The organism is Thalassospira sp. SM2505 (assembly GCF_054901115.1).
The window spans coordinates 1,383,936-1,614,621 of record NZ_CM142731.1 but is presented as its reverse complement, the minus strand read 5'-3'; the positions used below and the strand labels follow the sequence as shown (position 1 = coordinate 1,614,621).

Annotated in this window: 196 protein-coding genes, 5 tRNA genes and 1 other RNA gene (2 of these 202 only partly in view); 98 read left to right on the top strand and 104 right to left on the bottom strand. The window is 53.9% G+C overall.

What is annotated here, in order from left to right; translation table 11 throughout:
* The 5 genes from ispG to ACTU44_RS07250 all read right to left on the bottom strand — a co-directional run.
* On the bottom strand, window positions 1-765 hold the 5' portion of the coding sequence (ispG, locus tag ACTU44_RS07270) for a flavodoxin-dependent (E)-4-hydroxy-3-methylbut-2-enyl-diphosphate synthase (RefSeq protein ID WP_114099155.1). 360 nt of this gene lie to the left of the window's left edge; only the first 765 of its 1,125 coding nucleotides appear in the window; its start codon is at window positions 763-765; its stop codon lies off the left edge, out of view.
* A 179-nt stretch (window positions 766-944) separates the two neighbouring features.
* The gene (locus ACTU44_RS07265) at window positions 945-2,192 is read right to left on the bottom strand and encodes a helix-turn-helix domain-containing protein (protein WP_336080399.1); all 1,248 of its coding nucleotides are present in this window, start codon (window positions 2,190-2,192) and stop codon (window positions 945-947) included.
* A gap of 96 nt (window positions 2,193-2,288) precedes the next feature.
* A complete protein-coding gene (gene ptsP / locus ACTU44_RS07260) occupies window positions 2,289-4,571 on the bottom strand; it encodes a phosphoenolpyruvate--protein phosphotransferase (RefSeq protein WP_114099154.1) in 2,283 nt (760 codons plus the stop codon).
* Between the two features lie 5 nt (window positions 4,572-4,576).
* Window positions 4,577-5,605, bottom strand: a complete 1,029-nt coding sequence (locus ACTU44_RS07255) for an NAD(P)H-dependent flavin oxidoreductase (RefSeq protein ID WP_114099153.1) — start codon at window positions 5,603-5,605, stop codon at window positions 4,577-4,579.
* Between the two features lie 150 nt (window positions 5,606-5,755).
* Window positions 5,756-6,976: an aspartate kinase gene (locus ACTU44_RS07250; protein ID WP_068519662.1), complete on the bottom strand. Its 1,221-nt coding sequence runs from the start codon at window positions 6,974-6,976 to the stop codon at window positions 5,756-5,758.
* 427 nt (window positions 6,977-7,403) lie between these two features.
* Here ACTU44_RS07250 and ubiG point away from each other — a divergent pair, with 427 nt between their 5' ends.
* Window positions 7,404-8,168, top strand: a complete 765-nt coding sequence (gene ubiG, locus ACTU44_RS07245; protein ID WP_114099152.1) for a bifunctional 2-polyprenyl-6-hydroxyphenol methylase/3-demethylubiquinol 3-O-methyltransferase UbiG — start codon at window positions 7,404-7,406, stop codon at window positions 8,166-8,168.
* Here the strand turns inward: ubiG and ACTU44_RS07240 are convergent.
* Both ACTU44_RS07240 and ACTU44_RS07235 read right to left on the bottom strand, forming a co-directional pair.
* Window positions 8,165-9,592: a GGDEF domain-containing protein gene (locus ACTU44_RS07240; RefSeq protein ID WP_462097073.1), complete on the bottom strand. Its 1,428-nt coding sequence runs from the start codon at window positions 9,590-9,592 to the stop codon at window positions 8,165-8,167. The genes ubiG and ACTU44_RS07240 overlap by 4 nt on opposite strands.
* A 346-nt stretch (window positions 9,593-9,938) precedes the next feature.
* The gene (locus ACTU44_RS07235) at window positions 9,939-10,373 is read right to left on the bottom strand and encodes a DUF1178 family protein (RefSeq protein WP_462097072.1); all 435 of its coding nucleotides are present in this window, start codon (window positions 10,371-10,373) and stop codon (window positions 9,939-9,941) included.
* A 116-nt stretch (window positions 10,374-10,489) separates the two neighbouring features.
* Here ACTU44_RS07235 and ACTU44_RS07230 point away from each other — a divergent pair, with 116 nt between their 5' ends.
* A complete protein-coding gene (locus ACTU44_RS07230; protein ID WP_462097071.1) occupies window positions 10,490-11,041 on the top strand; it encodes a class I SAM-dependent methyltransferase in 552 nt (183 codons plus the stop codon).
* A 183-nt stretch (window positions 11,042-11,224) separates the two neighbouring features.
* Window positions 11,225-13,138, top strand: coding sequence for a PhoX family protein (locus ACTU44_RS07225; protein ID WP_462097070.1), 1,914 nt, complete (start codon window positions 11,225-11,227; stop codon window positions 13,136-13,138).
* 107 nt (window positions 13,139-13,245) lie between these two features.
* Here ACTU44_RS07225 and ACTU44_RS07220 read toward each other — a convergent pair whose 3' ends face one another.
* Window positions 13,246-13,785 carry a YHS domain-containing (seleno)protein gene (locus ACTU44_RS07220; protein WP_114099208.1) on the bottom strand — a complete coding sequence of 180 codons (540 nt, stop codon included), beginning with the start codon at window positions 13,783-13,785 and terminating at the stop codon, window positions 13,246-13,248.
* A gap of 230 nt (window positions 13,786-14,015) precedes the next feature.
* Between ACTU44_RS07220 and ACTU44_RS07215 the strand changes: the two genes are divergently transcribed.
* Window positions 14,016-14,417, top strand: coding sequence for a VOC family protein (locus tag ACTU44_RS07215; RefSeq protein WP_114099147.1), 402 nt, complete (start codon window positions 14,016-14,018; stop codon window positions 14,415-14,417).
* Window positions 14,418-14,450: 33 nt separating this feature from the next.
* Here the strand turns inward: ACTU44_RS07215 and ACTU44_RS07210 are convergent, their stop codons facing one another.
* On the bottom strand, window positions 14,451-15,275 hold the full coding sequence (locus ACTU44_RS07210; RefSeq protein ID WP_462097069.1) for a carbon-nitrogen hydrolase family protein: 825 nt from the start codon (window positions 15,273-15,275) through the stop codon (window positions 14,451-14,453).
* A 254-nt stretch (window positions 15,276-15,529) separates the two neighbouring features.
* Here ACTU44_RS07210 and ACTU44_RS07205 point away from each other — a divergent pair, with 254 nt between their 5' ends.
* The 3 genes from ACTU44_RS07205 to ACTU44_RS07195 all read left to right on the top strand — a co-directional run bounded on the left by ACTU44_RS07205 (window position 15,530) and on the right by ACTU44_RS07195 (window position 18,421).
* Window positions 15,530-16,201: a GntR family transcriptional regulator gene (locus ACTU44_RS07205; RefSeq protein ID WP_462097068.1), complete on the top strand. Its 672-nt coding sequence runs from the start codon at window positions 15,530-15,532 to the stop codon at window positions 16,199-16,201.
* A 62-nt stretch (window positions 16,202-16,263) separates the two neighbouring features.
* A complete protein-coding gene (locus ACTU44_RS07200; protein ID WP_336080393.1) occupies window positions 16,264-17,058 on the top strand; it encodes a phytanoyl-CoA dioxygenase family protein in 795 nt (264 codons plus the stop codon).
* A 25-nt stretch (window positions 17,059-17,083) separates the two neighbouring features.
* A complete protein-coding gene (locus ACTU44_RS07195; protein ID WP_462097067.1) occupies window positions 17,084-18,421 on the top strand; it encodes an NAD(P)H-dependent oxidoreductase in 1,338 nt (445 codons plus the stop codon).
* Window positions 18,422-18,508: 87 nt separating this feature from the next.
* Here the strand turns inward: ACTU44_RS07195 and grxC are convergent, their stop codons facing one another.
* The 3 genes from grxC to ACTU44_RS07180 form a co-directional block, all read right to left on the bottom strand.
* The gene (gene grxC / locus ACTU44_RS07190; protein WP_114099206.1) at window positions 18,509-18,766 is read right to left on the bottom strand and encodes a glutaredoxin 3; all 258 of its coding nucleotides are present in this window, start codon (window positions 18,764-18,766) and stop codon (window positions 18,509-18,511) included.
* Window positions 18,767-18,891: 125 nt separating this feature from the next.
* Entirely contained in the window at window positions 18,892-19,656 is a 765-nt protein-coding gene (locus tag ACTU44_RS07185; protein ID WP_462097066.1) for a double zinc ribbon domain-containing protein, read from the bottom strand.
* A gap of 63 nt (window positions 19,657-19,719) precedes the next feature.
* On the bottom strand, window positions 19,720-20,631 hold the full coding sequence (locus tag ACTU44_RS07180) for a LysR family transcriptional regulator (RefSeq protein WP_462097065.1): 912 nt from the start codon (window positions 20,629-20,631) through the stop codon (window positions 19,720-19,722).
* A 132-nt stretch (window positions 20,632-20,763) separates the two neighbouring features.
* On the opposite strand from ACTU44_RS07180, the gene ACTU44_RS07175 reads away from it, so the two are divergent.
* The 3 genes from ACTU44_RS07175 (at window position 20,764) to ACTU44_RS07165 (ending at window position 23,380) form a co-directional block, all read left to right on the top strand.
* On the top strand, window positions 20,764-21,381 hold the full coding sequence (locus ACTU44_RS07175) for a glutathione S-transferase family protein (protein ID WP_336080389.1): 618 nt from the start codon (window positions 20,764-20,766) through the stop codon (window positions 21,379-21,381).
* A 45-nt stretch (window positions 21,382-21,426) separates the two neighbouring features.
* The gene (locus ACTU44_RS07170; protein ID WP_462097064.1) at window positions 21,427-22,392 is read left to right on the top strand and encodes a pyridoxamine 5'-phosphate oxidase family protein; all 966 of its coding nucleotides are present in this window, start codon (window positions 21,427-21,429) and stop codon (window positions 22,390-22,392) included.
* An 88-nt stretch (window positions 22,393-22,480) separates the two neighbouring features.
* Entirely contained in the window at window positions 22,481-23,380 is a 900-nt protein-coding gene (locus tag ACTU44_RS07165; protein WP_114099140.1) for a methyltransferase domain-containing protein, read from the top strand.
* Window positions 23,381-23,395: 15 nt separating this feature from the next.
* On the opposite strand, the gene ACTU44_RS07160 is transcribed toward ACTU44_RS07165, so the two are convergent.
* Window positions 23,396-23,614: a DUF6500 family protein gene (locus ACTU44_RS07160; protein WP_114099204.1), complete on the bottom strand. Its 219-nt coding sequence runs from the start codon at window positions 23,612-23,614 to the stop codon at window positions 23,396-23,398.
* 127 nt (window positions 23,615-23,741) lie between these two features.
* Here ACTU44_RS07160 and sfsA point away from each other — a divergent pair, with 127 nt between their 5' ends.
* The 4 genes from sfsA to ACTU44_RS07140 all read left to right on the top strand — a co-directional run bounded on the left by sfsA (window position 23,742) and on the right by ACTU44_RS07140 (window position 26,730).
* The gene (sfsA, locus tag ACTU44_RS07155) at window positions 23,742-24,455 is read left to right on the top strand and encodes a DNA/RNA nuclease SfsA (RefSeq protein WP_462097063.1); all 714 of its coding nucleotides are present in this window, start codon (window positions 23,742-23,744) and stop codon (window positions 24,453-24,455) included.
* Between the two features lie 115 nt (window positions 24,456-24,570).
* Window positions 24,571-25,377 carry a type I methionyl aminopeptidase gene (gene map / locus ACTU44_RS07150; RefSeq protein WP_462097062.1) on the top strand — a complete coding sequence of 269 codons (807 nt, stop codon included), beginning with the start codon at window positions 24,571-24,573 and terminating at the stop codon, window positions 25,375-25,377.
* Window positions 25,378-25,403: 26 nt separating this feature from the next.
* Window positions 25,404-26,264, top strand: coding sequence for a RadC family protein (gene radC / locus ACTU44_RS07145; RefSeq protein WP_462097061.1), 861 nt, complete (start codon window positions 25,404-25,406; stop codon window positions 26,262-26,264).
* Window positions 26,265-26,301: 37 nt separating this feature from the next.
* Entirely contained in the window at window positions 26,302-26,730 is a 429-nt protein-coding gene (locus ACTU44_RS07140) for a VOC family protein (RefSeq protein ID WP_462097060.1), read from the top strand.
* Between the two features lie 77 nt (window positions 26,731-26,807).
* On the opposite strand, the gene ACTU44_RS07135 is transcribed toward ACTU44_RS07140, so the two are convergent.
* Together ACTU44_RS07135 and ACTU44_RS07130 are read right to left on the bottom strand one after the other, a co-directional pair.
* The gene (locus tag ACTU44_RS07135) at window positions 26,808-27,662 is read right to left on the bottom strand and encodes a MipA/OmpV family protein (RefSeq protein ID WP_462097059.1); all 855 of its coding nucleotides are present in this window, start codon (window positions 27,660-27,662) and stop codon (window positions 26,808-26,810) included.
* 126 nt (window positions 27,663-27,788) lie between these two features.
* A complete protein-coding gene (locus ACTU44_RS07130; protein ID WP_462097058.1) occupies window positions 27,789-29,000 on the bottom strand; it encodes an AraC family transcriptional regulator in 1,212 nt (403 codons plus the stop codon).
* Window positions 29,001-29,610: 610 nt separating this feature from the next.
* Between ACTU44_RS07130 and ACTU44_RS07125 the strand changes: the two genes are divergently transcribed.
* The 5 genes from ACTU44_RS07125 to ACTU44_RS07105 all read left to right on the top strand — a co-directional run bounded on the left by ACTU44_RS07125 (window position 29,611) and on the right by ACTU44_RS07105 (window position 35,160).
* Complete coding sequence (locus ACTU44_RS07125) at window positions 29,611-31,245, top strand: peptide ABC transporter substrate-binding protein (protein ID WP_462097057.1); 1,635 nt, start codon at window positions 29,611-29,613, stop codon at window positions 31,243-31,245.
* Between the two features lie 77 nt (window positions 31,246-31,322).
* Window positions 31,323-32,246, top strand: coding sequence for an oligopeptide ABC transporter permease OppB (gene oppB, locus ACTU44_RS07120; protein ID WP_114099131.1), 924 nt, complete (start codon window positions 31,323-31,325; stop codon window positions 32,244-32,246).
* On the top strand, window positions 32,246-33,154 hold the full coding sequence (locus tag ACTU44_RS07115) for an ABC transporter permease subunit (RefSeq protein WP_462097056.1): 909 nt from the start codon (window positions 32,246-32,248) through the stop codon (window positions 33,152-33,154). The genes oppB and ACTU44_RS07115 overlap by 1 nt, the downstream gene beginning before the upstream one ends.
* An 18-nt stretch (window positions 33,155-33,172) precedes the next feature.
* Window positions 33,173-34,147, top strand: a complete 975-nt coding sequence (locus ACTU44_RS07110; RefSeq protein ID WP_462097055.1) for an ABC transporter ATP-binding protein — start codon at window positions 33,173-33,175, stop codon at window positions 34,145-34,147.
* Entirely contained in the window at window positions 34,144-35,160 is a 1,017-nt protein-coding gene (locus ACTU44_RS07105; protein ID WP_336080380.1) for an ABC transporter ATP-binding protein, read from the top strand. The genes ACTU44_RS07110 and ACTU44_RS07105 overlap by 4 nt, the downstream gene beginning before the upstream one ends.
* Window positions 35,161-35,247: 87 nt before the next feature.
* Here the strand turns inward: ACTU44_RS07105 and ACTU44_RS07100 are convergent, their stop codons facing one another.
* The gene (locus ACTU44_RS07100) at window positions 35,248-37,002 is read right to left on the bottom strand and encodes a GAF and HD-GYP domain-containing protein (protein WP_114099128.1); all 1,755 of its coding nucleotides are present in this window, start codon (window positions 37,000-37,002) and stop codon (window positions 35,248-35,250) included.
* A gap of 290 nt (window positions 37,003-37,292) precedes the next feature.
* Here ACTU44_RS07100 and purB point away from each other — a divergent pair, with 290 nt between their 5' ends.
* A complete protein-coding gene (gene purB, locus ACTU44_RS07095) occupies window positions 37,293-38,603 on the top strand; it encodes an adenylosuccinate lyase (RefSeq protein ID WP_462097054.1) in 1,311 nt (436 codons plus the stop codon).
* A 63-nt stretch (window positions 38,604-38,666) separates the two neighbouring features.
* Here the strand turns inward: purB and ACTU44_RS07090 are convergent, their stop codons facing one another.
* Window positions 38,667-39,575 (bottom strand): LysR substrate-binding domain-containing protein, encoded by a 909-nt coding sequence (locus ACTU44_RS07090; RefSeq protein ID WP_462097053.1) that lies wholly within the window; start codon window positions 39,573-39,575, stop codon window positions 38,667-38,669.
* A 98-nt stretch (window positions 39,576-39,673) separates the two neighbouring features.
* On the opposite strand from ACTU44_RS07090, the gene ACTU44_RS07085 reads away from it, so the two are divergent.
* Window positions 39,674-40,615, top strand: coding sequence for a DMT family transporter (locus ACTU44_RS07085; RefSeq protein ID WP_462097052.1), 942 nt, complete (start codon window positions 39,674-39,676; stop codon window positions 40,613-40,615).
* A gap of 65 nt (window positions 40,616-40,680) precedes the next feature.
* Here the strand turns inward: ACTU44_RS07085 and ACTU44_RS07080 are convergent, their stop codons facing one another.
* The 3 genes from ACTU44_RS07080 to ACTU44_RS07070 all read right to left on the bottom strand — a co-directional run bounded on the left by ACTU44_RS07080 (window position 40,681) and on the right by ACTU44_RS07070 (window position 42,669).
* A complete protein-coding gene (locus ACTU44_RS07080) occupies window positions 40,681-41,388 on the bottom strand; it encodes a CTP synthase C-terminal region-related (seleno)protein (RefSeq protein WP_462097051.1) in 708 nt (235 codons plus the stop codon).
* 123 nt (window positions 41,389-41,511) lie between these two features.
* Window positions 41,512-42,189, bottom strand: a complete 678-nt coding sequence (locus ACTU44_RS07075; RefSeq protein ID WP_114099124.1) for a response regulator — start codon at window positions 42,187-42,189, stop codon at window positions 41,512-41,514.
* 162 nt (window positions 42,190-42,351) lie between these two features.
* Entirely contained in the window at window positions 42,352-42,669 is a 318-nt protein-coding gene (locus ACTU44_RS07070; protein ID WP_114099123.1) for a DUF1476 domain-containing protein, read from the bottom strand.
* 153 nt (window positions 42,670-42,822) lie between these two features.
* Here ACTU44_RS07070 and ACTU44_RS07065 point away from each other — a divergent pair, with 153 nt between their 5' ends.
* The 6 genes from ACTU44_RS07065 to ACTU44_RS07040 all read left to right on the top strand — a co-directional run bounded on the left by ACTU44_RS07065 (window position 42,823) and on the right by ACTU44_RS07040 (window position 48,852).
* Window positions 42,823-43,602 carry an NRDE family protein gene (locus ACTU44_RS07065; RefSeq protein ID WP_462097050.1) on the top strand — a complete coding sequence of 260 codons (780 nt, stop codon included), beginning with the start codon at window positions 42,823-42,825 and terminating at the stop codon, window positions 43,600-43,602.
* 222 nt (window positions 43,603-43,824) lie between these two features.
* Window positions 43,825-44,589, top strand: coding sequence for a phosphoribosylaminoimidazolesuccinocarboxamide synthase (gene purC / locus ACTU44_RS07060; RefSeq protein WP_114099121.1), 765 nt, complete (start codon window positions 43,825-43,827; stop codon window positions 44,587-44,589).
* Window positions 44,590-44,711: 122 nt separating this feature from the next.
* Window positions 44,712-44,951 carry a phosphoribosylformylglycinamidine synthase subunit PurS gene (purS, locus tag ACTU44_RS07055; protein ID WP_008891731.1) on the top strand — a complete coding sequence of 80 codons (240 nt, stop codon included), beginning with the start codon at window positions 44,712-44,714 and terminating at the stop codon, window positions 44,949-44,951.
* 81 nt (window positions 44,952-45,032) lie between these two features.
* Window positions 45,033-45,722, top strand: a complete 690-nt coding sequence (gene purQ / locus ACTU44_RS07050) for a phosphoribosylformylglycinamidine synthase subunit PurQ (RefSeq protein ID WP_462097049.1) — start codon at window positions 45,033-45,035, stop codon at window positions 45,720-45,722.
* The gene (purL, locus tag ACTU44_RS07045; protein ID WP_462097048.1) at window positions 45,719-47,929 is read left to right on the top strand and encodes a phosphoribosylformylglycinamidine synthase subunit PurL; all 2,211 of its coding nucleotides are present in this window, start codon (window positions 45,719-45,721) and stop codon (window positions 47,927-47,929) included. The genes purQ and purL overlap by 4 nt, the downstream gene beginning before the upstream one ends.
* Before the next feature lie 137 nt (window positions 47,930-48,066).
* Window positions 48,067-48,852: a substrate-binding periplasmic protein gene (locus ACTU44_RS07040; protein WP_336080371.1), complete on the top strand. Its 786-nt coding sequence runs from the start codon at window positions 48,067-48,069 to the stop codon at window positions 48,850-48,852.
* 33 nt (window positions 48,853-48,885) lie between these two features.
* Here the strand turns inward: ACTU44_RS07040 and ACTU44_RS07035 are convergent, their stop codons facing one another.
* On the bottom strand, window positions 48,886-49,701 hold the full coding sequence (locus ACTU44_RS07035) for a helix-turn-helix domain-containing protein (RefSeq protein WP_462097047.1): 816 nt from the start codon (window positions 49,699-49,701) through the stop codon (window positions 48,886-48,888).
* A 135-nt stretch (window positions 49,702-49,836) separates the two neighbouring features.
* Between ACTU44_RS07035 and ACTU44_RS07030 the strand changes: the two genes are divergently transcribed.
* Window positions 49,837-50,244, top strand: a complete 408-nt coding sequence (locus ACTU44_RS07030) for a hypothetical protein (RefSeq protein ID WP_462097046.1) — start codon at window positions 49,837-49,839, stop codon at window positions 50,242-50,244.
* A 52-nt stretch (window positions 50,245-50,296) separates the two neighbouring features.
* Here ACTU44_RS07030 and ACTU44_RS07025 read toward each other — a convergent pair whose 3' ends face one another.
* Window positions 50,297-51,472, bottom strand: a complete 1,176-nt coding sequence (locus tag ACTU44_RS07025) for an Mrp/NBP35 family ATP-binding protein (RefSeq protein WP_462097045.1) — start codon at window positions 51,470-51,472, stop codon at window positions 50,297-50,299.
* A gap of 413 nt (window positions 51,473-51,885) precedes the next feature.
* On the opposite strand from ACTU44_RS07025, the gene hflK reads away from it, so the two are divergent.
* From hflK to ACTU44_RS07005, 4 genes are all read left to right on the top strand, one after another.
* On the top strand, window positions 51,886-53,013 hold the full coding sequence (hflK, locus tag ACTU44_RS07020) for an FtsH protease activity modulator HflK (RefSeq protein ID WP_336080367.1): 1,128 nt from the start codon (window positions 51,886-51,888) through the stop codon (window positions 53,011-53,013).
* Complete coding sequence (gene hflC, locus ACTU44_RS07015; RefSeq protein ID WP_114099111.1) at window positions 53,013-53,885, top strand: protease modulator HflC; 873 nt, start codon at window positions 53,013-53,015, stop codon at window positions 53,883-53,885. Before hflK ends, hflC begins: the two co-directional genes overlap by 1 nt.
* A gap of 116 nt (window positions 53,886-54,001) precedes the next feature.
* A complete protein-coding gene (locus ACTU44_RS07010) occupies window positions 54,002-54,193 on the top strand; it encodes a DUF2065 domain-containing protein (protein ID WP_114099110.1) in 192 nt (63 codons plus the stop codon).
* Window positions 54,194-54,394: 201 nt separating this feature from the next.
* Window positions 54,395-55,888 carry a DegQ family serine endoprotease gene (locus ACTU44_RS07005; RefSeq protein ID WP_114099109.1) on the top strand — a complete coding sequence of 498 codons (1,494 nt, stop codon included), beginning with the start codon at window positions 54,395-54,397 and terminating at the stop codon, window positions 55,886-55,888.
* Between the two features lie 78 nt (window positions 55,889-55,966).
* Here the strand turns inward: ACTU44_RS07005 and serB are convergent, their stop codons facing one another.
* Complete coding sequence (gene serB / locus ACTU44_RS07000) at window positions 55,967-56,857, bottom strand: phosphoserine phosphatase SerB (protein ID WP_462097044.1); 891 nt, start codon at window positions 56,855-56,857, stop codon at window positions 55,967-55,969.
* A 206-nt stretch (window positions 56,858-57,063) separates the two neighbouring features.
* Here serB and miaA point away from each other — a divergent pair, with 206 nt between their 5' ends.
* The 4 genes from miaA (at window position 57,064) to ilvC (ending at window position 61,699) form a co-directional block, all read left to right on the top strand.
* Complete coding sequence (gene miaA / locus ACTU44_RS06995; RefSeq protein WP_462097043.1) at window positions 57,064-58,032, top strand: tRNA (adenosine(37)-N6)-dimethylallyltransferase MiaA; 969 nt, start codon at window positions 57,064-57,066, stop codon at window positions 58,030-58,032.
* A gap of 152 nt (window positions 58,033-58,184) precedes the next feature.
* Window positions 58,185-59,948 (top strand): acetolactate synthase 3 large subunit, encoded by a 1,764-nt coding sequence (locus tag ACTU44_RS06990; RefSeq protein WP_336080363.1) that lies wholly within the window; start codon window positions 58,185-58,187, stop codon window positions 59,946-59,948.
* Window positions 59,949-60,052: 104 nt separating this feature from the next.
* Complete coding sequence (gene ilvN, locus ACTU44_RS06985) at window positions 60,053-60,562, top strand: acetolactate synthase small subunit (protein ID WP_114101451.1); 510 nt, start codon at window positions 60,053-60,055, stop codon at window positions 60,560-60,562.
* A gap of 117 nt (window positions 60,563-60,679) precedes the next feature.
* Window positions 60,680-61,699, top strand: coding sequence for a ketol-acid reductoisomerase (gene ilvC / locus ACTU44_RS06980; protein WP_114099102.1), 1,020 nt, complete (start codon window positions 60,680-60,682; stop codon window positions 61,697-61,699).
* A gap of 77 nt (window positions 61,700-61,776) precedes the next feature.
* On the opposite strand, the gene ACTU44_RS06975 is transcribed toward ilvC, so the two are convergent.
* Together ACTU44_RS06975 and ACTU44_RS06970 are read right to left on the bottom strand one after the other, a co-directional pair.
* Window positions 61,777-62,487: a hypothetical protein gene (locus ACTU44_RS06975; RefSeq protein WP_462097042.1), complete on the bottom strand. Its 711-nt coding sequence runs from the start codon at window positions 62,485-62,487 to the stop codon at window positions 61,777-61,779.
* Between the two features lie 52 nt (window positions 62,488-62,539).
* Entirely contained in the window at window positions 62,540-63,736 is a 1,197-nt protein-coding gene (locus ACTU44_RS06970) for an MFS transporter (protein WP_462097041.1), read from the bottom strand.
* A 229-nt stretch (window positions 63,737-63,965) separates the two neighbouring features.
* Here ACTU44_RS06970 and ACTU44_RS06965 point away from each other — a divergent pair, with 229 nt between their 5' ends.
* Entirely contained in the window at window positions 63,966-64,874 is a 909-nt protein-coding gene (locus tag ACTU44_RS06965; protein ID WP_462097040.1) for a pseudouridine-5'-phosphate glycosidase, read from the top strand.
* A 62-nt stretch (window positions 64,875-64,936) separates the two neighbouring features.
* On the opposite strand, the gene ACTU44_RS06960 is transcribed toward ACTU44_RS06965, so the two are convergent.
* Window positions 64,937-65,623 carry a pyridoxamine 5'-phosphate oxidase family protein gene (locus ACTU44_RS06960; protein WP_462097039.1) on the bottom strand — a complete coding sequence of 229 codons (687 nt, stop codon included), beginning with the start codon at window positions 65,621-65,623 and terminating at the stop codon, window positions 64,937-64,939.
* A gap of 118 nt (window positions 65,624-65,741) precedes the next feature.
* Between ACTU44_RS06960 and pdxR the strand changes: the two genes are divergently transcribed.
* Together pdxR and ACTU44_RS06950 are read left to right on the top strand one after the other, a co-directional pair.
* Window positions 65,742-67,262 (top strand): MocR-like pyridoxine biosynthesis transcription factor PdxR, encoded by a 1,521-nt coding sequence (gene pdxR / locus ACTU44_RS06955; RefSeq protein ID WP_462097038.1) that lies wholly within the window; start codon window positions 65,742-65,744, stop codon window positions 67,260-67,262.
* 129 nt (window positions 67,263-67,391) lie between these two features.
* Window positions 67,392-68,876 carry a cryptochrome/photolyase family protein gene (locus ACTU44_RS06950; protein ID WP_462097037.1) on the top strand — a complete coding sequence of 495 codons (1,485 nt, stop codon included), beginning with the start codon at window positions 67,392-67,394 and terminating at the stop codon, window positions 68,874-68,876.
* Between the two features lie 10 nt (window positions 68,877-68,886).
* Here ACTU44_RS06950 and ACTU44_RS06945 read toward each other — a convergent pair whose 3' ends face one another.
* On the bottom strand, window positions 68,887-69,477 hold the full coding sequence (locus ACTU44_RS06945; RefSeq protein WP_462097036.1) for a hypothetical protein: 591 nt from the start codon (window positions 69,475-69,477) through the stop codon (window positions 68,887-68,889).
* Window positions 69,478-69,483: 6 nt separating this feature from the next.
* Window positions 69,484-71,031: a CYTH and CHAD domain-containing protein gene (locus ACTU44_RS06940; RefSeq protein ID WP_462097035.1), complete on the bottom strand. Its 1,548-nt coding sequence runs from the start codon at window positions 71,029-71,031 to the stop codon at window positions 69,484-69,486.
* 463 nt (window positions 71,032-71,494) lie between these two features.
* On the opposite strand from ACTU44_RS06940, the gene ACTU44_RS06935 reads away from it, so the two are divergent.
* Window positions 71,495-72,514 (top strand): hypothetical protein, encoded by a 1,020-nt coding sequence (locus ACTU44_RS06935; protein ID WP_462097034.1) that lies wholly within the window; start codon window positions 71,495-71,497, stop codon window positions 72,512-72,514.
* A gap of 57 nt (window positions 72,515-72,571) precedes the next feature.
* Here ACTU44_RS06935 and ACTU44_RS06930 read toward each other — a convergent pair.
* The 5 genes from ACTU44_RS06930 to infA form a co-directional block, all read right to left on the bottom strand.
* Window positions 72,572-72,647: transfer RNA gene (locus ACTU44_RS06930), tRNA-Phe, on the bottom strand.
* A gap of 103 nt (window positions 72,648-72,750) precedes the next feature.
* Entirely contained in the window at window positions 72,751-72,951 is a 201-nt protein-coding gene (locus ACTU44_RS06925; protein ID WP_114099089.1) for a DNA gyrase inhibitor YacG, read from the bottom strand.
* A gap of 1 nt (window position 72,952) precedes the next feature.
* Window positions 72,953-74,353 carry a ribonuclease E/G gene (locus tag ACTU44_RS06920; RefSeq protein WP_462097033.1) on the bottom strand — a complete coding sequence of 467 codons (1,401 nt, stop codon included), beginning with the start codon at window positions 74,351-74,353 and terminating at the stop codon, window positions 72,953-72,955.
* A 2-nt stretch (window positions 74,354-74,355) separates the two neighbouring features.
* Window positions 74,356-74,937 (bottom strand): Maf family protein, encoded by a 582-nt coding sequence (locus ACTU44_RS06915; RefSeq protein WP_462097032.1) that lies wholly within the window; start codon window positions 74,935-74,937, stop codon window positions 74,356-74,358.
* A 147-nt stretch (window positions 74,938-75,084) separates the two neighbouring features.
* Window positions 75,085-75,303, bottom strand: a complete 219-nt coding sequence (infA, locus tag ACTU44_RS06910; RefSeq protein ID WP_007092059.1) for a translation initiation factor IF-1 — start codon at window positions 75,301-75,303, stop codon at window positions 75,085-75,087.
* Between the two features lie 251 nt (window positions 75,304-75,554).
* Between infA and ACTU44_RS06905 the strand changes: the two genes are divergently transcribed.
* Complete coding sequence (locus ACTU44_RS06905; protein ID WP_462097031.1) at window positions 75,555-76,058, top strand: GNAT family N-acetyltransferase; 504 nt, start codon at window positions 75,555-75,557, stop codon at window positions 76,056-76,058.
* Here the strand turns inward: ACTU44_RS06905 and ACTU44_RS06900 are convergent.
* From ACTU44_RS06900 to ACTU44_RS06870, 7 genes are all read right to left on the bottom strand, one after another.
* Window positions 76,055-76,501, bottom strand: a complete 447-nt coding sequence (locus ACTU44_RS06900; RefSeq protein ID WP_114099083.1) for an arsenate reductase ArsC — start codon at window positions 76,499-76,501, stop codon at window positions 76,055-76,057. The genes ACTU44_RS06905 and ACTU44_RS06900 overlap by 4 nt on opposite strands.
* Window positions 76,502-76,507: 6 nt before the next feature.
* A complete protein-coding gene (locus ACTU44_RS06895) occupies window positions 76,508-76,984 on the bottom strand; it encodes a UPF0262 family protein (protein WP_114099082.1) in 477 nt (158 codons plus the stop codon).
* A gap of 43 nt (window positions 76,985-77,027) precedes the next feature.
* Complete coding sequence (gene hisD / locus ACTU44_RS06890) at window positions 77,028-78,323, bottom strand: histidinol dehydrogenase (RefSeq protein ID WP_462097030.1); 1,296 nt, start codon at window positions 78,321-78,323, stop codon at window positions 77,028-77,030.
* A complete protein-coding gene (gene hisG / locus ACTU44_RS06885; RefSeq protein WP_114099079.1) occupies window positions 78,313-78,972 on the bottom strand; it encodes an ATP phosphoribosyltransferase in 660 nt (219 codons plus the stop codon). The genes hisD and hisG overlap by 11 nt, the downstream gene beginning before the upstream one ends.
* Window positions 78,973-79,034: 62 nt before the next feature.
* A complete protein-coding gene (gene murA, locus ACTU44_RS06880) occupies window positions 79,035-80,327 on the bottom strand; it encodes a UDP-N-acetylglucosamine 1-carboxyvinyltransferase (protein WP_462097029.1) in 1,293 nt (430 codons plus the stop codon).
* Between the two features lie 82 nt (window positions 80,328-80,409).
* Window positions 80,410-80,964: a dCTP deaminase gene (dcd, locus tag ACTU44_RS06875; protein WP_008891765.1), complete on the bottom strand. Its 555-nt coding sequence runs from the start codon at window positions 80,962-80,964 to the stop codon at window positions 80,410-80,412.
* Between the two features lie 191 nt (window positions 80,965-81,155).
* Window positions 81,156-81,317, bottom strand: a complete 162-nt coding sequence (locus tag ACTU44_RS06870; protein WP_181850337.1) for a hypothetical protein — start codon at window positions 81,315-81,317, stop codon at window positions 81,156-81,158.
* A gap of 202 nt (window positions 81,318-81,519) precedes the next feature.
* On the opposite strand from ACTU44_RS06870, the gene ACTU44_RS06865 reads away from it, so the two are divergent.
* Window positions 81,520-81,594: transfer RNA gene (locus tag ACTU44_RS06865), tRNA-Thr, on the top strand.
* A gap of 29 nt (window positions 81,595-81,623) precedes the next feature.
* Window positions 81,624-81,698, top strand: a tRNA-Thr gene (locus ACTU44_RS06860).
* A 105-nt stretch (window positions 81,699-81,803) separates the two neighbouring features.
* Here the strand turns inward: ACTU44_RS06860 and ACTU44_RS06855 are convergent.
* Complete coding sequence (locus ACTU44_RS06855; protein ID WP_462097028.1) at window positions 81,804-83,087, bottom strand: oligosaccharide flippase family protein; 1,284 nt, start codon at window positions 83,085-83,087, stop codon at window positions 81,804-81,806.
* A 6-nt stretch (window positions 83,088-83,093) separates the two neighbouring features.
* Complete coding sequence (locus tag ACTU44_RS06850) at window positions 83,094-84,125, bottom strand: NAD-dependent epimerase (protein WP_336080347.1); 1,032 nt, start codon at window positions 84,123-84,125, stop codon at window positions 83,094-83,096.
* A gap of 209 nt (window positions 84,126-84,334) precedes the next feature.
* Here ACTU44_RS06850 and ACTU44_RS06845 point away from each other — a divergent pair, with 209 nt between their 5' ends.
* Together ACTU44_RS06845 and ACTU44_RS06840 are read left to right on the top strand one after the other, a co-directional pair.
* The gene (locus ACTU44_RS06845) at window positions 84,335-85,078 is read left to right on the top strand and encodes a putative metalloprotease CJM1_0395 family protein (protein ID WP_114099075.1); all 744 of its coding nucleotides are present in this window, start codon (window positions 84,335-84,337) and stop codon (window positions 85,076-85,078) included.
* Window positions 85,079-85,366: 288 nt separating this feature from the next.
* Window positions 85,367-86,020 (top strand): response regulator, encoded by a 654-nt coding sequence (locus ACTU44_RS06840; RefSeq protein WP_114099074.1) that lies wholly within the window; start codon window positions 85,367-85,369, stop codon window positions 86,018-86,020.
* Window positions 86,021-86,100: 80 nt separating this feature from the next.
* Here ACTU44_RS06840 and ACTU44_RS06835 read toward each other — a convergent pair whose 3' ends face one another.
* The 8 genes from ACTU44_RS06835 to ACTU44_RS06800 all read right to left on the bottom strand — a co-directional run bounded on the left by ACTU44_RS06835 (window position 86,101) and on the right by ACTU44_RS06800 (window position 95,231).
* Window positions 86,101-88,059, bottom strand: a complete 1,959-nt coding sequence (locus ACTU44_RS06835; protein ID WP_462097027.1) for a hybrid sensor histidine kinase/response regulator — start codon at window positions 88,057-88,059, stop codon at window positions 86,101-86,103.
* 88 nt (window positions 88,060-88,147) lie between these two features.
* Window positions 88,148-89,146 carry an acrylyl-CoA reductase (NADPH) gene (gene acuI, locus ACTU44_RS06830; RefSeq protein ID WP_462097026.1) on the bottom strand — a complete coding sequence of 333 codons (999 nt, stop codon included), beginning with the start codon at window positions 89,144-89,146 and terminating at the stop codon, window positions 88,148-88,150.
* 108 nt (window positions 89,147-89,254) lie between these two features.
* Entirely contained in the window at window positions 89,255-89,626 is a 372-nt protein-coding gene (locus tag ACTU44_RS06825) for a YkvA family protein (protein WP_462097025.1), read from the bottom strand.
* 34 nt (window positions 89,627-89,660) lie between these two features.
* Window positions 89,661-91,421 (bottom strand): asparagine synthase (glutamine-hydrolyzing), encoded by a 1,761-nt coding sequence (gene asnB / locus ACTU44_RS06820; protein WP_462097024.1) that lies wholly within the window; start codon window positions 91,419-91,421, stop codon window positions 89,661-89,663.
* Entirely contained in the window at window positions 91,421-92,446 is a 1,026-nt protein-coding gene (locus ACTU44_RS06815; protein WP_462097023.1) for a glycosyltransferase, read from the bottom strand. The genes asnB and ACTU44_RS06815 overlap by 1 nt, the downstream gene beginning before the upstream one ends.
* A gap of 24 nt (window positions 92,447-92,470) precedes the next feature.
* Entirely contained in the window at window positions 92,471-93,235 is a 765-nt protein-coding gene (locus tag ACTU44_RS06810) for a glycosyltransferase family 2 protein (protein ID WP_462097022.1), read from the bottom strand.
* Window positions 93,228-94,199, bottom strand: coding sequence for a glycosyltransferase family 9 protein (locus ACTU44_RS06805; RefSeq protein ID WP_462097021.1), 972 nt, complete (start codon window positions 94,197-94,199; stop codon window positions 93,228-93,230). Before ACTU44_RS06805 ends, ACTU44_RS06810 begins: the two co-directional genes overlap by 8 nt.
* Before the next feature lie 3 nt (window positions 94,200-94,202).
* Window positions 94,203-95,231, bottom strand: a complete 1,029-nt coding sequence (locus ACTU44_RS06800) for a glycosyltransferase (protein WP_462097020.1) — start codon at window positions 95,229-95,231, stop codon at window positions 94,203-94,205.
* Between the two features lie 160 nt (window positions 95,232-95,391).
* Here ACTU44_RS06800 and ygfZ point away from each other — a divergent pair, with 160 nt between their 5' ends.
* Both ygfZ and ACTU44_RS06790 read left to right on the top strand, forming a co-directional pair.
* Window positions 95,392-96,306 (top strand): CAF17-like 4Fe-4S cluster assembly/insertion protein YgfZ, encoded by a 915-nt coding sequence (gene ygfZ / locus ACTU44_RS06795; protein WP_462097019.1) that lies wholly within the window; start codon window positions 95,392-95,394, stop codon window positions 96,304-96,306.
* A 141-nt stretch (window positions 96,307-96,447) separates the two neighbouring features.
* Window positions 96,448-97,125 (top strand): hypothetical protein, encoded by a 678-nt coding sequence (locus ACTU44_RS06790; RefSeq protein WP_462097018.1) that lies wholly within the window; start codon window positions 96,448-96,450, stop codon window positions 97,123-97,125.
* Between the two features lie 46 nt (window positions 97,126-97,171).
* Here the strand turns inward: ACTU44_RS06790 and ppdK are convergent, their stop codons facing one another.
* From ppdK to ACTU44_RS06775, 3 genes are all read right to left on the bottom strand, one after another.
* Complete coding sequence (gene ppdK / locus ACTU44_RS06785; protein WP_462097017.1) at window positions 97,172-99,838, bottom strand: pyruvate, phosphate dikinase; 2,667 nt, start codon at window positions 99,836-99,838, stop codon at window positions 97,172-97,174.
* A 74-nt stretch (window positions 99,839-99,912) separates the two neighbouring features.
* On the bottom strand, window positions 99,913-101,976 hold the full coding sequence (gene glyS / locus ACTU44_RS06780; protein WP_462097016.1) for a glycine--tRNA ligase subunit beta: 2,064 nt from the start codon (window positions 101,974-101,976) through the stop codon (window positions 99,913-99,915).
* Window positions 101,977-101,979: 3 nt separating this feature from the next.
* Window positions 101,980-102,870, bottom strand: a complete 891-nt coding sequence (locus ACTU44_RS06775) for a glycine--tRNA ligase subunit alpha (protein ID WP_462097015.1) — start codon at window positions 102,868-102,870, stop codon at window positions 101,980-101,982.
* Between the two features lie 246 nt (window positions 102,871-103,116).
* Between ACTU44_RS06775 and ACTU44_RS06770 the strand changes: the two genes are divergently transcribed.
* Window positions 103,117-103,455 (top strand): hypothetical protein, encoded by a 339-nt coding sequence (locus ACTU44_RS06770; protein ID WP_181850335.1) that lies wholly within the window; start codon window positions 103,117-103,119, stop codon window positions 103,453-103,455.
* Here ACTU44_RS06770 and ACTU44_RS06765 read toward each other — a convergent pair.
* Together ACTU44_RS06765 and ACTU44_RS06760 are read right to left on the bottom strand one after the other, a co-directional pair.
* Window positions 103,435-104,220 carry a tRNA1(Val) (adenine(37)-N6)-methyltransferase gene (locus tag ACTU44_RS06765; protein WP_462097014.1) on the bottom strand — a complete coding sequence of 262 codons (786 nt, stop codon included), beginning with the start codon at window positions 104,218-104,220 and terminating at the stop codon, window positions 103,435-103,437. The genes ACTU44_RS06770 and ACTU44_RS06765 overlap by 21 nt on opposite strands.
* 25 nt (window positions 104,221-104,245) lie before the next feature.
* Window positions 104,246-104,506, bottom strand: coding sequence for a putative signal transducing protein (locus ACTU44_RS06760; RefSeq protein ID WP_462097013.1), 261 nt, complete (start codon window positions 104,504-104,506; stop codon window positions 104,246-104,248).
* A gap of 254 nt (window positions 104,507-104,760) precedes the next feature.
* Between ACTU44_RS06760 and ACTU44_RS06755 the strand changes: the two genes are divergently transcribed.
* Both ACTU44_RS06755 and ACTU44_RS06750 read left to right on the top strand, forming a co-directional pair.
* Entirely contained in the window at window positions 104,761-105,798 is a 1,038-nt protein-coding gene (locus tag ACTU44_RS06755) for a polyprenyl synthetase family protein (protein WP_114099059.1), read from the top strand.
* Between the two features lie 99 nt (window positions 105,799-105,897).
* Window positions 105,898-105,974, top strand: a tRNA-Pro gene (locus ACTU44_RS06750).
* 119 nt (window positions 105,975-106,093) lie between these two features.
* Here the strand turns inward: ACTU44_RS06750 and ACTU44_RS06745 are convergent.
* Both ACTU44_RS06745 and ACTU44_RS06740 read right to left on the bottom strand, forming a co-directional pair.
* The gene (locus ACTU44_RS06745) at window positions 106,094-106,846 is read right to left on the bottom strand and encodes a substrate-binding periplasmic protein (RefSeq protein ID WP_462097432.1); all 753 of its coding nucleotides are present in this window, start codon (window positions 106,844-106,846) and stop codon (window positions 106,094-106,096) included.
* A gap of 49 nt (window positions 106,847-106,895) precedes the next feature.
* Window positions 106,896-108,236, bottom strand: a complete 1,341-nt coding sequence (locus ACTU44_RS06740) for a diguanylate cyclase (protein ID WP_462097012.1) — start codon at window positions 108,234-108,236, stop codon at window positions 106,896-106,898.
* A 353-nt stretch (window positions 108,237-108,589) separates the two neighbouring features.
* On the opposite strand from ACTU44_RS06740, the gene ACTU44_RS06735 reads away from it, so the two are divergent.
* The 4 genes from ACTU44_RS06735 to ACTU44_RS06720 all read left to right on the top strand — a co-directional run bounded on the left by ACTU44_RS06735 (window position 108,590) and on the right by ACTU44_RS06720 (window position 112,411).
* Window positions 108,590-108,666: transfer RNA gene (locus tag ACTU44_RS06735), tRNA-Pro, on the top strand.
* 575 nt (window positions 108,667-109,241) lie between these two features.
* Window positions 109,242-110,303 carry a TRAP transporter substrate-binding protein gene (locus ACTU44_RS06730; RefSeq protein WP_114099513.1) on the top strand — a complete coding sequence of 354 codons (1,062 nt, stop codon included), beginning with the start codon at window positions 109,242-109,244 and terminating at the stop codon, window positions 110,301-110,303.
* Window positions 110,304-110,413: 110 nt separating this feature from the next.
* Window positions 110,414-110,998, top strand: coding sequence for a TRAP transporter small permease subunit (locus ACTU44_RS06725; protein WP_114099514.1), 585 nt, complete (start codon window positions 110,414-110,416; stop codon window positions 110,996-110,998).
* Between the two features lie 21 nt (window positions 110,999-111,019).
* Window positions 111,020-112,411 (top strand): TRAP transporter large permease, encoded by a 1,392-nt coding sequence (locus ACTU44_RS06720; protein WP_114099515.1) that lies wholly within the window; start codon window positions 111,020-111,022, stop codon window positions 112,409-112,411.
* Between the two features lie 145 nt (window positions 112,412-112,556).
* On the opposite strand, the gene spbR is transcribed toward ACTU44_RS06720, so the two are convergent.
* Window positions 112,557-113,693: a SpbR family protein gene (gene spbR / locus ACTU44_RS06715; RefSeq protein ID WP_114099516.1), complete on the bottom strand. Its 1,137-nt coding sequence runs from the start codon at window positions 113,691-113,693 to the stop codon at window positions 112,557-112,559.
* A gap of 431 nt (window positions 113,694-114,124) precedes the next feature.
* Here spbR and ACTU44_RS06710 point away from each other — a divergent pair, with 431 nt between their 5' ends.
* Window positions 114,125-114,523 (top strand): c-type cytochrome, encoded by a 399-nt coding sequence (locus tag ACTU44_RS06710; protein WP_114099517.1) that lies wholly within the window; start codon window positions 114,125-114,127, stop codon window positions 114,521-114,523.
* 96 nt (window positions 114,524-114,619) lie between these two features.
* On the opposite strand, the gene ACTU44_RS06705 is transcribed toward ACTU44_RS06710, so the two are convergent.
* The 8 genes from ACTU44_RS06705 to ACTU44_RS06670 all read right to left on the bottom strand — a co-directional run bounded on the left by ACTU44_RS06705 (window position 114,620) and on the right by ACTU44_RS06670 (window position 124,690).
* The gene (locus ACTU44_RS06705) at window positions 114,620-115,360 is read right to left on the bottom strand and encodes a DUF6969 family protein (RefSeq protein WP_114099518.1); all 741 of its coding nucleotides are present in this window, start codon (window positions 115,358-115,360) and stop codon (window positions 114,620-114,622) included.
* Between the two features lie 188 nt (window positions 115,361-115,548).
* Window positions 115,549-116,421 carry a formylglycine-generating enzyme family protein gene (locus ACTU44_RS06700; protein WP_114099519.1) on the bottom strand — a complete coding sequence of 291 codons (873 nt, stop codon included), beginning with the start codon at window positions 116,419-116,421 and terminating at the stop codon, window positions 115,549-115,551.
* Window positions 116,422-117,152: 731 nt separating this feature from the next.
* Complete coding sequence (locus ACTU44_RS06695; protein ID WP_114099521.1) at window positions 117,153-117,581, bottom strand: universal stress protein; 429 nt, start codon at window positions 117,579-117,581, stop codon at window positions 117,153-117,155.
* Between the two features lie 14 nt (window positions 117,582-117,595).
* Window positions 117,596-120,199, bottom strand: a complete 2,604-nt coding sequence (locus tag ACTU44_RS06690; RefSeq protein WP_462097011.1) for a TRAP transporter permease — start codon at window positions 120,197-120,199, stop codon at window positions 117,596-117,598.
* 197 nt (window positions 120,200-120,396) lie between these two features.
* The gene (locus ACTU44_RS06685; protein WP_114099522.1) at window positions 120,397-121,374 is read right to left on the bottom strand and encodes a TAXI family TRAP transporter solute-binding subunit; all 978 of its coding nucleotides are present in this window, start codon (window positions 121,372-121,374) and stop codon (window positions 120,397-120,399) included.
* Window positions 121,375-121,579: 205 nt separating this feature from the next.
* On the bottom strand, window positions 121,580-122,413 hold the full coding sequence (locus ACTU44_RS06680; protein ID WP_462097010.1) for a beta-keto acid cleavage family enzyme: 834 nt from the start codon (window positions 122,411-122,413) through the stop codon (window positions 121,580-121,582).
* Window positions 122,410-123,786, bottom strand: coding sequence for an aspartate aminotransferase family protein (locus ACTU44_RS06675; RefSeq protein ID WP_462097009.1), 1,377 nt, complete (start codon window positions 123,784-123,786; stop codon window positions 122,410-122,412). The genes ACTU44_RS06680 and ACTU44_RS06675 overlap by 4 nt, the downstream gene beginning before the upstream one ends.
* Window positions 123,787-123,814: 28 nt before the next feature.
* On the bottom strand, window positions 123,815-124,690 hold the full coding sequence (locus ACTU44_RS06670) for a MurR/RpiR family transcriptional regulator (protein WP_114099524.1): 876 nt from the start codon (window positions 124,688-124,690) through the stop codon (window positions 123,815-123,817).
* Between the two features lie 277 nt (window positions 124,691-124,967).
* Here ACTU44_RS06670 and ACTU44_RS06665 point away from each other — a divergent pair, with 277 nt between their 5' ends.
* Window positions 124,968-126,062 carry a response regulator gene (locus ACTU44_RS06665; protein WP_462097008.1) on the top strand — a complete coding sequence of 365 codons (1,095 nt, stop codon included), beginning with the start codon at window positions 124,968-124,970 and terminating at the stop codon, window positions 126,060-126,062.
* Here ACTU44_RS06665 and ACTU44_RS06660 read toward each other — a convergent pair.
* Window positions 126,030-127,955: an asparagine synthetase B family protein gene (locus tag ACTU44_RS06660; RefSeq protein ID WP_462097007.1), complete on the bottom strand. Its 1,926-nt coding sequence runs from the start codon at window positions 127,953-127,955 to the stop codon at window positions 126,030-126,032. The genes ACTU44_RS06665 and ACTU44_RS06660 overlap by 33 nt on opposite strands.
* Window positions 127,956-127,960: 5 nt before the next feature.
* Entirely contained in the window at window positions 127,961-128,233 is a 273-nt protein-coding gene (locus tag ACTU44_RS06655) for a ribbon-helix-helix domain-containing protein (protein ID WP_462097006.1), read from the bottom strand.
* 75 nt (window positions 128,234-128,308) lie between these two features.
* Here ACTU44_RS06655 and ACTU44_RS06650 point away from each other — a divergent pair, with 75 nt between their 5' ends.
* A complete protein-coding gene (locus tag ACTU44_RS06650; protein ID WP_462097005.1) occupies window positions 128,309-129,094 on the top strand; it encodes a phosphodiesterase in 786 nt (261 codons plus the stop codon).
* On the opposite strand, the gene queG is transcribed toward ACTU44_RS06650, so the two are convergent.
* From queG to ACTU44_RS06600, 10 genes are all read right to left on the bottom strand, one after another.
* The gene (gene queG, locus ACTU44_RS06645; RefSeq protein ID WP_462097004.1) at window positions 129,095-130,249 is read right to left on the bottom strand and encodes a tRNA epoxyqueuosine(34) reductase QueG; all 1,155 of its coding nucleotides are present in this window, start codon (window positions 130,247-130,249) and stop codon (window positions 129,095-129,097) included.
* Window positions 130,250-130,371: 122 nt separating this feature from the next.
* Window positions 130,372-132,870: a TonB-dependent siderophore receptor gene (locus ACTU44_RS06640; RefSeq protein WP_462097003.1), complete on the bottom strand. Its 2,499-nt coding sequence runs from the start codon at window positions 132,868-132,870 to the stop codon at window positions 130,372-130,374.
* 165 nt (window positions 132,871-133,035) lie between these two features.
* A complete protein-coding gene (locus tag ACTU44_RS06635; RefSeq protein ID WP_462097002.1) occupies window positions 133,036-134,106 on the bottom strand; it encodes a FecR family protein in 1,071 nt (356 codons plus the stop codon).
* A 100-nt stretch (window positions 134,107-134,206) separates the two neighbouring features.
* Entirely contained in the window at window positions 134,207-134,731 is a 525-nt protein-coding gene (locus tag ACTU44_RS06630; RefSeq protein WP_462097001.1) for an RNA polymerase sigma factor, read from the bottom strand.
* A gap of 191 nt (window positions 134,732-134,922) precedes the next feature.
* The gene (queF, locus tag ACTU44_RS06625) at window positions 134,923-135,390 is read right to left on the bottom strand and encodes a preQ(1) synthase (protein ID WP_008889637.1); all 468 of its coding nucleotides are present in this window, start codon (window positions 135,388-135,390) and stop codon (window positions 134,923-134,925) included.
* Between the two features lie 4 nt (window positions 135,391-135,394).
* Entirely contained in the window at window positions 135,395-136,537 is a 1,143-nt protein-coding gene (tgt, locus tag ACTU44_RS06620; protein WP_462097000.1) for a tRNA guanosine(34) transglycosylase Tgt, read from the bottom strand.
* A 6-nt stretch (window positions 136,538-136,543) separates the two neighbouring features.
* Window positions 136,544-137,596, bottom strand: coding sequence for a tRNA preQ1(34) S-adenosylmethionine ribosyltransferase-isomerase QueA (queA, locus tag ACTU44_RS06615; RefSeq protein WP_114099533.1), 1,053 nt, complete (start codon window positions 137,594-137,596; stop codon window positions 136,544-136,546).
* Between the two features lie 91 nt (window positions 137,597-137,687).
* Entirely contained in the window at window positions 137,688-138,233 is a 546-nt protein-coding gene (locus tag ACTU44_RS06610) for a VUT family protein (protein WP_114099627.1), read from the bottom strand.
* Window positions 138,234-138,466: 233 nt separating this feature from the next.
* The gene (locus ACTU44_RS06605) at window positions 138,467-139,993 is read right to left on the bottom strand and encodes an inorganic phosphate transporter (protein ID WP_114099534.1); all 1,527 of its coding nucleotides are present in this window, start codon (window positions 139,991-139,993) and stop codon (window positions 138,467-138,469) included.
* Window positions 139,994-140,164: 171 nt separating this feature from the next.
* On the bottom strand, window positions 140,165-143,764 hold the full coding sequence (locus ACTU44_RS06600; protein ID WP_462096999.1) for an AsmA family protein: 3,600 nt from the start codon (window positions 143,762-143,764) through the stop codon (window positions 140,165-140,167).
* Window positions 143,765-144,233: 469 nt separating this feature from the next.
* Here ACTU44_RS06600 and ACTU44_RS06595 point away from each other — a divergent pair, with 469 nt between their 5' ends.
* Window positions 144,234-145,070 carry a DUF2189 domain-containing protein gene (locus ACTU44_RS06595; protein WP_114099536.1) on the top strand — a complete coding sequence of 279 codons (837 nt, stop codon included), beginning with the start codon at window positions 144,234-144,236 and terminating at the stop codon, window positions 145,068-145,070.
* A gap of 265 nt (window positions 145,071-145,335) precedes the next feature.
* On the top strand, window positions 145,336-146,424 hold the full coding sequence (locus ACTU44_RS06590) for a lipid A deacylase LpxR family protein (RefSeq protein ID WP_114099537.1): 1,089 nt from the start codon (window positions 145,336-145,338) through the stop codon (window positions 146,422-146,424).
* Window positions 146,425-146,480: 56 nt separating this feature from the next.
* On the opposite strand, the gene ACTU44_RS06585 is transcribed toward ACTU44_RS06590, so the two are convergent.
* Entirely contained in the window at window positions 146,481-147,884 is a 1,404-nt protein-coding gene (locus tag ACTU44_RS06585; protein WP_462096998.1) for an FAD-linked oxidase C-terminal domain-containing protein, read from the bottom strand.
* Between the two features lie 254 nt (window positions 147,885-148,138).
* Here ACTU44_RS06585 and ACTU44_RS06580 point away from each other — a divergent pair, with 254 nt between their 5' ends.
* Window positions 148,139-150,982, top strand: a complete 2,844-nt coding sequence (locus tag ACTU44_RS06580; protein WP_462096997.1) for a glycine betaine ABC transporter substrate-binding protein — start codon at window positions 148,139-148,141, stop codon at window positions 150,980-150,982.
* A gap of 54 nt (window positions 150,983-151,036) precedes the next feature.
* Here ACTU44_RS06580 and ACTU44_RS06575 read toward each other — a convergent pair whose 3' ends face one another.
* Entirely contained in the window at window positions 151,037-151,744 is a 708-nt protein-coding gene (locus ACTU44_RS06575) for a TIGR00266 family protein (RefSeq protein WP_114099540.1), read from the bottom strand.
* Between the two features lie 228 nt (window positions 151,745-151,972).
* Here ACTU44_RS06575 and ACTU44_RS06570 point away from each other — a divergent pair, with 228 nt between their 5' ends.
* The 4 genes from ACTU44_RS06570 (at window position 151,973) to ACTU44_RS06555 (ending at window position 155,594) form a co-directional block, all read left to right on the top strand.
* A complete protein-coding gene (locus ACTU44_RS06570) occupies window positions 151,973-153,367 on the top strand; it encodes a branched-chain amino acid ABC transporter permease (RefSeq protein ID WP_462096996.1) in 1,395 nt (464 codons plus the stop codon).
* A gap of 78 nt (window positions 153,368-153,445) precedes the next feature.
* Complete coding sequence (locus ACTU44_RS06565) at window positions 153,446-154,441, top strand: sensor domain-containing diguanylate cyclase (protein WP_462096995.1); 996 nt, start codon at window positions 153,446-153,448, stop codon at window positions 154,439-154,441.
* Window positions 154,442-154,585: 144 nt separating this feature from the next.
* Window positions 154,586-155,062 carry a GNAT family N-acetyltransferase gene (locus ACTU44_RS06560; RefSeq protein ID WP_336080309.1) on the top strand — a complete coding sequence of 159 codons (477 nt, stop codon included), beginning with the start codon at window positions 154,586-154,588 and terminating at the stop codon, window positions 155,060-155,062.
* A gap of 163 nt (window positions 155,063-155,225) precedes the next feature.
* The gene (locus ACTU44_RS06555) at window positions 155,226-155,594 is read left to right on the top strand and encodes a DUF4870 family protein (RefSeq protein ID WP_114099629.1); all 369 of its coding nucleotides are present in this window, start codon (window positions 155,226-155,228) and stop codon (window positions 155,592-155,594) included.
* Window positions 155,595-155,659: 65 nt separating this feature from the next.
* On the opposite strand, the gene ACTU44_RS06550 is transcribed toward ACTU44_RS06555, so the two are convergent.
* The 9 genes from ACTU44_RS06550 to ACTU44_RS06510 form a co-directional block, all read right to left on the bottom strand.
* A complete protein-coding gene (locus ACTU44_RS06550; RefSeq protein ID WP_462096994.1) occupies window positions 155,660-156,013 on the bottom strand; it encodes a VOC family protein in 354 nt (117 codons plus the stop codon).
* Between the two features lie 14 nt (window positions 156,014-156,027).
* Complete coding sequence (locus ACTU44_RS06545; RefSeq protein ID WP_462096993.1) at window positions 156,028-157,809, bottom strand: FMN-binding glutamate synthase family protein; 1,782 nt, start codon at window positions 157,807-157,809, stop codon at window positions 156,028-156,030.
* Between the two features lie 225 nt (window positions 157,810-158,034).
* Complete coding sequence (locus ACTU44_RS06540) at window positions 158,035-161,676, bottom strand: hydantoinase B/oxoprolinase family protein (RefSeq protein ID WP_462096992.1); 3,642 nt, start codon at window positions 161,674-161,676, stop codon at window positions 158,035-158,037.
* A gap of 68 nt (window positions 161,677-161,744) precedes the next feature.
* Window positions 161,745-163,046 carry a TRAP transporter large permease gene (locus tag ACTU44_RS06535; protein ID WP_114099546.1) on the bottom strand — a complete coding sequence of 434 codons (1,302 nt, stop codon included), beginning with the start codon at window positions 163,044-163,046 and terminating at the stop codon, window positions 161,745-161,747.
* Window positions 163,047-163,055: 9 nt separating this feature from the next.
* Window positions 163,056-163,568: a TRAP transporter small permease gene (locus tag ACTU44_RS06530; protein ID WP_114099547.1), complete on the bottom strand. Its 513-nt coding sequence runs from the start codon at window positions 163,566-163,568 to the stop codon at window positions 163,056-163,058.
* 133 nt (window positions 163,569-163,701) lie between these two features.
* Window positions 163,702-164,676 carry a TRAP transporter substrate-binding protein gene (locus tag ACTU44_RS06525; RefSeq protein ID WP_114099548.1) on the bottom strand — a complete coding sequence of 325 codons (975 nt, stop codon included), beginning with the start codon at window positions 164,674-164,676 and terminating at the stop codon, window positions 163,702-163,704.
* A gap of 344 nt (window positions 164,677-165,020) precedes the next feature.
* Window positions 165,021-165,530, bottom strand: coding sequence for a winged helix DNA-binding protein (locus tag ACTU44_RS06520; protein WP_114099549.1), 510 nt, complete (start codon window positions 165,528-165,530; stop codon window positions 165,021-165,023).
* A gap of 137 nt (window positions 165,531-165,667) precedes the next feature.
* Window positions 165,668-167,629, bottom strand: coding sequence for a methyl-accepting chemotaxis protein (locus ACTU44_RS06515; protein WP_462096991.1), 1,962 nt, complete (start codon window positions 167,627-167,629; stop codon window positions 165,668-165,670).
* 330 nt (window positions 167,630-167,959) lie between these two features.
* Window positions 167,960-169,957: a methyl-accepting chemotaxis protein gene (locus tag ACTU44_RS06510; RefSeq protein WP_336080304.1), complete on the bottom strand. Its 1,998-nt coding sequence runs from the start codon at window positions 169,955-169,957 to the stop codon at window positions 167,960-167,962.
* A 278-nt stretch (window positions 169,958-170,235) separates the two neighbouring features.
* On the opposite strand from ACTU44_RS06510, the gene ACTU44_RS06505 reads away from it, so the two are divergent.
* The 5 genes from ACTU44_RS06505 (at window position 170,236) to rnpB (ending at window position 175,248) form a co-directional block, all read left to right on the top strand.
* Window positions 170,236-170,976, top strand: coding sequence for a TerB family tellurite resistance protein (locus ACTU44_RS06505; RefSeq protein WP_114099552.1), 741 nt, complete (start codon window positions 170,236-170,238; stop codon window positions 170,974-170,976).
* A gap of 121 nt (window positions 170,977-171,097) precedes the next feature.
* The gene (locus ACTU44_RS06500; protein ID WP_462096990.1) at window positions 171,098-172,924 is read left to right on the top strand and encodes an ATP-binding cassette domain-containing protein; all 1,827 of its coding nucleotides are present in this window, start codon (window positions 171,098-171,100) and stop codon (window positions 172,922-172,924) included.
* Between the two features lie 219 nt (window positions 172,925-173,143).
* Window positions 173,144-174,016, top strand: a complete 873-nt coding sequence (locus ACTU44_RS06495; protein ID WP_114099554.1) for a DMT family transporter — start codon at window positions 173,144-173,146, stop codon at window positions 174,014-174,016.
* A gap of 5 nt (window positions 174,017-174,021) precedes the next feature.
* Window positions 174,022-174,780: an N-acetylmuramoyl-L-alanine amidase gene (locus ACTU44_RS06490; protein WP_462096989.1), complete on the top strand. Its 759-nt coding sequence runs from the start codon at window positions 174,022-174,024 to the stop codon at window positions 174,778-174,780.
* Window positions 174,781-174,851: 71 nt separating this feature from the next.
* Window positions 174,852-175,248: RNase P RNA component class A (rnpB, locus tag ACTU44_RS06485), an RNA gene on the top strand.
* An 82-nt stretch (window positions 175,249-175,330) separates the two neighbouring features.
* Here the strand turns inward: rnpB and ACTU44_RS06480 are convergent.
* The 4 genes from ACTU44_RS06480 to ACTU44_RS06465 form a co-directional block, all read right to left on the bottom strand.
* Window positions 175,331-175,963, bottom strand: coding sequence for a pyridoxamine 5'-phosphate oxidase family protein (locus ACTU44_RS06480; RefSeq protein ID WP_462096988.1), 633 nt, complete (start codon window positions 175,961-175,963; stop codon window positions 175,331-175,333).
* 68 nt (window positions 175,964-176,031) lie between these two features.
* Window positions 176,032-176,592 carry a cysteine hydrolase family protein gene (locus ACTU44_RS06475; protein WP_462096987.1) on the bottom strand — a complete coding sequence of 187 codons (561 nt, stop codon included), beginning with the start codon at window positions 176,590-176,592 and terminating at the stop codon, window positions 176,032-176,034.
* 123 nt (window positions 176,593-176,715) lie between these two features.
* A complete protein-coding gene (gene corA, locus ACTU44_RS06470) occupies window positions 176,716-177,813 on the bottom strand; it encodes a magnesium/cobalt transporter CorA (protein WP_462096986.1) in 1,098 nt (365 codons plus the stop codon).
* Between the two features lie 95 nt (window positions 177,814-177,908).
* Window positions 177,909-178,643: an EF-hand domain-containing protein gene (locus tag ACTU44_RS06465; RefSeq protein ID WP_462096985.1), complete on the bottom strand. Its 735-nt coding sequence runs from the start codon at window positions 178,641-178,643 to the stop codon at window positions 177,909-177,911.
* 595 nt (window positions 178,644-179,238) lie between these two features.
* Between ACTU44_RS06465 and ACTU44_RS06460 the strand changes: the two genes are divergently transcribed.
* The 22 genes from ACTU44_RS06460 (at window position 179,239) to ACTU44_RS06355 (ending at window position 205,838) form a co-directional block, all read left to right on the top strand.
* The gene (locus ACTU44_RS06460) at window positions 179,239-179,742 is read left to right on the top strand and encodes a division/cell wall cluster transcriptional repressor MraZ (protein ID WP_336080297.1); all 504 of its coding nucleotides are present in this window, start codon (window positions 179,239-179,241) and stop codon (window positions 179,740-179,742) included.
* On the top strand, window positions 179,739-180,725 hold the full coding sequence (gene rsmH, locus ACTU44_RS06455) for a 16S rRNA (cytosine(1402)-N(4))-methyltransferase RsmH (RefSeq protein ID WP_462096984.1): 987 nt from the start codon (window positions 179,739-179,741) through the stop codon (window positions 180,723-180,725). Before ACTU44_RS06460 ends, rsmH begins: the two co-directional genes overlap by 4 nt.
* Entirely contained in the window at window positions 180,722-181,153 is a 432-nt protein-coding gene (gene ftsL, locus ACTU44_RS06450) for a cell division protein FtsL (protein ID WP_114099563.1), read from the top strand. Before rsmH ends, ftsL begins: the two co-directional genes overlap by 4 nt.
* A complete protein-coding gene (locus ACTU44_RS06445) occupies window positions 181,150-182,868 on the top strand; it encodes a peptidoglycan D,D-transpeptidase FtsI family protein (RefSeq protein WP_336080294.1) in 1,719 nt (572 codons plus the stop codon). The genes ftsL and ACTU44_RS06445 overlap by 4 nt, the downstream gene beginning before the upstream one ends.
* Complete coding sequence (locus ACTU44_RS06440) at window positions 182,855-184,315, top strand: UDP-N-acetylmuramoyl-L-alanyl-D-glutamate--2,6-diaminopimelate ligase (RefSeq protein WP_462096983.1); 1,461 nt, start codon at window positions 182,855-182,857, stop codon at window positions 184,313-184,315. Before ACTU44_RS06445 ends, ACTU44_RS06440 begins: the two co-directional genes overlap by 14 nt.
* 59 nt (window positions 184,316-184,374) lie before the next feature.
* Window positions 184,375-185,805, top strand: coding sequence for a UDP-N-acetylmuramoyl-tripeptide--D-alanyl-D-alanine ligase (locus ACTU44_RS06435; RefSeq protein WP_462096982.1), 1,431 nt, complete (start codon window positions 184,375-184,377; stop codon window positions 185,803-185,805).
* Window positions 185,806-185,829: 24 nt separating this feature from the next.
* Window positions 185,830-186,918, top strand: coding sequence for a phospho-N-acetylmuramoyl-pentapeptide-transferase (gene mraY / locus ACTU44_RS06430; protein WP_114099567.1), 1,089 nt, complete (start codon window positions 185,830-185,832; stop codon window positions 186,916-186,918).
* Window positions 186,919-186,930: 12 nt separating this feature from the next.
* Window positions 186,931-188,337 (top strand): UDP-N-acetylmuramoyl-L-alanine--D-glutamate ligase, encoded by a 1,407-nt coding sequence (gene murD, locus ACTU44_RS06425; RefSeq protein ID WP_462096981.1) that lies wholly within the window; start codon window positions 186,931-186,933, stop codon window positions 188,335-188,337.
* On the top strand, window positions 188,334-189,473 hold the full coding sequence (gene ftsW / locus ACTU44_RS06420) for a putative lipid II flippase FtsW (RefSeq protein ID WP_114099569.1): 1,140 nt from the start codon (window positions 188,334-188,336) through the stop codon (window positions 189,471-189,473). Before murD ends, ftsW begins: the two co-directional genes overlap by 4 nt.
* A 167-nt stretch (window positions 189,474-189,640) precedes the next feature.
* Window positions 189,641-190,837 (top strand): undecaprenyldiphospho-muramoylpentapeptide beta-N-acetylglucosaminyltransferase, encoded by a 1,197-nt coding sequence (murG, locus tag ACTU44_RS06415; RefSeq protein ID WP_336080290.1) that lies wholly within the window; start codon window positions 189,641-189,643, stop codon window positions 190,835-190,837.
* An 11-nt stretch (window positions 190,838-190,848) separates the two neighbouring features.
* On the top strand, window positions 190,849-192,258 hold the full coding sequence (gene murC, locus ACTU44_RS06410; RefSeq protein WP_462096980.1) for a UDP-N-acetylmuramate--L-alanine ligase: 1,410 nt from the start codon (window positions 190,849-190,851) through the stop codon (window positions 192,256-192,258).
* Window positions 192,259-192,265: 7 nt separating this feature from the next.
* Window positions 192,266-193,210 (top strand): UDP-N-acetylmuramate dehydrogenase, encoded by a 945-nt coding sequence (gene murB, locus ACTU44_RS06405; RefSeq protein ID WP_462096979.1) that lies wholly within the window; start codon window positions 192,266-192,268, stop codon window positions 193,208-193,210.
* Entirely contained in the window at window positions 193,207-194,121 is a 915-nt protein-coding gene (locus ACTU44_RS06400) for a D-alanine--D-alanine ligase (protein ID WP_114099573.1), read from the top strand. Before murB ends, ACTU44_RS06400 begins: the two co-directional genes overlap by 4 nt.
* On the top strand, window positions 194,109-194,990 hold the full coding sequence (locus ACTU44_RS06395) for a cell division protein FtsQ/DivIB (protein ID WP_258548790.1): 882 nt from the start codon (window positions 194,109-194,111) through the stop codon (window positions 194,988-194,990). The genes ACTU44_RS06400 and ACTU44_RS06395 overlap by 13 nt, the downstream gene beginning before the upstream one ends.
* A 287-nt stretch (window positions 194,991-195,277) precedes the next feature.
* Window positions 195,278-196,528, top strand: a complete 1,251-nt coding sequence (gene ftsA, locus ACTU44_RS06390; protein ID WP_114099574.1) for a cell division protein FtsA — start codon at window positions 195,278-195,280, stop codon at window positions 196,526-196,528.
* A gap of 231 nt (window positions 196,529-196,759) precedes the next feature.
* Entirely contained in the window at window positions 196,760-198,421 is a 1,662-nt protein-coding gene (gene ftsZ / locus ACTU44_RS06385) for a cell division protein FtsZ (protein WP_114099575.1), read from the top strand.
* Window positions 198,422-198,745: 324 nt separating this feature from the next.
* Entirely contained in the window at window positions 198,746-199,714 is a 969-nt protein-coding gene (gene lpxC / locus ACTU44_RS06380) for a UDP-3-O-acyl-N-acetylglucosamine deacetylase (protein WP_462096978.1), read from the top strand.
* Between the two features lie 279 nt (window positions 199,715-199,993).
* On the top strand, window positions 199,994-200,779 hold the full coding sequence (locus ACTU44_RS06375) for an outer membrane protein assembly factor BamD (protein WP_404969467.1): 786 nt from the start codon (window positions 199,994-199,996) through the stop codon (window positions 200,777-200,779).
* Window positions 200,780-201,038: 259 nt separating this feature from the next.
* Window positions 201,039-202,709: a DNA repair protein RecN gene (recN, locus tag ACTU44_RS06370; RefSeq protein WP_462096977.1), complete on the top strand. Its 1,671-nt coding sequence runs from the start codon at window positions 201,039-201,041 to the stop codon at window positions 202,707-202,709.
* A gap of 49 nt (window positions 202,710-202,758) precedes the next feature.
* Window positions 202,759-204,858, top strand: a complete 2,100-nt coding sequence (gene ligA, locus ACTU44_RS06365; protein WP_462096976.1) for an NAD-dependent DNA ligase LigA — start codon at window positions 202,759-202,761, stop codon at window positions 204,856-204,858.
* A gap of 30 nt (window positions 204,859-204,888) precedes the next feature.
* Complete coding sequence (locus ACTU44_RS06360; protein WP_114099580.1) at window positions 204,889-205,281, top strand: hypothetical protein; 393 nt, start codon at window positions 204,889-204,891, stop codon at window positions 205,279-205,281.
* 8 nt (window positions 205,282-205,289) lie between these two features.
* Entirely contained in the window at window positions 205,290-205,838 is a 549-nt protein-coding gene (locus tag ACTU44_RS06355; RefSeq protein WP_462096975.1) for a thermonuclease family protein, read from the top strand.
* A 25-nt stretch (window positions 205,839-205,863) separates the two neighbouring features.
* Here ACTU44_RS06355 and ACTU44_RS06350 read toward each other — a convergent pair whose 3' ends face one another.
* On the bottom strand, window positions 205,864-206,889 hold the full coding sequence (locus tag ACTU44_RS06350) for a DMT family transporter (RefSeq protein WP_462096974.1): 1,026 nt from the start codon (window positions 206,887-206,889) through the stop codon (window positions 205,864-205,866).
* Between the two features lie 140 nt (window positions 206,890-207,029).
* Here ACTU44_RS06350 and ACTU44_RS06345 point away from each other — a divergent pair, with 140 nt between their 5' ends.
* Window positions 207,030-207,935, top strand: a complete 906-nt coding sequence (locus ACTU44_RS06345; protein WP_114099583.1) for a LysR family transcriptional regulator — start codon at window positions 207,030-207,032, stop codon at window positions 207,933-207,935.
* 79 nt (window positions 207,936-208,014) lie between these two features.
* On the opposite strand, the gene mgrA is transcribed toward ACTU44_RS06345, so the two are convergent.
* Both mgrA and ACTU44_RS06335 read right to left on the bottom strand, forming a co-directional pair.
* Entirely contained in the window at window positions 208,015-209,067 is a 1,053-nt protein-coding gene (gene mgrA / locus ACTU44_RS06340) for an L-glyceraldehyde 3-phosphate reductase (RefSeq protein WP_114099584.1), read from the bottom strand.
* Window positions 209,068-209,236: 169 nt separating this feature from the next.
* Window positions 209,237-211,261 carry an aminopeptidase P family protein gene (locus ACTU44_RS06335; protein ID WP_462096973.1) on the bottom strand — a complete coding sequence of 675 codons (2,025 nt, stop codon included), beginning with the start codon at window positions 211,259-211,261 and terminating at the stop codon, window positions 209,237-209,239.
* Between the two features lie 267 nt (window positions 211,262-211,528).
* Here ACTU44_RS06335 and ACTU44_RS06330 point away from each other — a divergent pair, with 267 nt between their 5' ends.
* Window positions 211,529-211,720, top strand: coding sequence for a hypothetical protein (locus ACTU44_RS06330; protein WP_147252051.1), 192 nt, complete (start codon window positions 211,529-211,531; stop codon window positions 211,718-211,720).
* A gap of 194 nt (window positions 211,721-211,914) precedes the next feature.
* The gene (locus ACTU44_RS06325; RefSeq protein WP_462096972.1) at window positions 211,915-212,652 is read left to right on the top strand and encodes an SDR family oxidoreductase; all 738 of its coding nucleotides are present in this window, start codon (window positions 211,915-211,917) and stop codon (window positions 212,650-212,652) included.
* Window positions 212,653-212,660: 8 nt separating this feature from the next.
* On the opposite strand, the gene ACTU44_RS06320 is transcribed toward ACTU44_RS06325, so the two are convergent.
* The 4 genes from ACTU44_RS06320 to ACTU44_RS06305 form a co-directional block, all read right to left on the bottom strand.
* Complete coding sequence (locus tag ACTU44_RS06320; protein ID WP_462096971.1) at window positions 212,661-216,239, bottom strand: PAS domain S-box protein; 3,579 nt, start codon at window positions 216,237-216,239, stop codon at window positions 212,661-212,663.
* A gap of 19 nt (window positions 216,240-216,258) precedes the next feature.
* Window positions 216,259-217,344: an HD domain-containing phosphohydrolase gene (locus tag ACTU44_RS06315; RefSeq protein WP_462096970.1), complete on the bottom strand. Its 1,086-nt coding sequence runs from the start codon at window positions 217,342-217,344 to the stop codon at window positions 216,259-216,261.
* A gap of 371 nt (window positions 217,345-217,715) precedes the next feature.
* Complete coding sequence (locus ACTU44_RS06310) at window positions 217,716-218,597, bottom strand: 50S ribosomal protein L11 methyltransferase (protein WP_462096969.1); 882 nt, start codon at window positions 218,595-218,597, stop codon at window positions 217,716-217,718.
* Between the two features lie 77 nt (window positions 218,598-218,674).
* On the bottom strand, window positions 218,675-221,029 hold the full coding sequence (locus tag ACTU44_RS06305) for an ATP-dependent helicase (RefSeq protein ID WP_462097431.1): 2,355 nt from the start codon (window positions 221,027-221,029) through the stop codon (window positions 218,675-218,677).
* Window positions 221,030-221,222: 193 nt separating this feature from the next.
* Here ACTU44_RS06305 and ACTU44_RS06300 point away from each other — a divergent pair, with 193 nt between their 5' ends.
* Window positions 221,223-222,023, top strand: coding sequence for an EF-hand domain-containing protein (locus tag ACTU44_RS06300; RefSeq protein WP_462096968.1), 801 nt, complete (start codon window positions 221,223-221,225; stop codon window positions 222,021-222,023).
* Here ACTU44_RS06300 and wecB read toward each other — a convergent pair.
* Entirely contained in the window at window positions 222,013-223,086 is a 1,074-nt protein-coding gene (wecB, locus tag ACTU44_RS06295; RefSeq protein ID WP_462097430.1) for a non-hydrolyzing UDP-N-acetylglucosamine 2-epimerase, read from the bottom strand. The two genes, ACTU44_RS06300 and wecB, sit on opposite strands and share 11 nt — an antisense overlap.
* Between wecB and ACTU44_RS06290 the strand changes: the two genes are divergently transcribed.
* Together ACTU44_RS06290 and ACTU44_RS06285 are read left to right on the top strand one after the other, a co-directional pair.
* The gene (locus ACTU44_RS06290; RefSeq protein WP_462097447.1) at window positions 223,036-223,320 is read left to right on the top strand and encodes a hypothetical protein; all 285 of its coding nucleotides are present in this window, start codon (window positions 223,036-223,038) and stop codon (window positions 223,318-223,320) included. The two genes, wecB and ACTU44_RS06290, sit on opposite strands and share 51 nt — an antisense overlap.
* 104 nt (window positions 223,321-223,424) lie before the next feature.
* Window positions 223,425-224,021, top strand: coding sequence for a hypothetical protein (locus ACTU44_RS06285; RefSeq protein ID WP_462096967.1), 597 nt, complete (start codon window positions 223,425-223,427; stop codon window positions 224,019-224,021).
* 80 nt (window positions 224,022-224,101) lie between these two features.
* Here ACTU44_RS06285 and ACTU44_RS06280 read toward each other — a convergent pair whose 3' ends face one another.
* On the bottom strand, window positions 224,102-225,895 hold the full coding sequence (locus tag ACTU44_RS06280) for a chloride channel protein (protein ID WP_114099595.1): 1,794 nt from the start codon (window positions 225,893-225,895) through the stop codon (window positions 224,102-224,104).
* Between the two features lie 299 nt (window positions 225,896-226,194).
* Here ACTU44_RS06280 and ACTU44_RS06275 point away from each other — a divergent pair, with 299 nt between their 5' ends.
* On the top strand, window positions 226,195-227,439 hold the full coding sequence (locus tag ACTU44_RS06275) for a multidrug effflux MFS transporter (protein ID WP_462096966.1): 1,245 nt from the start codon (window positions 226,195-226,197) through the stop codon (window positions 227,437-227,439).
* 75 nt (window positions 227,440-227,514) lie between these two features.
* On the opposite strand, the gene metH is transcribed toward ACTU44_RS06275, so the two are convergent.
* Together metH and ACTU44_RS06265 are read right to left on the bottom strand one after the other, a co-directional pair.
* Window positions 227,515-230,163 (bottom strand): methionine synthase, encoded by a 2,649-nt coding sequence (gene metH, locus ACTU44_RS06270; protein ID WP_462096965.1) that lies wholly within the window; start codon window positions 230,161-230,163, stop codon window positions 227,515-227,517.
* A 38-nt stretch (window positions 230,164-230,201) separates the two neighbouring features.
* Window positions 230,202-230,686, bottom strand: the 3' portion of a protein-coding gene (locus ACTU44_RS06265; protein WP_258548791.1) for a homocysteine S-methyltransferase family protein. The gene runs 580 nt beyond the window's last position; only the last 485 of its 1,065 coding nucleotides appear in the window; the start codon falls outside the window, past its right edge — the gene reads right to left on this strand; it ends in the stop codon at window positions 230,202-230,204.

Sequence of the window (230,686 nt, the reverse complement as noted above, 5' to 3'; positions counted from 1 at the left end):
ATCAAACCCGACATGGATTTCCTCAACCGGATCAGCCGAAAGCGATACACGCAGCGTATCGCCAATCCCCGCCCAAAGAAGGTTCCCCATGCCGATGGATGATTTGACCGTACCACCACGCAGACCACCGGCCTCGGTAATGCCAAGATGCAGCGGATAGTCACATGCCTCGGCAAGGCCGTAATAGGCGGCAACCGCCAGAAACACATCCGATGCCTTGACAGAAATCTTGAATTCGCGGAAATCCTGATCTTCAAGAATTTTGGCGTGATTAAGCGCGCTTTCGACCATGGCTTCCGGGCATGGTTCGCCATAGCGTTCCAGAAGCTCCTTCTCAAGCGACCCGGCATTCACACCAATACGCATCGAACAGCCATGATCCTTGGCGGCCTTGACGACTTCGCGCACACGCTCGGTCGATCCGATATTACCCGGATTGATACGAAGACAGGCCGCACCGGCTTCTGCAGCCTCGATGGCACGTTTGTAATGGAAATGGATATCGGCAACGATCGGGACATGCACCTGTTTGATGATGTCTTTCAGGGCCGCCGTTGACTCCTGATCCGGGCAGGATACACGAACGATATCCGCACCGGCTTCTTCCAGACGAAGGATCTGCGCAACTGTCGCGTTCACATCGGTGGTCAGGGTATTGGTCATCGACTGCACAGAGATCGGTGCATCTCCACCAACTTCCACATTACCAACACGGATTTTGCGGCTTTGGCGGCGTTCAATATCGCGATATGGGCGGACGCTCATTTCCGGTTCCAAAATGTTCAAGATGTCTTGGGGGTGTATATAGCTTATCAGACACAGATTAGAAACCGTTGCCTGACAGATTTTCAGCCAGATTTCGCATATCTGACACGAAAAAGGCGACCCTTGGGGCCGCCTTTTGCATTTATTCGGTTCCGAGTGCAGTCTTGCTGGCGAAAAACCTACTGAACGGTTGTCTGTCCAATGGCCGACAGATCGTCAACATCAAGCGAGAAATCAGAGATCACTGCGCCATAATTGCCGACCGGTTTGGCCTCGGCACCGTCGATGCTGTATGTCAGCGCACCGGCATTCCCGACTTCAAGTTTCAAACCGTCACGATTCGGCACCTTGTAGGTGTCTCCAGCTGTCAGCATCCGGGTCAGAAGAACATTTCCATCTGCTTCGCGGATGCGAACCCAGCTGGTTTCAACCGCTGAAATCGTCACCCGGCTATCAACATTGACGGCACCAAACACACGGGCACCACCGGCATCATCAACGTCCGGCGCGGCCGGAACCGATGCAACTTCGGCACTTGGTGCCGCAGGTGCCGGTGCTGGCGTTGCAGCAGGTGCTGTCTGGGTTGCAACCGGTGCAGGTGTTGCTTCCGGTGCCTCGGCGGTTTCCGTCACAACCGGCTCGGCTGCGGCGGGTTCCTCGGCAACGACCGGTGCAGGTGCCTCGTTCGTTTCGGCAAGTTCAGCAGCAGGAGCAGCTTGCGGCTCGACAACCGGTTCCTGAGCAACGGTTTCTTCGGTCGCGGCCAACGGCGCATCAGATGCCCCCGTCACCGCAGTCTCCGAAGCAGCCGGTGAAGTTACAGGAACCTCGGCCTCGGCAGCCCTTGCTTCTGCCGCATTTTCAAGATTACGCGGTTCGGACTGTTCATTTGCCATTGTCGAATAGCTTGCCAGACGTTCTGGCAGCGGATCGACAAGATCGGCAATGGTTTTGCCCTGGCTCGACAGATAGTACCATCCACCATAGGCACCAAGGCCCAGCATCACCGCAATCAGCAGCACGGCCCCACCGGGCACACGGCTTTCCTGAACCGGTTTCGGGAAGGACAATTCGCTGCGGACCGCGGGCGCATTGCTTTCTTCACGGAAACGACGGATCATTTCGGCCCCGTCAAGGCCAAGATGCTCGGCATATGCCTTTACGAAGCCAAGACCATAGGGACCATTTGGCAAAACCGAATAGTCACCATTCTCGATGGCTTCGATATAAATTTTACGAATACGCAGCATCTGGCAAACGTCTTCGACAGATTGCCCTAATCCTGTACGGGTCGCCCTAAGCAGGCTTCCGACGTCGGCGGATCCACCACCGAACTGATTATTCTCTGCGTCCATCACGACATCATTTGATGGCATATCCCCTGAAAGAGGCCTGAAACGCAGGCGTTCACGGGATTCATCATCCAAATGATCTTCCTTTCGCTTTTTGATCGCCAACTCCGCACCCCCACGTTACGATCTAGCAATAAAAATAGCAGACTACCCCACCAAAAGCGATATTTTTTAAAGTTTTACACCATGATCTATTGCGAAAGCCTTAAGACGCGAACGCAACGATCTGGTGGAACTGCCCATTATCGACAGAACATATTGTTCAACTTCAGCCTTGCACATACTTCTGACCATTTCCTTGATAGGACCGACAGAGGCAGGTGCCATCGACAATCGTTTGATTCCCAAACCGATAAGAGCCATCGCTTCGAGCGGGCGCCCGGCCATCTCACCACAAATGGTCAGGCGGACATTCCGCTGGTCACACAATGTCACCAATTGCCGCATAAAAGCAAATACACTTGGTGAAAGCGTATCATATCGCCCTTCAATGCGCGGATTTCCACGATCTGCGGCAAACATGAACTGCAACAGGTCGTTGGTCCCGACAGACAGGAAATCCACCCGGTCAAGCAACGCAGGCGCCTGCCAGATAAGAGCCGGGACTTCAAGCATCGCACCGACTTCGACCTTACGCGGCACAAAGCCGCGCGCAGCTTCACGCCTGAGCTGATGATCAAGAAGCTCTTTGGCCTGATCGAATTCGGCCACTTCGGCGATCATCGGGAACATGATGTAAAGATCACGGTCATGCCCTGCACGGATCAATGCGCGCAACTGATGAACCAGCACTGCGGGACGATCAAGGGTAATACGGATCGACCGCCACCCCATTGCCGGATTTTCCTCTGTCATATCCTCCCAATACGGCAGCAATTTGTCACCGCCGACATCAAGGGTTCGAAATACGACAGGACGACCTTCGGCCTGTTCGAATATCCGGTCATAAAGGCGCGTCTGATCGGTGATGTCTGGCATGGCCGAGCGCACCATGAACGGGATTTCCGTCCGGTACAGCCCGATCCCGTCCGCACCGCTTTCCACAACATGGGGAACGTCGATCAAAAGACCCGCATTCACATTCAGCGAGATATCGGCTCCGTCTGTCGTGCGCGCGGGCATGTCACGCATCTGGGCATAAAGTGCCTTGCGTTCCGCACGCGCCCGTAATGCCCCGTCAATCACGGCACGCACATCTTCGGACGGGCGCACAAACAACTGGGCGTTATCGGCATCGACAATCAGCGGATCACCGCCTTCGACCTTGTCGAGAACGCCCTTGACCCCGCCCAGAACCGGAATATCAAGCGCACGCGCAACAATCGCCACATGCGAGGTATGCGACCCTTCTTCAAGGGCAAGACCACGCAGACGGGTATGGTCATAATCAAGAAGCTCTGCCGGACCGATATTGCGCGCAACCAGAATGATATCATCCGGAAGATCGCCAAATGCCGGGGACTGATATTGTCCCGAAAGGTGCTGCAACAAACGGTTTGCCAGATCTTCAAGATCATGCAAGCGCTCGCGCAAATACGGATCTGAAACCTGCGCCATGCGCGCCCGGGTATCGTCATGAACTTTTTGAACCGCCGCCTCGGCAGTCAGGCCGGTATGCACAGCTTCGGTAATACGGTTCAGCCAGCCAGTATCCTGGGCAATCATCCGGTAGGCTTCAAGGATGTCACCCGGATCATCGGCCTCATCAATGCCGTCAATGCCCGATACGGCTTCAAGCATCTTGTCGAGATGGTTCTGAAGCCCGCGCATTGCTTCGCGCAGACGCGTCAATTCCTCTTCGGGGTCTTCGGCAACCATGCGATCAATGACGATACGTGGTTCGTGAAGAACGGCAATCCCCTTGCCAATCCCCGGTGCCAGACGCGCACCGCCAAGACGCAGTGGCAAAAGCGCAATCCCGTCGGTCGGTATCAGTTCCTCACGGCTGACCAGCTCACCACCGGCGACCATTTCGGCCAGCACCATGGCAACGTTTTCAAGCGCTTCCTGCTCGTCCTCGGAATAAAGGCGTTCTGTGCGGTTCTGAACGGCCAGAACGCCGATGATCCGACCACCGCGCAGGATCGGCACGCCGATCATGGAATGATAGATTTCCTCGCCCGTTTCCGGGCGATAGGCAAAGTTGGGATGGCCTTGCGCATCCTTAAGGTTCAGCGGGCGGGCATGGGCGGCAACAAAGCCGACAATCCCCTCGCCGACGCGAAGACGCGTCATGTGGACGGCCTCTTTGGACAGACCACATGTCGCAAACAGCTCAAGCACCTCGCCCGCACGCATGACATAGACCGAGCACACCTCTGCCACCATATCAGCAGCAATAATCGTCACGATCTGTCCCAGGCGTTCCTCAGCAGTCCCCGGACCAGCCATGACGTCGCGGACGCGCTTTAAAAGGCGTCGCGGACCTGAGACTGCGGCGGACGGAATGCTCATTTGGCTTAGCTGTCTCTCTTAATCAGGGATTGCACGGCCTGTTCGACCAACTCTTGCAGAATTTCTGTAACCGGTTGTTCTTTCTTTACCATACCAACCGACTGCCCTGCCATAACCGATCCGCTTTCAACGTCACCATCGATCACCGCACGGCGCAATGCACCGGCCCAGAAATGTTCGATTTCAAGCTGGGCGGCACCCTGATCAAGTTCACCGGAACGGAATTTTTCGATGACCTTGCGCTGGGTTTCACGGAACTCGTCAGTTCCCTTGTTGGCAAGGGCACGCACCGGAATAACCGGGAAACGATCGTCAAGCTGCACGGTGGTTACCGCATCGCGCGCACTTGCACGGATGAAGGCCTTTTTGAAATCAGGATGGGCAATGCATTCTTCGGCACAAACCAGACGGGTTCCGATCTGAACACCGGCGGCACCCTGCTCAAGAAGACCGGTGATGGCCTCGCCACGTCCGATACCACCGGCACAGAAAACCGGGATGTCGGAAATCTCGGGCAGGATTTCCTGCACCAGAACGGTCAGCGATACCGGGCCAATATGACCGCCTGCTTCGCTGCCTTCGATGACCAGCGCATCAGCCCCCGAACGGATCAGCTTCTTGGCCAGAACCAGTGCCGGGGCGAAACAGACAACCTTGGCAAATTCCTTGGCCTGCTTGATTGATGCCGAAGACGGCAAACCACCTGCCAGAACCACGTGACCGACATTATGTTCGCGGCAGACTTCAATCAAATCATCAAGCTGCGGATGCATGGTGATCAGATTGACGCCAAACGGCTTCTTGGTCATTTCCTTGGTGGCGGCAATTTCAGCCGACAGCAAATCCGGGGTCATGGACCCGCAGGCAATCACACCAAAGCCGCCTGCATTCGAGACTGCCGAAACCAGGTGACGTTCAGACACCCACGACATTGCGCCAGCCATGATGGCATAGTCGGTCCCAAGGAATTCCTTGCCCGCTGCCCACAGCTTTTCAAGGCGCGCGTGTGCTGCGTCAAATTTCGGATCGCTCATATTGTCAGTACCCCAAAGCAGAAATGCAGGGAACGCGAGGTTCCCTGCCATTTCATTACAAAGGCCGAAACACATCGTTCCAGCTAGTATGTAGTATTACACGTAATTTAACAGTGGCTTAATCGCGCAAAAGCGATCGTTCTGTCGAAATTATTCGTCATCAAGACCGTAGGCAGTGTGCAGGGCACGGACTGCAAGTTCGGTATATTCCTCAGCGATCAGCACGCTGACCTTGATTTCCGAGGTCGAGATGACCTGAATGTTGATGCCCTTTTCAGCAAGGGTTTCAAACATTTTGCGCGCAACGCCAACATGGGATCGCATACCGACACCGATGATCGACACTTTGGTCACATCAGAGGTGCTCAGGAGTTCCTGATAGGCGATCTTGTCTTTGTTTTTTTCGATAACCTGAAGCGCACGCTGGAATTCACCCCGCGGAACGGTAAAGGTCATGTCCGTGCTTTTGCCGTCTTCGGAGACGTTCTGCACGATCATATCGACGTTGATATTCGCATCAGCCAGCGGGCTGAAGATAGAAGCGGCAATACCCGGTTTATCTGCGACTTTAACCAAGGTGATCTTGGCTTCGTCACGGCTATAGGCAATTCCGCTGACGACTTCCTGTTCCACGATTTCGTCCTCGTCTACAACAAGTGTTCCTTCTGCTTCACTAAAGGTCGAACGGACCTGTACCCGGACGCGATGGTTCATGGCCATCTCAACCGAACGGGTCTGCAGGACCTTCGCACCCAGCGAAGCCAGTTCCAGCATTTCTTCGTAGGTAATCTTTTCGATCTTCTTGGCCTTGGGCACAATGCGCGGATCGGTGGTGTAAACACCCTCGACATCGGTATAGATGTCGCAACGATCAGCATTCAGTGCAGCCGCAAGCGCCACAGCAGATGTATCAGAACCACCACGACCAAGTGTCGTGATCCGGTTATCCGGGGCAATCCCCTGGAAACCCGCCACGCAAACGACTTCGCCGCCATTCATGCGCTTGTCGAGTTCGGTGGTGTCAATTTCCTTGATACGGGCCTTGGCATGTGCGCCATCGGTCTTGATCGGGATCTGCCATCCGAGCCAGGAACGTGCAGGCACATCCATGCTCTGCAATGCCATGGCAAGAAGACCAACAGTCACCTGTTCACCCGACGATACGATGACGTCATATTCACGTGCATCATACATCGGCGAGACTTCCTGCGCCCAGCCGACCAGCTCGTTGGTCTTGCCAGACATGGCGGAAACGACAACAGCTACCTGATTGCCAGCGTCCACCTCGGCCTTGACCCGACGTGCTACGTTTTTGATTTTATCAACATCAGCGACCGAAGTGCCGCCAAATTTCATGACAATACGGGCCATGAAGTATCCCCGCTATGCTCTCCGTCCATCGGCGATCCGAGAATGACGGTATGTGATCCGGTCCCAAATCAGGGGTGCAATGCCATTAACTCGGCGCTTCTCCTGATCCGGGCGGCGTTATCAATACTTCCATAATCATCGCGAAACAAGCATCAACGCAGCCGATAAATTGCGTCGATGCAATTTTTATAAGGCAAATATGTCCGGAAAGGCTCGGAGACCGCAAATTCAGAGAAATATCGTGCGAATTTTACCCAGAAACCCTGACAAACCATTCCACCCTTGCAAGGCACCTGACACCGGACACATCGCTGCCACAGTTTAAGGAAGATCGCGCTTTTGACAGCTGAGTATTGCCTTGCCGTTCCGGCCCGCGTAAACAGGGCACAGCATAACAGATTTGATTTCATGCCTTTGGAGCCACGTCATGTCGGAAGCATCCGCCAAAACCAGCCGCACCGCCAATGCAGAGGAAATTGCACGTTTTTCTGCAATGGCCGAAAAATGGTGGGATCCGAATGGCGTGATGAAGCCCCTGCACCGCTTCAATCCGGTCCGCTTGCAGCTTCTGCGAGACAATATCTGCGCCCATCTCGGTCGTGATCCCAACCAGATCGAACCGCTTAAGGATATCGAGATCATCGATATTGGCTGTGGTGCCGGTTTGCTTTCCGAACCATTGGCGAGGATGGGGGCAAAAATGACCTCGATTGATGCAGCCGAAAACAACATCGAAGTCGCCAAGGTCCACGCTGCACAATCAGGCCTTGAGATCGATTACCGTTGCTGCACACCCGAAATGCTGGCCGATGAAGGCAAACAGTTTGATATCGTGCTGAATATGGAAGTCATCGAACATGTCGATGATCCGCAATTCTTCATGCAGGCCTGTGCATCGGTGCTGAAACCCGGCGGATTGATGTTTGTCGCGACCCTGAACCGCACCATCAAGTCACTGGCACTGGCCAAAATCGGTGCGGAATATATTCTTCGCTGGCTTCCGGCTGGCACGCATGACTGGCGAAAATTCGTCAAACCGTCTGAAATGTCGGGCTATTTGCGCGGGGCCGGTCTTGAGCTGACCGATATCACCGGGGTTGCCTATAACCCGATCAATGACAAATGGTATCCCGCGCCGCGTGATCTTGATGTCAATTACATGGTGATTGCGCGCAAGCCTGATGCGGCTTAACGCGCGACCACACGGTTACGACCGTTTTCCTTGGCTTCATACATTGCCCGGTCAGCTTCATTCAAAAGAGTATCGATCCTGATCGGCTGATCGGGTTGGCGATATAGAAGTCCGATACTGACCGTCGTATGGATCGGCACATCGTTCGCGGCCACGATGCTTGCCTGTTCGACCGCCTTGCGAATGCGTTGCGCCAATCCCTGGGCATCGACTTTGGCGATATCAGGAACAAGAATTGCGAATTCCTCGCCGCCAAGACGAGCAAACAGATCGGTTCCCCGCAAGTTGCGCTGAATGACACGGGCCACTTCGATCAGGATTCTGTCACCGGTCGCATGTCCATGGCTGTCATTGATTTCCTTGAAGAGATCAAGATCCATCACCATGACCGTCAGACGGCCCTTTTGCGCGGCAATCCGGTCAACCATTTCCTGCCCCAACGGCATGAAAGCCCCGCGGGTAAGAAGACCGGTAAGATAATCATGATTGGCCGCATGATCGAGCCGCTCGACAAGGGCTGACCTTGCACGATCAATTGAAGCAACCGTCAAAGGACCAAGGGCAAGCATGGCAATCCCCAGCCGGGTGGATATGACACCATAATAGGGGTCGGCCCCTTCTGGCAGATTAGCAAGCAGATCAAGCTCCAACACAATCATAAGCCAGAGCGAAAGCAACATAATCAGAACCGATACAACACTGAGCCGATAACTCAGCGCACACCACAAAAGTGCCGGGACCGGAAAAACGATTGCGCCCGGCCCGCCGACAAACGAGACCATAACCAGACTGAATGCCAGTGAAAGCGCGGGCATCCCGCCCAGCAGCACTTTCCAGTCCTGTCTAATGCGCCCTGCAAGCCGCTGCCAGCCATTCAGGAAATCGGGCAATCGCGACACTGTCATCGCAAAGGGAAGGATGATGACATAATTGGCGAACTCGGTGCTCGACCAGAACACGAATGCCATAACCGGATCGGAATGAAAGACAATCAGAGCCACGGCAATGCCCATCAATCCGGACCCGGTCGCGGCTGCCGCACTTGTCAGGCAAAGATAAAGAACCCCCGACGGCCTGCGCAAGTTCCGGTCTTCCGGATCGAGTTTGCTGATCAGCGCCAACCCGACGGCAACGCCGGACATATTGGCCACGGTCAACCAGGCAGCCTTGCTGACATCACTGCCGGTCAGGATATCGGCAAGCATAAACCCGCCGAATGCCGCCAGCCATCCGATCGGCGTATTCATGGATGGCACTCGCACAAATGCCGCCAGCAACAACGCATTGGCTGGCCACAGAACGGCAAGAAGCCCTTCGGGTCGCGTCAGGATACCAAAAAGTGAAGCACCAAAAACCAGTATCCCCGCACCGATTGCACCGACCAGATATGGCACATAATCAACAATTGCAGTCCGCGACGTCACGTTTCTCCCCCGACTTTCGTCACAGCCTCAGCTCAACCGGGCACGGAACAAAGTCCTTAATGTCTCGGTGGTCATCATGAGACGGTGAAACCCGCACATGGCCAAAGCCAGTCGCACGGGACCTTTACCAAATCGCCCAACCACCACTTTTGTATAGTCTTTGCGTTTTAAAGTAATCACGGCCGGATGTTTTTCAACATGTCCAGCCGCAATTAGAGCCCATGGACCATGTTCTCCCTGAAAATTTTCCGCCGTCACCCCGTGCTGAACAGCTCGGCTCCGGCTCTTCGAAAAGTTCGCTAGGAGATATGTTCCGCAGTCCCTATAGACCCACAGACTGTCGCGATCAATTTTTCTTGTGTGCGTCGTCCCAGGGCAAGGCATGAACATCAATGCCTTCCTCGACCAGTTCGGCGGTTTCCTTAAGGGATGCCTGGCCGTAGATACCGCGCTTTTTGGCTTCGCCATAATGGATCTTGCGGGCTTCTTCAGCAAATTTGCTGCCGACATGCTCGCAATTGGTTTCGACCTGTTTACGGATTTCGGCGATGGCAGCCTTGGCGGCTTCGGCAACGGCTTTCTGATGCTGCTTCTCGGCGGCCTGTTCTTTCTGGCGCGAGGTCCGCAAACGCGGCGCCATCAGGGCCTTGCCCACATTTGACGTGCCGCATACCGGACAGGACAGGTCGCCATCGGCGGCCTGCGCGTCATAGGTCGCGCCGTCTTTGAACCAACCTTCAAATTCGTGATCATGTTCGCATTTAAGCTGGAAAAGAATCATGATGGTACTTGTGGAAACCGAATATGTCGCAGAACATTAAGTTATCTGTAATATGGCCCGGACGGAGGCATTCCGCCAGTCACATGCGAAACCTTCAATAAACAAGATTTACAAAAATGTCATCCCAATTGCCGTCCAACTGGATCACACAGCACTGCCCCGCCCCGTCCGCCGGGCAAAACCATGCGCTTGATCTGGCTTGTGGTGCCGGACGTCACAGTTTCTGGCTTGCGCAGCAGGGATGGGATGTCACCGCCCTTGATCGCGATCTTTCACGTGTCGATCACTTGGCCGATCGACAGGCCGATCAACAGCCCGATCAATCCATTAACTGGCAGCAGGCCGATCTGGAAACCGGACATTGGCCGATGGGAAATCAGCAATTCGATCTGATTGTTGTCGTCAATTATCTGCACAGGCCGCTGTTTGATCATCTGCGCAATGCCACGCGATCTGGTGGCACAATAGTCTACGAGACTTTCATGACCGGGAATGAAAAGATCGGGCGCCCCCGTTCACCTGATTTTTTGTTAGAAAAAGACGAACTGAAGAACATCTTTGCCGACTGGGGCATCGTTGCATTCCAACAAGGGCCCGTCACACATGGCGATTCTGGGATTACAGCCATCAAACAGGCAATCGTCGCCCAAAGACCCCTGACATCCTGATATGCACACGTCATCACCACCTGAAATACTGCTTGGTGCCCGCGCTTGCTTCCGCAGATTTCCTTGTGGTTTCCGATCCGCCCGTCTCGCCGTTATAACATAACAAAAACATCACAATTACATTTCGAATCTTCTGGCATTTTCTCCGCGCTGTATCAGGCACTGCACAGAGAGAGAAAAGCCATGAGCGAACAATTCGAAATTATTGAAGATCGCGACGACATTCCTTCCAATCCAACCCGTAACCCGCGCATCTCGGACCTGATCGACGCACGCTTCTCGCGGCGTGGTTTCTTCAAGGGCCTGATGGCAACTTCGGCCGTGGTCGGCGCAGGCATTGCGACCCGCGGTGTTGCCAAAGCGCAGTCAGCATCCACGCTGACCTTCAAATCGATCCCGCAGAAAATTACCGAAACCCATGCGGTCGCAGAAGGCTACGACGCCGACGTGCTGATCCGCTGGGGTGACAAGGTTGTCGCCGATGCACCGGAATTCGTTCCCGGTCAGGTCAACGCAACCGCACAGAACAAGCAGTTTGGCTATAACTGTGACTATGTCGGCTATATGCCGCTTCCGGTTGGCTCAAACAGCTCGGATCATGGCCTGCTGTGCATCAGCCATGAATACACCAACGCCGAGTTGATGTGGCCAGGCCTGAAAGACTCGATGGGCGCATCACAGGAACAGGCCCTTCATGAAATTGCTGCTCATGGTCACTCGATTGTCGAGATCAAAAAGACCAATGGCAAATGGCAGGTCATTGATGGCTCGAAATATGCCCGCCGTATTTCCGCCCTTGATACCGAAATGCAAATCACCGGTCCGGCAGCAGGCCATGACCGCCTTAAAACCAGCTCGGACAATACCGGTACCCGCGTTATTGGCACCCTGAATAACTGTGCTGGTGGCAAGACACCATGGGGCACCATTCTGATTTCCGAAGAAAACTTCAATGGCTACTTCGGCGGCGACATTGCCAAGACAAGCGAAGAACGCAATTACAAGCGTCTCGGCATCAGCCCCGAGAGCTGGTACTCATGGGTTAAATATTTCGACCGTTTCAATGTCGAAAAAGAACCCAATGAACCGAACAAGTTTGGCTGGATGGTCGAGATTGACCCGTATGACCCGACTTCCATGCCCAAGAAACGTACTGCACTGGGCCGTTTCAAGCATGAAGGGGCAACGGTTGTTCTGAACAAGGACAACTCGATTGTTGCTTATTCCGGCGACGATCAGCGTTTTGACTATCTCTATAAATTCGTTGCTGCAAACAAGTACAACCCGAACGACCGCGCTGCCAACATGGACCTTCTGAATGAAGGCACCCTGTATGTAGCAAAGTTCAATGATGATGGCTCACTTGACTGGATGCCTTTGATCTTTGGCGAAGGTCCGCTGACCGCAGAAAACGACTTCAACAGTCAGGCAGACGTCCTGATCGAAACCCGTCGCGCGGCTGACCTTCTGGGCGCAACCCAGATGGACCGCCCGGAAGATGTTGAACCGAACCCGGTCAACGGCAAGGTCTATGTCATGCTGACCAACAATTCCAAGCGCAAGGAAGGCAATGCGCCGAACCCGCGCGCTGCCAACCCGCATGGTCACGTGCTTGAACTCACTCCTCCGGGTGGTCGTGGCAAGGATGCCGATCATACCGCCAACCGGTTCACCTGGGACATCATGCTCGCGGCCGGCAATCCGTCCAACCCGGACGACAAGGCTGTCTATCATCCGGCTGCTGAATCCTGGCTGTCCTGCCCGGACAACATGGCGATCGACCATCGTGGCCGACTGTGGATTTCTTCTGACGGCGCACAGGGTTCGGACATTCCGGACGGTATGTGGGCAACTGATGTTGACGGTCCGGGCCGCGCCCTGACCAAGTTCTTCTTTGCCTGCCCGGTTGGTGCCGAAATGTGCGGTCCGGAATTCACCCCGGATGGAACCACCCTGTTCCTTGCAGTGCAGCATCCGGCGGATGGTTCGAGCTATGAAACCCCGAGCACACGCTGGCCGGACTTTGCCGATGGCATTCCCCCGCGCCCGTCAGTTGTCGCGGTTACCAAACAGGATGGCGGCGAAATCGCAGGCTGATAACGCTCGCGCACACTGATCGCAACCGCATCATCTGTGTGCCAACCACATACCGAAACACCCCGGCCACAATATGTGCCGGGGTGTTTTGCTTTGCGCGAGCCCGCCTACTTGATCGGGGCCGTCATATCATATGTGCCATCATTGTCACCGATCTCCATCCAGCTGTCATTTGAAGCCGATTTGGGCTCAAGGTCCGACCATTCATCATTGGCATCCATGATGTAGTCGGCAATATCGCTGTTCCATGTTTCGGCAACTTCGGGCGTGATGTTAAGATACAGCTCGCCATCCACGATCCGCCAAAGGTTCGGGTTGGCAGGAACCTTTGCCCCTTTTGCAACACCATAGGCGCAATGCCCGTCATATTTCGGGGCATATTTCGCCGGGTCAGCCAAAAACATGTCGCGATTTTCGGCCGTTGCAAAGGCCCATTTGGCACCGTTGTAATCCGCCGTAATATCCGCACGCCCGGGCACAGCATGAGGTTGCATCATGCCATCATCTTTTTGGGTCAGGTTGAAATATGCCACCGCATCATAGCCGCTGATGGCAAAGCCGGTTTCATCGACATATTGCTCCCCCGCCACAGCGGCACTCGACAGGGCAAGAAGGATAGCCGTCCCGGCCAGAAATTGTTTGAACATCTTAGCATCATCTCCGCTTGGGTTTCCGTGATGGCCAATCGTGCCCCGAACTGCCCGAAATTCGAAATGACGTTGCGACACTGTTTCGTGAAAACCTGTGAGCTGCCCGAGCAAAAAAATCAGAAATCCATATATTTCAGTGCAAATTATTGCTTGACCTGAACTTAACTTGAGGAATTACCAACAAGGAACAAGATCAATGTAACCCGCAAAAATGAAGGGGAAATGCCATGAGTGAAGCATATCTGGAACACGTGAACTTTACCGTTTCCGACCCGGCCAAAACCGCTCAGCACCTGCATGACTGGTTCGGATGGGAAGTACGCTGGAAAGGACCATCAATCAATGATGGCGAAACCTATCATGTCGGCAACAGTTCAAGCTATGTCGCCCTCTATTCGCCGGGCAATGCCGACGGCAAGAGCGGCACAGCCGAGCCCAATGACAATTCCTATCACACCCGGGGTGGCATGAACCATATTGCTGTGGTGGTTGAAGACCTTGATGCGACCGAGGAAAAGATCAAGGCATCAGGTTTCAGCACCCATAACCACGCAGATTACGAACCCGGTCGCCGCTTCTACTTCCGCGACGGCGATGACATCGAATTTGAAGTGGTCAGTTACGCCTGACCACTTCAAACCGGCAATCTGCACTGTGCGTTATCAGCACGGTTTATAGGTCTGGCCATTTTGCAGGGATGGCACCATGCGCCGGATTTCATCCACCCGATCCAGATCGATCTCGGCTGTAATAAAGCCGGGATCGGTCTCGCCATCTGCCAGAACCTCGCCCCAGGGATCAAGGATCAGGGAATGGCCGAATGTCTGACGCCCACCCGGATGATCCCCGCACTGGGCTGCGGCAATCACAAAACAGCCATTTTCAATAGCCCGCGCTTTCAAAAGTGTATGCCAGTGCGCCTGCCCCGTCGTCCGGGTAAAGGCCGCCGGGATGCTAAGAATCCGCGCCCCCGCCTTGGCGTAATCACGAAACAGATGGGGAAACCGCACGTCATAACAGATCGAGACACCGACCTTGCCAAATTCGGTATCAGCCAGTTTTGCACTGTCGCCGGGGCGGAATGTTTTGCTTTCGCGGTAACTCTCACCATTGGCCAGATCGACGTCAAACATATGGATCTTGTCATAGGACGTGATCACCTTGCCATCCGGGCCAACGACAAAGCACCGGTTTGCCACCCGGTCTTCACCCGCGACCTTCACATGCAGCGATCCGACAATCAGGGTTGATTGCAGTTCTTCGGCCAGATCACAAAAGAATGTCAGGCCGGGATGCTCACTTTCCGGAAAGGCCGCTGCACGGACATTCTCGCCACCAAAGGACATCATTGATACGTTTTCGGGAAATGCGATCAACCGCGCACCCGCCGCATGGGCATCGCGCGCATAGGTCGCGGCACGCGCAAGGTTGTCTGACATGACGTCACGGGAATTGACCTGAACGCAGGCAGCTATGAAACGGGTCATGATGCATTCTCCTTTTTATCGTTATCGCAATCATGATGGCCCTGTCTGGGCCAAGCGACAATACGCAATTGGATGAGCGCCCCTGTGAACACGATCACGCCTGTCACTTTCCCCGAATTTCCAAGAGAAACCGCACAAACCTGTCATCGACATCAGCCAGGCGTACAATCCTGAAGACCGATAGCCCGAACTTGCATCTTCCCTTGGTTGAAATTAGTGTATACAGTATTCCGCATACCCAAGAAAGATCGAAGATGGAACCTCTTTCCGGTCGAAAAAGTCTGACTGACGAAGTGCATGACCGTCTGGTTGATGCCTTGTGTTCCGGCGCACTCCCTCCCGGGACACCCTTGCGTCAGGAAGCATTGGCTGAGGAACTCAATGTCTCGCGGCAACCAGTGTTGCAAGCTCTGGGGTTGCTGCGTCGTGACGGACTGGTCGAACCGATGGGACGACGCGGATATCGCGTTGCTGCCGTTGATGCCGATCTGGTCCGTCACGTTTATGACCTGCGAGAAGCCTTTGACGGGCTCGCCGCCCGTCTTGCGGCGCACTCCCTGGCCTCGGATCGGGAATCGGCTCTGCGGGCTGCGATAAAACAGGGGAACCACGCCCTGGGCAGCGGCGACACCGCAGAACTTGTTGCAGCCGACGTCGCATTTCATCAAACGATCTATCGTCTTTCGGGCAACCCCCTGTTGCCCGAGGCATCCGCAGCCGTATGGTTGCAAATTCGGCGCGTGATGCATGCTGACCTGCAGACCGGATCATCCCGAGACCCGGTCTGGACGGAACACGGAGCCATCGCCGACGCGATCTGTGCCGGCGATGGTGACCGTGCCCAAATGCTGGCCATCACACACACGCGCAATGCCAAGCATCGCCTGATCTCGAAAATGAAGGATACCGATCACCAAACCAACTAACCGCCCGAACGGGCATCAGCCGCAACAGAACAAACAATAATGTGCGGCGCGGAGGAAACGTCATGAAACTGAGTGAGACGGAGCTCGCGAAATTTCGCGAAGATGGCTTTGTGTTTTTGCCGGAACTGTTTTCGCGCGAAGAAGCCGCCCTTTTGCTGACCGAAGCCAAGCAGATCTATGCCTCTGACCGTGAAGAGGTCTGGCGCGAAACATCCGGTGTCGCCCGCACGGCCTTTGCCGCACATACCTATAACGAAGCCCATCGCCGCCTTGGGGCCCATCCCCGCCTGATTGAACCGGTTGTTCAGTATCTTGAAGAACAGGTTTACATGCATCAGTACAAGATCAACGCCAAGGCAGCCTTTGATGGTGCTGTCTGGCAGTGGCATCAGGATTACGGAACATGGCAGCGCGACGATGAAATGCCCGAACCGCGTGCCTTTAATATCGCCCTGTTCCTTGAAGACGTGACACCGGCCAACGGTCCGCTCCTGTTCATTCCCAAAAGCCATAAGGCAGGCGTTCTCAAGGCCGGACACGATCTTGAAACCACATCCTATCCGCTTTGGACACTTGATCGCGAAACCGTCAGCAAACTCGCCGCTGAAGGTGGCTGCGAAGCCCCGATTGGTCCGGCAGGATCGGTTGTGATGTTCCATGGCAATCTGGTGCACGCGAGCCCACCCAATATCAGCCCGTTTGATCGCACGATTGTCTATCTCAGCCTGTGCGCGGTCTCGAACCATATCCGGGCCTTCAATCGCAAACCGTGGATTGCGCATCGCGATTTTACCCCGATCAGCCCGCTTGCTGATAACTGCCTTGAAGAGCTGGTCGCCAAGCGATCGGCTGCGTAACGTCCTGCCGGAGAAGTGAATTTAAATGAATCTCGATGCAAAACTGCGCAAGCGCGCCGATGAAGGCAATCCCGTGCGGGTTGGCATCATCGGTGCCGGTAAATTCGGATCGATGTTTTTAAGTCAGGCCGGACACCATCCGGGCTATCACGTTCTGGGCATCGCTGATCTCAGCATCGACCGGGCCAAGGCGGCATTACGCCGCGTTGGCTGGTCCGATGACCGGTTTTCGGCAACCGATCCGGCCAGTGCATATAAAAACCGCACCACCTGGATCACCGAGGATGCCGATGCCCTGATTGCCGCAGACGGACTTGAAGTCATCATTGATGCCACGGGAAGTCCATCGGCGGGTATTCGCTTTGCACTCAAGGCCATAGAATATGGCCGCCATATCGTCATGGTCAATGTCGAGGCCGATGTTCTTGCAGGGCCGCTTCTGGCCAAACGGGCCGAGGCTGCTGGCCTTGTCTATTCCATGGCCTATGGCGATCAACCGGCCCTGATTTCTGAAATGGTTGATTGGGCGCGGGCCATTGGCTTGCCGGTTACATGCGCAGGCAAAGGCACCAAGTATCTGCCGATCTATCATCATGTGACGCCCGATGATGTCTGGCACCACTATGGCCTGACACCGGAACAGGCGCAGGCAGGCGGCATGAACCCGCAGATTTTCAACAGTTTCCTTGATGGCACCAAATCCGCCATTGAAATGGCGGCTGTGTCGAATGCCTGTGATCTTGTACCGCAGGAATGCGGGTTGCAATTCCCGGCCTGCGGGGTGGATGATTTGCCAAGATTGCTCTGCCCGCGTGAAAGTGGCGGCATTCTTGATCGCAAGGGTACGGTCGAGGTGGTTTCAAGCCTTGAACGTGATACCCGTCCGGTGTTTCGTGATCTGCGCTGGGGTGTTTATGTCACCTTCGAAGCACCAAGCGATTATGTCGCGCGCTGCTTTAACGAGTATGGTCTTCTGACCGATCCAAGCGGACAATATTCCACCATGTACAAGCCCTATCACCTGATCGGGCTGGAACTTGGTATTTCGGTGGCGTCTGCGGCCCTGCGCCATGAGGCAACGGGCACGTCACGTGCATGGTCGGGTGATGCGGTTGCCACCGCCAAGCGCGACCTTAAAGCGGGCGAAATGCTTGATGGTGAAGGCGGCTATACGGTCTATGGCAAGCTTGCCCCGGCCAGCACATCGCGCGCGCGCAATGCCCTTCCGATTGGCCTTGCCCATCACCTGAAAATCAAACGTCCGGTCAACATGGATCAGACCCTGACATGGGATGATGTCGAATTTGACGCCAAGGACCCGGCGATTGCATTCCGCAAGGAAATGGAAGCAACCTTCGGCTAGACGACCAATTATCAGACCAAATAAAAACCCCGGCCAAGCTGGCCGGGGTTTTGTATGACAAATGTCTTTGACCCTGTCGGAATGCGATCAGGCAGACAGTTTTGCTTCGAGTTTGCTGGCAGCTTCAAGCGCCATCAGATCGTCGCAACCGCCGATATGTTCGTCATTGATGAAAATCTGCGGCACGGTATGACGGCCATTGGCACGGTCCATCATTTCCTTTTTGCGCTTCGGCTCCATCATCACGTCGATCAGCTGGTATTTCGCACCTTTTTCTTCCAGAAGCTTGCGGGCGCGCTTGCAATACGGGCACCATTCGGTGGCGTAAACTTCAACTTTTGCCATGTAGCAATCATCCTTCTTCAAGCAGCCGATCATGCCAAAGGACCCGCTTTACGGGGCTTTCAGCGTTTGATACGGCGCGGAAAACAGTTCAGATGAGCGCTATATAACAGATTTCTTGCACTGCGTCATCGTACGACGCGTGCAACTGTGATCACAGATACGTGCATGGCCCCTGACTGCTTTAAAACCCGGGCACAGGCATTGGCGGTTGCCCCGGTTGTCAGCACATCATCAATCAAAACCACCCGAGCCCCGTCGAGCCCGCATCTGCCAGCCCGATCTTCATCAATGGCAAAAGCCCCGCCGACTTCGCGTTTGCGCGAAGATGGCCCAAGCCCGCCCAGACTGCGTGTATTGCGCTTGCGCCCCAGGATCAGCCCATCCCACGGCACACCGGTCATGCGCGACAAACTGGCTGCGAGCAAACCCGACTGGTTATAGCGGCGATTTAACAGTCGCCGCCGGTGAAGTGGCACCGGCACAATCACATCCGCCTGATCCCATATCCCGTGTCCGCATTGAAACAACCAGCGTGCAAGAAGCGGTGTCAGATCGGTACGATCCGCATGTTTGAACCGCAACAGGTAATCGCGGCTGTGATCATCATAGACCAGTGCCGCACGCGCGCAATCAAAGGCCGGTTTCTTTTGCAGGCAATTGCCACACAGGGCCTGCCCGTCCATTGCTTCGCCGCCGGGGATATTCGCGCTATCATCAAGTTCAAACGGATAACCGCAACAGGCACAATGCGGGGCAGATATGAAACGCAAGCCCGCCCAGCAATCAGCACAGACCGCATGGGTTGTGTCGGTAATAATACCGCATCCGCCACAGCGCGGCGGCAGGATGGCATCCATCCCGATCCGCCCAACTGTGCGCAGCAATGCCATTACCATACCCACGCCCCCGATCACATCAGCAACGGGGACACGATATCACAATCAATGATTGAATTAATCGGAATTCAAAACCGGATTGGATCGCAGGGTTTCGGTGGCAAGATCAATAAAGCTTCGAACCTTTGCCGGGGCATGACGGCCTTCGGGATGGACCAGATGGACCGGCACCGGATCGGGTCCGTAATCACCAAGCACCGTAATTAGCTTGCCTTCAGCAATGAATGGCGCCGCCTGATAGGACAACAGGCGCACAATGCCCCACCCGTCCATTGCGGCCTTGCGGGCGGCTTCGATGGAGTTGGTTTGCCATTTTGCATCTGGCGACAGATGGATATTGCGTCCATTGGTCGGTGATTTGAAATGCCAGTCAAGGCGCGCGGATGAGCCGGTTGATGCAACAATCCGGTGCGATGCCAGATCGGCTGGCGTTTGAGGAATGGCGGTGCGTTCGAAATATTCCGGCGCACCACAGACGACTTGCCGCACCTGCCCCAGCCGCACGGCACTCAGTGATGAATCCGCGAGATGCCCGATGCGCACGGCAAGATCAATACCCTCCTCGACGATATTGACGATGCGGTCAAACAGCAAAAGCTGGGCGCGCATATCGGGATATTGATCAAGATAGCGACCGACAATTGGCGCGACATGCATCTGGCCGAACTGCACCGGGGCCGTTATGCGCAAAACGCCGCTTGGCTTGGCATAGGCACCACCTGCGGCGGCTTCGACTTCGTGCAGATCGGCAAGCAGCCGTTTGCAATCGGCCAGATACCGCGTCCCCGCCTCGGTCATGGTGACCGTACGGGTCGTTCGGGTCAGAAGCCGTGCCCCGATGATTTCTTCAAGCTGGGCAATGGTTCGGGTGACGGCAGCCGGGCTCATATTAAGGGCACGGGCAGCAGCAGCAAAGCCCTGTTCCTCGGCCACGCGGACAAAGACTTTCATGGCGTTAAAACGATCCATCGGCATCCCCGGGACAGCATTTCACTATTTCAATAAACGGAACAATAAATTGCAAAATACGTTTATTCCATAATTTTCATGAAACATCGATGATGCAGCATCATTCACGCAGCAAATACAGGGAAACCTGCCATGAAGCTTTATCATCATCCCATTTCCGGTCACGCCCATCGTGCGCGCCTGATGCTCGGTCTTTTGGGACTGGATCATGAACTGATCGAACTGGACTTGTCCAAAGGCGCACATAAGAAACCGGAATTTCTGGCGATCAACCCGTTTGGGCAGGTCCCGGTCTTGCAGGATGGCGACACGGTCATTTCCGATTCAAACGCCATTCTGGTCTATCTTGCCAAAAAACAGGGGGCGACCGACTGGCTGCCTGAAGACCCGGCAGGTGCGGCAAAGGTTCAGCGCTGGCTCTCGGTTGCAGCGGGCCAGATTGCCTTTGGCCCGGCGGCTGCCCGCCTTGTGACCCTGTTTGGTGCACCGTTTAACGCTGACGAAGTCATTAACCGCGCCCATGCCATTCTTGGTCTGATGGAAGCCCATCTGAAAACACAGGACTGGCTTGCTGCCGATCATCCAACCATCGCCGATATATCGCTTTATAGCTATGTGGCCCGCGCGCCCGAGGGCAATGTGGATCTTGCGCCCTATGGCAAGGTACGTGACTGGCTTTCCCGCATTGAAGAATTGCCGGGTTTTGTGCCCTTCATGCATGCCCCGGCCGAGATGCTGGCATCGGCATAGGTAACTTTCCGACCTTCCTCGCACCATCAGCCTGAAAGACGCCCCATGCCTGATCGCATCGACACCCGGAACGGCCATTCTCCCCAACCGCCAATGCCAACGGATGCCCCCTCACCGTGGCATGCTGGAGAAATCCGTCTTCAGCAAGTTCTGGGTGTCGATGCGCGCATGGATGAAGTCGGGCGCAAGGTGTTGCGCGATCATTTGATCGAACAACACCGGCTGTTTTACCCGCAACTGCCCTTTGTCGTGCTGGGCAGTGTCGATAGGAATGGCAAACCCTGGGCGACCCTTCGCGCCAACAGGCCGGGATTTTTATTTGCGACCGACATCTATCATCTGGCGGTATCATTGCCCCGCGATGGGGATGACCCGGCCGATGCCGGGATGGAAGACGGCGATGCCATCGGATTGCTGGGGATCGAGCTTCATTCACGCCGACGCAATCGTCTGAATGGGACAATCAGTCGCACAAATGAGACATCGTTTGAGATTGCCGTCGGGCACAGCTTTGGTAATTGCCCGAAATATATCACGCCGCGCGATCTCGAACCTGCAGAGACCGCTGTTGCCAAAGGTTCCACTATTGAACGCGGAACAGATGCCCTGTCCGATGCCGCCCGTGCACTGATTGCGCGCAGTGACACATTTTTCATCGCATCCTTTATCGAACACGAAGATCAGAAACGTGACATCGATGTCTCCCATCGCGGCGGAGAAGCGGGCTTTGTCCATATCGAGGATGACGGGCCCCTGATCATTCCCGACTATGCGGGAAACCGGTTTTTCAATACGCTGGGCAATCTTTTGATCAATCCGCGTGCGGGGCTGGTATTTGTTGACTTCAGCAATGGCGACATGCTGCAAATCACCGGCACGGCTGAAATCATCATGGGCGGTGCGATGGTTGCAAACTTTGATCGCGCCGAACGTCTTGTATCCTTCAGGCCAACCGAATGGATATATCGCCCGGCAGTATTTCCGTTGCGCATGAGGCCTGCGAATGGCTGATTGGCTTGATGGTTGATTGCACCGCAGTGCAAGACGCTCTATCTAGGTCGTAACATCTATAACGACTTTTGCCGGAGCATCCCGCCCGATGGCCGATCCGATCACTGTCTTTGATCGACAGATTCTGAAACTGCGCCGTGATCGCGCAGCAACAAAGGCACAGGATTACAACTTCCTGTTTGCCGAAACCGCCGAACGGCTTGCCGACCGGCTTGACGATACCACCCGCAAATTCCCGCTGGCTGTTGACCTTGGATGTCACAGTGGTGAACTTGGCCGGATCATTGGCAAGCGCGGCGGTATCGAAACCTTTTACCAGTCCGATATCTCGGCTCGTTACGCCCAAAGTGCGCACGCCAGCAACGGCAAAGCCACTCTTGTCGCAGACGAGGAATTCTTGCCCTTTGCCGAGGGTTCGCTTGATCTGATCCTGTCCAACCTGTCGCTTCACTGGGTCAACGACCTTCCGGGTATGCTACTGCAGGCCCGCCGCGCGCTTAAACCCGACGGGCTGCTTTTGGCCTGCATGCTGGGCGGCGATACGTTGCGTGATCTGCGCGAAGCCTTGATGACCGCCGAGGCCGAGGAAGAAGGTGGCGTATCACCGCGTGTTTCACCGTTTGTCGATGTGAAAGATGCCGGTGCGTTGCTTCAGCGCAGTGGTTTTGCCCTGCCCGTCGTCGATGCCGATGACATCACCATTGATTATCCCGATGCGCTTAAACTGATGCGCGATCTGTCGGGGATGGGTGAAAGCAACCTGATTGCCAAGCGATCAAAGAAATTCACCAAACGCAGCACCCTTGCCCGCGCAGCGGCGATCTATCACGAACGCCATGCGCGCGCTGATGGCCGCATCCATGCCAAGTTTCAGGTGATCTATCTGACCGCCTGGGCCCCTGACGAAAGCCAGCCCAAACCGCTCCGCCGTGGATCGGGTCAGGTCAGTCTGGTTGATTTCCTTGGCGATGACGCCAAAAAACAATAGGGCCTGTTTGGCGGGCTATTTGCCCGCCAGTACCATCTCGCGGATTTTGGTCGCCTTTTCGAAATGATCAAGCTGGTGGGTTGCGATCCACCAGGTTGCGGCCTCCATCAAAAGCCCCGGATCATCATTACGATTGGCAAAGAACGCATAGAATGACAGGCCGACATCCGGTCCCTTTTGCGTGATTTTTCGATCACAAACGGCAATGATTTTGTCGCGCAGGCTTTGACGCATGATGGCTCCGATAAAAACCGATTGGGTGCAAGGGGTTGATATATGACCGGTTTGTCGCAAAATTGGCACCCTGATCGCGATCATCACATGACAGTTTCTGTCAGGACAGAATTCCGAAAGGCTCGACATGCAACTTCCCCAGCCCCTGGTCCATGGCAGACTGATCAAGCGTTACAAGCGTTTTCTGGCGGATATCGAACTTGATAATGGCGAGATGATCACAGCCCATTGCGCCAATCCGGGCGGGATGATCGGCCTTAAGGAACCGGGCATTGATGTCTGGCTGTCAAAATCGGACAACCCGAAACGCAAACTGAAATATAGCTGGGAACTGTGCCAGATTGGTGATGCATGGATCGGGATCAATACCGCCCATCCCAATGCCATCGTCGAGGAAGCCATTCTTGCGGGCAAGGTGCCGGAACTGGCGGGTTATGAAAACCTGAAACGCGAAGTCAAATATGGCAAGAATTCGCGGATCGATATTCTGCTCTCTGATCCCGAGCACGGGCTTTGCTATGTCGAGGTCAAAAACGTGCATCTTAAACGGGACGAAGATATTCCCGGCCTTGCCGAATTCCCTGATGCCGTCACCGCACGCGGGGCCAAACATCTTGATGAAATGGCAGATATGGTTGCCGAGGGGCATCGGGCGGTGATGTTTTACCTGATCCAGCGGACCGACTGTGACCGCTTTACGCTTTCGACCGATATCGACCCGCATTATGGCGAACGGTTCAAGGCCGCACGTGCCCGCGGGGTCGAGGCAATTGCCTATGACTGTTCGATTGATACCAGTGCGGTGACCGTGCGGTCGGCCTTGCCGATCACCGGCCTTTAGAATTCAGGTCCCAAATCCCCGCATATCAGCCAATCCTTGCCAATCCCGGCGTCTGGCTTTATGTCATTGGGCTATAAAACACAGATATACCTCGCTGAGATTAAGGAGATTTCGGGTGGCGAACGGAACAGTCAAACTTCACGGCCCCGAAGCATTTGAAGGCATGCGCGCCGCCGGACGGCTGGCAGCGGAAGTGCTTGATATGATTACCCCGCATGTGGTGCCGGGTGTGACCACGGGTGAACTTGATCGCCTGTGTGATGAATATATTCGTGATCACAATGCGATTTCAGCCTGCCTTGGCTATCGCGGATTTCCGAAATCCATCTGTACGTCGATCAACCATGTGGTCTGTCACGGTATTCCCGGTGACAAGAAACTGGCCAATGGCGACATCATGAATATCGATGTCACGGTCATTCTTGATGGCTGGTATGGCGATACTTCGCGCATGTATATTGCAGGTACCCCCAAAGTGATGGCGCAGCGCCTTGTCGATGTGACCTATGAGTCGCTTTGGCGCGGGATTAATGCGGTCAAGCCGGGCGCGACCCTTGGCGATATTGGTCATGCCATCCAGTCCTATGCCGAGAGCGAGCGTTTTTCGGTCGTGCGTGATTTCTGTGGTCACGGTCTTGGTCAGGTGTTCCATGATGCGCCAAATGTCCTGCATTACGGCAAGCCGGGCGAAGGTCTGGTTCTTGAACCGGGTATGATTTTTACGATTGAACCGATGATCAATCAGGGAACCTATGCGTGTAAAATTTTGCCCGATGGCTGGACAGCCGTAACGCGAGACCGCAAACTGTCTGCACAGTTTGAACATTCGCTCGGCGTGACGGATGACGGGTTTGAAATCTTTACCCGCTCGCCCGCCGGTCTGGACAAGCCGCCCTATAACCTGCCCGCCGCGGCAGAATAAACAAGGGCCAAACGGAGGAAGCAGAATTGAGCGAAACCGAAGATCGCAAACCTGCTTCCGCCCCGAACAACCCCACTCCATCTGAAATTGATGACGGCACGCGGGTCTTTTTTGATCTGGCCCGCGACCATCTGGCATCGGGCACATCGCCCATCGCAGACACCCGAAGCGCGCCAAAGGGTGGCGAAGCCCCATCAACGTCATCCAAGACGGCAAAACCCCACTATCACGGCCATCGTCAACGCCTGCGCGAACGCTTTATCAAGGGTGGATCGGATGCATTGGCCGATTACGAACTTCTGGAATTGATGCTGTGCATGGCAATGCCGCGCGGTGACGTCAAACCACTGGCGAAATCGCTGATTGCGCAATTCGGAAGTTTTGCCAACGTTCTGGCCGCCCGCCCCGAAGACCTGCAAAGCGCCAAGGGGCTTGGTGACGCAGGGATAGCTGCGATCAAGATCGCCGAGGCCAGCGCACGGCATTTATCGCGCGAACGGGCAATGGAATTACCGGTAATCGCCAGTTGGGAACAGCTGATTGATTACTGCCGGGTTCGGATCGGGCACCTTAAGACCGAAGAACTGCATTTGCTGTTTCTTGATCGCAAGAACCGGTTGATCGCCGATGAATGCCATCAACGCGGCACCGTCGACCATACGCCGGTTTATCCGCGCGAAGTCATCAAGCGCGCCCTTGAACTTCATGCCTCTGCCCTGATTCTGGTGCATAACCATCCAAGCGGCGATGCCACGCCATCCAAGGGCGATATCGACATGACGCGCAAGATTGTAGATGCCGCAAAGGCGATGGAGATCACGGTGCATGATCACATCATCATCAGTCATGCAGGATATAATTCGTTCAAGACGCTTGGATTGATATAACCCGCCCCTCCATTTCATCATTTGCCGGAAAAAAACCATGCCCCATATCAGTTTGTTCACGCTGGTCGTGCGCGACTATGACGAAGCCATCGCTTTTTACACGGACAAGGTCGGATTTGATCTGATTGAAGACAGCGACATGGGCGGCGGCAAACGCTGGGTCGTTATTGCCCCAAAAGGGGCGATTGAAACCCGCATTTTGCTTGCTCAGGCAAGCAATGAGGATCAAACCAAGGCCGTTGGCAATCAAACCGGAGGGCGGGTTGGCTTTTTCCTGAACACCGATGATTTTGCGCGCGATCATGCCCGCATGACAGCCGCTGGCGTGATATTTCTGGAACAGCCACGATATGAACCATATGGCACGGTCGCAGTGTTTGAAGACCTTTATGGTAACAAGTGGGATCTGCTTGAACTGGCAACCCGCCAGGAAACCAAAAAGATACGTGGGCCCGTCGATGAATAGGGTGAGACAAGCCCACGCCGATGCAACTATGGCACATCGGAAAGTGTGGGGTTAGATGAAAGAGACCTTGTTAGTCCCTAGAAGCTGTAGACAAGACCGATACCGGCACTGAAAACATAGTCTTCATCAATGATCGGGCTGTCGGTGTACTGGTCTGGCAGATACTGGAAACCATGCGTTCCAATCAGCATGATTTGTTCTGTCAGCGGATAGGTAACCGTAAAGTCGATATGCGGGATGAAAGCAGCATCGGGCGCATAATAAGCCCGGTCGCTGCGGACTTCCTTGCGGCGGACACCAACCATGTAATCAACAAGTTTGTCACTTTGCCAGGTGACACCTCCGCCCCAGCTGAAACCTACGTCCCCCCATTGTTCAGGCACAACATAAGACATATCGACCTGATGACCATCATGGGCATCGTTCACATCTGTGAGATAGTTGGTAATCAACGAACCGCGCCAGATATCGGCCGAAAAACCAATACCGGCCTCAAACGCCATGTCCCGTTCTTCCATCCCGCGCAGATAATTGCCATCGCCATTATCAAACGGTTCCATCCGCAGCGCCCCGATCACCGATGCGCTAAAGACGTCGTTTTTAAAGAATTTGATGTCGATCCCGTCCGCACCGATATGCATACGTTCAGAATCATATGCGACAATCGGCAACAGCCCCAATTCAACATCATCGGTCCCGGGATACGGATTGTTTGATACGCCACCAAATGCACCGACCTGCCAGTTCCCACCAAACCACGGATCAAGAGCATCGCCGGTTTTCGGATTGACCTGATCACGGAGAGTTTCTTTTTTAGCCTGCTGAGCCTGCGCAGGAGACATAAACAAAATCAGGAGTGCGGTCAGGCATAACGTCACGCCCGCAAACAGCATACTGTTCCCGGCACGATGCAAAACGTAATTTTCAGACATCTATTTAAACACCATGAAATGAAAAGGTGCACATAACCTGCCTGAATACGAATTACCTGGCGTCCGGCTCTATAACATCGAACCGGACAGAGCGGCGACCATGGTACGAATGATCATTCGTACCATTCAATCATCTGATTTATTTGAGTTTTCGGCGCGAAAGGCGCTTGGTGTCCTGCCGGTGATTTTCTTGAAAGCCTGATTGAAGGTCGATTTCGAATTGAATCCAACCTCGGTCGCAATATCGAGGATGGTACGGTTCGGCTCTTCGATCAACAGGTGTGAGGCCGCATCAATTCGGACTTCATTGATGAAATCAAAGAAGCTTTTGCCGAGATGCTGGTTCAAGACAAAGGAAAGCTGATTGGGGGTTACCCCAACTGCCGCGGCCAATTTCGGCATGGTCAGAAGTGGATCAAGCATCATTTCGTGATTCGCGACAAGCTTCTCAAGGCGGGTACGAATACGTGCGATATTCGGGTCGTCAACAGTGTCACGCGACATCGATGCTTGCTGGTCCTCGGTCCCCTGGCGAGCACGACGCACGGGTACATCAGCAGAAATACCTTCGTCCGTTTCCGGTTGCACAAAGAGCGCAGGATTCTGCGCAATCACCTGACACATTCGGAAGAACACAAGTACAAAGCCCACCTTGACACCAAGAGACAGCCATACAGCGTGAAAAAGAAACAGGTCTAACAGATTGGTCAGGGTAAAGACCGTAAACAACACTGTCATCCCGACAAGAAATTCGATAACCCAGCGGCGCATCCGTCGGCTATCGGTTTGCAGTTGCCGGTCGGCCTGCTGTAAATAGCGCCGGGCACACCGCCAGATTCCCGTCATATAAACAACAAATAGCACGCAAAACAGGATCACTGTCGCCAGCAGGATCAGATCGCCCAGACCTTCCGCCGAGAAAGAAATCTGCAAGCCTACATCACGCACATCTTCCAGACCGGAGATCATGCGCGCACTTTTTAGATAGACCATAAGTCCAATCATCGCGGTGACCGGAACCAGCACCAGAAAATGCAGGTATGGCCGTGATACCGGATCACTGGAAATTTCACGAAAATACAAATAGATAGACGGGATGAAGGCAAAAAAGAACGGTGCAAATGCCGGCACAAGATACAGGTTCAAAAGCGGGCTGATCAGCGGGTCAAATGTATCATCCAGGAAACTCATGCCAACGGAAAACCCGAAGACCATCAACCACCTATTCGCAGCAAATGCCCGCTTTCCTTCATCCATCAGCAGGATAATCAGGAAAATCGCCTGAGATGCGCCAAGAACCGAAACGATCAGAAAAAGAATATCGACTGTTTCAATCATTCTTGTGCCTGTGTAGCGGATTTCTGTTGATGAGAAGTGCCAGGTCGGAAGGAACGCAAGGGCCCTCTGAAGCAGGCATTCTTCGGGAATAGTTTAATGTCAGTCACTCTGCGACAAAGGTTCTTACAAACTTTGAGGCCACAATGCGTGCAAAAAATTCAGTCAGGACAGTCAAAACGATCTGATACCGACCATGCAAGACTGTGCTGCACTGAGATATTTCTGACCACCTTCGTTACTTTTGATCATCCGGGTAACCGTCCATCAGACCGATTCGACGGCGATCAAACACCTCGCAAGCCCTTGAATGTGAAGCACTTCACAGGAAAAAATGCAATCCCCGCGTGTAAATAAAGAAGGCCCGCATCAGTTAAAGAGAAACCGCCCCCGTCCCGCACAGTCTATCGAAGACCGCAGGAAATAAACCATTTTTTTGATATCGCGCAAAATAAACCTCAAAAACCATCAAAATTGCGCAAACATCAACCAATTGCGTCAGTTACGTGAAATCCGACTTGCAGTTGACGCATGGCAGCCTCAGTATTTTTGCGTACGTACTTTCAGGGAGTACGTACGCAACAAATCATAATTGTTGAGGGAGACATCACACATGTCAGAAAACACGATGACTGCAAAAGGTCTCGTGAACGGATTGCTGAAATCCTCACGAGCACTCGTATTTGGGACGGCGCTGATCGCCGGTTCCATGACCATGCTGTCGAGCACCCATGCGCAAGCAGAGAAAATCCTGCGCATCGGCAATGACGGCGAACCGCAATCCATGGATCCGCATTTCATTTCCACGGTTCAGACCAGCCGTATCTCCGATGATATGTCGCTTGGCCTTCTGACCTATGGCCCGGATGGACAGCCGGTGCCAGGTGCGGCAGAAAGCTGGACGGTTTCCGAAGACGGCAAGACCTATACGTTTAAAATCCGCAACCATAACTGGTCGGATGGAACACCGGTTACAGCACAGGATTTCATCGCGGGCTGGGAACGCCTGCTTGATCCGGAACTTGGTGCAGAATACGCATCACTTCTTTACATCATCGAAGGTGCCGAGGCCGTTAACACCGGCAAGGAAGGCGCAAAAATTGGTGCACGTGCGATTGACGATCATACCCTTGAAGTCAAACTGACAGCACCCGCCCCCTATTTCCTTGCACAGCTGACCCACCAGACCGCATTTGCCATTCCCCGTCATGTCGTTGAAAAATACGGCAAGGACTGGGTAAAGCCGGAAAACATCGTGGTTAACGGCGCTTACAAACTGGTCGAATGGCTGCCGAACGTTCACACCAAACTGGTCAAGAACGAAGAATTCTATGATGCCGCAAATGTTCCGATCGACGAGGTGATCTACTACACCTACGAAGATCGCACCGCGATGCAGAACCGTTTCCGCGCCAGTGAACTTGATGTTGCGCGTGACATCGCATCCGAACAGATTTCATGGCTGCGCGACAATCTGGCTGACAGCCTGCGCATCGCGCCATATGCCGGCATCTATTACTATGCCATCCGCACCGATAAGGACAAATTCAAGGATGTCCGCGTTCGCAAGGCACTGTCACTTGCGCTGAACCGTGAAGCCATCACCGATGCTGTCCTTAAGACCGGCGAACTTCCAGCCTATTCCTTTGTTCCGCCGGGAACCGGCAACTACACCGAACCGGCTTACGTTTCGTGGAAAGACCTGCCTTATGCAGAAAAGCTTGCTGATGCCAAAAAACTGATGGCAGAGGCCGGTTATGGTCCGGACAATCCCCTGAAATTCACGCTGCGTTACAACACCTCGGAAAACCATAAACGTATCGCGATTGCGGCACAGAACATGTGGAAACAGATCGGCGTTGAGGCAGAATTGTTCAACTCCGAAGGCAAAATCCACTATGCCGACCTGAAAGTAGGTGACTTCGAAGTTGCCCGCGCAGGCTGGATTGCTGACTATAACGATGCGCAGAACTTCCTTTTCCTTGGTGAAGAGCGCACCGGTCCGCTGAACTATGCTTCCTTTGACAACCCGCGTTACAACGAGTTGATGCTGGCTGCTGAAAACGAGGGCGACCTGAAAAAACGCGCTGATCTGATGCATCAGGCAGAAGCCATCATGATGGAAGCCCAGCCCTACATCCCCATTTACTACTATGTCTCGAAACAGCTCGTCTCTCCGAAGATCAAGGGCTGGATCGATAATGCCCCGGATCGTCACCTGACCCGCTGGCTCGACATTGCAGAGTAAACCCTGACGTCGTGTCGCAGGCTGCGCGGTTTTCCTCCCCCCGCAGCCTGTGACCACCCCGGGGATGAGAGAGAATTATGTTATCTTATGCCATTCGGCGCCTGTTGATCGCGATACCGACCTTGTTCATCGTGATCACGGTGGCCTTTTTCATGATGCGCATTGCACCAGGTGGACCGTTCGACCAGGAACGCGCACTTCCGCCGGAAATCGAAAAAAACATCAAGGCGGCCTATGATCTTGATAAGCCGCTGATCGAACAATACGCCATCTATATCGGCAAACTGTTTCAGGGTGACTTTGGCCCGTCAATCAAGATACGCGACTTTTCGGTTGCAGAACTGATCATGGCCGGTGCGCCCGCATCCATGCAGCTTGGCTTGACGGCAATCGCCATTGCGCTTGTTTTCGGGGTCGGATTTGGCACCTATGCCGCCCTTCGACAAAATAGCGCAGTTGATTTCGCCGTCATGGGCATTGCCATGATCGGCATCGCCATTCCGAACTTTGTCATGGCACCGCTTTTGTCGCTGGTGTTCGGATTGTATCTTTCGATCCTGCCGACGGCCGGATGGGGGGATGGTGAAATCCAGTACAAGATCCTGCCGATCATTGCCCTTGCCCTGCCGCAGATCGCCTATATCGCACGTCTTACACGCGGATCGATGGTCGAGGTTCTGCATTCCAACTATATCCGCACTGCACGTGCCAAGGGATTGCGTGAAAAGCTTGTGGTCAACCGACACGCCATCAAGGGCGCGCTTTTGCCTGTTGTTTCCTATCTTGGACCGGCTACAGCAGCTGTCATGACCGGTTCGGTCGTGATTGAGAGCATCTTTGGTGTCCCCGGCATTGGCACCTATTTCATCAAGGCAGCATTGAACCGCGACTACCCGCTCGTCATGGGTGTGGTTATCGTCTATGCGGTGATGATCATCATGCTGAATTTCCTGGTCGATATGGTTTACGGCCTTCTTGATCCAAAATTGAAGTCAAACTGATGATGAATAAATCTGAAAAGACAGCAATGCTGGAAGCTGCGGGCGCGCCTGCGGAAATCGAGGGCCGCAGCCTGTGGCGCGATGCCCGCATTCGCCTGTTTCGAAACAAGGCCGCCGTCGGATCGATGATCATTCTGGGCATCATCACGCTTCTGGCTGTTTTTGCACCGCTTCTGAGCCCCTATGCCTATGACCAGATCGACTGGGGCTATATTCAGGAAGGTCCGAACTGGGAAAACGGCCATATCTTTGGCACGGACGGCAATGGCCGTGACCTGTTTATCCGTGTTCTTTATGGCGCGCGCGTATCGCTTGCAGTCGGGTTACTTGCAACATCGGTCTCGCTGGTCATCGGTGTGACCTATGGGGCGGTCGCCGGTTTCTTTGGCGGCAAAATCGACAACATCATGATGCGCTTTGTCGATGTGCTTTATTCCCTGCCCTTCATGTTCTTTGTGATCATGTTGATGGTGGTATTTGGCCGAAACATCTTTCTGATCTTTGTTGCACTTGGTGCAGTTGAATGGCTGACCATGGCGCGTATTGTACGCGGCCAGACCCTTTCACTGCGCAGACGTGAATTTATCGAGGCAGCCCACGCAACCGGCGTGTCGAACTTCAAGATTATTTTCCGCCATATCATCCCCAACGTGCTTGGCCCGGTCATTGTCTATATGACGCTGACCATCCCGCAGGTCATCCTGACTGAAAGCTTCCTGTCCTTCCTTGGACTGGGCGTTCAGGAGCCACTGACCAGTTGGGGCGTTCTGATTTCCGAAGGGGCCAAGGTGATCGAGGCATCCACATGGATGCTGATTTACCCGGCTGTGTTCCTGGCACTCACCCTGTTCTGTTTCAACTTCATCGGTGACGGTCTGCGCGACGCGCTTGATCCGAAGGACAGGTAAGGCAGCAAGGACAATATCATGACAACCAATCACATTCTGACTGTCGAGAACCTGACAACCCGCTTCCAGACACCCGATGGCGAGGTCGAGGCGGTGAACAATGTCAATTTCCATATTGATCCGGGCGAAACGCTGGGCGTGGTCGGAGAATCCGGGTCCGGCAAAACGCAGATTTTCCTGTCCCTGATGGGGCTTCTGGCCAAGAACGGATCGTCAAGCGGATCGGTGCGCTACAAGGATACGGAAATCCTGAATTTGCCCGCGCGCGAGCTGAATAAAATTCGCGGCGTTTCTATGTCGATGATCTTTCAGGATCCGATGACATCACTGAACCCGTATCTGAAAATCTCGAAACAGATGACCGAGGTTCTGGTCGAACACCGCGGCATGTCCGAGGCCGAGGCACTCAAACGAGCCATTGCCATGCTTGATCGTGTCGGTATTCCCGGCGCGGCCCAGCGCGTTCACATGTACCCACATGAATTTTCTGGCGGCATGCGTCAGCGCGTCATGATTGCCATGGCGCTGTTATGTGATCCGGAAGTTCTGATTGCCGATGAACCGACCACCGCCCTTGATGTTACTGTTCAGGCGCAAATTCTTGACCTGCTCCGTGATCTGCAAAAGGATTTCAACACCGCCACCGTCATGATCACCCATGATCTGGGCGTGGTAGCCGGATTGTGTGACCGGGTGATGGTGATGTATGGCGGGCGCGTCGTCGAAACCGGGTCGGTGCGCGACATCTATTACGACAGTCATCATCCCTATACCGAGGGGCTTTTGAAATCGATGCCGCGCATCGATCATGCCAATGAAGAAAACCTGTTTGCCATTCCGGGGCAACCGCCCAACTTGCAGAACCTTCCGACCGGGTGCGCCTATCAGGAACGCTGTGGCTATGTCATGGAACGTTGCAGCAAGGAACGTCCACCGCTGAAGGCATTTGATCAGGACCGAGCTACTGCCTGCTTCCGGGAGGACGGACAATGACCGTAATGACACCAAAATCCGGAACACAGGATACCAGTCCGATCCTTTCGGTGCGTGACCTGAAGGTTCATTTCGCCATTCCCGGCAAGGGTCTGTTTGCACCGGACCGGCAGCTTAAAGCTGTCGACGGGGTGAATTTTGATCTTTATCCGGGCGAGACACTTGGCGTTGTCGGTGAATCAGGTTGTGGTAAATCGACCCTTGGCCGGGCGATCCTGCAACTGATTGCACCTTCTGGCGGACAGGTTGCCTGGCTTGGCAAAAACATTGTCGGCTCGCCCCACCGGGAGATGCAGCCATTACGCCGTGATCTTCAGATCATCTTCCAGGACCCGCTTGCCAGCCTTAATCCCCGCATGACCATTGGCGAAATTATCGCCGAACCGCTGGTCACGCACAAACCGGAACTCGGCAAGGAAGAAATCAAGGCACGGGTCAAACGCATGATGGCGCGCGTTGGGCTTTTACCCCAGATGATCAACCGCTATCCGCACGAGTTTTCCGGCGGGCAGTGTCAGCGCATCGGTATTGCACGCGCCATGATCCTTGAACCGAAACTGATTGTCTGTGACGAACCGGTATCGGCCCTTGATGTTTCCATTCAGGCCCAGATCGTCAATCTGTTGCAGGAATTGCAGAGGGAATTTGACCTGTCGCTGATTTTCATCAGCCATGATTTGTCGATTGTGCGCCATATCTGCCACCGCATCATGGTGCTGTATCTGGGTAATGTCATGGAGCTGGCTGATCGCGACAACATTTATGCCAATCCAAGACACCCCTATACCAAGGCGCTGATTTCAGCGGTTCCGATCCCGGACCCCGAGATCGAACGCAACAAGGAACGCATTGTCCTGACCGGTGATCTGCCAAGTCCGCTATCGCCGCCATCGGGTTGCGTTTTTCGGACCCGCTGTCCTTTTGCGAAAGACAAATGTGCATCCGAGATGCCGAAACTTGACCGGGTGTCAGACACCCAGGAAGTCGCCTGTCATTTTCATGACAGCCTTTAGATAAAAGCCACCATAACATTGCACCCTGAACTTGCCGGACCGTCCCTGTGACGGTCCTTTTTTTTGCGTATAAACTTGCGAACTGGTTCAGTTAGAGATGATGAATTGTTCGATATCGACTTCATCGCACTGTTCGGGACGCAGATATTTCAGGCCATATTCGACATAGGTGCCACTGATCAGAAACAGTTCGAACAGATCGTTATCAATCTGCCCCTTGTCGCGCATATCGGAAAGGATTGCGATACATTCGGACAGAAGCTTGGGACGTTTATAGGGTCGGTCAACGGCGGTCAGGGCCTCGAAGATATCGGCAATGACCATCACCTTTTCGAGGATTCCCATGTCATCCCCGGTCAGGCCGCGCGGATAGCCCGACCCGTCCATTTTTTCATGATGGTTGCCGGCAATTTCCGGAATGCGTTGCAGTTCGCGCGGATAGGGCAATTGTGCAAGCATATCCTGGGTGATCACGACATGATCATTAATCACCTGCCGTTCCTCGGATGTCAGGGTGCCATGCGGAACCGAAAGATTATAAAGCTCGCCACGGTTAAAGCCCTGATAGATATGATCTTCGCGGTCCATCAGAACATTTTCGACACCCGGTTCGCGCAATGATGCCAGATCAGCATCACTAAGCCGTTCGTTTTCAGCCCAGGACAATCCCAGTGTCCGGTCGAAATGGCGGGTCCATGTCAGCTCGGCAATATCATGCAGGGCATAGATTGCATCTGTATCAATCTCGGCATCCCCGATATTGGCATCGGCCACCAGCGCGAACCGGGCTTCAAGTTCTGCCACCCTGGTATTGAAATCGGCTTCGCAGACCTCCGCGTCCTCGCCCGCGAGTTTGCGTTTAAGCATGTCAATTTCGGCATCGCGCCTGAGAACTTCAAACCGGGTGCGGATTTCATGGATACGGTTATGGATGGTTTCAAGCTTGGTCGCCTTTTCGATCACATGATCAGGAGTAACGATCTTGCCGCAATCATGAAGCCATGCCGCCAGATCAAGCTCGTACCATTCCATATCGGTGAGATAGAAGTTCGAAAAGGGTCCCAGTTTGTCGTCAACGGCTGCCTGTGCCAGCATGCGGGCGATCACGGGCACGCGCGAACAATGGTCTGCGGTATGGGGCGACTTGGCGTCGATCGCATGACCAAGAACACGCACGAAACTTTCCATCAGGTCACGCTGGGCAACCAGCAGGCGACTGTTTTCAATTGCCACTGCCGCCTGACTTGCCAGCGCATTGATGATCGGCTCGATTGCCTTGTCAAAGGGAATGACATTGCCCGAATGATCCCGGGCATTGATCAATTGCAGAACACCGATCACCGTCCCGCGCGTATTTTTCAGCGGCACGGTAAGAAAGGATTTTGATCGATATCCGGTTTTGGCGTCAAAGGCGCGCGTCCCTGAAAAATCAAACCCCTTGGCGTAATAGGCATCTTCGATATTGATCGATTTACCGCTGAGCGCGACATAGGTCGCAATATTGCGATAGTTCGGACGGCCTTCACTGTCATAAAGCGGCAATGGCGGAAAGGGTTTTTCGGCTTCGCGGCCACTAACGAAAAAGGTGTTGAGCGTATCATTCATCAGAATGCGGAAATGCAGTTCGCTCTCTTCGCGATTGACAAGATAAAGCGATCCACCATCGGCATTGGTGAAGTCACGCGCAGCCATGAGAATTTTCTGGTTAAGCTCTTCACGCCCCTGTTCGGCAGAAAGTGCAATCCCCAGATCCACAAGCTTTGCCAGATGGCTCTCGTCTGTCTTGTGGCGGTCGGTCACTTCTTTATGGTGACCCTTCGCCCCGTTGGCTTCACGCGCCATGAATTTTCCGCCCACTCAACAATCAGATTGTCAGCTTACGCGTGCTGACGCGGTATCGAATAACACTGCATATATTACCTAAGTTGCTATATTTCTAACAGATCACAAGTTTTTGCCGATAAATTAGCCCTGACATCCCTGCCATACCGTCTGCAGGGTTGCCAATTGGCCCGGAATGGACTATCCGACCCGGTGAAAGCGTGCCGGCCCTATGATCGTGCAATTGATCACGCATTCCGATCATTCGCATCATCCCCCGGCGCCCAACCATTATGCCCGGAGGCGACCGCATGATCCCCCGTTATTCCCGTCCGCAGATGACCTCCATCTGGGAACCGGCGAACAAATTCCGTATCTGGTTCGAAATCGAAGCACACGCTGCTGACAAACTGGCTGAACTGGGTGTTATCCCGACTGAGTCCGCCAAGCTCGTCTGGGAAAAAGGCGACAAGCCCTATACCCAGGATCGTATTGATCGCATCGACACCGTCGAAGCCGAAGTCAAACATGACGTCATCGCGTTTCTGACCGAACTGGCCGAACAGGTCGGTGAAGAAGCACGCTTTGTTCATCAGGGCATGACCAGCTCGGACGTACTTGATACCTGCTTTAACGTGCAGCTCGTTCAGGCAACCGACATCCTGCTTGAAGATATGGACAAGCTTCTGGCCGCGCTTAAAAAGCGCGCCTATGAAACCAAAGACGTCCCCTGCATGGGTCGTTCGCACGGCATCCACGCAGAACCGGTGACCTTTGGCCTGAAGCTTGCGACCTTCTACGCTGAATTCAAACGTAACCGTGATCGTCTGGTTGTGGCGCGTGAAGAAATCGCGACCTGCGCCATTTCGGGTGCGGTTGGCACATTCGCCAATATCGATCCGAGCGTTGAAGAACATGTCGCCGCCAAGCTTGGCCTGAAACCGGAACCGGTTTCGACCCAGGTCATCCCGCGCGACCGTCATGCGGCCTATTTCGCAGCCCTTGGGGTTATCGCATCCTCGATCGAACATCTGGCAACCGAAATTCGTCACCTGCAGCGCACCGAAGTTCGCGAAGTTGAGGAATTCTTCTCCAAGGGGCAGAAAGGCTCCTCGGCGATGCCACACAAGCGTAACCCGGTTCTGACCGAAAACCTGACCGGTCTTGCCCGTCTGGTACGTTCGATGGCCATTCCGGCAATGGAAAACGTTGCCCTTTGGCATGAGCGCGATATTTCGCACAGCTCGGTTGAACGTAACATCGGTCCGGATGCGACCGTAACGCTTGATTTCGCCCTGATGCGCCTGACCAACGTTGTTGAAAACCTGGTCATCTATCCGGAACGCATGGACGAAATCCTCAACCAGATGGGTGGTCTGGTCTTCTCGCAGCGCGTGCTGCTGACCCTGACCCAACATGGTGTTTCGCGCGAAGATTCGTACCGTATCGTTCAGCGCAACGCGATGAAGGTCTGGAACCGCGAAGGCGATCTTCTGTCGCTTCTGAAAACCGACGAAGACGTCACCGCACGCATTCCGATGGACAAGCTCGAAGCCCTGTTTGACCTTGGTTACCACACCAAGCATGTCGACACGATCTTTGCCCGCGTGTTTGCCGACTAACGGCAACCCGGTTCAAAAATCAAAGCCCCGGTCTTCTGGCCGGGGCTTTTTTTGTTGCAACAATCAAAGTTTCTGACTGGTCACAAGATCGCGGGCTTCATCAAGCAACCAGTCCCTAAACAGCCGAACATGACTGCGCAATTCGCGCTTTTTGGGGTGCACCAGATAATAGCCAAGGGGCACCGTCATGACCTGATCAGGAAACAGATGGATTAGTTTTCCTTCCATCACATCTTCCTCGGTCAGAAGCGGGTTGGCAATCACCACCCCCTGATGATGAATAGCGGCTTCGATCACCATAGCGGTTTGATCAATATCGATATGCTTGATCTGTCGGCTTTGTTCCGGCGGCATATCGGCGAACGTCGCCAGCCAGTCGGCCCACCAGTGATGCTTGGTATCATTGATCAGGGTTGCACGAACCAGATCAGTCGGTGTTTCCAGCCCCAGTTCATCACGGTAAGATGGCGCGCAATAAACTGCCGCCTGCCCGCGATACAGCAACACAGCCTCAAGACTGTCGTCATTGCCGTCAAAATAGCGCACGGCAATATCAAGCCCGTCCTGATCAAAGTTTGGCTTTTCCTCGGTCGAGCCGACATGAAGGGCTGTCGTCGGATGCTTGATCAGAAACCGCGCCATGCGGGGTGAAAACCATTTGGCCGCAAAACTGGGCGGCATGGCGAAATGAACGGAATGATCCTGACGGCGGCGTAAATGGGCACTGGCGTCCGATATCTGCTGCAAGGCCGGCGCAATACGCGCGGCATAGGCCAGACCATCCTGCGTCGGCGTCACTTGCCGGACAGATCGGATGAACAGCTCAACCCCCAGCCATTCCTCAAGCTTGCGTATTTGCTGCCCGACGGCACCGGGCGTGACATTAAGTTCACTTGCCGCCAAAGCAAAGCTGTTCAGACGCAAGGCGGCCTCGAAAGCAGGCAATGATTTCAAGGGTGGATAAGACGTCATAATGCAGTTTTTCTATATCATGATGAAAATAGCATGATTTGTATAATACACTCAAAACCAGTAAATGTCGTGAAAGATCGCAATTCGGATTTTTCGGCATGAAGAAGAATGGCTATATCGTTTTCGGATTTCTCGCCCTTGTCTGGGGGCTGACCTATCTGTTTAACAAAACGGCCAGCCACTATATCACCCCGACTCAGATCGTTATGATCCGGGTGAGTATGGGCTTTCTTCCGCTGTTCCTGATTGCCTTGCTACACGGCAAGCTGAAATGGAGCCATCTGCGCCATACACATCACTTCGTGGTCATGTCGTTACTGGCTGCATCGGTTTATTATTACGCCTTCGCCAAAGGCATCGCGATATTACCATCAAGTATCGCAAGCATTCTGGCCGGAGCCATTCCATTTTTCACCTTCATTGCCGCCTTGCTGTTTCTCAAGGGTGAACCGATCAATCTGCGTTCGGTTGGCGGTCTGTTGTTGGGTTTTACCGGTATTGTAACGATTGCCCGCCCCTGGGAAGGTGTTGGCGGCGGCATTGATCTTGCGGGTGTTGTTTATATCGCGCTCGGCTCGGCCTGTGTCGGGCTGTCTTTTGTCTATGCCCGAAAGTTCATAAGCCCGCTTGGTATTTCCCCGATTGCACTATGCACTTATCAGCTTGGCTTTGCATCTGCGACCATGCTGGTGGTGGGTGACTTTGACGGGATTGATGCCATCTTTGTCAATCCGCTGGCAACGGCTGGTTTGTTTATCGGCCTTGGCCTGTTTGGCACCGGGATTGCCTATGTTTGCTATTATTATGTGGTTGAAAAGCTGGGCGCGGTCAAAGCTGCCAGTTCGACCTATATTCCCCCTGTCATCGGACTTGCCACCGGCACACTGATCCTTGGAGAGACGGTCACACTGACCGATTTGTTCGCAACATCGGTTATTCTGGTTGGCGTGATCATCATGCAGTCGGGCAGAACACCCCCTGCAACCTCCCCTGCGACTTTACAAGATGTGCGGGTCCACAACCGGCCCGAACATGCCTGAGAGCTCCCTGTTCTCAAGGCTGCGCCCCCGTATTCCGGGGGCGCTTTTTTATCTGCGTTTGGTGGTTATGACCTGTTCTGTGCAGCGGCACGAACGAAAGCCGTAATCAGTGGATGGTTCTCTCCGCGCAAGGCGGATCGTTCGGGCTGGAACGCTGTTCCGATAAAGAACGGATGATCGCGAAGCTCCACCGCGCGCGGATCGCCATCCTGATCCCAGGCAGACACACACAGCGGATGCCCGTCAAACAATCCGACATAGTCGCGATTAAATCCGTAACTGCATCGATAGGTTTCCTGTATCTGGTCGAGGCCATAATGGGAACGGATCAGAGTGTCTTTGACAAGCTCAATCCCGCCATCCTGATCAATCAGCGCACAAACCAGCGGGGCGATCAGCGGAAGTTCCGCATCCGGATCAATTTCGGCATTTGCCGCATTGCCCAAACCCAGAACGTTGCGCGCATATTCAAGAACGGCATGTTGATACCCCCCGCACGTCCCCATAAAAGGCACGTTACGGGTTCGTGCATACCCAATGGCGGCAAGCGCCCCGTCAAAGCTTTGATATGGACTTGCCGGGACACACCAGATGCCATGATAGCTGCCCAGAAACCCTTCGGGATCAACATCATCAAGGGCAGCGGTTGAAATCCAGTCATAGGTAACCGGCACATCAATCTGGTTCCCGGCAACATCAAGCGCCTTGGGAATGGCCTGATGGGCGGTGACATCGGGGTTAAAGTCGCCAACCAGTGCAATTTTGACAGTCATGAATTTATCCTCGTTTCAGGTGACATTACGAGGGAAAGCAAGTCGGTTACGACAACAAAAAACGGCCCGTGAAATCACGAGCCGGGATTTGCGCCGCAAACAGAGCTGCCTTTGACGAACTTACTACAAACTTCCGGTACGCGCCATATCTTCCAGAGCCATTTTCACGGCCTGTGCGCGGTTGGAAACGTTCAGTTTGCGATAGATGTTTTTCAGATGGTATTTCACCGTGATCTCGCGCAGGTCGAGATGACGGGCGATGTCCTTGTTCGGACGCCCTTCTGACAACAAGGCGAGAACTTCACGTTCGCGCGGTGTCAGACGGGCAAAATCCCCCTCATTGCCAAAGCCGCCTGCAAGACGGCCTTCGCCATCACCACCGCCAACCATACCGTCACTCAGATCATTGAGGATGGATGACGGCAGATATTTTTCCCCGGCCAGGACAAGCTGCACGGCATTCGCCAGCGCCTGACCACGCAGGGTTTTGGGGATAAAGCCATGTGCGCCTGCCTCGATGGCATTGCGCACATCTTCGCTGCGATAAGCCCCCGACAGAAGAACAACAAAGGTCGATGGCGCAACTTTTTCAAGCGCGCGTTTAAGACCCTCAAGGCCATTCATGCCGGGCATCCGCAGATCAAGCAGGACAAGATCAAACGAATTGTTTTCAGCGATCAGGTCCAAAGCCGGGTCCAACGCACCGGCCTCTGCAACCTCGCAATCCTCGAAATATTGCTGGAACAGAAGTGATATTGCCTCACGAACCAGATCGTGATCGTCCGCCAAAAGGATACGCAAAGCCTTTGCCCTTCTTCTACCTGATTAGCACCCTTCACCCCTGGTGAAAGATCTCACACCAAAAGGTTGCGCTCACTCATCTTTTGCATCAGCAAGCAGGATACGAAACCGCCTAGATGTTTGCAAACTAGAAGTTTTTGGCAAAGGCCTGCATCATGGCTTTCAGCTCAGAACTTCTGCTCGCGCTACCGGACGTAGCTCTTCAAGTTTTGAATTGAGCTCGGACGCCGTCATGTCGATATTCTTGCGTCCGAAATCTGCCAGAAGGGATACCACAACACTGTTGTCGCGCGGGTTTGCAACCACTTCGCCCACCGTTTTGACAGCATAGGCCTGACATTCATCGGGTGACATTCCCATCTGTTCGCCAGCCCAAACGATCAGCATTTTATAAAGATGCGTTTCAACGCGAAAATCCTGTTCCAAATCAAAGCTGTACTTCGCTTCGAAACCACGTTCACGATCATTAAAGCTGTTCATACTGTTCCCTCCTTGAAGATTTTCCGGCCTCAGGACAAAGACTGGACGTCGCATTCTGACTATATATTTGAGAACAAAGGAGCCCGTTTTCACCCCTTTGCTCCATACTTTTGAATTTGACAAATGATCTGTCATCACGCTTTGATCTGGCTCATGTGCACAGTCATAATTTTACGCCGCCCCGACCATGACTGGCCGGTGATCATTGGCGCCAATCGAGACGAAATGAACAATCGCCCCTGGAAGGCCCCGGCACGCCACTGGGATGACCGCCCGGATGTGATTGCCGGACTTGATGAAACAGCCGGGGGCACCTGGCTTGGTGTCAACGAGGATGGTGTTGTTGCCGCAGTCCTCAATCGCTTTGGCACCCTCGGTCCGGCCAAAGACAAACGATCCCGTGGCGAATTACCCCTTGAAGCCCTTGATCATGCAGATGCAATTGATGCGGCCCAGTCACTGGCCGCACTTGATGGGACGGCCTATCGTCCGTTCAACATGGTGATTGCCGATAACCGGGATGCCTATTGGCTGGCCAATCGCGGGACGGGCAAGATCGAGATCACCGAGATCCCCGAAGGCCTTTCGATCCTGACGGCCCATGACCTGAATGACACGGCAAACAGCGCGCGCACCAGACGTAACCTTCCACGGTTCCGGGCGGCCCCCTCGCCCAACCCCGAGGCCGATGACTGGTTTGCCTGGCAGGCGCTTTTGGCTGATACCGGCATCGAGGCGCCCGACCCCGATCATTACAACATGCGTGCGGACGCAATGCTGGTGCGCAGCAATATGGGATTTGAGACTGTCAGTTCGTCGCTGATCGGATTACCGGCGATTCCCACCAGCGAGCATGAATTGCCCCGTCGCCCGGTCTGGTTATTTGCCGACGGACAACCTGACAGTGTTCCGTTTCTGCCTGTCGCACTTTGAGACGCCCAAAGCGACAAAACGTTGCTTTGCCAATTGGTTGCAGTGCAGAATACGCAGTCCCTTGTCAGATGGCGCGACGGTTGCAAAATTTGATTATCAAGTTTGCGTAAATAGAGCTTAAGCGACAATTGAGTTTCTCGCCAAGCACTGCTATACGGGGGGCGCGAATTTCAGGGTGCCTGCGCAGTTGCCGTGCGGGCCTAGATGTGAAAGATCCCGCCAATGTCCAGAAAGCAGCCCATTTACGAGGGTAAAGCCAAGGTTCTTTACGAAGGTACTGAGCCCGGTACGATCATTCAGTATTTCAAGGATGACGCCACTGCGTTTAACGCTCAGAAGCGCGGCACGATTGCCGGCAAGGGCGTCCTGAACAACATGATCACCGAATTCGTCATGACCCGTCTGGCAGAAATCGGAATCCCGACCCACTTCATTCGCCGCCTTAACATGCGCGAACAGCTTTGCAAGAAATGCGAAATTGTTCCGATCGAAGTTGTGGTTCGTAACATCGTTGCCGGTTCCATGGCAAAGCGTCTTGGCCTTGAAGAAGGCGAACGTCTTCCGCGTCCGATCGTCGAGTTCTACTACAAGGACGACGATCTTGGTGACCCGCTGGTTTCTGACGAACATATCCTCGCACTTGGCTGGGCAAGTCCGGATGAGCTTGAGGAAATCGTTGGCATGACCTTGCGCGTCAATGACTATCTGTGCGGCCTGATGCGTGGCATCGGTATCAAACTGGTCGATTTCAAACTTGAATTCGGTCGTGTTTGGGAAGGTGATTTTGCACAACTGGTTCTGGCCGATGAATTCAGCCCGGACAATTGCCGTCTGTGGGACGCCGTTACCAACGAAAAGATGGACAAGGACCGCTTCCGTCGCGATCTCGGCGGCGTCGAAGAGGCCTATCAGGAAGTCGCGCGCCGTCTTGGTGTGCTCCCTGAGTCCGCCGAAATAGAGTCGCTGAACAAAGACGCGACCAAATAACACCCCAAGGCCGCGCTCGCGCGGCCTTTTCTTATGGCTGGCCGGAACAAATTTCCGGACAGCGTTTTGTTTGCAAACAGAGTCGCGCGAGCCCCGCGCCTGCGAACTTAAAGGAGCTTCTCGTGAAAGCACGTGTTCATGTCACCCTGAAGAACGGCGTTCTTGACCCCCAGGGCAAAGCCGTTCACCACGCCCTTCAGGGCCTGGGTTTTGATGGCGTCAATGACGTCCGTCAGGGCAAATTCATCGAACTCGAACTGGATGGCACCGATGCCGCCAAGGCCGAAGCCGAGGTCAAGGAAATGTGCGAGAAGCTTCTCGCCAATACCGTGATCGAAGATTACAGCATCGAGCTGGCCTAACGGCACGGGCGGGGCCTTGTCATTGCACGGCCCCTGTCTATCGCGATCAAGTAACGGACATTAATCGAGAGACGGTATTTCATGAAATCCGCTGTCATCCTCTTCCCCGGCATCAACCGGGAGAATGACGCCATCGCAGCACTCGAACAGGCCACCGGCACCAAACCGGTCGTGGTCTGGCATGGCGAGACCGAGCTGCCAAAGACCGACATCATCATGGTCCCGGGTGGTTTTTCCTATGGCGACTATCTGCGTTGCGGCGCCATGGCTGCCAAGTCCCCGATCATGCGCGCTGTTGCTGAACGCGCCAAAGCCGGTGTGACCATCCTTGGCGTTTGTAACGGTTTCCAGATTCTGACAGAAGCAGGCCTGCTGCCCGGTGCGCTGATGCGCAATGCCAGCCTGAAATTCATCTGCAAGAACACGCATCTGAAGATCGAAAACGCTGATACCCGCTTCACCAACCAGTACAAGGCTGGCGATGTCGTCGACTATCCGGTCGCCCATCATGACGGCAACTTCTTTGCCGATAGCGAAACGCTTGACCGCCTCGAAGGCGAAGGTCGCGTCATCCTGCACTATTGTGATGCGAATGGTGATGTTGATCCGGCAACCAATCTGAACGGTTCCCAGCGCAACATTGCCGGCATCATCAACGAGGCGGGCAACGTCCTTGGCATGATGCCGCACCCGGAAAATGCGATTGATCCGCTCCATGGTGGCACCGATGGCCGCAATCTGTTCAAAAGCTTGGTGGAGGCAGCATCGTGAGTGCTAACGATTTCAACACCCCGATCACGCCGGAACTGGTCAAGGAACACGGCCTGAACGAGGAAGAGTACAAACTCGTTCTCGAAATCATGGGTCGCGAACCCAACATCAATGAACTTGGCATTTTCTCGGTCATGTGGTCTGAGCATTGCTCCTACAAGTCCTCGAAGAAATGGCTCAAGACTCTTCCGACCAAGGCTGACTGGGTCATTCAGGGTCCGGGTGAAAACGCCGGTGTGATTGATATCGGTGATGGTCAGGCTGCTGTCTTCAAGATGGAAAGCCACAACCACCCGTCCTTTATCGAACCCTATCAGGGTGCTGCAACCGGTGTTGGCGGCATCATGCGTGACGTCTTCACCATGGGCGCACGTCCGATTGCCAACCTCAATGCCCTGCGCTTTGGCGAGGCCGATCATCCGAAAACCCGTCATCTTCTGAGTGGCGTTGTCGAAGGTATCGGCGGGTATGGCAACTGCATGGGTGTTCCGACCATCGGTGGCGAAACCAACTTCCATGCATCCTATAACGGCAACATCCTGGTCAATGCGATGACCGTGGGTCTGGCCGATGCGGATAACATCTTCTATTCGGCTGCGGCTGGTATCGGTAACCCGGTTGTCTATGTCGGCTCGAAAACCGGCCGTGACGGTATCCATGGTGCAACCATGGCATCAGCCGAGTTCGATGACGACAGCGAAGAAAAGCGTCCCACCGTTCAGGTCGGCGATCCGTTCACTGAAAAGCTTCTGCTTGAAGCCTGCCTTGAACTGATGGCAACCGACATGATCGTCGCAATTCAGGATATGGGTGCGGCTGGTCTGACCTCATCCTCGTTCGAGATGGCCTCCAAGGGCGGTGTCGGTGTCGAGCTGTGGCTTGATAAAGTCCCGATGCGCGAAGAAGGCATGACGCCCTATGAGTTGATGCTTTCTGAATCGCAGGAACGCATGCTGATGGTTCTGAAACCCGGTTGCGAAGATGCCGCCAAGGCAATCTTTGACAAATGGGAACTCGACTTTGCGGTCATCGGTATTCTGACCGACACCAAGCGCATGGTCCTGAAATGGCATGGCGACGTTGCCGGTGATCTTCCGATTGATCCGCTGGCCGAAGCATCGCCGGAATATGACCGTCCGTGGGAACCGACCCCAAAACAGGACCGTATTGATCCCGAAAGCATTTCGGCCAAGGTCAGCCATGTTGAGGCGCTCAAAACCCTGATTGCGTCGCCCGACCTTGCGTCACGTCGCTGGATCTGGGAACAGTATGACCATCTGGTCATGGGCAACACCATTGTCCGTCCGGGTGGCGATGCCGGTGTCGTGCGCGTTCAGGGCACGAACAAGGGCATTGCAGCCACCACCGACTGTACCCCGCGCTATGTCATGGCCGATCCGGTCGAAGGCGGCAAACAGGCCGTTGCCGAAGCATACCGTAACCTGGTTGCAACCGGCGCCAAGCCGCTTGCCATCACCGACAATATGAACTTCGGCAACCCGGAACGTCCGCGCATCATGGGCCAGTTTGTTGGCGCATGTCAGGGCATCGGCGAAGCCTGTATCGCACTGGAATTCCCGGTCGTTTCGGGCAACGTGTCGCTTTACAACGAAACCAACGGCGTTGGCATCATGCCGACCCCGGCAATTGGTGGCGTTGGTGTGATTTCCGATCTGGATCACCATGCAACGATTGGCATCAAGCGTGATGACAGTGCGCTGATCATGATCGGTGCTGCGACCGGTGAACTGGGTCAGTCGCTGTATCTCAAGACCATCGAAGGTCGCGAAGAAGGTGCACCGCCGCCGGTTGACCTCAATGCAGAAAAACGCGCCGGTACGCTGGTGCGTGAACTGATTGAACTGGGTCTGGTTCGTACCTGCCACGATATCGCTGATGGTGGCCTTCTGGTCACGGTTGCCGAGATGTGCCTTGCGGGCAATATCGGTGCCGACCTGCATCTGCCGGAAGCTGGTAGCGAAATCGCATGGCTGTTTGGTGAAGATCAGGGTCGCTACGTGATCGCAACCCGCGATCCGGACAAGGTTCTCAACGCAGCAAGCAGCTCGAACGTTGCTGCGGTGATCATCGGCCAGGCTGGCGGCGATGCCGTCTCCATTGACGGTGGCGAGAAAGTATCCCTTTCCGAACTGCGCAACCTGAATGAAGGCTGGATGCCAAACTTCATGGCAGAAGCTGTTCAGTAAGTATTACCGATTTACAGAAAAACCCCGTCAGAGCGATCTGACGGGGTTTTTCTTTATCAACACAGAGATATGCCGTTCCGTTGTCGAGGCATGCGATTGTTCCCATATGACGAATATCAGATATCGTTGGGGGTGAGATGGCGCGGCATTACAGACCAATTGTCTGGACTATTCTGTGGTTCATCGTCTGCAGCATGGCGGCTTTGTTGCCCGCAAGACATGCTCATGCCCTGACCATCTATGTTGATGAAGCCAATCCACCGTTTATGTATCGCAGTGACGATCAGGCAGAGGGCATCTATCCGGACATCGTTCGGGCAGTTTTCGCGCGGGCTGGCATATCGGTAAAAATTATCGCAGTTCCCTGGCGTCGCGCGCTCATGCATCTTGAAAACGGTGACGGCGGGATCGCCGGAATATACAAAAATCTTGAACGCCAAAAGAGATATGCCTTTAGCGACCCGATCCACCGCGAAGGATTGATGATCTATCGCCCCAAAACTGACTTCGCTGGTGAAAGTGACCTTGATGATCTTGAAGGCATGAGTGTCGGAGTCATTCGTGGCTGGAGTTATGGCGATGCCTTTGACAGTGCGCGCAGAGCAGGATTGTTTTCCGCATCCGAAGCAACCGGCGATGATCAGAATTTTTCGATGCTGATCAGCAAACGGATTGATGCCGTAATTGCGGTGCGCGAAGCAGGTGATATCTGGATCAAAAAGCTCCGACTTGAAGACCAGATCGTGCGCGCTGAAAGTGCCCTTTTTGAAAATCAGACCTTCATCGCCTTGAACAGACGGTCCAAAGACCTGTCAAAGATTGCACTGATCAATCGCGCTATCGCTGAAATGGTCGAAGATGGCACCTTTGATTCCATTGTCACCAACGCCCTGCGTCAGGCTATCGGGTCTGCATTTCACTAGACAAGACACCAATTCACCTGACAATTCCACCGCCTATAGTGTTGAGGAAAGTTGTTTCAAGGCATTGCTTGTGACCTCATCAGCCGGAAGCAGCGTTTCAATTGCGAGCTCAGATAACGTTACCTCGACCGGGGTTCCAAAAACTGTTGTCGTGCTGACAAAGTGCAACACACCGGCATCCGTTTTGAGGATCAGCGGAACAATCAGGCCCTTGATTGCGTCTGCCCCGGCATCATCGCCAACGGTTTTTTCCATATTATCGTGATCAACAGGCATGGCGTAGCGACCGGCTTCATCATGAAGTCGGATCAATTCGGGATCACCGGTCACGTCGATCTGGCGGCGGAGACGATCGAGCAGATGCGTTCGCCACTGTGCGAAATTCACCACCCGTGATGCCAAGCCGTCCGGATGGAGACTAAGGCGCAACAAATTTACCGGCGGACGCAGAAATTCAGGATCAAGCCCCGACAGCAATAGCGGCACAATCCGGTTCGCCGCCACCATATTCCAGTGCCGATCCATCGCCAGCGCCGGATAGGGTTCATGGGCGCACAAGATCCGATCAACCGCATCTCGAATGGCAGTCCCTGCATCCCCATCAAAATCATGTTCTGCATAAATTGGCGCAAACCCCGCAGAAACCAGCAACCTGTTTCTTTCGCGTAAAGGTACATCAAGGCAGTCGGCAAGATGCAGAATCATATCCCGGCTTGGCTTCGATCGTCCTGTTTCGAGAAAGCTGAGATGCCGGGTCGAAATATCAGCATCCCCGGCCAGATCAAGCTGGCTCAGCCGGCGCTGTTTCCGCCATGCCTTAAGACTATTTCCAAACGCGTCATGGGTCATTGGATCGGCTGTTCTGTTTCAAAGTTTTCGCAGCCTACCACCAAAGAAAAGGATTAAACATTACCTCTGAGGTAATCGTAATCATTCCCTGATCACGGCAAGGTGTCGCCATCACCCGCAACCCGAAAGGTTTGAATGATGGCTGCACTTTCTTCCACCAAACTTCTGAAAACTGTCCTGATGATTGATGCTGCAACCTGCCTTGGCTTTGGGCTTTTGCTGACGGCTGGTTCCGGATGGCTTGGTCAATGGCTGGGGCTACCGGTCGACCTTCTGTTTTATGCCGGATTGATCCTGTTTCCCTGCGCGGCCCTGATGGCCTTCACCGGTCGCCAACCGACACCGGGTAACGCGCTGGTTTTACTCATTATCTTGGGCAATCTGGGATGGGTAGCAGCCAGCCTTGGTGTTCTGATGATGTCGTTCATTACACCGACCGTACCCGGATACGGCTTTGTAATCCTTCAAGCAATTGCAGTTGGCATTCTGGCCGTGATTGAACACCGGATGCTTGGGTCGTCCAACCAGATAGCGTCGGCCTGATTACCCCACAAACAAACGAAAAGGGCCACAACGTTGCGGCCCTTTTCTGTGCTTATTTGAAGCTGATCTTGGGAAACAATCCCTTTTTCTTAGGCGCCTCGGCCGGACCAACGCGTTCCTCAATCGCCGCAGCGATTTTCCCTGCAATGTCACCATAGGCCTTGGCATGTTCACCGTCGGCTTCTGTATGAACAATCGGTTTGCCTTCATCCGCACCCAGACGGATTTTAAGATCCAGCGGGATTTCGCCAAGGAATGGAACGCCCAGCTCATCAGCGGCCTTGCGCGCCCCACCGTGATCGAAGACATGATCAACATGGCCGCATTCCGGGCATTTGTAATAGGACATGTTTTCGATAAGACCGAACACCGGCACATTGACCTTGCGGAACATGTTCAGGCCCTTTTTGGCATCCAGAAGCGCGATGTCCTGAGGGGTCGAAACAATCACAGCCCCGGTGACCGGAACACGCTGCGCCATGGACAGCTGAATGTCACCAGTACCCGGTGGCATATCAACCACCAGAACATCAAGATCACCCCAGTCGGTATCGCGCAGAAGCTGTTCAAGTGCGCCCATCGCCATCGGGCCACGCCAGATCACCGGTTGTTCTTCGTCAACCATAAAGCCGATCGACATGATTCGGATACCAAAGGCCGAAGGCGGGATCATTTTACCCTGATGTTCGGAGGACGGCACCGGCTTCGCATCACGAAGCCCCATCATACGCGGCAGACTCGGCCCGTAAATATCTGCATCAAGCAGGCCAACCTTGAGTCCCTTGGCAACCAGCGACAAGGCAAGGTTGACCGAGGTCGTGGATTTACCCACCCCACCCTTGCCCGAGGCAACGGTGATAATGCTGCGTACAGAAGGCAATTCGAGCGGTTTTTGTCCCGCCCCTTGCGGACGCTGTCCGGGTTGGGCCGGTCTTTCAGCTGCTGGTTGGTGCGCGGCAGACTGACTTGCAGCCGTTGGTCGTTCTGCGGTCAGGGCGACACGGGCTGTTGTGACCCCGTTCACAGAAGCAACAGCCTTTTCAGCAGCTTGGCGCAAATCTTCGAGTGCCGGTCCGCGCTTGGGATCAACCGCAATCATGACATTGACGACTTCATTATTTATATCAATGCCTTGCACCATGTCCTTGGCTGTGATTGATTTGCCGTCGACCGGGTCGATGACGCTGTCGAGTGCGGCGACAATCTGTTCACGGTTGGGCGAAGTCATATTGCGGTCTCCAAATTTTGGCTTAAGTCCGTGATCACACAGAACTTGCAGGCGCGTAACATTGTTTTGCAGGGCAAGCTGTCATATAAGGCCAGAGGGTCTGGGCTCATAAATATGATTGTAATGGCAATCGCAAGATTTGCGAAACACAAGGAAAAGCCCTTAGAGCGGGTCGGTATCCCGGTCAAGGGATTTGACGCAGGAGTTCGCAAATCTTGCGATTGTCCTTCGGATTGATCGGATAGGCACGGGCAACGTTGTCACAAGGCATTGCAAGATAAAAATCTTCCTGTTGCCTCGCTCCGCGTATCTGCACCTGTCCAATCAACCATTGCAAACATATTTATGAGTCCAGACCCTGGTACTCGGTAAGCAAAGATAAACACCGAACGGCAAGAAGAGGAAAACACTCGATGCCTTGGAATTCACAAGGGGGCGGCGGCCCCTGGGGCGGCGGCGGAAATAACGGTGGCGGCCAGAATCCGTGGGGACAGCGTCCTTCCGGTGGTGGCGGCGGCGGAAATACGCCCCCCGATTTTGATGAAATGATTCGTAAAGGCCAGGAACGCCTGAAACGGCTGTTCCCCGGTGGTGGCGGTTACAAGGGCTTTGTCCTGATCGGTATCGCTGTGATCGGGTTGTGGCTTTTGACCGGTTTTTACCGTGTCCAGCCGGGCGAACAGGGTGTCACGCTTCTGTTTGGCAAATGGGTTGGCACCACGGGTCCGGGTCTGAACTACTTCCTGCCGGCTCCGATTGGCGAGGTCATCAAGCCGAACGTTGAACGGACGAACCAGATCGAGGTCGGTTATCGCGGCGCAGGCAATGTCACAACGGGCGGTTCGCGCGATGTGCCAGAAGAAAGCCTGATGCTGACTGGTGACCAGAACATCATCGACATTGATTATGTCGTTCAGTGGCGCATCAGCGATGCTGGCGCATATCTGTTTAATGTTCGTGATCCGGAAAACACCATCAAGCTTGCATCTGAAAGTGCAATGCGCGAGGTGATCGGGAAAACCAATCTGGAAGAGGCCCTGACTGTTGGCCGTGTCCGGGTTGAGGAACAGACCCGTACCCTGCTTCAGGAAATCATGGACGGATATGATTCCGGTATCTTTATTGCAGAAGTGAAGATGCAGAAGGTTGATCCGCCGCGTGACGTTATTGATGCCTTTAACGATGTGCAGCGTGCGCGTCAGGACCGTGATCGTTCCCAGAACGAAGCACTGGCCTATCGCAACGACATCATTCCGCGTGCAAAGGGTGAAGCTGAACGTCAGGTTCTTCAGGCCCGCGCATACAAGGACCGTGTGACGAAGGAAGCAGAAGGTGAAGCTGAACGCTTTAACTCGATCTACAATTCCTTCCTTACCGCAAAGGACGTGACCACCCGTCGTCTGTATCTCGAAACGATGCAGGAAGTCCTGGGCAAGTCCGACAAAGTGATCATCGAGCGTAATGCACAAGGGAATGGCGTCGTGCCGTACCTTCCGCTGCCCGAAGTTCAGAAACGTGCGAATGCAGGAGGCAACAACTAATGGCAAGTCCTAAACTTATTGCCGCAGGCGTCGTCGTTGTCATTGCCGCCGTGATCGGTTCCATGTGTGTCTTTACGGTCCGTCAGGACCAGCAGGCACTTGTTCTTCAGTTCGGTAATCCGGTTCATGCGGTATCCGAGCCGGGTCTGCATTTCAAACTGCCGATCCAGAACGTGGAATATTACGAGCGTCGTATTCTGGAACTTGATCCGCCGGTACAGCAGGTTCTTCTGTCGGACCAGAAGCGTGTCAATGTTGACAGCTTTGCCCGCTGGAAAATCGTTGATCCGTTGACCTTCCGTCAGCGCGCAACCAACGCTGCCAACTTCGTGCAGCTGTTTGGTCAGCGTCTGAACTCGGTTATCCGTGGTGAACTCGCACAGGCCCCGCTTGTGTCGATGCTTTCGGACAACCGTGCACAGATCATGGAAAAGATCCAGGCAACGCTGATCGATCCGGCCAAGGAATTCGGCGTTGAGCTGATTGATGTCCGTATCGGTCGTACCGACCTGCCACAGGAAACCTCGCAAGCGGTGTATAACCGTATGCGTTCTTCGCGTATTGCCGAAGCAGCCCAGCTTCGCGCAGAAGGTGAAGAGCTCAAGGCGAAAATCCAGGCAGAAGCCGACCGTGAACGCATCGGCATCATCGCCGAAGCAAACCGTCAGGCCGAAGTCCTGCGCGGTGAAGGCGACGGTCAACGGAACGTTATCCTTGGTAAAGCCTATGGCAAGGACGCGGAATTCTTCGAATTCTATCGTTCGCTTGAAGCCTACAAAATAGCGCTTGATAACGGCTCGACCATGGTGCTTTCACCAGACAGCGAGTTTTTCCAGTACTTTAATAAGTCTGGTCCTGCGACAAGCCGCTAGACAAAACACAAGGGCGACCGGCATATTAGTCAGGTCGCCCTTTTTGTTTTCATAATTATGTCCTGCCGGCGCACCGCGTAAGGCAGGCGTTTTAAACCGCCGGAACGTCCACGCCCATGAAGGAACTTGCAACTGCTATACTTCTGGCCATCGCGCTGGAGGGCATGTTTTATTCGCTGTTTCCCGGCGGCGCGAAAAGGGTGTTGGAACTTGTTCAGGAAATCCCTGAATCGCAGTTGCGCATTGGTGGATTGGTTGCAGCCGTCGTTGCAATCGGCGCTATCTGGGCCGTTAGAACCTGGCTATAAGCCACGGAAAACCGCCATACACGGGTAAAACGCCACGATGTTGTGCCGAGAATTCCTTGATTTTTCCCAGAGCCGCCCAAATTCTGCCAAAGTCGGGGTTAATTTGATTAATTAAGCGACGGGTAAATTAAGAATCCCATCGCGCGCTGCAAAAACAGAATTACAAATACCGTGAACGCGGCAACGAACAGGACCAGACACATGCTACAAGCATTATACAACCCGGTGCGGTCGAAAGTAAGCGCAGCACTGGTGATTGTTCTCCTTGGCGTGACCAGTGTTTCGCAAATCGCGAATGCCCGCCCCGCTCCTGAAAGCTTCGCAGACCTGGCAGAAAAACTCCTGCCAAGTGTTGTGAACATCTCAACCAGCCAGATTGTCGCAGACCGCCAGGGACCTGATTTCCAGTTCCCCCCGGGTTCGCCGTTCGAAGATCTTTTCCGTGACTTTATGGATCGGAATGGTCAAGGCGGTCAGGGTGGTCAAACCCCGCAACAGCGTCGCGCAACCGCTCTTGGTTCGGGTTTTATCATCTCGGCAGATGGTTACATCGTGACCAACAACCACGTCATTGATGGCGCAGACGAGATCAGCGTGCGTCTTCATGACGGTGAAACCCTTGATGCCGAACTGATCGGTCGCGATCCGAAAACCGACGTTGCATTGCTGAAAGTCACCCCGAAAGACGATCTTCCGTTCGTTAAATGGGGCGATTCAGACAAGTCGCGTATTGGTGACTGGGCGATGGCAATCGGTAACCCGTTCGGTCTTGGTGGCACTGTGACGGCCGGTATTATTTCGGCCCGGAACCGTGACATCAATCAGGGTCCGTATGACGATTTCATCCAGACCGACGCGTCGATCAACCGTGGAAACTCGGGTGGTCCGCTGTTTAACCTTGATGGTGATGTGATCGGGATCAATAGCGCGATCTATTCCCCGTCCGGCGGTTCGGTCGGTATCGGCTTTGCCATTCCGTCGGCCATTGCTCAGGGCGTTGTCGACCAGCTCAAGGAATATGGTCGTACCCGTCGTGGCTGGCTTGGGGTTCACATCCAGACCGTAACAGAAGATATCGCTGACTCGGTTGGACTTGATAGCGCATCGGGTGCAATGGTTGCTGGCGTGTCGGACGAAAGCCCGGCCAAAAAAGCAGGCATCAAACAGGGTGATGTCATCCTGAAATTTGATGGCAAGGATGTTGAGTCCATGCGTCGCCTGCCACGTATCGTCGCCGAAACCAAAATCGGCAAGGATGTCGATGTGGTGATCTGGCGCGATGGCAAGAAACAGACCGTACAGGTCGAACTTGGCGAACTTGAAGAAGAAGTCATTGCCGCAAGCGCAACGCCTTCTGACAGCCAGGAAGCACCGGCGATTGCCGAGGCCAACATCAACGAACTTGGCATCAAGGTTGCCAATGTCGATGATACCCTTCGTAAACGTTACAACCTTGCCGAAGGTACCGAAGGCGTGATTGTGACTGACGTATCAGGTGACAGCTATGCTGCCGAAAAGGGTGTTCGCCCCGGTGACATCATCATCGAAGCGTCGCACAGCTCGGTCTCGAATGTCGAAGATGTCACCAAGGCTGTCAAAGCCGCCGTTGATGACGACAAGCGCACCATTCTGATGTTGATCGAAACATCTGCTGGCCCGCGTTACTTTGGCCTGACCCTTTCGGTTGCTGAATAAGTATCACCAACGATACTGACATGAAAAAAGGGCGACCTGCCACGCAGGTCGCCCTTTTTCTTTGCAATGTTCCGGTGATCAGGAAACGAAATCGGCCTTGGCATAGCCCTGCAAATACAGGAGTGCTGTCAGATCGCCATGATTGATGCAGATGCGTGCCTGTTCCTGAACTGACGGTTTGGCATGGAAGGCAACACCGGTCCCGGCAAGCGAGATCATCTGAAGATCATTGGCACCGTCACCGACCGCAATCGCATCATCGACCGTGATGCCCTGCTCGGCTGACAGGTTTTCAAGCGCGTCCACCTTGGCCTGACGATCAAGAACCGGTTTTTTGACCTTGCCAGTCAGTTTGCCGTCTTGTTCGATCAGAACATTGGCCTGATCATAGTCAAAACCAAGTTCAGCCCGAACTGCGCCAGTAAAGAAATCGAACCCGCCTGATACCAGTGCGGCAAAAGCCCCGTTTGCTTTCATGGTCGAGACAAGCGTTTTTGCCCCGCCGGTATATTCGACAGTTTTCCAAGCTTCTTTCAGCATCTCGGTCGACATGCCTTCAAGAAGGCCTACGCGTTCATCAAGGGCGGCTTCGAAATCAAGCTCGCCATTCATGGCGCGTGCCGTGATTGCCGCCACCCGTTCCTTGACCCCGGCGAACTCGGCGAGCTCGTCAAGGGTTTCACCGGTCACCATGGTGCTGTCCATATCGGCAATCAGCAGCTTCTTGCGCCGGGTTGCGATTTTCTGGGTAACGGCATCCACACCAAGCTCGGACTCAGCAAGACTGGTATCAGCCACATCAAGCGTGATGCCATCAAAGATCAGATCACATGCCTCACCCTCGGCAAGCCAGGTCACATCCCCGACAAGGGCCCCTGCCCCGGTCAGGGCGATTGCTGCTTTATCGATGACGGACTTGGTCAACGCATTCGAATTCGGGGCGGCAATCAGGGTCAGTACCAACTTCATGGTCTGCGGGCTCCTTGGCGGAAAAGGCATTAAACAGATTTGTCGCCTTTATCCGAATTGCGCCCGACCCTGGCAAGAGAACTTTCGCGCAATACGTCTTGTTTACGTGTTTTTTGCCGGGGTCATGTGTCCCAAATCGCTATGCCTTTGGCATCGAACCCAATAGACTGTCCGACCTTTGAATATCCGAGCTTGGAAGTGCCTTCATGTCGGCCATTAACGCCAACAGTTCCTTTGCCCCTGTCCTGATCGTTGCTGGCCCGACTGCCAGCGGGAAGTCCGCGCTTGCGCTTGATATGGCCGAAGCCTTTGACGGCGTGGTGATTAATGCTGACAGCATGCAGGTCTATAAGGAACTGCGCATCCTGAGCGCCCGCCCTGATGAAAGCGAAACCGCACGTGCACCCCATCGGCTTTATGGTGTGCTGTCAGGACGCGAAGCCTGTTCAGCGGGCAAGTGGCGCGAGATGGCCATGGTCGAGATTGCCGACTGCCATGCTTCGGGCAAGCTCCCGATCATCACGGGTGGCACGGGCATGTATCTGAACGCCCTGACCGAGGGAATCGCACCGATCCCGGATGTCCCCGCACGGATTCGCGACAGTGTTACCGCCGAACTCGAAGATCTTGGGCACGCAGCATTCTTTGAAAAGCTGGCAAAAGACGATCCGGAGACCGCCGCGACACTTGATGGCACCAATACGCAACGTCTGATTCGCGCCGCCGAGGTTTTCGCCCATACCGGTCGCGGACTGGCAGCCTGGCACAAGGAACCAGTGATCACGCCGCCTGCGAACATGAAGTTCAAAAAGCTGTGCTACATGCCGCCACGTGACATACTTTATGATCGCTGCAACCGGCGTTTTGACCTTATGATCGAACAGGGTGCAATTGACGAAGTCCGCGATTTGATTGCGCTTGGGCTTCCCGAGAGCGCCCCGGTCATGAAGGCGGTCGGCGTGCGTGAGCTTGGAGCATATCTGGCAGGCAAGATTGATCTTGCCACCGCCAAAGAGAAATCACAGCGCGAAACCAGACGTTATGCAAAGCGCCAATTAACGTGGTTTCGTCATCAGATGACCGACAAGGAAATCATCGACGCGCAATATTCGGAAAGTTTGGCAGCAAAAATGCGTCATGATATTAACCAATTTCTGTTGACCACGCCAAAGTGAGGCGATAGGTTGGCGCTTCCCCCGCCGAAATGGCGGAAAACCGCCGTTTCGGCGGATTTTTCAACTCCAATTTGAGGATAATTGGATCATGTTTCAATCACGCGGTTATCACGCGACACGTTGTTGTCGCTAAGTAAAGAGGCTCGAAAATCATGGCAGAACGTATTTTAAGTGGTTCGGAAGTAGTGTTGCAGGCCCTTGCTGATCAGGGTGTGGAGGTCGTGTTCGGCTATCCTGGCGGCGCTGTCCTACCGCTATATGACGAGATATTTAAACAAAACCGGATTCGTCACGTTCTAGTGCGCCATGAACAGGCTGCTGTCCACGCTGCTGAAGGTTACGCCCGCTCGACCGGCAAGGTCGGCGTTGTGCTGGTGACCTCGGGACCGGGTGCGACAAACGCTGTTACGGGCCTTACCGACGCGTTGATGGATTCCATTCCAGTTGTCTGCCTGACCGGTCAGGTCCCGACTCATCTGATCGGGAATGATGCGTTCCAGGAAGCCGACACCACCGGCATCACCCGCCCGTGCACCAAGCATAACTATCTGGTCAAAAATCCGGATCGTCTTGCACGCACCATGCATGAGGCATTCCACGTTGCCTCCAGCGGCCGTCCGGGTCCGGTTGTCATCGACTTGCCGAAAGATATCCTTGTTGGCAAGGCACCGTATCTGGAACCGTCACAGGTTCAGCACCGCACCTATAATCCGGTGGTAAAAGGCGAACGCAGCCAGATTGAAGAAGCACTCGAAATGCTGGCATCGGCCAAGAAGCCGATCCTGTATTGTGGTGGTGGCGTCATCAATTCCGGTTTGCAGGCTTGCAAGCTTCTGACCGAGTTCACCCGCATGACCGGCGCGCCGATCACGCTGACCCTGATGGGTCTTGGGGCATTCCCGGCATCGGACAAACAGTATCTCGGCATGGTCGGGATGCACGGTACTTATGAATCGAACATGTCGATGCATGATTGCGACGTGATGATTGCAATCGGCGCACGCTTTGATGACCGTGTAACCGGCAACCTTGATTTCTTTGCGCCGCATTCGCAGAAAATCCAGATCGATATTGATCAGAGCTCGATCAACAAAAACGTTCCGGTCGATATCGGGATTGTTGGCGATGTTGGTCACGTTCTTGAAGACATGATCAAGATCTGGAAAGCCAAACAGTACAAGATCGATGCCAATGCACTTGATAGCTGGTGGAAAGAAATTGAAGGATGGCGTGGCAAACACTGCCTGTCCTACAAGCAGCCCAAAGACGTTATCAAGCCGCAGCACGTTATTCGTCGTGTTCATGAACTTACCCGTGATCGCAAGACCTACATCACGACTGACGTCGGTCAGCACCAGATGTGGGCCGCCCAGCATTTCGGGTTCGAACATCCCTATGAATGGATGACTTCTGGTGGTCTTGGCACCATGGGCTATGGCATGCCGGCCGCCCTTGGTGTTCAGGTTGCCCACCCGGATGCGACGGTTGTCTGCTTCACAGGCGATGCGTCGATCATGATGAATATTCAGGAATGCGCGACGATGACGCAGTATCGTCTGCCGATCAAAACCGTGATCCTGAATAACCGTTACATGGGCATGGTACGTCAGTGGCAGCAGCTTCTGCATGGTTCGCGCTATTCCGAAAGCTATAGCGAAACCCTTCCTGACTTCGTCAAACTGTCCGAAGCATTCGGCTTTACCGGTATGACCTGCAACAACCCGGCTGATCTTGATGACGCCATCAAGAAAATGCTCGAAATTGACGGTCCGGTGATTCTGGATGTTGCCGTGGACGACAAGGAAAACTGCTATCCGATGATTCCGTCGGGCAAGCCGCATAATGAAATGCTGCTTGGGCAGGAAACCGACGGCAACGAAGCCATTGATTCCGACGAAGGGATGGTTCTGGTCTGATCCGCAACGACAAGCGTGCGAGACGATATCATCAAAACCATAATGAAAAGGCCGGCTCGGGCGGCACATAGATGCCCCCGACCGAGCTCTTACGGAGCGAAACCGTGAAAGAAACCGAAATCTCGAAACACACCATATCCGTTCTGGTGGATAACGAATCTGGCGTTCTGGCCCGTGTCATCGGCCTGTTCTCCGGCCGTGGCTATAACATTGAAAGCCTGACCGTTGCCGAAGTCGACGCCGACGCCCATCAGTCCCGCATCACTGTGGTCACCTCGGGTACCCCGATGGTGATTGAACAGATCAAGGCACAGCTTTCGCGTCTTGTACCGGTTCACAAGGTCAGCGACCTGACCCTTGCCGGTCCGAGTGTCGAGCGTGAACTTGCACTGGTCAAAGTGATTGCAACGGGTGAAAAGCGCGTTGAGTCGCTGCGCATTGCCGACATCTTCAAGGCCCGCGCAGTCGATGCGACCAATAATTCCTTCGTTTATGAAATCATCGGCAGCCCCGAAAAGATTGATGCCTTCATCAAATTGATGGCGCCACTGGGGCTTTCGGAAATTTCGCGTACCGGTGTGGCTGCGATTTCGCGCGGCACACTAACGATGTGAGTTTGCCCTGCCCGGTGATCCGCATCGGGCAAGGCATCGGGGTTTGTCCCCGAATTCATTATTACCATCCACCACGCACAAAAATCAGCGTGGTCCAACGTCCAGAGGTATCGAAAGATGCGTGTTTATTACGACCGCGATGCAGATGTTAATCTGATCAAGACCAAAAAAGTTGCCATCATCGGTTACGGTTCGCAGGGCCATGCCCATGCGCTTAACCTTCATGATTCAGGCGTTAAAGACGTTGTTGTCGGCCTTCGCGAAGGTTCCGCTTCGCGCAAGAAAGCTGAAAATGCCGGCCTGAAAACCATGACCCCGGCCGAAGCAGCTGCTTGGGCAGACGTCGTCATGATCCTGACCCCGGATGAACATCAGGCAGCGATCTATGCAAACGAACTGCGCGACAACCTGAAACAGGGTGCAGCACTTCTGTTCGCACACGGTCTGAACGTCCATTTCGGCCTGATCGAGCCGCGCGCTGATCTTGACGTGATGATGATCGCACCGAAAGGTCCGGGTCACACCGTTCGTTCCGAATACAAGCGTGGCGGCGGCGTACCGTGCCTGGTCGCTATCGAACAGAATGCTTCGGGCAATGCCCTTGAAGTTGCTCTGTCCTATGCTTCGGCAATCGGCGGCGGTCGTTCCGGCGTTATCGAAACCACCTTCCGTGAAGAATGCGAAACCGACCTGTTCGGCGAGCAGGCAGTTCTTTGTGGCGGCCTGACCCAGCTGATCAAATACGGTTTTGAGACCCTGACCGAAGCTGGTTATGCTCCGGAAATGGCATATTTCGAGTGCCTGCACGAAGTTAAGCTGATCGTTGACCTGATGTATGAAGGCGGTATGGCCAACATGCGTTACTCGATCTCGAACACCGCAGAATACGGCGACTATGTCACCGGCCCGCGCGTGATCGATGCATCGGTCAAAGAACGCATGAAAGAAGTTCTTGCTGACATTCAGGAAGGCAAATTCGTTCGTGATTTCGTTCAGGAAATGCATTGCGGCCAGCCGATGTTCAAGGCAACCCGCCGTCTGAACGCAGAACACGAAATCGAAGAAGTTGGTACCAAACTGCGCGCGATGATGCCGTGGATTGCTGCAAACCAGCTCGTCGACAAAGAAAAGAACTAAGCACAGCTTGGATCGTTCTTACGCAAACGGCCGTCCCCATGGGGCGGCCGTTTTGCTTTGGACCTTAAGACACGCAATCAATCACCCGTTGCACACACTTTCAGGTTCCGACGGAATAAAGCAGCCTTTAGCGGCGTTGCTGACACAACTTCACGAACAGCCCTGTTTTCAGGACTGTAGTACCGGATAACTCCTACTGCCGGATGGCTCGCGATCTTTCTTGCGACGATGTATCCCCCTTTAGTTTCATCGAAGGGCTTCATCACAAAACATCTGTTTATCTGATCGTCAATTTGTTGCTGCGTTCGAGAAGCCAGCCAAGCGTCAAACTGCTTTGGCCCGACGGTATCGCTGAATTTATCCCCAGAGACCTCAGGCGTAGCAACGCGCAACGCCGTCAGTTCATCTTTTTTAAGCAATTGATGAATGCGCAGGCGTATTTCCAGCGGCAGGTTCTGCTCTTTCAGACGAATGATCAGCTCGGAGATAAAAACATCCCCGTCCCCCTTGTTGAGGAACGACAGTGTCCCCGGCGTTCCGGCTACCGTCGTATCAACACTGACCAGCTCCACATCTTCTTTGAACCAAAGCGTCTTTTTTACCTGTGGATAGAATGAAATCGTGACCGAGACAGCACCTGCAACGATTGAAATTGCCGCAAATGTCTTCAGAATCTGCTCAATACGTCTCCGCACGGGGTTCTGGTGCGTTCCGCAGTGCGCACAAATTTTGTAGTCAGGAACAATTTCGTTCCCGCACGCACAACATCTTTGCTGATCATCAGACATTCCTTCGCCCCCTGAAAAGAACTCTGCCGTCTATATCCGCAGGCATTCCCTGCTAGCGAGAAACCCGCCGCATGCTCCTGAGCGGGAACCGCAACTCGCCGATACTCCAAATAATAACACACAGGATCGAAACAGTTGATCCAAGAGCAACCACCGCAGGCCATCCACCCATGCCATAGGCCACCGCAGAGCTTGCCGATCCACAGGCCCCGCCAAAGAAGTAGCTGGCCATATAGCCCGTGGTCAGGCGGCTGCGTGCTTCGGGGCTGAGGCGATAGACCTCGCTCTGGTTTGAGATATGCGTGCCCTGAATGCCAAGATCAAGCAACACCACCCCGATGGCAAAGGCCACCAGCGACCATTGCCCCCAATAGAGCAGCCCCCAGCTTGATATGGTGGTCAAAAGGAACCCGCCCGTGCTGAGCCGTGCCCATCCCTGATCGGCCAGCCGACCAGCAATACGGGCCGCCAGAATACCAATCGCACCGATCAGGCCATAAAGCCCGATCACGGCTTCGGACATGTCATATTGGCGGACCAGCATGAAGGCCATGGATGTCCAGAAGATCGCAAATACCGCATATTGCAACCCGCCAATCAGGCTGCGCCGACGCAGGACTTCTTCGTCACGAAACAGATGCAGGATCGACAGATAAAGCGTGCGATAGCTGGTATGGGATGTCGGTGGAATATTGGGAATGATGCGGTAACAGGCAACTGCATAAACTGCCATCAAGACGGACGCGACAATGAAGACTGAGCGCCACCCGGCAAGCTCGGCCATGATCCCGGAAAACGTACGGGCCAGAAGGATACCCAGCAACAGCCCGCTCATTACCGCCCCGACGGCAGAACCGCGCTTGTCATCGCTGGCTAGGTGAGCTGCCAGCGGCACAAGGATTTGTGCGGTCACACAGGTAATGCCGACCGAGACGCTAAAGACAACCAGCATCAGAAACGATGGCGCAAGCCCCATGGCAAGCAATCCGACGGCTGTCAAAGCCGATGTCACGGTCAGTAACTTGCGCCGTTCATGATGATCACCAAGCGGTACAACCGCAATCAGCCCTGTCAGATAGCCGACCTGTGCCACAGTTACCAGCAATCCCGCGCTGGTTTCGCTTAAACCATACTCGCGGGCCAGCAATTCGAGCAGCGGCTGAACGTAATAAAGACTGGCAACAGACAGACCGCTTCCGATGGCCATAAAGGCCAGAAGGCCACGTGTCAGGGTGGGCTTGGCATGCATTTCAGGCGGGCTTTCAAAATTTGGTGGTATTCCAAGATATCCATCAAATCAGGTGCTTACAATTCGCTCACTGGCACAAGTCCCGTGCATGGACGGCAACGATCAAACGACGCGCGCAAGGCAGCCATTCCGAAAGCTTGGTACGGCGGGATGGTTTGGGCTGGATTTATGGGGGGCATCTGTTTAATTCTGGCCTTTAAAACTTTAAACCAGATATGAGCATATCGGAATGTCGGACTTTATTGATATCGCCCCCGAGGTCGCAGAGGCCCTTGCCGCTGGCAAGCCGGTCGTTGCCCTTGAATCCACCATTATCTCGCACGGGATGCCTTATCCGCAGAACCTTGAAACAGCACAGGCTGTTGAACAGGATGTACGTGATAACGGTGCGGTGCCCGCCACCATCGCCGTGATCGGGGGTCGTTGCAAAATCGGCCTGTCGCCCGAGGAACTCGAATATTTCGCCAAGGGCACAGACATTCTGAAACTGTCACGTCGCGATATTCCCTATTGCATTGCCAAGAAACGCGATGGTGCCACCACGGTTTCGGCAACCATGATTCTGGCCGAAAAAGCCGGTATTCGTGTCTTTGCCACTGGCGGCATCGGTGGTGTTCACCGTGATCTTGCTGGAAATTTCGATGTGTCGGCCGACCTGACCGAGCTTGGCAAAACCAGTGTTGCCGTTATTTGCGCCGGGGCCAAGGCGATCCTTGATATTCCCAAAACCCTTGAGCATCTTGAAACGCTTGGTGTGCCGGTTATTGCCTATGGCACCGATGAATTTCCGGCATTCTATTCGGTTGAAAGTGGCCACAAAGCACCGCTTCGCCTTGATAGCCCGCAAGACCTGGCAGCATTCCTGAAATCGAAATGGGAATTCGGCCTTGAAGGTGGCGTTGTCATCGGCAATCCGCCCGAGGTCGACAAGGCACTGGCACGCGAAGCCATCGAAAGCGCAATTGAAGATGCCCTTGCCGATGCCAAGGAACAGAACATTCTGGGCCGCGATGTAACGCCGTTCCTTCTGGCGCGTGTGACCAATCTGACCGAAGGCAAAAGCCTTGAAGCCAATATCGCGCTTGTGCGTAACAACGCACGCCTTGGCGCAAGGATTGCAGTTGCGATGGCGGGCTGACCAGTCGCATCGACCAATCAGACCTAAAACGGGCTGGCAAATGATTGCCAGCCCATTTTCTTTTAGTCGCGAAGATAGCCCTGCCCTTCAAAGCCCGACTTGATCTTGCCATCGTCAACCGGTGTGCCCCAGTGAAGCGTACTGGGCAAAACACCGGCCCAGACCGGCCAGTCATAATCGTCATCGTCATCGACCGGATCACCGGCACGGACCTTGGCCGAAACCTGTGCCAGATCAAAGCCAAGGAACATGGTGGCCTTGAGTTCCTGTTTGTTTGGCTGACGGACTTTATCCCACCGCCCCGGTTCGAGCTTTTCGATAAACAGGCGGGAATGTTCCATCTTACCTTCTTCGCCATCAACCACCTCGCCCTTGCCGTAGATCACGACCGAACGATAATTCGCCGAGTGATGGAAGGCGGACCGCGCCATCACCAGACCATCAAGATGGGTAATGCACAGGCATGCTTCTTCGCCTGCGGCAATCGCAGCAAGAATGCGGTTCTTCGATGCGCCATGGATGTAAATCCGTTCACCAACCCGCCAATGCGCGGTCGGGATCATGGCCGGGCGTCCATCAACAATGGTGCCAACATGGCAGATCAATGCATCATCAATAATGCCATGTACCAGCTCACGATCATAAGATGCGCGTTTCGGACCACGGATAACCTTGGTGTGGGGATGCACCTCGTATTGACCCGATGGGGTCTGCTCGGATGTCTGGGGCGACAGGATAGCTTCGGACATGGTGGCCTCGCTCTTTCATGCGGTCGTAATTGGTGGCCCCATCATGGATAGAATTGGACTTTTAAAAAGGTCCATTATACTAAAAATGACAGAACCAATTTAGCCATCAGGAATACCAATGCCGCGCAGCGATTATAGCTGGATTTATCCGAGCCAGACCGAAGGAGATGGGAATGACAAGGCAATTAGCGCCTATCGCCGTCTTTATCACGGCATTCGCGCCGCCATTCTTGATGGCCGTTTGCATCCGGGGGAACGGCTTCCGGCAAGCCGCGATCTTGCATCATCACTTGGCATATCGCGCAATACAGTGGTGACCAGTTTCGATCTTCTGACATCGGAAGGATATCTTGAAACCCGGGTAGGTGCCGGAAGCTTTGTTGTAACCGCCCTTCCCGATCGGGACATGCAGACCGCTACCAAATCCGGACTTGCCAAACAGAAGGCCGAGAACCAACGTCCCCTGCATCTTAGTCAGAGTGCGATGCGCATGCTGGCCTATCAGCGGCGTTTTCCGCGCTTTCGGGTTGCACGCCCGTTTAACCCGGCGACACCTGATCTTGACGGGTTTCCGTTTGATCTTTGGGCGCGCCTGCTGCGCCGCGCCTGGCGGGCACCAAACATTGATCTGACAATCCCCGACGATCCGATGGGCATGCCATTGCTGCGCGATGAAATCGCCAAATGGCTGCGTCAGTCACGCGGGGTGAATTGCCAGGCCGATCAGGTGATGGTGGTTTCCGGGGCGCAGCAAGCACTTGATCTGATTGCGCGTGCCCTTGTTGATCCGGGTGACATCATTGCCACAGAAGATCCCGGTTACGAGGGCATCCGCGGTGTGTTGGCGTCAAGCGGTGCGGTTTTGCATCCGGTTGCCGTTGATGAGGAAGGCCTGTGCGTTGACGGGCTTGGCAAGACATCATCCCCGTCACGTATTGTCGTAACCACACCGTCGCGGAACTATCCACTGGGCACGACATTGTCGCTATCGCGCCGTCTGGCACTTTTGCAATGGGCCAGGGCCAATGACGCATGGATTGTCGAGGATGATTATGACAGCGACTACCGGTATGACGGACCGCCGCTTTCATCCTTGCAGGGGCTTGATACCGATAACCGCGTGATCTATGTCGGCACATTTTCAAGGGTATTGTTCCCGGGCATTCGGCTTGGATATCTGGTTTTGCCCCCGGCCCTTATTCCGGCTTTTCGTGGTATGCGCGGCTTTGCCGATGGTGTTCCCGCCCCGACGGCGCAGGCCGCCCTTGGTGCCTTTTTTGCCGAGGGCCATTTTGGCAGCCACGTTCGCAAGATGCGTCTGCGCTATGGCGAACGGCGCGCACATCTCAAATCCCTGATTGCCGATACGGCATCAGGGTTGCTTGAGGCCATGCCATCTGACGGGGGATTGCATCTTTGTGCGCGACTGGTTGCCGGACATGACGATATTGCTGTTCAGGAACGGATGGTAAAAGCCGGGCTCGATTGTCGCGCCCTGTCATCCTACTACCATGATAAATCTTCAAAAAATCGCGGGAACCTGCCACAGGGACTGGTGCTTGGATTTGCCGGTTGGGAAAAAAAACAACTTTCTGAAAGTTTCGGTGAACTGATCGAAATTCTCAAACGTAGATCTTAATGTACCCCGAGCCAGAGAGAGCGCCACGACTTCCCCTCAATACGCTGTCACAGTCGCGACGCTCTCTCCCCTCTGGCGTAAGACAGACCAAAGCCCCCCACCCGTTATTGATAAGTTTCAGGAATACAGATGACCAAACGCCCGATCGCAATCATGTGGTTTCGCAATGATCTGCGGCTGGGGGATAATCCTGCGCTGCGGGCCGCTACGAAATGGGCGGATCAGAATAACGGGGTGGTGCTTCCTGTCTTTATCCTTGACCCTGTGATTGACAGTCAGCTTGGCGGCGCAACACGCTGGTGGCTGGAAAAAAGTCTGGAAGCTCTTGGTCACAGCATTGCAGAAGCGGGCGCCCAGTCAGCGGCGACCAATGCCTCCTTGCACCTGCTGTCTGGCGATGCGGGCGACATTCTTGAAAACATCACGGATGCCCATGACGTCAAAGCTGTGTTCTGGAACCGGCTGTATGACAGGCCGTCGACCAGCCGCGATACCGATATCAAAGCAACGCTTCAGGACCGCGGCGTAGAGTGCGAAAGCTTCAAGGCCAACCTTCTGTTTGAACCATGGGAAGTCAAAACAGGTAGCGGAACTGACTTCAAGGTCTATAGCCCGTTCTGGCGTGCCTGCCAGAAACTTCCGGCACCACGTCAACCATTTGCCGCCCCAAAGTCGATCACACTTGCTGACATCAAGATTGCCGGTGAAGTCAGCCTTGCAGCCCTTGATCTGGCACCAAAACCGTTTGATTGGGCTACTGGTTTTGCCGAGCGGTTCACGCCCGGAGAACAGGGCGCGAAAGACCAGCTGTTTGACTTTATCGATGAGCGTCTTGTTGATTATGCCGACTTGCGTGATCGTCCGGACCATCGGGTCACATCGGAACTTTCCCCGCATCTGCGTTTCGGGGAAATCAGCCCCTATCAGATATGGCACAGTGCCGGTCATTTTGCCGATGCTCATCCGGGCAAGGGCAAGACAGCATCAAAATTCATGGCGGAACTTGGCTGGCGTGAATTTGCCCATCACATTCTGTTCCACGCAAGCGACCTGCGATCCATCCCGTTGCAACGGCAGTTCAGCCACTTCCCCTGGTCAAATGACAGCACGGCACTTGAACGATGGCAGAAGGGCCAAACAGGCTTCCCGATCGTCGATGCCGGTATGCGCGAACTTTGGCATACGGGATACATGCATAACCGGGTGCGGATGATTGTCGGGTCAGTGCTGGTGAAACATCTTTTGGTGCATTGGCGTGACGGGCTTGCGTGGTTTGACGACACGCTTGTCGATGCCTGTCCGGCCAACAATGCCTTTTCGTGGCAGTGGATTGGCGGATGCGGTGCCGATGCGGCCCCCTATTTCCGTATTTTCAACCCGGTCCTGCAGGGCGAGAAGTTTGATCCGGCTGGTGAATATGTTCGCCAATGGGTGCCGGAACTTCGCGACATGCCCGAACAATATATCCATAAACCGTGGGAAGCGTCTCCGCTGATCCTCAAGGCCGCTGGTGTCACCTTGGGACAGAATTACCCGGAACCCGTCACCGGGGTCAAAGAAGGCCGTGAGCGCGCTCTAAGGGCCTATCAGGACATGAAGCAGTCTGTGGCATAGCCCCTGAACTTCAGGACTGCTTTTCAAGGTACCAGATCAGATTATCCGTGGTGTTTGGCGTCAAGATACCGTCAGAACAAATCACGGCTTCCACGAATGTGTCGAAGGCGCCCGCCGGTTGACTGTCACCAAGCCGCAAAGCCGACGTTGTAACAGCACAACGTTCAAAGTCATTTCCCTTGCCAAACGCGATCAAACCAGCCGCGCCATTTTTATGCGCGGGCTTGGTTACTGTCATCTTCTTGCTGATCACTGATGTGATGCGTCTGTCGAAGCGGGTTCTGAATTCTGGGGAATCACTTTCAAGCTTGAGCATCTCGGGCGGCGTTACATTTTCCCAATACCCAATTCGGATAAAGCCGTCACCATAATCAAGTGTCCACTCATAAGCCGCAGTGGCATTCTCGTAGAGACCTTCATATGGCGCTTCTTTGGCAGCGGTAACCTTGCGCCCCGATGCCTCTGCAACGTTGAACTGGATTTCCCGCCCCTTGATATAACCAGCATCGCCTGTGCTGGTGCATGCAGCGAGCAGTCCCAAAACAGCAATCAATGGCAAAGCAAGAATTTTACCCGCAAGAAACGGCTTTGGCTGGGTCATGCGAACTCACTTCCAGAACAGTTTTTGCTCAAAAAAGGCCGCAGCAGCATCCTCCAGCCCCTGAAGTTCCTGCTCGACGCGGGCCGCAAACCAGCCCGACACCAGCCCGACCGCGACCAGTCCGTCCTTTGAAAGAGACGATGTCAGATCGGCAAGCCTTGCCTTGGCAACAGCGGCATCCTGCAATTGCCCGAGAATTTCCTGCATCGAGGTCAGTCTTGAGCGGAACTTTTTGACCTTTTTGGATGGATAGACCGACCCGAAGAACTCGGTACCATAGCGCATCTGTTTGACATCAAGGCGCAAGGCATGAAGTTGCGCAACATTAAGCTCGGCGATCTTTTCACCGCGTCTGGTCACTCTTTTATATGCCTGATCCAGCAATGGTCCGGCCAGATCGGCAACCGGGGCTGCCATTGCCTTCATCTGTTCGGCACTGGCCCCCGACGCCCAGCGCGAATAACTGGCCCAGGCCCCAAGGATCAAAAGCAACTGCCCATATTCCGGCTGATCAAGCATGGTTCGCGCAGCTTCCAGCGCCTTCGCACGCTGTTTTTCGGCAGCCTTGCGCAATTGCGCTATACCGTCATGATCCGGGAAATGGCCTTCGATCATTGGCAGGGTTTGATCAAGGAACACATCCCAGTCGCGCAAACCGTCCAGTCCCTTGCTACAAGATTTCAACAATCTGCGCAGCAAGACAGCCTCACCCGCCGGAAGGTTTTTCTTGAACAGGTTCAAGCCGACGCGCAGACGACGCATGCCGATGCGCATCTGATGACATCCTTCGATATCAAGGTCATTGCGCACGCAGACCTCGTTGCTCAGGATCATGCGAAGCCCCTGCCCCAGCAGGGCACGAAAGGCCGTTTCAGCCGACATGTCATCTGTCAGCTCTATCGGTGCGGCGCGATAGGCACCCGGCGCTGTGCCAAGATACAAGTCTCGTCCGCGCGATGCCTTTGATCGCATGCTGAGCAACAGGGGAACCGTACGCTGCAGCTCAAGCGCCAGATCAAACAAGGCCGCCGGATGTCCCTTTTTAAGCTCGAACTCGACTTCGGAAATCGGAGTTTCCTTGTCACCTGATCGCACGACACCCTGATCGATTGCCAGTTCCATCACCGCATCACGATAGGTCAGATCCACCGCGCTGCGTTTCAGATCGCTTTCAAAAATGCGGTCGATCTTTTTCTTTTTGGCAAATTTGGTAAGAAGCTTTTTGACGCCCTTGTCCGTAAACAGATCAAGATCAAGAACGCCTTCGGAAAGCTCGACAGTCCATTCTTGGCGTGCGGGCAATGCTTCACGCAGACCATTCGATGTTTTGACCGTCTGCTCCCAGCCCTTGTTACCTTTCTTGCGAAGTCGGATCGCAATTCCCTTGTCGGCCAGGGAAAGTTTCGGGGTGTCATGATAGATCGAAACCAGATGCGTGGTTATCAGGCGACGGCCTTCTTTGACCTCGCGCAGGACCGGTGCATTTTTAAGGCGCGCAACATGTTTCGGATCGATCCGAAGTTTCAATTCGATCTCGATCTGTTTCTCGGTCATGTCAGTCCCCTGAGCATCCTGTTCCCGGCTGTATGAATACAGCCTGCTTGTTACGCAAATCCCGATGACACCATTTCTGATCACATACCAAAGCGTACCGGAATGTAAAATTTCCGCAACAAAAGGCGTAAACCCGTTTTTAATCAAGACTTAAACGCACATCTGATGCCTCGCGTACGAAGCAGCTTTCATTTGAAACCAGCTTGGAAAAATTTTGTTCGTTCGATCACTTTTGAAACCAGGCTTCGGTCGCAAACAACAGTCCGGCCCGAGGCAAGACACAATCCGGATCGAATCTTTATACCGATTCCCGATATTCTGTCTCGCCCACCCGGGCTCTATAAAATCAACTCCAACTATCTGAAAGCATGGGATTAATCACCTTTCCCACACCTTTGCTCAGGTCCCAGTCGGATCAATCACGTCTATGCTGGCTTCGGGACATCTAATTCAGAGGGCAATAATGAACACCAAAAAACTTCTCGGCTTTGCCGTTATGGGGACAACACTTTTACTGGCAGGCTGTCAGACAACGCCAGATTATTCCTTCTCGGAATGGCAGGAACAACCGGTTGGCAAATCACGCTTCAATATACCGACCATTTCCAACATTCCGGTCACCAAGCTTGAACAGAATGATCGCAACAACGGTCAGGTGCAGAATGAAAAATGGGAACTGGGATGCGGTAAAGGCATCGTGACCAGCGCCTATACATTTGATGTATGGTTTACGCCGCAGACCGAACAAAAACTCAAGGACGAGGAACAATTCCGTCAGGAATTTGCCAAAAACAACATTGAAATCCTCAAAGCCTTTCCTGTCACCTCAAACGATAATGGACGCGCTGTCGGATATTATGCCGACGCCAATATCGGAAGTATTTCGGACTGCAAGGTTGCCAAGTTCGGTTTCCGCGCGACGCGGGGACAGAAAATCTATGACAATGATCATGGCGGCATTGATGCCGTCGTCAGTGTCTTTTATTGCGGCGAGCCGGAACTCAACATCAATAAACTGATTCAGGGCATCAGTCTGGTCAATGATCGCGACGCCTATGCAGCAACAGTCGCAGCCCTTCCTACCCCGCAATGCCCGGCGCGTAAAACGTCGGCATCCACTTCGTCCCCGTCATTTGAAGACAGCGACTGGGCAACAGCGCGCAAGGGCAAATATGACCGGACCTTTGCGATCACATGGGGTAGCGGTTTCTCTGACGGGTATCTTGAGACCAAAATCGATCTCAAGGACTATGGCGGGACCATGGAGTTCGTTGGCCCCAATAGCGCAAATTGCAAAATGCAGCTTAGTGTCAGCAAATATGACAGCCCGGCTGAAGGCACATGGTTCGCAAATTGTGACAAGGGGGATTTCGCATCAGGAACCTTTACCCTTGATCGCCAACGCAACCTGACGGGCGAAGGAACTGATCAGGACGACAAGGCTGTCGACTTCACGCTCTGGCTTCCTGAAACAGAGGCCTGAGGGGCCAAGAAACAAAAAGCCCGGCCATAAGGCCGGGCTTTTTTGGCTACCGAAAGATGGTGCCCAGGGGCGGATTCGAACCACCGACACGCGGATTTTCAGTCCACTGCTCTACCAACTGAGCTACCTGGGCATCTTTTCTTTCTCTCCGTTTCCGGAGCGTTCCCTGCGGAACGAGCGGGGTTATACAAACTCCTTTGGGGCTTGTCCAGCCTCAAATCGCATTTTTTTTACGATTAAAATTCTTCTTCATCTTCAAGGTCTTCCAGATACTCTGGCGGCTCGGTCGCGGGAATTGCATAGCTTTCATTCAACCACTTGCCAAGGTCGCGATCTGCGCACCGTTTCGAGCAGAAAGGCTTGTATTTTTCCTCTGCCGGCTTGCCACAAACCACGCAGTCAGAGCTGACTGTTTTCGTTGAATTTTCTCGGGTCATTCTAGTTCTTTTCCAACCGGTATTCATCACTTCCAAGAGCGGGATCAGCCACTATGCGCGGGGCAGCCCCGAACGCCTTGCTCATTATCTGGATCGCCTTACCATTATCTGCAAGCTGTGACGCAAGGTTGGTCGCGACATACAGATCAACGGTCCCCACCACCCCGTTTCGTGACTGGGCAATAACATTACGCAGAACAGAATTGAGCGCAGAAACACCATTAAGCGGATCCTGATCCTGTTTTAGCAGGACGCTTGCCGCAAGCGATTCGCCAGCCCGCTGACGGCTGAACTCATAGAGTCCCAAACGGGTAAAGCCACCGATCTGAACCGCACCATCGAGTTCAGGCCCAAAGGCCGCTTTGATTGCTGCGTCAAATTTATCACGTCCGGCGCGCGATTTCATGCGCAACGGATCAAGAACAACAAGGCCGCCAATATTACGCAACCGTATCTGATGAACGATTTCGGTAGCCGCGCGCAAGTTGAGGTCAATTGCCCGGGTTTCACTGTCCCGACCGGAATCGGCCCCGGCTGCATTCACATCAATAGCGCAAAGTGCCGTTGCCTGATCGATTGCAATCCAGCCCCCACCGGCAAGATCAACCCGGATGCCAAGTGCATCGGCAATCTGAACTTCAACATCCTGCTCATCAAACAACAGACGTGTTCCGGTATGGCGGTGCAAATGTTCATCGGACTTCGCATGTGCCGTTAAAATCCCGCGCAGGCGCACGAATTCGTCGACACCGTCAACAATGCAAATCTGGCCAGCCATCAGACGACGCTCGATCATCTGATCAAGTTCGGATTGCGCCTTGAAAACCAGCAACGGCTTTCGCGGATCAGCCAAGGCCGATTTGGCATTTTGCCAGTGTGACTTTAACAGACGATATTCCCCGGCAATCGCATCCTTGTCCCAGTCAAGGGCAGTAGATCGCAACATGATACCGTCGTCATCGGCTTGCAGGGACCTGATCGCACCAAGCAGCTCTGCACGTTGTTCCGGGTCTTTCAATTTTCTGGGAAGTTCGATCAGCTTGCCACCGGGGCGCAGGATCATCCCGACACCTTCGATCGCGATCTTGCCGGTCAGCTTGACGCCTTTATCTTCAAATCCGAGACGGGAAATCTGCACCAGAACCCATTGTCCCTCATGCAACGGCCCGTCATATCGGTCAAAGGGAAGCAAACCATCATCAATGCCGTCAAGCGCAACCATCGCGCCCGCCATTTCCGGCAAAACTTTTGAAACACGTCCAAGATGGATATCAAAACGCGCTGGTCCGCCACGGTCGATCCAAAGGCGCGACAGACGGTCACCTTCAATCAGGGCAACCCTGCGTTCAAGCGCAACGGCATCAATCAGCAGGCGGTCATCATGATTTCCGCCGACTGTCATGCTCAGACCTCTTTTGAGTGATAGCCAAGACCGCGCAGCAAACCGTCCACTTCACAAAGCGACAGTCCCACGACATTCGAGTAAGACCCGGAAATCGCCTTGACAAAGGTGGCTGCATGGCCCTGGATGGCATAGGCACCTGCCTTGCCCTTCCATTCATCATGCGCCAGATAGCGATCAAGGTCTTCGGCACCCAGAGTTCTGAATTTGACCTGTGTTTCGATCACACGCGACCGTTCAGTTCCATCCGGTGCAATGAGGCACATACCGCCATATACGCGATGCCGGCGGCCTGACAACAATGTCAGAAATTTTCGTGCCTCAGTCTCGCCTTCTGCCTTGCCCAGCGCACGTTGCCCACAGGCAACAACAGTGTCGGCAGCAAGCACAAAAGCCCCGCCATTGACGGCTGCAACGGCACGGGCTTTTTCTTCGGCAAGGCGTAACGCAAGTCTGCGCGGACTTTCGTCTGCCTTGGGCGTTTCATCGATATCAGCCGGAGCAACCTGATCTGGCACAATTCCGATCTGCGCAAGCAGCTCAAGACGGCGCGGCGATGCAGATGCCAGTATCAGTTTCGACAAGACGTGGCTCCCGAGTATCGGATCTTCACCATGGGAACAGAAATGTGAGGATGTCACATCTGTCCCGTCAGCAGCAACAAGTGACCCCGGGCGCAAGGGTAAACCGCACGCCAGACAAGGTCAATTTGCGCTGGAACTGGCTCAAGATTACTTGAAACGGAAGGTGATACGACCTTTGGTCAGGTCATAAGGGGTCATTTCAACGCTGACACGGTCCCCTGCGAGAACACGAATACGGTTCTTGCGCATTTTGCCCGAAGTGTGAGCAAGGATTTCGTGGTCATTGTCCAGCTTCACGCGAAACATCGCATTGGGCAGAAGTTCAACGACAGTGCCCTGAAACTCGATAACGTCTTCTTTAGCCATGTGACTCCTAGCTTTCGTATTGCAATATCAAAATACCGGTGGGCCGCAAACTGCTCTGAACCGGGCAAAAGGTCAAGTCCTTTCACACGCGGGGCACAGCGCCCCTGCACTGCGGCACGGACATGGCAAGAGAAAGCTCCGGCAAAATAGCAGCAACACCGCCATGATTGCACATGATTGATCCTTTAACGGCCAAACAAAGCACCGTATGTTTGCAAAACCGCACGCCTCGCCCAAAGGAAGTCCATTTCATGTCGCTCGAAAATGATCCCGTTATCCGCCTTGCCCGCGAAACCGATGCCCCGGCAATCCACGCCATGCTGCTTGAAATCGCCAAGGCGACAGGATGCGAAGACAAGTTCAAAAGCAACCCGGATGACCTTGCGCGTGACGGCTTTGGCGAGAACCCGGCCTTTGAAGCACTGATCGCCCTGGAAAATGACAAGCCCGTGGCCGTGTGCCTGTATTTCCCAAGCTATTCAACCTTCCGCGGGCAAGCGGGCCTTTATATTCAGGATCTTTACGTCGCACCGTCACATCGTGGAGGCGGATTTGCCCGCAAACTGGTCGTCGCGGTTGCCAAGCGCGCACACGATACCGGTAAAACCTATATCCGGCTGTCGGTTGATGCGGAAAACATTGGCGGCCAGCGTTTCTATGAGAAGATCGGGATGCGCCATGCCGATGATGAACGTATCTTTATTCTCGACGGAACGGCCTTTGCCGCGCTTGGCGCCGAGCAGGATCAGTCCTAGACCTTGGGCGCAGGCCCAACCGGAAAACGGTCAAGGATGCGCTTTTTGATCTGATCACGTACCTGACGATAGGCTTCCAGCCGCACCTCGCGCGATCCTTCGATCATGGTGGCATCAAAGGTATTCCAGAATTCAACGTCACAAGCCATCGTGCGGGTCATTTCCACCGCACGGTGCTGGGCTTCAGGTGACATGGTAATGATCAGATCAAAGAACCCGTCTTCAAGCTGATCGAATGTCTTTGACTTATAGCTTGAGATATCCAGCCCGATTTCGTCCATCACAGCGATAGCAAAACCGTCAACGTCACCTGCACGTACGCCACAACTTTCAACATATATACGGGTTCCGTGATAGTGCCGCATCAGTGCAGCCGCCATCACGGAACGAACGGCATTGTAACTGCAGGCAAAAAGAACCGAGCCGGGAAGTTCTTCTGCCACTTCGCCTTAACCCCGGATGTGAAGGACACAAATCAGCGTAAAAAGGCGACGTGCCGTATTTTCATCAATCGTCACCTTATCGCTCAGAAGCTCACGAAGCTGTTCGGACCCTTCGTTATGAAGGCCGCGGCGCGCCATATCGATAGTTTCAATCTGGGCCGCACTCGCCTTTTTGATCGCGTCATAATAGCTTTCGCAGATCATGAAGTAATCTTTGACAATCCGGCGAAACGGCGACAAGGGAACAGGGATGGTGGTCAGATTTTCGCTGTCATCATCGCCTCGCACATCCATATAGATGCGATTCTCTTCAATGCGCATATGCACGGAATACGGGCCTTCGAACCCGCCAGCAGGTTCGAAGTGATTTTCTTCAAGCAGGTCATAGATCGCAACCGCCTGCTCGTGCTCCACCTCGGGACGGCGACGCACCTTGTATTTTTCGTCAAGATAAATACCGGCGATACACTGATTTGAAGCCATGGCTTTCTCCCTGCGGTCCCCTCACGCGCTGCACTGCAACAGCTTACATCTGGTTTGACCGGATCGCTACAGAAAGTCCATGTGCCTGCAGGCCTTCGCTTTCAGCCAGTGCAATTGCCGCTGGCCCGATTTTGGCAAGGCTTTCCGGTGTACACTTGATCAGCGAGGAACGCTTGACGAAGTCCAGAACCCCGAGACCGGAAGAAAACCGCGCCGAACGGGCAGTTGGCAGAACGTGGTTCGGCCCGGCGACATAGTCACCAATGGCTTCTGGCGTGTAGCGCCCCAGGAAGATCGCACCTGCGTGATGAATGTGTTCAGCCAGTGCGTCCGGGTCATCCACCGCCAGTTCCAGATGTTCCGGGGCGATCCGATCCACAAGGGCCGGAGCCTGCGACAGATTTTCCACCAAGACAATTGCACCAAAGTCGCGCCAGCTTGCGCTTGCGATTTCGGCACGCGGCAATGTTTCAAGATGTTTATCAATAGCCTGCTGCACACGACTGGCAAACTCGGCGTCATCAGTGATTAAAATCGACTGTGCAACCGGGTCATGCTCGGCCTGCGACAGAAGATCAGCTGCTACCCAGCTCGGATCATTGCTGCCATCCGCCACCACGAGGATTTCGGACGGACCGGCAATCATATCAATACCGACCTGACCGAAAACGCGACGCTTGGCTGCGGCAACAAAGGCATTGCCCGGACCAACAATCTTGTCGACTGGCTTGATGGTTTCCGTGCCATAGGCGAGTGCTGCAATCGCTTGCGCACCACCGATACGATAGATTTCATCAACGCCAGCAATACGGGCTGCGGCCAGAACAAGCGGGTTCATTTTGTTGTCCGGGGTCGGCACCACCATGACAAGGCGCTGAACGCCAGCAACCTTTGCCGGAATCGCATTCATCAGAACTGATGAAGGATAGGATGCAAGACCACCGGGAACATAAAGACCCGCCGCCGAAACTGCCCGCCAGCGCCAACCAAGCTCAACCCCGGTTTCGTCCGTATAGCGTTCATCAGCAGGCATCTGTTTGGCGTGATAGGCACCAATACGCTCTGCCGCAAGCTTGAGCGAGTCCAGCAGGTCAGTTTCAATATTTGCGATCGCAGCGTCGACTTCGTCCTTCGTGACGACCATGCCCTTGGCATCGATATTGAGGCGGTCGAACCGGTTGGTATAGTCACAAACGGCTTCATCACCACGCGTGCGAACATCGGCGATGATGTCGGCAACGGCCGCATCAACATCGGCATCCGATTCGCGTTTCATGCCCAGCAGCTTGACGAAGTCTTCTTCAAAGCTGGCGTCGGTAATGGAAAGATTAAGCGGCATTTACTACCTCGGAGAAACGGTCGATCCAGGGCTGAATATCGGTCGGGCGGGTCTTAAGGGCCGCACGGTTCACCACCAAACGCGATGTCACATCTGCAATATGTTCAATCTCGCGCAGGCCATTGGCCTTAAGGGTACTTCCGGTCGATACAAGATCAACGATACGACGGCAAAGTCCGAGTGTAGGGGCGAGTTCCATCGCGCCATTGAGCTTGATGCATTCTGCCTGTACACCGCGGGCTGCGAAATGCGTGCGTGTAATATGCGGATACTTGGTAGCAACCCGGACATGCGACCAGCGCGACGGATCATCACCGTCAACCATGTCTGCCGGTTCGGCAACCGCGATGCGACAATGCCCGATATTCAGATCAAGCGGTGCATAGATGTCAGGATAATCAAATTCCATCAGGACATCGTTGCCGCAAACCCCGATATGGGCGGCACCAAAGGCAACAAAGGTTGCAACATCAAAGCTGCGCACACGAATGATATCGATATGCGGATGATTGGTGGAGAACCGAAGCGCACGGGATTTCGGATCATCAAATGCCGCTTCCGGTTCGATCCCTGCGGATCGGACCAGTGGCATCACCTCGTCAAGAATGCGCCCCTTTGGCAGGGCCAGCACCAGCTTTTCGTCACTCATAAATCAGTCGCCTTACGCGTTTGTCTGTCGTCCGGATCGTTTTGCGATCACAGTCCGGCCAATCAGGCCGGAACCCGGACACGTTCGATCTGCGCCCCGCAGGCCGCAAGTTTTTCTTCCAGCCGTTCATAACCACGATCAAGATGGTAGACACGGTTAATAACTGTCTCGCCTTCGGCTGCCAAGCCTGCAAGCACCATTGATACCGATGCACGAAGATCGGTGGCCATGACTTCGGCCCCGGAAAGCTTGGCACTACCGCGCACGATCGCAGAACGGCCATGCACATTCACATCCGCCCCCATACGACCAAGTTCGGGCACATGCATGAAGCGGTTTTCAAAAATGGTTTCGGTGATCATGGATGCACCATTGGCAACCGACATCAGCGCCATGAACTGTGCTTGCATATCGGTCGGGAAACCCGGATAGGGTTCGGTCATGACATCAACACCGCGAAGGGTTGCACGGTTACCGCGCACTTTCATGCCGTTTTCGGCTTCCTCGATCTCGACGCCGGCCTTTCTCATCGCATCAACAAGACTTTCGATCAGATCCATCCGGGTGCCGGTAAGTTCAATCTCCCCGCCCGTGATGGCAGCAGCAATCGCATAGGTCCCGGTCTCGATCCTGTCGGGCACAACCGAATATTCGGCACCATGCAGGCGCGGCTTGCCGGTCACTTTCAGGGTGTCGGTACCAATGCCTTCGATCTCGGCCCCCATCGCAACCAGGCAATGAGCAAGATCCGATACTTCGGGTTCCCGCGCGGCATTGGCGATGGTGACAACACCGTCGGCAAGGGATGCCGCCATCAGGGCATTCTCGGTCGCACCAACCGAGACCTGCGGGAACAGGATATGACCGCCCTTAAGGCCTTCTGGTGCGCGGGCTTCGATGTAGCCCTCGGTCAGGTGGATTTCCGCGCCCATGGCTTCCAGCGCCTTGAGATGAAGGTCAACCGGACGGTTCCCTATGGCACAACCACCAGGCAGGGAAACACGCGCGATGCCGCACCGCGCAACAATCGGACCCAGCACCAGAACCGACGCACGCATTTTGCGAACAAGGTCGTAAGGTGCGGTTGTGGACGTGATTTCCTTAGCGGTCATTTCCAGAACGCGACCTGTGTGGCCGCCATTGGGCGCATGACCGTTCAGATGCAACGCCACACCATGCTGGGCGAGAAGATTCGCCATCGATGTGATGTCTGCCAGATGTGGCAGATTTGAAAGGGTCAGCGTTTCATCTGTCAGCAGAGCCGCTGCCATTAGCGGAAGGGCCGCGTTCTTGGCACCGCCAATTGCAATTTTTCCCTGCAACCGGCGACCACCGGAAATCTTGATCTTGTCCATTCAATCCTCTTTGTGCTGCGCGCATAAACGCAGCAAACGCGCGTCTTGGCATGTCAATGCCAGATTGGTTGCCATGCCTTTATCACAGACGCGGCAATGTGACACCTTTTTGGCCCATATATTTCCCTGCGCGATCCGCATAGGAGGTATCGCACTCGCTTTCGGCTTTCAGGAAAATGAACTGGCATGCGCCTTCATTGGCGTAAATGCGTGCTGGCAAAGGTGTCGTGTTTGAAAATTCCAGCGTCACATGCCCTTCCCATTCCGGCTCAAGCGGTGTGACATTGACGATAATGCCACAACGGGCATAGGTCGATTTGCCAAGGCAAATCACAAGCGTGTCGCGCGGGATGCGGAAATATTCCACGGTGCGCGCCAATGCAAAACTGTTGGGCGGGATCACACAGACTTCGGTCTGACGATTGACGAACCCGTCATCAGAAAATTCCTTGGGATCGACAATGGCCGAGTCGACATTGGTGAAAATCTTGAACTCGTCAGCAACACGGGCATCATAACCATAGGAACTGACACCGTAAGAAATGACACCGTCACGTTTGAAACCGTCGACAAACGGCTCGATCATACCTTTTTCCTGCGCCATCTGGCGTATCCAGTGATCCGGTCTTACCGACATATTGCCATCCCCTTGTTGCGAAAAAGTCCCAGTGCTTTTCAGCATATTCGGTTTTACCCGTGCGACGCCCCCAAGATCAACCAAACGATATGCTCGGGCGCACTTTCTGCTAGTCCCGCCCTCATCGGCATTTCGGCCGTCATAATCTCCATCCCGTTCACGAAGCGCGAACATCAGGAGGCATGAACGACCTATTTGTCTGCATTCTTGTCCGAAACAGAGTCGTTCTGCGTTTCCTTGCGCGAGCGCTGCTGTTGCTTGCGCTTGGCCAGATTGGCGCGAAGGGCCTCGGCTTCACGCTTAAGGCGCTCTTCATTTACCGCTGGGCGGATGTCAGATTTTTTTGCTGTCATGGTCCGATTTGGGTTTCTCGTTCAAATAGCCGGTTCATTCCTTGGGCCTGTTATAAAACAGCAGGCGAAAAATTACAGCCGATCTTGACGAAAACAGGGCGAAAAGCACGGTTGTGCAATCATTCGGAAAACTTCGCATATTTCGGGCTTGACCAATTACTGATACGTGGCCTATAACCCGCCCGCACCGCATGGGGCATACGCTGCTGTAGCTCAGGGGTAGAGCACTCCCTTGGTAAGGGAGAGGCCGGGAGTTCAAATCTCCCCAGCAGCACCATCCCCCATCGATTTGCCTGATGATATCGGGCTGCTGTAGCTCAGGGGTAGAGCACTCCCTTGGTAAGGGAGAGGCCGGGAGTTCAAATCTCCCCAGCAGCACCATTTCCCCGGACTTGTTATTTGAAAACTGTGTTTATGCGTTCAATCTGCATAAATGACATTTTGCGCATCTGCTCCGCAGATATGCTTTCCCGAAAAGTCACAGAATTATCGCTGGATAAGAAACCGCAACGAAAAGATGGTCGGGTCGACTTTAAGTGTCTTGTGGCACACGATGGCAAGGATCATCGGGTAACCCGCCACAGACAGAGCAGCAACAACAACGCCCCCCATCATGCCGATCTGGGTCATTGCTAGTACAAGCCCGATCACAGTCAAACATGCCCAGACTGAGACTATTTTGGTCATCGCCCGGTGAATGCCCGTCATATTGAGCAAGGCAACACTTGGCCCACAGGCAGCCTGCAGCCCGTATGCAACAAGCATCACGCGCAAATACGGAACAGCTGCCCCATAGTCACTGCCGAACAGGGACAGTAACTCGGGTGCCAAAATGAAGAATGCACCGCAAACAGGCACCGCCACCAGCATCGAGAAACCTGTCGCCCGCGATACCAGAGACTGCAATTCCCAAGTATCGTCTTTGGCCATCGCCGTGGAGAGAAACGGTGCCACAACTGAATTCACTGCAGTCAGTGCGAATGCAACCAGCATCGCCAAACGAATGACAGCCCCAATCTCACCAGCATCAAATGCCGAGAGCAATACACCGGCAAGAATAACTGGCGACTGATTGAGCAAAGCGATGGCAAGCTGGGAGAATAGAACATTCAATCCAAGCTGCAGCCAAAGGCGAATATCGGCCATGCCGGGATTAAAGGCACTTGTCCACCTGATATGGCCGCCCCTGACAACAAGGAACAGGGCCGAGAGCATTGCGACAGCAAGTGCAACCGCATAAGCGCTGACCACTGTCAGAAGGCTGAGATCGCCGTACACCCAAAAATAAAGTGTCAGAAGGCACACAGAAAAGACAAGCGGCCTGACGACCGCCTCGCCAACCACCGCACGCGACACGTTGGCATCTGCGCGAATGGCACCTTGCAAGACGGCCATTATCACCGCCAAGGGCAAGCAAATGCCTGCCGCGAAACCGATTTCAAAGCTGTAATTTCGGAAATGGACGAGAACAACTGCAAGGACAATACCGCCGATAATCGACAGAATAGCTGCAAAGGCCAGGACAAAGCGCTGCATGCCGCTGACAAGATGCCGCTGCCCTTCCTCCCGATATTTTGGCAGAAACCGCACAATAGCGGTATCCATGCCAAATGTTACGACAGGAGCCGCCGAGATAATCAACCCGAGTATGACTGAAAAGAAGCCGAAAAGATCCTTGCCGCCATACCGTGAGATAAACACGCTGGCCAGAAACATCATGCCCGCCGAAAACGCGTTGGCGAACAGCACGAAGATCGCGGCAAATTTCACATCAGTTTATCCGTAAAAGGACCGGTACCATTCAACAAAGTTACCAATCCCTGTTTCGATTGACGTTGCCGGCTTGAAGCCAACCGCGTCGGTCAGGGCATCGACATCGGCATAGGTTGCCGGAACGTCACCATCCTGCATCGGCAACATGTTCTTTTCGGCTGTCTTGCCCAATGCCTTTTCGATCGTCTCGATCATATACATCAGCTCGACCGGGCTGTTATTGCCAATATTGAACACCCGATAAGGTGCCGAGCTGGTAGCAGGGTCCGGTTTCGCCGAGTTCCAGTCTGGATTTGGTTGTGCGACAGAGGAAATGCAACGGTAAACACCTTCGACGATATCGTCGATATAGGTGAAGTCGCGGCGCATCTTTCCTTCGTTAAACACATCAATCGGACGCCCTTCAAGGATGGCCTTTGTAAACAGGAACAAAGCCATATCCGGACGACCCCAAGGACCATAAACCGTAAAGAAGCGAAGACCGGTGGTCGGCAAACGATAAAGATGGCTATAGGTATGGGCCATCAGTTCATTGGCCTTTTTTGATGCCGCATAAAGGCTGATCGGATGATCAACATTGTGATGAACGGAAAATGGCATCTCTGTATTCATACCATAGACAGAGCTGCTCGACGCATACACCAGATGCTTCACGCCATTATGACGGCAACCTTCGAGGATATTGGTAAATCCGACCAGGTTGGAATCGATATAGGCATGCGGATTTTCAATCGAGTAACGCACACCGGCCTGAGCAGCCAGATTCACGACATAGGTCGGCTTTTCGGTGGCAAACAGGTCTGCAATACCTTCGCGATCTTCAAGATCCATGCGCACAAACTTGAAACCGGACTTGCCTTCAAGACGGGCGAGACGCGCTTCCTTAAGGTTAACGTCATAATAGTCGTTGACGTTATCCAGTCCGACAACCGTTGATCCCTGCTCAAGCAATTTAAGACAAAGATGCGAACCAATGAAACCGGCAGCACCCGTGACGAGTACTTTTTCGTTAGCGGGAATAACAAAGTCGGACATATGTGTATGAATTCCTGATTGAACGGAGCACAGCGACCATCACGATATCGCCGGGATTTGGCTTTTCTGATAGCAGCAAGCCCCGGATAGCGCAAGGTATCCGCACCCCTTGTTTACAGGCAAATCCGAAACAAGACTCAGAACGCGTTTTCTGATACTGTGATCAAGATGAATTCTTGTTTCAAAATCGAGGAAACATATCTGGACCAATGATTGCAGCTGGTCAAACCATAGCAAATCCGAATAGCGGCGGATTGGGCATTATCCTGAATGTTCGGGAAATTGCGCAAACGGCCGACGGGCGTGTTTTGGCCGAATATGAAGCCGTCGAGGTCCAGCGCCAATTGGCAAAGGGCAGCGGACTTTCACCTTATGCCATTGCAGGTGAAGGTGCCGATGGTGCAAGAACACGTATTGTCGATCCAAGAACCCTGACCGAAGCACAGGCCGTTGCAGGCGGCGTAAGCCGGTCTGAATATCGCGACGCACTGAAAGCCAGCGACGATAATAGCAACAGCCCCAACGCGCCCTCTGATGGCACAGACCTGGACCCGGCAGAAGAAGCTGTGGTGTCACAACTTCAGGCCCGCGACTCAGCCGTCCGTCAGGAAGAGGAAGCTCACGCTGCGGCCGCAGGCCCCTATGGATCTGCACCACAATACACTTATCAGATCGGCCCGGATGGTAATGCATACGCCATTGGTGGCCATGTGGATGTCAGCGTCTCCTTATCAGGAAGCAAAGCTGACCGAGACCGCGCTTTGGCAACTTTACAGAATGCGGCGCTTGCACCAAATGCACCGTCTGGTGCCGATATGGCAGCCTTCCGTCAGGCCAGCCTGCTGCGCGCAACAGGCAGCCACGAAAGCAGAGCATTCTCGCCGGAAGAATCCATTAGTCAGAATAGCCGTTCCGGAGACGACATCGCGCGGAACGTTTCAATCACGGCCTGATTCCCGACCTTTTGAAACACCTTCTAACCTCCCATATACTATGCATTATGGGAGAACATATTGACTCTCGATCAGATTAACCTATCTGATCGAATAGTTGAGCCTTTCAGAAACTATCCTGCCGTTTGACACAACCCCGGTTTTGTTGAATGCTGCGCTCGCGTCCGGGGGGGACGCTTGAATTGACAATCTAACGATCGCGCGTAACCGTCTCTTGAGCACGGGGAGCGTTTCCGAAGCCAATCACCAGATGTCAGAGCTTTGGACAAGAACGGGTACTGCATAAAAATGAACATCCTGCTAGCAGACGACCACGATCTCGTCAGAGACGGGATAACTTCCTTTCTAAAACTCGCAGCGCCGGAAGTAGAAGTCGCGCAGGCGAAGGATTTCGCAGAGGCACTTGCCGTCGTTGACGGCGAAACGGACGTCGAACTGACAATCCTTGATTTGAACATGCCGGGGATGAATGGTCTTTCGGGCCTGACCGTCATGCGTCAAAAACATCCCGAAATACCGGTCGTCATTCTTTCGGGTTCCGTCAAGAGAAGCGACGTTCTTAATGCACTGGAACATGGTGCATCGGGTTATCTGCCCAAAACGCTTTCGGGAAAATCACTGATCAACGCTTTACGCCTTATCCTTTCGGGTGAGAAATATATTCCGTCGGCATTGCTTGAGGATGACGGGTCACAGATCCGTCCAGGTGAAATTGACCTTGATGGTCTCGCACCGGACAATCCCCTGCGTCAATTGACCAACCGTGAACGCGAAGTTCTTGGTCTTCTGACAAAAGGTCTTTCCAATAAGGAAATTGCAAAACAGCTCACGGTTCGTGAAATCACGGTCAAAGTACATCTTACAGGTATCTTTAAGAAGCTTGGCGCAGCCAACCGTACCCAGGCCGTAAAAATTGCCATGCAGCTTGGCTGGGAAGCATAGGCAGCATCGTTGCAATTGCAAAGAACTGGAAAAGCCCGGCTATGCCGGGCTTTTCCTTTGTCTGCACAACAGAAAACTGGCTACATTTGCCCACAGACTTCTGACAACTCGTCAAGAATTCCCAGAAGTTCCTTAAGATTGAGCGGTTTTGACATCACCATCACCGGCGCATCAGCACCATCGTCATCAACCGGACGTTCGGCGTCACCGGGATGCCCCGTCATTACAATCACCGGCAATGCAGGATCACGGCTTCGCAGTTCTTTGACCAGCGAATTACCATCCATCTGAGGCATACGGATATCGGTAATCAGGATATCGGGTTGAACAACACCGGCTATCGCCAGGGCATCTTCACCGTTGCTTGCTGCCGAAACATTATAACCCTGTGCTTCGAGATACCCCGAAATAATCTCCATCGCATCAATCTCATCGTCAACGACGAGTATCCGCGTATTCTGGCGTGCCGCAGTATTTGAAGATGTATCATTAAATACCTGCTCGTCGGGGATATCAGCGAAAATATCCTCCGACACGTCCCCGAAACTCACAATCGGAAGAGTTACCTCAAAGCAGGCCCCGTCCCCCTCGTTGCGCACATCAATCTTGCCATTCATTGCTTCGACAATCCCGAAACTGACGGAAAGGCCAAGCCCCGTCCCCTTGCCTACATCCTTGGTTGTAAAGAATGGGTGGAACAACAGATCTATGGCAGCTTCGGGCACCCCCCCACCGTTATCATTCACAGCAAGTTTCAGAACCTTGTGGTTTTCATCAACCATCGCACTCAGTCGGATAAGTCCGCCAATGCTGCCATCATCACCATTCTCGTTGATCGCGTCGCGCGCATTGGTCAACATATTGACCAGAACCTGCTCCAATTGAACCTGACGCCCTTTGACCAGACATGCCTGCGCGGGCGGTACAACCTCGATCATGATGCCTGATAAACGACAATCATGCTCGATCATGTCAACGGAGCGTTCCACCGCCTTCATTGGATCGAATGGCACAAAATCATCATCATCCGGTCGGCTATAGATTTGCAAATGTTTGATGATCTCTGACATGCGTTCCGTCTGGCTGCTGATCAAGGACAACCTTTCGCGCTGAAACGCCGGTTTGACAGCCTCCAGATCATATTGCAATGCGCAGGTATCTGCGGCCATGCGGATCACATTTAATGGCTGATTCATCTCATGGGCAACAGAGGCCGCCATCTCACCAAGGGTAGCAAGTTTGGACGTCTGAACAAGCTGCCGTTCAATTCTGCGTTTTTCGGTGACGTCTTCAGCCAACATGAGCATTGCGGGCGCACCTTCATGTGTAAACGCAATGGCCGAAACTTCCAGTTCGACGTTATCGCCGTCCGGACGCTGACAAATGATTGTAAAATCAGCGCGTCCACCATACCCGTCCTGATAACGTGCAATATATTCACCCAGCGTTTCCTTGCTGGTCGGATGCACCATTTCCATGAAAGAACGGCCAACCAGTGCGGCACTATCCTCCGCCCCAAGAATGGAAAGCCCCTGCTGGTTGATATAAACGATTTCCTCCCCGCTCAGGATCGAAATCAGTTCAGGTGCAAGTTCAACCAGCTTCCGGTAACGTTCCTCACTTTCCTTGAGCGCACGCTCCGCACGAGAACGTTCAATAGCATAGCGGATTGAACGGCGGATGGTGCGTCCATCAGGAAACTCCTTTGTCAGGTAGTCCTCCGCCCCATGTTGAAGGGCTTCAAAAGCAAGCTCTTCATCCTTGTGCCCGGTCAGGACAACAACCGGTGCGGTATTGGCACAACTGCGTATCTGACTGATGGTGGCAACACCTGATGAGTCAGGCAAAGTCAGATCAAGCAGCACCACGTCAAAAAGCGCGTCGGGACCATCGCCATTCAGTACCGCCATCGCCGATCGAAGGTCGCTACGGTGTTCGATGTCAAATGGTTCTCCGGTTTCTTCCAGAAGCGTTCGCACCAGAAAGGCATCGCCGGGGTTGTCTTCAACAAGAAGAATTCGAAACCGCTGCTCAGGCATCGTCATATTTTTCCAACTGTCAGATTGGCAGTTCCCGAACGGATGCTAGTTCCCCGGGAACTGTTGATTCTGCAAAGATTTGATGACACTAGCAATCTTGTACATCAATCAAAAGCCGACCTTTGACTTGTCCCTTCAATATCCTTTCGCCCCAAGGAAGAATATCGGAAAGAGCGACCTTTGTCGTTGCAGCAGCAAGATGATCCTTTGGCAGTTCGCTGGCAAGACGTTGCCATGCCTTTATACGGGTTTCATAGGGGCACATCACTGAGTCAATGCCGATCAGTCGAACCCCGCGCAGCAGAAACGGAATAACTGTTGCCGGTAAATCCGGCCCGCCTGCCAACCCGCATGCTGAAACCACACCATGGTATTTCATCTCGGACAAAACATGGGCGAGTGTCGTGCTACCGACACTGTCTATTGCACCAATCCACCGTTCCGTCAAAAGCGGTTTGCTTGTGTCCGTCAACTCGTTGCGATCAATGATGGTTGTCGCCCCAAGCTCGCGCAAATATGCGTGGGTTTCTTCACGCCCCGTAGATGCAGCAACCCGATAGCCAAGAGCAGACAATATGGAAACGGCAACAGACCCGACGCCGCCAGCCGCACCGGTCACCAGCACTTCACCATCTTGCTTGGGCGAAACGCCTTGTTCTTCAAGGGCCATAACAGCAAGCATTGATGTAAATCCGGCAGTTCCGATAGCCATGGCCTCTGCACCGTCAAGCCCGTTTGGAAGATGAACAAGCCAGTCGGCCTTGACGCGTGCAAATTGTCCATAGCCACCCCAATGCGCCTCACCAACCCGCCAGCCGGTCAGCACAACCTCATCGCCCGGTTTGTAGCGATCATCACTTGATGAAACCACCTCGCCCGAAAAATCAACACCGGGTACATGCGGATAGGTTCGAACTAGTCGTCCCAAACCGTTCAGGATCATTCCATCCTTGTAATTAAGGGTCGACCATTTCACCCGAACAAGGACTTCACCCTCGGGCAGGTCGTCAATTTCAAGGGTTTTAAAACTTCCAACAACAGATTTATCCTGCTGATCCAGAACCAGTGCACGGAACGTCTCGCCCATGGGTTGCCTCCATCAATGATCATTTTATTGATCAAAGTTAGTGGTCCGCCGCAGGCCAGTCAAATACACCATTGGTAAAGGGGGCTTTAGTCTGCAGTGTCAAAGGGATCAGTTCCCTGACAAAGTTGCGTTTTCTGCACTGCCAAGAACTAGAATTAAAATCACCACGATGATCAGAAGACCAAGATAAAGATATACCCTTCGCGATGATGAAGCTGCATCTGATTCAGCCGGAACAATATCGTCCTGCACTGCTGGTGGCAAACTACGATAAGACAACCAGCCCAGCAACGGGACAATCACAATGTCATCAAGCCAGCCAAACCCGACCAGAATATCGGGCAACAAATCAACCGGACTGATCAGATAAATCAGTCCGGCAAGCAGCAATAGCTTGGATTTCAGGCCGACATCCCCACGCATCAATGTGCGCAGCATATTGGGAACAATCATCCAGACTGAAGGTCCGACCCTAGGCATTCAATGCCCCTTTGACTGAAAAGTTACCCCGCATTCAGGGGGCAAGTGTTTCAAAAACGTCCTTTTGCGGGGCATGCCCCAACACATTGGTCTGATGCCAAAGCGCATAGAACAGAAGATGCCAGCAAGCAGCAGCTTCTCTCTTGCCCGGTGTTGTGAACAGCTTCTCAACAGCGGCTGGATCAGCAATCTCAAGCACACCGGCCTGATGAGCCACTAGCGGGCCAAGACGGTTACCCTTGTTTGCAATCCACTCGCCAACCGGCACCGTAAAGCCGCGTTTTTTCGCAAACGGGTGCGCCATTGGCAGACACCGCTCAAGCCAGCTCCGAAGCAGGAACTTGCCAACCCCTTTACGGACCTTGAGGCGATCGGGCAATTGATAGGCAAAATCGGCAACGGCAGGGTCCAGGAATGGTGTCCGCCCTTCAAGACCATGTGCCATCAACATCCGGTCAAGCTTGATCAGAAGATCATTTGGTAGCCAATCCGAACAATCCACGGCCTGTGCCACGGCGAGGCGCGAGCGTTTCCCTCGATTTTCTCGGCTTTCCGATGCGGCAATTCCGTCGCGCCAACCGTCAAGAACACTGGGGCGGAGGACATCAATCTTGTCAAAGGTTCCCTTGGAACGCATCACACGCCCACCCAGCAACAATGGACGCATTACGGAACGATATCGACCATATCCACCAAACAGTTCGTCTCCGCCCTCACCGCACAAAACCACTTTGAAGTCGCGTGCAGCTTCGCTGGCAAGCTTGTAGGTCGGAAGGATCGCATAATCGGCAACCGGGTCATCCATCCGCGCAGCAACTTCGGGCAACAACGTCCAGAAATCACTTTCAGAGAACATGACCTCAATATGATTGGCATTGCACGCCTTGGCGACCTCACGTGCAATGTCTCGCTCGTCATGGACGCTGGATGCTTCAAAGGCCGCCGTATAAGCCGTTACCGGTCGTTCATTCAGACGATGCATCATGCCAAGCAACGACGCACTATCAATACCACCGGACAGGAACATGGCATAATCAACGTCTGATCGTTGATGCAATCGCACTGACTCTTCGAAAACGCGGTCCCAGTCGCTCAGCGCGGCGTCGAGATTTGTTCCAACGGCACCGCGGTCTCCCAGAACCTGACGACGACGACGATCAATAATCCGTCCATTGTTGAGGACAATGGTTTCCCCCGGAAGCAAACGCTTGATCCCGTCAAAGATCATGTCACTGCCGGTTGTAAACTGAACCTGCAACAATTCGGCACGTGCGTCATCGCGGACTTCGCGAGCAACCAGTCCGGCGGCAATCAGTGCCTGCGCTTCGGATGCAAAGGCAAAGAATTCGGGGGTTTCAACATAGTAAAGCTGTTTTATCCCGAATGGATCACGACACAGCACAACCTGATTTTCAATCACATCATGAATCGCAAAGGCATACATGCCACGGAGCTGGTCAAAACCCCCGATATTATCCCGTGCGTAAACTCTTAGTGCCGTTTCGCTGTCAGAACGCGTCTTGAAGCTTGCTTCACAGAGGCTTTTTCTAAGTTCGATATAGTTATAGATCTCGCCATTGGCGATCAGCACACTGCCGTTCTCATGATATAGTGGCTGATCTCCGGTATCGAGATCAATGATCGCAAGACGCGTCTGGATGAAGCCGACCGGTCCTTTGACATAACGCCCGTCACCGTCCGGGCCCCGATGGCCCAGCGCATCACGCAGACGATCCAGAATTTCGGGATCAAGTGTTTGCTTGTCCTTGGCGATATAACCGGCAATTCCGCACATTAACGCGCAACCTCGTCAAAGAAAGTCTTGTATCGGGCAACCACTACGTCTTCGGTGAAATCCGCCTCAAAGGCGGCGCGACCATTGGCTGACAATGTGTCGGAAAGCGTCTTGTCGTCAAGAACTGTACGAAGATCACGGGCCAGTGCCGGCACATCTTCAAGCGGAGAAAGCAAACCGCTCTCCCCCTGTGTAATCAACTGAACGGGCCCCTGACTTGCCTGTGCGACCACCGGTTTTCCGTTTGCCCACGCTTCGATAACCATGTTGCCCAGCGGTTCGTGGCGCGACGACGCACAGAACACATCACATGTGGCAAACAGATTGGCCACATCGCGCCGCCACCCCAGCAAACGCACACGATCTGCAACGCCGCATTCGCCAGACAATTTCAACAGATCATCTTTTAGATCCCCTGCACCCGCGATCCATAGATATGCATCCGGCACATCGACCATCGCACGGATAAGGGTATCAAACCCTTTGTTTTGATGCAGACGTCCCAATCCAAGAACAAGCGGCGCATCTTTCGGGGTGTTGAACTCCGAACGATCAATGGCAATCCCCGGTGTTGCATCAACAAAGTTGGGCAAATAGTGGGTCCGATCAGACGGCCAGCCTTCGCGCACAAGATAGTCGCAAATATCTTTGGTATTGCCGATCAGATGATCACAATCCCGGAAATTCTTGAGTTTGTAATAACCGCCAAGTCGCGCAACCTTGGTGAAGTCACCAGATGGTGTCATTCGGCTGGCACGGTTCATCCATGTCAGAACGATGCGTGGCTTGTGCTTTCTGATCTGTTGGCGCAATCCCCAGGGTGTGCGCAAATCAAATCGCCCACCAAACGGCAACTCATCAAAGGATACCCCGTTTGCGGCCAGAACCGGATTACGCCCTTCATTGGGGCGGACGACACAGTGCTGGTCGACACCCGCGCGTTGAAAGCCGCAGGCCAGTCGCACAAAAAATTCCTCAGCACCGCCGAACGGACTGCCCGCCATGGTTTGCAGCAACATGGTCATGCACTGGTCTCCAACTGAACCTGCTTATTCTTCATCGTAGCGGGCTTTTAGATAGGAAATCATCGGGAACAACGCCGCCAGAAGTGCAATCAGGAAACCCATCCCGCCTTCCCTATATCCCTTGCGCGAGACGAAGCAGCGCCAGAAACGCGAAAAGATACGGCGGAAATTATGGGAAAATGTGCCGATGTTTCCACTTGCCCGCAAATCCGCAGCCCGTGCACTGCTGTAACTGTCAAGACGACGGATCATGTCCGAGATATTGCGATCAACAAAATGGACCAGCGCACCGCTAAGCTTAGGCCCCTGACGTCCTGTCATGTTGATTGCAGGATGAACCCTCTGGTCACCCCAAACCTTGTACCCCTTGCGGAACAAGCGCCATACCGCCGAGGTTCCAAAGGAGGCACCCCATCCATAGCGTACCAGTCGCTTGCCAACGTAATTATCGACCGGGATCAGATAGCGATCATATGCTCCACTATTAACTGCCTCCCGAATTGAAAGGGCGAGTTCGTCATTCACATGTTCATCGGCATCAAGTTCGAAAATCCAGTCGCCAGTTGCCTCTTCAATTGCCTTGTTACGACGATGTCCCTCGATATCCCAGCTGCCAACAACGGTTTTGGCACCAAACTCCCTGGCTATATCTTCGGTTCGGTCGGTACATTTATCGCAAACGACAACGATCTCGTCGGCAAAGGTGACCTTCTCCAGGCACGCTGCCAGACGCTTTTCCTCGTTGTGGGCACACAGAACAACAGAAATACGGGGCATGGCATCAGTCATGATTTTTTCCTGAAAGGCGATATTCGGAAACCAGCTCTGCTGCCGCTTTGACAACTTTTTCGACCGGCAATGTTTCCATCAGGTTTTCCTGCGAGAAGCGGCTGGTGCGATTTTCGATGATCTTGTCGAAAGACCAGTCAGTTCTGATCGCACGGCCCCATTTGGCATATGGTCGATAGTGTTCATCACGCGACGGACCAAACAGGCCAAGTGTCGGACACCCGGACGCTGCTGCCATATGCATCAAGCCGGAATCATTACCGATATACAAGTCCGCACGTTCCAGACAGGCCATAACAGTCAACAGGCTTTCCGTGCCAAAGATTTCAGATCGCCGGTCTTCCGGTACGGAGTTGATGACATCTTCAGCCATATCACGTTCGTTAGGCGCTCCCACAATCAGAACATGCGCGCCATCAAGCACGCCCCCCTTGGCCGTCAGGGTCGAGATGGCTTCGACAAACCGTTCCGGATGCCAGGTCTTGCCTACCCAGTTTGACGTCGGCCCAACAACCAGCAACGGTCTTTCCGTTCGTGGCAAAAGCGCATTTGCGCGTTCGCGGCTTGCCTCATCAATCCAGACCTTTGGAAAAGGGGGAGGCGACACATTGAGAAGCTCACCAAGCTGTTCCACGCGATGGAGGCTGTCGTCATTGCCTTTGAGCACCACCCGTTTGCTGCCCGGAAGAACATAGGCCGTGGCACTGCCGCGCAGGTCAACAATCACATCCCACCAGTTCAGAACAACCGACTTCCAAAGCTTCCACCAATGCCCTCCGCGCTTTTGCTTGGGCATCTCAATGATGCGATCAAGGTTCGGGACCGCCTGGAAAATCGGGGCGGCAACCGGCCCGCAAGCAACGGTTACCCGAACGCCCGGATATGTTTCGACATAATGGCGCAGGACCGACGTTGAAAGGACAGCGTCCCCCAAACGGTTCGATGTGATGAACAGAAGGCGCACGGTTTAAAGTTTCTCCAGCTCGCCTGCAACATGGATCCATTCCCGGCGATCATTGCGGGCCGCCTCGGACTGGCTGGCAAAGAACGAACGATCTGTCAGAAGCTGTGTGGTGATATTGCCATAAGCCGATTCATCGGGAACAATATAACCGGTCTTTCCATCTTCGATCCGGTTCCTGGCAATCCCGCCATAGGATACCACCGGCGTTGCAGCACCAAGTGCATCGACAATCCATTGGCCGACATGATCCGTGCCGTATTTCCCGTGATGAAGGAAAACACGCGCATTGGCGACAGTCTCGGCCATATCGGCTTCGGGCTTGGGATGAAGAACCCGAACCCCCTTGTCAATCGCGCCGCGGACAAGATCAATAATGTCTTCAGAAACATCATCATTCTCGCCAGCCATGGCGCTAAACAGATCATAGGCATAGACTTCAAGGATCGCCTTGGGTGCCTTTGGCGCGACATAGGCATCCCAGATACGAATGATCTGGGCGATACCGGTTTTGGTGTTGGCCACCGTTACCGCAAGCTCGTCACGCGATTCAAACGCCCAGTGCATGTTTGATGCCATGGTAAAGGCCGATGTCGCGCCAGGCTTGACCACAATCGGCTTTTTGGCGAGTTCTGCATCAAAAGCCTTGGCCTGTGCATCGTCGCTGAAGATGACCTGAACTTTCTTTTCCTGAAGAACCAGACGCACTTCATCCGCATTCAGTCGCCCAGGATCCCCATCGAACCATAGAACAATCGTTGCACCAGCCGGAACCGAGGGATGGCTGAGCAAGGCAGGATCGCGCCAGACAATAACGGTATCGACCGCATCGCCACCAAATGGCGGCAATTCGGCATCAAGTTGTCGCCATGCTACACCGCTTGCATCCTTGTCGATCCCGCCATTGCGGCGCGCTTCGACCTTGTGACCACGGGCAACAAGGGCCTCGGCCAATGCGATGAAGGCGCGTTGGCAAGTCCCCAGCGGGCGGGCTTCACGATCCTTCGGATCAAAGCCGATTGACTGTTCAAGCATCAAGATTTTCATAAGTTTGGTTCTAGCTGCTCGGAGGCGTTTTATGAAGGGTTTTCTTGCATATGGATATGGCTTTATCCCTGAGACAGGCCTTGCGAAATTTGTACGATTGCCCCACATTTCGCCCAAACAAATCCGACAGATCGGAGCCGATAAAATTATGAGTGAGTCTTTCTACGCCATCCTGACGGATCGCGCCGTCATCCGCGTCAGCGGGCCAGATCGCGTAAGCTTTTTGCAAGGACTGGTATCAAACAACATCGAAACCGTCTCGGCAACCAGATCGGGCTATGGTGCCCTACTGACACCGCAGGGCAAATTCCTGTTTGATTTCTTTGTCTATCGACAGGATGAGGACAGCCTGCTGATTGAATGTGAACGCGGTGAAAATGGCGAACGTGCGGCTGAACTGTTCAAAAAACTGCGCATGTATAAATTACGCGCCAAAGCCGAACTGACCGACGTTACCGACAGCTATGACGTCATTGCCGTATTTGGCAAGGATGCGCTGACCAACCTGTTTACCGACACAACAGCCGGCACCACTGGACGCATTGCCGATGGTATCAAGGTCGTAGACCCGCGCCTGGCTGCGCTGGGTGCACGCATCCTGCTTCCCAAGAACGAACTTGCTGAAATGGCGGCAATCGGCGCGACTGAAAGCACCACCGAAGCTTACCACAAAATGCGCGTGTCCCTTGGCGTCCCCAATGGCAGCGATGATCTGGAAATCGAGAAATCGATCCTGCTTGAAAACGGTTTTGAGGAGCTTGGCGGCGTCGATTTCAAAAAGGGCTGCTATATGGGGCAGGAACTGACCGCGCGCACCAAATATCGCGGTCTTGTGCGCAAACGTCTATTGCCGATCACGATTGATGGCCCGACCCCCGACGCAGGCACCATCATCATGAATGGCGACAAGGAAGCCGGGACTATTCGGTCCGTGCATGGCAATGTCGGGCTTGCGCTGATCCGCCTCGAACGGGTTGGCGATGATGCCGAGCTGCATGCAGGTGATGCCAAAATCACGGTTTCCGTGCCTGACTGGGTCCAGTTGCCAGAAACCGCCGCATAACAATGCTTTGGCGAACCTGACTTTAGCCAGACAGAATATCTTTGCCACGGGTCCCGAATTTCGGGGCCCGTTTCACATTCGGGCCTGTTCGAAAGGGTAGATCCCCCCTATGTTAAGATCAGAATGAAACAGGTATTTACAATGAAACTGCGCCATGCCGCGCCCTACGTGATCGCAATGTTCGCAGCATTCTGCGTCATCGTAGCATCCCCGCAGCCAATTTCTGCCAAGCAAAAACCGCCCGGTATCAGCGACAAACCGGTTTCGGACATGTCGATCGCAGATACCAGTGCCGAACTGGCAACCATTACGCAGGTCTATAACCGTAAAGGTAACGAGATCAAGCAAATGGCACAGGGTGTATTGTTACGTTTCTATCCGCAGAAAATAGTACCCTGTGGCTCGATCGTGACCTCGGTAAGCGACTGTATTGAAAATGAATGGCCTGATCTGAGAGATTATCCGGGACATTTTCTGGGTGCTGGCGAAAAGCCAAGCCTTAGTCCAACGCTTGCGCAAGCGCGCATGACCGAAGAGAACTATTTCGACGCAGTTGAACGCGTCAATATGCTGCTTCGCGCGGTGCGCTATGAAAGCACGCTCAAGCCCGAAGAACGCTATCGCGATCACCTTGATGAAGTCATTGCGCATATGACCGATCTGCAAGAAGCCGAATTCCACCGTGCCATCCTGTATGAAAAGATGTTCAAGATCGGTGGAATCGTCCTGTTATTACTCGGTCTGTCGGTCGGCGGGATGCTGGTGATGAAGCATATCGCACAGCGCAATGATCCGAATTCTGAAATCGGAAAAAAATAACGGCGGCAAGTTTCCCTGCCGCCGTCGGAATTTACCTGTAACGATCTTACTTGCGCGCAAGGGCCGCCTGCGCAGCAGCCAGACGTGCGATGGGCACGCGGTAAGGGGAACAGGAAACATAATCCAGTCCCTGTGCCTCGCAGAAGGCAATGGATGCCGGATCGCCACCATGTTCGCCACAGATGCCAAGCTTGATGTCCTTGCGGGTTGCGCGACCGCGCTCGGCGGCCAGTGAAACAAGTTCACCAACTCCGTCCTGATCAAGGGATACAAACGGGTCACCTGCGAAGATGTCCTTGGCAATATAGGTATCAAGGAAACGCGACGCATCATCACGCGACAGACCAAAGGTGGTCTGGGTGAGATCATTCGTCCCGAAGCTGAAGAATTCGGCTTCTTCGGCAATCTCGCCCGCACGCAGGGCCGCACGCGGCAATTCAATCATCGTGCCGACAAGGAAGTTCAGCTTGGCTGATTTCTCCGTCTCGACATCAGCAGCAACCTTGATGATCGCGGCTTTGAGGATCTCAAGTTCCTTCTTGCCGACAATCAGCGGAATCATGATTTCCGGGATCACCGGATCTCCGCCATCCTTTGAAACTTCGATCGCTGCTTCAAAGATCGCGCGCGCCTGCATTTCATAGATTTCAGGATAGCTGATACCAAGACGGCACCCGCGATGACCCAGCATCGGGTTGGCTTCGGCAAGATCAAGCAGACGGCGTTTTACCACCGCCTCGGACACACCGGCTGCATTTGCCACCTCGGCGATTTCGGCATCACCATGGGGCAGGAATTCATGAAGCGGCGGATCGAGCAGACGGATCGTCACGGGAAGCCCCTTCATGATCCGGAACAGATCAATAAAGTCCTGACGCTGATAAGGCAGAAGCTTATCGAGGGCAGTACGACGCCCCTGCTCGGTTTCGGCCAGGATCATCTCGCGCATGGAAATGATACGTGCCGGGTCAAAGAACATGTGCTCGGTACGGCAAAGACCAATACCCTCGGCCCCGAAACCACGTGCGGTTTCGGCGTCATCAGGTGTTTCGGCATTGGTGCGAACTTTCAGACGACGCACTCCATCGGCCCATTCCATCAGCTGGGAAAAATCACCAGACAGATCAGGCTTAAGGGTGGCGACCTCGCCCAGCATGACTTCGCCGGTACTGCCATCAAGGGTGATGACATCCCCTTCTTTCAGGGTTACGCCGCCGGAAATCATCGTCTTGTTGGCATAGTCGATCTTGACTGCACCAGCGCCACAAACGCAAGGCGTCCCCATACCACGTGCCACCACGGCTGCGTGACTGGTCATGCCACCGCGAGATGTCAGAATACCTTCGGCAGCATGCATGCCAGCGATATCTTCGGGGCTGGTTTCAATACGCACCAGAATGACCTTGCGGCCCTTGTTTGAAACCCATTCTTCGGCGGACTCGGCCGAAAACACAATCTGACCTGATGCTGCGCCCGGCGATGCCGGAAGGCCCATGCCAACGACCTTGCGTTCGGCATCCGGATCAAGGGTCGGGTGAAGCAACTGATCAAGCTGTGCCGGATCGACACGACGCAACGCATCTTCCTGCGAAATCACACCGTCACGGCACATTTCAACCGCGATGCGAAGGGCAGCCTTGGCCGTACGTTTACCCGCACGGGTCTGAAGCATGTATAGTTTGCCCGATTCAACGGTGAATTCCATGTCCTGCATGTCGCGGTAATGGGATTCAAGCTTGTCACGGATATCGCAAAGCTCGCCAAAGACACCCGGAAGGGCTTCTTCCATCGACGTCAGATCAGAACCGGATTCTTCGCGTTCAATCTTGGTCAGCGGCGCCGGGGTACGGATGCCCGCAACCACATCTTCGCCCTGTGCATTGATCAGATATTCACCGTAGAAGCGGTTTTCACCGGTCGACGGGTTGCGCGAGAAACAAACACCGGTCGCGCAATCATCGCCCATATTGCCAAACACCATGGCCTGAACGTTGACTGCCGTTCCCCAGCTTGCCGGGATATTGTGCAAGCGACGATAGGTGTTGGCACGCGCATTCATCCAGCTGCCAAATACAGCCCCGATCGCGCCCCATAGCTGTTCGCGCGGGTCCTGCGGGAAGGGTGCATCAAGCTCGCTCTGGACTTTCTTTTTGAATTGCCCAACGACTTCGGCCCAGTCATCGGCACCCATTTCGGTATCAAGGGAATAGCCCTTGTCTTCCTTGTGCATCTCAAGGATTTCTTCGAAATGGTAATGGTCAACACCCAGAACAACATCGCCATACATCTGGATGAAACGGCGGTAGCTGTCATAGGCAAAACGACGATCACCGGAAACCTTTGCAAGTCCTTCGACGGTTTCATCATTCAGACCAAGGTTAAGGACCGTGTCCATCATGCCCGGCATCGAGGCACGGGCACCGGAGCGAACCGAAACAAGAAGCGGGTCCTTCGCGTCACCAAACTTGCGCCCGACCAGCTTTTCAACAGCGCCGAGCGCGTTTTCAACTTCGGAATCCAGACCAGCCGGGTAAGCACGGTCATTGTCATAAAACGCCGTGCAAACTTCGGTTGTAATGGTAAAGCCGGGCGGAACAGGAAGTCCGAGATTGCTCATCTCGGCAAGGTTCGCGCCCTTGCCACCCAGAAGTTCACGCATATCCGAACGGCCTTCGGCGCTACCGCCACCGAAACCGTACACCCATTTGGTCATCTTGCCTTTTCCTCATCTGGTCAAGGCCCCTTTGGGCCTCCCCGGATGGGGAAAGCCCCGCAACCTTGACCTATTTATGACTCGATCTTCGAGAAGTCGGCAATGTCATGCAACGCAGTGCGAATTTGTGCCAACAGCTTGAGACGGTTGGCACGTTCGTCTGCATTGTCACTATTTACCGTGACCTTTTCGAAGAATGCATCGACCGGTTCACGCAACCGCGCAAATTCGGTCATAGCCGCGGCATAATCCTCGTCACGCAGAAGTGGCAGGGCCTTATGCCGGACATCAATGAGCGCCTCATACAGCTTGCGTTCTTCTTCCTCGCGCAGAAGAGATGCGGAAACATCCGCGTCATAGGACATATCGTCCTTTTTCTCTTCGATGCGCAGAATATTGGACGCACGCTTGTAGCCGGCCATAAGGTTGACGCCGCTTTCGCCAGAGACAAAATCGGAAAGCGCTTCAACACGGGCCAGCAGGCGGACAAGATCGTCCTCGCCATCCAGCGCGAACACAGCAGACACCAGATCATGGCGTACACCCTGTTCACGCAGATGGACTTTCAGGCGGTCAGCAAAGAAGGCCAGAAGGTCTTCGACCGCCTCGTCACGACGAATGGCTGCCGGGTACTGGGAAACCGCGAATGCGAATGCGCGACGCAGCGGCACACGCAACCCGTTTTCCAGAACCAGACGGATGACACCCAGTGCCGCACGACGCAGCGCGAACGGGTCTTTTGAACCGGTCGGCTTTTCGTCGATGGTAAAGAACCCGGCAAGGGTGTCGAGCTTCTCTGCCAGTGCAACAGCAACAGAAACCGGGGCAGTCGGACAGTTATCCGACGGACCGGCAGGTGCATAATGTTCCGCAATGGCATTGGCGACTTCCGGGGCTTCGCCATCATTCTCGGCGTAGTATTTACCCATCAGTCCCTGAAGTTCAGTGAATTCGAACACCATCTGCGACACCAGATCGGCCTTGCCGATCTCGGCCGCACGGTCTGCCAGTTTGACATTGCAATTCGGAATATCGGCAGACAGTTCACGCGCGAGGCCACGAAGACGCAAAACACGTTCTGCAAGCGACCCAAGCTTGGCGTGGAAGACGATGTTATCAAGTTTCGGCAGACGCGATTGCAGCGTCACTTTCCGATCCTGATCCCAGAAGAACTTGGCATCATGCAGACGCGCACGCAGAACACGCTCGTTACCAGCAATGATCTTGGCATTGTTGTCAGCAGTTACCATGTTCGAAATCGTGATGAAGCGCGCGGCAAGCTTGCCGTCCTTGTCTTCAACAACGAAATATTTCTGATGTTCACGCATCGAGGTTTCAAGAACTTCGCGCGGGATATCCATGAACTGGTCATCAACCTTGCCCATAACCGGCACCGGCCACTCAACCAGACCACAGACCTCTTCGAGAAGACCGTTATCTTCCAGAAGCGTGAACCCTTCGGCGGCGGCCAGGTTCCTGGCACCATCAAGGATGACCTGCTTGCGCTCTTCACGGTCAAGCATGACCTTGGCGGCGCGCAGTTTTTCCTTGTAGTCCGTGCCATTGGCAACGCTGAATTCAGCCGGCGCAAGGAAGCGATGACCACGAGTGCTGTCACCAGCCGTTACCGGGCCATAGGATACCGGGATCACCTTGCCGTCAAACAGGCACAGGATACGGTCAAGCTGACGGACCCAGCGTACCTTGTGATCGGCCCAGCGCATGGATTTCGGCCATGGCAAAACTGCCATCGCATCTTCAATACCCTGTTTCAAAACTTCTTCAGTTTTGCGGCCTTTCTGTTCGACGATGGCAAACAGGAAGACACCCTTGGGGGTTTCGCGCTTTTCGCACTGCTCAAGGGTTACACCATTGCCCGCAAGGAACCCATTAATAGCTTTTTCCGGGGCATCGGCGCGTGGTCCTCGACGTTCTTCACGCACATCCAGCTGTTTCAAAGGCAAGCCATCGATAACTAGCGCCATACGACGAGGAGTAACAAAGGTTTCCACCTTGTCGTATGTCAATCCAGCACCATTTAGCCAACCTGTCACGGTTTCAGCCAGCTTATTGATGGCATTAGCCTGCATGCGGGCAGGAATTTCTTCGGAAAACAGTTCAAGCAGCAACTCGGCCATAACTTATGCCCCCTCTTTCAGATGGCCGCGCGACCGCAGCCACGCTTCGCAGCAGGATTTCGACATGTCACGAACACGACCGATATAGGCCGCACGTTCGGTAACCGAAATTACGCCGCGCGCATCAAGAAGGTTAAAGAGATGGCTTGCTTTCATAGCCTGCTCATAGGCCGGAAGTGCCAGACCGCGTTCGATATTCACCGCACACTCGGCCTGTGCATCCTTGAAGTGAGCAAACAGCATATCGGTGTTCGCGACTTCAAAGTTATAGGTCGATTGTTCAACTTCGTTCTGAAGGAACACTTCGCCATAGGTTACACCCTGACCGTTGTAATCAAGGTCATAAACGTTTTCCACGCCCTGGATATACATCGCCAGACGTTCCAGACCATAGGTCAGCTCGACCGGGACCGGGTTACATTCATAACCGCCGACCTGCTGGAAATAGGTGAACTGGGTGACTTCCATCCCGTCGAGCCAGACTTCCCAGCCAAGGCCCCATGCACCAAGGGTCGGGCTTTCCCAGTCATCTTCGACAAAGCGGATGTCATGGGCCATCGGATCAATACCCAGATGTTTCAGCGACCCAAGATACAGATCCTGCGAATTGGCCGGTGACGGCTTCATCAGAACCTGGAACTGGTAATAATGCTGCAAACGGTTCGGGTTCTCTCCATAACGACCATCGGTCGGGCGACGGCAGGGCTGCACATAAGCCACATTCCAGGTTTCCGGACCAAGCGCGCGCAAGGTTGTCGCGGTATGGAAGGTACCGGCACCGACTTCCAAGTCATATGGCTGCAGGATGACACAACCCTGATCAGCCCAATAGCTTTGCAGTCGAAGAATGATTTCCTGGAATGAAGGGGGACGTTGCGACCCGTCGAGCGCCATGGCGCGAACTCTCTATTACTGTTGTCTATAAATTTAGAGCGGCAAGCTACCGCCCTGCCCCCTCGCGGTCAAGAACGCAAAAGCCCTGAGACACGCTGAATTTGCAACCCTTGCATCCCCGCCAACCATCTCATACCGCATCGCAGCAATATAGATCGGCGATCAGAGCGGGAATTCCAAGCAAAATCAGGGCAGTTTCACCCAAAGTCTTACACATCCCGATCAAACGGGTTTTGTCCGGATAACTTGGGAAAAAAGCAGAAATCAGGCATCGCAACGATGCGCGCTGCCTTCGGCATGGTAAACGCCGCAATCGGGGCACTTTTCCATTTCCTGGGCGACAGAACCCGATTGTTCTTTTTTATGGTGGCGGGTTTGCTTGGGCTGCTCATTTCTGGAAACCTGCTTGGCACGGTTAAACAGCTTGAAGCCTTGCCAGACGACAACGATGACCAAGGCCGTAAAAATGATTTTCGAAAAGCTCAGCATGTCCGATCCCAAAGCACCATGATTTCTGCGGCAAAGACCGCAGCCATGTCGCACTTATATGCAAATATGCACAAATTAGAAACCGGGCAATGGTAAGGGATTGCGCAAAAGTTCATCGGTTTGCGGCAAATAGGTGCCCGCAGCATCATGAAGAACAAGTCCGCGACGCAAGGTCAGCGGTGATGCAACACCTTTTCTGGCTTGAACAATCACACGCAGCGGTGCGTCCGCGTCGGCCTTGCTCCAGATCGGATAAACTGTCATGTCCCCGGCCCGCCCGTGCAAAAGCCCGATGATCCGGTCAAGATGATCTGCACGGTGAACAAGGGTAATGCGCCCCTTCTGACGCACCATCTTCAAACAGAACCCGATCCAGTTTTTCAGATCCGCACTGCCTTCCTGATGGGCCGTGGCACGGCTTTCATTGGCCGGACGCGTACCCCCGGCGTAATAGGGCGGATTGGAAATAACCTGATCAAAGCTTTCAGCAACCAGTGGCAGACTTGTGTTCTTGATATCACCGTGGATCGGAGTCACCCGATCAGCCAAACCGTTTTCCATCACGTTGCGACAAAACAGCGCATAGAGATCGTCTTGCAGTTCAACCCCGGTGACCTTTGCGTTTTCAAGACGCTTGGCAACACAAAGCCCGGCCGATCCGACAGCTGCACCAACATCGAGAATTTTCTCATCACGATGGGAATTGACCGACACAGCAGCTGCCAGCAACACCGCATCAACGGCAGCGCGGTAACCGTCAACAGGCTGTTTCAACGTCACCGACCCGCCCAACAGATAATCGTGGCTTATCCGGGCTTCGGGGAAGTCGGGAACTTCTATGGTTGCAACTGCACTTGCCATCCGGTCAAGGGTCCTGAATGTCGGGTTATTCCTGTGCCATCGCGTCACGCGATGAATCATTGGCAGCGTTATGGGCATCCAGATCGCGTCTGGCAATATCGAGAATGTATTTCGCCCGGCTTTCTTCTTCGTTATCGACCATCAGGCGACGGGAAAGTGCGCCGATCGATCCTTCAAGGATGCTGGAGTGATAATCAAAAATATGACTGGTGATTCCTTCGTCCGCCAAGACCGACTGGGCCCAGCTCAGTTCGATCGGATCATTGCTGCGAAAGAGTCCGATCATATGCTTTTCCCCTGAAAGTTTGCAGCTCCGGCGCCCCTACACCTTTGGATCGGGCTCACAAGAACTGACGATATGTAATATAATGTAGGGGTTTGCAGACAGGTTTTTCAAAATTCTACCGACAAAACCGCAATTTATCGCAAGATTCGTGCATGCCCTGATGACATTTGTCCACTTGACCATGATGCCTTGGCCTATCTATGTTGAGGCCGCCTGGTGTTATTTGCGATCTTCGCCGAATTCAGGCAGCGAAGATGCCCTTGAAAAAGTCGGAATACAGCGTGACCAATACCGCACCGCAGCCTAAGACTCAGCCGAGCCTTGATTCACTGGTCAATCTTGTTGACGCCGATATGAAACGCGTCAATCAGGTGATCATCGACAATATGCACAGCGAAGTCGCCCTGATTCCGCAATTGGCTACACATCTTGTCGCAGCAGGTGGCAAACGCATGCGCCCGATGCTGACATTGGCTTCTGCCCGCCTTTGCGGCTATGGCGACGGTCCCGATGCGGTTGATCTGGCGGCTTGCGTTGAATTCATTCACACTGCAACCCTTCTGCATGATGACGTGGTCGATGAAAGCCAGCTGCGCCGTGGTCAGGCATCGGCAAATGCCCTGTTTGGAAACGAAGCAAGCGTTCTGGTCGGTGACTTCCTGTTTGCGCGCGCCTTTGTCGTCATGGTCAAAACCGGATCGCTGCGCGTTCTGGATATTCTGGCTCAGGCATCCGCCGTCATTGCCGAGGGCGAAGTTCTTCAGCTGTCGACCGCCAATGACATGAGCACGTCCGAAGAAGCCTATCTTGAGGTCATTACTGCCAAGACGGCTGCCCTCTTTGGTGCCGCGTCCCAGATTGGTGCCGTGATTGCCAACCGTTCGGCCGAGGACGAGGAAGCCCTTCGTCTGTATGGCATCTATCTTGGTACTGCCTTCCAGCTGATCGACGATGTTCTTGATTATTCAGCACATCAGGCAACGCTTGGCAAAACCGTTGGCGATGATTTCCGCGACGGCAAGGTAACACTGCCGGTGATCATTTCCTATGCCAAGGGTGACGACGAAGAAAAAGCATTCTGGCGTCGCTGCATGGAAGACCAGAATTTCGAGGAGGGTGATCTCGACCGCGCCCAGACCCTGATCCGCAAATATGATGCACTGGACGCATCAATGGATCGCGCCCGCGAATATGGTCAGATGGCGATTGAAACACTGTCACGCTTTGAAGATGGCGCCATCAAGGATGCCATGATCGAAGCCGTGGAATTCTGTATTTCCCGCCCTTATTAAGGGCCATACCCATATTGCATGCCGGGGTCGTCCGGGTTTGACGCAAAAATATCTTGCGTCATCTTCCAGAAACCAGTATCACCCGGCTTCGCAGAATGACGGAGCGTAGCTCAGCCTGGTAGAGCACTGTCTTCGGGAGGCAGGGGTCGGAGGTTCGAATCCTCTCGCTCCGACCAAATTTGATAGAAATATCAAGGTCGTACGCCCCAGCAGAAATGCTGGGGCGTTTTTCGTTCAGGCATTCCAGACACCGTACCTTTGCACCATTGTGGATGACACTGGCACCTGCTGCGCCCTATTCCTCAAAGGTGACATCATATTTCTGCAGGAAGAATTGTTCTCTTTCTCCCTTCATCGCGATGCGCCCCTCATTCCATATCCTGATAAGTTCATGCCTGCGCTCGTCAGGCATTTTTTTCGAAAAGATTGCTCTTTCGACCAGCTTCTTTTCCAGCCCCGGTCGCACAACCTGCAGATCATCATTCATGCCCAGACGATTTAAAACATACTGAAGAACCAGTTCGTTATCTGCATACAGATCAACACGGCCTTCCTTGATCATGGTGAATATCCGGTCCACCACATCATCGTAGCCGGAAATCACTTCAACGAATTCGGCGTTTTCCGGATTATCGATATAGTTTTGATAATCGATACTGGCCGCACTGTAATCCCAACCGGGGCCAGTCGCCACGCGCTTGCCCACTATTGATTGGACACCGTCATAGCGCCAAGGATCGTTTCGACGGATGACGAAGGCCGTTGTGTAGGCAAATGTTTTTTCCTCGGCATACACGACATCCTTTTCCGCCTCTTTGACATATACGTATTCCGGCAACATATCGCAGCCGCCATCCGCAACCATGGCGATCCCGCGCGCCAAAGGGACTTCGTAATATTCAATACCATAGCCTTTTGACGCGTATATTTCGTCAAGCATATCAATCACAACACCACGTCCGGCCTCGCCATCAGCAGGAAAGATCGTCATCGGCGCCCACTGATCGTAGCAAACCTTGAGCGTATCTGCCCGTGCAATGCCGGACATACCAGCAACAAGAAGAACTGCCATCAGGACTGACAAAGGCCTCACGTTTTTACATTTCAACACGGTCGCGTCCCTTTTCCTTAGCACCGTAAAGCTTCACATCAGCCTGTTTAAACAGTTCCTCGATAGAAGCATCGCCATGACGGGACGACGAAACACCAAGGCTTACTGTATAGGTGATTGTTTGGGCATCAACTTCCAGCTTGGCCTCGCCAATTGACTGCCTTAGACGGTCGGCAAGCCTGACGGCCTCATCAATACCTGTATCCGGCAGGAACACTGCAAATTCCTCACCGCCGAGACGACCGAAAAGGTCGCTTTCACGCAGCAATCTTTGAACCGCTTGGGTGAAGTGAATAAGAACCTGGTCACCAGCGAAATGACCGTATGTATCGTTGATGATCTTGAAACGGTCCAGATCCATCAGAATGAATGACGCAGCTGATTTATCTGAACGCGCCTGAACAAGCATTTGCCTCGCCGTTTCAATAAAGCTGCCACGGTTCAGCGCCCGGGTCAGAGAATCATAAGCCGCAAGGTCGCGCAGCTTGTCATTAAGGACCTGTAGTTCCTCTGTCCGCTTTGCGACGGCTTCCTCAAGCCACATCCGCTTGCTCTGTTCATCCTGGAGCAATTTATTCTGCGCGTTTTCCATCGCGCAGAGCATCTTGTTCATATGCTCTTGAAGCTTGCTGATTTCGTTTTCTTCAACAACGGAAAGTTTGATGCGCTCCCTGCCTTTTTCACCAAGCTGGACCTCGTCAACCTGTGACATCAATTCTTTCAATGGCTTGGCAAGAAAGCGGTCCAGCGCCCAAATGAACAACAGGAACAAGACAGTCAGTTTGACAATTGCCGTAATCGCAATCAGCGCAAACCCGAACAGGACACGGTCCAGAACCACCTGAGAAGACGAGTAAAGTTTAAGCGTCCCCAACGCTATTTTTGTATTGTTCAGAAGCCATGACAGTTCAGATTCCGTGTCAAAAAGTGACAGTGGGGCTGCACCTTCCTCATATGACCGCCTTGAGACAAGAACCTTCGCGTTATTATCGAATATATCGACACCAACAATAATTGGCATCTTGAGAAGCCCGACAACAAGTGCGTCGAGTTGCTTTTGATTATATTGCCATAAGCTGGTTGCAACAGAGTCCCTGACGGTTTGTTCCAACTGTTCCAGTTCGCCTTGGATCGAGTCCTGCGTTTTCAGATATTCAGTGAGAAACTGCCCACCTGTCACAAGAGCAGACACCCCCAAATAGATGGAGAAAATCACGCGCATCAATTTTTGAGACAGATTCTTGGGACGAATAAAACTGGTAAACATAGAAATCAAAACTTCCCGACAAACTTCAGGCTTTAGCGAATCTATCTGTCGCCCAATCACTACAGGCGTTTCGAGCGCAACTTCGAATATAATGTGTATGCAATGTTAGGCGAGCTATTTGTAACTCGTCTGGCAGGTTATCCTGTTTCGCTGAGAAAATCGGGAGTTACCCGCTTCAACTGCGACGTCTCCAGTCCGCATGCAAACATGACGAACACGCCCCCAACTGTCAGTTGCCGTCTTGCCCGTGATCTTGTTCTGTTTTGCCCCAGAAAATCACATCCCGCAGGCGATTTTATTTCATCCCCCAACAACCCTTATGCGAAGCAAGGCAACTGATCGAATTTTTTCCCCGAAACAGCCGGATTATGCTTGATCCGCCCGAAAAGAAGGGCTAAACATCCGCCCACTGACGGAGCGTAGCTCAGCCTGGTAGAGCACTGTCTTCGGGAGGCAGGGGTCGGAGGTTCGAATCCTCTCGCTCCGACCATCAGTCGGGCGGTCTTTCAATGAAAGACCGCCCGTTTTCATTTCAGCCAGGCTTAAGCCCACCGTTCATCGTGACGGGTGCTTGACACGGGCGTCATTCGCCGTGCTTGAAGACAATTTTGCACCCGCAAATACCGGTCGGGAAAATCGGGCCTGTGATGGTGATGGCTATTACCCGACCCTATCCATACCGCTAAGCACCCCCACCCTCCGAGTATTTTCTTCCCCGATTCCATACGGCAAAAAGCCGTCTCCCCCCTATTAAATTCGGTCAAACAACAAATTCTTCCAGCTTTCTAGGGTAGTAACGGCTATACCGCTCAACCCCGCAGGAAATACGCAATTCAGTGCGCATTTCCTACTTTTGAATAGTGATGCAAGTTATTTTTCACGCAACTGCAAAGATATTTTCTTGCGCAAACGGCGAAACAAACTTGCTCATACTTGCGAAATACGCTTATGCTTCGCCCTGCAACATAAAGATCGGGGAGAAAACCGCCCCAATAATAAAAGCAAAAGGCGGTAGTCGGCCTCACGTGGTATTACCAATTTCGGACTTCTTAGGGAGGAAGACGAATGACTTTTTCTAAATTGCTCAAGTCGGCAACCTGTGCCGCTGTTCTTGCTGCAGCTGCATTCTCTGCTGCGCCGTCTGATGCAAATGCTCAGGAGCGTGTTCGCTGGAAAATGGGCTCCACCTATCCGGGCAGCCTGACCCAGCTTGGTACGCTTGGTAAACGTGTTGATGATAAAATTGACGAAGTTTCCGGTGGCAACATCAACATCAAGTTCTATGAGCCGGGCGCACTTGTTCCTGCACTTGAAGTTTTCGACGCTGTTTCAACCGGGTCGATCGATGCAGCTTTCTCCACCCCGGGTTACTGGGCAGGTAAAGTTCCGGCACTTCAGCTGTTTGGTGCCGTTCCGTTCGGTCCGCAGGCTGGCGAATATCTGGCATGGGTCAAGTTTGGCGGCGGTCAGGAAATCTTTGACAAGCTTTATGCCGAACATGGCATCAAGTCGCTGTTCTGCGGCCTGATCGCACCGGAAGCTTCGGGCTGGTTCTCCAAGGAGATCAACTCGGTTGAAGACCTCAAAGGTCTGAAAATGCGCTTCTTCGGTCTTGGCGCAAAAGTCATGGAAAAGCTTGGTGTTTCGACCCAGCTTCTTTCGGCTGGCGACATCTATCCGGCACTTGAACTCGGCACCATTGATGCAACCGAATTCTCCATGCCGGCAATTGACCTGAAACTCGGCTTCCATCAGGTCGCCAAGTTCTACTACTTCCCGGGCTGGCACCAGCAGTCCACCCTGTTCGATCTGATGATGAACAAGGAAAAATGGGACGCACTGGACAAAACCCAGCAGGCCCAGATTGAAGCCGTATGTAACGACAACCTTGCTTATGGTTTCGCTGAAGGTGAAGCAATCCAGTTCTCGGCTCTGAAAGAGCTGCAGGAAAAAGGCGTCAACATCAAGAAATGGTCGCCTGAAATGCTCGACGCAATGCGCGGTGCATGGGAAGAAGTTGCTGGTGAGCTTTCGGCTGAAGATGCCAACTTCAAAATGGCATATGACAGCCTCCAGGAGTTCCGTGCGAACTACAAAATCTGGAAAGACATCGGCTATCTCGATTAATCCGACAGGTCTGACTGACTGCTAGGCAGTCAATAAGAACAAGTCTCGGCAAGGCCGGGTGCCAAGTGCTCCCGGCCTTGACCGCGAATAAAAGACCCGGGAGACTTTCTATGGAAGCGCTATTAAAATTCAGTGACGGCATTGATAATGTTGTTACCCGTGTGGGGAAACTTGCAGCACTGCTTGCAATACCACTTATGTTCGTCATCATTTATGACGTGATCCAGCGCAAATTTGGCGGACAGGGATCGATCAAGCTTCAAGAGCTTGAATGGCACCTCCACACCGGCCTGTTCATGCTGTGCTTTGGATATGCCTATGTTCGTGATTCCCACGTTCGCATTGAACTCATCCGCGACAATCTGCGTCCGCGCACACGCGCCATCGTCGAAATGATCGGCGGTATTGTCTGCGTATTGCCGTTCTGCGCACTGGTTATGTATTTCGGTTTCGATTTTGTTGCCCGGTCTTTTGAAAACCACGAAGTTTCGGCGGCAACGACCGGCTTGACTCATCGCTGGATCATCAAATCCACCATTCCTATCGGCTTTGGCCTTCTCGCCATGGCGGGGCTTTCGATCTTCCTGAAATGCTTCGTCTTTGTCTTTGGTCCGACCAACCTGCACAAGCGGGCCGGTTACTATGTCGGAACTCACCATGCAGATCTTGGCGACATCGCCAAGATAGAAGACTAAGCGGAACGGGGATAATTCCAAATGGGTAACTTCTATATCGAAGACTGGTTTCCGCTGTTCATGTTTGCCTCTCTCGGCATTCTTGTCTTCACGGGGCTTCCGGTAGCATTTGTCATTTCGGGTATTGGGATCGCCTTTGGCTTCCTCGGAATGGCCTATGACGTTTTCTCTTTTATTGAATTTTTCAATATCGTTTCACGTATCTGGGGCGGCATCTCCGAGAACATGGTGATGGTTGCCGTGCCGATGTTCATTTACATGGGTACGATGCTTGAAAAAAGTGGCGTTGCAGAAGACCTTCTGGAATGCCTGAACATGCTCCTGCGCAAGGTTCCAGGTGGTTTGGCACTGTCTGTCACCCTGATGGGGACGATCATGGCCGCAACCACCGGCATTATTGGCGCATCGGTTGTGATGATGACCCTTCTGGCCCTGCCGGTCATGATGCGTCGTAACTATGATCCATCCCTTGCCACAGGAACAATTGCTGCATCCGGTACGCTGGGCATTCTGATCCCGCCATCGATCATGCTGGTTCTGATGTCCGATCTGTTGTCGGTTTCAGTTGGCAACCTGTTCCTTGCAGCCATCATTCCGGGACTTCTTCTGGCAAGCTTGTATACGGTCTATATCTTTGTCCGTTGCCAGATTAATCCGTCATTGGCACCGCCCCTTCCAGAAGGCGAAGCCGTTCACGGCATGGATCTGGTGCGCATGATGCTGCGCAGCTTCCTGCCGCCGGTCTTCCTGATTGTTCTGGTGCTGGGTTCCATCTTTGCCGGTTTTGCAACCCCCACCGAAGCCGCAGGCGTCGGTGCGGTTGGTGCGACCTTCCTGGCGCTGGTTAAAGGCCGTCTGAAATGGCCGGTTCTCAAAGACGTTTGCGAACGCTCTGCGCTGACCGGTGCGATGCTGTTCTTCCTGTTTGCCGGTGCGACGGTATTCTCCTATGTGTTCCGTTCGCTTGGTGGTGATGATCTTGTCATTGACCTTGTCGAAAGTGCCGGTCTTGGTTCTTGGGGCATTCTGCTTTTGCTGATGATGATCGTCTTCATTCTCGGCTTCTTCTTTGACTGGGTTGAGATCACCCTGATCGTTCTGCCGATCTTTGCACCGGTCATTGCACAGCTTGATTTTGGCCATCACCTTGATATCGGCGGCATTCAGGCAAGCGAAGCACAGATTCTGACCTGGTTTGCGGTGCTTGTTGCGGTGAACCTGCAAACAAGCTTCCTGACGCCTCCCTTCGGGTTTGCCCTGTTCTATCTCAAAGGCGTGGCGCCAAAATCGATCTCGATCCAGCAGATTTACAAAGGCATCATTCCCTTTGTGCTCTTGCAGGTCCTTGGTCTTATTATGGTGATGTATTTCCCGGAACTGGCATTGTGGATGCCAAATACATTCCTTGAATAAACCGGACAGATTTCTTATCAGGCGCTGCTTTCGGGCAGCGCCTTTTTTGTTTGCCTGATGATCAGACTGTCAATCAGCTTGCCAAAACAAAACCGCCCGGATCAAAGATCGGGCGGTTCATAATGTGATAGAATGATGATCGAGATTAATTGTGCAAAGCCCGTTCGCTTGGCAATTGCAGCATGCGGCCCATCAGATAATCCACATCGTCGGAATCAAATTCCACACCAAGATCACCATACTGGGTCAGTACCCGTTCGATCATCCGGCGTGAATAACGTTCCTTGTCCTGCTCCCCCCCGTCAAAGGTTGTCTCACGGGCAACTTCAATAGCAGCACGCACACCCGGGAAGAAATGTTCGGGAAGCTTGGCCTTGTTGTAGATCGCCTCAAGACCAAAAGGCCCGCTGTCATGAATGAGAATGCGGGTATTGATCAGCGATACACCTGCCCGCTTGGCAAGGGCCGCTTCAAAGAATGAAACATCCCCCATGCACAGGGCCCGCAGGATAAGACCACTGGTCAGGCGGTTATTGGCATAAAGATGTTCGACAAGCAATTCGACATCGCGATCTTCTACCCCCTCGCCCAGAAGGCCGATGGTGGCACTTTCCTGCGATTGGGTCATGACGGCATTTACGATGCCCTCGGGGATATGCCCGCGTGAAATCAGTTGTGACCGCATGCGGTCAGACACCAGCGTCACCAGTCGTTCTGCAATCGTGATCGGCAAATGATTGCGTTCGATCATTGGCTTCTGGATGCGTTCGTTATCGCCGAAGTCGGTAACGACCTTCTGTAGCGACACTTCGCTGATCTCGGCCCCCTGGTTCGACATAAGGTCGACCATCACATCTTCATGGCCGATATCAACAAGCGTTGCCGAAACAATTTCCGAAACATAGGCACGCGACGCAATGGCGCGCTGCTTTTCAACACTATCGGCATTGTCGCCGATGATATCGACCAGATCGTCGTCGTTGAGAACTTCGGAGAATTCAAGAACCGGAAGAGCGACTTCATCAACGTCGCGCGCCAAAGTCGCTGCCACGTCATGAGGAACAAGTGGTGTCTGCGCGAGGTTCTTTGCAAGCGCCTTGCGCACGCGGACCTCGGCATCGCGGATCATCAGACGAAAGATATCTTCAGCCAGAACACGTTCACTGTCAGAGAGCGTATCTGTGGAAAACTCACGGCTAATCTTATCGGCTGTCTCAGCACGGTTTTGCCCTGAAGGGTCCTGAACCAGCTTATTCAGATCGTCTTTTGTGATACGTGGCAATAGATATCTCCTGGCACGCTTCTCAACTGGCTGCCAATTTACATATGCACATTATACTTCTGGCAATAAATCGACAAACATATTTTCCCCAAAACGGCGACAAGTTCCTGATTTTCAAACATCCTGCGGTTCCCGTTGCCTGCAAAACCGGCAAGGATGCAGTTTATCAGCCCTGCCGCCAGATTTTATCGGACAACCCCGTTTGCACACCCCACATATTCAGAGCATCAAAGGCTTTGCCACGTCGAATTGATGAAGCTCAAGAACCCCATATGTCTGATATGGTAAATGTCATCGTGATTTTCCAATATCGGACACGAATGCTATTTTTTCGATGCGAAGCCGGTTTTGTTGACCTGCCGTTTACCCGATGGGATGGTAGTCTGAAGCGAAGAACCCTGATGAATAACGAACCAGGAGAGAGACCCATAATGACCTATTTGCGCAAACTTTCTTTTGTCGCCAGTTCTCTGGTCATCCTTGCCGCGACACCGGCAATTGCCGGCGATGCTGCCAATGGAGAAAAGCTGTTCAAACGTTGCGCTGCCTGCCACAGCCCCGATGCTGGTGTGAACAAGGTTGGCCCAAGTCTGGCAGGCTCGGTTGGCCGTGAATGCGGGACAGTAGAAGGCTATAAATACGGTAGCGGCTATCTTGCTGCCTGCGAGAAGGGCTTTGTCGCAGACGAAGCATTCCTGACCGATTACCTGAAAGATCCCTCTGCAAAGCTGAGTGAGGTTGCGGGCTCGAAACAGCGTTCCAAGATGACCTTCAAGCTTAAGAAAGACGATGAAATCGCTGATGTTATCGAATATCTGAAGACCCTGTAATCTTCGACAGGCTTTCACATGCAAAATGGCCGGCTGCAACATGCACCGGCCATTCTTGTTTCAAAACCCAAAGGCATCACGCCATCTGATGACGCTTCATGCTGCCCTGCGACGCCGACCAAGTTCATCACCGATCGCCCGGATCTGCTCAACAGCAGTGACATCTTCGGTCGACGTCACTTCAAGATCACGATCTTCATAAACATCCTGGTCAGGCTGCTTTACCTGCCAATCAGCAACAGCAATGTCGCGTTTGCGGATCAATTCTTCTATCTGCGGGCGGAACAGAACCATCATGCCTGACACCCAGCGATTAACCGGCCACGATGGTTGGGCATGATCAATCAGGAAACCGTCAAGCATTCCAATTACATCTTCTGCGTCATACCAGACTTCACCGGTAACCCAGCGGTTCGTGGTGAAAAGGCGCTGACAAAAACCGAATTCATCCATTGAAAAAGCAACCAGATGCGAAAGCGCATCGTTTGGGCCCTCCGGATAGTCGAACCCGTCTATCTGTTTGGGTTTGCAATTTTCCGGCATGCCACGTGGACGCATGAAGGTATGGAAATGCCCATGTTCATCCCAGTCGCGGCGCTCTTCCTTGGGATGGGCGTGATAATAGAACTGGGCATGAGATTGCCGATCATAGACATCGCCTTCCGGGTAATGGGTCCATTCATAGAATTGCCCAGCCCCCTTGATCAGTTCGCCAACGATATTATCGCCCGTCGCAGTCAGAACACGATGGCATTCCATAACGTCCCGACCAGCCGCCAACATTTTTTCAAGTTGGGAGGTCGGAATGGCCGTCCAGTCAATTGCAATTTCGGTCATATAGTCACCAGCATCTTTGCGATCCGCTCAGAATTTCCGCAAAGGCAGAATAATCGGCAGTCATCCGCTTCTGCGAATAAACAACGATCAAGAGTTAGTGATTTCACGTTTGTTTGCAACAACGTTCCGTCAAAGCGCAGTGTTTTGACAATTTCAGGCTCAGAACAACCGACAGGAAAACCGGATCCTCAATCCCGATACATCACACGAAATCCGATCAGGATATGCTTGAGATGTTCCGGACGTCCGTGACGTGCAGCTGGCCTGCAAACCCCGCACCCACGATCATCCCATGAACCGCCCTTGACCATGCGATATCCCGCCTGGGCTGATGTCGACGTCCATTCAAACACCTGTCCGGCACCGTCATACAGGCCATAGGGGCCTGGCTCGAACTGTCCGACCGGCATTGTATCGAACGGGCCACGATCACCGCTATTGAGCAATTCGGGATCAAAGATATTGCCCCAGGGATAAAATGTTCCTTCCGGACCACGCACGGCTTTTTCCCAATGCAGTTCGCTCGGGAGGGACCATGTTTTACCGGTTTTCTGACTGAGCCACTGCACATAGTCCTCTGCATCCTGCCAGGATACAAGAACCACCGGATGGTTGCCCCGCCCCTTGGGTGGCTTGCCATTCGACCAAAGGAACGGCTGGATCGTATCATAGTTATAGATCAGTCCCTGACGATTCCAGTCATCCCGGCTCATTTCCGGAGCAGGATGACCGGTATCAGAGATAAAAGCGGCATATTGGTCGTTGGTCACCGGCGTTTTACCAATGTGATAGCCCAGAAGATGGACCCGCCATTTATCGCCTTCGATATCATACCAGCGATTGCGACGGCTTAGATCATGGCCATAGACCTGCTCGTCTATCTGATAGGCATATTGCCGTTCAACCGCATCCGACCCCTGCCAGAACCATCCCGATGGAATATCCACAACAGATGGAATTACATCGTCGCCAGCATATGCCTGTGCACCCGCCGACATCGTGGCAAGCACAGCCCCGGCACAAATATTTCGAATGGAAGCGATACTGTCCCCAACTCTCATATACGATTTCCGTCCTGATCGAATATGGTTCTCACGGTTTATTTAACCGTCGTTATGATTTCGACTGATCGTCTTTCTTAACATCAACATGAGTAAAAGTGATCGTACTTTCAATCAGTTTGACGATTTAAATCCTGTCATACAGCTTCCATCCGTCGCGAAGGATCAGTGATCAGGAACAATCCTGTCCCCGGCAATCAACACAGAACTCTCACATAACAGTGAAACCATGTGACGCCGCCACCTGCGCGTTTTGCCTCATAGTGCCTGCACCGACCACCCGAAAGAGTGTGGCCGGACATGATTTTACAGGACCTTCAGAGAGGCTAGGATGACAAAGAAAACCCAACGTTTCGCGAAAACCGCATTGCTTCCGGCTCTTGCAGTCGGAACCAGCCTTGCAATGGCGAGCCCGATGGCAATGGCCAGCCCGCTGCCAACCCCGACAGCCGAAGTTGCAACATGCACCGCGAACCCCTGTGCGGCTAACCCGTGTGCAGCAAAGAACCCTTGTGCGGCAAATCCCTGTGCTGCGAAAAAGATCGTAAACCCTTGCAGCCCGTGCGCGGCAAACCCTTGTGCGGCTAAAAATCCCTGTGCAGCAAATCCATGTGCTGCCAACCCGTGCGCTGCCAAGTAATAGCTTTCGCGTCCCGGCGACCCTTACAACAAAGGGGCGATGCCATGCATCGCCCCTTTGCCTTGTTCGTTTGCAGTTTGTAAAACCGGGATCAGTCGCGGACCACCATCACCGAACAATCGGCATGGCGGACAACACGGGCAGCATTCGGCCCAAGCAAATAGTCCTTGAGCTCCGGACGATGGGCCCCGATCACGATCAGATCGCAATTGGTTTTCTTGGCCATCTTCAGGATCACTTCATAGACAGTTCCCTGACCAACGATGTGCTGCACCTTGATGTCGGCCGGAATGTTGGCCGACACGAATTCGTGCAAACGCTGGTTATAGGCTTCAAGCACCTTGCTTTCGTAACCCTTCGGGAAGAATTGCCCGACCATTGACATACCAACAGTCGGAACAACTGTCAGGACGTGCAGGCGCGCGCCAAAGCTTTGCGCCTGCTTGATCGCAACCGGCACGGCCTTCTTCCAGGAAGACTCATGATCAAGGTCTACTGTAACCAGAATATCCTTATACATGCTCATTCTCCCCGTCAGACCGTACCAAGCGCGTCTTCAGCGCGCTTGCGACGGCGTTGCAGAACAATGATCCCACCCAGCAGCAGGAATGCCGGAATGAAGAACACTTCCTTAGGCAAACGATCAGCCTCGACCTTCACCGCTGTGATTTCAAAGTCAAAATCAAGTCCGGCTTTCTCGGCAGGACCTGCAAAGACCAGATCATCAATAAAGATGCGACCGTCTTCGTTCCGGATACCAATCCCGGCATTGTAAAGACGATCCTCGCCCGACCCTGCCGGACCAAGCGGCAACATCACGGATTTGGATATTTCCTCACCCTCGATATTGATGCCTTCAACATCCAGCAGGATACTTGAATTTTCCGGCATCCCTTCGGCATCTTCAATAATTGTCGTTGCCGGAAGGTTATCGTAAGGCGGCTCGATCAGATCAAGCCAGAAGCCCGGACGGAACAGAGTGAAAGCAACCAGCAACAAGGCCGCACTTTCCCAAATCTTCGAACGGGCAAAGAAATACCCCTGCGTTGCTGCGGCAAAGACCAGCATGGCGACTGTCGATACTATAATCACCATCACAACATCAAATGGATGATCCAGACCGATCATCAAAAGCTGGGTATTGAACAGGAACAGGAACGGCAGAACTGCGGTCCGCATCGAATAGAAGAACGCAACCACACCCGTCTTCATCGGATCTGAACCCGATACCGCGGCGGCGGCAAAGGATGCCAAGCCAACCGGTGGTGTCACATCGGCCATGATGCCGAAATAGAACACAAACAGGTGAACTGCGATCAACGGCACGATCAGACCGTTTTCCGCCCCCAGTTCGACGATCACCGGCGCCATCAGGCTCGAAACCACGATATAGTTCGCCGTGGTCGGAAGCCCCATGCCAAGGATCAGACTGATCACTGCGGTAAAGATCAGGATCAGCATCAGGTTGCCGCCGGAAATCAGCTCGACGAATTCAACCATCACCTGCCCGATACCGGTCAGCGATACTGTACCCACGATAATACCAGCCGCAGCCGTCGCGACACCGATACCGATCATGTTACGCGCACCGGTCGCAAAACCGTCAATGACATCGGCAAAGCCCAGTTTCAAACCGGCAGCAAAGTCAGGCGTCTTGCGGAAGTACGATTTTGCCGCATGCTGGGTCAGCATGATGAAGATCATCAATACGGTGGCCCAGAATGCAGACAGCCCGGGTGATTTGAGCTCGATCATCAGGAACCAGACCAGCACAACAACCGGCAGCAGATAATGCAATCCGGCCTTTGCCGTTTCACCAAGTGCCGGCAGTTCGAGAACCGGCTGGTTCGGATCATCCATTTCAAGATCGGGATATTTGGCAGCGTAGTAGAGACCCGCCAGATAGATCGCAGCACATTCGGTCGCAACGATCCAGCCGACTGCGGCGCCAAACAGCTGCTTCTGGAAGAGAATGGCGTAATAGACCAGCCCCGAAAGAACGATCAGCGACAGCACGAACAGCAGCGACCGGATCAATGTCTGGCCGAGGGTCGAGGTCACCCGTTTCGGCAGACCTTTCATGTTCGCCTTAAGAGCTTCAAGGTGAACAATATAGATCAGCGCAATATAGGAAATCGTTGCTGGCAGGAAGGCATGCTTGATAACTTCCGGATACGGAATGCCGACATACTCGACCATCAGGAAGGCCGCAGCCCCCATCACCGGTGGCATGATCTGACCGTTGACCGAAGAAGCAACTTCCACCGCACCGGCTTTTTCACCCGAGAAACCAACGCGTTTCATCAACGGAATGGTAAATGTCCCGGTGGTCACAACGTTCGCAATCGACGAACCGGAAATCAGACCGGTCATCGCCGATGACAAAACAGCAGCCTTTGCCGGACCACCGCGCATGTGACCAAGGGCAGCAAACGCGACCTTGATGAAATAGTTGCCTGCCCCTGCCTTATCAAGCAACGAACCAAACAGCACGAACAGGAAGACGAAGCTTGTCGATACGCCAAGCGCAATACCAAACACGCCTTCGGTCGTAATCCACTGATGGGACATTGCCTTGGAGAAGCTTGCACCGGCCCACTGAAGAACTTCCGGCACCCATGGTGCATTCCCGAAGAACACGTAAACCAGGAACAGTACAGCCACACACATCAAGGGCGGACCAAGTGCGCGGCGGGTTGCTTCAAGCAACAGCACCAGCCCGGCACCTGCGACAACAAGGTCCTGGGTAATCGGAAGCCCCGGACGCCCTGCGAGATCGCGATAAAAGATGTAAATATATGCAGCACAAAAAGCAGCCGCAGCGGCAAGAATCCAGTCTACAATCGGGATATAGCTGCGCGGCGAGCTTTTGAAGGCCGGATAGGCCAGAAACGCAAGAAATACAGCAAAAGCCAAATGGATCGACCGTGCCTCGGTCGAGTTGAACACGCCAAAACTGACAATATAAGGCAGCGGCGATGCCAGCCACAGCTGGAACAGGGACCATGCGACGGCCACATACAGCAACACCTTTGCTGTCATGCCGGTCGGCTGGCGCGCCCCTGTATCATTTTCCGCAATCAGGTCTTGCAGGTCCTGATCAGACGCAGCCTGGTTTGCGTTTTTCACGTCGGTCATTTCAAACTCCCGGTCTGATCGGAGATTCATGTTCCGGCTTCCCAGAAACAAAAAATCTCCGTCGACACACACCCGGTCGCCCACGGAGTACATTGGTATCAATCAAAGATACCGGTTTTTAAAGTTTTTTGGTCGTACCCAACGGGCGAAAGAAAGAAAAACGGAGGGCAACTTGCTGCCCTCCGTTCCTGCCTGAATTACATCAGGCCTGCTTCTTTGTAGTATTTTGCAGCGCCGTCATGCAGCGGAGCCGACAGGCCGTCTTTGACCATTTCTTCTTTAACCAGATTTGCGAAAGCCGGATGCAGCTTTTTGAAATCTTCGAAGTTGTCAAAGACTGCTTTAACAACGTGGTAAACGACGTCCGCGTCAGTTGCGGTCGAGGAGACGAAGGTCGCGCCAACACCGAAGGTTTTGACGTCATCCGGGTTGCCGCGATACATGCCGCCCGGAATGGTGGCAACACGATAGTACGGGTTGTCAGCAACCAGTTTGTCGATGGCTTCGCCAGCAACTTCAACCAGAACGGAATCACATGCAGTGGTTGCTTCCTGGATCGAACCGGACGGATGGCCAACGGTGTAGATCATTGCGTCAATCTTGTTGTCGCAAAGCGCCTGGGACTGTTCAGCCGGCTTCAGTTCGGACGCCAGTGCGAAATCGTCAAGGGTCCAGCCTTTGGCTGCCATAACGATGTCCATGGTGTCGCGCTGACCCGAACCCGGGTTACCGATATTCACACGCTTTCCTTTGAGATCGTCAAAGGTTTTGATGCCGGCATCTGCACGGGCAACAACGGTGAACGGCTCGGGATGGATGGAGAAGACCGCACGAAGGTCTTCGAACGGACCAACCTCTTTAAAGGCTTTCTCACCATGCAGCGCATAGTACTGAATGTCAGACTGGGCAACACCAAGGTCCAGCTCGCCGGAACGGATGGTGTTGATGTTGTAGGAAGAACCACCAGTGGATTCAACCGAGCAACGAATGCCGTGCTCTTTGCGATCCTTGTTGACCAGACGGCAAATCGCGCCACCGGTCGGGTAGTAAACGCCCGTCACGCCACCGGTACCGATGGTGATGAAACGGTTTTCCTGTGCTGATGCCTGACCAGCAAAAAGCGATGCGCCAGCAATAGCTGCGACTGCAGTCGCTACTGCAATTAGTTTTTTCATTAGGATTAGCTCCCTTGTACACCCTGTTATAAGGCATCCTTCCATTCGTCCTTGGAACAGAAGAATTTCTTGAAAACACCCAACATAGTAGATGTTTTGACGCCGGGATTATAGGTTCCAGCTTGATGAATTAAAAGCCCATAACCCCGAAGCTCCTGATATTTCGCTGATTATTTCATTATGATATGCGTTTAAACTGTGGCTCCTACCATACCGGTTGCATGAGGCATTTCGCCTGTTCACCTGTCGCGATTTTACGCCCCATCAAGCGAGAACCCTCACACGCCTGAGCAATCAATTCAGCATTGTCCGACGCTGGCGATCCGTCAACCTTAAGATGATTATTCTCAAACCCTATGCGCGCATGACCGCCAAGACCGGCACCGGTCAAAATACAGGCATTCTCAAATGCCCCGAATGCACACAACATCCATTCGGATATATAGGAACTCGTTCCAAGGAATGGCAACAGCTCGGCCGGATCGGATATCTGTCCGACTGTGTAACGCCCCAGAACGAATAGAACCGGGAACTTTTCGCCCGGAAGAACCCCGATTTCGACCAACTGGTTAAAGCGCACGACGTCCTCGGGCGCATAGAGGATGAATTGCGGCAGGATGCCTGCTTCGCGCATGAATTCGAAAAACACCTTCAAGGCGTTCAGGTCTGCATCAATCGGCGCAATTTCCCGAACCGCAATTGATACCGCATCGGGAACAAGGTCGCGGATCATCGCCATCTGATCGCGCGCGCTATACATTCCGACGGCCTCGGTCGTCACCTGCAACAGCATATCCGGTCCGACAGCCGCCCGTACCTCAGTCAGCATTTCGCGATAGCGGCCAACATCGAGACTGTGTTTCTGGTCATCATCGCGCACATGAAGATGCATCATCCCAGCCCCGGCCTGTTTGCAGGCCAAGGCTTCCCGGGCAACCTCGGCGGCGGAGATCGGAATATTGATCAGATCCGCCTTGGTTTTCCGGGCTCCATTGGGTGCTGATGCAATCAGAAACGGTGTTTCGCCATAGACCATCATGAAAGTCCCTCGGCTGCAAAGACGTCATCAAGCGCCGCACCAAACAGATCAACGATCTTTGCAACATCGTCTTCTGTCACGATAAATGCAGGGGCAAACAGCACGTGATCCCCACGCACCCCGTCAATCGTCCCCCCCATCGGATAAGCCATCAATCCACGGGCAAATGCCGCTTTCTTGATCTTGGCATTGATCTTGAGCGACGGATCAAACGGCTCCTTGGTTTCACGGTTCGCAACAAGCTCGACACCACGGAAAAGACCGCGCCCGCGAATATCCCCAACAAAGGGATGCTGACCAAATTTGTCCTGCAACCCATTCACAAGGTTTTCCCCCTGCGTGACCACATTTGCCAGAAGATTGCGTTCCCGAATGACACGCTGGGTTGCCAGTGCTGCGGCACAGGCTGTTGCATGCCCCTGATAGGTATGGCCATGCTGGAAGAATCCCGACCCGGTGGCAATCGCATCATTGATCTTTTTGGAAACCAGAACCGCACCGATTGGCTGATAACCGGCACCAAGCCCCTTGGCGATGGTTTGCAGATCGCCGGAAATGCCTTCCTGTTCGATGGCATGCAAAGTCCCGGTCCTGCCCATCCCGCACATGACTTCATCAAGGATCAGCAACACGCCATACTGATCGCAAATCTCGCGGATACGCTTGAAATACCCCGGTACCGGAGCAAGCGCACCAGCAGTCGCGCCAACAACCGGCTCGGCGACAAAGGCCGCAACATTATCCGCACCAAGTTCAAGAATGGCGGTTTCAAGTTCGTTCGCAGCGCGAAGGCCATAGGCCTCTGGCGTTTCATCAGCCTGCTGATCACGATACTGGTAAACCGGTGCGATATGGCTTGCGGTGATCAGAAGCGGTTCAAACTGTTTACGCCGCCACATATTGCCGCCAACCGACAGCGCGCCCAGCGTATTGCCATGATAGGACTGACGCCGGGCAATAACGTATTTGCGCTCCGGCTGGCCGATCTCAAGGAAGTACTGCCGCGCCATCTTAAGGGCCGCTTCGGTTGCCTCGGACCCGCCGGAAACGAAATAGACCTTATCAATACCGGCCGGTGCATTGGCGACCAGTTCGTCAGCCAGTTCTTCCATGGCGTCTGATGAAAAGAACCCGGAATGGGCATAGGCAATCTGATCGATCTGGGCATGCATTGCTGCACGAACGTCCGGGTCGGAATGACCAAGGCATGAAACAGCGGCCCCACCGCAGGCATCAAGATAACTCTTGCCCGTCTCATCAAAGATATAAATACCCTCTCCGCGCACCGCACGTGGCGGGGTCGCGATGCTTGTGCGATGCAAAACGCGGGTAGACGCATTGGGAACTGTTTTGGTGTTTGGCACAGTTGTCATGTTCGGAAATTCCGTAAGAGCCCTGACCCTAGTTTTCAAAATAGGTATCAAAGGCAGCAAGTTGTTCTTCTGCAGCAGAAATCCGTTGCAGGGCCTTTTGACCGCCGCGTGCGACAAGCAACGCAACAAGCGCCTGCATGACCGACAAAGCGGCGGTAAAACTCTGGAAAAAGGATTGCGACGTGTCACGAACAACCAGTTTGGTCATGGCTTCAAGCGCAATCGGGGAAACATCGGAATCGCTCACCGCGATCACCGGGCAATGCTGGGAGCGTGCAAAATCAACTGCGCGCACCGTGTCACGGATATAGGGTTTTGCCCCGACCGCGATCATCAGGTCACGGCGACCAATCCCGCGCAATTCATCCCCGAACGCGCCGGAATGACCATCAACCAGCACCCCGTTGTCACGAAACAGGCGATAGGCATAAGCAAACTGATAGGCCGCAGGATAAGCAGCCCCGCGCCCGACAATATAAACATGACGGGCATTTTCGATTGCCATACAGGCTTCGATCATCCGCGCGCTGAGATCAGGACTGAATGCCGCACTGATATTGTCAATTTCCGTACGCGCGATACTTTCCAGCAGATGCTCGTCGCGATTGGCATCATTTTCCGTGCTTTGGGTTTCGCGGGCGCGCTGGGCGTAGCTGGCGGGTTGATCAAGCAGTCTCGTCTGATAGTGATCGCGAAATTCTTGCCAGGTCTCGATCCCGATGGCCCCCATCAGCCGGGTAATGGTGCTTGGCGGCACACCCGCCGCCGCCGCAAGCGCGCGCATCGAACGCAAGGCAACCTCATTGGGATGATCAAGGATATAGCGCGCAGCTTTCTGCATCTGCGGACTAAGCTTGGCGTAGTCCGAGATCAGTTTTTCGCGCAAATCAGAATACAAACCCATCAATCAGGCACCTCTGCACAACAGGACACATGAAATTACGCCACAAGATGCGCGACATCGCAACATATGTTTCAAAATTACACGACATGAAACACATGTTTCATCACAGTGTTTCATGCGTTTAAAGTCCGCCACGCTGGCGAAATTGAAAAACCATGGACTTATTAGAAAAAACTGTAACAATAATAAGAGTCACTCAAGGAACCTGAGCGTTTCAGATAAAAAGAATATTTGTGCCGTTTGGTAAGGGACTGGGCACCGAATCGGTAGGTGGCCAATGGAACATCAGATCATCAACGCGCTTGCGCAAACACAAGCAGGCATTGCGCTTTTTGACGCTGACGAACGGATTGTCTATGCCAATCCGGCGTGGGAACAATTAATCACGGGCGTTGCCGAAGAAGACCTGATCTTCAACGAAACCGAACTTGCCGATGGCGGCATGATTTCAATCTGCTTTGTTAAGCCACAACACGTCCCGCTTGATAAGATCAATCTTTCGAACTCGGCCAATGATGCCAAAATCGGGACTGTGATCATTGCCGATGACAGCGAAAGTAACCGTATGGTCGCCCGCCGTATCCTTCAGGCCGAGGGATACAGCATCGTCGAAGCCAGCAACGGTCAGAGCGTTCTGAACATGTTGCGTAGGGGGGTGAATGCCGATTTGATCCTGATGGATGTCGAAATGCCCGACATGGACGGCTTGCACACAACCCGCCGGATCCGTCACATGCCCGGCCCCGTATCACAGACCCCGATCATCGCCCTGTCGGCCCATCAATCGCGTGACTGGAATGTTATTGCCCGGCAGTCCGGTGTTGATGAATTCATCAACAAGCCAATCCAGCGTGAAAAGCTCATTGAAACCATGCAGGACCTGATTGCGCGCACGTCGGGTGCCGGAAAAAATGCAAAACTGACATCTTCACCCCCGCCACATCTGCGCAGCAAAAGTGCCCGCCTTGGTCGTCCTTCCCGCCCGGAATCCCTGACCAGTCCGGTACTGGATATCCGGGTACTGGAACAACTTTACAATGATGCCGGTGAAGAGGGTGCGCGTTGTGGCATTGATATCTTTATCAATGAAACGGAATCCCGACTGGTCAAGATCGACAAGGCATTGTCCGAGGATGATCTGAAAACAGTCCGCAACGAAGTTCACGCCCTTAAAAGCACGTCGGGGACGTTTGGTCTGCGCCAACTGTCCGAACTTTGCGAAACGACCCAGTCCATTTTCGAGGATGCCGAATTTGACGAAGACCGCGTGCTGGCACTGTCACGTCAGGTTGTCCAGCTTGCACCAACGGCATTGACTGCTTTGAACCTGTATCGACGGTCACGCCATATCGGCAGCAACAACACGATCTGATTTCTGCCCGGGTGATTTCTGTCTGGTGTGCTCAAGGATATCACCACGCGGCCCGTCAATCATTTCCCAGATCTTCCACACCATTAATGCCCAAACAGTCAATGTCATGTCCGCGTCCCGACCGGATGTCGCGCGCGTCCAGCACATCCTCTGCCGTTCCTTTGGCAGACCGATTTCACCAAACACCGCATTTAAAATACTGTCGTCATCCCCCCAAAGGTACGTGCCCAGTTTGGCAAGCCAGTCCGCCAGTGGTGGATTAAACCCGATCTTGCGATTGCCAAGATGCCCGGCAGGAAAATGGGGCTCTATGACGTCACGCCAGACCGATTTCGCCCCATCCCGCAAATGCTGTGTTGCAGAAATCACCGCAGCAGACCGGATCACGTCATGACCAAGCAATGGCGGGCGATATTCCAGCCCGAATGCCATGCCGCACCGGTCCGACATTACAAGCTGATTGCCCGGCAATGTCACATCCCGGTCAAACTGCATCATCTGATCGGCAAGATTGCCGCTCTGCATCAAGCTGTCTGTTATTCCGGCAAGTTCTGTCTCAAACTCCGGCACGGCACAGCGACTGTTCCAGACGTCAAATGCCGACCGCAGATCATCACATCCACCCGAAAGAAACCGCACCAATTCACGATAGCTTGTCCATTTGCCAATCCTGGCTGCCCCCTGTCGCAAAGGTCGCGGAACATGTTGCCAATACCGGTCATACAAAAATGCGGCGCGATATCTGGGATAGCCGCCAAACAGCTCATCCCCGCCATCACCAGTCAGACAAACACGGACATCCTGCCCAACCCGCGATGACAGTCGCTGCATCAAGACAATCGACGGATTGGCAAATGGCGCACCGACCGACCCCAGCCCCGCAATCAGTTCGTCATATATCTCTTCCCCGGTTTTCGGGGCACGAACGATGCAAAGCGTTTGCCCCAAATGATCACAAAGCTTTCGGGCAGCATCGGTTTCATCACGGGCCGGATCGTCAAACCCCATGACGAATGCGGGTGGCAAGTCCCGGCCCTGTTCGCGCGCGATATCACAGGAAATCGCCGATATCCCGGCACTGTCAAGCCCGCCGGAAACCAGACATCCAAGCGCACAATCGACATCCATCGCATCCGCGACCGATTGCCTGACCTTCTGACGCAGATCAGAAACCCTGTCAAAAGACGTCGGCTTGGCACTTACATCCTGTGCCGGATGGGCAATCGCGCTTCTGGTGATCGCGCCATTCTGCCAGCAGATGACGGATCCGGGCTTTAAGAGTTCGATACCCATAACGCCACTTGCCGGTGCTGGCACAAACAGATGGGCCAGATAGCGAGCCCTGCTCGTTTGATCGAACCGAAGACTTTGCACTTCACCAAGTGCCGCCAGTTCCGAAGCAAATGCCAGATCACCGGTCGGGCTGCTGTGGCAGACATAAAGCGGCTTGATCCCGACCGGATCGCGCGCCAGCCATAAGCTGCGTTCCCGAACATCCCAGAACGCAAGTGCATATTGCCCCGATAATGCACCGAGTATATTGGCAATATCATCGCCTGCCATGACGGCACGGGCCAACAGATGCAAAACCAGTTCCGCATCATTCTGGCTCCGCATGTATGCACCATCCCGGGCCAAGTCGGCGATCTTACGCCGGTGTCCGGCGATGTAGCCATTGAACACCAGAACAAACCGCCCATCAGCGGTCACCAATGGCTGATTGGCTGTGCGTTTCGGGTCCGTGGTGATCAGTCGTGCACATCCCAACGAAATGGCACCATCCGGATCAGACCAGATCGCGGTATTGTCGGGGCCGCGATGGGCAAGTTTGCCCAGGATACGCGCAAGTGCGGATTGACCATCTGATGCAGTGATCCCGGCAATTGCGCACATGGCTGCTAAACCATCTCATCCGGTTCAGAACCATCATCGGGCAGGCTTTCACGCCCCTGCCCTCTTATGCGGTTCTGAAGATCACGCAGGATGTAAAGCCGAAGGGCACTCGAAAGGTTGCCTTCCCGTTCGGAATCAATTTCGACCACCAGTTCCGCCAGTGTGAGGTCCCGACGTTCGGCAATTCCGACCAGCTCCTGCCAGAAAGCATCTTCAAGCGAAAAACTGGTTCTGTGGCCTGCAATTGTCACTGATCTTTTACGAACGGTGTCATCCATCGGCGTTTATATCTTTTCATGTCTGGGAAAAACGAACATGATTTCAAATGCTTTCCGCCATGATAGGGCATCGTCATGAAATTCATACATCTTTCCGATCTTCATATTCTTGCACGCAATGACCTGTCACGTAAGCCGGATGCGGCGGCAACCCTGCGCAAGGTTATCGGTGAAATCAACACCCACCATCACGATGCCGAAATCTGTGTGATTACCGGTGATATCACGCATCGCGGAACAGCCGAACAGTATGAACAGGCCGTCGATATCCTGTCCGAACTTGCCATCCCCTATCTGATCATTCCGGGGAACCATGACATTCGCGAAGCTTTCCGCGACGCCTTTCCGACCACGTCGGTTGATGCCAACGGCTTTGTCAATTTTGGCCAGACCTTTGACGGGGTGCGGTTTGTCATGATGGACAGCATCGTGCCGGGTGATCATCACGGCACCCTGTGCGAAAGACGTCTGGCCTGGCTGCGTGACGAACTTGCCGCCCATCGCGATACGCCGACGTTCCTTTTCATGCATCATCCACCGTTTGAGATGGGCCTGCCCTTCATGGATACGATCCGCCTTGATGTTGAGCACGAACTGGGTGAAATCGTGCAGGCAAACCCGCAAATCAAGCATCTGTTCTTTGGGCATTTACACCGGCCTGCGACCGGCACTTGGCTTGGTGTACCGTTCGTTCTGGCCAACAGCACCCAGTGTGGCGAACCACTTGATTTCCGACATAAAAAGGAAGAAGAGCTCGAAGACCGCAATCCGCTTGGTCCGGGATACGGCATTGCCTTTTCCGATCCCAAGGGCGGGCTTCGCTATCACTTTGATTTTGTGAAGTTCGATATGGATGCCTGATCAGGCTGCAAGGCTGCCCCGATCCCATTCGGTGCGAACAATCGGGTCTTCTTCCTGTGCTACCTGACGTGTCCGCAGTTGATCAAACGCTTCACCATCCATCAATTGCGCCAGCGCCCAGACGGCACTGGCGCGGATCAGCGCACTCTCATCACCCAGCAAGACGGTAATTCTGGGGATCAGACCTTCCGACCCGCTATTGCCCGCCGCGATCAAAACATTGCGCAAAAACTTTGCCCGACCGATCCGCTTGATCGGTGATCCGCTAAAGAATGCGCGGAATGTTTCATCATCAAAATCAAGGAAATCGGCCAGACGCGGCGCAGTCAGTTCCGCGCGCGGAATGAATGCGAGCTCTTCTGTTCTGCTCGCAAACTTGTTCCAGGGACAGGCTGCCAGACAATCATCACAGCCATAAATGCGATTGCCCATCGCCTTGCGAAATTCAAGGGGGATGGGTCCGTCAAGCTCGATCGTCAGATAGGAAATGCATTTGCGCGCATCAAGCTTATAGGGTGCCGGAAAGGCATCCGTCGGACAGGCCGACAGACATTTTGAACAAGACCCGCAATGATCAATTTCGGGCTCGGCTTCGTCAAACGAGATCGTCGTAAAGACCTCGCCCAGAAACAGCCAGCTACCAAATTCCCGCGACACAAGATTGGTGTGCTTGCCCTGCCAGCCGATACCCGACGACTGCCCCAGCGGCTTTTCAAGAACCGGGGCGGTATCAACAAAAACCTTTACCTGTTCGCGCCCGCCCGATTGCTCAACCAGCCACCGGGCCAATTGTTTCAGGCGTTTCTTGATCAGATCGTGATAGTCCTTGTTACGCGCATAGACCGAAATCATCGCCCGGTCCGGGTGATCAAGCAACTCCATCGGATTTTCGGCAGGGCCATAATTGCTGCCCAGTACGATCACTGATTTGACGTCGGGCCACAGCATTTCCGGATCACGACGCCGTGGCAAACGTTCCGGATCATTCATCCATGCCATTGAACCGTATTCGCCACCGGCAACAAATTCATCAAGGCGTTGCTGATTACGCGGATCAATCTGCGGACGCGCCACACCACAGACATCAAAGCCGATTTCGCGGGCTTTGGCCTTAAGCATTTCCAATGTGATCTGGCGTTCGGTCGTTGTGGTCATGTTTGCGGGTCGGTGTTCTGTACAAAGCGATCTCTCTTTATCGTGCTTTATATAGGTTTGCCGACAAAACGCAAAAGGCCGCAGCGTCATGCTGCGGCCTTTGAATGCTGATCAAAGAAAGATCAGAAGCGATAGCGAAGCGTTGCAAGGATCGAACGCTCTTCACCGTAGTAACAGTTATCCGACCACTGTGTGATCAGGCACGAGGCCACATATTCCTCATCAAGCAGGTTGTTTACATTGATGCGCAGGTCCGTGTTATCAAAGCCAACCTTGGCCATGTCGTAATTCAGTGCCAGATCAAAAATGGTATAATCGGGCACCGTAATCGTATTGGATTCATTGCCCGCCATTTCCCCGACGAAGCGTGCACCTGCCCCGATGCTCAGCCCATCAAGGGCGCCCGAATGGAACCCGTAATCGCCCCAGATCGATGCCATATGTTCGGGAACCTGCATCGGACGTTTGCCGTCCTTGCTATCACCCGGCGCATCATAGGCCGCGTCAGTATAAGTATAGGATGCGATCACACTGAGGTTTTCATTCAAATTTGCCCGCGCTTCAAGTTCGAGCCCCTGACTTTCGATCTTGCCAAGCGGATCATAGGCAAAGGTCGACGCGTTATAGATCGCGACATTATCCTGTTCGAGATAGAAGGCCGCGGCACTCAGCATAAGATTACCGTTTTCGGGCTGATATTTCACACCCGCCTCATACTGGGTCCCCTCGGAAGGCTCAATCGGGTTGCCCGCAACATCTGAAGACAGGCTCGGATTAAAGGATTCCGAGTAACTGACATAGGGTGCGACACCATTGTCGAACAGATACAAGATGCCGGCCCGCTTGGTAAGTTTCTGGCGATCTTCGCCGGTTTTCTTGTTGGTCAGGCGATCAAGTTTTGTGGTTTCCACCCAATCCTGTCGCAATCCCAATGAAAGGCGCCAGTTTTCGTAGGAAAACTGATCTTCAAGATACAAACCCGCCTGTTCAAGCGTTCTGACATTGCTTGTCGTTGGTGCACCAAGCGTAACTCCGGGGCTTCCATAAGTCGGTGAAAACGGATTGATGTTCGAAGCAGACGGAAACTGCCAGCTGTTTTCGGCCCGACGGTGCTGATAATCAAAGCCCATCAACACAGTATGATCTATATCCGCCGTTGCGAAATCGGCTTGCAGCTGGTTGTCTACGGCATATGCGCGCATGGTTTCATCACCACCGCCATAGGAACGCTTCAGCTCGTCTGTCGAACCAACCCAGCCGGTCTGGTAAATCTGGTCAATATGGACGTCAGCATCGAGAAAACGAAAGTTCTGTCGCGCTGTAAAGGTCTCGTCGAAATCATGTTCGAACTGATAGCCTACCATATTCTGCGTTCTTTCGAAGGCCTCCAGCGATGGATCGCCATCAAAGAACCCGGTCGAGATATATTTGCCATTTCGCGGAAACAGGGTGCCTTCTGATGGCACACCGTTATGGGTTCCTCCTTCCGGATCTTTTTGCAAATAAGCCATCAGGGTGACGCGCGTATCATCGGTGAAGTTCGCCGTCAAAGACGGGGAAATCGCATAGCGTTCTTCTTCTGCACCTTCAAACTGGGTATCAGCAGCATCGGCCTTGCCAATCAGGCGATAGGCCAGCTTACCTGCTTCATCAAGCGGTCCTGTCAGGTCAAACCCGACACCACGCTGATTGCGGTTGCCATAGGAAAGTTCGACTTCACCCTGTTGTTCGAATTGGGACTTCTTGCTTGAAAGTGCGACAAGCCCACCCGGGGAGCTCCGCCCATAAAGAACCGATGCCGGGCCTTTGACAACATCAGCACGCTCAACGAAATAGGGGTCGACCTGCATCGAACTATAGGTCGAGTCATCACTCATGGTCTTAAGACCATCAAGGTAAATGTTGTCAATCGACCGGTCGACCAAGCCGCGCAAGATCACATAATCGTAGCGGTTCGACGCGCCGACCTGCCCGGTAAAGGCACCGGGGGTATAACGCATCGCCTGCATGATGGTTTGTGACCCCTGATCTTCCATCTGATCACGTGTCACCACAGTAATGCTTTGCGACGTTTCAAGGATGGGGGTCGCCGTTTTGGTTGCAGCCAACGACTTCGTGGCAATGTAACCCGGTACCGGGCCGTCGGCCTTTTCGTCAACACTGTTTGCTTCAACACGGACAGCATCGGTGACATTTTCACCGCTAGTGGCAAGCGGTTCAATGGTGATCGTTCCACCATCCGTGTAGCGCCAGGTATATCCGCTTCCGCTTAAGAGCGTTCCAAGGGCGGCATCGACCGTCATCTCGCCCTTAAGCCCGGACACCTTCACATCCCCCAGCCCGTCCGAGGGAAACATAAGCTTCAGATTCGCCTGATCGGCAAATGTCGTTAGCGCCCGGTCAAGGTCTTGGGCCGGAATGTCGAGAAGAACCACATTTGACTGGGCGATTTCGGTACCGATTTCGGCAGCATTGCCCGATAGCGGACAAGCTAGAGCAATCCCTGAAATAACTGTGGTCGCCGCAAGACGTCGCATCCAGTCATTTCGTGCAACATCCCCTGAAATCACAGTCCGTTGGCCGCATGCCACAAGCTTCATCACATTCGTTGAATTCATCATAAGGCCTTTTTGGTTCAATTCCCCTATTGCGAATGATATTAAGAACCGAAATCATTCGCTTTACCTTGTGACGATTTCACCTGACGTGATTTGCACCCCCTTTTTCATTTTTTTGAAATTCTTTGAGAATAGCCCGAAACACGGTCCGAAATCGCACGACCGGGGCTAATAGATGACGGTCAAAAGCGGCAAGCGAACAAGCTTGGCACCCGTTGTCTGCTCCAGAGAATTAAGCAGCTCATCAAGCTCGGCGGTTTCAAAAACGCCGGTAACCCTGAGATTACGCAAAGCATCACGTGCAATAACGATGCGTTCGGATTTGTATCGCTGGACCTCGTCAATCACATCACCAAGCGGACGGTTATTGAAGATCAGCTTTCCGCGTTGCCAGCTGCCATAGGCAGCAAGATCAGCATCCTCGACCAGTTTCGGAACTGCACCATCCTGATAATAGGCTTGCTCACCGGCATTCAACCAAACAGAGCTGCCCGACTGGTTGCTGACCTCAACCACGCCTTCCTGAACGGTGACGCCAACGCAATCATCTTCGATCCGAACCCCATAAACAGTTCCAACCGCCATCGAAGCCCCATCCCGTGCTGTGACAATAAAGGGATGGCTGGCGTCCTTGGCGACATCGAAAATGACCTCGCCTGCGGCAAGATTCACCTGTCGGATATCGCCGGAGAAATCGATGGAAAAGGCCGATGATGTGTTCAGATGGGCAACCGTGCCATCCGGCAATGTTATGGTTCTGGAAACCCCGATAGCGGTGCTGTAATCCGCATTCCAGCGTGCCCATAAATCCTGCCCTTGAAGACTACCAATGATGATCAGGGCAAGCATTGCACAAAGCGAACCGACCATAACGCCCCAGCGTTTTGGTCCAAACGACATACGCCCTGTCATTGGCCGTTTGCGTCGCGTTGCCGGTCGACTGACGGATGTGGATGCCAATGTCGGTGAAGCCATCGCCAGATCGTGGTCGAGCCCGGACCAGTTTCGGGCCACCTCGGTCTCGTCAACCGCTCCGAAAAGCAATTCAGCTTCCCGGACGGCACGGGCATGATCGTTGCTTTGGGCACGCCAATGTTCAAATGCCTGGCGTTCCACATCCGAAGCATCGCCGAATTGCAGACGCACCAGCCACTCGATGGCCTGATCGCTCAACGCGATCATGTCATCGTCATAGCCTTTCAGCACAGACTGCTGATCTGCGGTTGCACCCGACGTCAAATGCCCACTCCCCGATCAAAATCCGTTCCCGTTCCCGACAAACGGCAATCTCTGTTTATAAGACGAACCAGCCAGGCGAATGATGCCATCAAAACTGACATTATTTTTCATCCCCGGCCAAAAGCGCGTCACGACAATGACGCAAGGCGCGGCCAATATATTTCGCGACCATACTGTTTGAAACACCAAGTTTGTCGGCAATCTCGGTGTGAGACATCCCTTCGACCCGAAACATCAGGAGTGCCGCACGCGCGTTATCGGGTAATTCTTTCAAGGCCCGGTCCAGCAGCATGATCTGTTCGCGCGACAGGTAAATCTTTTCCGGCCCAGGTTTGGGATCACTGATTTCCAGCGCCCCCTCGTCCCCGTCATGACGCGCAGAAAGACGTCTGTCACTTCTGATCTGGTCAATCGCAAGATTGCCCGCCACCCGGTAAATATAAGCCCGCGGGTTATCAATCTCGTCATCGGTGTCGGGCGTTTTGGCAAGACGCAAATAGGTGTCCTGCACGACATCGGCCGCGCGCTGGGAATCACCATTCAGCTTCCGGGTCAGAAACCGCAAAAGCTGTTCATAGTTTTCCTGAAAACTTGCAATGAGGACAGATGCGCTTTGACGCGCCATCGTCATTCCCAACCAAACCAGTGTCACAAAGCAGGCCCCCTGCCATCTCCCTGACTTAGCAGGATCAATTGAAAATGACAATGAGAATAATTATCATTAACTAATGATGTGAAATAGCCATACCCAAAGAAAAAGGCTGCCCGAACAAGGCAGCCTTTCAAATTCATATGTTAACCGTTGTCCTGACGGGCCTAACCACGGCCGCGATAGGGCGCCACACCCTGCTCAGGAATCCAGACGCCTTCGGGGGCCGGGCCGGTCTGATAAAACACATCAATCGGAATGCCGCCGCGCGGATACCAGTAACCGCCAATGCGCAGCCATTTCGGATCAAGTGTTTCAACAATGCGCTTGCCAACCTTGATGGTGCAATCTTCGTGAAACGACCCATGGTTACGGAACGAAGTCAGAAACAGCTTCAGCGATTTGCTTTCTACGAGCCAGTCACCCGGCACATAGTCAATCACGAGATGGGCAAAGTCCGGCTGACCGGTGATCGGGCAAAGCGACGTGAATTCCGGTGCGACAAAGCGCACACAATAATCTGTTCCGGCTTGCGGGTTCTGAACCCGTTCAAGAACGGCTTCGTCCGGGCTGGCGGGCTGCTTGGTGTCTCCACCCAGCATGGTCAGATTGTCGTAAATGGTCTGATCGGCCATGGAATTAATCCTCGATAATTGGCACGGGATCGATATCCCCGCCTTCCTGTCCGGCGCGGAAATCACGTGCGAACGCGTCCATCCGGCCTTCGGCAATGGCTTCGCGCATGCCGCGCATCAAATCCTGATAATAGGCAAGGTTGTGCCAGGTCAGCAGCACCGCACCCAGAATTTCACCCGCCTTGATCAGGTGATGCAGATAGGCACGCGAATATTTCGTACAAGCCGGGCAGTTACACTGATCATCAAGCGGGCGATCATCATCACGATGACGACCGTTCTTAAGGTTCAGGGTACCGCGATGGGTAAAGGCCTGTGCATTACGGCCCGAACGGGTCGGAAGCACACAGTCAAACTGATCAATCCCGCGCATCACCGCACCAACCAGATCAGACGGCTTGCCAACCCCCATCAGGTAGCGCGGCTTGTTGGCCGGCAACATATCGACACAGAAATCAAGCGTATCAAACATGATCTGCTGGCCTTCACCAACTGCAAGCCCGCCAACCGAATGGCCCGGAAGATCAAGTTCAGCCAGCTTTTCAGAACTTTCACGGCGCAGGTTTTCAAAAACGCTGCCCTGCTGAATGCCATAAAGCGCATAGCCTTCGCGCTCGACAAACGCGTCCTTTGACCGTTTGGCCCAGCGCATCGACATACGCATGCTGTCAGCGGCCTGCTGTTCGGTTGCCGGGAACGGGGTGCATTCGTCAAAGGCCATGGTGATGGTCGAACCCAGAAGATGCTGGATTTCCATCGACCGTTCCGGCGTCAGGTTGAACTTGCGACCGTCGATATGGCTTTTGAAGGTCACGCCTTCTTCGGTGATCTTGCGAAGCTTGGCCAGCGACATGACCTGATACCCGCCGCTATCGGTCAGGATCGGCTTGTCCCAGTTCATGAATTTGTGCAAGCCACCAAGACGCGCAATGCGTTCCGCGCCGGGACGCAGCATCAGGTGATAAGTATTGCCCAGAAGAATTTGCGCGCCCGTATCAGCGACATTTTCCGGCAGCATGCCCTTTACCGTGGCAGCAGTTCCAACCGGCATGAAAGTCGGCGTATTAATGACGCCGTGCGCGGTGTGGAGGCGCCCCAAACGGGCCTTGCCATCCTGGGCAAGCAGTTCATAACGAAATTCGGTCATGACAGATTATGTCCGTGCATCAATTTTACTGGCGCATTCAAGCAGGCTGCAATCGCCATAAGAATAAAAACGGTATTCGTTCTCGATCGCGTGGTTATAGGCCGCCTTCATCCGGTCAAACCCGGCAAAGGCCGAAACCAGCATAAACAGGGTCGAACGCGGCAAATGGAAGTTGGTCAAAAGCATATCCACCGCCCGGAACTTGTAACCCGGCGTGATAAAGATGTCGGTTTCCGCTTCGAACGGTTCAACCACGCCGTCTTCACGTGCCGCACTTTCAAGCAAACGAAGTGACGTTGTCCCGACCGCAACAACACGTCCACCATTGGCGCGCGTCTCGTTGATCAGATCAGCAATTTCCTTGCTGATGGATCCCCACTCGGCATGCATCTTGTGGTCTTCTGTATCGTCAACCTTGACCGGAAGGAACGTCCCCGCCCCGACATGCAGCGTAATGGTGCGACGGTTAACCCCGCGCGCATCCAGATTTGCCAGAAGTTCCGGGGTAAAATGCAGCCCCGCCGTCGGGGCCGCCACCGCGCCGTCCTTTTGGGCAAAGATGGTCTGATAATCGGATTTGTCCTGATCATCGCCACCGGTCTCGCGACGGATATAGGGTGGCAGCGGCATCACACCGTATTTCTCAAGGGCCGCGATCAGATCGGCTCCCGACCGGTTGAATTTCAGCGTAACCTCGCCGCCATCCTTCTTATCAAGAACCTCGGCCTCGAATTCGTCATTGACCTTGAAGGTTTCACCGATCCGAAGCTTTTTGGCAGGCTTTGCGAATGCAACCCAGGTTCCCAGACCTTCCTGCTTGTGCAGGGTCACTTCGACCTTGGCATCACCGCGTTTGCCAAACAAACGTGCCGGGATAACGCGCGTGTCATTGGAAATCAGCAAATCGCCCGGACGCAGAATATCGGGCAGCTCGCGCACGATACGGTCATGCATGCCATCGGCAGACAGATCAAGCATACGCGCAGCGTCACGCGGGTTTGCCGGATGTTCTGCAATGCGTTCGCGTGGCAATTCGAAATCGAACAGATCGACTTTCATGGATCGGGGTAATTCCGGATTATGGGACAAACAGTTGAAGGGGCGTTTTATGCGCCCCTTCGTTTAAAATCACAAGGTGTTGCGCGACATATCAGCCCTGTGCCGGTTCCGCATTCAGGCGCGGTGTCACCACAGCCATCAACAGACGGAACGGCGCAAGACAGGTCAGCGCCATGATGACCTTGGCGGTAAAATCACCCAGCGCCCAGGTGTCCCACGGAAGACCGGTACCGGCAAACGCGATCGAGAAGAACAAGGCGGTATCCACCGCCGAACCGATCCCCGATGACACCAGCGGTGCTTTCCACCAAGTTGCCTGACGCAGCTTGTCAAAGATCGTCACATCAAGCATCTGGGCAATCAGGAAGGCCGAACCCGACGCAATGGCAATGCGCGTGTCTGCAAAGATAAGCGACAACACAACTGCCAGTGCAAAGCCCGCCAGCACGACAATGCGCGCAGCCCCCGCACCGCGTGCGCGGTTGGTCAGATCGGTCACAAGGAAGGCCACCGGATAGGTGAAGGCACCATAGGTCAGCCAATCCGCCAGAACACCCGGCAGCGGGTATTCAACAAGAATGTTCGACGCGACAACAGTCGCCGCCATGGCGAGAACACCGAAAATGATCGCTTTCATCGTCTTGTCCTTCAACAAGGTGAACCCACGCATAACAAATCTCGCGGCCCACCTTACTGGGCGACGATCAGGACCGGGTTCTTTTCAACTTTGGTTGCCGGGTGTTTACGCCCAAGCCCCAAGAGGGTCAAGGAAAAACGGCGATCAGGGAAACCCTGACCGCCGCTGCAGATCGCTGCAAGTCGCCCCGGGGAAAGTGGGACGCCGTGCCGCGAAACTTTATTCTTTTGCGATTACAGCATGATACCACGAATGGTGAAGAACAGCAGCGCGCCAAGGAAGGCACCAGCCGGAACCGTCACCACCCAGGCTGTCGCAATCGTCACCGCATAGCGGCGACGCACCAGAAGACGCTTGCGCATTTTCTGTTCTGCTTTTTCAGCTTCGTTCGGATCAATCTGGCGCAAGGCTTCAAGATGTTCGTCTGCCTGCAGGTCGTCGGGCTTGTCAACCAGCATTGGCGATGCGACCTGACGACGACGATGCGACAGGCTTTCACGCAGGAAGCCGACACCAAACACCGCGCCAACCGCAATATGGGTCGAACTGACCGGAAGGCCGAGTGCCGAGGCCACAATCACCGTCAGTGCTGCCGACAGAGCCACCGTATAGGCACGGATCGGATCAAGCTTGGTAATCTTTGATCCAACCGTCTTGATCAGTTTAGGACCAAACAGGATCAGACCAGCCGAAATACCAATTGCGCCGATAACCATAACCCAGATCGGAATGGGGGCCGAAGTCACGATCTGACCGCTATCGACACCCGACACAATGGCCGCCAGTGGACCGATTGCGTTCGCAACATCGTTCGAACCATGGGCAAAGGAAAGAAGGGCTGCCGAAACCACCAGCGGAATTCGGAACAGCGATGCGATTTCCTTGCGGCGCCCTGTCATGGTTGCCGATGCACGATGAACCGCCTTGCGCACCGGAAGGACCGTAATGAAGAAGGCCGCAATACCGATAGCAATCACAACCGATGTATCTGCTTTCCAGAGTTTCTTGACCCCCTTCATCATCAGATACATCGAGAAGGCCGAGACCATAACACCAACCAGGATCGGCACCCATTTGCGGGCAGCAGCAACACGGTCTTCTGTATAGATGATACGGAATTTGATAAAGGCCAGGAAACCAGCGGCGATCAAACCGCCAAGTACCGGGGAAATCACCCAGCTGGCAGCAATCGTCCCCATGGTCGGCCAGTTCACAGCATCAATGCCGACGGCTGCCATACCGGCCCCCATAACACCGCCGACGATGGAATGGGTGGTCGATACCGGCGCACCAAGCCAGGTCGCAAGGTTCAGCCAAAGTGCTGCGGCCAGAAGGGCGGCCATCATTGCCCAGACAAAGGTCTGCGCATCAGGCATCTGGTTTGGATCAATGATCCCGTTCTTGATCGTTCCAACGACATCGCCACCGGCGATGATCGCGCCGGCGGCTTCGAACACAGCCGCAATCAAAAGGGCGCCAACCATGGTTAGCGCCTTGGAACCGACCGCCGGACCAACATTGTTGGCAACGTCGTTGGCACCGATATTCAGCGCCATGTAACCGCCGATCACAGCAGCCGCGATCAGGAAGCCACTTTGCGGCAAGCCACCCATGTGAAAGGCGACAAACGCGCTACAGGCAATCAGGAAGACAATGGCAAGACCAAGCTTTGCGCTGATCGAGGCAGTGGCCCCCATCCCCGCATCCATGCGCTTTTGCCACTTGAGGTCCTTATCCAGAGCAGTTTTTTTAACCGACATAATCAACCGTTACCATCAAAGGGAATCGACGCGCGGATCATGTCGAAGCCGGACCCGTTTGTTAAGGTTTTTTTGCCGTTATATTACGATGACCTGTCAAGCATCTGAGGTTAAACGAAAAACGGCCCCACATGTCGGGGCCGTTCTCGCTGACTTTAGCCCGTCAGGGGATTACCGACCAAACTGGTTCAAAAGACCTTTCAAGAGCCCTTTTGCCGCATCTTCGGCCGATCCGCTGCCTGAACCCGAACCACCGCTGCTTGATCCGCTTCCGCCAAGCGCCTTGTCGAGAATGTTATCAAGAACCTTCACCGCGATCTTGTCCATGCGACCGGTGATCACAGGATCATCGATCTTGCCTTTGGCATAGACGCTAAAGGGCGGCAGTTCTTCGATCTTTTTGGAGAAATCGAAATCAGCAGTGGTGTCCATCACCCATTTCGGCAGATCAAGTGTTGCATCGGCATCCGCCGTCCCGACCCGCGAAAGGGCTTCGACGCGGGTGGTCTTGGCAATACCGTTGGTGATGGCAATATCGCCTTCAAGCGACTGTAGAAGATCATTATTGCCGACCCCTTCAACCACCATGGCTTGTGGCCCCTGACGCAACAGAGCTTCAATATTCAGCTTCGGATCACTTGACCGCTTGCTTGCATTGCTAAACCGGACTTCAGTCAGGACCAGATTGGCCGTGCCATTCAGCGCAGAAACCAGACGACGTGAAGTATTGCCCGATGCCTTGACATCGAATTTAAGGTTCGCACCGCCAATGACAGTGTCATTGGCAACCTTGATCGGTGTCAGCTTTTCAATCCGCGCCTTGTCAAGGCCGCCCTTAAGGGCAAGTTGCGGAACATCACTGTTACGGGCATCGAACGTCCCATCAATACCAAGATCACCATCCCCCAGAAGCCCCTTAAGGTTCGAGATGGTCAAAAGCCCCTGCACAAGGTTTGCCTTAAGGTCCGGCTTCACAAGGCTGTAGGCGTCAAAATCAAGCTGATCAAGGGCGATGGCGATATCCGCATCAATCGACCGCAGGGCCGATACGTCAATAATCGTATCATCCCATGGTGTCCCGTCACGCGCATCGACATTGGTCACCTTCATGCCCGAGGGCAGATTAAAGGCAGCCTTGCCCGGCCCGCTACCCGCGCCGGGCATCAGGCTTGCGCGTTTTTCGGCAGGCAGGAACGGATCAACCACAAGGCTTCCGCCCGAAAGTGCGACCGAAAGTTTCGGCTGTGCCTGTGATGCGTCAAATGTGACCTTGCCCGCTGTTTCAAACGCGCCAACCACAAGCTTCAGACCATCAAGGACGATATTCTGTGCATTGCCCTTGACCGCACTTGAAACGGCAAACCGCCCCAGATTGCCCGACGGTGTATATGTCGGCGCAACAAGATCAAGTGCGCGGTTCAGGCTTGACGCCTGAATGGCAAGTTTGCCGTCCAATCCGGGATTTCCACCCAGCATCTGCGAAACAACACCATCAAGGGCGACCTGCATCAACGGATTGGAGACATCAAGTTTAAGGGACGGCCCGGTAACCGGACCATTCAGACCAAGATTTGCCTGAATGCTTTTATAGCTGCTTGCCGGTGCCGGAAGCGTAATCCCGGTCAGCTTTGCAAAGGGCTCAAGCGTCTTGGCTGTTACCCGAACAGACAACCCGTCAAAGACTGGAACCTCTGCCGACCCGTTGAAGGTGCCCTTGGCAGACGCGGCAAGCCCGGCTGCATCAGAGACAACAAGATTGGTCAGGGTAATGTCTCGGCCCTTGATGCTGCCATCAATCATGATGCCGCGCACGGCAACACCTGATGAGATAACTTCGTCAGCAGCAAGACGGTAGTTTGCCGCCAAACCGTCAAGCGGCGCCAGGGCATCCCTGATGACCTTGACCATGTCTTCCTTGACCGCAGAAGACTGCGCAGCGCTATCAGTCGACGCACCGCCTGCTGTGGCACCACCTGAAGCAGTATCTGACGACGTTGTTGCAGCGTTATCATTTGCCGGTGCGCTTGGCATATATTGATCAAGATTGATGCGATCAAGCTTCAACCCGATGCCGAGTGCCGGAAGCCCTTCCCCGCTCAGATTGGCGACCACCGCACCACGAATGGCGGTATCATCAATCCGCAGATCAAGATCAGAAATATTAAGCTGATCAGGCGTTCCCTTGATCCCGCCTGTCAGGGAGAACCGGCGCAGTCGATCTGCACGTATGCCATCGACATCAACACCAAGCCAGCGAATCACAGCCCGGATATTTTCAGATGCAACTTCATAGCTTAATGCCGCCGACAATTCCGGCTTCTGACCGGAAATGCTGCCAAAGACGGCCAGATCCGTGCCCCCCGGAAGACCGGCGGACACCTCGTTAAGCGTAACCTTGCTATCCGCGATCGCGGCATTGATACGCGCATTATGCACAGGCGTCTGGTTATAGATCAGGGTTTCGACTTCAAAGTCGATAGATGCCGTCAGGTCAGACGGAATGGCGGGCGCATTGGCTGCCTTGCCGTTATTTACCGAGCTTTGCGATGGAATGGATTGAGCTGCACCATTGGCACCCTTTGATCCATTCGTGTCTGCATCGGCCTTATCCGGGGAACCGGATGCGGCAGCGGAACCGGATGAAGGTGCCGCCTTGCCGTCACCCATATCAGCCAGAACAAGAATGCTATCAAGATCAAGCTGATTGAACCGCAATGCGACATCCGCGCGCATGCTCGGTTCCTGATCAATCGCAATCGCACCCGATCCACGGGTTTCACCAAAGCGGATCGACAAATCATTCAGCGTGACGGATTTGGCATTGGCGGCAATATGCCCGCCAAGGTTAAAGGGCTTGGCGGCGATATCGGGGATATCCGCACCATCACCTGCAATGCGCAGTGCTGCCTGACGGAGATCGTCGAAATTACCATCAATCTGGCCATCAAATCCCGGATTATCCGAGGACAGATCAACCCGACCACCAACCGTAATACCGCCATCGACCTTGTCGATGCCCAGTTTCAGGCTGACCGGGAAAGGTGCAACCTGACTGATCTGACCAACATTAAAGCCAAATGTCAGCGGGATACCGCGATAGAAAACATACCCTTCACCCTCAAGCGGACCATTCAGGCTGTCTGCCGATACACCAATGGTCAGGCCTTCGATGCGTTCTTCCGACCCCGGAGCACGATAGATGATGGTCGCGTTTTCGATCTCAAGCCGGTCGATCTTGATCGTGCTGGCGATATCGCTGCCTGCGGCATCGTCAGATCCGCTTGCCGGATTATCGGCACCTGTCTGTGATTGTTCTGGCGTCTGAGAGCCACTTTCGGGCATCGTAATCGTGCCTGCATCCGGCCCGGAACGTGCGGCTTGTGCCGGATCGAAGACCAGATTGTTGCTGCCATCTTCGAATGTCTCGATCGCGATTACAGGGTCGATCAGACTGACTTCCTTGATCTGAACATTGCCCGTCAGAAGCGGCATCAGGGCAACCGACACACGCACCTCTTCGATTGACACCATGTCGGCGTCCTGGGCACCAGGCAGATTGCCAAGGCTGACCTGGCTTGCCGAAAGCGACGGCGACGGGATCAGCGACATGGACAGATCGCCCTCAAGAACAAGCTCCCGCCCCGTGGCATCGCGCACGGCTTGGCTGATCTGTGCCTTGTAGCCATTCCAGTCAATCAGGGAAGGAATGATCAGCAGTGCTGCGACAAGCACCACAACTAATGCACCGATTACGGCAAGGATCTTTTTCAACAGTCAGGCTCCGCTCGCTCACAAGGTCATTCTGCACGTCGCAGTGACCTTCAATGATTTGATTTTAAGTCCAAAAGCATAGGGCTCGTGACAGCTCTCGCAACAGAAAATGGCAACAGAATGTTGCATTCTTTACAGTTCGTCATTTGCACCTGAATATAATGACTTGCCTGCCATGGAGGTGCACCTTCGGTATCCCGTCTGTTTCATGTGAGAGTCCAAAGGTTCAGCATCAAGCGACAATTTAAAATTTCGAGATTTTAATAAGTAAAAACAACTCCGTAATTAACGGAAAGAACAGCCCAATTCAGATTGATGCGCATGGGTTGCTTCCGGATACGGCGGGCAAAGCCAACAGGACGCTAGAAATCCCTGATTAAAATGATACATTTTACAAAACAACAAATTCAATCCTGACTTTCATTTCTGCCGAAAGTTTGGCGCGCTTCAAGGCGACAGGGAGGATAAAATGGCCGAGACAATAATCGAAACCCCGGAAAACACGGTCGAACCAAGCCTGCATGGCATCACCATCCGCACCATCACAACAGACCAGTCCGGCTCCTGGTTGCAGGCCGGATGGCGCGACTTCAAACAAACACCGGCCATTGGCCTGACCTATGGTGCTTTTTGCGTTATTGCCGGATGGCTTGTTGTGCTGAGTATCTTTCAAACCGGCCAACCCTATCTGACATTGCCACTGGCCGCCGGGTTCATGCTGCTGGCCCCGCTGGTTGCGGTTGGCCTGTATGAAACCAGCCGGCGGCTTGAGATGGGTGAAAATGTCACCATCTGGCACAGTCTGAACGGTTTCCGACGCAATCCCGGTCAGATCGGGGCCATCGGCGTTGTCCTGATGCTGTTCTTTCTGGCCTGGACGCGTATTGCGATGCTGCTTTTTGCATTGTTTTACAACGGCACGATGCCGTCACTTGATGTCCTGATCTGGGAAACATTCTTTTCACGTGATGCCATGACCTTCCTGATCACTGGCAGCATCCTTGGCGGGGCACTGGCATTCATTGTCTTTGCCATATCGGTTGTCTCGATCCCGCTTCTGGTGGATCGCGACGTTGATGTGATCAGTGCCGTGATTATCAGCGTAAATGCGTTTCGCAAGAACTGGAAAGTTCTGGTCGGCTGGGCTGCTGTGATTGCCATTCTGGCTGCATGCGGCATGGTTGTCCTGATGTTCGGACTGGCCGTTATCATGCCACTTCTGGGCTATTCAAGCTGGCATGCCTATCGCGGAATCGTAGATACCAGCCAGTCTGACGTCCCCCGTTTGCGTCGTCAGGTACCATGACCGCCAGCCACAGCGATAAGGAACACAAACGCCGCCCCGACCGGGCGGCGTTTTCATGTCCGCCGTTCGATCACATTCTGTCATTCGTCGTATTGTTGGAACAATCCGTGCGACGGAGTGTTTAGTCATCACCCGCTGTTGTGTGATGTCATGGAACCAAATAGAGTTCTGGAAATCCCGCCACAAATTGTCCAAATTCTGTCGTCAACAGTGAGCCTGCAAACCCTATTCCTGCAACCATCTGCGTTCATGAGATAAGTTAACCATGTATCAGGCTCCGGCAGTGCGTCATGTTGTCGCCCTTTCAACCTCTCTGATTGCCTTTATGGCCGGAATGGGTGTTGCATATGCACAGACCAATACCGCCGATGGTCCACAATCAACCCGCACACCTGACCAGAAATGGGGGGTATCCCTATCCGTCGAGAACGATCTGTTTACGCCAAGCAACAGTGATCAGCATTATACAAACGGCGTGCGCCTTGCCTTTGTGTCACCAGAAGACAGCGCCCCGGCTGCGTTTCTGAATGTCGCCAAACAGATTCCGTTTTTTGCATCCGACGGACGCATCCGCACCAGCTATTCGCTGGGACAAACCATGTATACCCCTGATGACATTACGATTGCGGAAAACCAGCCCAACGACCGCCCCTGGGCCGGAATGCTGTATGGCACCGCCGGACTTTTGTCAGATACCGGACTTCGTAGCGATGATGGCGAAAGCAACTATTCGCGGATCGACACACTGGAACTGACACTGGGTGTCGTCGGACCGGCATCCCTTGCCGATAAAACCCAGGACTTTGTCCACAAGGTCATTGACAGTCCCCGCCCCAAAGGCTGGGACAACCAGATCAAAAACGAGCCGATTATCGGCCTGACCTATGAACGGAAATATCGCAGCTGGTTTGAAGCAGACATTGCCGGGATCGAATTTGATGCGACCCCGCATGGCGCCGTCACCCTTGGCAACGCCTTTACCAATGCGGAACTTGGGACCATGTTCCGCATGGGTTTTGACCTTCCTGCCGATTATGGGCCGCCACGCATTCGACCGAGTCTTCCGGGGTCCGATTTCTTTGTTCCGGACACCGAAGGGTTCCCGATAAGCGGCTATCTTTTTGCCGGGTTTGCCGGGCGCTATGTGCTGCGCGATATCACCCTTGACGGCAATACTTTTGCCGATAGCGCATCGGTCGACAAGGAGCCGCTGGTCGGCGATCTTCAGATCGGTTTTGCGGTCATTGTAGGTCAGGCGCGCCTGACCTACACCCATGTTTATCGCACCCCGGAATTCACCGCCCAAAGTGGTGCGGACCAGTTCGGGTCGCTGTCCCTGTCATTTCGCTTTTAACAAAAAACGGGGCCATCGGGCCCCGTTTTTCAATACATTTCAAATTGTATGATGATTTAAAGACCCGGAATCAACTTACCGGGATTCATCAGACCTTTCGGATCGATTGCCGCCTTGATGGCACGCATCAGCGCAATCGTATCCTCGCCATGTTCGGTCACCATGAAATCAAGCTTGCCATAGCCGATACCATGTTCACCCGTGCAGGTACCACCAAGTTTCAGGGCACGTTCGACCATGCGCCTATGCAGACGGTTGGCTTCTTCCATTTGTGCCGGATCTTCGGGATCAAGCAGGATCAGGGTGTGGAAATTGCCATCCCCGACATGACCAATGATGGTGCAGGTCAGCGGGCTCGCATCACAATCGGCACGGGTTTCTGAAATGGCCTCGGCCAGTCTTGAAATCGGCACACAGACATCGGTCGGCATGCCAGCCTTGCCCGGCTCCAGCTGCAGCGATGCATAATAGGCCTTGTGACGCGCAGCCCAAAGCTTGTTACGATCTTCCTGACGGGTGGCCCACTGGAATTCCTCGGCACCATATTCTTCTGCAACCGACTGCACAAACTCGGCTTGTTCCTTGACCCCGGCCTCGGTGCCATGGAATTCAAAGAACAGTGTCGGTGCTTCCTTATGGTCCAGCTTCGAATAGTTATTGACCGCACGTACCTGCAATTCATCAAGAAACTCGATACGTGCAACCGGAATACCGGCCTGAATGGTCAGGATTACCGTATCAACAGCCGCATCCACAGTCGGGAAGGCGCAAACAGCCGCTGACATGGCTTCGGGGATACCGTAAAGCTTCAAGCCGATCTCGGTAATAACGCCAAGGGTGCCTTCTGATCCGACAAACAGCCGGGTCAGATCATAACCCGCCGACGATTTGCGCGCACGGTTAGCTGTCTTGATGATTTTGCCATCCGGTGTCACCACGGTCAGGCTTAATACGTTTTCACGCATGGTGCCGTAACGAACCGCATTCGTCCCCGACGCGCGGGTCGCTGTCATGCCCCCGATTGAAGCATTGGCACCCGGATCAATCGGGAAGAACAAACCCGTGTCACGCAAATGCTCGTTAAGCTGTTCACGGGTCACACCGGCCTGAACCCGACAATCGAGATCGGCTTCGTTGACCTCGATGATCGCATCCATACGTGACAGATCAATGCAGATACCACCGCGCAGGGCTGCAACATGGCCTTCAAGTGATGAACCGGTACCAAACGGCACAATCGGAACTTCATGTGCTGCACACAGCTTGACGACTTCAGCAACTTCTTCGGTCGAGGTTGCAAAAACAACCGCATCAGGTGGAGACGCCTCATGCCAGCTTTCATCCTTGCCATGCTGTTCGAGTACGGCAGCCGCCGTTGAAAGACGATCCCCCAGCATTTCGCGCAGCGCGCTGATCAGGCTTTCGGGGGTTTCGATGCGTTCATATTTGCGATCTGACATGATGTTATTCTTTGGCCTTTAGTTCCTGGTGGCAGTCGGAAAACCGGTTTGTCCTATGCGGGGCCCAAGCCAGTCCCCCGCGACAAGGGGTTTCTACCTTACGCCGGGATCCCCGAAATTGGTATTACCTTTTGCGCATTCCTGCAATTTTGACATTTTTTCCCCTCAGGGGTTGAGCCCTGAGGACAATCCAATATTTTGGAAGATCGAAATGAATTCAGCGATCTAGCATCCGATACCCTCAGGAGAACGCCATGGTTCGGCAATTTGCCACGTGGACATACAAACAGCCACTTGTTCTCATGGTCCTGTCGGTCGGCCTGTGGATGCTGTATCCCCCGGTCGTCAACCATCTTGTTGACCAGATCGGAATGTTTCAGGTCGCCGCAATGGCGCACAGCTTTGCTGCTGTTTCGACCCTGATATTTGCGTTCATTGTCTTTCGCCGTCAAATAGCACATCTGGGCAGGGTTTTACTTTCCCGTACCCGTTTCCGTCTGCTTGCCCTGCCCACGCTGACTTCCGGACTGATGATTTGTCTTAATCATCTTCTGTTGTACGGGGCTTTGAAATCGTCGTCTGATTTTGACGTGGTTGCCATTCTGGTTTTTGAAACCTGGCCGATCCTGTTTCTCTATATCGATACGGCCTACCGGAACAAGACCGGCAAGATCACGGTAAATGACTATATTTTCTCGGGCGCGGCGTTCGCTGGGTTTGTCCTTCTGACGGCACCAAATATGGACTTTGCCGACTGGATCCTGCTTGAAGGCGAAATGTTCAAGACCATTGGCCTTGCCTTCCTTGGCGGCATCGCAATGGCGACCAACTGCCTGTTTCGCATGAAATGTATGGATGGCTGGAAACAGGTTTCTGACGAAGAAAATCTTGCCCTAAGTAACTTCAAAAAGGGTCTGTTGACTGAGACCTTTGCCAGAAGCCTTGCTGCACCACTGTTCCTTGTTGCCCTGTTTGTCAGTGAACCGCAGCTTGTCGATATCGATCTGTTCAATATGTTCCAGATTGCCTGTGTTGGCATCTTCATTCTTGCCATTGGCAGCCTGCTTTATGACCTGTCGGTGTTTCAGGCGGAAAATGCATCGGTCGGCATTCTTTGGTACCTGATGCCGATCGGATCGGTCATTATTCTGGCGCTTGTTGATAGCCGCCTGCTGACCCAGTACGAGGCAGTCGCCTCTGTGCTGATTGTTTCATCGAATATTTTCCTGGCTCTTAAATATCCGCTGAAGTCGTCGCTGCTGTTCCTGTTTATTGCTATCTGCCTGATCGGGATCTGGCTTCTGGTCGTTCCTGTGGCAACCATCGACAATTACTACGACCTGCTTGCTGTATCGACTGTCTTCTTTGTTCTGCTTGCAACCTTTGCGCTTGAACGATCCACATCCCTCAACCGCGAACGCGAGGACCTTTTGGGGGATTTCCGCCAGAAGCTGATGGCGATTTGCGAACAGAGCGAACACAAAGTGGCTCGACTGAGCCATTTCAGCCTGCTGCGCGAATACAGCCTGATCCATCTTCATACATTCTTGCGCGCCTTTGACGATGTTCGGGTATTGGGGAAAACGCAGGAACATACAGAAACACTAAAGTCTTCCATTCTTCCGGCCTATTCCAAATCCGATGAAAACCGTGAACAGGTACTTGAGCTGTTTCGGATCGGCGACAAGATGCTCACCCTTGAAAGTGACCGGATCACACCGGGCGAATATGTGATCCTGATTTTGCTGGGTGCGACCAACGTTCTGTTTTCGCTGATCTTCCGGCCCGAAACATTATCGGCATCGCTGTTTGCAATGATCGTCGCTACATCAATGATCTATCTTTTGCTGATCATCCATGACCGCGACAAATACACGCAAATCCGGCGGGATCATGCCCTGCAATGCAGGAGTATCCTGCAATATATCGACAAACTCGCAGGTGAACCCGCCGACAGGGCCGACAAAGCTCCCGATACCAAGCCAGATATTTCGCAACAGATTATCAACACACTGAAATCAAAATCCTTCGACATTGATACCGGCCCGGCAATTTATTGGGTCTTTGCGGTGTTTTCATTTCTGGTTGGCGGATTTGGCTACGGGTTCCTCTATCAATCCTTTGAAAAGAACCCGATGCCCGAAACGTCACCGCTTGCCATTCTGGGTACACAGGGACGCAGCGAAATTGATATCGCCCTGCTTGACTGGCCCTCGGCTGAGATCAAGGCCCATATCCTGGCCAATATCATCGAAGAATATATTCACCGGTCTGCAAACCTGATCAGCAGCGCAAATGATCAGGCTTTCCGCGAAATGAGTGACTCTGATGGTCGCATCGACATCCATCCGGAAATCTGGGTTCAGAACAATCCGAGGCTGATCCGTCGATATGTCCGGGCATTTGGCACCGTCAAACTCAGCACCAACCGGGTCGCAGGGAAACAGGGGTTGTGCTATGCGGGATTTGATAATGCTGCGGCAGGGCCTCTAACCATCAAGGACCTGAAAAATCCCGCTATATCTGGACAGTTTGACATGTCCGGTGATGGCAAAGGCGATATCTGGGTCGGAGATGAAGGATGGGCATCATCGGAAATTGAACGTGAACGGCTTGGCGCATATGGCCTGAACGAACTCTATGATTTCAGGGAATTTGATTACCAGATCCTGAGCACACTGGTGCAACGCAATGCTCTGACCAAACGGCCATCCCTGTTCTTCTGCTATTACCCCGACACGATTTTCACCCGTGCCGACGTTACCTTCATCAGGTCCGACAGTCATGATCCCGAAATATGGCAACAGATCATGAATGGTGATCAGACGTCATTGAACCGGGCAGGCACAAGCTGGCCTGACACAGACATTCGTCTTGCCTATCGTCAGGCGCTGGCAAACGATCTTCCCGAGCTTTCCAACCTGCTTGAGAATTTTGTTATCCCGAATGATGAACTTGTTGAATTGTTGTCCCGTCTTCGCGATGGCGCAACCGCCAGCGCCCTTGCCCGTCAGTGGGTTGATGCGAATGGCGACCTCATTCTTGAATGGTTGACAGGTTTCAACCTCAGAACCCCGGACAACCAGCAGGCCGGATAATGCAATTGCAGGCGGGGACGCCTTCGCGCCCCTGCCTGCAGTAATCGCGTCGCTTTATCCCTTATTACGATCCTGTGGCAAAGCCGCTGCGATACGATCTGCAAGCCGTGAGAATGGCAGGCTTTGCAGCCATACTGTCCCCGGTCCTTCAAGGGTCGTGACAAAAAGCCCCTCACCACCAAACAGTGCGTTGGTAAAGCCGCCCACAAACTTGATCGAATAATCGATGGACGGTGTCATGGCGACCAGTGCGCCGGTATCAACACGCAATGTCTGACCGGGTTGCAAATCCTTGCGAATGATCGTGCCCCCCGCATGCATGAAGGCCATGCCATCCCCGCGCAAACGCTGCAGAATAAAACCCTCGCCACCAAACAGACCCGCGCCAAGTTTCTTGGAAAAGGCGATATCAATATCAATTCCGGCTGCGGCACACAGAAACGCATCTTTCTGACAGATGATTTCCCCACCATGTTCGACAAGATCAAGTGGCACGACCTTGCCCGGATAGGGGGCGGCAAAGGCGACATGTCCCTTGCCGGATCCTTCATGAACAAAGCTTGTGATAAAGAACCCTTCGCCGGTCAGCATGCGCTTGAAACCGGAAAACAGGCCACCGCCCGTTCCGGTCTGCATGGCAATGCCATCGCCCATATACATCATGGCCCCTGCTTCGGCCCGGACACCCTCGCCCGGATCAAGTTCGATCTCAACCAACTGCATTTCTTCGCCATGGATCGTATAGTCGATCACGTCTGCCATGCGGGCGTCTCCTGTTTCGAGTTTGATCTGGTTAATTGCGGCAAGTCTGAAACCAGTTGCCCCTGATCGCAAGAAAAAGGGGCAATAATCCGTCAAGGAATGTGATCACGTTCTTGTAAAAAGCTTAAAATCAAGCAGGATATGACATCACCAACTCCGCCGGGGGATTGCGTGCGTCAACTGCTGAGGATTTTACATCATTGGCGTTTGGTCTTGCTGATGCCGTTAATGGCCATCGGCCTCATGGCCTGTCAGCCTGAAAATCCCTGGAATTTCAATATCTGCCGAATTGCCCTGCCTGGGATCGAAGATGACGTTTCGAAAATCCGCCTTTTGACCCGGTTTGATGAGATTGAAGACCCGACGCACATTACCCTGCGCTATCAGATCCTTCTTGATCCGTCCCCATCCTTCATTCCCAAGACCCACTCATCGGTTCCTCCGACATCCTTACCGATACATCGTTTGACCTGTCAGTTTGCGGCAGCCGAAATGCCCAACAGTCCCGGCATCCTGATCGGGATTGAGACCAGTCGATATGGCACGATCTCGCCGACCCATCTGTCGATCCTCAACCGCTTCTGGCTTGATCGGGTTGGAAGTTACGCGTTGGAACGATATGAGAATGCCGACCGGCACGGATTGATGGCCAATGTTCCCGACATCCGATCGAGACTGGCCTATGGTGTTCAGTTGGCGATCAACGGATTGTCGCGCGGGGCGATTTACGGATTGCTTGCCCTGTCATTTACCCTGATTTACGGGCTGATCGGGCGCATCAATCTGGCCTTTGGCGAGATCGTCATGACAGCGGCCCTTTCGACCGTCATCACGGGATTGTTGCTGTCATCAAGGATCGGCTGGAACATTGTCCCGATCGTGACCGCTGCGACCCTGATTGCAATGTTTGTCGGAACCGGGCTTAGTCATCTGACATGGCGGAATGTGTTCGGCCCGCTGGGACGCAAGGCCGCAGGAGGCCGGGCGATCGTTGTCGCATCACTCGGATGCGTTTTATTCATTCAGGAATTTGTCCGGATCATCATTTCGGCGCGGAATTTCAATCTGCCGCCACTTTGGCAATATTCATTTCCGGTCCTGCGCAGTGACCACTTTGTCGTACGCGTTCTCGGATTTGATGTTCTGTCGATTGGCATGGCAGTTTTGGTCGGCATTGGCCTGATCTGGTTGATGGCCAGAACCCGGTTTGGTCGGCAATGGCGGGCAATCAGTCAGGACCGGATTGCCGCGAGCCTGTGCGGCGTGTCCCTGCAACGCATTGAAAGTCAATCATTTGTACTGGCGGGATTCTTGTGTGGTATTACTGGTGCGATAATGGCATTGCGTTATGGCGTGATTAACTTTCATTCCGGTACACTTTTCGGATTCAAGGCACTGGTTGCGGCCATTCTGGGCGGGATCGGGCAGATGCGCGGGGCTTGGCTTGGTGGTTTTGTCATTGGCCTGACCGAGGCATTCTGGTCTGGATATTTTGGCGGGGCCTATCGCGACGTTGCCGTTTTCGGATTGCTTGCTGCCATTCTTGTTCTCCGGCCCGGCGGGCTTTTGGGGGTAAATGATGGAAAAGACAGCTTGTTCTCGCCGCGCATTAGACAAATATGAAAATAACAAACCCGAACGAAAGCCACAAAGCGGGCTTGGATAACCGGGCTGTATAAGACAAAGGCGGTCAGAATGGTCATGCTCAAAACAGTCGACTGGCTCACACAGGACGAGGCGATGCAGGCATCCCTCGACAAGTGGCAGCGCGTTGTCGATCTGATGACCCGATTGCTGGGTGCAACGGCCGGTTATGTGATCGAGTATAATGAAAATCTTGGCTATCTATCCGCACTCACCAGCCAGAACCCCGAAAATCCCAATCCCAAGGTTTCGCTTATTCCCCAGCCAGCAAACTCGAACCTTTATTGCCGACGGGTCGTCATGACCAAGGCCGCCTTTTACGAACCGGATTCAACGGACAAACCCGAATGGACCGATAACCCCGACCGTGTCGATGATGGATATATATCCTATTTGGGGATGCCGCTTTTATGGCCGAATGGATCGGTCTTTGGCACCCTTTGCGTTTTTGACACCAATCCGACCGGCTATGATCAGACCCAGCAGGAATTGATGGAGGTCTTTCGCGATCTGATCGAAGCGGACCTGCGCCTGTATGAACAGTTCGAAATCATGCGCAACCTGTCGATGAGCGATCCCTTGACCGGCCTGAATAACCGCGCCGGGTTCGAATTGCTTGCCCACCAGAAAATCAGGATCGCCAAACGATATCACCACAATATCGGGATCATCTTCATTGATCTCGACAATATGAAACACTGGAATGACGATTACGGACATGCTGCCGGGGACGCCGCCTTGCGTGCTGTTGGTGATGCCATCACCGAAAGCATCCGCGAGGTGGATATTTGCGGCCGGATTGGCGGGGATGAATTTGCAGTTCTGGGCTATGTGCGCAATCGCGGGGATCTCACAACAATCATTGCGCGCGTACGCAACGCCCTTAGCCAGGTCAAACTGACTGTACCAACATCAAAATCCCCGATCCGCGAAACCCCGCAAATCAGTTCGGGCGCATCTGTCTTCTTTGAACCGCTTAACCAAAGTCTTGAGGACATGATGGCGGTTGCTGATCTGGAAATGTATCGCGACAAGCGTAACCGTCAGCGATAGCAGCCTTTCGCATATTTCGTATGGTAATTTGAAAAATTGTCACACCATCTTTCATCCATTAACGACATGGTATGAATTTTGGCCCAGACTGCGTGCCAGGGTCTTGGAACCCGCAAAATAGAATAACGCATACGAGCATAAAAAATGCAGATCCGCAAAGGCACTGCCGACGACCTTCCGTTCATCCGCGACCTTACCAAACGCGCAACTGACTCAACATATTTCATCGACGGCATGGGCGATTCTGCGGCCAGTCTGGTCGCGCACTATGTCGAAAAATCGACCGGTGTCTTTGAGCTTGCCCTTGGCAGTTCCAATCACACGGTCTATGTCGCCACCAAGGACGACACCCTTCTGGGCTATGTAATTGCCATCCATGATGTTCCTGAAATCGACTGGATCATGGTCGATCCGGCATCCCATGGCAGTGGTGCAGGCAAGGCATTGATGATCGCAGCCCTTGATGCGCTGGCCGAAAAAGGTGCACGCACCAATGTACGCCTGACAGTCGTTGCCCATAATGAACGCGCCAAGGCCTTTTACCGCAAATTCGGCTTCCTTGTGACTGGCCCGGTGCCCGATCGCGATATCCCGACTGTGGAAATGCAGCGCGCTGCCTGACTTAACAGAAACTGCGCTAACCCGCTTTGTCAAAACCGTATAAAAATCCGCTTTTGCAAAGTCTTATCTTGCAAAAGCGGACAGTTCCCTGCCAAATATATTTGCACGCATTACGGGATTATCTTGCGCAAGCACCAAACAAAAATATATGCGGGACCATACAATGACCGACACAAACTCTGTAAGCATTGAAACCACCGGAGACGAAGGTTTCACCGGAAATATTCGTCTGATCTATATCCTTTATCTTGTCGGGATTGTGCTCCCGCTGGTGGGGCTGGTCGGTTTGATCTTTGCCTATGTGAAAAAAGGCGATGCACCGGAATGGGCGAAAACGCATTACCGTTTCCTGATCCGGACCTTCTGGATTTACATACTTTACATCGTGGTTGGCTCAATCACCTCGATGATCATCATCGGCTGGTTCATTCTGCTGGCAGCTCTGGTCTGGTTCATCATTCGCATGGTGAAGGGTCTGAACGGTCTGCGCACCGGTGTTCCCCATCCGAACCCGACCGGCTGGATGATCTGATTGCGTACCGCCTTGCATTATTGAGGTCTGAGACCAAAAGCCCGGCGATATCTGCCGGGCTTTTGTCATTTATGTTCCAGAATATTGACCAGCTTCCCGAATGGGTCCCGGACATAGAACCGCCGCACACCCCACGGCTCGTCCGCCGGACCATATTCGATCCTGATCCCGGCATAGGTCATTTTACCCAGCATTTCATCAAGGTTATCGACCTCAATGGACATTTCGGGGACCGGGGTGCCTGAGCCGCCCTCGGTGGCGAAGTTGACTTGCGTCGTCATGGTCTGACCGGCAACCGCAAAGGTTCTGATCCAGCCATGATCCATCACGGTATCAAGGCCAAGGATATCCTCGTAAAAACTTACCGCCTTGGCGATGTCGTCAACCGCGAAATTTGCAACAATGCGTTTAACAGCCATGGGAATTTCCAATCCTATTGGGCAGCTTTGCTGACTTCTTCGGTATGTCGCTTATAGGGCCCAAACGGGATTTCCTTGGGCGCAAAGGTTTCCGCAGATGCCCTGCCCCAACGCGAATGCCATTCTGCCAGTTCCGGGGTCTCGTTTTCGGCAACAAGGAAACCTTCGGGCAGGTATGGATAGGCTTCGTTGCCATCAAGAAACTCATTGTCCTTTTGGCGGACCATGAAGTGATAGGGCATGAAGTTGCGCGGATCGGTCAGGCCAGCCGCACCGGTGATTTCGGCCAGCGCATGCATGGTGTTTTTGTGGAACCGTGCGACGCGTTCGCTTTTATCCTCGGGCACCAGGGCGCGTTGGCGGATTTTATCCTGTGTCGCGATGCCCACCGGACAGCAGTTGGTGTGACAGCTTTGCGCCTGAATACAGCCCAGTGCAAACATGAAGCCGCGTGCTGCGTTACACCAGTCCGCCCCAAGGGCAAGGGTCCGCGCAATATCAAAGGCCGAAACGATTTTACCCGCGGCACCGATTTTGATCTGATCGCGAAGACCCGCCCCACGAAGGGCATTATGAACAAAGGTAAGCCCTTCCTGCATCGGCATGCCGACACGGTTGGCGAATTCAACCGGGGCAGCACCGGTACCGCCTTCCTTGCCGTCGACCACAATGAAATCAGGCGTGATACCGGTTTTGAGCATCGCCTTGACGATGGACATGAATTCACGGCGATGGCCGATACAAAGTTTAAAGCCCACCGGCTTGCCACCGGAAAGATCGCGCAGTTTGCCAATGAATTCCATCAAGCCAATCGGGGTTGAGAATGTGCTGTGTGCCGAGGGCGAAACACAGTCCAGCCCCATCGGAATGCCACGGGCCTCGGCAATTTCGGCTGTGATCTTGGCCGCGGGCAACATGCCGCCATGACCGGGCTTTGCCCCTTGGCTGAGTTTAAGCTCGATCATTTTGACCTGCGGGTCAGAGGCAGTCTTGGCAAATTTTTCCTCGGAAAATGTGCCGTCATCGTTGCGCGCACCGAAATAACCCGATGCCACCTGATAGATCAGATCACCACCGCCTTCGCGGTGATAGCGTGAAATGCTGCCTTCGCCGGTATCATGGGCAAAGCCCCCCTTTTTCGCCCCCTTGTTGAGCGCAAGGATCGCGTTGCCCGACAGCGCACCAAAACTCATGGCCGAGATATTATAAAGGCTGCAATCATAGGGCTGCTTGCAATGCGGGCCGCCAACACGCACCCGGAAATCGGTATCGGTGATGTGGGTCGGGGCGACAGAATGTGTAATCCAGGAATAGCCGGATTTATAGACATCCTCGATGGTGCCAAACGGACGTTTGTCTTCAACACCCTTGGCGCGCTGATAGACAAGGCCACGGGCCTGACGGCTGAACGGGATTTCGTCCTGATCGCTTTCCAGAAGATACTGGCGGATTTCCGGGCGGAAGCTTTCAAGGATAAAGCGGATATGCGCACTGATCGGATAGTTGCGCAGGATCGAATGCCTGGTCTGGTGCAGGTCATGAATACCGACCAGAAACAGCAAACCAAATATGACCGCTGGCACCCAGAACCAGCCATCAACCGCCCCGGCAAAAATCACGGAAATCACTGTCAAAAGCGCAACGCCGATAATGACAAAATAGCGCTGGTTCAAAATGAAGAATTTCACGGTGCTCTCATCCTGTCTGTTCAGGTCGGCCTGATTGATCCCGGATTGCCGCCCGTGCGGGCAGGCTTTGGCAACCCGATCCTTGATTGAAGCATTGCTTGTGATCATCCCTGATTTGAGCGCGCGCCTCAATGACAATGTCGTTGATTATCAAAGAAGTCCCCATATTCCATCCATGTAGGGACGATCCTTTCAACATCAAGAAAAATGCCGCCCAGAAGGTAAACTCCGGGCGGCAAAGTTTCTAGCAGGGAGGTATTGGACCAGAAACACCGAAGACTTGGGGGAAACGGTGTTTCTGGTCTGGTCGGATGATGGGGTTGGCAATGGCCCTTAGGCCTTGCCGTAACCGCCACCGCCCGGGGTTTCGATGATGAAGACATCACCCGGATGCATTTGGGCACCGTCGGTTCCTTTGAGCTCGATCACCGTACCATCGACACGTTCGATGGCGTTGCGGCCAAGCTTGCCCGGTTCACCACCGGCAACCGCCTGATTAGGCACGCGACGGTGGTTGGACAGGATCGATGCGGTCATATCTTCGAGGAAGCGCACACGACGGGTCGTGCCATCGCCGCCCTTGAACTTGCCGTTACCACCCGAACCCTTGCGGATTTCAAAGCTTTCGAGCATTACCGGGAAGCGCCATTCAAGGACTTCCGGGTCGGTCAGGCGCGAGTTGGTCATATGGGTATGAACACCGCTGGTCCCGTCAAAGTCAGGACCGGCACCCGAACCACCGCAGATGGTTTCATAATACTGATGCGTATCATTGCCCCAGGTGAAGTTGTTCATGGTCCCTTGCGCACCCGACATGACGCCAAGGGCGGCATAAAGGGTGTCGGTGACATGCTGTGATGTTTCAACGTTACCGGCAACAACGGCGGCCGGATAACGCGGGTTGAGCATAGAACCTTCGGGCACGATCAGATTAACCGGCTTGAGGCACCCGGCATTAAGCGGAATGTCGTCATCCACAAGCGTTCTGAAGACATAAAGAACCGCTGCACGGGTCACAGCCGATGGTGCGTTGAAGTTGTTATCAAGCTGATCGGACGTGCCGGTGAAATCAACTGTCGCCGAACGGGTTTCCTTGTGGATGGTGACCTTGGCCTTTACGACCGCACCATTGTCCATCTCGTAAGAAAACTCGCCGTCTTTGAGAACGTCGATCACGCGACGAACGCTTTCCTCGGCATTGTCCTGAACATGGCCCATATAGGCGTGCACAACATCAAGGCCAAAGTGATCGACCATCTTGCGCAGTTCCTGCACGCCTTTTTCGTTAGCAGCGATCTGTGCGCGCAGATCGGCGATGTTCTGATACGGGTTACGGGCCGGGTATTTCGCCCCTTCAAGAAGGGCCGTCAGGCCAGCTTCGTCAAATTTGCCCTGATCAACCAGTTTGAAGTTATCGATCAGAACGCCTTCTTCTTCGAGAATGCGCGAATTCGGGGCCATCGAACCCGGGGTAATCCCGCCGACATCGGCATGGTGACCACGCGATGCGACATAGAACAGGATGTCCTTGCCATCATCACCAAAGACCGGGGTAATCAGGGTGATGTCGGGAAGATGCGTCCCGCCGTTATACGGGTCATTGAGCATATAGACATCGCCCGGCTTCATAACACCGACATTGTTGCGCATGACGGCCTGAACCGACTCACCCATCGATCCCAGATGGACCGGCATATGCGGTGCGTTGGCGATCAGCTGACCTTCCTGATCAAACAACGCACATGAGAAGTCCAGACGTTCCTTGATGTTTACCGAATACGAGGTGTTGGCAAGGGTTACACCCATCTGCTCGGCAATGTTCATGAACAGGTTGTTGAAGACTTCAAGCATCACCGGATCGGCCTGCGTGCCGATGGCTTCGGAACGTTTCATCGCGACAACACGGTTCAGGACCAGATGGTCACGACCATTGACCTTGGCTTCCCAGCCCGGATCAATCACGGTGGTGCCGACCGGTTCGACGATGACCGCGGGGCCACGCACAACCGCACCCGGTTTCAGGTCTTCGCGCTTGTAGAACGGGGTGTCCTCGATCTTGCCATCAAAGACGACCGGACGCGTTGCCAATGCGCTGATCGCAACATTGTCACCGGTGACTTCGGCTTCGGTATCGGGAAGGCTTTGGGTTTCACCGATGGCTTCGACCGCAACCGCTTCAACGACCAGCGGCTTTTCATCCATGACAAAGCCATAGCGCTGCTTGTGCTGTTCTTCGAACTGCGCCTTGATGGCAGCAACATCACCGAAATCAACGATCAGCGGCGTATCGGTGCCGTCATAACGCAGATGCAGCTTTTTGAGCATGGTGATCTTGGTATCCGGGATGCCCTGTTCGTGCAATTCGGCACGGGCATCAACGGCAAGATTGTCAAGCTGCTCATCCAGACCGGCAAGCGCGTCAGACGCCAGTTTCGCCTCGACCGCCTGTTCGCGCATCGCACGAATATCGGCAAGGCCCATGCCATAAGCCGACAGAACACCGGCAAACGGATGGACAAACACCTTGGTCATGCCAAGGGTATCAGCCACCTGACAGGCATGCTGACCACCGGCACCGCCGAAGCATTGCAGGATATAGTCGGTCACGTCATAGCCGCGCTGAACCGAGATCTGCTTGATCGCGTTTGCCATGTTTTCAACAGCAATACGCAGGAAACCTTCGGCGACTTCTTCGGGCGTGCGGGCCTGACCGGTGCTTTCCTTGATCTTGGCAGCCATGGCTTCGAAACCAACACGAACCGCATCAGCATCAAGCGGCTCATTGCCTTCGGGGCCAAAGACATTCGGGAAGAAGTCCGGCTGAACCTTGCCCAGCATGACGTTGATATCGGTAACCGCAAGCGGACCGCCACGACGATAGGCCGCAGGACCCGGATTTGCACCGGCACTGTCCGGACCCACACGGAAACGCGCGCCATCGAAGTGCAGGATCGAACCGCCACCGGCCGCAACCGTATGGATTTTCATCATCGGTGCGCGCATACGAACGCCGGCAACCTGGGTTTCGAAATCACGTTCATATTCGCCGTCATAGTGGGAGACGTCAGTCGACGTGCCGCCCATGTCAAAACCGATGACCTGTTTGAAGCCATCCATTTCTGCTGTACGGACCATGCCGACAACACCGCCAGCCGGACCGGACAGGATCGCATCCTTGCCCTGGAACTTGGCCGCATCGGTCAGGCCACCATTGGACTGCATGAACATCAGCTTCACACCACCAAGCTCGGCGGCAACCTGATCAACATAGCGACGCAGGATCGGCGACAGGTACGCATCAACAACCGTGGTATCACCGCGCGAAACCAGCTTCATCAGCGGGCTGACTTCGTGACTGACGGAAACCTGGGTAAAGCCGACTTCACGGGCAATTTCGGCCGCCGCATTTTCATGGGCGGTATAGCGATAGCCATGCATGAAGACGATGGCACAGGCACGAATGCCGCTATCGAACGCCGCCTGAAGATCTTTACGCAAATTGTCGCGATCAAGCGGGGTCAGCTCAGCCCCCTGGGCGTCGAAACGACCATCGGCCTCAATCACGGTTTCATACAGGGTTTCTGGCAGCTTGATATTGCGATCAAAAAGACGCGGGCGGTTCTGATAAGCCAGACGCAGCGCATCGCGGAAGCCCTTGGTGGTAACCAGAACCGTGCGGTCGCCCTTACGTTCAAGAAGCGCGTTGGTCGCAACGGTGGTGCCCATTTTGACAGCTTCGATTTTCTCAGCCGGGATTTTCTCGCCTGCCGAAACTTCAAGAAGTTCACGAATGCCCTGAATGGCTGCATCGCGATAGCGTTCCGGGTTTTCCGACAACAGCTTGTGGGTGACAAGCGAACCATCGGGCTTGCGGGCCACGATATCGGTAAAAGTACCGCCGCGATCAATCCAGAACTGCCATTTCGGCTGACCCGATGTCTGCGAGGCGGTGGAATTTTGGTCGTGAGAAGCCATGATGCTTACTCCTTGGGCATCTGTAGTCATGAAAATCTGTACGAACGATCAGCTATTTCAAAAGCCGGTCAGCCATTCATTTGCCGGGGCAGCCATGTTGCGATTTCCGGGAAGACCGTAATCAGCAAGACAGCAAGCAACAGCAGGAAGAAGAACGGCAAGGCAGCCAGTGCAATGGCAAACAGGTTCTTGCCTGTCAGACCTTGCAAAACGAAAAGGTTGAAACCGACGGGCGGGGTGATCTGCGACATTTCGACCACCAGCACCACATAGATACCAAACCACAACAAGTCGATCCCGGCAGCCTGAACCATCGGCAGGATGACCGAGGTGGTCAGAACCACCACCGAAATCCCGTCAAGGAAACAACCCAGAACAATGAAGAACACGGTCAATGCTGCCAGAAGCGCATAGGGCGACAGATCCATCTGCGCGATCCATGCGGCCAGTTCGCGCGGGATACCGGTAAAGCCCATGGCAACAGTCAGTACCGCAGCCCCTGCGAGGATAAAGCAGATCATGCACGATGTGCGCGTTGCCCCCATGATGCCTTCGATCAGGCTTTCGCGGGTCAAAGAGCCACTTAATCGTGACAGGATCAGCGCACCAACCACGCCAAAGGCCGCAGCCTCGGTCGGGGTGGCGATCCCCCCATAGATCGATCCGATAACGGCCGAGATAAGCAGGATCACCGGGATCAGACGGCCCGAAGCGCGGACTTTTTCGCCAAACGGAATGCTGGGTGCGGCTGGCGGCATCTTGTCCTTGTTTACGGTGGCCCAGATGCCAACGAAGCTCATGAACAGGATGATCAGCATGACACCGGGCAAAACGCCGGCAATGAACAGACGGGCAATCGACAGTTCGGCCGATACGCCATAAACAATCAGAATGATCGACGGCGGGATCAGAAGACCCAGAGTGCCCGACCCGGCCAGCGTGCCAAGGATCAGTTTGTCGGCATAGCCCTGCTTGCGCAGTTCGGGGATCGACATGCGTCCGATGGTCGCCGCCGTTGCCGCAGACGAACCCGATACAGCAGCAAAGATGCCACAGCCCAAAATATTCACATGCAACAGACGACCCGGCAGCTTGTTCAGCCAGGGCGCAAGACCGGTGAACATGTCTTCGGACAGGCGCGACCGGAAAAGGATTTCACCCATCCAGATAAACAGCGGCAGTGGCGCCAGCGACCAGGTCGCAAGGCTTGCCCACGCGGTCGTTGCGATGATCGGACCAGTCTGTGCACTGGTAAAGAAATCAAGGGCGAATACGCCAATCGCAAACAATGACAGAGCAACCCACAAACCTGCACCAAGGAACAGGAACAGAAGCCCCATCAGGACAAGGCCAATTTCAAGTACTTCCATGACCGTCCCCTATTCGTTCAGTTCGTTGGCTTCGCCGAGGGCGAAGGCAGGTTTGCGACCAACAACGGTATCGACCAGTGCTTCGATCATACCGACGGTAAAGACGATCAGGCCAAAGGCCATTGCCGCTTGCGGGATCCAGAGCGGGAAGGCGAGAACGCCTGGCGACGTATCACCGTAGGAAAAGCTCTCTTCGGCAAGAACCGTCATCCACCATGCGAAGTAACCGCCAAGGAAGGTTGCAGCCAGAAGCGTGATGCTTTCGATCACCCGGCGCAGACCACCGCGCAGATGGGACAAAACAATCATCACCCGAATATGGGTGCCGGCCCGAAGTGCGGGACCAAGCGCCAGGAACGTTCCCGCCGCAAGGCAAAAACCTGCGAGTTCGTTGGCGTCATGAACCGCAATTCCGATCAGACGGCCAAGTGATTGCGCCAGAATAAGAAGTGCGATTGCCACCAGGAAAAATGCAGCCAGCCCGGCACTGAACTTAAATAAATAGTCTAGTAATCTGCGCACAGCAGTCCCCTTTCCGCCCGCGAAGTCGCGATGGTGGTTGAGCGATCCATACGGACAGTAACATTAAAATGTGGGGCTTGTCCGGGACCGGACAGGGGACGACACCTGCCCGATCCCGAGGAACGAAAGAACCTTAGTTCTTGAAAGCGTCGATGATGGCTTTGCCTTCATCGCCGGTTTTTTCGAGCCAATCGGCAACCATGGTTTCACCAACTTTGGCCAGACCAGCTTTGAGCTCTGCGCTTGGCGCAGCAACGTTCATACCGTTATCAGCAAGGATTTTCTTCTTTGCTTCGGATTCAGCCATGCTCATTTCCAGACCACGTGCTTCGGCTTTGACCGCGGCATCCATGACAGCTTTCTGGGCTTCTGCCGAAAGACGATCAAACGACTTTGCGTTCACGATAACCATGTTTTTCGGAAGCCATGCCTGAACGTCATAGAAGTTCGAAACAAAGTCCCAGGCCTTGGAGTTCGCACCGGTCGACGGCGAAGTCATCATGGCTTCAACAATACCGGTTGCAAAGGCGGTCGGGATTTCCGGAACTTCAACCTGGGTCGCAACCATGCCGGTCAGATCGGCAAGCTGCGAAGTGGTCGAGTTGTAGGCACGGAATTTGATGCCCTTAAGGTCTTCAACCGTGCTTACCGGGTTTGCGGTGTAAAGCCCCTGTGACGGCCACGGAACAGCATAGAGAACTTTCAGACCGTCTTTCGCAAGGGCTGCTTCGATGCCTGCGCGTGAGACTTCCCAAAGTTTCTTGGAGTCCTCATAGGAGGTCGCAAGGAACGGGATAGCATCAACGGTATAAATCGGGTTTTCGTTGGCCAGCAGCGAAATCAGTGTTTCGCCAATCGGAACCAGACCGCGCTGAACCGAACGTTTGATATCAGCATGCTTGAACAGAGAACCACCGGAATGAACGGTGATGGTCAGTTCACCACCGGACGCATCATTCACGTCCTTGGCAAATTCGATAATGTTCTGGGTGTGGAAGGTCGCATCCGGATACGGCGTCGCCATATCCCATTTTTCAGCAGCAGCCGCCAGACCGGCGGACATGGTGATGGCTGCGACTGCAACCGTCGAAAGCGCTTTTTTCAGCATTGATCAAGTCTCCCTGTGTGTTGAGGCGGAGGAGTCAGAGTAACAAAGACTCCAAAATATTCACCCGACATCTTGATCACATTTTACTGACAAATTGTCAATGTAATTTCATAACTACCATGCGAAATATGCAACTCACGCAGTTCGCTGCCTTATCAAAACCACCTTAATCACTTGAAACAAATGAGCATTTGAAAGCGGCACAGCATCGCGTGCCATTCGGAATACCCCACGAAAACAGAACGGGCAGCAGTTCAAAGGAACCACTGCCCGTTCGATTCATGAAGCTTTCCGCCTTTGCACCGACAAAAACCCGGTCTGCTCGGAGAACGCCAACTTGCTTGTTACATCGCACTCGCGGCACGCGATGCCTGGTCATAGACCCCGGAAATGGCGCGCAGGGTCTTGGCAACATCGCCGACTTCCTGACTATTCACACCAAGGCGCTGGAAGGTTTCAACAAGGCAGGCTTCGCGGACTTCGCGGTATTTCTCGCACATGGCACGCCCGTCAGCGGTCGTTCCATAGTGGACTTCCTTACCACGCTTGATGCCTTCGACCAGACCAAGCTTGCGCAGTTTCTTGAGTGAGTAGTTCACCAGGTGGCTGTCTTCAACATTGAGAACAAAGCAAACTTCAGAAAGGCTTTTTTCACGTTCGCGCGAATTGACGTTATGGAGCACCAGAATATCAAGAACCGAAACGTCCGGCATCCCGGCAGCACGCATGCACCGTACCATCCATCGGTTGAATGCGTTCCCTGACAGGATCAGGGCAAATTCAAGTTCCGATAATTCTGCAGCCCGTTCCGAAACGAGATGCGACGATGAAACAATACGTGGTTTATCTGCCATGCGACATTCCCTGCTTTGATAGCTGTTCTGATTTTGCGGTTCATCTTCTATAAAACGCCACAAGTTTGTCGGGATTTTATCGCGATAAAAGCAGTCGGGTAAAGACCCGACTGCCGTTTGTTATCGGCATTTCGTCGTTAAAGTGAGCGCATCCGCTCCAGAAAGCCGTCGATTTGCTGCCGAAGGTCACCGCTTTGCCGACCAAGATTGTCTGCCGAACCATGGACCTCGGTTGCTGCGTTATTGGTTTCACCGACCGCTGCGGACACTCCCTGCATCGCAGACGAGATTTCTTCTGTCCCGGCGGCCGCCTGTTCAACATTTTGCGAGATTTCGCTGGTCGCGACAGTTTGTTGTTCAACAGCAGCGGCGACAGCTGCTGCGCGTTCGCTGATATCAGCGATCATGGTCACGATTTCATCAATCGCACTCACAGCAATGCCGGTTGCCTGCTGAATTTCACTGATCTGTGCCGTGATGTCTTCGGTTGCCTTCGCCGTCTGGTTTGCAAGGTTCTTGACCTCGCTTGCCACCACGGCAAAGCCCTTGCCCGCGTCCCCTGCGCGCGCGGCCTCAATGGTGGCATTCAGAGCCAGCAGGTTCGTCTGGGCAGCAATATCACTGATCAGACCAATAACCTCGCCAATCTTGATGGCAGAGTCATTCAGCCCCTGAATATTGTCATTGGTTGAACGTGCCCGTTCGGTGGCGGATTGCGCCATGGTCGAAGTTTCACTGACCTGTCCTGATATTTCGTTGATCGAAGCGGCAAGCTCAGTTGCCGCCGTTGCGACCAGTTGCACATTCGACGATGCTTCTTCTGCACCGGATGAAACCGCCATTGACTGGTCAGCAGCGGTTTCAGCACTGTTGCGCAACACGTTTGAGACCTGATGAAGCTGTTTGACCGCTACCGCCACATCAGCCATCACCGCGACAACGGCATTGTCGAAATCCTGGATATATTGTTCCTGGGTTTCCATTCGTTTGCGTCGACGTTCATCCTGGGCCTTCTGTGCTGCCTCCAGCTTGACGCGCTCTATACCGTTTTCACGGAAAACAAGCACGGCACGCCCCATCTCGCCGATCTCGTCAGCGCGATTGACTTCATCAAGGTCCACATCAAAATCATTCTCGGCAAGGCGCGTCATCTTGCCCGTCAAACCGCTGATTGCACGTACAATCGCGCGCGACAACAGAACCGAAAGCCCAAGAAGTACAATCACACCGATCACATACATGGTGACCGTTACAGTCAGGCTTGTTGCGGCAATTTGTTCAGCCTTCGCCTTTTGGTTATTGGCAAGTTCGGCAATCGAGGCGCTGAGGGCATCAAGCAGCGGTTCTGCCTCGGCATAATAATCTGATAGCAGGCCAAGCTCGGAATTGCGTTGAAGGATCTTCTCGGCCAGCGATTTGAAATCACTGACATAGGAATTCATCAGTTTGCTGATATTGGCCTGTTCGGTGGACGGAATATCCGATGCGGCCAAGGCCGGACCGAATTCTGCCAGTCGCTGACCAATGCTATCGATGTATTTCGCGTCCATTCGGGCCAGAAAATCTTTTTCATGCCGACGCATCATCAGCATGATCACCGTCAGCTTGTCAGCCTTGTATTTACCGAGTTCGGTTTCAACAGCATGGACCGAACCACGCAAACGGCCCAGAAGCCCGTCTTCCTCGTTCAAGCCAATTTCGCGTTGCAGGGTGACAATCTTGCCAAACTCATCGGCATAATTTGCAAAGGCAGTCGTAATCCGGGAGATCTCGGCATCAAAGGCTGCAAGCTCCTCGTCGATTTCAAGTTCATGCAAACCCGCCGTCACCCGCTCAACGACTTCGTCATGTTGTCTGGCATATTTCTCATCAAGCCTGAGAAGAAAGTCCTTTTCCCGTCGCCTTGCATGCAGAAAGTCACGTGACACAGCATCCGCGATCAGACGATCGTCCAATGCCTCCTGTGCAGCCATTTGCGCAGCACCACGTTGTTGATCTGCCACCATCTGAACGGCGGCGACCACGACAAAGATCATAAGACCAACCGCGCCAATCAGCGAGATTTGATAAAGCAGTTTCATGCGAGACAGAAAATTCACGGCAACCCCCAAGCCAATGCCCGACCTGTATTCCAAACACTGGGTTCACAGGACACGCGCAATACAATGCAAGACAGCGAGACGGAAATATTCCCCGCACCCCATTCAGTTTTGGACAAACTGACCGGTTCATCAGACGGGGAAACAGTACGATTATTTAACAAGCCTCCGGAACCGACACCGCCAGGTGTCGAAAACGCAATTTGTTTCCAATCCCGCACCCGCAATAAGGAGTTACATTTGCACCCGCCCCATACAAAACAAGGGGGAAGACTAATCCTCCCCCTTGCGTATAGACCAAATTATCAACTGGTCAGATCAATCAGCGGCTCAGCTTACGGCACGCATGCGCTCAAGGAACTGGTCGATGCGTTCGCTCAGACTGTCACTCTGACGACCAAGGTTATCTGCAGACCCGCGGACATCGCTGGCTGCCTCGGTGGTGTCTGCAACTGCTGTGGATACGCCCTGCATTGCAGATGAAATCTCGCTGGTGGCGGATGCCGCCTGTTCGACATTCTGCGATATTTCGCTTGTGGCCACAGTTTGCTGTTCCACCGCAGCCGCCACCGTTGATGCCCGTTCACTGATATCCGAGATCATGCGAACAATTTCGTCAATTGCCTCAACCGCAGACAGGGTTGCCTGCTGAATTTCGTTGATCTGGATTGTGATGTCCTCGGTTGCCTTGGCTGTTTGATTCGCTAGATTTTTGACCTCGCTTGCTACAACGGCAAAGCCTTTGCCAGCTTCGCCAGCACGGGCGGCTTCGATTGTTGCATTAAGTGCCAGCAAGTTGGTCTGACCGGCGATGTCATTGATCAAGCCGATCACCTCGCCGATCCGCACAGCCGCCGCATTCAATCCCTGAATATCCTCGTTTGTTGTCTGGGCACGTTCGCTTGCGGAAATTGCCATTTGCGATGTGTCACTGACCTGCCCGGCGATTTCATGGATTGAAGCCGACAGTTGAGTTGCCGCTGTTGCGACAAGCTGCACATTTGACGAAGCTTCCTCTGTGCCCGCAGAGACGGTTGTTGATTGTTCGTTTGCAGTTGATGCGCTGTTTTTAAGGGCTTCGGAAACCGCATGGAGTTGTTGTACAGCCGTCCCGACTTCGCTCATCATTGCGACGACGTCGTCATCAAACTCGCGGATATGCTTTTCTTGCTGTTCGATACGTTGACGCTGCTTTTCATCAAGCTCGCGCTGCTGGGCTTCAAGCTTCTGACGCTCAAGCCCGTTTTCACGAAAGACGACAACCGACCGGCCCATTTCGCCAATTTCGTCCTTGCGGTTGGCTTCATCAAGTTGCACGTCGAAGTCGTTGTCGGCAAGGCGGGCCATTTTGGTCGTCAAACCTGCAATTGCACGTGCTATTGCGCGTGCCAGGATAATCGACAATAAAACCAGTATCAGGGCACCGGCGATGAAAATCGCAAATGTGACCTGAACCCCAGTATGCGCGATTTGTTCGGCACGTTGCTGCATTTTCCCGGCCACATCGCCGATGGCGCTGCTCAGTTCCGCAAGTACCGGTTCAACAGCCGAGTAATAGGCGCTCAGACGCGCAAGCGATTCTTCACGCGCCAGAACAGCATCGGCCAGTGCCTTGAAATCGGAAATATATGATGCCATCAGTTTGCCAAGCTCAGCCTTCTTGTCATCCTGAATGCTTCCCGCTTTTTGCAGGGCTGCGTCGAATTCCTTGGCCGTCGCCGTAACACTGTCAAGATAGGCCGGGTCAAGACTTGCAAGGAAATCCTTCTCGTCCCGTCGCATTTTCAGCACCGCAATCGAGATATCCTTGGTGTTGGAAAGCCCCAGCATGGCTTCAAGCTGCGCAATTTTGCCAAGTGCGGTTTCGACCTCTGTTGCGGCATTGCGCATTTCGCCAAGCAAACCTGAACTCTGATCAAAGCCCACCTTGCGCTGTAAATCGACAACGGTTGTAAACTCGCTGACATAATCTTCAAACGCGGCTCTTGCCTGATCAACCTTGCCAAGAAGCTCGCCCAGTTCCTCGCGTTTGGCGAGGTCATCCAGGCCTGCTCGCACAGACATTGCAGCGGCAGCGTGAGACGCGACATATTCTTCGTTCTTGCGCAGGACAAAGTCCTTTTCATGTCGGCGCGCGTTCAGAAATGCCCGGGATATACCATCAACCAGCGACTGGTCGGCGCTGGCTGCCTCGGCAATTGTTTGCGCCGACTGGCGTTGTTGATCCGCAATGAACTGCGTTACGCCAACAACTGCGAAAATAATAAGTGCGACCACACTTATCAGAGAAATCTGGTAGACAAGTTTCATGCGTGACAAGAAAGACATGTTTCCACCCCTAATTATACGGATCGTTTTTGTTATTATTTTTTTACTACCTGATTGTCATAGAACCACTCTACCAATGGTAGATCAACAAACACTTAAGTATAGACGTTTGGGTGTTATTCAACGTCCAAGCCAAGAAATAACGCCAATTCGCCATTTATTTCCGTGACCTGCAAACTATGTTGGTTGTTCTGGTAAGATGGTAATCTTGCTGCAAAAATACGACCGCACACTGCAAAACACAGCAATCAGGACGAACAATCACCCATGAGCATCGCATGAGTATCTGGGGCAAAATTATTGGTGGAGCCGCAGGCTTTGCCTTGGGCGGACCGCTTGGCGCGATCCTTGGCGCAACAGCCGGTCATGTCGTAGACAAGATCAAGAGTGCCGCAAACGGGGGGCCGCAACTGGGTGGTCACGACCCGAGGCAGGTTGCCTTTGCCACGGGCGTCATCGTTCTTGCTGCCAAAATGGCCAAGGTTGACGGTCATGTCAGCCGCGACGAGATCAATGCCTTCAAGCGCGTTTTCCATATTCCGCCCGGCGAAGAAAAGAATGTCGGCCGTATCTTTGATATGGCTCGTTCATCATCGGACGGCTTTGAACTCTATGCCCGTCAGATCGCCACCATGTTTCGGGGTGAACGCGCGCTTCTGGAAGGCATCCTTGAAGCCCTTTACCAGATCGCCATGGCTGATGGTGAATTGCATCCGGCTGAACAGGATTATCTGAAAAAGGTCGCCCATATCTTTGGCTTTGCCGATGTCGACTTTGATCGCGTACATCATGCCTTCACCTCATCGAACGGTCCCGACCCCTATGAGCAACTGGGCCTTGGACGCGATGCCAGTGATGATGAACTGAAAGCAGCCCATCGCAAGTTGTCGCGCGAAAATCATCCAGACACCCTGATGGCCAAAGGCATGCCACCCGAATTCATCGAACAGGCCAATGATAAAATGGCCCGCATCAACGCCGCATGGGATCAAATCCGCAAGGAACGCGGTATCCGCTGATCCAAATCGGCTGGATAGAGATGATGACAGATGATTTCCCTTGCAACGGCACCGGATTTGCTGTTTGCAAGGGGCCTGTCACGCTGACCAATTTTCTGAACTCAAGCTTATCGGTTTTTCCATGGCGCCACCGCTGATTAATATTAATGACATTCGCCTGACCTTTGGCGGCAATGATCTGTTTTCCGATGTGTCATTTGCCATTGGCGAACGCGACCGACTATGTCTGGTCGGCCGGAATGGCGGCGGGAAATCGACACTTCTGAAAATCATCGCCGGCGAGATCGAAGCCGACGGTGGCGAACGGTTTGTTCAGCCGGGTTGCAAGGTTGCCTATCTCAATCAGGAACCGAAATTTGACGGCTATGACACGGTCGAGGATTTCGTTCTTTCGGCTCTTGATGAACATGAACAGGACTATGCCTATCGCTCTGACATGCTGTTGGCATCGGTCGATATTGATCCCAAAGCCGATCCAAAACAGCTTTCTGGCGGTGAAGGCCGACGCGCGGCAATCGCGCGCGCACTGATTGCCGATCCGCAGGTCCTTTTGCTGGACGAACCGACCAACCATCTTGATCTTCCGACCATTGAATGGCTTGAAGGCGAGATCAAGAATTTCCGCGGTGCGGTTGTCGTCATCTCGCATGACCGTGCCTTCCTGAATGCGGTATCGAACGGCGTTCTTTGGCTTGACCGTGGCGTCATGCATCAGGGCGCGATCAATTTCGCAAAGTTCGAAGAATGGTCCGAAGAAATCTATCGCAAGGAAGCCGAGGAACGCGCCAAGCTCGACAAGCTGATTGCACAGGAAACCGTCTGGTCCGTGCAGGGCATTTCCGCCCGCCGCAAACGTAACCAGGGTCGCCTGCGCCGTCTTTATGACATGCGCGAACAGCGCTCCAATCAGGTTGACCGGATCGGCAATGTCTCGCTTGCGGCCGAGGCTGGCGAAACATCGGGCAAGGTTGTGATCGAGGCCACTGATATCGCCAAGTCATTCGGGGATCGCCAGATCATTGCCGATTTCTCGACCCGTATCCTGCGTGGCGACAAGGTTGGCATCATCGGCCCGAACGGTGCAGGTAAAACCACACTGCTTAAAATGCTGACCGGGCAGCTTGAACCCGACAGCGGCACGATCAAGATCGGCACCAACCTTAATCCCAGCTATTTTGATCAAAAGCGTATTGCGCTTGATGACGATAAAACGCTTTGGGATACGCTGTGTGATGTTGGCGGCGATCAGGTGATGGTGCGCGGCAACCCGCGCCACGTTGTTAGCTATCTGCGCGATTTCCTGTTTGACGAAAAACAGGCCAGAAGCCCGGTTGGTGCCCTTTCGGGTGGCGAACGCAACCGTTTGCTTCTGGCGAAATTGCTGGCAAAGCCGACCAACCTTCTGATCATGGACGAACCGACCAACGATCTGGATATGGATACGCTCGACCTGCTTCAGGAAATGCTGGACGATTATGAAGGCACGCTTCTTCTGGTCAGCCACGATCGTGACTTCCTTGATCGCGTTGTAACATCATCAATCGCGATGGAAGGCGACGGAACGGCAGTTGAATATGCCGGTGGCTATTCCGATTATATTGCCCAACGCAAACTCTCAAACGCCCCCGCAGCCAAAGATGACAAGAACCTTGGCAAGCTTGGTAAAAAACCTTCGGGTAACAACAATGCGCCCAAAGCAAAATCGGTTTCAAAGCTGAGCTACAAGGATCAGCGCGAATACGACAATCTGCCTGCGGCGATGGCAAAGCTCGAAGCAGAAATAAAAACGCTTGAAGGCGCCCTGTCTGACAGCACCCTGTTTACCAAGGATCCGACCGGCTTCCAGAAGAAGGTCGACCGGCTTGACACTGCACGAAGCGAACTTGAAGCATCCGAGGAACGCTGGCTGGAACTTGAAATGATGCGCGAGGAGCTCGGTCAGGCCTGATGATCTGACCGGGTCATCGCCCACAAACATCCCGACGATGATCCTCTGTTCTTGCTACCGGTTGCTTTACGTCTGGTGCGCATTGGGACACACTTGTCTGCAAACCAGTTCAGTCTGGGTTGAAAAGAACTCATTTGTCCTTTGTCTTCAAACAGATGACAAAGGACGGTGTCGTCAACGCAGACGCTTCTGTGCTGCCCCTTATTGAAAGCCCGCGCCATGCCCCTCAAAGCAGTGCTTATGGCCCTGTCCGTCGCCATCATCTGGGGCATTAACATGCTGACCGTCAAAGGTGCGGTTTCAGAAATTCCACCCTTTATGCTGACCGCTATCCGCTTTGCTTCGGTTGCAATTCTGCTGATCCCGTTTACCCGCATGCCACGCGGTCGCATGGGACGCCTTGCCGTCATCTCGCTGACTTTTGGCAGTCTGCATTTCGGTGTTTTATTCTTTGCACTTTCAATGATTGACGCCGGACCGGTCGCAATTATCGTCCTGCTTGGCGTGCCGTTTTCCTCGATGCTGGCGACCTATTTCTTTAATGACAGGCTGGGCTGGAAGCGGCTTTCGGGCATGACGCTTGCGTTTGTTGGCGTAACAATCATGTTCTGGGACCCGACCATGACCGATCTGCAATTGCCATTATTGTTGGTGGTGTTTGCAGCTTTCATGTGGGCGGTTGCCAATGTAATGATCAAGAAACTGGGCGATATTGACACCTTCCAGCTTAATGGCTGGATGGCATTGTTTGCCGCCCCGCAACTGCTGCTTCTATCGCTGGTTTTTGAACCCGAATCCTTTCAGGCAGTGCGTGATGCCAGCTGGATGGCCTGGGCCAATCTGAGCTTTACGGTGATCATGTCATCAATTGTGGCCTATGGTTTCTGGTATCATTTGCTCAAGACCCAGGATGTGAATGCAGTCGTGCCATGGTCATTGCTCGCGCCTGTCATCAGCGTTCTGGGATCGTTTGTGGTATTTAACGAAGCATTCTCGATGCTTAAGATCATTGGCGGTATTGTTGTTCTGTGCGGGGTCACGGTGATCATGCTGCGCAAACCCGTTCAGCGCAAAACACAGGGAATGGATTAAGCCAAATGGCCGATGGGCAGTCAGACGGGCGATCAAAAGACAGTTTGCCAGCAGACATCATCAAGCATCCCTCGCCCAATTTCGGCCCGCGCCCGGATGGTTGCCCGATTGATATCCTTGTGCTGCATTATACCGGCATGCCCACAGGCAATGCCGCCCTTGAACGCCTGTGCGATCCTGAAAGTTCGGTTTCGAGCCACTATCTGATTGAGGAAGACGGCCGCATCATTGCGCTGGTCGATGAAGACAAACGCGCATGGCATGCCGGGCGGGGTTGCTGGCAGGACTGCTCGGATGTGAATTCACATTCCATCGGGATCGAGATCGTCAATCCAGGTCATGAATTTGGCTATCGCGCCTTTCCCGATATACAGATCGCATCCGTCATCACGTTGTGCCGGGACATTCTGGCCCGTCGCAACATTCCGGCAGATCGGGTGATTGCCCATTCCGACATGGCCCCGGATCGCAAGGAAGATCCCGGTGAATTGTTCCCCTGGAAATTACTGGCCGACAACGGCATCGGGCTTTGGCCCGATGTAACTGACGATATCGCTGTTGATCCGGATCGCTTTGAAGGGTTGCTTGATCAGATTGGCTATGGATGGCCGGCAAGTAATGGTGATGGCGCATCCAACGAAGAGTATCGCCTTAAACGGACAATTGCCTTTCAGCGGCACTGGCGTCCGGCGGATATTTCCGGTGTCCTCGACGGGCAATGCATGGCCATTGCCACCGCCCTTGCAAATGCGATTGGCAACTAGCTTTCTGAACTCGCCCCCGTCGCCACCGCTTTTTCTTGACGTTATGGTCGATGTAACCTACATCCGCACCACCAGATGGCCGGATGGCCGCCCTGATTGCTTGCAATCGGGGAGGAAAGTCCGGGCTCCACGGAGACACGGTGCCAGATAACGTCTGGCGGGGGCGACCCTAGGGAAAGTGCCACAGAAAGCAAACCACCGACACAGCGCAAGCCTGTCGGAAAGGGTGAAAGGGTGCGGTAAGAGCGCACCGGTCCTTCAGCAATGCGGGACGCATGGTAAACCCCACCGGGAGCAAAACCTAATAGGAATGGTCGGCCGGGTGCTTCGGCATTGTCGGCAGGTGGGTTTTCGCACCACCATTCGGGTTGGTTGCAGGAGGCGTTCGGCGACGGACGTCCCAGATGAATGGCCATCCAGTGCGGTTCGCCGCATGGACAGAACCCGGCTTACAGGCCATCTGGTATTATTTCCCAAACGAAAAAGGCGATGACAATACGCTGTCACCGCCTTTGACAAGTTCAATAAATCTGTGCTGACAGCGCGATGATCAGCCTTTTTCCGCAATTGATTGCGTGAAATACTTGTCGGCCTCTTCCTGGGTGCCGACGTCGAAATCAGCCGCAGTCTGATCCTTGATCATCTTGCCAAGGGTCGGAAGCGTTTTACGGTCAATCTGGGTATTCTGGTCCCACAATTTGGAACGCATCAGCGATTTCGCACAATGCAGGAAGGCTTCCTCGACCGTAATTTTAATCGCCGTGATCGGTGGCTTGGGCGTATCGGCAAACAATCCCAGCAAAGCCGGATCTGTACTGATTTCAGCCGTACCGTTCAATCGCAGTGTTTCATTCACACCGGGCACAAAGAACAGCATCCCGACTTTCGGGTTATCGACGATGTTTGACAGTGTATCGACACGATTGTTGCCCGGACGGTCCGGCATGACGATGGTGTTATCATCTACAACCTTGATGAAGCCCGGCCGATCGCCGCGCGGGCTGACATCGGCATCGCCATTGGCATCGGCCGATGAAACGACCGCAAAGGGTGCCAGTTCAATGAAATGCTTGCAGTGTGGATCAAGCCGCGACAGGCATTTATCAACAGCAAGTCCCATCGGCTCCCCATAAATTGCGCGAAGCTTTTCCTGAGTATCGATTTTTGTATCGGCAGAAGTCATTGGCAGGCACCTTATGCGGGAATCACGGACCGAAGGTGCGTCACTTGAGAACGCAAGTCAATCGCTGATCAACCCTGACTTGCCGATCCAATGATCTGCTCGACGGTTTTCACAGCGGCAAACTCGCCATTGAGACTGGAAAGTGCCACATCATGCACCAGCTCGGCCGGGAAAACCCGCCCATCCGGAAGGCTGCGATCAAAGGTCGCACAGGCATCAGATGCAATCGTTACCTCAAATCCAAGATTCCCGGCCATACGGGTGCTGGTATTCACACAATGGTCCGTTGTGATCCCGCACAGAACAAGGCGCGAAATACCCTGCGCACGCAGATCTGCCTCAAGACTGGTGCCGATAAAAGCCGAATTGACATTCTTGCCATAGACAGGCTCACCCTCAATCGGGGCTAGTGCCTGTTTGATGGCGTTGCCTTGATGATCAGGATGAAGACGCGATTGCGGTTCGGTTGAGTCATGCTTGACATGAATGACCGGCTGCCCGGCTTTGCGCCAGTGTGTCAGAAGTTTCTCACCATTTCTTTCGGCATCGGGGTTATTACGATTTCCCCAGTAATCAAGGTCATCAAATCCTTGTTGCCAGTCAATCAGGATCAGGGCGGTCTTGTTCATTTCGGGGCTCCGACGGTTGGGTGCATATCATTGCTGGTGGCGATGCACGGCACCTTACCAGTAATTTATCTGGCGGAAATGACAAACACCCCACCAATCTCGCCAGAATTCCGTCACCGACTTTTAGAGCCACCCTTTGCGTTTGAAATACCAAAGCGGCAAAACAGCGGACAGGATCATCAGGCCGATTGCAACCGGATAGCCGAATTCCCAGCCAAGCTCGGGCATTACTTCGAAATTCATGCCATAGATGCTGGCGATCAGGGTTGGCGGCAGGAAGGCCGCCGCAGCGACCGAGAAGATCTTGATGATGTTGTTTTGCTCAAGACTGATCATGCCAAGGGTCGCATCGAGCAGGAACGTCACCTTGTTGGCGATGAAGTTGGCATGTTCGGTAATCGAGACGATATCGCGTGAAATCACCTTAAGCCTTGCCTTGGCATCCTTTTTCAGACGCGTCTGCGTTGACAGGAACAATCCAAGTCGATGAAGGTTCAGCAAGCTGTCCTTCGCCTTGCCAGACAGGTTGCCAGTACGTCCGATCTGGCGCAGGGTTTCCCGGTGATCCTGATCCGAACCGGGTCCTTCCGGGCTTGCAAACACCTGATTTGACAGGTTTTCAAGATCGGTTGCGGTCTGTTCCATCAAATCCGCCAGACGGTCAACAATCTGTTCGAGCAGCCCGAACATGACCGTTTCGGCACTATTGGCCAGTGACGGTGTTTTCTTGACCCGGCGGATGAATGTCTTGAACGGTACCGGATCAGCATAGCGCAGCGTAATCAGGGTCTTCTTGACCAGAATGAACGTCACGGCCGCCGTTTGCGGCGCATCGGTCGTCGCACGGGTCAGGACCGAAACCGTCATGAAAAGTGCCCCGTCCTCGTCATACAGACGAGATGAAAGTTCGATCTCCTGCATTTCCTCGCGGGTCGGCACCTCGATCCCGAAACGTTGCTCGATATCGTGAATTTCATCAGAGGTCGGCGACAGCAAGTCAATCCATACCGGTGTACGTTCGGATTTGGCGACGTCCTGCTTGCCTGCCGTTGCGTCGGCATTTGCATTGTCAACGGCATTGGCTGTGATCTTCGCAGCTGATTTTCCGTCTTCTGCCGGTTCGGTTTCCGCAACACCAGTCCGGGGCGCAGCAGAGCCATCTGCGCCAGCCCCATTGTCTGTTGTTGCCCGAAGCGGAGCAAAAAACTCGCTGGTATCCATTAACCTTCTCCATCCTGACCGGCTTGTCGTTTGATACGGATGCCAGATTATTGCTTGGCTGTCATATGGTGTTTCTGTTGCAATCCCGCCGCCAGTCAGAATGGCAGAACCGTCTGGAATGAAAACGGATCAATGTCGGGATTGGTTCCGCTTTTTTCGCCAAAGGCAGTACGGACCTGATCGAGAAACTCTTCCTTGCTGATCATCTGATCTTTATTGGCATCGTAGGCCGGAAACAGCAATTCAAGGCGTCGGCTTTCCGTGCGCAGTCGCTGGCGGTTGGCATCGGCAGTGCCGGGCAACTGTTCAACTGCCGAAAACTCGCGCATGACCAGCACGCTATCGCCATTAATGTCACGCCTGCGGAACATCCAGCTTGAATAGGACGCAGCCTCATCAGCGCTGATCCTTCCATCCTGATTGATATCAACCGGATGATATTGTTCTCGATACAGTTTCACCTGTTCTGGCACCCCTGATGTCACAACACCTGCCCCTGCATTTTTCTGGGCAAGGGCCTTGGCAATCGCATCATTCAAACCGGGGATGTTTGTGGCCCCGGCAGCACCTTCACCCGCCGCCCCGGCCACACCGTCAAGTGCGCCAAGCCCGGACAAACCGCCAAGACCGAATTGCGACATCAGTTCAGGGTTGCTTTGAAGCTGCTGCTTGATCAGGGGCAGAAGTTCACGAACCTGTGGTGATGATACTTCTGGCGATGTCGAACTGCCGCCGGCCTTATCCAGGGTCAGTCCCTGCGCCCGGGCACTGCCATCACCATTTACGGTGCCCCCCGGAACGGAAATACCGGCAAAAAACGCACAACTCATTAATAGAATGGCAGCTTTTATCCGCAACAATCGCTTCCTTCATCTCGCTGACGCTGCCCCGCGCCAGATGTTTGAACCGGTACCATCTTCCGACATCCGACAACCCGGCATGACAATCAGATGGTCCGATACCGTCACCCGATAAACGTCTCTTCTACATTTTGCAGGAGTTCGTTCGCGCATCAAACCCGATTGGGAGTCAAATCGCAAATTGTCTTCGCCCATCCCGTCATTTCCCGAAATGTCGACTGCACCATCAAAACCCATAAAACCGGGTTTTCAATGGTCACCGATGGGGCCCCATGGAACCGTTTTGGAATTTCATGGGCCGAAGATGGATAAGACCGTGATTTCAAGTGTTTTTGGCTGAATTCAGGCTTTTCGCATGTACCGCGGAATCCGCAGAAACACACCAAATCGTCACATTTGACCCCATCAAATCCCATTGACCCCCATCATTTCCCATGGTACCCCATTAACAGGCATAAATTCTGTGCCATGCGGGGCATATCCATTTCAAACATCGACCGGTCATTGAACCGACCGTTTCAGACCGTGTTTTGAAATCGGATTTTTTGATCAGGGGAATGGCGAAGTGCTGTTCACAGGGACGCACATTCACAAGCTGGACCGGAAGGGACGCGTATCCGTCCCCAAACGGTTCCGTGCGGCCCTTGAGCTGGAAGAATTCGCCGGCATCTACCTGTATCAATCCCACAAGGAAAGCGCGCTCGAAGGTTGCAGCCACAGCCATATGGAGCGCATCGCCGCATCGCTTGACGAACTTGATATGTTCTCTGACGAGGCCGACGATCTGGCTGACACCATCCTTGGCTCCTCGCATATGCTTCCTTACGACGGCGAAGGCCGGATCATTCTTCCCGCTGAATTGATCGAATTTGCCCGTATCGAAGATCAGGTCGCCTTTGTCGGCCGTGGTCGCACCTTCCGCCTGTGGAACCCTGACATCTTCAAGCCCCTGCAAGAAGCCAGCCGGACCCGCACGCTTAACCGTGGTGCGACGCTTAAGCTCAAACCAGTGTCCGAACTCCCCAAAGGCGCACGTCCCGGCGCCCCGAACGAGGAGGACGCATCATGAGCGACAAGGATATCAGTTTCGCCACTGAAGACCGTCCGCATAAACCGGTCCTGCTGCGCGAGGTGCTTGAAGCCCTTGCACCGGCTGACGGGGAAATCATGGTCGATGGTACTTTTGGCGCAGGCGGTTATTCCCGCGCCATTCTTGATTCCGCGAAGTGCGAACTCTATGGCATTGATCGCGACCCGACAGCGGTCGCAACAGGCAAAAAGCTTGAAGCCGAGTATGACGGACGGTTCCATATGGTCGAAGGTTGCTTTGGTGATATGGGACGTTTGATCCCGGCTGCGGGGCCCGAACATGTCGACGGTATCGTTCTTGATATCGGTGTTTCCTCGATGCAGCTTGATCAGGCTGATCGCGGTTTTTCGTTCCGTGAAGATGGCCCGCTTGACATGCGCATGTCGATGTCCGGCCCAACAGCCGCAGACTTCGTCAACACTGCCGAAGAAGAAGACATTGCCAATGTCATCTATCGGTATGGCGAAGAACGGGCATCGCGCAAGGTTGCGCGCAAAATCATCGAAATGCGCGCAGAAGAGCCCTTTGCCACGACATCCCAGCTTGCCCGTGCTGTACGCTCTGTCGTGCGCAAGTCCAAGGACGGCATTGATCCGGCAACCCGGACGTTTCAGGCATTGCGCATTTATGTAAATGACGAGCTTGGCGAACTTGAACGCGCAATGGATGCAGCCGAGACACTTCTGAAGCCCGGTGGACGTCTGGTGATTGTGACGTTCCATTCGCTCGAAGATCGTCAGGTCAAAACATTCATGAAGGCGCGTTCAGGCGACCCCAGAAAAATGTCACGTCGCCTGCCCGGCGAACCGGAAGTCGCCATTCCGACCTTTACGACCATCACGCGAAAAGCCGTCACCGGTCAAAAAGACGAAATCCGTGCCAATCCGCGCGCCCGATCCGCAAAACTGCGCGCCGTTGCCCGCAATGAGCAACCTGCAACCACGCAGGGAGGCCGGAAATGACCCGTGCTGTCACGATCATTGGCCTGTTCCTGACCATTCTGATTGGTGCTGGCACTTATTGGGTCAGTCACGAAGTCGAGCGCCTTGAAAAGCATTACGCCGAGATCCAGTCGGACATTCTGGCCGAACAGGAAAGCATCCACGTACTTGAAGCCGAATGGAGCTACCTGAACAATCCCGAACGGATTGAGCGTCTGTCGAAAGAATATCTGAGCCTTGATCAGATCCAGGTTCTCCAGATGGCAAGCATCGACGACCTGCCAGAAGTGTCCGACATGCATCAGTACCGTATCGACAAGTTTGGCGAAGCCGTTGCTTTCATGCCAACCCCGCGCCCGCGCCCGGGCAGCCGTGCCTATGCCGAGGCGGCAGAAAGCATGATTGTTGATGCACCGTCCGTCGCCACAAATACCGGAGGAGCGCAATGAGCTTTACCCGGTTCTCATACTGGCTGCGTGGTGATCGCCCGGAACTTGGTCCGGACCAGCGTGAACGTCTTGCCCTTGAAACGGCACGCAACCGTATTTTCATCACCGGTGCCATGTTCATCATCGGGTTTTCGTGGATCACATATGGTCTGGTCGATGCATCCGTGCTGCGTCAGGGCAATGAACCAGCACTGGCATCGGGAACCGACACGCGCGAGCTCAAGACCGAGCGCGCCGACATTGTTGATCGCAATGGCCTGCTGCTGGCGACCGATCTTCCAACCAATTCGCTTTATGCCGATGCCCGTGTGGTCAAGGACCCGGTTGCCTCGGCCGATCTGTTGCTGACTGTCCTGCCCGATCTGGATCGCGACACGCTGATCCGGCACCTGAGTTCGCGCAAGGCATTCGTCTGGTTACGCCGCAACCTTACACCGGAACAGCAATATGAAGTTAACTCGCTTGGTATTCCGGGGTTGAATTTCCAGCGCGAAGAACGCCGTGTTTACCCGCATGGGCGCCTGTTCTCCCACGTTTTGGGCTTTACCGACATCGACAATAACGGCATCGCCGGTGCAGAACGCAAGTTCGATAACGAACTGCGAATCAATAACGGTCCGCTCCAGCTTTCGCTTGATACCCGCGTGCAGTTCGCGCTTGAGGAAGAAGTCGAAAAGGCGATGGAAACCTATAGTGCGATTGGTGCTGCGGGTCTTGTCATGGATGTCTATACCGGTGAAGTGATCGCGATGACCTCGCTTCCGAACTTTGATCCGCACCGTCCGGGTCAGGCACCGGCGGATGCGCGGTTTAATCGCTCGACCCTTGGCGTGTATGAAATGGGCTCGGTGTTCAAGCTGTTTAACACCGCCATCGCGCTTGAAACCGGCACATCCAACCTGAATTCCGTTTATGACGCGACCGAGCCGCTGCGCATCGCCCGCTTCTCGATCCGTGATTACCATGGTGAAAACCGCTGGCTGACTGTACCGGAAATTCTGGTGCACAGCTCGAACATCGGTTCTGCACGCATGGCGATGGCTTTTGGTGGCGAGGCGCAGAAAAAGTACCTCAAAAAGCTTGGCATGCTCGACAAACCCGAGATCGAGCTCCCCGAGGTAGGCGGGCCTCTGATCCCCAATCCCTGGCGCGAAGTCAACACCATGACGATTTCGTTCGGTCATGGTCTTGCGGTCACCCCGCTTCAGGTTGTCAACGGCATTTCAACCATCGTCAATGGTGGTATCCGCCGCCCGTCAACCATCCTTAAGCAGGATGGCGCACCGGCAGGCGAACGTGTGTTTTCCCAGAAAACTTCGGAACTGCTGCGTCGCCTGATGCGACTGGTTGTAACCGAAGGATCGGGCAAAAAAGCCGAAGTCGCAGGTTACTTCCTTGGCGGGAAAACCGGCACCTCGGAGAAACTTGTAAACGGGCGCTACGTCAAGAACGCCCGCATGTCGACCTTTGTCGCCGCCTTCCCGATGCAGGACCCGAAATATGTGGTTCTGGTGACGTTAGACGAGCCCAAAGGCACCAAAGAAACTTATGGATTTGCCACAGCAGGTTGGGTGTCCGCCCCTGCGGTTGGCAAGGTTGTGACACGTATTGCTCCCCTTCTGGGCATTGAACCGGCGAATGCGAAGGCGCCGGAGATTGAGCAAGCGCTGCAGATCGAACTTCGCAAGGGGGAACGCAAACTTGCGTCTTTCTGAGCTCATGGCAGGTGATCAAGCGGCATTGAAACATGCCGAAGGACAGGACCCGAACATCACGGGCCTGACAGCAGACTCACGCACCGTGAAGGATGGCTATATGTTTGCCGCCCTGTCCGGTGCCCGCGACGACGGCTCCAAATATATCGCTGATGCGATCAAACTTGGTGCGGCCGCCATTCTGGCAAAGGATGGAACCCCCAGACCGGTCGCCGCAACCGTTCCCCTGATCCCGGTGGAAAATCCGCGCAAACGCTATGCACAGCTTGCTGCCCGTTTCTATGGCAAACAACCGGCAAACATCGCGGCAATTACCGGGACGAACGGCAAGACATCAACGGCGATCTTCACCGAACAGCTTTGGACGATCCTTGGCAATATGTCAGGTTCGATCGGAACGCTTGGCATTCGTGCAGCGGGTGCAAAAATCCCGGGATCGCTCACCACGCCTGATCCGGTTGCCCTTCACCAGAGCCTTGATGAAATGTCGGGTATCGGTGTCACCCATGTGGCAATGGAGGCCAGCTCACACGGGCTTGACCAGTATCGTCTTGACGGCGTGAAGGTAACCGTCGCGGCCTTTACCAACCTGTCGCGCGACCACCTTGATTATCATGGCACGTTTGAAAAATACTTTGCCGCCAAGGCACGCCTGTTCTCCGACCTTCTGGTTGCCGATGGCACAGCGGTTCTCAATGCAGATGTCGAACAGTTCGCCCTTCTTAAAAAGATGTGTGAAAAGCGCGGCGTGAATGTTCTGTCCTATGGTCAGAATGCCGATGACATCAAACTTGTCAAAGCAAAACCTGACAGCACCGGCACCAAGATCACCCTTCTGGCCAACAAGGGCGAATACAACGTGCATTTGCCGCTGATGGGCAGCTTCCAGGTCATGAACGCGCTTGCCGCCCTTTCCATCGTGGTGGCATCGGGTGCCGATATTGATCAGGCCGTCCTTGCCCTTGAAAAACTTGAGGGTGTTCGCGGTCGTCTTGAGCTGGTTGGTAAGACAAGTTTCGGTGCCCCGGTCTTTGTCGATTACGCCCACACACCGGACGCGCTTGAAACCGTGATCAAGGCGGTTCGTCCGCATTGCAAAGGCCGCATCGTTTGTGTATTTGGTGCCGGCGGAGACCGTGACACGGGCAAGCGCCCGATAATGGGCCAGGTCGCGCATGATTTTGCCGATATCGCCATCATCACCGATGACAACCCGCGCAGCGAAGACCCCGCCCTTATTCGCGCCGCCATCAAGGCGAAATGCGAAGGTGCCGTCGAGATCTCCGACCGGGCAGAGGCCATCAAACGCGGCATTGGCATCCTGCAACGCAACGATGTCCTTATTATTGCCGGAAAAGGCCATGAAAGAGGCCAAATTATCGGTGATACGGTCCTTCCGTTTGATGATGCATCCGTTGCCCGCAGCATCCTTGCTGGCGGCAACTGACCTGAATTCCCGTTACGGCACGCTGGCCGTGACGGCCTGAGCGAAATGAAAGTGACGTTATGACGAAGGCTGTTTTATGGACGGCGAAAGATGCCGAAACCGCAACCGGTGGCAAAACGACCGGTAACTGGTCGGTATCCGGCATCTCGATTGACAGCCGAAAAGTCAGCAAGGGTGATCTTTTCATCGCGCTTAAAGGCCCGAACTTCGACGGCCACAAATTTGCGCAAGCCTCCCTTGATGCCGGTGCAAGTGCCGTGATGGTATCTGATGCTGCAGGCATCACCGACACCGACAAAGTCCTTCTGGTTGATGACACCCTTGATGCGCTGGTACGACTTGGCCTCGCCGGACGTGCGCGCAGCAATGCCAAAATCGTCGCCATTACTGGCAGCGTCGGCAAGACCGGGACCAAGGAAGCACTCAAATATGTGCTTTCCCAGCAAGGAAAAACCCATGCAAGCCCGGCAAGCTTCAACAACCATTGGGGCGTGCCTATCAGTCTGGCGACGCTTCCGGTTGACGCACAATACGGTGTTTTTGAAATCGGCATGAACCATCCCGGCGAAATCAGCCCGCTGGTCAAGATGGTCAAACCGTCCGTTGCCCTGATCACCACCGTGGTCGGTGCGCATACCGAGTTCTTCAAGGACGAAGCCGAAATTGCCATGGCAAAGGCTGAAATCTATGACGGTCTTGAGTCCGATGGCGTCGTGGTTTTGAACCGCGACAACATGCATTATTTCGCCCTCGCACGTCGCGCCAAGGAACTTGGCCTGAGCAACATCAAATGCTTTGGCACCGACGCGATGGCCAATTATCGCCTGTTTGAAGCCAATATTGTCACCGATGGCAGTGCTGTACGTGCCCGTGTTGGTGGCCGCGATCTTGAATATTTCATTGGCTGTCCGGGCGAACACTGGGTTCTCAATTCTCTTGCAGTTCTGGGCTGTGTGGATGCGATTGGTGCAGACCCGCTGCGCGCGGCACAGGATCTGGCCGATGTCACCCCGCCTTCCGGGCGTGGCGAAATCTCGACCGTCAAGGTTCCGTCAGGCGACGGCACGTTTACCCTGATTGATGATGCCTATAACGCCAATCCGACATCGATGATGGCCGGGATCAAGGTTCTGGCACAAAGCAGACCTGGCGAAGGTGGTCGCAAGATCGCCGTTGTCGGTGATATGCGCGAACTGGGTGACGATGCGATCCGCATGCATGCCGATCTGCACCATCCCCTGACCGCAATGGAAATTGACCGGGTGTATTCGGTCGGCCCGTTGATGGCTGAACTGGATAAAACCCTGCCCGCTGAACGCAATGCCGGTCATTTTGACACCGCCGAAGACGCGATCGAGCCGATTAAGGCCGATTTACGCGCCGGTGACGTGGTTTTGGTCAAAGGATCGCTTGGCATTTACGTTTCGAAAATTGTATCGGCCCTAAAATCATGTGGCGTGGTGGAAAAGTCCACAACCGTACAGGATTAAGTCGCAGAAGGAACGACCAGAGCAATGCTCTATAATCTGCTTTATCAACTGTCTGATCAGATGCCGGTATTGAACCTGTTTCGGTACATTACCTTCCGGACGGGCGGTGCGATCATTACATCGCTGATCCTTGCATTTGTGCTGGGTCCGTCCCTGATCAACTGGTTGCGTTCCAAGCAAAGCGAAGGACAGCCGATCCGTGAAGATGGTCCAGAAAGTCACCTTCTGACGAAAAAAGGCACGCCGACCATGGGCGGGCTTTTGTTGTTGCTCTCGACATCGATTGCAACCCTGCTTTGGGCTGATTTGACCAATGCCTATGTCTGGGCAGTTTTGCTGGTCACCATCGGGTATGGCTTCCTTGGTTTTCTTGACGATTACCTCAAGGTTTCCAAGAAAAACACCAAGGGCCTTCCGGGCAAGCTCAAACTGCTGGGCCAGTTTTCAATTGCGGCCCTTGCAGCATGGTGGATTTCCTATAACACCGCAGATCCGCTTTCGACGGCGCTAGCCTTCCCGTTCTTCAAGAATTTCCTGCTCGATCTTGGCTGGTTCTTTGTGCCGTTTGCGATGTTTGTCATGGTCGGCGCATCAAACTCGGTCAACCTGACGGATGGTCTTGACGGATTGGCCATCGTACCAGTGATGATTGCAGCGGCAAGCTTTGCCCTGATCACCTATCTGATCGGTAACATTCAGTTCGCCGAATATCTTCAGGTCCATTATGTCGCCGGATCGGGCGAGCTGACCATCTTCCTTGGTGCCCTTGTCGGGGCAGGCCTTGGCTTCCTGTGGTACAACGCCCCGCCTGCAATGGTGTTTATGGGAGATACTGGGTCGCTTGCCCTTGGCGGTGCGCTGGGCGCAGTTTCGGTCGTCACCAAACACGAACTGGTTCTGGCAATTATTGGCGGTCTGTTTGTTCTTGAGACCCTTTCTGTGATCATTCAGGTCGGGTCATTCAAGCTGACAGGCAAGCGCGTGTTCCGCATGGCACCGCTTCATCACCATTTCGAGAAAAAAGGCTGGCAGGAACCGACCATCGTGATCCGTTTCTGGATCATTGCAGTGATTCTGGCCCTTGTCGGCCTTGCCACCCTGAAACTCCGGTAAGGATGCCCTATCGTGATTGATCTTTCGCATCTGCGCGGCAAAACCGTTGCGGTACTGGGTCTGGGGAAGTCCGGACTGGCCAGCGTAAAAGCATTGATCAATTCAGGTGCCATTGTCTGGGCATGGGATGATAACGCGCATGGTCGCGAACTGCTTGAACCGCTTGGTCTTGCGCCGATCAATCTGGCCGAATGCGATTGGGCCGAACCCGACATGCTGGTCATTAGCCCCGGCATTCCGTCGACCTTTCCGACCCCGCATCCCGCCGCCGAAAAGGCCCGCCGGGCAGGCAAGCCGATCATTTGCGATGTCGAGTTGCTATGCACCGCACAGCCGGACGTCCCGACACTGGCGATCACCGGTACCAATGGCAAATCAACGACGACGGCGCTGACTGCTCATATCATTGCGAATGCCGGGATCAAAACCCAGGCTGGCGGCAATCTGGGCAATGCCGCCCTTGGTCTTGATCCGGCGACCGCTGATGACTGCCTTGTTCTAGAACTGTCGTCCTATCAGCTTGATCTTCTTGAGCAAGCCGCGTTTGACGCTTGTGCGCTTTTGAACATCACGCCGGACCATCTGGATCGTCACGGCGGAATGGATGGCTATATCGGTGCGAAACGCCAGATCTTTGCCCGGAACAAGGGCCCCAAATGGGCGATCATTTCCGTTGATGATGAACCATGTGCCAAGATGGCGGTTGAGCTTGCCCGCGAAGGCGGACGCCATATCATCGAAGTTTCTGTCAAGCAACCGGTCGATCACGGCATCTATGTTGATGAAAATGGCTGGCTGATTGATGATCTTAGCGGTGCTGCAACACCGATCCTTGATCTTGCGACGGTCACACACATGCCGGGCAAACATAACTGGCAAAATATTGCCTTTGCCTATGGCCTGTGCCGGGCACGCGGTGTTGATGCAACGCGCATCATTGACGGCATCATGACCTTCCCTGGTCTTGCACATCGTCAGGAACGGTTGGGCAGCATCGGGAATGTCATTTTCGTCAATGACAGCAAAGCGACCAACGCCGAAGCATCGGCAAAGGCACTGTCAGCCTATCAGAACATCTACTGGATTGTTGGTGGCAAACCAAAAGAAGGCGGGATCAACGGTCTTGAGGAGTTTTATCCTCATATCAAAAAGGCCTATCTGATCGGCGAGGCCGCTGATGCCTTTGCCGCGGCCCTTGATGGCGATGTGCCATGGGAAAAATGCAAAACCCTTGATGTGGCAACAAACGCCGCCTTTAACGACGCCCGATCCGGTGGCGATGACGCACCTGTGGTGATGCTGACCCCGGCCTGCGCATCCTTTGACCAGTTCAAAAGCTTTGAAGCCCGCGGCGATGCATTCCGCGATCTGTATTCCCAGTTGGCCAATGCCAACGCATCCGGGAAGGTCGGCGCATGAAGTCCCTGTTTGGAAACAACACCAACATCGCCTTTTCACGTGCAGACACGTCTGTTCTGGGCATCTGGTGGTGGACCGTTGATCGCTGGTTGCTGGCCGCAATCATTTTGTTGATGGGGATCGGCGCGCTTCTGGTCATGTCGGCAAGCCCGCCGGTAGCTGACCGCATCAATGTCGACAGCTTCCACTTTGTGACCCGCCAGTTCGTGTTCCTTGGCATGGCGGTCGTCTGTATGTTTGGCATTTCACTTTTACCGGTGAAATGGGTCAGACGACTGGCATCCGTCATGTTTTTAGGTGTGATTTTCCTTTTGATCATCACCCCGTTTATCGGTTCTGACATCAAGGGTGCGGTGCGCTGGATCAACGTTGCGGGAATTAACCTGCAACCATCCGAATTCCTGAAACCCGCCTTTGCAGTTGTCGTTGCATGGATGTTCGCCGAAGGTCGTCTGAACCCGAACTTTCCGGGCTATATCGTCAGCTGTTTGATGCTCGCAGTTTGTATTTTCCTGTTGATGATCCAGCCCGACTTTGGTCAGACGGTGGTTGTGACCTCGATCTGGTCCGTACAGATTTTCCTGGCTGGTCTTCCGATCATTCTGGTGTTCTGTCTCGGGCTTGGCGCCGTTGGCCTTGCTGTTAGTGCCTATCTGATCTTGCCGCACGTTCAGTCACGTGTGGACCGCTTCCTTGATCCGGCATCGGGTGACAACTATCAGATCGAACGATCCATGGAAGCCTTCATGAGTGGCGGCGTCATGGGGCGTGGCCCCGGTGAAGGCTGGGTCAAGAACTCCATCCCGGATGCCCATTCCGACTTTATCTTTGCCGTGGCTGGCGAGGAATTCGGATTGCTGTTCTGCGTGCTGGTGGTGGGTGTCTTTACCTTTATCATCATGCGCGGGCTTTCGCGCCTGATGGGAGAACGCAACCTGTTTGTGGTGCTGGCTGTGAGCGGCATTCTGGTTCAGTTCGGCCTGCAAGCCGTGATCAATATGGCATCGACCCTGCAACTTGTGCCGCCAAAAGGCATGACCTTGCCATTCGTTTCCTATGGCGGTTCGGCCACCATCGGTATTGCTATTGGCATGGGGTTTGTGCTTGCGCTCACCCGGAAACGTCCGGGCGAATAGCTGCGTATCAATGGTTCTTTTGCCTGAACTGAAATTTCTGCATCAAAACGACAAAATCCGACCTTATTCCATTCCCGGTTTGAAGGGATATTAACCTTTGTCGGGTTCTGATGGGGGGGAACTGTCCGGGGTCTCCCCGGTGCTGTGTCGTTTTAGATGTGGACAAGATGACTGACTTCACAAAACTTGATATTTCCGCCTCCGAGACCCCGCTTGCGGGTCAGGTGATAGCTGTGACGTCAGGCGGAACCGGCGGGCATATGTTCCCCGCTGTTGCCTTGTCCAAATCACTGGTTCGACGTGGTGCGAGGGTACTGTTTTTTACCGATGCCCGCGCAGCACGCTATACCGAGGGCGTTGAAGGTGTCGAGACCATCATCCTTCCCGCAGGTGGCATTGCCGGTAAAGGCATCAAGGGACGTCTGACCGGGGCACTTCGTCTGGGGCTTGGCACGCTTAAGGCACGCTCTCTGATCAAGAAGGCAAAGCCCGCCGCTGTTATCGGCTTTGGTGGTTATGCCTCGATCCCGGCAACCATGTCGGCCAAGTGGCTTGGGATCCCCTATGCCATTCACGAACAGAACGCGGTTCTTGGCCGGGCGAACCGACTGGTGGCAAGCCATGCCGAACGCATTGCCACATCCTTTGCCAAAGTCACCATGATCGCGCCAAGCGACGAAGCCAAGGTGATCTGGACGGGCAACCCGGTGCGTGCCGAAGTCGCAGCCCTTGCCGTTAGCGAGTATCACGCCCCGGAAAGCGACGGTCCGATCCGACTTTTGATCACTGGTGGTTCACAGGGCGCGCGTATTCTTTCCGAAGTTCTTCCAGATGCGTTGGTCAGTCTGCCCGAAGACATTCGCAAACGCCTTCATGTCACCCAGCAAGCCCGCGACGAGGATATCGATGCAGTGCGCGAGACCTATGATGGCTCGATGATTGACGTGACCCTGGCATCCTTCATCAACGACATTCCGGAAAAATTGCGGGACTGTCATCTGGTGATTGCACGATCCGGGGCATCAACAGTTGCCGAACTCACGGCGGCGGGACGTCCGGGTTTTCTGGTTCCCCTGCCCCATGCCATTGATGATCATCAACGTTTTAATGCCCAGCAGGTCGAAGAGGCCGGTGGCGCATGGTTGCTGCCACAGGATCGCTTTACCAGCGAACTGGTTTCAGAACGGCTGGCGAAACTTTTAACCAATCCCGCGGCCTTGACGCGCGCCGCAAAGGCCGCCAAAAGCAGCGGTCGCGCCAATGCTGCCGAACGGCTGGCCGATATGGTGCTTGATATGCTGGGACTGAACCCGGCCGGAAGCCCGAATAACGAGAACATGGGCAAAGACCCCCAAAAGGTATGAGGAGACATGCAATGAACACCCTGCCGCTCAACATCGGCACCATCCACTTTGTCGGTATTGGTGGCATCGGCATGTCCGGTATTGCCGAAATTCTCCATAACCTTGGCTATTCGGTTCAGGGATCGGATATCTCTGACAATGCCAATGTCCAGCGCCTGCGCAATCTTGGCATCAAGGTTTTTGTCGGTCATCAGGGATCGAATATCCAGGACGCCAAGGTGGTTGTGATTTCCACTGCGGTCAAAGCCAGCAATCCCGAAGTCGTTGCCGCGCGCGCCGAAATGATCCCGGTGGTCCGCCGCGCTGAAATGCTGGCCGAACTCATGCGCCTTAAGGCGGCAATTGCCATTGGCGGCACCCACGGTAAAACCACGACGACCTCGCTGGTTGCAACCATGCTTGATGCCGCCGGGCTTGATCCGACCGTGATCAATGGCGGGATCATCAATTCGTATGGCACCAATGCGCGCCTTGGCGAAGGTGACTGGATGGTGGTCGAGGCCGATGAGTCTGATGGTACCTTTGTCAAAGTCCCGTCGACCATTTCGGTTGTGACCAATATTGATCCCGAACATCTGGACCACTGGAAAGATTTCGATCAGCTGCGCGAGGCCTTCAAGAACTTCGTTCAGAACATTCCGTTCTATGGCTTTGCCGTTCTGTGCATTGACCATCCCGAAGTTCAGGCCCTGATTGGCAAGGTGACGGATCGCCGCATCTTTACATTCGGTTTCTCGCCGCAGGCTGATGTGCGCGCGGTAAATGTGCGCACCAATATTGGCGAAAGCATCTTTGATGTTGTCATCCGCGAACGCGTCGATAGCGAAGAACGCGTGATCAGGGATGTCCGCCTGCCGATGGTTGGCGATCACAACGTTTCGAACTCGCTGGCCGCAATCACGGTTGCGCTTGAACTCGGCATTCCGGACGAAAAGATCGTATCAGCCTTTGACGGCTTTACCGGCGTCAAGCGCCGCTTCACCAAGACCGGTGAAGTCGATGGCGTGACCATCATTGACGATTACGGTCACCACCCGGTCGAAATCAAGGCCGTGCTGAAAGCTGCCCGTCAGGCCACACAGAATAACGTCATTGCTGTTGTACAGCCGCACCGCTATTCGCGCCTGCATGATCTGTTTGAAGATTTCTGCACCTGCTTTAACGATGCCGACAGTGTCATTGTCGCCGATGTCTATGAAGCAGGCGAAAGCCCGATTGAAGGCGCATCGCGTGATGCACTGGTCGAAGGATTGCGCAACCGAGGCCACCGCCATGTCAGCGCCCTTGAAGGACCGGACAAGCTTGCCGAGATCATCGCACAGGATGCCAAACCGGGTGACCTTGTGGTCTGCCTTGGTGCCGGATCCATCAGCGCATGGGCCAATGCCCTGCCCGCACAACTCGAAGCCCTGAAGAACTGAGAGACGCATGAGCACGCCGGGACACCACACGCCACTGATCGACCGCCTGCCCAAGGTTCGGGGCAAGCTGCGTGAAGGCGCGCAATTGGCCAAGGTCACCTGGTTTCAGGTTGGCGGTCCGGCCGATGTGATGTTCCGCCCGGCCGACGAAGCCGATCTTGCCGACTTCCTTAGGGGCAAACCCGACGACATGCCGGTGACTGTGATCGGCGTCGGATCAAACCTTCTGGTTCGGGATGGTGGTATTCGCGGCGCTGTCATTCGACTTGGCCGTCCGTTTACCGACGCCGTCGTCAAGGATGGCGATCTGCATGTCGGGGCCGGTGCGCTTGATCTTAACGTCGCGCAGGTCGCCCAGCAGGCTGGCATCGCCGGTCTTGAATTCCTGTCGGGCATTCCGGGTACGATTGGTGGTGCACTTCGCATGAATGCAGGTGCCTATGGCAGCGAAATCAAGGATGTGCTGATTTCTGCCACCGCCATTGACGGCAAGGGCACGACTCATACCGTCACCCCTGATGAAATGGGCATGTCTTATCGTCACTGCGATCTGCCCGAAGACTGGGTTTTCACATCCGCCATCTTGCGCGGAACGCCGGGGGATCCCGCCGATATCGCCAGGCGCATGGATGAAATCGCAGAAGCCCGTTCCGGATCGCAACCGATCAAGTCACGCACCGGCGGATCGACATTTGCCAATCCGCTGCCCGATCGCGCCTGGGAGGTCATTGATGCCGCCGGGTGCCGTGGCCTTACCATCGGTGGCGCGCAGATGTCCGAACAGCATTGCAATTTCATGATCAATACCGGTGATGCCACCGCCCTTGATCTTGAGCAGCTGGGCGATGAAGTCCGCAGACGGGTTAAACAACATAGCGGCGTTGAGCTGCGCTGGGAAATCCGGCGCATCGGTGAACGCCTTGGCCACTCGATCATAGGAAAAGACGCATGAGCAAACATGTCGCTGTCATTCTGGGCGGTTGGTCAGCAGAACGTGAAGTATCCCTGTCTTCGGGGCGCGAATGCGCCAAGGCGCTGCGCGAAAAGGGATATGACGTCACCGAAATTGACGCCACCCGTGATCTTGCCGGGCAGCTGACCGCTATTGATCCCAAACCGGATGTGATTTTCAACGCCCTGCATGGTCGCTGGGGCGAAGACGGTGCGGTTCAGGGGCTGCTTGAAATTCTGAACATTCCCTATACCCATTCAGGCGTGCGTGCATCGGCGATTGCCATGGATAAAATGTCGGCAAAGGCAATGTTTGCCGAATATGAAATTCCCTGTGCCCGCCATGTCTGGGTCACGCGTGGTGATATCGCCAATGGCAAGGCACTGCCACCGCCCTATGTTCTTAAACCCAACAATGAAGGGTCATCTGTCGGGGTTGAAATCATCCTCACCCCTGAAGAAGAACAGAACATGCTGGCGCGTGACTGGGTCCATGGCGACGGCATCATGCAGGAAGAATTCATTCCCGGCCGTGAAATGACTGTTGCCGTCAAGGATGGCAAGGCGATGGAAGTCATTGAAATCCTGACGGGCAATCATGCCTTTTACGATTTTGAATCCAAATACGCCCAGGGCGGGTCCGAACATATCGTACCAGCCGACATTCACAGTGACCTGCGCGACCGCCTGCAACGCCATGCAGAGGAAGCCTATCGTGCGCTTGGGTGCCGTGGCGTTGCACGTGCTGACTTCCGCTATGACCCGGAACAGGATCGGCTGGCGATCCTTGAAATCAACACCCAGCCGGGCATGACGCCGACCTCACTGGTTCCCGATGCGGCACGTCATGACGGCATGAGCTTTGCCGATATCGTTGCATGGATGGTGGAGGATGCTTCATGCGAACGCTAGGCACGATTGGCACGCTTGAAGAACAGGCGCGCGAACGCCGCGAAAAGCTTGATAAAAAGCATGGCATTGCATCCAACCTTAAACGGGTTGCCCGCGTCATGTGGTGGACGGGCTTTGTCGGGGCAATCACCATCATTCCGGCAGCACTTTGGTATACCGGCAAGGCTGACAAATGGATTGCCATCGGTCAGGACGAAAGTGTTCGCCTTTCGGCTGAACTGGGCATGACGGTCAAAAATATCGAAGTATCGGGACGCGAAAAAACCGATACCAATGCGCTGCTGGCCGCCATCGGGCAAAAGCCCGGCACGCCGATCATAACATTTGATGTTGATGCCGCGCGTGAACGCATCGAACAACTGTCATGGGTGCGTACAGCCACCGTCGAACGTCAGTTGCCCGATACGCTGATCGTGTCGATTGTTGAACGCAAACCGCTTGCGCTTTGGCAAACCGAAGACCGCGGGCACGTTCTGATTGATGGCGATGGCGAGCAACTTCAGAACTATGAACTCGGCGATTATCTTGATCTGCCGGTTCTGGTTGGCGATGATGCCCCGCAACATGCGGCCGAAATGCTTCAGACCATTCAAAGCATTCCCGATCTTTACGGCATGGTCACCGGCGCACAGCGCATTGGTCATCGTCGCTGGAACATTCAGCTGTCAAACGGCATGTTCATTCGCCTGCCCGAACACGACATGGACAAGGCCTGGCAACGCCTTGAGACGCTTGTTCGTCAGCATGACCTGCTTGAACGCGATGTATTGATTGTTGATCTGCGCTTGCCAGATCGAACCTTTGTTCGCCTGACACCCGGGGCGGCGGAAAATCGCCGCAATCCCCCAAAGAAGGAGGGAGCGGTCTAGAACGACCGCCCGCCATCACCGATCAGGACTGATTGACGCGCCAGACAGGGGGCGGATCGCGTAATGCCTGAAGCCTGTCGGGTGACAGGCTATTGATCGCATCAGGAAGATGCGATGCCAGCTGCTGCCCCGCTAAAGTCTGACATTTCCGAGAAAACAGGACCGCTATGCGGCACACTCGATACAGCCTTAACCAATTTGCAACCGCTTATGGTGGAAAACGGGCTTAATAAGGTAGGGCAGGTCCGCCTGTCCCCAATAACTTTAGAAGAATTCAGAGCACTAAATTGGCACGCGGCAAAACCAGATCAGGATTGATTGCAGCTTTGGACATCGGTACGTCCAAGGTCTGCTGTTTCATTGCGCGACGCGAAAAGGACCATCCGCCGAAAATCATCGGCATCGGACACAACATGTCCAAGGGCCTGCAAAGCGGATCGATCGCAAATCTTGATGCCGCCCAGGAAGTCGTTCTGGCTGCGGTAAACGCGGCGGAAAAGATGGCCGGTCAAACCATCGAATCGGTCATTGTGAACCTTTCTGGTGGCCGTCCGGAATCGGAAACCCATACGGTTGAACTGCCCCTTGGTTCCCGCCCGATCGGCAATCTGGAAATCAGGAAACTGAATGACCAGAAAGAAGCCCTGCTCCGTCAGGCTGGCGATGAACTGATCCATACGGTGCCGCTTGGTTTCCGCCTTGATGGTGCGAGTTCGATGAATGATCCGCGCGGTATGTATGGATCAACGCTTGGTCTGGATCTGCATTTTGTCCGCACCCAGACAGCACCGCTACGCAATCTTGATACATTGCTTGGCCGTTGCCACCTTGCGATTGAAGAAACCGTCGTCACCCCGCTTGCATCGGGTCTGTCGGCCCTGACGCCGGATCAGCGCGAACTGGGCGCAACCGTCATTGATATGGGGGCAGGCACGACAAGCGTTGCTGTCTTTAACGGCGGTCAGGTGATTTACACCACCTCGATCCCGGTCGGTGGCGCGCATGTGACACGTGATATCGCCTATGGGCTGAACACGTCCCTTAATCATGCCGAACGGATGAAGACACTGCATGGCAGTGCGCTGACCTCGCCGTCAGATGATCAGGAAATCCTTGCCGTTCCGATCATTGGTGACGAGGACGAGAACAACTTCAATCACGTTCCGCGCTCGATGCTGATCAACATCATCAAGCCGCGCCTTGAGGAAACCTTTGAGTTGATTCGCGATCAGCTTGAAGAACATGGTCTGACCCAGATTGGCGGGCGCAGCATCGTGCTTACCGGTGGTGCCAGCCAGCTCAATGCCATTGCCGATCTGGCAAACCAGATGTTCGAACGCCCGGCAACTGTCGCCCACCCGCATGGCGTTACAGGCCTTGCCGAAGCCACCGCAGGCCCGGCATTCTCGGCCTGTGCGGGCCTTCTGCTGCGTGCGGTGGAACAACAGAACGACCCGCTCAGCGAAGCCATGGCATCAATCCATCAGTCAGGTGGACGCTGGGGGCGTCTTGGCGCCTGGTTCAAGGAAAACTTCTAGTTTTCAGCACCGGCGAACGCCCTGTTCGCCGGAAACTGGCAGTTTCCGAAAACAAGTGCATTTTTTTCTGCATTTTTTCGAAAACTTTTCCGCGCATTAACAAGCCAATAACTCTTTGCCCGCTAAAACGGACTCGGAGGTCTTTGTGTCCGAAGCATTTCGGGCACACACAGGCAAAGGGAAGGCTTGTGTGATCTTTAAGCTCTAAAGCGCGGAGAGGAAGAGCAAACAATGAGTACAATCAATTTTTCCGTTCCTGAAACGGAAGAAAACCTTAAGCCGAAGATCACCGTAATTGGTGTCGGCGGCGCCGGCGGCAACGCCGTTAACAATATGATCGCATCCGAACTCGAAGGATGTGACTTTGTTGTAGCCAACACCGATTCACAAGCCCTGACCCAAAGCAAAGCCACGCGCAAGATGCAGCTTGGCCGCAAGATTACCCAGGGTCTTGGTGCAGGCGCACGTCCCGATGCGGGCAGTGCCGCCGCCGAAGAATCCATCGAAGACATTCAGGCACAGCTTGAAGGCAGCCACATGGTATTCATCACCGCCGGTATGGGCGGTGGTACAGGTACCGGTGCCGCCCCGGTCATCGCACGTGCTGCCAAAGAGGCCGGCATCCTGACCGTTGGTGTTGTTACCAAGCCGTTCCATTTCGAAGGCACGCGCCGTATGCGTACCGCCGAACAGGGCATTGAACAGCTTCAGCAGTATGTTGATACCCTGATCATCATTCCGAACCAGAACCTGTTCCGGGTTGCGAATGAAAAAACCACCTTTGCAGATGCCTTCCAGATGGCTGACGACGTTCTGCGCAACGGTGTTCGTTCGATTACCGACCTTATGATGGTTCCGGGTCTTGTGAACCTCGACTTTGCTGATATTCGCACTGTGATGAGCGAGATGGGCAAAGCCATGATGGGTACCGGCGAAGCAACCGGCGAAAAACGCGCACTTGAAGCTGCCGAGGCTGCCATTGCAAATCCGCTTCTCGAAGATGCATCGATGAAGGGCGCACGTGCTGTCCTGATCAACATCACCGGCGGCATGGATATGGCTCTTTATGAAGTTGACGAAGCCGCGAACCGTATTCGCGAAGAAGTCGCTTCGGAAGCCAATATCATCTTTGGTTCGACCTTTGATCCGACCATCGAAGGCGCACTGCGCGTTTCTGTGGTAGCCACGGGCATCGACGCCGAAGAAGTACGCCGCCCGCAGCCGACCACCGTTTCCGTTGCCCAGCCCAAAGCAGCCCAGCCGATGGAAAAACCGGCCATGCCGTCCTTTGGTCAGCACGGCGCGGCAAATGCAGCCGCAAGCGTTGCTGAAACTACTTCCCCGGCGGCAACCGGCGACTATGCAGGTGGTGCATCAATTGATCACATTCCGGCAGAACGTTTTGCCGCAACCGGCAGCGCACAGCAGCCGGAACTGAGCCATCAGGCAGAAGCCCACGAAACCGGTTCCATTGAAATGGGCCAGACGGTTCTGAAACCGAAACCGGTTCTGCGTGCCAACAAGCCGATGGAAAAAGCCAACAGCAATGGCGACATGGCTTTCATTCCGCCGCGCGCTGTTTCACCGGGTGAAGCAGAACAGGTCAATCACAGCCCGGACGTATTCGAAGCGGCCGACGCTCAGAACGCAACATCGCCGCGTTCGGTCCTGAGCAGCCTGTTTGGCAAAAACAAAACCGTCAGGGAACCACACCAGCATGTGGAACCGAAAGTCTCGCAGCCGCAAGCACCGGCACCGCGTCAGACCGAGATGCCCCTTGGCGAAGACAGTGCATCTGTCATGAAGAAGGAGCCCGCTTCCCGGGGCAAGGCGCAGGGTGCGTCTGACGACCTTCTTGAAATTCCGGCCTTCCTTCGTCGTCAGGCAAACTGACGACGATCTCCGCGCGAAGAAAGGGAAGGCCCGGGGGCCTTCCCTTTTTTTATAGGTGGACAATTTCCACTGACGTCCGGGCGCGATGATTGTGAACAGAAATGTTTCACGACCCTGTTTCACAATTTGGGAAAATCAAGTTAATATATTGTTTTATAAACATATTTTTTGAACTCGAATGATTTACAAAGCGTAACAAAGAGTGATTTGAGTGATTGTCACAACCTCTGTAGTGTCTGAAGCTAACGAAGTGAGGGTTCCGGCCCTGCAAACGACTTCGACCATGATTGATGACAACCTGACAAACCTGATTTGGGGGTTCCTGTGAACAACATTTCCGACCTTAGTTCTGCTTTCGCGCAGACTGGCGTTTCCGGTGACGATTATGTGCGTCAGCGCACATTGAAATCGTCCATCGGCTGTGCGGGCGTCGGACTGCATTCGGGTCACAAGATCCGGATCACATTGCACCCTGCCCCGGTAAATCATGGCATCGTATTTCGCCGCACGGATCTGGAAGACCAGCCGTTATTCCCGGCACGTTACGATGGCGTGATCGATACCCGTCTATGCACCTGCCTTGGCGATGCTTCCAAAGGCATCAAGATCGGAACCATCGAACATCTGATGGCCGCCCTTGCCGGATCGCGCATTGATAACGTCCTGATCGATATTGATGCCGACGAAGTACCGGTAATGGATGGCAGCTCCGCACCGTTCAATTTCCTGATCGATTGCGTTGGCATCGAAGAACAGAATGCCCCGCGTCAGGTCATCGAAGTCCTGAAACCGGTTGAAGTCGAATATAACGGCTGCACCGCACGTGTTGAGCCCGGCCACGGTTTTGAAATCGACTTTGAAATCGACTTTGCCAGCAAGGCGATTGCCAACCAGCGCTTGAATGTCAAATTCGATGATGGCGTTTTCGTTGCCAATATCTCGCGTGCACGCACCTTTGGCTTCCTGCACGAAGTCGAAGCGATGCGCTCTGCGGGTCTGGCCCGTGGCGGTTCGCTCGACAATGCTGTTGTGCTGTCGGGCGACGAAGTCATGAACGAAGAAGGCCTGCGCTACGAAGACGAATTCGTGCGTCACAAGATTCTTGATGCGCTGGGCGATCTTTATACCGCTGGCTTGCAGCTTCAGGGCAAGGTAACCGCCTATAAGTCCGGTCACCATGTCAACAACCTGCTGCTTCAGGCATTGCTGGCAGACGAGACCGCCTATCAGGTTGTCCCGATGCCCAAAACCGCGCTGCACGGTGTTGCGACCCCGGTTCTGGCGACCGCCTGATTTCGCCTTAAAGCATTGGTGACAGATACCAAATCAATCGTAAATGGCGGCCCAACGGGTCGCCATTTTTGTTTGGTCGGGCTAATTTCTTAACGCAGATCAACGCACATGACCGCAAGCACGCATAAAAGTCGTTATTTGGCGACACAACTACTTGCCCAACCACGCCCTTCACATGATATAGTCCGGCGGATTTTCTCGTGAGTGCGTCACAAAATTCAAGGATAGGTCCCAGTGCTTAGTACCGTTCGCGCCAAACAGATCATTGCAACTTGTGGCATGGCCATTCTGCTTGCTGCCTGCTCAAGCAATGAGGCACCGGAATATATCGAACGTCCGGTTTCCGAACTGTATAATGGTGCGCAGGACCTTCTCGATGCCAAGGAATATCAGAAGGCCGCAAAGGCGTTTGACGAAGTCGAACGCCAGCATCCCTATTCTGTCTGGGCGACCAAGGCGACCCTGATGTCGGCTTATTCGTACTATCAGGACAACAAATATGATGATGCCATCAACGCACTTGATCGCTTCATCTCGTTGCACCCGGCAAACCCCGATGTGCCCTATGCCTATTATCTCAAGGCATTGTCCTATTACGAACAGATTTCCGATGTCGGTCGCGATCAGCAGATGACCCAGCATGCGATGGATGCGCTTGATGATGTTATCCGTCGTTTCCCTGACAGCAAATATTCCCGCGACGCCAAGCTGAAAAAAGACCTGACAGTCGATCACCTTGCCGGCAAGGAAATGAGCGTCGGTCGCTATTATCAGGATCGCCAGGAATTTCTGGCTGCGATCAATCGCTTCAAATCGGTCATCGAAACCTATCAGACCACCACGCACGTACCCGAGGCACTGGCACGTTTGACCGAATGCTATCTTGCGCTGGGTCTTGAGGGTGAGGCAAAGCGTACCGCTGCTGTACTGGGCCATAACTTCCCGGGCAGTGAGTATTACAGCGAATCCTACGACCTTCTGGTTGGCGGTGACGGTACCGGCCCTGAGCGTACCGAAGAAAGCTGGTGGGACTCAGCAACCAAGTCGGTCTCTGATCTGTTCTGATCAAGGTTGCCTCAAACATCCGGCCAATATCAGGTTTTCTTGACATCCGGGGCAAAACACCAATAGAACACAACAGGAACAAATTGTAATTAGGTCCTGTTTTAAAACCCTTTTGACCTGAACCCGCAAAATGGGAAACTTTGATCATGTGCGGGCTCTTGCAACACTTGCAAGGCGGGTCGGTATTGGGCACTCTGCAAGTCGAAAAGATGTTTGACCAAACTGTCTGCAGCCCCGTTAACAACATCAGTACCCAGAAATGCTTCGACGCCTCAGCATTCGGAATGTAGTCCTTATCGACAAGCTGGATCTTGATTTCCACGACGGGCTTAGCGTCCTGACGGGTGAAACCGGTGCCGGTAAATCCATTCTGCTTGATTCGCTGGGGCTTGCACTGGGTGCACGCGCCGATAGCGGCCTTGTCCGCCATGGCTGTGACAAGTGCAGCGTGACAGCAACCTTTACCCTGCCTCAGGGACATCCGGTTTTCGGGCTTCTGGCCGATCAGGATATCGATCTTGAAAGTGAAGAACTGGTTGTCCGGCGTGTCGTGACTGCCGATGGCCGGTCGCGTGCCTATGTGAATGATCAGTCAGTTTCCGTTGGCCTGTTGCGCGATGTCGGCAATTACTGTGTGGAAATCCAGGGTCAATTTGATCAGCATGGGCTGCTTGATCCGACCACGCACCGCGCGACCCTTGATGCTCATGGCAATCTTGGCAATCTTGCCCTGACGGTGCGGGATCACTGGCGGGCCTGGCGTGAAACCCAGAAAGAACTGAACGCGGCGCGCACACGCATCGACAAGGCCCGCGAAGAAGAAGAATGGCTGCGCCATGCCGTCGACGAACTTGAAAAGCTCGGCCCTGAAGAAGGCGAGGAAGAACGTCTTGCCGAAGAACGCCAGTTCCTGATGCATGGCGAAAAGCTGGTTGCCGCCCTTAACGATGCAGGCAATGAACTTTCGCGCGGCAAGGGTGCAGAAAGTGCCCTTCGCGGTGCGCAGCGGTGCCTTGAACGCGAACTTGAAAAGGCCGATGGCCGGTTTGAACCGATCATCGAAGCACTTGATCGTGCAGCAATCGAACTTGAAGAAGCCAACCGGGCGATTTCAGCAACCCTTGCCGATCTCAATGTCGATACCGGCCATCAGGAAAATGTCGAGGAACGCTTGTTTGCCCTTCGAGCTGCGGCCCGCAAATATAACGTTCCTGTTGATGGGCTAAATGCCCTGATGAAAGATTTCAGATCACAGATCGACCAGCTTGAATTTGGCGAGAAGGAACTCTCGCGCCTGACGGCTGCGGTTAGCGAACATCGCAAGGCCTATATCGAGGCAGGCCAGAAATTGCATGCTGCGCGTCGCGAAGCCGCGGCCAAACTTGATGGCGCGATTAATGACGAATTGCCGCCCCTTCGCATGGAAAAGGCGCGCTTTGTCACCGACATCGAAGAACTCGATGAAAACGAATGGGGCATTGATGGCATTGACCGGGTCCAGTTCACCGTGGCCACCAACCCCGGAAGCCCGCCCGGCGCGCTAAACAAGATCGCATCGGGTGGCGAACTTTCCCGTTTCCTGCTTGCGCTTAAGGTCGTGCTGGCGCGCGTTTCGGCTGTGCCCAGTCTTGTCTTTGACGAAGTCGATAGCGGTGTTGGCGGTGCAACCGCGGCCGCCATCGGGCAGCGCCTGCATCTGTTGGCACAGGAACGCCAGATTCTGGTTATCACCCATAGCCCGCAGGTAGCTGCACGCGGTCGCACTCATTTCTATATTGCCAAGCGCGAAACTGAGGGCACCATGGTCACCCGCGTTGATGCGCTGGTCGACGGTGCCCGGCGTGAGGAAATTGCCCGCATGCTTGCCGGACATTCCGTCACCGCCGAGGCACGCGCTGCTGCCGACAGCCTGCTGGAACAACCCAATTAAAACCCGGCATCAAATGCCGAACCCACTTTGAATACGGAACAAAAAGAATATGAACGCCGAGCATGCGTCAAACACGTCCAGCCTTCCGGAAATGCCCGCCACCAGTACCGAGGCGCGCAAGCAACATGCCGAAATTTCCGAACGCATTCGTTCCTTTAACGAAGCCTATTACGTTAATGACGAACCGCTGGTCCCTGATGCTGAATATGACGCGCTGTTCAATCGCCTGATCGAACTGGAATCGCACTATCCGACGCTTAAGAAAAACAGCCCGACACAGGAAGTCGGTGCCGCCCCGGCTGACGGCTTTGCCAAGGTCAGGCATGCGCGCCCGATGCTGTCGCTTGGCAATGCGTTTTCGCGCGAAGACATTGTTGATTTCCTTGCCCGTATTCGTCGTTTCCTGAACCTGACCGCACACAGCCCGGTCGAGGTGGTGGGTGAACCAAAGATTGACGGTTTGTCGCTTTCACTGCGTTACGAGGGCCGCAAACTGGTCACCGCCGCCACCCGTGGCGACGGATCGGAGGGCGAAGACGTTACCGCCAATGTCGCTCATATTGACGACATCCCCAAAACACTGCCCGACGATGCGCCCGATGTGGTCGAAATCCGCGGCGAGGTTTATATGGCCCGTTCGGCCTTCCAGAAATTGAACGAAACACAGGCCGAAACCGGGGGCAAAACATTTGCCAATCCGCGCAATGCAGCAGCCGGATCGCTTCGTCAGCTTGACCCGTCAATCAGCGCCAAACGCCCGCTTCGCTTCTTTGCCTACAGCTTTGGCGAGCTGTCAGAAAGCCTTGCCCAGACCCAGTGGGATTTCCTTCAGAAAGTCGATGGCTGGGGCTTTGTGATTAACCCGCTGACGCGTTTGTTAAATGATGCCGATGACATCATGACGTTTTATGAGGAGCTCGGTAAACAGCGCCCGGACCTTGATTACGACATCGATGGCATTGTTTATAAGGTCAATGATTTCGAACTCCAGCTGCGTCTTGGTTTCGTCAGCCGGTCACCACGCTGGGCAATTGCCCACAAATTCCCGGCCGAAAAGGCCCGCACACGCCTGAATGCCATTGATATCCAGGTTGGTCGCACCGGCGCACTGACCCCGGTCGCCCGTCTTGAACCGGTCACGGTTGGTGGCGTTGTCGTATCCAACGCCACGCTTCATAACCGCGACGAGATCGAACGCCTTGGTGTTCGGGTTGGCGATATGGTCGTTATTCAGCGTGCTGGCGATGTCATCCCGCAAGTGGTCGAAGTCATTTTGGACGAACGCCCGGAAGGCACGGTTGACTATGCCTTTCCCGATACCTGCCCCAAATGTGGCAGCCACGCCATGCGCGAAGAAGGCGAAGCCGTTACGCGCTGCACCGGTGGTCTTATTTGCCCGGCACAGGCGGTCGAACGCCTCAAACATTTTGTGTCGCGCAATGCCTTTGATATCGACGGCATGGGGGCGAAAAATATCGAAAGCTTCTTTGAACTGGGGTGGGTGAAGTCGCCAGGTGATATCTTCCGGCTTGAAACCGACCATGGGGACGCCATCAGAAAGCTTGAAGGTTGGGGGGATAAATCGGCAGCCAAGCTGTTTGACGGCATCAATGAACGCAAGACCATCGGGCTTGACCGGTTTATCTATGCGCTTGGCATTCGCCAGATCGGACAGGCAACGGCCAAGCTTCTTGCGCGCCACTATGGATCGATTGCCGAATGGCGCAGTGCAATGATTGCAGCCAATCAGGCCGATAGCGATGCCCTTCGTGAACTGATAAATATAGACCAGATTGGGCCGGGTGTGGCCAAGGACCTGATTGAATTCATAGCCGAGGACCATAACCTTGCCGTTCTGGACGATCTGCAGGCCCAGCTTGACATCACCGATGTCGAGGCTCCCAGTGTCTCTGACAGCCCGGTAAGTGGCAAGACGGTTGTCTTCACCGGCAAGCTTGAGCTGTTTTCACGCAACGAGGCCAAGGTCAAAGCCGAAAGCCTTGGGGCGAAAGTAGCGGGTTCGGTTTCAGCAAAAACCGATTATCTTGTTGCGGGACCGGGTGCCGGATCCAAATTAAAGAAAGCAGAAGAATTAGGTGTTACTGTTCTTGATGAACAAGGATGGCTTGATCTGATTGCCGCCGAATGACGCGGACCATGACCGAAGGGATGCCTGCCGATGGAAGATCTAGGAAGTTTTTTTCACCGCTATGTCGATGCGCATCTCAAGCTCGAAGAAGACGCGCTTGATGAATTTTATCACTTCCCCTGCCTGATCAACGATCTGTCCGGCGTCCATGCAATTGCAAAGACGGATGATTTGCACAAGTATCATCAGTCTTTCTTTGAAGAGCTCAAGAACGCCGATCTGGCCATGGCAAAATCGATGGTGATCGAACAGCATTCCGCCCTTCCGGGCGGGGCGCGGGCAATTGTGTCCTTCCGCTTTGGCAATTCGGAAAACAATCTAATCTTTGATTGCGACTATGCCTTTGCCCTTCTCAAACAGGAAGAAAAGTGGAAAGTCGTCTTCGCCCAGCTTGATGAAATCCGCTATAGCGACCTGTATTGAGGTCCTTGATGCCCTTTGCCGGAAGACGTCCGATCCTTCCAGTCCTGGTGCTTATCCTGATCCTTGCGCCCATGCTTGCCAAGGCCGATCCCGATTATGAAACCCTGTCGGGGCCAGCACGCGCCATTGATTCCGATACGCTTGAGTTCGGGTTCAAGCGCATTGATCTTTGGGGCGCGGATGCGATGAACCGTTTTCAGAAATGCATGGTGAATGGTCAAAGCACGGCCTGCGGGGCCGAAGCATGGCAAGTCACCACCAATCTTCTGGTTGCGACACCGATCACCTGCGAAGTGCGGGGCAAGAACCGCTATCACCGCAATATGGCGGTATGCCGAAATGCCAATGGTGTCGATATTGGTCAAAGCCTGATTGCGCGTGGCATGGCCGTCGCACGCCCGGACCAGATGCCCGAATATGTCCTAATCGAAGACCGCGCCAAACAGGGTAAAACCGGTATCTGGGCCGGACAGTTCATCGATCCGTTGAAATGGCGCCGGGGCGAACGTCTGCCCGAACATGAAACTGAAGTGCGCCGCTGGCAACGCGACAACTGATACCATCCGTCCCGTCAGTCAGGTTTCAGGACTTGGCGTTCGATGCAAATGGCCGCGCCAGCAACCGCCCTAACCCCGCCAGACTGACACTGTTTTTCAACGATGCGACGCCAAGTGTCACAACCGCAAAACCGATCATCTGTGGAAGCGTCAGTATTTCACCCAGAAACAGCCATGCTGCAAAGAAGGTCATGGCAGGACCAGACAGCGATATCAGTGACGCCTGTGTCGCCCCGATCCGGCGGATACCCTCATACAGCAGGAAGAACGGGATCACCGTGCAAAAGATCGAAATCCCTGCCGTCCACAGAACCCCGTTAACATTAAGATTCAATGGCTTTTGCATGACCAGCTCATAAAGAACCATCGACATACCGGCCATCGTGTTGATCAGGGCAGCAAAATGCATCGATCCGATGGTTTTGATCATGCTCTGTCCGAAATAAAGATACAGGGCATACGTCAGCGCCGATCCGAACGCCCATGCAGCCCCGTACCACAAGCTGCCTGACACCATGTCAAACCCGTCGGGTGCCAGAACCAGCATCAGCCCGCCATAGGTCACGACAAAGCATATCACCTGACGTATTGGCGGGAACCGGCCCTTGTGGATTGCTTCAAGGATCATCACCACAGCCGGGAAGGTAAACAGGACAATCCGCGATACCGTCACATCAATCAGCGAGACTGCCGTGAAATCAAACAAAGCGGCAAGAAAGAACAGCCCGCCATACAAACCACCCCATACCAGATCGACCGGTTTCATTTTCCGATCACCCGGCCGGTTCTTGCCAAACATCAAGACGCCCAGCCAAAAGAACGGCATCGCGATCAGAAATCGCAACAACAACAATCCGTCAACCGTCATGCCCGTCGCATAGACGAACTTCGCCAGCAACCCCTTCATGGCAAGTGCGAGGGTCGCCAGCAACACAATCGTCAGGGCCGAGCCAACCGGCTTTTCTGTGCCTTGTACCTTTGGCGCGGGGGCGTTTGATGGTTCAGCCGTCGCGGGTGATGCAGCAGCGTCGGCCTGGGGCTGTGATGTCATGGTGGTCTCCGGTCCTCTCCTGCGCAGCATAGTCACCCGCCAGCTGTCATTATTCAAATCGAATTAATTGCTATCAGATATCAGCTTTGGCTATATCTTGGAGTATCACATCGACTTTGCCGCAATCAGGATTGTCTTTTATGGACATCAAACAGCTCAGAAGTTTCGTTCATATTGCCGAACTTGGCAGCCTGTCGCGCGCAGCAGAACGGCTCAACCTGTCACAGCCCGCACTCAGTCGGCAATTAAACCTGCTGGAAGAAACGCTTGAGACCAAACTTCTCGATCGTACCGGCCGGGGCGTAAAACTGACCGAGGCAGGACAGATGCTGGCCGAACGTGCGCGCGTCATTCTGGCTGATCTTGCCCGTCTGGAGGCCGATCTGACCGCACGCAGCAGCAAAGTCACCGGCCATGTTCATGTTGGCGTCCCGCCAAGTGCAGGCATTGTGATTACCGGTGCGCTGATCGAACGCCTGCGCGCGCATTTTCCTGATCTCAATATTTCGGTCGCTGAAGACCTCACCGGCGATGTGCAGGAAGGCTTGTTGTCGGGACGTCTTGATATCGGGATTTTGCATGACGGCATGATTTCACGCAGTCTGCATGCTGAACCATTATGGCGCGAAGATCTGTTTCTGATTTCTCATCCGACACAGGTCGGCGAGCAGGAAACCGAGATCGCCTATGAAGATGTCTTGTCCCTGCCCCTGATCATGCCGACAAACCGGCACGGGTTGCGCGCCAAGATGGAAGAAGCAGCCTTTCGCGCCGGTCGCCCCCTGACCCCGGTGGTAGAGGCAGACGCATTGCGTGTACTTGTTGATCTGGTCCATCGCAATGTCGGACATACAGTCTTGCCAAGAAGCTCGTTGGTTATGGAGCTGTCAACAGGACGCCTCAAGGCACGCCGCGTTGTCAGCCCGCAACTTTCACGTACGGTCATGCTGTCATGGCTTCATGACAGACCTCTTAGTGCCGGGGGCAAAGCAGTTGTTGATACCCTGCGTGATCTGGCCGGCACCATGCCAATGGCGGAAAAATAAACTGTGTCCACCGGATAAAACAAAACCCCGACTGAATTAACGGTCGGGGTTTTGTCTGTTTACATGTTTCGTCCAAAAATCAGACCGGAGCCTTGCTGTCTGAGGACTTCTGCCAAAGGTTCAGTCCGCCATCGGCTGCATATTTGTCGATTTCGGCCAGTTCATCTGCACTGAATTCAAGGTTATTAAGTGCATCCAGGCTGTTATCAAGCTGCTGAACATGACGTGCACCAATCAGCGCCGAGGTGATTTCCGGGCGGCGCAACACCCATGCAATCGCCATCTGGGCCAAGGTCTGACCGCGGCGTTCTGCAATGGCGTTCAGCGCACGAACGCGATCAAGATTTTCTTCGGTCAGCATGCCCTTCTGGAACGAACCTTCAAGGGCAGCACGAGATTCCGAAGGAACCCCGTTCAGATACTTGCTGGTCAACAGCCCCTGAGCCAACGGCGAGAAAGCAATACAGCCCATACCAAGATCAGACAGGGTATCGAGCAAGCCACCCTCGACCCAGCGGTTCATCATCGAATAGGACGGCTGATGAATGACACAGGGCGTACCAAGATCCTTGAGGATGGCGTGTGCCTCGCGGGTCATTTCCGGTGAGTAGGACGAAATCCCGACATAAAGCGCCTTGCCCGATCGCACGATCTGATCAAGTGCCCCCATGGTTTCCGCAAGTGGTGTGTTGGGGTCAACACGATGGGAATAGAAGATATCGACATAATCCAGCCCCATGCGCTTAAGGCTCTGATCAAGGCTGGAAATCAGGTATTTACGTGAACCCCATTCGCCGAACGGCCCCGGCCACATCCGATAGCCGGCCTTGGTCGAAATGATCAGTTCATCACGATGTTTTTTCAGGTCCTGGCTCAGAACCTTGCCAAAGTTTTCTTCGGCCGATCCCGGAGGCGGGCCATAGTTATTGGCCAGATCAAAGTGAAACACACCACGATCAAAGGCCCGGCGGACCATGGCGCGCTGGGTCTCATAGACATCCACACCACCAAAATTCTGCCAAAGGCCAAGAGTGATTTTCGGCAGCATCAGGCCGCTATTGCCACAGCGTGTCCAGGTCTCATCGTCATAGCGGTTGGGGTTTGCCATCCACTGCGCTTCGACTTCAGCCATGTCTTCCTCCTGTTATCAGAGGCGGTTTCATATTCCGCCTTTTTTGAATCGATCCAATACCTATTCTTTAAGGCATTCCGGTTCGCTTGTCAGTGCACTAAACATCAAAAAGCCGCCCCGAAGAACGGGACGGCTTGTCTTTTTCACATCATGGCAAAGACCGCACCGCTCACGCGACTTTCTTTTTGATCGGCGCGGTTGCGTTTTGCAGCCATTCGCGATGATCGTCATCCAGATCGTCGGCATACATGGCGTAAACCTGCGCGTGGTAATCGTTAAGCCACTGCAGTTCGTCTGTTGTCATCAATTCCGGATCAATCAGTTTGCGTTCAATCGGCGAGAAGGTAAGTGTTTCAAAACCAAGCATCTTGCGATCTGCACCAATCGGCGCATCGATTTCGCACACAGCAATCAGGTTTTCGATACGGATGCCATATTCGCCTTCTTTATAGAAACCCGGCTCGTTTGAAAGAACCATGCCCGGTTTCAGGGCAATCGTATTGGCTGCCTTGGAAATACGCTGCGGGCCTTCATGCACACCAAGATAACTGCCAACGCCATGCCCGGTGCCGTGATCGAAATCAAGCCCGGCTTCCCAAAGCGGCATGCGCGCAAGGGTATCAAGCTGCTGTCCGGTGGTGCCAACCGGGAAGATCGCACGCGCGAGCGCAATATGCCCCTTAAGCACGCGGGTAAAGCGATCACGATGTTCCTGGGTCGGTTCACCGACAATAGTGGTACGGGTGATGTCGGTCGTGCCGTCAAGATATTGCCCACCCGAGTCAATCAGGAAGATTTCACCCAGTGTCAGTTTGCGGTTGCTTTCCGGCGTATTGCGATAATGGCAAAGCGCCCCGTTGGGACCACTGCCCGGAATGGTTTCAAAGCTTGAATCACGGAACAACGGATCTTCTGCACGCAGCGAAAGCAACTTGTCCGCAGCTTCGCGTTCATCAATGCCGCCATCAATTGCGGTTTCATCAAGCCACTTGAAATAACGGATGATTTTTTCGCCATCGCGCTTGTGGGCTTTACGCGAACCTTCAAGTTCTACCTCGTTCTTGCAGGCTTTGGGCAGGGCGACCGGGTCGCGCCCGACACGCACCGTCGCACCGGCCTCGGCAAGCTGCATGCGAAGCCAGTCACCGGCCGTTGCCTCGTCGAGACGAACTGACTGATTGCCCATTGCCTTAAGGGCATCGGCAAGCTCACCCGGCGCACGAACGGTTGCTTCATCGCGCAGCCAGACAGCAGTTTCTCTGGCAAGCTTGCGTTCATCCATGAACAACTCAACCGAAGCATCGCCATTAATGATCGCATAACCAAGCGCAAGCGGAGTTTGCGGCACATCGGCCCCACGAATGTTCAAAAGCCAGGCAATGCTGTCAGGCGCAGACAGGATTGCGCTGTCACAAGACAGGCGCGATAAAAGACCTGCGATCTGGGCGCGTTTATCCGCACTTGATTTCCCTGCATATTCCAAAGGATGCGGGCGAACCGGGCCAAGTGGCATGGCAGGCTGATCACGCCAAAGCGCATCAATCGGATTGGTGTCAATCGCAATCAGTTCTGCACCGACACCTTCGCAGGCAGTCCGCAAATGGTTTGCCTGCTGCACGGTATGAAGCCACGGATCATAGGCCAGTTTCTGACCGGATTTCAGATTGTCATGCAGCCAGCCGACCACCGGCTCATCGACCAGATGACGATATTCAAACAAATCACGATCGACCTGCTGGCGGACCTGAATGGTGTAACGCCCGTCAACAAATACGGCAGCCTTGTCTGCCAGAACCACCGCGGCCCCCGCCGATCCGGTAAAGCCAGTCAACCATGCCAGACGTTCGGCACGGGCGGGAACATTTTCACCCTGATGTTCGTCTGCGCGCGGAACGATGAAACCATCGACACCCTTGACCGCAAGATATTTGCGAAGTGCTGCAATACGCTCAGCCGGATTAAAATCGGCCTTGGCGGTTTTGAACAATCCTTTGCGCTGATCGCGCAGAGCAAACAACGCGGCCTTGAGTTCTTCACTCGGGCGCGCGCAAATCAGATCAATCCAGTCGGTTCGCGTGTCACCATCGGCGGCCGCAAGCACGCCGTCAATCAGGGCAATGACAGCGTTAACATCCTTGTCGACATTATCGCGTTCCAGAAGGGTCGCGAGTTGGGCATCACCGGGATTGGTCATAAACGTCCTCGTTTTCTTGTGTGGGGCAGATGGAACCAGGGTCAGAACCCTATGTAAGGGTTATTGCCGATTACGCGCAAGCAGCAAAGATATTTTGCATATTTTATAAAATTATCCCTTAAATCGGAAAATCAGGTTCTCCACATGCGTCACAGGTATGAATGCGTTGCAAGCTTCGCAATGCAAATTAGTCAAAGATTAACTTATTACATCTCCGTGACAAAAAGATGGCCCGTCGGGACGTCAATTTGCAGGAGACCATGAACGGTGATCCGTTTTCCTATTACTGCCCTAAGTGTTGTGCAATCGCGTCGTCGTCAGACGGCCTATGATGGCCTAGAGCGCCTGACCCTTGGTCGCAAAGCCGCGCTCGGTCTTGATACAGGCCCTGCCCATCTGGCAGACGATGATACGGACCGGTCCCCAACCGGTTCCGAAGACACCAAGGACAAGGAATAAAGGATCAGTCCCGCCCGGAATGGTTGGATGCCAATGGCGAAGCGCAGGATCACGGTTCATGACCCTTGCGGTCTTTTTTGTCTTTTCCCTCTGAGACGGCCCTGCTCCTCCACAGCAGGGCCGTTTCTTTTTGACCAATTCCGTTGATCCACATCATAGTAGCCCCAAAGCGTCACATCGCCCTGGGAGGAACCATGCCAAAAACAATTCTGATTACCGGCGGATCACGCGGGATAGGTCGTGCAACTGCTGTCCTTTTTGCACGTCAAGGCTGGAATGTTGCCCTCAGTTTTGTTGGCAATCAGCAAAGCGCTGATGAAACCTGTGCTTTGTGTGAACGCGCCGGGATCACAGGCAATGCCTTTGCGCGCAAATGCGATGTCCGCGACGAAACCAGTGTTGTGAATTTCTTTAATTCAGCCCGCGAACGTTTCGGGTCAATCGACGGGGTTGTCAATAATGCCGGGATTGTCGCCCCCAAAAGCGCGCTTGCCGACATGGATATTGAACGCATGAAGAATGTGTTCGACACCAACGTTCTCGGCGCCTATCTGGTTGCCCGCGAAGCAGCCCGCACCCTGCAATCCGACGGTTCGCTCGTCAATGTCTCGTCGATAGCCGCCAAGCTCGGCTCGCCAGGCGAGTATGTTGATTACGCCGGTTCAAAGGGGGCAATTGATACCCTGACCATCGGCCTTGCCAGGGAACTCGGCCCCAAAGGCATCCGCGTCAACGCCGTTCGCCCCGGTATCATCAATACAGAAATCCACGCCAGTGGCGGACGACCGGAACGGGTTGCCGAACTTGGTCCCGCCTGTCCATTGGGACGTCCGGGCGAGGCCGATGAAGTCGCGCAAAGCATCTATTGGCTGACTTCAGATGCCGCATCCTATGTCACCGGATCAATCATTGATGTTTCAGGTGGCCGCTAGGATTCTGCTCAAAGCTGGTCGGACTGATGGGCCTCATCACTATTGCGCTCCGTGGAAGCCTTGTCCTTGCGACAGGTTGCCGCCAAGGCATCATGAAGTTCGACCACATCAACGGGCTTTGCGAGAATACAGTCAACATCAAGCGCCTTGTACGCAGAGATAATCTCGTCTGACGCATAGCCTGTCATGACAACAACCGGAATATCACTGCCATTTGCACGCAATGCTTCGACCAGTTTGACACCGGTCATGCCCGGCATTGTCTGATCGGTCAGAAGCCCGTCAAACCTTGCATCCGGCGCCGTGATGGCCGCAATGGCATCATCTCCGTTGTGGAAAGTCTCAACACTATAACCGATCCGCTCGAGCATCCTTGAACAGAGCTTGAGGTTCTTTTCCTCGTCATCAACAACGGCCAGATGTCCACTGGCACGGGTTATCTCGCTGCGTAAGGTGTGCTCACCATTTTCATCTGTGCGACCAAGCTCCGGCAACAAAATAGAGAAACGTGTTCCCTGCCCCAAACGGCTATAGACCGTAATCTCGCCCTTGTGACCGGCAATGATCCCGTGAACCGTCGAAAGGCCAAGTCCCGTTCCCTTGCCCGGTTCCTTGGTCGTAAAGAACGGATCAAAGATTTTCTTTGCCGTTTCCGGGTCCATGCCGGTTCCGTTATCAATCACGGAGATCCGGATATAAGGCCCCGGCGCCAGAAGCGGATGCATTTCGCCACTGTCGTCGGTCAGTTCAAATGGTCCGGCTTCAATCCGTATTTCACCCTGTTCGCCAACGGCGTGATAGGCGTTGGTGATCAGGTTCATCAAACACTGGTCAAGCTGGGTGGCATTGCCCAGAACGGATTTTGTTTCCGGAGCAATTCTGGTGACCAGCGACACACTTGAGGGCAAGGACCCCCGCGCAAACCTTACAGCCCCCTTGATCATCGTCGTAACATCAATCGGGGATCTTGCTGTTTCGGAATTACGGCTAAAGGACAGGATTTGCTGAACGAGATCACGGGCACGTTTGGCCCCGTCCCGAATCTCTGTCACATCATCACGCAAGGGCGAATCTTCCGGCAAATCGCTATAAAGCAATTCGGCGTAGCCACTTATCGGCTGCAGTATATTGTTGAAGTCATGGGCAATGCCACCGGCCAGAACCCCGATTGTCTCCATGCGTTGTGAATGTCGAAGCTGTTGTTCGAGCTTTTCACGTTTGCGATCAGACAACATGCGCTGCAATTCGGCCGATGCACGTGATGCAAAAACACCGACAATCGACCGTGCCAATTCCGGATCGGTCAGAGGCTTGTCTGAAACGGTCACGACCACACCGATTGGCTGACCGGAACTATCATAAAGAGCAGCCCCCACATAACCGGCAACCATGATTTCAGTGACAGGGGGAACACCGGGCATGACTTCCCTGAAGTTGTCTTCGCAGACAAAAACGCCGTCTTTGATCACCCTCTCGCAGGCGGATCCCTCGAATTCGAAATCAAGTCCGCCAATGTTCCGGTCGGGGGAATAATAGGCGACTGATTTGACCCGTCCACCGGTGACTTCCGCGACATGGCAATAGGCCATGCCGAGCGTCTCACACAGTACTTTGGTCAGATTATCGAAGAAACCCGATCCGATCTGATAACGTACGCCGCGATAAATGGATTCCAGCGTTTCCTGATAGCGTTCGCGTTCAGTGACATCGAGTGCGAAGCTCGCAATGCAATCAAGCTGACCGTTTGAATCAAAGATCGGGCTTTCATACCATTCGCAAATGATCCTGCCGCCATCCCGCCGAAGGTTGGTGAACCGGTTGTTCACGCTACTTCTTGTCTGCATGAGTTTGTCGACCAGCGCCCCTAGCCGATGGCGTTCGTTTGCCGGCACCAGCATTTCAAGCCGCCGCCCGACCAGTTCACCTGCGGCATAGCCGAACATCTGGCACGCCGTTTCATTGACTTCGATAATGGTTCGGTCAGGTTTCCAGTAAAACACCCCGATCTTTCCATTATCAAAATGCGCACGCAATCTGCGCTGATTGGCTTCAAGGTCACTTTTGGCCCGTTCAAGATCGGATCTGTATCGAATGCGCTCGGTCACGTCCCGGCCACTGATACGGATCCCCATATTCGATCCGTCAATATCAACAATCGGTTGCCATGACAGGGCAATACCAACTCTTTGACCGTTTTTGTGTAATCCGGTGAATTCCTGGTCACTGCCAGAGAGTCCCGAAAGCCCTTCTTCGATATAATGGTGCACCCGATCACGATCTTCCGGTGCGACAAAGGGCAGCGGATAATCTTCAATATTCATGCACTCGGCAACGCTATAACCCAGAACACGTTCAATCGCCGGATTGACCCAAAGGAGCTTGCCGTCAGACGAGATCCAGCTTTCCCAGTCATATGTGTAATTCGCCACAGCCTCGAAGCGACGACGCGAGAAGTTCAGTTCTTCATCGGCTTCCATTAACGACTTGATCCCGGTCGCAGCAGCAAGCAACCCACCCGCCATATGGGCAAAAACAATCTCGTCAGAGCGCCATGGACGCGGCCGCCCGATCGTTTCAAAGCACAAAACCCCCATCCGCCCGGAAACCGACATCAGTGGCACATCCAGCATCGCGCCGATGTTCAACGGACGCAGATACTGCTCGGAGAATTCGGATGTTCTGGGATCTTCCATTGCGTTTTCAGCATCTATCGCCTGCCCGGTTTCGAGGGCAGCGAAATAACGCGGCAAATCCTTGCGACGCAGTTCAAGACCATCATGTGTCGCCCCGGGATTGGTAACGTCATACAAGCCGACACAGGCAACATCACCATCATCGTTCTGCAACCAAAGACTTGCCCGTTCACAATTCAGAAGTTCGGCAAAACGTTGCAAGGTCGGTCGGAAAGAAACATCCTCGATCCGGTCCAGTGACGAGAAATAGCTTGCGACTTCGCCCGCGCTGACCCGAATTTGTTCGAGAAACTTTTTCCCCGACACCACTTCATTCTGCGATCGCAGCTGATCAACACTGAGCTGCAGCAATGCCTGACGCATCCAGATCACGCCAACGACAATCGAGGAACTCATCCAGGCATACCCAAACAGCGCCGACACCCAGACCGGCAATGTATGGGGAACAGTACCAGCATCGGGAACCAGAAACGCATCGAGCCCGTAAACACGCATGGTCCCGATCGCCATGATGGTGGCAAAACAGAAAAGCGCATATCGCAACGTCGCGCCAAACGGATGGAACACAGCCACCGTCGTAGTCGAGACAATCATCAATGCCATGCCGCTGGCTGGCGAAAACATAACGATATAAAGCAAAGAAAGTGCCGTCATCGTCGTGATGATGACAAGGGCCTTTGTCCTGACTTCAAGCCTGCGCCGTACGACCAGACACGCAACGACCGCCAGAAATACTACAATCTGGATCAGTTCGACCGCCCAGAACTGCTGGCTTGCCTCACGCAGGGAGGAGGCAAGCAGAGCAGGAAAACCGCCAATTGCCATCACCAGAAGCATGAAGTCGGCAATGCGATTGCGGGTTCGGTGCAAAATAACGTCTACGCTCTGGTGCATGGTCTGGACGTCTCCGGGTTTACACCAACTGATCTGGCATGCTGTTAAAAATGCTTTCAAAACGGCTGTGATGCTCGAAAAACAGTCCAAGCAGCGTAGGATCAAACATTTCCGGTACTGTACGACCATCACCCTTTGTGATGATGTCGACAGCTTCAAGATGACTAAAGGGTGGCTTGTACCGTCGAGAACTGCGCAGCGCATCATAGACATCGGCAAGCGACACAATGCGGGCAACAACCGGAATTTCCTTGCCCGACAATCCGGTGCAATACCCCGTGCCTTCCCATTTTTCATGATGGTGGCGGGCAATGATCGCGGCCTGCTCCAAAATCGGATTGTCTGATGAACTCAGCATCGCATAACCGATTTCCGTGTGACGTTTCATCACGGCAAATTCGCTGTCGGTCAACGGGCCTTCCTTGAGCAACACCTCGTCTGGTACCCCGACCTTGCCGATATCATGCAGAATACCCGCCAGCCGAATGATCCGCTGGGTCTGCTGATCAAGTCCGGACATCTCGGCCAGCAGTTGTGAATAAAGACCGACGCGAACGCAATGTTCTGCTGTTTCGATATCTCGATACTGCGAAATCAGACTCAGACGATCGACCATTTCCTGTTCGGCACCACCGAGCTTGCGGGTGATGTCATCAAGCGTCTTTGACTGGCTGACATTTTCAAGTTCAAGTTTGCGGATACGTTCACGTTCCCGATCCCGTTCGGACAAACGGTTCTGTGCAGCCTCAATCGCCTCTTCCAGATCGGCCCGTTCAACAGGTTTATCAAGGAACTCGCGTACGCCCATACGCATCGCGCTTACCGCATCGGCCTTTTCACCGTCACCCGTCAAAAGAATGAACTCGAAATCGCGTTTGAACTCACCTGTCGCGCGCCGGATCAATTCGAGTCCGCCACATTCCGGCATCCTCAGATCCGAGATCACAAGTCGGAGTGATGCATCGTGACGAAGCTGATCAAGCGCTTCAATTCCGTTTGCCGCAACCACAACGGAAAAGCCTGCGCGCTCGAGGATGCGGGCAAGAAGTTTACGGATGACCGGTTCATCATCGACAATCAGAACACGATGTTCAGTTTCCGGCATGCACACCCCCTGATTGATTTCGGTATTTTCTAACAGCTCACAAATGAATTTACTATACTTCGGTATGGCATTTCTTCGATTAAAACACTCCCCATACGAGGAGTGTCTCTATACGAACCGCTCAAAACGCACCTAACCTGTTAGAAAATCAGAACATATAAATACAAAGATATAGATGGGACATTTGGGGGACCGATAGCACTTATCCTTTTTGCGGACGGGACAACAGTCATCGGAACGAATCCTGTGAACAGGTACCGGTCATAAACAAAGTGATCGCAAAAACAAAAAATGACCGCCCACAAGGGCAGCCATTTCGATGTTCGAATATCCTGTGAACCCGCGGCAAGCACAATGCCGGGATGTTCAGCCTAGCCGACCAGAAGTGTCGTCCAGTTTTCAACCTTGAACCGCTTGATCAGCGACAAGCCGACTTCACGATAGGCAGACAGAACAAACTGTTCCTGATGCGACAGAAGCCCCGAAAGAACGACAACGCCGTCTTCAGACAGGGTATGGGCCAGATCATGGGCCATCGCACGCAGCGGCCGGGCAAGAATATTGGCGCAGATGATGTCGTAGTAACCCGCATCACGCACACGCGTATCCTGAAAACCGTTGGAATGGATTGCCGTCACCAGATCGGCAATCTTGTTGAGCTTGGCATTTTCCTGTGCCACGCGGACCGACGCGGCATCAATATCGGCCATCATGACCGTGCTACGCCACGTTTTGGCACAGGCCATCCCGAGAATGCCCGAACCGCAACCCATATCAAGCGCATTGTAGCGCGGACCAAGCTTGGCCACCCAGTCAATCGCAGCAAGGCACCCTTTGGTCGTCTGATGCTCACCGGATCCGAATGCCAGACCGGCATCAACCTGAAGACCGAGCTTCGCCACCGGAAGGTCTTCTTCCCAATGCGAACCATGAACAAAGAAACGCCCGACCGAGATGGGCTTGAAGCTGCGCAGATTTTCGCTGACCCAGTCCTTGGGCTCATATCTTCCGAAAGTGACAACCGGCGCTTCAATGCCAGCCGCAGATGCCATGATCGACACCGCCGTTTCAATACCGGCCTTGTCAAACTGCTCGCCAGCAAAGCCTTCAACTTTCCAGGGCGCGCTCGGATCACCGGGACGTTCAAAATGCGAAAGCGCATCGCAATATTCATAAAGCGCTTCGGCAAAGGCTTCGGCATATGCGCCATCAACTTCAAACTGGAAGTTATAGCAAAGAACGGGTTCGGTCATATCGCTTCTCGCTTGTCGGGGCTGCTTGCGGTTGCCGCCCGGTTAGTTCGGTATTCTGTGAATATTTGCACCGGGGCTTACCCCGGCAGAATGAAGCTGTCGACCACTTTCTTTGTGCCAACACCCTCAAAATGAATTTCCAGCTTGTTGCCATCCACCGCACGAACCGTTCCCGGTCCGAACTTCCGGTGACGCACAGCATCACCAACCTTGTATTTCGATGACTTCGAATTGGTCGAATAGCTTGTTTCACCATCCGGCTTAACATCTATCACGTTCTTGCGCACGCGATCCTGCCATCCACTCGATGCAAATTTTCGCTCCGAAGCACCCGAGACCGGATTGCGGTTGGCAGAATTGTCGCTTGCCCAGCTTGGCATCATCATCCAGTCGTCAGCACCCCACGCACCGGGCGAATGATTGCCACCATGCCCGCCAAGACCGGTATCACTGATCCGTTCGATATGCTCGTCAGGCAATTCATCGACAAAACGCGATGGCAGGGCCGATTGCCACTGATTGTAAATGCGCCGATTGGCGGCATAGGAAACGGTTGCACGTTTACGTGCACGCGTGATCCCCACATAGGCCAGGCGGCGTTCTTCCTCGAGCCCCTTGACCCCGCTTTCGTCCATCGCACGCTGATGGGGGAAAACGCCCTCTTCCCAGCCGGGCAGGAAAACATAATCGAACTCAAGGCCCTTGGCGGCATGCAGGGTCATGATCGTGACTTTTTCCTGCGCGTCATTCTGTTCGTTCTCCATGACCAGCGAGACATGCTCAAGGAAACTGGTCAGGTTTTCGAATTCGCCAATTGCTGAAACAAGTTCCTTGAGGTTTTCCAGACGGCCGGGCGCATCAATCTCCTTGGATGTGCGCCACATATCGGTATAGCCGCTTTCATCAAGGACAGTTTCAATCACCTCGACATGTGAACTTCCTGCCAGCATTTCACGCCAGCGTTTGAAATCGCCCAGAAGCCCGCCGATTGCCTGACGCATCTTGGGTTTGAGTTCTTCGGTATCAATCAGATCACGCGCCGCCGCAGGCAGCGATATTGCCTGATCACGGGAATATTGATGCAGGGTCTGAAGCGTTGCCTTGCCAACACCGCGCTTGGGCACATTCACAATGCGCTCAAAGGCAAGGCTGTCATCGGGTTGGGCAACAATCCGGATATAAGCCAGTGCGTCACGGATTTCCTGACGCTCGTAAAAACGCGGGCCGCCAATAACGCGATAGGGAATGCCAAGCGTGATCAGACGTTCTTCAAATTCGCGGGTCTGAAAACCGGCACGAACCAGAATGGCCATCTGTGAAGCACCGATGCCCTTTGCTTGCAGGGCTTCAATATCTTCCCCCACAAGGCGAGCTTCGGCTTCGCCATCCCACACACCTTTGACAAAGACCTTTTCGCCGGTGTCGATTTCAGTCCAAAGCTGTTTACCAAGACGACCATCGTTAAAGGTAATCAGTTTGGAAGCGGCGGCCAGAATATGCGGGGTCGAGCGATAATTCTGCTCAAGACGCACCACCTTGGCACCGGGGAAATCGGATTCAAAACGCAGGATGTTGCCAACCTCGGCCCCGCGCCAGCTATAGATCGCCTGATCATCATCACCGACACAGCAAATGTTGCGATGAACCATCGCCATCGCGCGCAGCCAAAGGTACTGGGCAACGTTGGTATCCTGATATTCATCAACCAGAATATAGCGGAACGTATTTTGATACTGTTTCAGAACTTCGGGATGTTGCTGGAACAGCGTCAGGCAATGCAGCAGCAAGTCACCAAAGTCACAGGCATTCAGAACCTTGAGACGTTCCTGATAAAGCCTGTAAAGATGCTTTGCGCCGCCATTGGCAAATTCAACGCTTTCATTGACCCGTTCCGGTGTAAGGCCCTTGTCCTTCCAGCGCTGAATGATCCCCATCAGCTGCTTGGCCGGCCATTTTTTCGGATCTATCTGTTCGGCATCCATGATCTGCTTAAGCAGACGGACCTGATCGTCGCTATCAAGGATCGTGAAGTTTGATTGCAGCCCGATCAGCTCGGCATGACGGCGTAACAAACGTGCCGACAATGAATGGAAAGTCCCCAGCCACCATCCCTCGACCGGACGGCCAAGGGCCTGGGCCACACGTTCCTGCATTTCCTTTGCCGCGCGATTGGTAAAGGTCACGGCAAGGATTTGCTGGGGATGCAGACGTTCAGTCTGGGCCTTGGTTTCAAGCAAGTGCGCCAGTCGCGTGGTCAGAACCCGGGTTTTCCCGGTTCCGGCACCGGCCAATACCAGCAACGGCCCATCCAGCGTTTCCACTGCATCGCGCTGCTCGGCATTCAGATTGTCGAGATATGCCGGAGCCGGTGCATCACCAAGACGCATTTCCGGGCTGGCAGCGAATTCATCAATTTCGAAGGGATCATCCATCATGGCGGCATATATATCACGCTGTGTTCCAAGGACCAGCCTTGCATCCGATGCGGCCGGTATTTTTTACATTCTGCAACAAAACAGGAACATCGACCAACTGTTTCCCGAACATTGAAAACTTTTTGCGCCAGTTTTCCCGTTCTTTCCCGTGTGTCCAGACAACAACGCAATTCTGAACGAAAGCAGGAAAATGAGTGGTATCAGCGGTATGAGCGGCAGCATCGCCCAAATACTTGGTCAGAACAGCCAAGCTGCGAACTCTTCGAAAAACAGTGAGGGTTCATCAGATATCGAGGCCTTTGGCGGCTTCACACTTTTTGACCTGCAAAGCAGTGCATCAAGCAGTTCCAATGCGATGTCGGAGTTTACATCCCAAAGCGAAGCCGTCACGGGACAGTTATCTGACTCGATCATGTCGATGCTTCTTGAATTGCAAGAAACCAGCACGACAACCGATGGCAATAGCAGCTTTGACGCCCAGCGCCTTTTCTCTGACATGGACTCAGATGGCGACGGCACGCTGACCAAGGATGAATTCATGGCAGCCCGCCCCGATGATGTAAGCGAAGACATGTCGGAGAACCTCTGGAATGTCATGGCAGGATCGGATGCCGAAAGCATCTCTGAGGAAGATTATCTTGCATCCATGGCGCCCCCATCCGGCTCGGTGACGGCAAACGATGATGACACCGAAACCACGGCCGATAGCATGATCAACGGGATGTTTGCGGCAATGGGCGAAGATGGCACATTTGATCCACTTGATACCAACGAGGACGGCACCGTCAGCCTGTCTGAAATCATGGCCGCCGCCCCGCAGAACGCCACCCCGTCACAAAGCAGCCTGCCAGATAATAGCAGCGAAGCAGAAAGCGAAACCGGCAACATTGAACAGGCTGAGACCTCAGACGAGACCATATCAACCACCGACGGCTTTGATCTTCGCAACGAAACATTTGGCAGCAAACTGATGGCGCAGGTTATTTCGTAATCTTCGCAGCAAGACAGAACCGTTCCAGTTCTATGATGACGCGGGCTGTTGTTGCTCCGTCCCATAACGGGATTTGGCAACTTTGATGCTTTGTGTCCCGATGATCACGAACAAGATCGATTACAGCTGCCGTCAAGTCATCAGGACAGACAAGACGGTTTGTTCCATGGGTTACTGTCATCGGCCTCTCTGTTGACGGCCTGAGGGTCAGACAGGGAATTCCGAGCCAGCTGGTTTCTTCCTGAACGCCACCGGAGTCCGTTATGACCAATCGCGCATCCTGAACGAGACTTCCGAAGCGCACATATCCCATCGGCGGCAAACACTTTACCCCTGCCTGCTCAAGCTTCGTGATGCCGCCAAGCCGGATCAATTGCTGTTCCGTTCTTGGATGCAAGGGCAGACAGACCGGCAATATCGACGCAATTTCACAAAGGGCTTTAACGATACGGCTCAGGGTGCCGGAGTTGTCGACATTACTTGGACGATGAAATGTCGCAACGACATAGGGTCCGCTATCAAGGCCAAACTTATTGGCGATCTGTTCCCTGTTGACTGCCTCTTTCATCATAACCAGCGTATCGATCATGATGTTACCCACACGCTTGATCCGGTCAGGCGAAATGCCCTCGTTCAAAAGGTTCGTATCTGCATCCGGCGAAGGTGTCAGAAGCAAATTCGCAATATGGTCGATCCTGATCCTGTTGGCTTCTTCGGGAACCTTCTGATCAAAACAGCGCAAACCGGCTTCAAGATGGATCAGGGGAATATGCATTTCAGATGCAATCATGGCCGCCGCCAGCGATGCATTCACGTCCCCCACAACCAGAACCGCATCGGGACGATCTATACGGCACAAGCTTTCATAGCCCGCCATCATCGCAGCAACCGGATCTTGCCCGGCTGCCGCGTCCCATTCAAGAATGTGGTCAGGGTCTGGCAAGCCCAAATCCCGCCAGATGTCCGATGACATACCCTGATCGCGATGCTGTGCCATGTGAATGAAAGACGCATGGATCATGTGATGCCCCTGCAATCCATGCCACAGGGGTGCGATCTTCATGAAATTCGGGCGCGCACCCGCAATCAGGTGAAGTTTCATCGCCATCCCACCATCACCATGGGAAATTCAGGTCATCTGACATACCCTAACGGATATGGAGAATTGCACATAACCTTCTTTGGTATCGGTATTTTTTGCCTGACGCCACGTCAAACAGTGCCCGCAAAGCCGATCAATCCGCAATCTTTAATTTATGCTTTTCTCATGAAAATTGAGAATGCTTGGATGGTCTGAAAATTGCTCTGTTTTCTGATGGTAAGCATCCGTTGATGGTCACTCATACGTGGTTTGGGTCCTGTCAGCGGTGCTTTGTGCATCCCACAAGAAGGGTTCTCGACATGAGTACAATTTTTGGATTGGGCAACGGGTTGCCAATGTCTTCCCGGGTCAGTTCATCTGACCGTTCAGGTGCACACGAAGGTATCGGAGGTTTTAGCGCAGGTAGCGCTGCACCTGTTCTGACGACGGGCAAAACAAATCCGGAAACCGGCACACCGAAAAGCCAGCTTTCCGATGCGATGCAGTCCGTCATGCTCGAATTTCAGAATATCGGGTCCGGATCATCAAGCTTTGCTGCTGCCATGGCAGACGCGCAAGGCAATGATAACAGGTCCGGGCAAAATTCGGTTGGTGAGGGCGTTTCATCATCGCAATCTGACTCAACCGAAGCTGACTCGCTGAATGCAGAAAAGGACGCTGAGGAAGAGTTCAGAACCGCACTGCGCGATGCCAATTCCATTCCTGTCAAAGACGATGAAAAGGCCAAGAAGGCCGAGCTAGAAAAACAAAAGCAACGTCAGGAATATGAACAGGCGCAACAGACCACAACTGACATCCCCGAGGATATTTCAGGGGTGGACAGTCGCGTTACAGCCCAGGTGCTTGGCGGACAGTTTACAAGAAAGCCCGCAACTCCTGACACCTTGGTCGCATGATCTGATCACGGCAACAACATTACAAAAGAGCAGCGCCATCTGGTGCTGCTCTTTTGCTTATGTCCCAAGTTCTCGAAACATCAGAACAGTTTTGGCGGCGCATCACCGCGCTCTTCGCTTTGCAGTTCAAGAAGTGCGTTGTTATAGGCCATCATCGCGTCCTTTTCATGGACAAAGCCGATCATTTCGCGGTCTTCATCATTGTTAAGCACCGGCAGATGTTCCTCGCCGGTTTGCTCCATCAGACGAATGGCCTTTTCGATACTGTCGGTTCTAAACAGCACAGGCGGCTTTGATCGCGCAACGTCACCCGCCGTTGCATTCTCGGCAGATGCTGGATCAAACGTCGCATTGCGCAAATCGGTCAATGTGATTGTGCCATGCAGTTTTCCGTTTTCATCCACCACAAACAACTCGGAATAGGGTGCGTTGAAAAGTGCTGCACGCACCGCTGGCAAGTCTTCTGACAGTGGAACCGTGACATATTCGCGCTTCATGATATCTGCGACCTTGATCATCCGCAGCAGATTGACCTCGCGCCCCCAGCGGGTTGAAAGCCCGCGCATCTTTAGCTGCAACTGGAAGAACGACCCGCCATTGGACTGATCCATGATCACCGACGCCAGAACGGATGCAAGCATCACTGCAATGGTCAGCTGATAGTCACCCGTAAGCTCAAACACGATCAGGGTTGTTGAAATCGGTGCGCCCAAAACGGCCGCTGCCACCGCCCCCATCCCGACAAGGGTGTAGGCACCATGACCCGAAGAAAAACTTGGCAAGGCATGGGTTGCGATAATCCCGAATGCACCGCCCAGCATCGCACCAAGGAACAGAGCCGGACTGAACATGCCTCCGGCAAAACCAAGCCCCATGCAAATCGCCACAACGAACGCCTTGGCAAACAGCAACCCGATCAGAAAGGCCAGACTGTAAGCTTCATAAAGTGCATCATTCATCGCACCATAACCCACACCGATCACCTGCGGGAAGCCCAGCCCGACCAGACCGACCACCAGCCCGGCGATTGCCGGTCGCCCCCAAAGCGGTGCCTTTGCGATGTCTGCGACCTTCTGGACAATCGGGATCGCACGTACGGTCAACATCGCCGTTACCCCGGCCAAGATGCCAAGCAGCGCAAATGCCGGGAACTCCCAGAATGACTGGATGTTGTGCAGCGGGATCAAAAAGGCGACATCCGAGCCGTAATAAAGCCGCGTAATCACCGTGCCCATTACAGAGGACATGACAATTGGCGCAAATGCCGTCCGCGCATAATGCCCCAGCACGACTTCGTGGGCGAAAAACATGCCGGCCAGCGGTGCGTTGAATGATGCAGCAACCGCCGATGCGACACCGCATCCCAAAAGAGTTCGGGCAGCACTCCGGCGCAAATGCAATATCCGCGCAAGCCACGCGCCGAAAGATGCCCCCATATGAACGACCGGACCTTCCCGACCAAGGGACGCACCACTTCCAAGCGACACGGCACTGGCGATTGCACTTTTAATGCCACAACGTGTCGACATCCGCGCATCATTAAAGGATGCCGAGTCAATCACATCAGCAACCCCGTGCGGGCGCTGTCCGGGCAAGAATTTGTAGATGAAAATACCGACCACAAGCCCGCCGACAGTCGGACCAAGGACAAGATGCAGGCTCGACAAGCCTTTTAGATGTTCATGCAGGGATTCTTCGCCCCAGCCATAGACCAGTGACTGCACCAACAGAATGCCATCGCGAAACAGGATCGTACCACCACCGGCCATGGCTCCCACAACCAGTGCCAGCAAAGAAAGAACCAGTTGCTCGCTTTTGACCAAGCGGCGCATACGGTTTAGCAAGATATTGGATTTGATCAGTTTTTCGGCCATTACCGCAACACCGCAGGGCAAATATTTCTGAAGTAGAGATCATAGGATCGGTGATTGCTGCGAATAAAGGGTAAAGACCCGAAACACCAAGGATAATTTCGCAAAACCACACCTTTCATCGACACATCCTAATAATATGGACAAATCACCCTTTCGGAACTGTTGCCATAAGTGATTGTCCGGTCGAACCCAGCATTCAAAAAACGATCATTGCCAATCACCGGAAAAATGCAGCATTCTGCGCGGTCTGTTCAAAAATATAACGCCACCCGAACCGTGTTGATACGGAACCCGAAAAAATGAATGATCCCCGCCCTACGGGTAGTGCTGCGGCAAGACCGCTACCCGGTTTTGCTGAATTTGTCTGTCTGATGGCAATCACCATCGGACTTGTCGCCCTTTCAATTGACAACCTGTTGCCTGCTTTCGGGCCGATTGCCGAAGATTTCGGTATCCAGGACGGCAATCGCATGCAGCTGCTGATTTACGTCTTCATGATCGCCTTTGGACTGATGCAGATCGTCTATGGTCCGCTTGCTGACAGTTTTGGTCGTCGTCCCGTCCTGATTGGCGGTCTTGGCATTTATGCAATCGGGACCATCATGGCAATCTTTGCTGATAGCTATGAGCATCTGCTTGTTGCGCGTTTTGTGCAGGGATTGGGAGCCGCCGCTCCACGCGTTCTGACCATGGCCATAACGCGCGACTGCTTTGAAGGCCGCGAGATGGCACGCGTGATGTCCTTTGTCATGATGGTCTTTATTATCCTGCCGGTCTTTGCACCCGCATCGGGTAGCCTGATCCTGGCACTGGCAAACTGGCATATGATCTTTGTCAGCACGCTTGTTCTCGCGATTGCAATTGTCTGCTGGTATTTGCTTCGGATGCCCGAAACCCTGCATCCCGAATACCGGCACAAATTGTCTGTTCGCCGGATCGCACGCGATATCAAAACCACGGTGACCAACCGTCAAACCCTTGGCTATTCCACCGTAATGGGCATGATGTTTGGCTGCCTGATGGCCTATATCGGGTCTGCCCAGCAAATCTTTGAAACCGAAGTCTACGGCCTTGGTGCCTGGTTCCCGCTGGTATTCGGGATGATCGCCGCTTGCATGAGTTTCTCGTCCTTCATCAATGCGCGTCTCGTCCGAAAATTGGGAATGCACAAGATTTCCCATGTGGCCCTGTTCATCATGACCATCAGCAGCCTGATCAACGTTCTGATCGCACTTGGCTTTGATGGTCATCCGCCGCTTCCTGTCTTTGGTATCGGGCTGACAGCAACATTATTCTGTTTCTCGCTGACCATGCCAAATTTCAACTCGCTGGCCATGGAGCCTGTGGGGGCAATCGCAGGTACAGCCTCTTCGATGATTGGCGTTTACAGCACGCTTATCGGCGTGATCGCCGGAGGCATCATCGGGCTGCAATTCAACGGCACCGTCACCCCGCTTCTGGTCGGCTACTTCTTCCTTGGCCTGATCGGTATCGTCATTGTCGGCATTACCGAACGTGGTAAATTCTGTCGAGCCACACATTAATCGCCGAACAGAATAGCCAACGAAAAAAGCCCCGCAGAGTGCAGTCTGCGGGGCTTTTCATTGCGACCAGCCAGATCAGGATGCCTGACGTGGATCGTAATTCAGGTTTGGCGCCAACCAGCGTTCCGCCTCGGCCATGGTCATGCCCTTGCGCTCGGCATAACTTTCGACCTGATCACGCTCGATCTTGCCAAGGCCGAAATATTTGGCTTCGGGATGAGCAAAATAGAAACCACTGACCGACGATGCCGGGGTCATTGCACAGCTTTCGGTCAAAGACACGCCGACATTCTTTTCCGCATCAAGCAGCGACCAGAGAGTACGTTTTTCGGTATGTTCCGGGCAGGCCGGATAACCCGGTGCCGGACGAATCCCGCGATAACCCTCTGCGATCAGTTCGTCATTGCCAAGGCTTTCATCCTTGGCATAGGCCCAAAGTTCCTTGCGGACTTTTTCATGCATACGCTCGGCAAAGGCTTCGGCGAACCGGTCGCCAAGCGCCTTGACGAGGATCGCGTTATAATCGTCATGCTCGGCTTCAAGCTTGGATGCAATTTCTTCAACCTGTGGACCGGCTGTAACGACAAAGCCGCCAATATAGTCGGTCTTGCCACTTTCTTTTGGCGCGATGTAATCGGCCAATGCACGGTTCGGACGTTTGTTGTTTTCACGATACATCTGCTGACGCAGGGTCCGCAGCATCACAGGTTCGTTCTGATCCGGGGCCGGGGTGACTTCGATATCGTCGCCAACCGAGTTTGCCGGCCAGATACCAACGACTGCCCTTGGCTTGAACCATTTTTCGGCCACGATGCGCTTGAGCATTGCCTGCGCATCTTCATAAAGGCTGCGCGCCGTTTCTCCGACCTTTTCATCCTTCAGAATGTCGGGGAAACGACCATGCAATTCCCAGGTCTCAAAGAACGGTTTCCAGTCAAAACGCGACACCAGTTCTTCAAGATCGAATTCCTCAAACACCGTGATACCCGGCTTGGCCGGTGCCGGAACATCATACGCATCCCAATCAAGCTGAACCTTGTTGGCGCGCGCATCCGCAAGCGCAAACCGCTTTTTCTGCAGTTGCTGTGCTGCGTGCTTTTCGGCCATCGCGATATATTCGTTGCGAATTTCCGCAGCAAAGCGTTCGCGATGGGTCTCGGACACCAGTTGACTTGCAACACCAACTGCGCGCGACGCATCAATCACATAGACAACCGACCTGTTATAGTTCGGTGCGATCTTGACTGCTGTATGAACTTTCGAGGTCGTCGCTCCACCGATCAGAAGCGGGATATCAAGCCCCTCGCGTTCCATCTCGGCGGCAACATAGGTCATTTCTTCAAGCGATGGCGTGATCAGACCGGAAAGACCGATCATATCAACATTTTCGGCCTTGGCAGTTTCGATGATTTTCTGTGTCGGCACCATCACGCCAAGATCAAGGACCTCGAAATTGTTACATTGCAGAACCACACCCACGATGTTTTTGCCGATGTCATGAACATCGCCCTTAACTGTCGCAAGCAGGATCTTGCCATTGGTTTCGCGGACCCCGTCTTTTTCTTCTTCGATGAACGGAATGAGGTAAGCGACGGCCTTTTTCATCACGCGGGCAGATTTGACCACCTGCGGCAGGAACATCTTACCGGCACCAAACAGGTCACCGACAATGTTCATGCCATCCATCAGCGGACCTTCGATCACGTGAAGGGGCTGGTCTGCCTGCTGACGGGCTTCCTCGGTGTCTTCTTCGACAAACTCTGCAATGCCGTTAACCAGTGCGTGGGCCAGACGTTCATTGACCGGCTTTTTACGCCATTCAAGATCGATTTTCTTTTCCGGCCCGCCAGTCCCTTTGTACTTCTCGGCCACTTCAAGCAAACGGTCCGTCGCATCTGAACGACGGTTCAGGATGACGTCCTCGACACGTTCGCGCAATTCAGCCGGAATTTCTTCATAGACAACAAGCTGACCGGCATTGACGATCCCCATATCCAGACCGGCCTTGACCGCGTGATACAGGAACACCGAATGCATGGCTTCGCGGACCGGGTTATTGCCCCGGAACGAGAAGGACACGTTCGAAACACCGCCGGAAATCTTTGCATAAGGCAGGTTGGCCTTGATCAGCTTGCAGGCCTCGATGAAATCGACAGCATAGTTGTCATGATCTTCGATACCGGTCGCAACGGCAAAGATGTTCGGATCGAAGATGATGTCTTCTGGCGGGAAGCCGACCTTCTGAACCAGAACATCGTAGCTGCGTTTGCAAATCTCGAACTTGCGATCGACCGTATCAGCCTGACCTTTTTCATCAAAAGCCATGACGACGACGGCCGCACCATAGCGGCGCAGTTTCTTGGCCTGGGCGATAAAGGGCTCGTCGCCTTCTTTCAGACTGATCGAGTTGACGATGCCTTTGCCCTGAAGACATTTAAGGCCAGCTTCGATCACATTCCATTTGGAACTGTCGACCATGATCGGTACGCGGGCAATGTCGGGTTCGGCTGCGATCAGGTTGATGAATTTCACCATCGCCGTTTCGGCATCAAGCATCGCATCATCCATATTGATGTCGATGATCTGTGCGCCGTTTTCGACCTGCTGGCGGGCAATTTCAACGGCTGCATCGTAATCTTCGTCAACGATCAGCTTCTTGAATTTGATCGAGCCTGCAACGTTGGTACGTTCACCAATATTGATAAATCTGGAAATGTCGGTCATGGGTCTGTTCGATCTCTTTTCAGCAATCAATATCGGGTTCAGGCAGCGTCAAACGGCTCAAGGCCGGACAACCGCATTCTTGGTTCAATCTTCGGAAGCGTACGCGGCTTGGCATTGGCAACTGCATCGGCAATGGCCTTGATATGCGGCGGCGTCGTGCCACAGCATCCACCAAGCAGGTTAACCATACCGGTTTCCGCCCATTCCTTAACCAGCGCTGCCATTTCGGCATCGGTCTGATCATATTCACCAAATTCGTTCGGCAAACCGGCATTGGGATAAACCGACACACGGCATTCGGCAATACGCGAGAGTTCCTGTACATAGGGGCGCAACTGCGCGGCACCAAGTGCACAGTTCAGTCCGATCGAGAACGGCTTGGCATGACGGACCGAGTTATAGAACGCTTCGGTCGTTTGCCCCGAAAGGGTACGACCCGACGCATCCGTGATGGTGCCTGAAATCAGGACCGGCACGTCTTCGCCGCGTTCTTCAAGCACCTCGTCAATCGCATAAAGTGCCG

What these genes read in the sequence shown, in the direction of transcription:
- ACTU44_RS06490 (WP_462096989.1), top strand. Translation starts at nt 174,022, where the DNA reads ATGGCCGATGGGCAGTCAGACGGGCGATCAAAAGACAGTTTGCCAGCA.
- ACTU44_RS06565 (WP_462096995.1), top strand. Translation starts at nt 153,446, where the DNA reads ATGCTCAAAACAGTCGACTGGCTCACACAGGACGAGGCGATGCAGGCA.
- ACTU44_RS06605 (WP_114099534.1), bottom strand. Translation starts at nt 139,993, where the DNA reads ATGTCGGTTAAAAAAACTGCTCTGGATAAGGACCTCAAGTGGCAAAAG.
- ACTU44_RS06945 (WP_462097036.1), bottom strand. Translation starts at nt 69,477, where the DNA reads ATGACCCAGCCAAAGCCGTTTCTTGCGGGTAAAATTCTTGCTTTGCCA.
- ACTU44_RS07215 (WP_114099147.1), top strand. Translation starts at nt 14,016, where the DNA reads ATGAGTGAAGCATATCTGGAACACGTGAACTTTACCGTTTCCGACCCG.
- ACTU44_RS07180 (WP_462097065.1), bottom strand. Translation starts at nt 20,631, where the DNA reads ATGGATCGTTTTAACGCCATGAAAGTCTTTGTCCGCGTGGCCGAGGAA.
- wecB (WP_462097430.1), bottom strand. Translation starts at nt 223,086, where the DNA reads ATGAAGATCGCACCCCTGTGGCATGGATTGCAGGGGCATCACATGATC.
- ACTU44_RS06845 (WP_114099075.1), top strand. Translation starts at nt 84,335, where the DNA reads ATGATTGCAGCTGGTCAAACCATAGCAAATCCGAATAGCGGCGGATTG.
- ACTU44_RS07200 (WP_336080393.1), top strand. Translation starts at nt 16,264, where the DNA reads ATGAAACTGAGTGAGACGGAGCTCGCGAAATTTCGCGAAGATGGCTTT.
- ACTU44_RS06725 (WP_114099514.1), top strand. Translation starts at nt 110,414, where the DNA reads ATGGAAGCGCTATTAAAATTCAGTGACGGCATTGATAATGTTGTTACC.
- acuI (WP_462097026.1), bottom strand. Translation starts at nt 89,146, where the DNA reads ATGGGCGAGACGTTCCGTGCACTGGTTCTGGATCAGCAGGATAAATCT.
- ACTU44_RS06670 (WP_114099524.1), bottom strand. Translation starts at nt 124,690, where the DNA reads ATGGGTTTGTATTCTGATTTGCGCGAAAAACTGATCTCGGACTACGCC.
- ACTU44_RS06825 (WP_462097025.1), bottom strand. Translation starts at nt 89,626, where the DNA reads ATGCCTAGGGTCGGACCTTCAGTCTGGATGATTGTTCCCAATATGCTG.
- ACTU44_RS07085 (WP_462097052.1), top strand. Translation starts at nt 39,674, where the DNA reads ATGAAGAAGAATGGCTATATCGTTTTCGGATTTCTCGCCCTTGTCTGG.
- ACTU44_RS07170 (WP_462097064.1), top strand. Translation starts at nt 21,427, where the DNA reads ATGCCTGATCGCATCGACACCCGGAACGGCCATTCTCCCCAACCGCCA.
- hisG (WP_114099079.1), bottom strand. Translation starts at nt 78,972, where the DNA reads ATGAGTGACGAAAAGCTGGTGCTGGCCCTGCCAAAGGGGCGCATTCTT.
- ACTU44_RS07140 (WP_462097060.1), top strand. Translation starts at nt 26,302, where the DNA reads ATGCCCCATATCAGTTTGTTCACGCTGGTCGTGCGCGACTATGACGAA.
- ACTU44_RS06395 (WP_258548790.1), top strand. Translation starts at nt 194,109, where the DNA reads ATGCGAACGCTAGGCACGATTGGCACGCTTGAAGAACAGGCGCGCGAA.
- ACTU44_RS06305 (WP_462097431.1), bottom strand. Translation starts at nt 221,029, where the DNA reads ATGGATGATCCCTTCGAAATTGATGAATTCGCTGCCAGCCCGGAAATG.
- ACTU44_RS07195 (WP_462097067.1), top strand. Translation starts at nt 17,084, where the DNA reads ATGAATCTCGATGCAAAACTGCGCAAGCGCGCCGATGAAGGCAATCCC.
- ACTU44_RS06360 (WP_114099580.1), top strand. Translation starts at nt 204,889, where the DNA reads ATGGAAGATCTAGGAAGTTTTTTTCACCGCTATGTCGATGCGCATCTC.
- ACTU44_RS06475 (WP_462096987.1), bottom strand. Translation starts at nt 176,592, where the DNA reads ATGAACAAGACCGCCCTGATCCTGATTGACTGGCAACAAGGATTTGAT.
- ACTU44_RS06695 (WP_114099521.1), bottom strand. Translation starts at nt 117,581, where the DNA reads ATGTATAAGGATATTCTGGTTACAGTAGACCTTGATCATGAGTCTTCC.
- ACTU44_RS06700 (WP_114099519.1), bottom strand. Translation starts at nt 116,421, where the DNA reads ATGAGAGTTGGGGACAGTATCGCTTCCATTCGAAATATTTGTGCCGGG.
- corA (WP_462096986.1), bottom strand. Translation starts at nt 177,813, where the DNA reads ATGGATACCAGCGAGTTTTTTGCTCCGCTTCGGGCAACAACAGACAAT.
- murB (WP_462096979.1), top strand. Translation starts at nt 192,266, where the DNA reads ATGAGCACGCCGGGACACCACACGCCACTGATCGACCGCCTGCCCAAG.
- ACTU44_RS06685 (WP_114099522.1), bottom strand. Translation starts at nt 121,374, where the DNA reads ATGAAAAAACTAATTGCAGTAGCGACTGCAGTCGCAGCTATTGCTGGC.
- ACTU44_RS06960 (WP_462097039.1), bottom strand. Translation starts at nt 65,623, where the DNA reads ATGTCCGAAGCTATCCTGTCGCCCCAGACATCCGAGCAGACCCCATCG.
- ACTU44_RS06810 (WP_462097022.1), bottom strand. Translation starts at nt 93,235, where the DNA reads ATGACTGATGCCATGCCCCGTATTTCTGTTGTTCTGTGTGCCCACAAC.
- ACTU44_RS06895 (WP_114099082.1), bottom strand. Translation starts at nt 76,984, where the DNA reads ATGGCTTCAAATCAGTGTATCGCCGGTATTTATCTTGACGAAAAATAC.
- ACTU44_RS07065 (WP_462097050.1), top strand. Translation starts at nt 42,823, where the DNA reads ATGTGCACAGTCATAATTTTACGCCGCCCCGACCATGACTGGCCGGTG.
- queA (WP_114099533.1), bottom strand. Translation starts at nt 137,596, where the DNA reads ATGAAAGTCGATCTGTTCGATTTCGAATTGCCACGCGAACGCATTGCA.
- ACTU44_RS06745 (WP_462097432.1), bottom strand. Translation starts at nt 106,846, where the DNA reads ATGTCCGGCATTGCACGGGCAGATACGCTCAAGGTTTGCTACGATCAG.
- ACTU44_RS06775 (WP_462097015.1), bottom strand. Translation starts at nt 102,870, where the DNA reads ATGGCGCTCGACGGGTCGCAACGTCCCCCTTCATTCCAGGAAATCATT.
- ACTU44_RS06355 (WP_462096975.1), top strand. Translation starts at nt 205,290, where the DNA reads ATGCCCTTTGCCGGAAGACGTCCGATCCTTCCAGTCCTGGTGCTTATC.
- murG (WP_336080290.1), top strand. Translation starts at nt 189,641, where the DNA reads ATGACTGACTTCACAAAACTTGATATTTCCGCCTCCGAGACCCCGCTT.
- ACTU44_RS07175 (WP_336080389.1), top strand. Translation starts at nt 20,764, where the DNA reads ATGAAGCTTTATCATCATCCCATTTCCGGTCACGCCCATCGTGCGCGC.
- ACTU44_RS07160 (WP_114099204.1), bottom strand. Translation starts at nt 23,614, where the DNA reads ATGCGTCAAAGCCTGCGCGACAAAATCATTGCCGTTTGTGATCGAAAA.
- ACTU44_RS06505 (WP_114099552.1), top strand. Translation starts at nt 170,236, where the DNA reads ATGAGTATCTGGGGCAAAATTATTGGTGGAGCCGCAGGCTTTGCCTTG.
- ACTU44_RS07235 (WP_462097072.1), bottom strand. Translation starts at nt 10,373, where the DNA reads ATGATTCTTTTCCAGCTTAAATGCGAACATGATCACGAATTTGAAGGT.
- ACTU44_RS06580 (WP_462096997.1), top strand. Translation starts at nt 148,139, where the DNA reads ATGGTTCGGCAATTTGCCACGTGGACATACAAACAGCCACTTGTTCTC.
- ACTU44_RS07005 (WP_114099109.1), top strand. Translation starts at nt 54,395, where the DNA reads ATGCTACAAGCATTATACAACCCGGTGCGGTCGAAAGTAAGCGCAGCA.
- ACTU44_RS06835 (WP_462097027.1), bottom strand. Translation starts at nt 88,059, where the DNA reads ATGCCTGAGCAGCGGTTTCGAATTCTTCTTGTTGAAGACAACCCCGGC.
- murC (WP_462096980.1), top strand. Translation starts at nt 190,849, where the DNA reads ATGAACACCCTGCCGCTCAACATCGGCACCATCCACTTTGTCGGTATT.
- ACTU44_RS06595 (WP_114099536.1), top strand. Translation starts at nt 144,234, where the DNA reads ATGGCCGAGACAATAATCGAAACCCCGGAAAACACGGTCGAACCAAGC.
- pdxR (WP_462097038.1), top strand. Translation starts at nt 65,742, where the DNA reads ATGCCGCGCAGCGATTATAGCTGGATTTATCCGAGCCAGACCGAAGGA.
- ACTU44_RS06445 (WP_336080294.1), top strand. Translation starts at nt 181,150, where the DNA reads ATGAGCTTTACCCGGTTCTCATACTGGCTGCGTGGTGATCGCCCGGAA.
- ACTU44_RS06525 (WP_114099548.1), bottom strand. Translation starts at nt 164,676, where the DNA reads ATGCTGAAAAAAGCGCTTTCGACGGTTGCAGTCGCAGCCATCACCATG.
- ACTU44_RS06940 (WP_462097035.1), bottom strand. Translation starts at nt 71,031, where the DNA reads ATGACCGAGAAACAGATCGAGATCGAATTGAAACTTCGGATCGATCCG.
- ACTU44_RS06690 (WP_462097011.1), bottom strand. Translation starts at nt 120,199, where the DNA reads ATGACCGACGTGAAAAACGCAAACCAGGCTGCGTCTGATCAGGACCTG.
- recN (WP_462096977.1), top strand. Translation starts at nt 201,039, where the DNA reads ATGCTTCGACGCCTCAGCATTCGGAATGTAGTCCTTATCGACAAGCTG.
- ACTU44_RS07025 (WP_462097045.1), bottom strand. Translation starts at nt 51,472, where the DNA reads ATGACTTCGCCCAACCGTGAACAGATTGTCGCCGCACTCGACAGCGTC.
- ACTU44_RS07080 (WP_462097051.1), bottom strand. Translation starts at nt 41,388, where the DNA reads ATGACTGTCAAAATTGCACTGGTTGGCGACTTTAACCCCGATGTCACC.
- ACTU44_RS06325 (WP_462096972.1), top strand. Translation starts at nt 211,915, where the DNA reads ATGCCAAAAACAATTCTGATTACCGGCGGATCACGCGGGATAGGTCGT.
- ppdK (WP_462097017.1), bottom strand. Translation starts at nt 99,838, where the DNA reads ATGACCAAATGGGTGTACGGTTTCGGTGGCGGTAGCGCCGAAGGCCGT.
- ACTU44_RS07125 (WP_462097057.1), top strand. Translation starts at nt 29,611, where the DNA reads ATGTCAGAAAACACGATGACTGCAAAAGGTCTCGTGAACGGATTGCTG.
- ACTU44_RS06990 (WP_336080363.1), top strand. Translation starts at nt 58,185, where the DNA reads ATGGCAGAACGTATTTTAAGTGGTTCGGAAGTAGTGTTGCAGGCCCTT.
- ACTU44_RS06480 (WP_462096988.1), bottom strand. Translation starts at nt 175,963, where the DNA reads ATGACTTCTGCCGATACAAAAATCGATACTCAGGAAAAGCTTCGCGCA.
- ACTU44_RS06705 (WP_114099518.1), bottom strand. Translation starts at nt 115,360, where the DNA reads ATGACCGAAATTGCAATTGACTGGACGGCCATTCCGACCTCCCAACTT.
- purB (WP_462097054.1), top strand. Translation starts at nt 37,293, where the DNA reads ATGATCCCCCGTTATTCCCGTCCGCAGATGACCTCCATCTGGGAACCG.
- ACTU44_RS06495 (WP_114099554.1), top strand. Translation starts at nt 173,144, where the DNA reads ATGCCCCTCAAAGCAGTGCTTATGGCCCTGTCCGTCGCCATCATCTGG.
- ACTU44_RS07105 (WP_336080380.1), top strand. Translation starts at nt 34,144, where the DNA reads ATGACCGTAATGACACCAAAATCCGGAACACAGGATACCAGTCCGATC.
- ACTU44_RS06535 (WP_114099546.1), bottom strand. Translation starts at nt 163,046, where the DNA reads ATGGAAGTACTTGAAATTGGCCTTGTCCTGATGGGGCTTCTGTTCCTG.
- ACTU44_RS07135 (WP_462097059.1), bottom strand. Translation starts at nt 27,662, where the DNA reads ATGTCTGAAAATTACGTTTTGCATCGTGCCGGGAACAGTATGCTGTTT.
- ACTU44_RS06400 (WP_114099573.1), top strand. Translation starts at nt 193,207, where the DNA reads ATGAGCAAACATGTCGCTGTCATTCTGGGCGGTTGGTCAGCAGAACGT.
- ACTU44_RS07115 (WP_462097056.1), top strand. Translation starts at nt 32,246, where the DNA reads ATGATGAATAAATCTGAAAAGACAGCAATGCTGGAAGCTGCGGGCGCG.
- ACTU44_RS06950 (WP_462097037.1), top strand. Translation starts at nt 67,392, where the DNA reads ATGACCAAACGCCCGATCGCAATCATGTGGTTTCGCAATGATCTGCGG.
- ACTU44_RS06545 (WP_462096993.1), bottom strand. Translation starts at nt 157,809, where the DNA reads ATGATCACAAGCAATGCTTCAATCAAGGATCGGGTTGCCAAAGCCTGC.
- ACTU44_RS06575 (WP_114099540.1), bottom strand. Translation starts at nt 151,744, where the DNA reads ATGGCAGACGTGATCGACTATACGATCCATGGCGAAGAAATGCAGTTG.
- ACTU44_RS07230 (WP_462097071.1), top strand. Translation starts at nt 10,490, where the DNA reads ATGTCATCCCAATTGCCGTCCAACTGGATCACACAGCACTGCCCCGCC.
- ACTU44_RS06310 (WP_462096969.1), bottom strand. Translation starts at nt 218,597, where the DNA reads ATGACCGAACCCGTTCTTTGCTATAACTTCCAGTTTGAAGTTGATGGC.
- mgrA (WP_114099584.1), bottom strand. Translation starts at nt 209,067, where the DNA reads ATGGCTGAAGTCGAAGCGCAGTGGATGGCAAACCCCAACCGCTATGAC.
- ftsW (WP_114099569.1), top strand. Translation starts at nt 188,334, where the DNA reads ATGAAGTCCCTGTTTGGAAACAACACCAACATCGCCTTTTCACGTGCA.
- murA (WP_462097029.1), bottom strand. Translation starts at nt 80,327, where the DNA reads ATGGACAAGATCAAGATTTCCGGTGGTCGCCGGTTGCAGGGAAAAATT.
- ACTU44_RS06680 (WP_462097010.1), bottom strand. Translation starts at nt 122,413, where the DNA reads ATGATGGTCTATGGCGAAACACCGTTTCTGATTGCATCAGCACCCAAT.
- ACTU44_RS06925 (WP_114099089.1), bottom strand. Translation starts at nt 72,951, where the DNA reads ATGACCCGAGAAAATTCAACGAAAACAGTCAGCTCTGACTGCGTGGTT.
- ACTU44_RS07225 (WP_462097070.1), top strand. Translation starts at nt 11,225, where the DNA reads ATGAGCGAACAATTCGAAATTATTGAAGATCGCGACGACATTCCTTCC.
- ACTU44_RS06765 (WP_462097014.1), bottom strand. Translation starts at nt 104,220, where the DNA reads ATGGCAAGTGCAGTTGCAACCATAGAAGTTCCCGACTTCCCCGAAGCC.
- ftsL (WP_114099563.1), top strand. Translation starts at nt 180,722, where the DNA reads ATGACCCGTGCTGTCACGATCATTGGCCTGTTCCTGACCATTCTGATT.
- tgt (WP_462097000.1), bottom strand. Translation starts at nt 136,537, where the DNA reads ATGACCGAATTTCGTTATGAACTGCTTGCCCAGGATGGCAAGGCCCGT.
- ACTU44_RS06920 (WP_462097033.1), bottom strand. Translation starts at nt 74,353, where the DNA reads ATGACAGTCGGCGGAAATCATGATGACCGCCTGCTGATTGATGCCGTT.
- purQ (WP_462097049.1), top strand. Translation starts at nt 45,033, where the DNA reads ATGAAATCCGCTGTCATCCTCTTCCCCGGCATCAACCGGGAGAATGAC.
- serB (WP_462097044.1), bottom strand. Translation starts at nt 56,857, where the DNA reads ATGAAGTTGGTACTGACCCTGATTGCCGCCCCGAATTCGAATGCGTTG.
- infA (WP_007092059.1), bottom strand. Translation starts at nt 75,303, where the DNA reads ATGGCTAAAGAAGACGTTATCGAGTTTCAGGGCACTGTCGTTGAACTT.
- ACTU44_RS06870 (WP_181850337.1), bottom strand. Translation starts at nt 81,317, where the DNA reads ATGACAGCAAAAAAATCTGACATCCGCCCAGCGGTAAATGAAGAGCGC.
- ACTU44_RS06500 (WP_462096990.1), top strand. Translation starts at nt 171,098, where the DNA reads ATGGCGCCACCGCTGATTAATATTAATGACATTCGCCTGACCTTTGGC.
- ACTU44_RS07010 (WP_114099110.1), top strand. Translation starts at nt 54,002, where the DNA reads ATGAAGGAACTTGCAACTGCTATACTTCTGGCCATCGCGCTGGAGGGC.
- ACTU44_RS07220 (WP_114099208.1), bottom strand. Translation starts at nt 13,785, where the DNA reads ATGTTCAAACAATTTCTGGCCGGGACGGCTATCCTTCTTGCCCTGTCG.
- ACTU44_RS06790 (WP_462097018.1), top strand. Translation starts at nt 96,448, where the DNA reads ATGAAACTGCGCCATGCCGCGCCCTACGTGATCGCAATGTTCGCAGCA.
- ACTU44_RS07205 (WP_462097068.1), top strand. Translation starts at nt 15,530, where the DNA reads ATGGAACCTCTTTCCGGTCGAAAAAGTCTGACTGACGAAGTGCATGAC.
- ACTU44_RS06710 (WP_114099517.1), top strand. Translation starts at nt 114,125, where the DNA reads ATGACCTATTTGCGCAAACTTTCTTTTGTCGCCAGTTCTCTGGTCATC.
- ligA (WP_462096976.1), top strand. Translation starts at nt 202,759, where the DNA reads ATGAACGCCGAGCATGCGTCAAACACGTCCAGCCTTCCGGAAATGCCC.
- ACTU44_RS06660 (WP_462097007.1), bottom strand. Translation starts at nt 127,955, where the DNA reads ATGTGCGCAATTGCCGGGATCACTGCATCAGATGGTCAATCCGCACTT.
- ACTU44_RS07110 (WP_462097055.1), top strand. Translation starts at nt 33,173, where the DNA reads ATGACAACCAATCACATTCTGACTGTCGAGAACCTGACAACCCGCTTC.
- mraY (WP_114099567.1), top strand. Translation starts at nt 185,830, where the DNA reads ATGCTCTATAATCTGCTTTATCAACTGTCTGATCAGATGCCGGTATTG.
- ACTU44_RS07130 (WP_462097058.1), bottom strand. Translation starts at nt 29,000, where the DNA reads ATGATTGAAACAGTCGATATTCTTTTTCTGATCGTTTCGGTTCTTGGC.
- ACTU44_RS06630 (WP_462097001.1), bottom strand. Translation starts at nt 134,731, where the DNA reads ATGGCGCGTCAAAGCGCATCTGTCCTCATTGCAAGTTTTCAGGAAAAC.
- ACTU44_RS06550 (WP_462096994.1), bottom strand. Translation starts at nt 156,013, where the DNA reads ATGGCTGTTAAACGCATTGTTGCAAATTTCGCGGTTGACGACATCGCC.
- ACTU44_RS06540 (WP_462096992.1), bottom strand. Translation starts at nt 161,676, where the DNA reads ATGGCTTCTCACGACCAAAATTCCACCGCCTCGCAGACATCGGGTCAG.
- ACTU44_RS06285 (WP_462096967.1), top strand. Translation starts at nt 223,425, where the DNA reads ATGAGTACAATTTTTGGATTGGGCAACGGGTTGCCAATGTCTTCCCGG.
- purC (WP_114099121.1), top strand. Translation starts at nt 43,825, where the DNA reads ATGTCCAGAAAGCAGCCCATTTACGAGGGTAAAGCCAAGGTTCTTTAC.
- ACTU44_RS06970 (WP_462097041.1), bottom strand. Translation starts at nt 63,736, where the DNA reads ATGCATGCCAAGCCCACCCTGACACGTGGCCTTCTGGCCTTTATGGCC.
- ACTU44_RS07255 (WP_114099153.1), bottom strand. Translation starts at nt 5,605, where the DNA reads ATGAGCGATCCGAAATTTGACGCAGCACACGCGCGCCTTGAAAAGCTG.
- ACTU44_RS06730 (WP_114099513.1), top strand. Translation starts at nt 109,242, where the DNA reads ATGACTTTTTCTAAATTGCTCAAGTCGGCAACCTGTGCCGCTGTTCTT.
- ptsP (WP_114099154.1), bottom strand. Translation starts at nt 4,571, where the DNA reads ATGAGCATTCCGTCCGCCGCAGTCTCAGGTCCGCGACGCCTTTTAAAG.
- ACTU44_RS07100 (WP_114099128.1), bottom strand. Translation starts at nt 37,002, where the DNA reads ATGGCGCGTGAAGCCAACGGGGCGAAGGGTCACCATAAAGAAGTGACC.
- ACTU44_RS06585 (WP_462096998.1), bottom strand. Translation starts at nt 147,884, where the DNA reads ATGTCAGATCGCAAATATGAACGCATCGAAACCCCCGAAAGCCTGATC.
- miaA (WP_462097043.1), top strand. Translation starts at nt 57,064, where the DNA reads ATGTCGGCCATTAACGCCAACAGTTCCTTTGCCCCTGTCCTGATCGTT.
- ACTU44_RS06590 (WP_114099537.1), top strand. Translation starts at nt 145,336, where the DNA reads ATGTATCAGGCTCCGGCAGTGCGTCATGTTGTCGCCCTTTCAACCTCT.
- hflC (WP_114099111.1), top strand. Translation starts at nt 53,013, where the DNA reads ATGGCAAGTCCTAAACTTATTGCCGCAGGCGTCGTCGTTGTCATTGCC.
- queF (WP_008889637.1), bottom strand. Translation starts at nt 135,390, where the DNA reads ATGGCCGATCAGACCATTTACGACAATCTGACCATGCTGGGTGGAGAC.
- ACTU44_RS07165 (WP_114099140.1), top strand. Translation starts at nt 22,481, where the DNA reads ATGGCCGATCCGATCACTGTCTTTGATCGACAGATTCTGAAACTGCGC.
- sfsA (WP_462097063.1), top strand. Translation starts at nt 23,742, where the DNA reads ATGCAACTTCCCCAGCCCCTGGTCCATGGCAGACTGATCAAGCGTTAC.
- ACTU44_RS06375 (WP_404969467.1), top strand. Translation starts at nt 199,994, where the DNA reads ATGGCCATTCTGCTTGCTGCCTGCTCAAGCAATGAGGCACCGGAATAT.
- ACTU44_RS06350 (WP_462096974.1), bottom strand. Translation starts at nt 206,889, where the DNA reads ATGACATCACAGCCCCAGGCCGACGCTGCTGCATCACCCGCGACGGCT.
- ACTU44_RS07210 (WP_462097069.1), bottom strand. Translation starts at nt 15,275, where the DNA reads ATGACCCGTTTCATAGCTGCCTGCGTTCAGGTCAATTCCCGTGACGTC.
- ACTU44_RS07035 (WP_462097047.1), bottom strand. Translation starts at nt 49,701, where the DNA reads ATGACCCATGACGCGTTTGGAAATAGTCTTAAGGCATGGCGGAAACAG.
- ACTU44_RS06320 (WP_462096971.1), bottom strand. Translation starts at nt 216,239, where the DNA reads ATGCACCAGAGCGTAGACGTTATTTTGCACCGAACCCGCAATCGCATT.
- ACTU44_RS07090 (WP_462097053.1), bottom strand. Translation starts at nt 39,575, where the DNA reads ATGACGTCTTATCCACCCTTGAAATCATTGCCTGCTTTCGAGGCCGCC.
- ACTU44_RS07070 (WP_114099123.1), bottom strand. Translation starts at nt 42,669, where the DNA reads ATGAACAGCTTTAATGATCGTGAACGTGGTTTCGAAGCGAAGTACAGC.
- ACTU44_RS06675 (WP_462097009.1), bottom strand. Translation starts at nt 123,786, where the DNA reads ATGACAACTGTGCCAAACACCAAAACAGTTCCCAATGCGTCTACCCGC.
- ACTU44_RS06560 (WP_336080309.1), top strand. Translation starts at nt 154,586, where the DNA reads ATGCAGATCCGCAAAGGCACTGCCGACGACCTTCCGTTCATCCGCGAC.
- ACTU44_RS06640 (WP_462097003.1), bottom strand. Translation starts at nt 132,870, where the DNA reads ATGATGAATTCAACGAATGTGATGAAGCTTGTGGCATGCGGCCAACGG.
- ACTU44_RS06655 (WP_462097006.1), bottom strand. Translation starts at nt 128,233, where the DNA reads ATGGATGACACCGTTCGTAAAAGATCAGTGACAATTGCAGGCCACAGA.
- ACTU44_RS06650 (WP_462097005.1), top strand. Translation starts at nt 128,309, where the DNA reads ATGAAATTCATACATCTTTCCGATCTTCATATTCTTGCACGCAATGAC.
- ACTU44_RS06610 (WP_114099627.1), bottom strand. Translation starts at nt 138,233, where the DNA reads ATGAAAGCGATCATTTTCGGTGTTCTCGCCATGGCGGCGACTGTTGTC.
- ACTU44_RS07250 (WP_068519662.1), bottom strand. Translation starts at nt 6,976, where the DNA reads ATGGCCCGTATTGTCATGAAATTTGGCGGCACTTCGGTCGCTGATGTT.
- ACTU44_RS06720 (WP_114099515.1), top strand. Translation starts at nt 111,020, where the DNA reads ATGGGTAACTTCTATATCGAAGACTGGTTTCCGCTGTTCATGTTTGCC.
- ACTU44_RS06570 (WP_462096996.1), top strand. Translation starts at nt 151,973, where the DNA reads ATGGCCATCGGCCTCATGGCCTGTCAGCCTGAAAATCCCTGGAATTTC.
- ACTU44_RS06935 (WP_462097034.1), top strand. Translation starts at nt 71,495, where the DNA reads ATGAACACCAAAAAACTTCTCGGCTTTGCCGTTATGGGGACAACACTT.
- ACTU44_RS06300 (WP_462096968.1), top strand. Translation starts at nt 221,223, where the DNA reads ATGAGTGGTATCAGCGGTATGAGCGGCAGCATCGCCCAAATACTTGGT.
- ACTU44_RS06760 (WP_462097013.1), bottom strand. Translation starts at nt 104,506, where the DNA reads ATGATCGGACTCTTTCGCAGCAATGATCCGATCGAACTGAGCTGGGCC.
- ACTU44_RS06965 (WP_462097040.1), top strand. Translation starts at nt 63,966, where the DNA reads ATGTCGGACTTTATTGATATCGCCCCCGAGGTCGCAGAGGCCCTTGCC.
- ACTU44_RS06850 (WP_336080347.1), bottom strand. Translation starts at nt 84,125, where the DNA reads ATGTCCGACTTTGTTATTCCCGCTAACGAAAAAGTACTCGTCACGGGT.
- ACTU44_RS06665 (WP_462097008.1), top strand. Translation starts at nt 124,968, where the DNA reads ATGGAACATCAGATCATCAACGCGCTTGCGCAAACACAAGCAGGCATT.
- ACTU44_RS06755 (WP_114099059.1), top strand. Translation starts at nt 104,761, where the DNA reads ATGCCCTTGAAAAAGTCGGAATACAGCGTGACCAATACCGCACCGCAG.
- ACTU44_RS06510 (WP_336080304.1), bottom strand. Translation starts at nt 169,957, where the DNA reads ATGTCTTTCTTGTCACGCATGAAACTTGTCTACCAGATTTCTCTGATA.
- ACTU44_RS06800 (WP_462097020.1), bottom strand. Translation starts at nt 95,231, where the DNA reads ATGCTTGAACAGTCAATCGGCTTTGATCCGAAGGATCGTGAAGCCCGC.
- ilvC (WP_114099102.1), top strand. Translation starts at nt 60,680, where the DNA reads ATGCGTGTTTATTACGACCGCGATGCAGATGTTAATCTGATCAAGACC.
- ACTU44_RS06435 (WP_462096982.1), top strand. Translation starts at nt 184,375, where the DNA reads ATGACGAAGGCTGTTTTATGGACGGCGAAAGATGCCGAAACCGCAACC.
- rsmH (WP_462096984.1), top strand. Translation starts at nt 179,739, where the DNA reads ATGAGCGACAAGGATATCAGTTTCGCCACTGAAGACCGTCCGCATAAA.
- ACTU44_RS06520 (WP_114099549.1), bottom strand. Translation starts at nt 165,530, where the DNA reads ATGGCAGATAAACCACGTATTGTTTCATCGTCGCATCTCGTTTCGGAA.
- glyS (WP_462097016.1), bottom strand. Translation starts at nt 101,976, where the DNA reads ATGGCCGAGTTGCTGCTTGAACTGTTTTCCGAAGAAATTCCTGCCCGC.
- hisD (WP_462097030.1), bottom strand. Translation starts at nt 78,323, where the DNA reads ATGCCGCTTAATCTTTCCATTACCGACGCCAGCTTTGAAGAAGACTTC.
- asnB (WP_462097024.1), bottom strand. Translation starts at nt 91,421, where the DNA reads ATGTGCGGAATTGCCGGTTATATCGCCAAGGACAAGCAAACACTTGAT.
- ACTU44_RS06840 (WP_114099074.1), top strand. Translation starts at nt 85,367, where the DNA reads ATGAACATCCTGCTAGCAGACGACCACGATCTCGTCAGAGACGGGATA.
- ACTU44_RS06315 (WP_462096970.1), bottom strand. Translation starts at nt 217,344, where the DNA reads ATGCCGGAAACTGAACATCGTGTTCTGATTGTCGATGATGAACCGGTC.
- ubiG (WP_114099152.1), top strand. Translation starts at nt 7,404, where the DNA reads ATGTCGGAAGCATCCGCCAAAACCAGCCGCACCGCCAATGCAGAGGAA.
- ACTU44_RS06815 (WP_462097023.1), bottom strand. Translation starts at nt 92,446, where the DNA reads ATGACCATGTTGCTGCAAACCATGGCGGGCAGTCCGTTCGGCGGTGCT.
- metH (WP_462096965.1), bottom strand. Translation starts at nt 230,163, where the DNA reads ATGACCGACATTTCCAGATTTATCAATATTGGTGAACGTACCAACGTT.
- ygfZ (WP_462097019.1), top strand. Translation starts at nt 95,392, where the DNA reads ATGAGTGAGTCTTTCTACGCCATCCTGACGGATCGCGCCGTCATCCGC.
- ACTU44_RS07030 (WP_462097046.1), top strand. Translation starts at nt 49,837, where the DNA reads ATGATGGCTGCACTTTCTTCCACCAAACTTCTGAAAACTGTCCTGATG.
- hflK (WP_336080367.1), top strand. Translation starts at nt 51,886, where the DNA reads ATGCCTTGGAATTCACAAGGGGGCGGCGGCCCCTGGGGCGGCGGCGGA.
- ACTU44_RS06275 (WP_462096966.1), top strand. Translation starts at nt 226,195, where the DNA reads ATGAATGATCCCCGCCCTACGGGTAGTGCTGCGGCAAGACCGCTACCC.
- ACTU44_RS07185 (WP_462097066.1), bottom strand. Translation starts at nt 19,656, where the DNA reads ATGGCATTGCTGCGCACAGTTGGGCGGATCGGGATGGATGCCATCCTG.
- ACTU44_RS06280 (WP_114099595.1), bottom strand. Translation starts at nt 225,895, where the DNA reads ATGGCCGAAAAACTGATCAAATCCAATATCTTGCTAAACCGTATGCGC.
- oppB (WP_114099131.1), top strand. Translation starts at nt 31,323, where the DNA reads ATGTTATCTTATGCCATTCGGCGCCTGTTGATCGCGATACCGACCTTG.
- ACTU44_RS06555 (WP_114099629.1), top strand. Translation starts at nt 155,226, where the DNA reads ATGACCGACACAAACTCTGTAAGCATTGAAACCACCGGAGACGAAGGT.
- ACTU44_RS06975 (WP_462097042.1), bottom strand. Translation starts at nt 62,487, where the DNA reads ATGTCTGATGATCAGCAAAGATGTTGTGCGTGCGGGAACGAAATTGTT.
- ACTU44_RS06905 (WP_462097031.1), top strand. Translation starts at nt 75,555, where the DNA reads ATGTCGCTCGAAAATGATCCCGTTATCCGCCTTGCCCGCGAAACCGAT.
- grxC (WP_114099206.1), bottom strand. Translation starts at nt 18,766, where the DNA reads ATGGCAAAAGTTGAAGTTTACGCCACCGAATGGTGCCCGTATTGCAAG.
- ACTU44_RS06465 (WP_462096985.1), bottom strand. Translation starts at nt 178,643, where the DNA reads ATGAGTTGTGCGTTTTTTGCCGGTATTTCCGTTCCGGGGGGCACCGTA.
- ACTU44_RS07040 (WP_336080371.1), top strand. Translation starts at nt 48,067, where the DNA reads ATGGCGCGGCATTACAGACCAATTGTCTGGACTATTCTGTGGTTCATC.
- ACTU44_RS06335 (WP_462096973.1), bottom strand. Translation starts at nt 211,261, where the DNA reads ATGACCAATCCCGGTGATGCCCAACTCGCGACCCTTCTGGAACGCGAT.
- ACTU44_RS06345 (WP_114099583.1), top strand. Translation starts at nt 207,030, where the DNA reads ATGGACATCAAACAGCTCAGAAGTTTCGTTCATATTGCCGAACTTGGC.
- queG (WP_462097004.1), bottom strand. Translation starts at nt 130,249, where the DNA reads ATGACCACAACGACCGAACGCCAGATCACATTGGAAATGCTTAAGGCC.
- dcd (WP_008891765.1), bottom strand. Translation starts at nt 80,964, where the DNA reads ATGTCGGTAAGACCGGATCACTGGATACGCCAGATGGCGCAGGAAAAA.
- ACTU44_RS06290 (WP_462097447.1), top strand. Translation starts at nt 223,036, where the DNA reads ATGGATCATGTGATGCCCCTGCAATCCATGCCACAGGGGTGCGATCTT.
- ftsZ (WP_114099575.1), top strand. Translation starts at nt 196,760, where the DNA reads ATGAGTACAATCAATTTTTCCGTTCCTGAAACGGAAGAAAACCTTAAG.